The following is a 230686-nucleotide window of genomic DNA, read 5'->3' as shown; positions in this document are numbered from 1 at the left end:
CGCTGTGCAGCTTGGGCCTGGCCACGGAGACATTCTAGAGCCTACGATCTAGAAAGGACGCTCTAGAACTGTCGGAGGAGGCGGTATGAGCGACGGTCCCGCCGGACGACGGCTGCCACCGGGCCAGACGCCGGCGGCGCTCCGCCGGTTCGGCCTGCCGCAGTACGCGCGCGTCCGCGCGCAGCCGCCGGCCCGCCCGGTGGTCACGGTGACCGGCGCCGTGGCCCGCCCGACACAGATCGACCTGGCCGACCTGATGGGTGCCCACCGGCGGCACGCCCGACGCGGCGACCTGCACTGCGTGACCACCTGGAGCGCGCTGGACCTGCGCTGGGAGGGCGTACGCTTCCGCGACGTCCACGACACACTGGCGACCCGGGTGGGGCGCGCCCGCTCGGCGAACTGGGTCACGGTCACCGGCCTGGACGGCTACCGCGCCTGCCTGCGCCTCGACGACGCCCTCCACCCCGACGTGCTGCTCGCCGACCGCCTCGCCGGCGCCCCGCTCGGCCTCGCACACGGCGCGCCGGTCCGCCTGGTCGCCCCGGCCCTGTACGGCTACAAGAGCGTCAAGCACGTGTGCGCGATCGAGTACCGCCGCGACTACGATCCCGGCTCGGCGCGGTGGGCGGCCCATCCCCGCGGACGCGTGGCGCACGAGGAACGCAGCAGACACCTGCCCGGGCCCGCCTGGCGGCTCATCTGGCGCGCCCTGCTCCCGCGCGTCCGCCGCCGGTACGACGAGCGGTGACGCGGCCGGCGCGGACGCGGATGCCGCCCGGCTCGGGGTCGCCGGACCGGCCCGCCCGTCTCAGGCCGGGTGGTCGGCCCCCGAGGACGGCTGCGGCGTCGCCCAGATGCGGCGCAGTGGTCGCATGCCCTCCTCGACGTAGTCGGCGATGGGACGCTCGCCGCCGTCGAGGTACCACTGCTCCAGTGCCGCGAAGTAGCCGAAGGCGAGGGCCTTCGCGACCACGCGGGCCTGCGCCGCGCTCATCTGCCCGGTCGCCGCGATGAGCGGTGCGATCCGCTCGCCGGCGCGGTCGAGCGTGGCGCAGACGGCCATGCGCACCGACGGCTCGGCGAAGAAGTAGCGGACCCTGCGCCACGGGCTCCGGTTGGCCTGGGGACCGTCACCCGCGGTGCCGGAGCTCGGCGCGTCCGGCGATTCGTAGGAACGCACGGCCCGCAGCAGACTGCCGATGGGATCGGCGGGGTCCAGGATGCTCTCGAGCGCCTCCGGGCTCATGCTGTCGAACTCGACGTCGGTGACCACGATCCCCTGCTTGGTGCCGAAGATGCGGTACACCGACGAGGGCGAGACCTCGGCGGCGGCCGCGATCTCCTCGATCGTGACGGCGCCGAACCCCCGCTCGTCGAAGAGGTCGAGGGCGCGTTCCTGGATGGTGCGCATGGTCTTCAGGCGCCAGCGCTCCCGGAGCCCGGTCATGTGCCTCACCGTATCAGGAAGTCACTTTCTCAAGAAAGTGGCTCCCGTATTGCCGTTGACTGTCTCGGGCCGGCTTCGTACAGTCGCTCGCTGGAGAAAGTGACTGTCTGAAAGGCCGTGCCATGCCGACGCCGGAACAGAGATCGCGCACCCGGACCACGCTGACGTTGATGTACGCCGGGGCGGGACTCACCGCGATCGCCGCCCTCGTCCCCTTCCTCGACCGCGCCGTCCTGGCGGACCACGTCAGGGCTGGCTACCCGGGCTACGCGCCCGACGCGGTCGACGCCGCCGTCACGGCGTACCTGGTCATCCTGGCCGTGGTCGGGGCGCTGGGGCTCCTCGGCTGGACGGGCACGATCTGGGCGACCCACGCCGGCAAGCGCTGGGCCACCTGGCTGGCGACCGCGCTGCTCACGCTCGGGCTCTGCGTGGCGATCGCCGCACTGACCATCCGGGACACCTCGGGCGACGTCGGTCTGGCTCCGCTGCTGGGCTGGCTGCTGGTCGTTCCGTGCGTCCCCGGTCTCGCCGCGGTAGTGCTCTCGCGACGGGTGTGACGACCGCCCCGCGGCGGCGCGGGGGCCGCGCCGCCGGGCGGCGTGACCCGGCGCCCGCTACCCGACCGCCGGCAGGGGCCGGAAGTGGGCAGGCACCCAGGCGTACCCCTCGTCGGTGCGCCGCAGATGCCCCAGGCCGGGAAACGGGAGATGGGCCGCCGCCACCCACCAGCGGTGGGCGGTGACCAGGTCGAACACCGTGCCTCGCGCGCGTACGGCGAGATCCGGTGCGTTGTCGATCGCGATGGACACCTGCGGGTGCGGCAGCTGGACGGCGTGGCTGTGCACGGTGTCGCCCCAGAAGAGCACCGCCTCGGGACCCTCGCCGAAGAGGTAACCGGTGTGGCCGGCCGTGTGCCCGTGCTGGTCGAGCGCCCGCACGCCGGGCAGCACCTCGGAGGTGTGGAAGGCGTCGAGACGGCCGGTCCGCCGGTACGGGGCGAGGCTCGCCAGGGCTGCCTCGTGGATCTCCCGCTGGACGCCCTCGGCCCGCGCGGCCCGCTGCGGATCGAGCCAGTACGCGACGTCGTCGCGGGCGACGTGAACGGTGGCGCGCGGGTAGACGGCCTCGCCGTCCGCGGTGACGAGGCCACCGGAGTGGTCGGGGTGCAGGTGGGTGATCAGGATGTGCGCGATCTCGTCCGGGGTGACGCCGTCGGCGGACAGGCTGTCGAGCAGGTGGCCGGTGTCCGGCCCCAGGGTGCTGCCGCTGCCGGTGTCGACGAGGACGTGGCGGCCGTCCTCCTCGACGAGGAAGGCGATGACGGCGGTGTACGGGTCCCCGTCCTCGGGGAGGTGGGCGTCGGCGAGACGGGCCCGCACCTGCTCCCGCGGCGCGCCCCGCAGGTCCGCGGCGAGGATGGGAACGTACCCGTCGTACAGGGCGGTGACGAGGCGGCTGCCGATGCGGAACCGCTGGAAGCCGGGCGCCTGGGTCGACTGGCTGCGCATGGATCGGGGTCCTTCTGTCCGTCGTGCGTATGGGGAGTGGTCAGGAGGTGGTGACGGCGGCCCGGACGAACTCCTCGAGGGTGGTCGTCGTGACGATCGTCCCGGCGGGGCGGCGCATCCGGATGCGTCCGTGCGCCACGTCGAGGGTCATCGCGACCGTGCCGTCGGCCATGTGGTCGGAGAACCCGCCGGCCCTCAACGCCGCGCGGACATCGTCGGCGGTCCGGACCTCGTACCGGGCCGTTCTGCCGACGGCCGCGCCGATGAGCCGGACGGCCTCGGCGAGCGTCCGGTCGGCCGGGCCGGTCACCTCGACCGGACCGGGCACGAACGGACGTACGCCGCGCAGGAACTCCGCCGCCACCCGCCCGATGTCCGAGGTGGCGACCATCGGGAGGGGAAGGTCGGGCGGCAGGAGCCCGCCCGTGGCGCCGGTGGCTCGGATCGCGGCGATGTCGGGGAGCAGGTTCTCCATGAACCAGCCGGCCCGCAGGTGGACCGCCGGTACGCCGGTGGCGTCGATGGCCCGCTCCAGGCGCTCCAGGCCCCACACCGGGCCGCTGGCCCCGGGATGGTTGGCCGCCCACCCGCTGAGCGTCACCACCCGCCGCAGACGCCCGTGCCGGTACGCGTTACGGACGGCCTGTGCCTGCGCGGCGATCGCCGCCCGCTGGTACGCCTGGAAGTCCGGGCTGTCGGGGATGAAGCCCGGCGCCAGCATCACGAACGCGCCGGTGGCGTCGGCGACGGCCGCGGTGAGGCGCTCCTCGTCGTCGAGCGGGCTGACGTGCGTCCGGGCGCCGCGCTCGGCGTACGGGTGCAGGCGCTCGCGGTCGCGCCCCACGGCCAGGACCGGAGCCCCGTGGTCGAGCAGGGCCCGCACCACGGCGGACCCGGTGGCGCTGGTGGCCGCCGTCACCGCGAAGAGGTCCCGCTCCGGGGAGGCGTCCTGCTCCGGGGAGCGTCGTTCACGAAGGTCGGGGTGCGGATGGGTGAGGTTCATGCCCCCAACTGTGAAACCGCCTCGGACGCCCAACCAGACAACGCCGTGGATACCCAGGCGGGTGGACGGCAGGCCCGGGCGGCGCGGAGGTCCGTGCCCGATCGCGGCGTTCGTGGCCGTGGCCGGAACGTCCGCGCGGTGGGTATCCCCGGCATGGGTAGGCACGGCTGCGGACTCCTCACCACACTGGGGGATATGACTGGAAGCTGGTCGTCCGCGACGGAACTCGGCGCGTTCCTGCGTAGCCGGCGCGCCGCGCTCACCCCCGAGGAGACCGGTGTGCCCGTGTACGGGCAGCGCCGGGTGCCCGGCCTGCGGCGTGAGGAACTCGCGCAGCTCGCCGGCATCAGCGTCACCTACTACACCCGGCTGGAGCAGGGCGAGAGCCATCAGATCTCGGACTCGGTCCTGGACTCGCTGGCACGCGTGCTCAGGCTCACGCCGGACGAGCGCGCCTACCTGCGGGGCCTGGCCCGGCCGACGCGAGGTGCCCGGCGCGACGGCGAGCCGGAGCGCGTACGCCCCGGCGTGCGGGCCCTCGTCGACGCGGCGGCCGGCCAGGCGGCGATCATCGTGGGGCGCCGCGGCGATCTCCTCGGGGGGAATCGGCTCGGCTACGCCCTCTGGGGGCTGCCCGCGCCGGACCCGGAATCCGGCGAGCCCCCGGTGAACATCGCGCGGATCACGTTCCTCGATCCGTCGTCCCGGGACCTCTTTCCAGACTGGGAGAGGCAGGCACGTGACATCACCGCCTACCTGCGTTTCGCGGCGGCCCGTCACCCGGACGACCCCGAACTGCACGCGCTCATCGGCGAGTTGAGCGTCCGCAGCACGGACTTCGCCCGGATCTGGGCCGAGCACCCGGTCAGCGACTGCGTCCACTCCGTACGGGAGTACCGCCATCCCCAGGTCGGCAGCATGATCCTCGACGAGGAGATCGTCCGGCTGACCGACGACCCCGGCATGCGGATCATCTTCAGCGGCGCGCCGGAGGGCACCGAGTCGGCGGAACGGCTCCGCCTCCTCGGCACCCTCGCCTGAGAACCGGCACGGGCACATCCGGACCCGCACCGCCGGGAGCCCTACTCCCGCCGGGCGTCCTTGACGAACACGATCCCGTCGATGCCGCCCAGGTGTTCCGGGTCCAGCGGGGAGTAGCCGTACCAGGGGGAGACGCGGGCGGCGGGCGGCGCGTCGCCGAGGCCGGCGGCCAGCCGGCGGGGGTCGACGACGTACCGGTCCCCGGGGAGCGCGTACAGCAGCCCCTCGACCGTGTCCGGGGGTGGCGTGTCCACTCCCTGGTGGCGGATCGTGCCGACGGCCGTGGCGAGGAAGGCGTAGCCCTGGCCGAGGTGCGCGCTGACGATCGCGCCGGCGCTCCACCATTCCAGCGGCGTACCGCCCATCCGCATCGTGCTCCTGTTCCGCTGGAGATGGCCGTTGTGGGCACTCACCAGCGTCGGACCGCGTTCGGCGAGGGCGAGCAGGTTGGCGGCCATCATCGAGTCCCGCGCGCTGGTCAGCCGCGCCAGGCGGCGGGGTGACGGGTCAGCCATCCAGTAGTGGTAGCGCAGCAGGCCCACGGCAGTGCGCCCGTACAGGCGAGCGCGGTCCCACTCCTCCCGCGTGGACGCCGCCACCACGTGGGGCGTCTGCGCGTCGAGCAGGGCCACCAGGTCGTCGGCGAGCAGTCGCAACCGGTCGGCCTCGGGCGTGCGCCCCACGGACCGGGACGGGTCCATCATGGCGGCGGGATCGGTCCACCGGGCGTCGGCACCGAGCAGGCGGTCGAGTGTCTCCGCCGGGCACGGAAGCAGGTCCGGGTCGACCCGGGCGGCGAGGTAGCCGTGGAGCGCGGTGAGGGCCGCCCGGGGGCTCGCGGCCGCGGTGATCTCCAGCGGGCCGTCGAAACCGGCGAAGCGGACCTGCTCCGACGCGGGCCGGCCGTCGTTGTACGCGCGCATCCAGCGCACCAGCTCGCGGTTGCCGGGGAAGGCGCCCCACCCGTGGCTGAAGCCACGTTCCATGGCCTCGTCGAGGGTGCCGGCGCCCGAGGTGACGTGGTCGTCGACGACCAGGCCCATCAGGCAGTCGCTCTCGATCGCGATCGTCCGGTAGCCCTCCTGCTCGACGAGCTGCCGGAAGAGATCGTTGCGCAGGTCGAGCAGGTCGGCCTCGCCATGGGTCGGCTCACCCAACGCGAGCAGCCGCGGCGTGACGGGGAGCAGCGTCCGGACGGTGGAGGCGTCGACGACAGGGACGGCGGCGGTGGTGGCAGCAGTCATACTGTGAACCGTATCGTTGAACCTCCGATTGAAGGTTGGGTGCGATATCGCGCGGGCGGAGGGTCGGAAACCCTCAACACGGTGGACGGCCGAAGTGAGTTGTCCGGCGTGGGCACGGCCGGCGGTGACCGTCGGGACGGCGGCCGGCGGATCGGGGTGGACACGCCGGGCCCGACGGCCTACGCGCGATCCGACGTGGCGGCGCCGTCCGAGGTCGTCTCGCTCTTCGTGTAGAGGATCTCGCGGGCCTGCTCGGCCGCGCGGAGGATGCTCTCGCCGACGAAGCCGACGAAGCGGGCGATGTTCTCGAGGCGGGCGGCGGCCGGGGTGTCGGGGCCGAGGATGCCGACGCCCTGCCGCGCGGTCTCGGCGAGCTGGGCGTTGGACTGGGCGGCGGCGATCATCGACTGGTACCAGACGTCGTCGTCGACGACGTAGCGCTCGCGGCGCCGGTCGTCGCGTTCGCGGCGGACGAGGCCCTGGCTCTCCAGGAACGCGATGGCCTTCGAGATGGAGGCCGGGCTCACCTGGAGGCGCTGGACGAGTTCGGACGCGGTGAGGCTGCCCGCGTCGGTGGTGTAGAGGCACGTGAGCACCCCGGCCATCATCCTGGGCAGGCCCGACTGCATGAGGAGGGTGGTGAACCTCTCCTCGTACTCGCGCACGGCCTCCGGGTCGCGTCCGTGGGCCGGCGGGAGCGCCTGTGGCCCCCGGGGAGCCGCCCGCCTGCGCTGGCGGGCGCGGCGTTCGGTGGCGCGATGGGCCAGGTCGGGACGGTAGGCGGTGGGGCCGCCGTTGCGCATCACCTCGCGGGTGACCGTCGAGGTGGGGCGGTCGAGGCGTCGGGCGATCTCGGCGTACGCGAGCCCGTCGGCCAGCCCCAGGGCGATCTGCTGGCGTTCCTGCTGGGTGAGCCTGCCGCCCGGCATCGCGGCCTCCTTCACGCGTCGTCGACCTGCCCACGATAGCGTTCACTTCTCATCCATTGCAACGGCATGACCGATGATCGTTGCGTTGACATCAGAGCCGTTGCAACGAAAAGTTGCCTCTGGCCTGCTGTTACAGGGAACTAGCGCAACATCGGTGTTGCCTGCTTAGTGAACGCAACGTAGCGTTTCCGGCGTCAGAAACAAGCAGACGCAGGAAGAGGACACCATGCAGACGTTCGACACCCCCACCCCGATCTCCGCCGTTCTCGACATCCCCGCCGGACGCGTCCAGTTCATCGCCGCCGACCGGTCCGACACCACGGTCGAGGTCCTGCCCGCGGACGCCACGAAGAGCCGTGACGTGAAGGTGGCGGAGCAGACCACTGTCGAGTACGGCGACGGCGTCCTGCGGATCGAGGCGTCGGCGCGGAACCAGTTCCTCGGCCCCTCCGGGTCCATCGAGGTGACCGTCCAGCTGCCCGCCGGTTCACAGGTGGCGGTGAAGGCGTCCAGCGCCGAGTTCCGGGGCGTCGGACGCCTCGGCGACGTCACCTTCGACGGCTCGCACGGCGCGATCAAGCTCGACGAGGCGGCGAGCGTCCACCTCACCACCGCCGCCGGTGACGTCTCGGTCGGCCGCCTCACCGGCCCCGCCGAGATCACCACCGCGAAGGGCGACATCCGGATCGCCGAGGCGCTGCGCGGCGCCCTCGTGCTGCGTACCCAGGCCGGCGACGTGTCGGTCGGCGCGGCGCGCGGGGTCTCCGCCTCCCTGGACGCCGGCACCACCTACGGCCGCATCGAGAACGCTCTCCGGAACACCGGGGACGGCGTGGACCTCACCATCCACGCGACCACCGCCCAGGGCGACATCGTCGCCCGCAGCCTCTGAGGGGCCTCCCGGGCCTGACCCGGCGTGGGCGCCGGTCGCCTCACCCCGCGAGGCGACCGGCGCCCTCCCCAGACCTCACCACCCCGTGGCGCAGCGTGCCCACGCCCCGACACCGAGAAGGACGTCCCTGATGAGCACCATCGAGAACTACCAGGCCGCCGAGCAACTCCTCCGCCGGTCCGCCCGCCCCGGCGAACTCGTCGTCGGCGACCGGGTCCGACCACAGTGGATCGACGGAGGCACCCGTTTCTGGTACGCGGTGCACACCGGCGCCGGCAGGCGGTTCGTGCTGGTGGACCCGGCGGCGGGCACCCGCGCGCCGGCCTTCGACCACGCCCGGCTCGCTGCCGCGCTCGCCACCGCCTCCGGGCAGCAGGTCGACCCCGACGCGTTGCCGTTCATCGCCATCGCGCCGGTCGGGAACGCCGTGGAGTTCGACGCGTACGGCGCGCACTGGCGCTGCCGCCTGGACAGCTACGTCTGCGAACCGGCCGAGTCCGCGCCGCCGGGCAACCCGCTGGACGTGCCGTCACCGGACGGGACGCTCGCGGTCTCGCAGCGGGGGTACGACCTGTGGGCGCGAACGCCTGCCGACGGCCGCGAGTGGCCGCTGACGACCGACGGCGCGCCCGCCCACCGGTACGGGACCGGCCCGGAGTCCACGGGCAACGCCACCCTGCTGCGCAAGTTCGGCCTACCGCACCTGCCGCCCGCCGTGGCCTGGTCGCCCGACTCGACGAGGGTGCTCACGCATCGGACCGACGAGCGGCACGTCCGGCAGACCCACCTCGTGGAGGCCAGGCCCGCCGACGGCGGCCCGCCCTTGCTCCACACCCAGCGGTACGCCTACCCGGGCGACGAGAACGTGCCGCAGGCCGAGTTGGTCGTGCTGGACGTCGCGGCGGGCAGGGTGGTCCGCGCGCAGGCCGAGCCGCTGCTCATGCCGCACGTGTCACCGGTGATGAGCCGGTGGGCGTGGTGGGCGCCGGACGGCTCGGCGGCGTACTACCTCAGCCAGCCCCGTGACCGGCGCACGCTGACCCTGCACCGCCTCGACCCGGAGACCGGCGAGGTCACCACGGTGCTCAGCGAGACCGGGCCCACCCGTGTCGAGCCCAACCAGTGGATGTACGAGCCGCCGATCGTGCGGGTGCTCGCCGACGAGGTGCTGTGGTACTCGCAGCGGGACGGCTGGGGCCACCTGTACCGGTACGACCTGCGCACCGGCGCGCTGCTCGGGCGGGTCACCTCCGGCCCGTGGGCGGTGCGGCAGATCCTGCACGTCGACGAGGCGCGGCGAGTCGTGTACTTCACCGCCTCCGGGCTGGTCGACGAGGATCCGTACCGCCGCACCGTGTGCCGGGTCGGCCTGGACGGGTCCGGGTTCGCCAGGGTCACCGACGACGACCTGGACCACGTCGTCACGGTGTCGGCGGACGCGACGTACGTCGTCGACTCGGCCTCCACCGTCGACCAGCCGCCCGTGACCCGCGTACGGGACTGGACCGGACGGGTGCTGGTCGAACTGGAGCGCGCCGACGTCAGCAGACTCACCGCCACCGGCTGGACCCCGCCGGAACGGTTCCGCGTCAAGGCGGCCGACGGGGTGACGGACATCTACGGGGTGCTGTACCGGCCACGGGGGTTCGACCCCGCCCGCCGGTACCCGGTGGTGGACACCCTCTACCCCGGCCCGCAGGTCAACCGGGTCGCCCCGTGCTTCGACCCGGGTGGGATGGGTCTCGACGCGGAACCGCTCGCGGCGTTGGGCTTCGTCGTGGTCGCACTGGACGGGCGGGGCACCCCGGGACGGAGCAAGTCCTTCCACGACGCCTCGTACGGCCACCTGGCCGACGCGGGCGGCCTCGCCGACCATGTCGCCGCGCTGCGGCAGCTGGCCCGGACCCGGCCGTGGATGGACCTGGACCGCGTCGGCGCGTTCGGCCACTCCGGGGGCGGCTTCGCCGCCGTGCGGGCGATGCTGGACTTCCCCGACGTGTACCGGACGGGAGTGGCCCTGTCCGGCTCGCACGACGCCCCCTGCTTCAACCTGGGCTTCGTGGAGGCCTACGACGGCGCGGACAACCCGGACGCCTGGGCCCGTACCTCGAACGTGGCCATCGCGGACCGGTTGGCGGGCCGGCTGCTGCTCGTCCACGGCGGGATGGACGACCAGGTCCACCCGGACCACACGCTGCGGCTCGCCGATCGGCTCGTCGCCGCCGGCAAGGACGTCGACCTGCTCATCGTCCCCGGCGCCGAGCACACGTTCATCGACTGCCTGGCCTACGTCCGCACGCGCTGCTGGGACTTCCTGGTACACGAGCTGACGGGCACGCCGCCACCCGCGTACCGGCCGGCGCCCATCGCCATCGACCCCGAACTGCTCGGCGAGCTGTTCGCCTGAGCCGTACGTCACGACCGGTCCGGGGCAGCCGACGCGCACCCACCCACCCCGGCAAAAAAGTTCGGCGGGCGATGTCGAGAACCGGTGGCCGGCTCCGTCCCCGGGGTGGACGTGACCAGAATGGGTCACACCAGCATCGAGGAGACGCACGATGGCCAAGTACCTGCTGCTCAAGCACTACCGGGGCGCTCCGGCCGCCGTGAACGACGTGCCCATGGACCGGTGGACGCCGGAGGAGATCTCCGCGCACGTGACGTACATGAACGACTTCGCGGCCCGGCTCCAGGAGACCGGCGAGTTCGTCGACGCTCAGGCGCTCGCCCCCGAGGGGACGTTCGTCCGGTACGACGGTGAGGGGCGCCCGCCGGTCACCGACGGCCCGTTCGCGGAGACCAAGGACCTCATCGCCGGCTGGATGGTGATCGACGTCGACAGCTACGAGCGCGCCGTCGAGCTGGCCGGCGAGCTGTCGGCCGCCCCGGGGGCGGGTGGGAAGCCGATCCACGAGTGGCTCGAGCTGCGGCCGTTCCTGACCGAGCCGCCCACCATCACGGAGTGACCTGATGGACGAGGCCCTGCTCCGGAGCCTCACGCCGACCGTGCTCGGTGTCCTCGTCCGCCGCGGAGCCGACTTCGTGGCGGCCGAGGACGCCGTGCAGGACGCACTGGTCGAGGCGATCCGGGTCTGGCCGGCCGACCCGCCCCGGGACCCGAAGGGGTGGCTGGTCACCGTGGCCTGGCGGAAGTTCCTCGACGCGACCCGGGCCGACGCAGCCCGCCGCCGGCGGGAGAACCTCGTCGACGAGGAGCCGCCGCCCGGGCCCGCGCCCGCGGTCGACGACACGCTCCAGCTCTACTTCCTGTGCGCCCACCCGTCGCTGACGCCGTCGTCCGCGGTGGCGCTCACGCTGCGCGCCGTCGGCGGGCTGACCACCCGCCAGATCGCCCAGGCCTACCTCGTGCCCGAGGCCACCATGGCGCAGCGCATCAGCCGGGCCAAGCGCACCGTCGCCGGTGTGCGGTTCGCGCAGCCCGGCGACGTCGCCACCGTGCTGCGCGTCCTCTACCTGGTCTTCAACGAGGGCTACTCCGGCGACGTCGACCTCGCGGCCGAGGCCATCCGGCTCACCCGGCAGCTCGCGGCCGCGATCGACCATCCGGAGGTGGCGGGACTGCTCGCCCTCATGCTGCTCCACCACGCCCGGCGCGCCGCCCGGACGGCGCCCGACGGCCGCCTGGTGCCGCTCGCCGAGCAGGACCGCAGCCGGTGGGACACGACACTCATCGCCGAGGGCATCGAGATCCTTCAGGCGGCCCTCGCCCGCGACCGGCTGGGCGAGTTCCAGGCCCAGGCCGCCATCGCGGCGCTGCACGCCGACGCACCCACCGCCGACGAGACCGACTGGGTGCAGATCGTCGAGTGGTACGACGAGCTGACCCGCCTGACCGACAGCCCGGTCGTCCGACTCAACCGGGCCGTGGCCGTCGGCGAGGCCGACGGACCGCGTGCCGGGCTCGCGGCGCTCGCGGAACTGGACGACTCGCTGCCCCGCTACGCGGCGGTGGCGGCGTACCTCCACGAACGCGACGGCGACCTGTCCACGGCGGCCCGCCTGTACGCCGAGGCGGCCCACAAGGCCCCGAACCTCGCCGAGCGCGACCACCTGACCCGGCAGGCCGCCCGGATCAACGCCCGGCGGGCCCGGTGACCGGTCGCGAGCCGTCGGTGGGACCCGGCCTCAGGTGCCAGCCGTAGCGGGCGCACGGCCGGCCGGACGCCCCCACCCGACCGCCGTGGTCCGGTGGGGGCACGGGTCACTCGCAGAACACCTGCACCTTGGCGTCGGGCTGGTCGACGTCGACGGTGAGGTCGTCGAGTTGCTCGATGAGTTCCTCGATGTGCTGCGGCTTGAGCTGGGTGAGGTCGACGGGCACCCCCGACCTGTGCAGCTCCTCGTTGACCTTGGCGAGCGCCTGCGGCGGGACGAGGCTCGTGAGCCGGACCCCGGCGCGCAGCAACTGGAGCGGGACGCGGACGTTGATCCGGCCCGGCCCGTCGAAGTCGTCCTCCGAGCTGACCACCACACGCAGGTACTTCGGCCGGGGCTTCGGGCGGGGCGCGGCCCCCGGGGACGACACCGGTTGTTCCCGGCCGAGGGCGTCGATCAGCCGCTCGGCCTCGCCCGCGGTGATCCTGCCCTCGGCCAGCATCTCGAGGATCTGGCGGCGCTGCTCGTTCATCGTGCTCTCCCCACTCATCTGATGCTCACCAGCACGGCCGTCCGGCCCTGCTCGATCTCGAATCGGGTGCCGGGCAGCGCGCACAGCAGCTGCCCGGCGCCGCGCAGCGCGCCCACCAGGCTCACCCGGAAGACGAGGCAGGCGACCAGTCCGGCCAGCACGGCGAGCAGCAGCAGCGGTGACAGCACCAGCAGCACCGGCAGGACGGGTACGTACAGCCGCAGCCAGCGGCCGTCGCGACGACGTTGGCGGTACGTGACCAGCTGCGGGATCACCGGGATCGCTCCAGCTCGGCCAGCGCCTCCTGGACGCTGATCTCCCCGCGGCGCAGGCGGTCCACGACGTCGGCGCCGGTGGGCGCCGGATCGGATTCGACGAAGTCGAGGCGTTCGGCGATCCGGTTGAGCCGGGACTTGATCGTCGGGTAGCTCACCCCGAAGATCCGCTCCATCTCCTTGATCGAACCGTGGGACCGCACGAACGCGGCCACGAACACCTGGTCGTCGACGCTGAGCTGCGCCAGCTGCGGCGGCTCGAACTGCCCCTCCACCACGACGCCGCTGCCGGCGAGGCGGACCCGCTCGACCACGAACGGTTGTCCGCGGGTGAGGTCCGTGAGGTCCTGCCAGTCCACGCTCGGCTCCCTTGTTCTCGGCGATCCCCTCGTCGTCATGTGTACCTTGACTTCGTTGATCGGTCAACGCCTAGTCTTTAATTTTTCTGATCTGATCTTGAATTTTCTCAACTTCCCGCTTCGCGCCGCTCGACGCCGCCGCAACCGCCCGCACGACGGCACCCGGCTTCCGCCGTAGGCTGCATCTCGCCCGTGATGGACAGGAGGTCGACGTGTCCGACGCGACGCCGACCGTGGCCGAGGTGATGACCGAGCTGGCCCAGCTCGAGGACGCGCGGACGCGCGAGGTCAACGAGCGGCACGGTGACGACCACGGTGTGAACCTCGGCAAGCTGCGCGCGCTCGCGAAGCGGCTGAAGACGCAGCAGGAGCTCGCACGCCAGCTCTGGCGGACGGGCGACTCCGCGGCGCGGCTCGTGGCGATCCTGATCTGCCGCCCGAAGGCGTTCGGCCGCGACGAGCTGGACGCCATGCTGCGCGAGGCGCGTACACCGAAGGTGCACGACTGGCTCGTGAACTACGTGGTGAAGAAGAGCCCGCACTCCGAGGACCTGCGCGTGGCCTGGTTCGCCGATCCGGATCCGGTGGTCGCGAGCGCCGGCTGGGCGCTGACCACCGAACGCGTGGCGAAGAAGCCCGAGGGTCTCGACCTTCCGGGACTGCTCGACATCATCGAGGCGCGGATGCGCGACGCCCCGGACCGCCTCCAGTGGGCGATGAACCACTGCCTGGCGCAGATCGGCATCGACCACGCCGGGCACCGCGCCCGGGCGATCGACATCGGCGAGCGCCTGGAGGTGCTCAAGGACTACCCCACTCCCCCGGGTTGCACGTCGCCGTTCGCGCCCGTCTGGATCACCGAGATGGTGCGCCGCCAGCACGACCGGTAGGCCAGGCCAGCGCCTCGAGTTGGATCTGCAACGCCAGCCGTGTGCGCGGCGACTCGACGTCGACCGGGACGATCTCGGCGAGGCGGCGCATCCGGTACCGCAGCGTGTTGGGGTGCACGTGCAGTTGGCGGGCGGCCCGCTTCGGGTCGCCCTGCTGCTCGATCCACGCGGCGACGGTCGCCACGTAGTCCGTGCCGTGCTCCCGGTCGTGGGCGACGAGGTCGGGAAGCGGCCCGCCGATGAGCAGGTCGTTCCTCGGCACCGCGTTCACCACCCGGCGTACGACCACCTCGGCCCAGGCTTCCTCGAACCGCAGCAGCGGACCTCGCCATCGCGCCGAGCCGTGCAGCGCGAGCAGTTCGGCCGCCTCGGCGCGGGACCGCGGCAGGTCCGCCGGCTCTCGCGCGACACTGCCGGAGGCGGCGCAGAGCCGAGGGTCGTGCCGGGCGATGTCGTGGATCAGCCGGTCCATCCAGAGCCGCGAACCGGGCTGGTCACCGTCGTGGGTGACGACGGCGAACAGGACGTCTCCGACGTCGGCGATCAGCGGTTGGCGCCAGCCGTGCCGTCGGGTGATCGACTCCCACAGCGCCAGGTTGTCCATCATCTCCCCCGTCCCGCCGTGCACACCGAGCGCGACGACCTGCCAGGGGCCCCTGGGGAGGCCGAGTTCCTGGCCCGTCCGGGCCGGCGCGCGCAGGGCCGCCCGCAGCCGGTCGGAGGACACCCGGCGGGCCACGTCGGCCTGTACGCGGAGGCGGAGCAGGTGCAGCGCCAGGACGGACGCGGTCCCCTGGACGTCCCGCAGGCGCTCGACCGGCACCGGGCCCTCGACGACGGCCCAGATCGAGCCGAGCAGCTCCCCTCCGGCGCGGATGGGGATGACGAGTCGGGGCAGCGTCCCGTCCGGGCCCCGCGGCACGAAGATCGGCTCGCTGCCGGTGGTGAGCTTGCGGAAGACGCCGCGGGCCCGGAAGTGGGCGACCACGTCGCCGGGCACGCGTCGCCCGACGATCGTCGACACGCGGGCGGGGTCGGTGCGGTCCTGGCGCGACGAGTACGCGAGGACGCGGGACTGGGCGTCCTCGATCGTGACCGGCGCGTCGACGATGGCGGCCGTCGCGTCGGCGAGGGCGAACAGCTCGTCGTAGACGCCGGCCTCCCCGGTCTCCGGCGGGCCGGGGGCGGCGGCCCTGTCGATCACCCCACGCAGCAGCCAGACGAGCTGGGCCCACGAGCCGTGGCTCTGCAGCTCGACGAGGGCCAGGTTCCGCGCGGCGGCGGCCGCGGTCACCTCGGGCAGCGAGGCCAGCGGGGGCTTGAGGACGAGGCCGGCCGCCGCGGTGTCCGCGCAGCGGTCGATCACGGCACGGGCCTGTTCGGCTGTGGTGACACCCGCGCCGAGGACGAGGTCACCGGCCTGGCCGCTCGTCCCCTCGTCGAGTTCGCCGAGGGTCACGTCGCGGACCTCCGCGTCGACGGACACGACGATCTTCAGCAGCGCGGTGCCGACGGCGGCCACCACGCCGGTCACGGTGATCATGACCGAATTGTGCCCGGCTTTGTTCACCGCGGCCAACGGATCTGCCGAACGTTGGCCTCCCCGGACAATGACGTCCCGATGCGGCGGGGCCAGGATTGCCGCAGTGTCCGTTCGCTCGAAGGAGAGGACCGTTGTCTGCCATGGAGTCCGCGCCCCAGCACGTCGCGGTGATCGGCGCGGGGATGGTCGGGTTGGCCACCGCCTGGTTCCTGCAGGAGCGCGGGGTGCAGGTCACCGTGCTCGACCGTACGGGTGTGGCCGCCGGTGCCTCGTGGGGTAACGCGGGCTGGCTCACGCCCGGCATCACGACTCCCCTGCCGGAGCCGGCGGTGCTCCGCTACGGGCTGCGCGCCGTCCTGAGCCCCTCGTCGCCGGTCTACGTGCCGCCACGCGCGGATGCCCGGCTGCTGCGGTTCCTGCTCGGCTTCACGCGCCACAGCACCGCCTCGAAGTGGCGGACCGCGATGCAGGCCTACATCCCGATGAACCGGCGCGCGTTCGAGGCGTTCGACGCGCTGGAGGCCGGCGGGATCGCGTCGATGACGCACGAGGCGAAGTCGTTCATCGCGGCGTACCGGACGGAGGCCGAACGGTCGGTCCTCCTGGACGAGCTGGGGCACATCCACGCCGCCGGGCAGGAGATCGAGTTCGACGTCCTGAGCGGGGCCGAGGCGCGCGAGGTGGAGCCCTCGCTGTCGGACGGCATCGGCGCCGCCATCCGCCTGTACGGTCAGCGGTTCATCAACCCCGGGGAGTACGTCCACGCGCTCGCCGACGCCGTGCGCGCGCGGGGGGCGTCGATCGTCACCGGGGCGGACGTGGTGGACGTCCGCGACGAGGGCTCCCGGGTCCGGGTGGTGACCTCCGCCGGCGCGGACGACCGCTACGACGCGGTGGTGCTGGCGACCGGCACGTGGCTGGGCGAGCTGGCCCGGCGTTTCGGCGTCCGGACCGTCGTGCAGGCCGGCCGCGGCTACAGCTTCAGCGTAAAGATCGAGCACGTTCCGTCCGGTCCGGTCTACTTCCCCGCGCAGCGCGTCGCGTGCACGCCCCTGGGAGACCGCCTGCGGGTCGCCGGGATGATGGAGTTCCGCCGGGCCGACGCGCCTCTGGACCGTCGCCGCATCATGGCGATCGCCGACGCCGCGCGTCCGCTGCTGCGCGGCGCCGACCTCGACGCCCGCGTCGACGAGTGGGTCGGAGCGCGACCCTGCACCCCCGACGGCCTGCCGCTGATCGGGCGGACGGCGTCGCCGCGCGTGTTCGCCGCCGGCGGCCACGGCATGTGGGGCATCACCCTCGGCCCGCTCACCGGGAAGCTGCTGGCCGAGCAGATCACCGGCGGCGGGCAGCCGGAGGAGCTCACGCCCTTCGACCCGCTGCGCTGACCGCCGCACCGCCCCCGCCGCCACCCCGAGCTCGGAGGCTACGGGAGGTGGGCACGAGCAGGTGACGGCCGGGGTGCCGCTGGGCGGCACCCCGGCCTCCGCCGGCACCACCGCCGGGCGCGCGGGCCGAGCGGGTCGACCGGCGGCGTACGCGTCCTGTTGACCCTGGATACGCGGCGGCGATGACGCCGCGGGCGGCGACGCTTGCGTACCGTCGATGCCGTGGACCGGCTGGCGGCGTGGTGGGCGGCGCGTACCCGCGGCGGAGTGCGTGCGGTGCTGGCCGTCGACGGTTCGCTCGCGCTGGTGCTGGGCGCGCTGGCGGCGCTCGGTGCGTGGGACGCGGCCGGCGACCGGGGGATGCGCCTCGGAGTCGCCGGTGTCGCGCTCGTCGGCGTGGCGGCTGCCGGGCTGGTGGTACGGCGGGTGTGGCCGCTGGCCGCGCTCGGGCTGTCGCTGGCCGCGACCCTCGCCTACCTGGCGCTCGGCTATCCCTACAGTCCCATCCTCCAACTGGCCTCGGTGGCCGCCTACACGGTCGGCGCCTGGTGCCCGAAGCGGGTCTCGCTGACCGCCGTGGCCGCCGCCGTCGCCGTCTACCTGCCCGTCGCGTGGTCCAGCGGCGGCACCCCCTGGCCGGCATTCGGGGTGGGACCGCTGGCCGTGGTGTGGCTGGTCGTGCCGTGGTCGGTGGGGACGGCGGTGCGCGCGTACCGCCGGGTGCGGGCGCGGGCCGCGGACGCCGAGCGGCGCGAGCACGTCTACCAGGAACGGCTGCGGATCGCGCAGGAGGTGCACGACGTGGTCGGCCACAGCCTGGCGGTGATCAACATGCAGGCGGGGGTGGCGTTGCACGTGTTGGAGCGGCGACCGCAGCGCGCGGCCCAGGCGCTGCGAGCCGTGCGGCAGACCAGCGCCCAGGCGCTGGAGGAGCTGCGGGCCGCGCTCGCGCCGTTGGCGGAGCCGGACGGGCGGAGCAGGGCCGAGCCGGATCGGCGGCCGGTGGCGGACCTCGCGCGGGTACCGGAGCTGGTCGAGGCGGTGAACCAGGGCAGGCTGCGGGTGACGCTCGTCGTGGAGGGCCACCGGCGGGTGCTTCCGGCCGCGGTGGAGCTGGCCGGGTACCGGATCGTGCAGGAGTCGTTGACCAACGTGGTGCGGCATGCCGAGGCCGACCGCGCCACCGTCCGGCTGGCCTACGGCGACGACGCTCTCCGCGTGACGGTGAGCGACGACGGGCGGGGCCCCGCGACGGGGGACGGCGCGGGACGAGGGTTGGTCGGGATGCGGGAACGCGCGGCCGCGGTGGGCGGCACCTTCGCCGCCGGTGCGGGCGCCGACGGTGGTTTCGAGGTACGCGCGGTGCTTCCGGTGACGAGGGCGGGGGGTGCCCCATCGACGGGCGGGTGATCCGGCTGGTGGTCGTGGACGACCAACCGCTGGTCCGGATGGGGTTGCGGATGCTCGTCGAGGACGAGCCCGACATCGCGCTGGTCGGCGCGGCGGCCGATGGCGTCCAGGGGTTGGCCGTGGTGCGGGAGCAGCGGCCCGACGTGGTGCTCATGGACATCCGGATGCCGGTGCTGGACGGCATCGAGGCGCTGCGTCGGGTGGTCGCCGATCCCGAGCTGGCCGGCACGCGGGTGATCATGCTGACCAGCTTCGACGTCGACGACCACGTCTTCGACGCGCTTCGCGCCGGTGCCTCCGGTTTCCTGCTCAAGAGCGCGGAGCCGGTGGAGATGCTGCACGCGGTGCGGGTGGTCGCCGCCGGGGAGGCGCTGCTGTCTCCGGCGGTGACCCGCCGGGTGATAGCCCGGTTCGCCGGGCCGCCCGTCGGTCGGGGTGGGCCCCGGCCGCCGCTGTCGGTGCTGACCGAGCGGGAGCGTGAGGTGGTGGGCTGGGTGGCGGCCGGGCTGTCCAACGACCAGATCGCCGAGCGTCTGGTGCTCAGCCCGGCCACGGTCCGTACCCATCTCAGCCGGGCGATGGCGAAGTTGGACGCGCGGGACCGGGCACAACTGGTGGTCTTCGCGTACCAGGGCGGGCTGCCGATTCCCGACTGAGCCGGCCCGGCCGCCAGATCCGGGGGCCCAGGTCGATCGCCAGGGCGGGCACCAGGAAGGCGCGGACGACGAACGCGTCCACCGCGACGCCGAGCGCGACCAGCAGGCCGAGCTGGATGTTCAGCACCACCGGCGTGATGGTCAGGACCAGGAAGGTGGCGGCCAGCACGACCCCGGCGCTGGTGATCACTCCCCCGGTGACGGTCAGGGCGTGCAACACCCCGTTGCGGTGGCCGCGCGGGCCGACCTCCTGGCGTGCCCTGGCCATGAGGAAGATCGTGTAGTCGACGCCGAGGGCCACCAGGAACAGGAAACCGAGGGTGAGCACGGACTGGTCGGTGCGCGGGAACCCGAGCGCGTGGAACAGCAGCCCGGCGACGCCGAGTGCCGCGGCGGCCGACAGCAGGGTGCAGCCGAGCAGCAGCACCGGTGCGAGCACCGCCCGCAGCAGCAGGCCCAGCATCAGCGCGACCACCGCGAGGATGACCGGCACGATGACCATCAGGTCCCGGTTCATCGCCCGGTTCTGGTCCAGCAGTGTCGCGGCCGGACCGCCGATCACCGCGTCGCCGTCGGAGGCGCCCACCCGGGCGCGGAGCCGTTCGACGGTCTCCTGGGCGGGCGCGCTGGCCGGTGGCGCGTCGAACACCACGGGAATCCGGACCCACGCGCCGGAGCCGGATCGTTCGGCCGGCCGCACCTCGGCCACCCCGGGCGTCTGCCGTGCCGTCGCCGCCACGTCCTCGGCCGTCCGGGGCGACGTGTAGATCATCGCGGGTGTGGCCGTGCCGGCGGGAAAGTGCGCGGCGAGCAGTTCCTGGCCCCGCACCGAGTCCGGCTTTCGCGTGAAGTTGTCGGCCCCGGCGAGGCCACCGACCCGCAGGACGGACAGCCCGGCGCTCGCCGTGACGAGCACCAGCGCGGCCAGCGCCCAGACCCGACGGGGCCGGCGCGACACCAGCGCGGCGATCCGCTGCCACACCGGGTGGTCGGGTTCGTGCGCGCCGCCGCCGTCCGGGCGGGGCACCCTCGGCCAGAACACCCACCGCCCGAGCACCACCAGCATCGCCGGCAGGAGCGTGGTCATCGCGAGCAGAGCGGCGACCACGGCCACGGCCATGACCGGCCCCAGCCCGCGGGTGGAGTTCATCTCGGCCACCAGCAGCGCCAGTGCGGCGAGGACCATGGTCGCGGCGGAGGCCCCGACCGCGGGGGTGATGCCGCGCAGTGCCAGCGCCATGGCGGTGTGCCGGTCCGGATGCCGTCGCAGTTCGTCGCGGTAGCGGGCGATCAGCAGCAGCGCGTAGTCGGTGCCCAGGCCGAACACCAGCACGATCACGAGGATGGAACCGGACCCGGAGACCAGCGCCCCGGCCCGGCCGGCCAGGTAGGTGCCGCCCTGGGCGACCACCGTCCCGGCGAGCACGCAGACGAGCGGGACGAGCGGCAGCACCGGACTGCGGTACGTGACCAGCAGGAGAACCGCCACGACGACGATCGTGGCCAGCGTCAGCCCGCCGTCGACCTGACCGTTCGCCCGCGCCGAGTCGGCCCGCGAGGCGGCCGGCCCGGTCACCTTCGCCGTCAGACCGTCCGGCAGCCCGTCGTCGACCGCCGCCCGCGCGCGGTCCACCACCTCCTCGACCTCGCCGCTGTCCAGCCGCGTGCCGGCCACCGGCACCGTCAGCGTCACGGCCCGGCGGTCGGCGGACTCCACCGGGGCGGGCACCGGGCCGTCGCCGAGGCCGGTCAGGTCGGCGCGGTCCCGGTCCACCGCGGCACGGTCCCGCTCGGTGAGGCCGCCGTCCCGGACGTAGACGACGACCAACGGGACCGTGTCGGCGAACTCCCGCTCGGCCAACTCGGCGGCCCGGGTCGATCCGGCGCGCGACGGCATCCAGTTCGTCTCGTCGTTGTCCTGCACGTCACCGACCAGACCGGCCAGCCAGCCGAACACCCCGAGGGCGACCAGCCAGGCCGTCAGCACCACCCACCTGCCACGCCGGCCCGCCGGAAACCCCACCACCGTCTGCCAGGTGCGCACCGCCGCTCCTCACTCGCGCCGCCATGACGATCGGCACCCACGGTCCGTCAGGGCTGCGGTCGCGCGCGTCGTCGCCCGGGCGTCACCGTCCGGCACGTCGTGTGGCGCACCCGGTGTACGCACCGTGCGTACCCCGGGCGACGCGGTCGCCGCCGGCCGCGGGCGAGCCTCTCGGCATGGCGCGCCTGGTAGCGGGAAACCGTCCGTCGTGTCCGCCGTGCACGAGCCGCGCCCCCGGGCCGCACTGCCCGGCAGCCTGGTGCTGCCCGGCCGGAGAGCGGAGATCCCGGCCGGCGCCGCCACCCTGCCGGGTCGACCGCGGGCCTGGGGCCCGACCACCGCCGGGGTGGGCCGGCGGGACCGGCCGCGACCACCGCCGCGGGCGCGGGCCCGGGCGGGCGCCGGTGAGCCGGCGGGCCGGTGAGCGCCGTCGGTTTCCTCACGAGCCTGGTGGCGCGTTACGGCTACCTGGGCCTCGCGCTGCTGGTCGGGGTGGAGAGCTTCGGCGTCCCCGCTCCGGGCGAGACGGCGATCATCCTCGGCGCCGGATACGCCGCCCGCGGCCAACTCGCCGTCGTCGGGGTCGCGGTGACCGCGTTCCTGGCCGCGGTGAGCGGGGACAGCATCGCGTACCTGATCGGTCGAACCGGCGGGCGGCGGGTCGTCCTGCGGTACGGCCGCTTCGTAGGGCTGACTCGGGAGCGGTTCACACGGTTGGAGGCGGTGATGAACCGCCACGGTCCGAAGATCGTGGCGGCCGCCCGCTTCGTCGAGGGCCTGCGGCAGTTCAACGGGTTCATCGCCGGCGCCACCGGCATGCCGTGGCGACGGTTCGTCCTCTACAACGCCGCCGGCGCTGCCGCGTGGGTCGCCGTGTGGGTCACCGTCGGCTATCTCGCCGGGAACCACGTCCAGGCCATCGTGGCGGATGTGCACCGCTTCCAGTGGTACGTGCTCGCCGCCGCGGTCGTCGGCGTGCTCGCCACCGTCGCGTGGCGCCTGACCCGCAGGCGCAGGCGTTCCTGACCGCCGGCGGCCTGGCGGGCTACCGCCGGGTGCCAGCGCCTGCCGGGATCTCGGGGATGGCGGGTCCGTGTCGCCGGCGACTGCGCCGGACGACGACGACGCCGGCCACCACCACGGCGGCGAGGCCGAGCGGCACCCACAGCATGGGGTGGGCCCACGCCTGGCCGGGCAGCTGCCGGACGAGCACGAACACACCCATCACCACGACGAACCACCCGAACGCCATGCGCAACGCGTCCTCGGGAATCCGGCCGGCGAGCCGGCCACCGAGCAGGCTGCCGATCACGGCGGCGATGCTGACGGCGGCGGCCAGACCCCAGTCGATGCCGACACCGGAGAGGTGTCCGGCGAGACCGGCGAAGGACTTCATCGCGATGACGACCAGTGAGGTGCCGACGGCGACGGGCATCGGCATTCCGCCGAGCAGGGCCAGCGCGGGCACCACGAGGAAGCCGCCACCGGCGCCGACCAGGCCGGTGACCAGGCCGACCACGACGCCGTCGAGGGCGACCCGCAGGACGGGAAGCTCGTGCGGCGCCGGCCGGGGCTCCGCGGGGCGCCGGCCGCGGATCATCGCGGTGGCGGTGGCCAGCATCATCACGGCGAACCCCGTCAGCAGCACCCCGGCCGGTACGAACACGGCCACGCGACCGCCGGCGTAGGCGCCGGCCATGCCGGCGACGCCGAACAGCAGCCCGGTGCGCCACCGGACGCGCCCCGCCCGCGCGTACGGCAGGACGCCGACGGCGCTGGTGACGCCGACGACGAGCAGCGAGGTGGCGATGGCCTCCTTGGCGGGCAGGCCGGCGACGTAGACCAGCAGCGGCACGGCCAGGATCGAACCGCCGCCGCCGAGGAGGCCGAGGCTGATCCCGACCAGCACGGCCAGCCCGGCGGCCAGGGCGAAGCTGCCGGTCATGCCGGTTGCCCGGACGCCGGCTCCCGCCGCAGTCGGCCCACGACGGTCTCCAGGTCGCACGTCGCGCCGCGGTTGTAGGGGAGCTTGCCGAGCAGCATGCCCATCGCGCAGGTGTTGGTCAGGGCGGCGACGGTGAGTCCGGCGCCGACGAAGCCGGCGACCCACTTCAGGCCGGGTACGAACACCGAGGCGACGACGCTGGCCAGGACGATGGAGCCGGCGACCAGGCGGACCTGGCGCTCCAGGTCCCAGCGGGGTCTGCCGTGGGCGATCGGCGCGTCGGCCGCCTGCCAGGCCATGATCCCACCGGTGAGGACCTTCAGGTGAGGCAGGCCCGCGCCGGCGAGCGCCCGTTCGGCCTGGGCCGCGCGGGCGCCGGAACGGCAGACCAGCACGACGTCCTCGTCGAGGTGACGGCGCAGTTCCGCGCGGTGTTCCTTGAGCAGGTCGAGCGGCACGTTGTAGGAGCCGGGGATGTGCGAGGTCTCGAACTCCGCGGGGGTGCGGACGTCGAGCAGGCGGGGTGCCCGCCCGGCGGCGATCAGCTCGCGCAGGGTGGTCGCGTCGAGCGTCGCGGGGCTGGTCAAGTTCGTGGTCAAGGCGCTTCCTCTCGGGGTCGGTGTGGTGCCCGGCGCAGGTCGCCGGTGAGACACGCAGGCACGGGGGCGCGCTGGCGCGCGGCCGGCGCCGGCCGGCGCGGCGCGTCAGGCGGTGGCGGGGGCGATCGTCAGGCGGTGGCGGCCATGCGCACGCCGGCCGGCTCGGCGTTGCCGAACAGGTCGTCGATCAGGACGACCTCCCGGCCGGCGTTGGCCAGCAGCGACGCGGCGGCGGTGGCCCGGTACCCGGAGCCGCAGTGCACCCAGACGGTGCCGGCGGGCACGTCGCTGAGGCGGGCGGGCAGGTCGTGCAGCGGGACGTGCACGGCGCCGTCGATGTGGCCGGCGTTCCACTCGTTGGCCATCCGGACGTCGAGGACGACCTGCGGGGCGGGCAGGCCGCCGGGCGTGCCGCCCGCCTGCGCGGCGGCGAGGGTCGGGAAGTCGGCGACGGGCAGTTTCCGCAGGTCGTCCGGACCGGTCGCCCACTGCTCGGGGGTCCCGGTGGCCTGTGCGGCGGGCCGGTCGATGCCGATGCGGGCGAGTTCCCGTTGGGCGTCGGCGACCTGCTCGGGCGTCTCGGCCAGGAGGGTGATCGGCAGGCCCCAGTCGACGAGCCAGCCGAGCCAGGTCGACATGGGCCCGTCGAGGCCGAGGCCGATCGTGCCGGCCAGGTGCGAGGCGGCGTACGCCGTGCGGTGTCGCAGGTCGACCACCCACTCCCCGGCGGCGATCCGCTGCCGCAACTGGCCGGCGTCGGCGCGGGTCACGGGGGTGAGGTCGACGGGGGCCGGCCCCGCGGTGTTGGCCACGCCCATGTGGGCGTAGTAGGCGGGATACGCGCCCAAGCCGGCCAGGGTTTCGGTGACGAACCGGTCTGCGGCCAGCCGCAGCACGGGGTTGGCCTGCTTCTCCCGGCCGATCGTCGATTCGGGGGCGTCGGCCTGGCTGGCCGAGCAGAAGCTGCCGAAACCGTGCGTCGGCCAGACCTGTGCCCCGTCGGGCAGCAGGTCGGCCAGCCGCCTTGCCGAGGCGTGCTGGTGGTGGGCCAGGGTGTGCGCGTGCCGCTGCCCGAGCAGGTCGGTACGGCCCGTCGTGCCGAACAGCAGCGAGCCTCCGGTGAACACGCCGACCGGGGACCAGCCGTCGCCGACGGACTCCTCCAGCACGTACGACAGGTGGTGGAAGGTGTGCCCGGGGGTGGCGACCACCCGCAGCCGCAGCGTGCCGGACAGGCTCACCTCGTCACCGTCGGACACCGGCACCCGGTCGAAGCCCACCTCGTCCGCGGCGGCGACCAGGTACGCCGCGCCGGTGAGCCGGGCCAGGTGCAGGCCGCCGGAGACGTAGTCGTTGTGCAGGTGCGTCTCCGCCACGTGCGTGATCCGTACGCCCTTCTCCCCCGCGAGGTACAGGACCCGGTCGATGTCCCGCTGCGGGTCCACCACCACCGCCACCCTGCCATCCGTCGCCAGGTAGCTGCGGTCGCCCAGCGACGAGGTCGCAATGACCGACACCTCCCACGCCATCCATCTGCTCCTTTCCTCATCACGCTACATACCCCCGGGGGTATGTAGCGAACAGTCGTCGCCCTTGGTCGACATCGAACACGTGCTCATCCGCCCCGAACGGCGGGCACGCCGTTCGGGGCGTCGAGCGTCAGGCCCGGCGGCTCACGCCAGAGCCAGGAAGAGCTTCTCCAGTTCCTCTTCGGTCATCTCCGGCTGCTCGCCGCGGTCACGGGCGGCCGAGCAGTGCCGCATGCCGGAGGCGATGATCTTGAAGCCTGCCCGGTCGATCGCCTTGGAGACCGCGGCGAGCTGGGTCAACGCCGCACGGCAGTCCTCGCCGTTCTCCATCATCTCGATCACAGCGTTGAGCTGCCCGCGGGCCCGCTTCAGGCGGGTCAGCGCCTCGCCGGTCATCTCGGGACGCATCTTCATCTCGTCAACCTCCGCGTCCACGGTAACACATACCCCCGGGGGTATCCGGAGGAACGATCTCACCGCCGGCGGTCGGTCGACGGCACGGCAGCCACGCCGGATCAACCCGGCTGCGGCAGCCGCCCCGTCTCGGCCACCTTCGCGAAGACGTACGCGCTCGGCTTCGGGTGTCTCGCGAAGCCGGCGTCGCGGTCGACCGCGATGAGCCCGAACCGGGGGCGGTAGCCCTCGCTCCACTCGAAGTTGTCGAACGCCGACCAGTGCAGGTAGCCGCGCACGTCGATCCCCTCCGCCAGCGCCTGGGCGACGGCGGCGAGGTGGGTGAGCAGATAGTCGATCCGTTCGGTGTCGTCCTCGGTGGCGATGCCGTTCTCGGTGACGAACAGGGGAAGGCGGGTCTCGGCGGCGCGGTGCAGCATCTGCCGGAGGCCGTCGGGATGCACGGCCCAGCCCATCTGGGTCGTACGACATCCGGCGGGCGGCTCGGCGAACCGCGTGGGCGATCTCGGGTCCACCCACTGTTTCCGGTAGTACTGGACGCCGAGGAAGTCACCGCGGTCGGGGCCGGTGAGTCCGTCGAGGTGGAGGTCGACGATCTCGTGTCGCATGAGGCGTCGCAACGCGCGGCACTCCTCGTCGTCGAGCGCCGGCACGAGCAGCGGGAGTTGCACAGCGAGGCCGACGAGCGACCGCCGTGACGCGCCGCGTACGGCGCGCACGGCCGCGAAGTGGGCCTCCAGGAGCCGCCGGCCGACCCGTTTCCAGAGAGCCTCGCTGGCGACGCCGGGCGGATGGCAGCCCTCCAGGTAGCCGTGCAGAGCGACCATCTGCGGCTCGTTGACGGTGCACACGTAGGGCATGAGCTCCCCCAGTTCCACGGCCACGTACCGGCAGTAGCGGGCGAACACGGTGAGGGCGTCGGGGGCGAGCCATCCGCCGGCCGCCGCGAACCATCGGGGCAGGGTGAAGTGGTGGAGGGTCACGAAGGCGGTCATGCCGGTCTCGGCGAGCGCGGTCAGCACCCGCCGGTAGTGCGCCGTCGCGGCCCGGCTGAACTCGCCGGGCGCCGGTTCGATCCGGGACCATTCGAGCGACAGCCGGTGCGCGTTGTGACCGAGCGACCTGAGCAGGGCGAAGTCCTCCGCATAGCGGTGATAGTGCTCGATGCCGTCGCCCGACGACCAGCGGGCGGCGGTGCCCGGACGGTGCTCGAAGTCCCACCAGTCGTTGTTGACGTTCCCTCCCTCGACCTGGTGCGCCGAGGTGGCACTGCCCCACAGGAAGCCGGGCGGAAAGTCGACCTGCACGCTGCCTCCCTCGGTCGCTGGGGCCCGGCGTCCGGACGGACGCCGGGCCCCCACACGCCTACCGTGACGTGGTGGTGAAGGTGTACGACCCGGACCCGACGCGGTAGACGGCGTAGTCACCGTCGATCCGGACGAAGTCCGCCCGGTCGGGCGTCCCCAGTGGCCGTCCGCCCTGCAACGGGACCCAGACGGACGCCGTGGTGTTCGTGGGCACGGTGACCGAGAGCCGGAAGCGGCCGTCGGTCCGCGACCACTCGGAGCGGGCCAGCCCCGCGGGCGTCTGGTAGCTGCCCTTGACGGAGGTCAGGTCACCGACGACCTTCGGCTGGATGACCAACTCGCGGTAGGCGATGCTGCCGTCGGCCGCCCGGATGCCGGCGAGCCCGCTGTGGAACCACTCCTCGATCTGGGCGAGGATCATGTGGTTCTTGGAGTCCCCACGGTTCCACCGCTCCCCGATCGTGGTCATGCCGCCCGGGTTGGCGGTGGTGGACGCCATGAAGTAGCCGTAGCTGGGCTGGTCGTCCTCCTGCAGCAGGTCCCACAGCACGTCGTCGCGGCCGCCCGCGGCGAGGGCCCGGACGGTGGGTGCCATCCCGATGGTCCCGCCACTGAAGTGGGGGCCGTCGCCGTTGGGATGGAACGCGTAGACCAGCTCGACGAGGGCGTCGAGGACGGCGCCGCGCTCGCTGTCGGGGACGAGCCCGGCGTCGAGTGCGAGGGCCTGGGCGGTCTGGGTGGCGCCCGCGGCGCCGGCGTTGCCCTCCGCCGTGTACCGGCGCAGCTGGGTGTTGTAGAAGTGCGCGTTGAAGGCCGTCCTGATGTCGGCCGCCAGCGTCCGGTACTTCTCCGCGTCGGCCCGGTGGCCGGTCAGCTCGGCCATCATGGCGAGCTTGCTGATCATGACGTAGTAGCCCCAGGTGCCGGTGATCCGGCCGGAGGTCTGGTCCGCCGACACCCAGTCGGCGAGTGCGGCGTCGACGATGTGCGCGTCGGCACCCTCACCGACCTTCTCCCGCTGGATGTAGTCGGCGAAGGCCACCATGTGGTCGTAGTAGCGAGCCATCGTCTGGGTGTCGCCGTAGAGCTCGTAGAGCATCGCCGGCACGAGGATGATGGCGTTGCCCCAGTTGATCTCGTCGCCGAAACGTCCGCTGTAGCCCCAGTCGTACACGGGCGTCTTCAGGGCGACGTTGCCGAACATCGGCGTGTCGGCCACGGACTGACCTTCGACCAGGTGGTGCATGGTCGTGCGAAGGTACGCGGCGAGCTGTTCGTTGCGGTGGATGGCGCCCATGGGCATGGTGTAGTCGGCGGGATACGAGAGCTTCTCCCGGCCGGGGCAGTCGGTGAAGACCGACATGATGTTGCTCATGAACGAGTAGCGGGACATCGTGTGGATGCGGTTGACCCGGGCGTTGGAGGTCGTCACCTCGCCGGCCAGGGGTGTGGCCGCCTGCAGGCGCAGTCCCCGGACGGTGTCCTTCGTGGGGACATACCCCTCGGGCAGGCCCGTGACCTGCACCCACTGCATGCCGAAGTAGTTGAAGTCCGGGTGCCAGGTCTCCCCGCCGGGGAGACCGGCGGTGGTGTAGGTGTTGAACAGGTCCCGGCCGCGGCTGCCGCCACCGCCCATGAGCGAGGCCTGGTCGACGGTGCCGTCGGCGGCGAGCGACTCGGCCGGTGACATGCGGATCGTCGTGCCCGCCGGCACGGTGTCCTGCAGGCGCAGTTCCGGCCATCCGACGATGTTCTGTCCGAAGTCGAACACCCAGGTGCCGGGTGCGGGGTTGGTCACGGAGACCGGAGTGAACGTCTCCACGATCCTGACGGGCTCGGCCGCGCGGGCGACGAGCTTCGTGGCCAGGTTCGGTGGCGGGGCGATGCCCGCGTTCGTCCAGCCGGTGGGGGTGCCGTCGCGGCGCGTGGCGGTGGCCGACAGGTCGGCGCCGGGAGCGTTCCAGCCGGGCTGCTCCCGGCGGGCGTCGTAGTCGGCGCCGGAGTACCAGGCGTCGGTGACGAGCGGTCCCAGCGCGGTGCGCCAACTGCGGTCGGAGACGATGACGTCGGTTCCTCCGCCCGCGTACGAGATCTCCAGCCGGGCGATCAGGCGTGGCGTGACGGCGGCGCCAGCGCTCGCGTCACTCGCGGCGATGTTGTTGCCGGAGCCGGTGACCCGCGCGCCGGCGGCGTGCGACGCGGCCAGCGCCGGGGTGAAGGTGATGCCGGTGCCGTCGGGGCCGGCGGTGCCGATCGCCGTGATGGTGCGGGACTCGAGGCGGTCGCCGCCGTCGCCGGTGTCGATGTTGATGGTGCCGCCGACGTGGTAGTTGGCGACGCTGGTGAGTTTCACGGTCGTGGCGCCGGCCGCGGCGTCCGCGGCGAGGCTGCCGCTGCCCTTGAGCTGGCTCTGCCACCAGGAGTAGGGGGCGGTGCGGCCGACGGCCGGGTTGGTGACGCTGCGGCGCACGTACGCGGGGCCGTTGCCGAGTTCGACGCCGAGGGTGTTGGCGCCCCGGCGCAGATCCCGGGTCACGTCGTAGGTGCGGTACTCGCTGGACAACTGGTAGTTGGAGTTGCCCGGGGCGAGGACCTCGTCGGTCAGCGTCCGGCCGTTGAGGGTCGGCTTGTGCAGGCCGACGCCGGAGAGGTACAGGCGAGCGGAGCCGACCTGCTTGCGGCGGTCGACGGTGAACTGGCGGGCGAAGATCGGCATGGGCTGGTTCTCCGCGCGGCCCGGGTACTCGATCCAGCGGGCCGGCGCCCAGTCGCCCTGCTCGAGCAGACCCATCTCCCAGGAGGACGGCCCGCTCCAGTCGGACGGACGCCGGTCGGCGTCCCAGACGCGTACGCGCCAGACGACCCGCTCGCGTGACGCGAGGGGCTTGCCGGCGTACCGGACCCCCGTCTGCAGATCGGACGGGATCCTGCCGGAGTCCCAGATCAGCCGTCCGCGCTTGAGGTTCGACTCGCTGGTGGCCGCCTGGACCTGGTACCCGGTCTGCCGGTCACCGGGGCAGGCCACCCGGGCGCGCGGCCGGTGGCAGGGGTGCGAGGCCGCCTTCCGGGTCTCGACGATCTGCCAGCCGAGGGTGGGGCTCGCGTTGTCGATGCCCAGGGGTTCGTCGTACCTGCCGTCGACCTGCAGGTTGACGACCCGGACGTTGGCGGCTCCGCCGCCACTCCCGGCGGAGGCCGGTGTGGCGGCCACCGCCTGTGGCGCGATCAGGGCCAGGCAGAGGCCCACTCCGGTGAGCGCCCTCGCGCGTCGTCTCGGTCTCGACACTGGTGCCGTCCTTCCCCGCCGGCGCTCGTGCGCCGGCGTCAGTGCTGGTGGTGGTGTGGTGGTGGTGTGGTGGCGCGGGGGGCCCGGCGGAGGCGGCGCATTCGGGCGCTGTGCCGTCCGCGGGGATGGGAAGCGGTCAGGTTCCCGCCCGGTAGTCGGCGTCCATCGCCGCGAGCACCTTCTGCGGCGTGGACTGGCCGCTGAAGATCTCCTGCAGGCCGGAGAGCATGGTTTGCTGCACCTTGGCGTTGGGCCACAGCTGGTCCATGAACGGCACGGTCCGGTTGTCGTTGATGAAGGTCGTCAGGTCGGCGAAGGCCGGGTCGACGGTCGAGCCGCTGTCGGGCAGGGACGGCAGGCTGCCCTGCTTGGCGTTGAACACCCTCATGCCCTCGGGCGACATGACGAAGGTGATGAACCTGAGCGCCAGCTCCTTGTTCTTCGCCTTGGCGTTCACTCCGTAGCCGGCACCGGCCGCGGCGGGCATGACGAACGTGGACGGATCGTCGGTGGCGGGCAGCGGTTTCAGGACGAACGTTCCGCTCGGGTTCTTGCCCTTCAGCAGCGCGACCACCCAGTTCCCCTGGACGATGCCGAGCGTCCTGCCGGTGGCGACGAGTTCCTGGCTGGCCTCGTAGCTGGTGCCGAGCGGGTTCTTCTGGAAGCAACCGGCCGTGTTCATCTCCTGGTACTTGGCCATGGCCGTGCTCCACGGGGAGTCGGCGAAGGTGGCCTGGCCGGCCTGCATCCTCGTGTCGAAGTCCGGGTCGGTGCCGTAGACGGTCGTGGCCACCAGCGCGTACAGGACGAGCTGGGTGACCCAGTTGTCCTGGATGCCGAGCGCGAAGGCCGGGGTGCCCTTGGCCGCGGCGGCACGGCAGAAGGTCAGCAGCTCGGTCCAGGTACCCGGCGGGGTGAGGCCGGCCTTCCGCATCGCCTCCTGGTTGTAGATCGCGCCGATGCCGTTGAGCCCGAATATCGCGTTGTACGTCCTGCCCTCGTACCCGGCGACGCTCTTGACCGCGTCGGGCAGTCTGGCCGCCCAGGGCTGGTCGGACAGGTCCAGCAGGTAGCCGGGCTCGGCGAGCACGTAGGTGGCGCCGGGGTTGCCGTTGCCGGGCCAGACCGACATCACGTCGGGTGCGGTGCCGGAGGCCAACTGGGTGCGGATCTGCTGCTGGTACTGGTCCGCGCCGCTGGTGGTGAAGTTGACCTTGACGCCGGGGTTCGCCGCCTCGAATGCCTTGATGACGTCCTCGACGGATCCCTGGTCGACCGAGGCGAGGGTGAGGACGTCGGACCCGCCGCCGGAACCGGCGTTGGTGCCACTGCTGCAGGCGGTCATCGCGCCGATGATGACAGTCGCGGCCAGGACGGCCGCGAGTCTCGTGCGGTTCATGGGTGTCTCCCTGTGGAGGAGCGGTCAGGGCACCACGTCGGGTGCCGTGGCGGTGAGGGTGTAGCGGCCGGACGTGAGCCGCAGGCTGACCCCCGCGGCGAACGGCTCGACCCCGAGAACCCCGGGCCGGCCGGCGGCGGGTGCGTCGTTCTCGCACACGCTGCCCGGATCCGGTGTGGGGATCTGCAGTACGGCAGTGCTGCCGGGCGGCACCGTGACGGTCACGGTGATCCGGCCGTCGGACATCGACCATCCGCAGGCGACCCGTCCGCGGGCGGTCTCCTGCTCGGCACGGGCCCAGGTGAGCCGGCCGCCGGGCAGGGGCCGAAGCAGGAGTTCGCGGTAGGCCACCGACGACGGTGTCTGGTCGATGCCGGCGACTCGGCCGAAGAGCCAGTCGCCGACGCTGCCGAGGCTGTAGTGGTTGAACGAGTTCATCTTCGGCGACTGGAAGCCGGCGTGTTCGGTCCATCCGTCCCAGCGCTCCCAGATGGTGGTCGCGCCGTGGCGAATGGAGTACCCCCACGAGGGGTACCGGTCCTGATGCAGGAGGGCGTACGCCAGGTCGGCCCGGCCGTGGTCGGCCAGCACCGGGCACAGCAGGGCCACGCCCACGAAACCGGTGGTCAGACGGTGGCCGCGTTTCTCGATGTCGGCGGCCAGATGCTCGACGGCCGCCGGCACGAGCCGCTGCGGCAGGAGCCCGAACGCGAGTGCCAGCAGGTAGGCCGTCTGCGTGCCACCCTCGACGGTGCCGTCGTCGCCGACGTACGAGTCGACGAACGCCGCACGGATCCGGGCATGCAGGTCGCGGAGCTGCTCGGCCTCGTCGTGCCGGCCGAGCACCTCGGCGGCCTGGGCGACGAGCTGGGTGCTGTGGGCGAAGTACGCGGTTGCCAGCACGTCGCGCGGCGTGGTGACGTCGACCTGGAGCCAGTCTCCGTAGGAGTTGCCGGTGCGGTTCCGCCAGCGCAGGTCGGGGTTGTGCCGGTGGACGTGGTCGACCCAGGCGCGCATCGCGTCGAAGCCGCGTTCGAGCACGCGCCGGTCGCCGTAGACGCGCCACAGGTACCAGGGGATGATCACTCCGGCATCGCCCCAGGCGGGCGCCGCCTCCCGCCCGAGTGTGACGACGGGTGCCACGTCGCGGAAGGCGCCGTCGGCGTCCTGTCCGTCCACCACGTCGCGGAGCCATCGGGCCAGGAAGGCGGAGACGTCCGCGTTGCGGCCGGCGGTCGGGGCGAAGATCTGGGCGTCGGCCAGCCAGCCGAGCCGCTCGTCACGCTGGGGGCAGTCGGTGGGTACCGCCACGAAGTTGCCGCGTTGCCCCCACGCGATGTTGGACTGCAACTGGTTGACCACGGGGTCGGAGCACTCGAACCACCCCGTCCACGGCGTGTCGTTGTGCAGCACCCGGGCGACCACGTCGGAGAGGCGCAACTCGCCCGGGTGGTCGGCCACCTCCAGGTAGCGGAAGCCGTGGTACGTGAACCGGGGCTCGAACACCTCGACGGGATCTCCGCCGGTGACGTACACGTCGGTCGCCCTCGCCCGGCGCAGGTTGTCCACGTACAGCTCCCCGTCGGCGAGCATCTCCGCGTGCCGCAGGACGATCCGGTGTCCCGCCGTGGCGGCCCGTACGGTCAGCCGTACCCGTCCGACGAGGTTCTGCCCGAAGTCGACGACGTAGCGGCCCGGGCCCCGCCGACGGATCTCGACGGGTGCCACGGTGCGGGTGACGCGGATCGGGTGGTCCGGTTCGGCGACCAACGGGCCCGGCGCGGTGTCGAGCACCGCGACCGGCCGGAAGCCGGCGACACCGGGGAGGTCCCACCCGGGCACGTGCTGACGGTGGTCGACGTACTCGCCCATGAGCAGGTCGGCGGCGCGGATCGCGCCGGGGCGCTCGGTCCAGTTGCCGTCCGTGGCCACCACCTGGCGGGAGCCGTCGGCGAAGTCGAGCACCAGCTGGGCGAGGAAGGCGGGCCGGTCGCCGTAGTGCTGGGCGGGCCGCCGCGGGTCGAAACCGACGTACCCGCACCACCAGCCGTCCCCCACGATGGCGGCGACCACGTTGGCGCCGGGACGGAGCAGGTCGGTGACGTCGTACGTCTGGTACTGAAGCCGGCGGTGGTACTCGGTCCAGCCGGGCGCCAGCTCGACGTCACCGACCCGGGCACCGTTGAGACGCGGCTCGTAGACGCCGCGTGCGGTGGCGTACAGCCGGGCTCGCAGCGGCTGCCGCGCGAGGTGGAACTCCCGGCGCAGGTACAGCGGTGGTGACGCCAGCGGTGGTGAGGGGAGATCCTCGTCGGCCGGTGGGTCGACGTGCGGCAGCAGCGCCGGGTCCCGCCCGATCCACACGGCCGTCCAGTCGTCGCGGTGCAACAGTCCGGTCTCGAACCAGCTCTGGGCGGCGCCCGCCTGGGCGCCCGTCTCGTCCCAGACCCGCACCCGCCAGTGGTAACGGGTGGCCGACCGTAGGGCCGGGCCGTCCCACGGCACGAGCAGCCCGTCCCCGGACGAGCGGCGGCCGGTGTCCCAGACGAGCCGGTCGGGGTCGTCCAGGTCCGCCGCCCGCTCGGCCGCCGTGATCTGGTAGGCGCTCTGCGCCGCACCCCGCCGGTCGGATTCGAGTTTCCAGGACAGTCGCGGACACCGCTCCCCGACACCGAGCGGCTCGCGTCGCTGTTCCGCCTCCAGGCCGTACGGTCTCATCCCTTCAGCCCTCCCGCGAAGCCGTTGATGATGCTGCGCTGCAACGCGAAGTAGAGGACCAGGATCGGCACGATGCTGATCACCAGCGCCGCGAAGATGAGGTTCCAGTCGGCGACGTACTGGCCGACGAAGCCGGCCAGCGCGACCGGCATGGTCTGCTGGTCGCTGCCGCTGAGGTAGAGCAGTGGGGTGAAGAAGTCGTTCCACACCGCGATCGCGTTGAGGACCAGCGCGGTGACCGTGACCGGCCGGAGCATCGGGAAGACGACGTGTCGGAAGGCGTCCCATGGGCGGCAGCCGTCGATCAAGGCGGCGTCCTCGAAGTCGTGGGGCAGCGCCCGGATGAATCCGGTGTAGAGGAAGGTGGTGAAGGGCACCTGCAGACCGGCGTAGAAGAGGACGAGCGCCCAGACCGTGCCGAGCAGGCCGAGGTCCCTCATCGTCTGGTAGAGCGGCAGCGCGGCGAGTTGGAACGGGAGCACCAGGCCCAGCATGATCAGCAGGAACATGGCGCGGGACCAGCGGGCGGTGGCGCGGGCCAGCGGATAGGCCGCCAGCGACGAGACGGCCAGCACGACGACGACGCTGATGCTGGTCACCAGGGCGCTGTTGACGAGCGCGCCACCCAGCCCGCCCTCACGCCACGCCTGGCTGAAGTTGGCCAGGGTCGGAGACGTCGTGGGGCGGATCGGCGAGGACGTGTCCGACGGGGCCCGGACGGCGAGGTTCACCAGCACGTACACCGGGAAGGCGACCACGACGGCCGCGGCGATCATCGCCAGCTCCAGGCCGAACGTCCGCCAGCGGTAGCGGTTCACGATGCTGCCCGTTCGTTGCGGGCCAGCACCAGGTACTGCCCGGTCGACGCGACGGCCACGATGATCGTCAGCACCACGGCGAGGGCGATGCTGTAGCCGAACTCGCCCAGGGTGAAGGCGTCCTTGTAGATGAGCGTCGAGATGGTGTCGGTGGCGTGCCCGGGACCACCGCCGGTCAGCGCGTACACCTGGTCGAACAGCTTGATCCCGCCGATGATCGACAGCATCAGGTTGATCGTGATCGCGGGCGCCAGTTGCGGCCTGATCACCGACCAGAACCGCCGTACCGGTCCGCTGCCGTCGATGGCGGCGGCCTCGTACAGCTCCTTCGGCACGGACTGCAGCCCGGCCAGGAAGATCACCATCGAGTAGCCGGCGAACTGCCAGACGATCACGGCCACGATCGACCAGAGCGCCAACTGGGGGTCGCCCAGCCAGTCCTGCCCCCACCGGCCGAGCCCGACCGCGCCGAGCAGGCTGTTGACGGCGCCGTCCGGGCCCAGCAGGTTGCGCCACAGGTACGCGGTCACGATCGGCGTGACCACGGCCGGAGCGAACAGGAACACCCGGAGCACGGTGCGGGACTTGATCAGGCTGTTCACGCCGAGCGCGAGCAGCAGCCCGATCCCGTTCTGGATGATCGTGATCGAAACCGCGATCACCACGGTGTGCCAGATCGCCTGGACGGCGTCCGGGTCACGGGCGATGCCAGCGAAGTTGTCGAGCCCGACGAACGAGAGGTCGGGGCTCAGTCCGTCCCAGTCGGTGAAGGCGTAGTACACGCCTCGCGCGCTGGGCACGAGGACCACGAAGGCGAACAGCAGCATCGCCGGCGCCGCGAACCACCAGGACGGTGATCCGCCACGCCCATGGCCGGCGGCCGACCGGCCAACGGTCGGCGTGGATGCCCGGGTGAGACGGGCGGGGGTGAGAGTCATCCGCGAGATCCACTCTTGAAACGTTTCAAGGAAGCGCCGCAGGAAAGGTGGAGCGTGGTCGGGGGAAGATATCGGAGTGGGTAACGTTTCCCAAATGTTTCGGCTGACCCTAGAAGTTCATCGAAGGGTCGTCAAGAGGTCTGGTGATGACGCGGTTTAATCCCGGGTCTACGCTCTGGGCAACGTTGCACAGAGCTGGAGGTTATGAGTGGACGAAGCGCCCGCCCGACGCATCACCATCGTCGACGTCGCACGGCACGCTCAGGTGTCCACCACCGCGGTGTCGAAGGTGCTGCGCAACGCGTACGGCGTGAGCCCGAAGATGCAGGCGAAGGTGCGGCAGGCGATCAGCGAGTTGGGTTACCGTCCCAACGCCTCCGCCAGGGGCTTGCGGGGCCGGACGTACACCATCGGCGTGATGCTGCCCGACATCCGCAACCCGTTCTTCGCCGAGGTCCTCGACGGCCTCACCGGCCGTATCGCCGGCACGGAGTACCAGGTCCTGCTCGGCCCCGGCTGCAACGGCGAGGACGCCGAGGCTCGCGTCATCCACGCCATGATCGACCGCGGCATGGACGGCCTCATCCTGATAGCGCCCATCTCCGCGCGCGCTCACCTCGAGCGGGTCGCCGCCCTCGTCCCCACCGTCGTCGTGGGCCGGCACGGGCACTCCCACACCTACGACACCGTGGCCGACGACGACCTCACCGGCGCCGCCCTGGTCGTGAACCACCTCGCCGACCTCGGCCACCGCCGCATCGCCCACATCGAACACCACGAGAGCACACCGGACTGCCTCGCCGAGATGCCCAACGCCATCCGCGCCGAGGGTTACCGGCGGGCCATGCGGGCCAGGGGCCTCGCCGACGGGATCGACATCGCCTCCACGACCTACACGCAGGAGGGCGGTTACCTTGGGGCGAAGCAACTGCTCGCGCGCCCCGTCCGGCCCACCGCGATCTTCGCCGGTGCCGACATCGTCGCCATGGGCGCCCTCGACGCCATCGCCGAGGCCGGCCTGAGCGTTCCCACCGACATATCCATCGCCGGCTACGACAACACCACGTTCGCCGCGTTCCGGCCGATCTCGCTGACCAGCGTCGACCAGGCCGGTCACGAGATCGGGGCCAACGCGGCCCGGCTCCTGCTCGACCGCATCGCCGACCGCAGCCGTCCCACCGCGCAGGTCAAGCTCTCCCCCACCCTCGTCGTCCGCCGCACGACCGCCCCGCCACCGGCCTAGCGGTCCGCGCGCCGCCCCGGGCTCGACGTTCTCCGAGCCCGGCACGAACCCGCTGGACGAGATCGGCCCGCCAGGATCACTCGCATTCCGCGCTTCCGGCGCCTCCCGCCGGGGGAAGGCCCACCGCTGCCCTACGCACGGGCCCCGCCTCCCCACCTGCTGTGGCGTGGGTCACCTCGGTTCACGGCGGGCCGGTCGTGGTCCGTCCTGGGGTCGTCAGTGACACGCGAAAGGACACAGGACCATGTCGACCACCGCCACCATCGTCACCATCGCCGCCGCGCTCTGGGTCGGGTTCTCCGCCGCCTCCGTCTTCCTCCGCGCCACGTGGGTCGTCGGACCCCTCGCCGAGTACGGGGTGCCCCGCTCGTGGTGGCCGTGGCTCGGGGTCGCCAAGGCCGCCGGGTCGGTCGGCCTGCTCGTGGGCCTGTTCGTGCCCGTCGTCGGCGTGCTCGCCGCCGTCGGCCTCGTGCTCTACTTCGTCGGCGCCGTCGTCACCGTCCTCCGGGCCCGTTCGTACGGCCACGTGCCGTTCCCGCTGCTGTACCTGGCGCCGGTCGTCGCCGCCCTCGCACTCGGGTTCCCCGGCTGAGGCGACGCGGGCGGACCGACGGGCACCCGCGGCGGCGGTGCGGCCACTAGGCTCGCTCATCCCGTGTGGGACCACGACCAGGAACAGGTGAGGTCACCGTGCAGGTCTGGATCGACGGCACCGCCACCACGGTGACCGACGTCGCCGAACTCGACGCGATCCTCGGCGACGAACCACCGGGGGAGGTGACTCTCGCCAGCGACGCCGCCTGGCGGACCCTGCACATCAGCTTCTGGCGAGATCGGGCCGGCCTGTACTGGGAGAGCGAGACCGACATCCTCCTCGCGTGGGGCCCGGTGCCGCCGGGTGCGCCGGGAAACCAGGTCGTCGGCGACGCCGAGTACGCCTACGACGACCCGCGGTTCGCCCTTCCCGACGGCATCGAGCCCTTCGAGGTCACCCACGCCGAGGCCCGGCAGGCGGCCCACGAGTTCCTGCGAACCGATGGACGCCCCACCAACGTCCAGTGGGTCGTCAAACCCTAGACGCGGTGGCAGCGGCACGGTTCGCGGGCCGGAGGACAGTGCCGCTGCCATGCCTCCGGCCCGGCCGGGCGTCCCCGCGGGTGGACGTCGCGCACGAGCAGCCCGTACGCGTGCCGACGTCTCGGCAGATGTCCATGCGGCGCGCCGCGGAGTTCGTGCATCTGCCGGAAGACGATCAACTGGCCTTTTCGTAGCGTCCGGGGGTGGTCGCGCCGGCGCGTGACGAGAGCGCCGCCCGCAGGCCGGATGAGGGGGAGGTCAATGAGGGCGATCATTCCGATCGGTACGGTGCTGGCGATGCTGGCCGTGACGGCGCCGGCAGTCGCGGCCCAGCGGGTCGAGACGGTGACGGTCACCGTCGCGGACGGAGTCACCCAGCCGGTGTTCGGATACGCCGACGCGATCCGCGAACGGGTCTGGGTCGACACCGACGTGGACAGCGACCGGGACGGCGTCAAGGACGTCGTCCGTGTCGACCTCATCCGGCCGGCCGCCACCGAGCGGGGTCTGAAGGTCCCCGTCATCATCGACAACAGCCCGTACTACACGACGTTGGGGCGCGGCAACGAGTCCGAACTCAAGGCGGACGTCGACGGTGACGGCCTTCTCGACCGCTGGCCGCTGTTCTACGACAACTACTTCGTCCCCCGTGGCTACGCCGTCGCGCTCGTCGACATGGTCGGCACGGCCGGCTCCACCGGCTGCCCGACCATCCAGGGCGCGAACGAGAACGCCACCGGACCGGCCGTCGTCGACTGGCTCAACGGCCGGCGGGACGCGCACGACTCGCACGGCGATCCGGTGGTGGTCGACTGGCACAACGGCAGGTCCGGGATGATCGGCAAGTCGTACGACGCGTCCCTGGCGATGGCCGCGGCGGTGTCCGGCGTCGAGGGCCTGTCGACGGTGGTTCCCATCGCCGGTCCGTACAACTACTACGACTACACCCGCGCCAACGGCATCGTGACGCGTGGCAACAACTACCTCGGGTCGCTCGCCCGGACCATCACGGCGGACGACCCGGCCCGTCAGTCCCGGTGCGCGCCGGTCTGGAACGAGATCGCGGCCGACGACGGCGACGAGCACGGCGACTACACGCCGTTCTGGCACGAGCGGAACTACCTGGACGACGCCGCGAAGATCAAGGCGAGCGTGTTCCTCGTGCACGGCATCCAGGACGACAACGTCCGGGCGGATCACTTCAGCAAGTTCTGGGAGGCGCTGAAGACGTACGACGTCCCCCGGAAGCTGTGGATCGGCCGGGTCGGGCACGTCGAGCCGTTCGACTTCCGCCGGGACGTCTGGGTCGACACGCTGCACCGCTGGTTCGACTACTGGCTCCAGGGCGTCGACAACGGCATCACCGGCGAGCCGACGGTCGACGTGGAACCGTCCGTCGGCGTCTGGGAACGGCACGCGGACTGGCCGATTCCCGGCACGGGAAACGTCAACGTCTGGCTGCGTCCGGGCGCCGACAGCGCCGGAGAACTCGCGCTCACCCCGGCCAAGGCCGCCCCGACGACCCGCTCGTTCACCGACAACCCGAGCCAGACCGAAGCCACGATGATCAACAACCCCGACCAGCCGAACGGGAGCCGCCTGGCCTTCCTGTCCCCACCGCTGGCGGAGGACCTGCGGATCTCGGGCACTCCCGTGGTCAACCTCGTCGCGTCGTCGAGCCTCGACGAGGCGTACTTCGGCGCCATCCTCGTCGAGTACGGGCCGAGCACGCAGAACAACCGGACCGGTGACGGCGTCGTCCAGACGACGTTGCCCGAGGAGTGCTACGGCGAGTCGAGCCCGTCCGACGACGGGTGCTACCGGCCCGTCGCGTACCGGCCGACCGACGTCACCCAGTGGCGGGTGACCAAGGGGATCCGCGACGGGCAGAACCGCGACTCGATCGCGGCGCCCGACCCGATGACGCCCGGCCAGATGTACGAGATCAGCATTCCCCTGCTGCCGGAGGACTACGTCTTCTCCGCCGGCAACCGGATCGGCGTCGTCATCGTCGGCAGCTACCGCGGCTACTCGGCGGCGACGCTCGCCTCGCGGCCCACCATCACGGTCGACACCAAGGTCAGCCACGTCTCCCTGCCGGTGCTCGGCGGTCAGCAGGCCGCCCGCCGAGCCGGGATCCCGCACCGCTGACGTCCGCCGACCAGCAACGACGCGGAAGAGTCACCCTCGGGCGAGGGTGACTCTTCCGCGCCCGTCCCGCTATCGCCAGTCGGTGTCCGCGCCCCGCGTGCGGCCCAGTGCCACCCACGCCACGACCACCGTGTACGCGCACAGCACGCCGAGACCGCCCCACCACGGCAGCGGGAAGTAGCCGGCGGACGGGGCGTGGTGCGCCGTCACCTGTGGATACTCCACCGCCGTCTGTCGGACGGCGAAGCCGGCGGCCGGGGTCAGCCGCAGCAGCCACTCGGCCACCCCGTCCGGCAGCAGCGGCACCGTGGTGACGGCGTACGGCAGGGCGACCAGCGACAGCCCGACGGCCATCGCTGCCCCGCCACGGCGCAGCCACACGCCGAGCCCGTACGCGAGGGCCGCACAGAGCGCGAGCACCACCGCGACGCCGACGATCACCCGAGCGAGGGTCGGCGCCGGCACCGGCTGCACCGGGATGCCGTTGTGGTCGAGGATCGCCGTGCCCGCCGGGACGACGACACCGGCGGCGACCAGACCGGTGACGAAGGCGGCCCCGGCGACGACGGCGGCCCGCGCGAAGACCACCCGACGGGTGGGCCCCTCGTGCGCCGTGCGCGTACCGTATCGGGCCGCGACGACGAGCAGGACGGTCAACGCGACGACCAGGCCGGGCAGGGTCGTCCCGACGCCGCGCGCGCCGTCCTCGCTGAGCGGCCCGATGTCGCCGGTGCCGCTGACCGTGATGACGCCGTCCCTCTCGATGGCGCCCGAGGCGTTGTGGTACTTCTCCCAGTCGCTCTGGTTCATCTGGCCGACCGGGTCGCTGTGCCATCCACCGGCGGCGCCGCCCTCGACGGTCACGTTGTCGAAGACGCCGACGGCCTGGGTGAACCGGACCTCCTCGACCGCGCCACCGAGGCCGACCGGGCGGAGCGTGAGGTCGCCGGGTGAGGTGGCGAAGAGGCCGACCTGCACGACGTCCGGCAGCCCGTCGAGCGTCGCCGTCGCGACGGTGTGCCACCGCGTGCCGTCGGCCGACTCGGCACCGGTGATGGTGTCGCCCGATCGGGTCAGACGCAGCCAGCGCGGGGACTGCTCCGTGACGGGGCCGGGGCTCCCGGCGACGTCGTGCGTGTAGTCGTACTGGAAGCGCACGCCGTTGCCGCCGGTCATCGTGAGCGCCGCGTAGCGCGAGCCCTGCCGCAGGCCGTCCTTGACGATGATCCCCGCCTTCGCCCACGGCACCAGCCCGGGCACGATCCGGTCGTGGTGCGGTGGTGGGTAGGTGATGGTTCCGGTCATCGACGTCAGCCGGACGGTGATGCTGCCTTCGCGGCCCAGGTCGCGATGCAGGAACCAGAATCTGTCGCTGACGACGGAGCCGTCGTCGGCGACGGGAACGGCCGGGCAGGCGCCGGCGCAGGACGAGCGGTTGCCGGCGGCGGACAGCAGGCCCAGCGCGATGACGGCGAGTGCCGCGGCGGCCAGGGCGATCAGGCGGCTCGGGCGGCGGAACGCGGTCCATTCCCGGCGCAGGAGTTCGGTGGTCGACATGCCGCCGGTTCTACGCAGCGGGCCGTCACACCGTCCGAACAGGCGCTGTCATGCCGTTGTTAGGTCGTGCGGGGCATGCTGGTGGGGTGCTCAGGCTGCGCAGCGGGACCGTCGGGGCCCGGTTCACGATCTTGTACGCCGTCGTGTTCCTCGCCTCCGGCGTCGGGCTGTTGGGCCTGGCCTTCCTGCTCTCCGGCGGCGGCACGAGCAACGCCGTGCCGGCCCGCAATCCCCCGGCCTCCGCCCTGGGCGACCTCGACGCGGCGCAGCAGCGCATCCGCCAGTTGGAGGAGCAGTTGGCGGGGGCGGACGCCCAGCAGGCCCGGCAGCTGCTGGTCGGCTCGCTGGTGGCGCTGACGGTGATGGCGGTCGTCTCGTTGCTGCTCGGCCGGGTGCTGGCCCGGCGCGTACTGCGGCCGTTGCGGCTCATCACCAGGGCCACGCGGGACATCTCCGCCGACAGCCTGCACCGGCGGCTGGCCGTCACCGGGCCCGCCGACGAGGTGAAGGACCTCGCCGACACCATCGACGAACTGCTCCAACGGCTCGAGGCGTCGTTCGTCGCACAACGCCGCTTCGTGGCCAACGCCTCGCACGAACTGCGTACGCCGCTCACGACGATGCGGGCGTCGCTGGACGTCGCGGTCGCCAAGCCGGACCCGGACGCCTCGACGGTGGCGCTCGCGGACCGCCTCCGTACGCAACTGGACCGGGTCGACCACCTGCTCGACGGGTTCCTCGTGCTGGCCCGGGCGCAACACGGCGCGCTGGCCGACACGGCCGTGGTCGACCTCGCCGACCTCGTCGGCGCGGCGCTGCGGGAGAGGTCCGCCGACGCGCGGGCGAAGGGGCTGCGCGTGGCGTCGGTCGTGCCGTCGGCGACACACGTCCAGGGCAGCGAGGCGCTGCTGGGGCGGTTGGTGGGCAACCTCGTCGACAACGCCGTGACCCACAACGAGCAGGGAGGTTGGATCCGGATGGCCGCGTCCGCGACCGAGGAGCAGGAGATCGCGCTGATCGTGGAGACCGGCGGGCGCGTCCTCGACCAGCGGGAGGTCGACCGGCTGGCGCAGCCGTTCGAGCGGCTCGGCGCCGAGCGTACCGGTTCGTCCGGCCTCGGCCTGTCCATCGTGGCGGCCGTGGCGGCCGCGCACGGTGGCCGGCTCGCCCTGCTCGCCCGACCGGAGGGCGGCCTGCGTGTGTCGGTCACCCTCCCGGCCGCGAAGGTGCCGGTGCGGGCATGAGGATCCTCGTCGTCGAAGACGACCACGCGCTGGCCGAGGTCGTCGCGGAGGGACTGCGCGACCAGGGGATGGCCGTCGACCTCGCCCACGACGGGCTGACCGCCGCCGCCAAACTCGACCTCACCGCGCACGACGTGGTGGTGCTGGACCGGGACCTGCCCGGCCTCCACGGCGACACACTGTGCCAAATGATCAGCGAGCGGCCGGACCGGCCGATGGTGCTGATGCTGACTGCGGCCGGCGCACCCGGGGATCGGGTCAGCGGCCTGACCCTGGGCGCGGACGACTACCTGGCCAAGCCCTTCCACTTCCCGGAGCTGATCCTGCGCGTCCGTGCGCTGGCCCGCCGCAGGCCCGACGCACGCCCGCGGACACTGCGCGTCGCCGGGATCGAGTTGGACCCGGTACGCCGGACCGCGGTTCGCGACGGGCGGCACCTGCACCTCTCCGTGAAGGAGTTCGCCGTGCTGGAAGCGCTGCTGCTGGCGAGCCCCGGCTTCCTGAGCACCGAGACGCTGCTCGAACAGGTCTGGGACGAGAACGCCGACCCGTTCACCAACACTGTGACCGTGACGGTCGGCCGGCTGCGCCGCAAACTCGGCAACCCACCGGTCATCGCCACGACGCCAGGAGTGGGCTACCGGATCGCCTGATCCGCGTGCCCCTATAGTCGGGCGGTGAACGCGGAGCAGGTCCGGCAGGCGTACGCCTCCGTCGCGGAGCTCTACATCGAGCTGTTCGGCACGCGCCAGCAGGTGCACGCCGACGACCTCGCCTTCATCGGGCGACATCTGGCGGGCCGGCCCGGCAGGGTGCTCGATCTGGGCTGTGGGCCGGGCCACATCACCGACTACCTCCGCTCGCTGGGCGCCGACGCGACGGGGATCGACATGGTGCCCGAGTTCGTCGCCCACGCGCGGGCGACCCACCCGGGCGGCGACTACCGCCTCGGGTCGATCGACGACCTCGCCGCGGCCGACCACTCCGTGGCCGGCATCCTGGCCTGGTACTCGTTGATCCACCTACCGCCGCAGGAGGTCGACGGCGTGCTCGCCGAGTTCCGGCGGGTGCTGGCCCCGGCCGGGACGTTGGTGCTCGGTCTCTTCACCGGTGACGAGGTCGCCGCCTTCGACCACAAGGTGGCGACCGCCTACCGCTGGCCCCTCGACGAGTTCTCCCAGCGGCTGGCGCAGGCCGGGTTCACGGAGGTCGAGCGGCTGGCGCGGCCCGGCGACGGCACCCACCGGCCGCACGCCGCCGTCGCGGCGGTCGTGACGGACGGGTGAGCCGGACCGGCGAGGCTCACCGGACGACCCGCAGGGCCCGCGCGGACGCCAGGTGGTCCGGCGCCGGCAGATGGGCAAGTTGGGCGGCACCGGCAACGCCCGGGCTCGGCGGGCACCTGCCGACGGGACCGCGGCCGCCGGAAGGCCCGCCCTGTCCTCGGAGTGAGCGTGCCCTCTCCTGATCCGCCCATCTTCGGAATGACCATTCCAGCTGGGTAGGGTGGCACCGCGGGTGCGGGGCACGACGAGCCGATCGTGACCCGCCCGCGGCCGGTGCCGGCCTGCTTGTCCGGTATCGGCCCCACGAGGCCGCGGCGACGGCGAAAGGGGCGAGCACGGCTTGGACCTTCGCATCGCTGATGATTCCGGCACCCTGACCGGGTCGCTGGTCGGCCGTGCGGACGAGCTGTTGTCGACCCGCAGGTTCCTGCGGCAGGCGGCGGTCAACGGCGGGGCGTTGCTGATCTCGGGAGAGCCGGGGGTCGGCAAGACGGCACTGCTCGACGCCGTCGCGGAGGCCGCCGCGGAGACGGGTACGCGGGTGCTCCGGGCCGCCGGGGTCGAGTTCGAGGCCGACGTCAGCTACTCGGGGCTGAACCAGCTCCTGTTCCCGCTCTACGACGCCTTCGGCGAGCTGGCGCCCGCCCACCGGGAGGCGCTGCGGGTGGCGCTGGGGTTCGGCACCGGCCAGCCGCCGGACCGGCTGCTGGTGTCCAACGCGGTGCTGCTGCTGTTGCGGGCCACGGCCGTCGCGCAGCCGCTGCTGCTCATCGTCGACGACCTGCCCTGGCTGGACCGGGCGAGTTCGGCGGTGCTCGGGTTCGTCGCGCGCAGGCTGGTCGGCACCAGCGTCGGGTTCCTCGCCGCGTGCCGGGCGCAGACCGCCAGCTTCTTCGAGCACGGCGGGATCCCCGAGTTCGAACTGCAACCGTTGCCGGCCGCCGCCGCCGAGGAGCTGATCGACCGACGCTTTCCCGACCTCGCGCCCGCCGTCCGGCGCCGGCTGCTGTCCGAGGCTCGCGGGAATCCACTCGCCCTGCTGGAACTCCCCAGCGCCCTGACCGGGCCGCAACGTCTCGCCGCGGCGTCGCTGCCCGCGGTCCTCCCGCTGACCCGGCGTCTCCAGGTGCTCTTCGCGTCGCGGGTGTCCCGACTGCCCGAGCCCTGCCGCCGGCTCCTGCTGCTCGGAGCACTCGACGGTACGGGCGATCTCGGCGTCCTGCTCACGGCCGCGGGCGAGTACGACCTCGACGACCTCGCACCGGCCGAACGTGACCAGCTCGTCCACGTCCACGGCAACAGCCGCCGCTTCGCCTTCCGGCACCCGCTGATCGAGTCGGCCGTCGTGGAGGTCGCCACGAGCAGCGAGCTGCGCTGGGCACACACCGCCCTCGCCCGGACGCTGGTCACCCAGCCGGAGCGCCGGGCGTGGCACCTCGGCGAGGCCACCGTCGGCCCCGACGAGGAGGTGGCCGGCCTGCTGGAACAGGCCGCGCACCGGATCCTGCGCCGGGGTGACGCGGTGGGCGCGGTGGCATCCCTGACGCGCGCGGCCGAACTCACCCCGGACGCCGTCGACCGTGGCCGGCGTCTCGCCCAGGCCGCGTACATCGGCGCGGACGCCGGCGGCGAGCTGACCAACGCGTCGCAGTTGCTGGACGACTCCCGACGGGCAAGTCCCGGCGGCTCGCTGTACGCCAGCGCCGCCGCCGTGTACCTGCTCCTCAACAGCGACGGCGACGTCCGGACGGCGCACCGGCTGCTGGTCGGCGCCATCGAGTCCGGCGACCACGGCTACGACGCCGACGACCCGGCTCTCCTGGACGCGCTGCACACGCTCCTGCTGCTGTGCTTCTTCTCCGGCGAGCCCGCGGCGTGGGAGCCGTTCTTCGCCGCCCTCGGCCGGCTGACACCCGAGGTGCCCGCGCCGCTCGCGGTGGCGGCGGCGAGCTTCGGTGACCCGGCACGTACGGGTCAGGCGGCGGCGAGCCGCTTCGACGCGATGGTCGCCGGCATGAGCGACGAGGTCGACCCGAATCAGATCGTCCGGATCGGCATCGCCGCGATCTACCTGGACCGGCTCTCCGACTGCCGGGACGCCCACTGGCGGGTGGTGCGCCTGGGGCGCGAGGGCGCGGCGCCGGCCCGCCGCCACCTCGGCGTGCTGTTGCACCTCTGCTTCGACGACTACCACAGCGGGCGGTGGGACGAGGCGGCGGAACTCGCCGAGGAGGGCCTCCGCCTGTGCGACGAGCGCGGCTTCCGGTTCGTCGCCCGGTACTTCCAGTACGTCCAGGCGCTGCTCGCGGCGGCGCGCGGCGACGCCGAGGCCAGCGACACGTTGACCGACGCCATCCTGCGTTTCGCGGTGCCGCGCGGCGCCCGGGCAGTGGAGGTCTACGCCTACCACGTCCGGGGCCTCAACGACCTGGCGCGTGGCGACCACGAGAGCGCGTACCAGCACGCGACCGCCATCAGCCCCGCGGGCCGGCTCGCGCCGTACGTGCCGCACGCCCTGTGGGGATGCCTGGATCTCGTCGAGGCGGCCGTACGCACCAACCGCCTCACCGAGGCCGCCGCTCACGCCGCCGCCGTCGACGAGGCGAACCTGGCCGGCGTGTCACCGCGGCTCGCGCTGCTCAGCGCCGCGGCATCGGCGTTCGCCGCCCCCGACGACAAGGCCGAGGAGCTGTTCGAGGCGGCGCTGGCGCTGCCCGGCGTCGAGCGCTGGCCGTTCGACCTCGCCCGGGTGCGGCTCGTGTACGGGGAACGGCTGCGCCGGCTCCGGGCGACCGCGAGGGCTCGGACGCAGCTCCGGACCGCGCTCGCGACCTTCGAGCTGTTGGGCGCCCGGCCGTGGGCCGAACGCGCGGCCAACGAACTGCGGGCCACCGGCCTGACCAAGCCGCGGACCGGCACCCGGTCCACCGTCCTCACCCCGCAGGAGCGGGAGATCGCGGAGCTGGCCGGGTCCGGACTGACGAACAAGCAGATCGGCGAGAAGTTGTTCCTCTCGCACCGGACCGTCGGCACTCACCTGTACCAGATCTTCCCCAAGCTGGGCATCACCTCCAGAGTGGCGCTCCGCGACGCCCTGGCGGCACTCGGCGACGACGAGGCCCCGGAGCCCGACGAACCACCCTGAACGCCCGGGGCCGCGCCGGTGTCGGCCGTCACGCCGACGGCGCGACGCCCTCCGCGCGCTGCTTCAGGCGCAGCAGCGTGTCCTGGTGCGCGTAGTAGATCTCCTCGGCCGGAGAGTTGCGCATCAGCACCGTGGTGAGTTCCCGCTCCACCTTCTTGGCGATCACGTGCGTGCCGGGGGCGACCGGGACGAGGATCCAGGCCTGGTAGATGCTCAGGTCGACGGAGGAGCCGATCCAGCCGAACCGGGTGTCCGGCTCGTACTCGGTGACCACCGCCTCCAGCCGCGCGCCGTACATCTCGACCTCGAACTCGGCACCCAGCCGGATCCCGCCCGGGACACGCGTCGCACGCACCCCGGGAACCCAGTCGGGCCACCGCGCGACGTCGACCAGGTGCGTGTACACCTGCTGGGGCGACGCCGCGATGAGGGCCTCCGCGTGCATCGAGGACTCCGCGCGCGGCTGCGTGACGTCCGAGCGGTACGTGTCCCGGCGCGCCCAGGACACGCCGTGGCCGGCCCAGGGGTGAATCATCTCGGTCTCCTTCGACTGTTCGTGGCACCGCTCGTCGCGCCGGCCCCGCCCGCTCCGACGACGTACGGGCGACGGCCGGGTCGCTGCGCGGGACCACTCTCCCGGCGCCGGGCCGGCGAGTCACCGGTCGAATGACTGGGCGGACGACGGCCCCCGGCCCCGGAGGGTCGCCGCCCTGGTCAGGGCACGGCGGAGGAACGGCACGGCGGAGGAACGGCACGGCGGAGGAACGGCGCGGCGGCGGGCCGCAGCGGGCACCCGCGCGTGACCTACGCCGGCGGTCCGGCCGTTACGTCATCAGAGCGGAAGTCGTACGCCGACCGCAGCGGCGCCCGTCCAGTCATCCGACGGATGCAGCCATCGGCGCGGTGATCCGAGTCTTGAACGGCCGCGGAGGACACGGTCAGCACGGTGCGGCCGCCGCCCACGGCGCCCTCGCCGCGAGGGATCAGATCAAGGAGAGAATGCACGATGCCGTACATCACCGTCGGTGAAGAGAACAGCACCGCCATCGAGCTGTACTACGAGGACCACGGCACGGGCCAGCCGGTCGTGCTGATCCACGGTTTCCCGCTCGACGGACACTCGTGGGAGAAGCAGTCGGCCGCGCTGCTGCAGGCCGGCTACCGGGTCGTCACCTACGACCGCCGCGGCTTCGGCCGGTCGAGCCAGCCCGCCGTCGGGTACGACTACGACACGTTCGCGGCGGACCTGAACGTCCTGATGGAGAAGCTCGACCTGACCGACGCCGTCCTCGTCGGCTTCTCGATGGGCACCGGCGAGGTCGCCCGGTACGTGAGCCGGCACGGCTCGGCGCGGGTCGCGAAGGTCGCCTTCCTCGCGTCGCTGGAGCCGTTCCTGCTCAAGACGGACGACAACCCGACCGGCGCCGCCCCACGGGAGTTCTTCGAGGGCGTCGCGGAGCAGGTGCGCAAGGACCGGTACGCCTACTACACCGCGTTCTACGCCGACTTCTACAACCTGGACGAGAACCTGGGGACCAGGATCAGCGAGGAGGCAGTCCGGAACAGCTGGGCCGTCGCCACCTCTGGTGGCTGGTACGGCGCCGCGGCCGCGCCCCTGACCTGGTTCACCGACTTCCGGGCCGACATCCCCACGATCGACGTGCCGGCCCTCATCCTGCACGGCACCGGCGACCGGATCCTGCCCATCGACGCCACCGGACGCCCGTTCCACCGGGCGCTGCCGGACGCCGACTACGTCGAGATCGAGGGTGCGCCGCACGGCCTGCTCTGGACGCACGCCGACGAGGTCAACAGGGCGCTGCTCGCCTTCCTCGAGAAGTAGCGGGCGATGCCGGCGGGCGGGTAGGAGGGTCCCTGCGCCTGCCCGCCCGCCGGCGGCCCCCTGCGGCCGGAGACCTCGTCACGGCCCGCTCATCAGTGCGGGGCAGCGGCTCGGTCAGGCCAGGATCTCGACGTACCCGTCGGTGCCGTGCACGCGGATCCGCTGCCCGTCGCGGATCCGCCGGGTGGCGTCCACCACGCCGACGACGGCCGGCAGGCCGTACTCCCGTGCGATCACCGCGCCGTGCGTCATCAGCCCCCCGACCTCCGTCACGAGGCCCGCGACGGCGACGAACAGGGCTGTCCAGCTGGGGTCCGTGTAGGCGGTGACGAGGATGTCGCCCGGTTCGAGGTCGGCCTGCGCCATGTCCAGGATGACGCGGGCCCGCCCTTCGACGGTCCCGGCCGAGACCGGCAGGCCGACCAGCGCGTCACCCGGCACGTCGTCGCGTCGGTACGCCCCGACGACCGCCTCGCCGTCGGAGGTGAGCACCCGGGGCGGTGTGAGGGACTCGTACGACCGGAACGCCTCCCTGCGCTCGTTGACGAGCCGGTGGTCCACCTCTCCGCTGCGCACGACGTCGTGCAGCTCCTCGAACCTGAGGTAGAAGATGTCCTCCCGCTCACGGAGCACGTGGGCCCGCACGAGGCGCTCGGCCTCGTCCAGCAGGGCCTGCTTGTAGACGAGGTACCGGCTGACCATGCCGTACTTCGGGTACTCCCGGTAGCCGTTGAAGGTCCGGGCCAGGTCGATCATCCGCTTGGCCTCGGCGGCCTTCTGCTCGCCGTCCGGCAGGGCCCGCAGGCGCTCCAGGACGTCGCGTTCCTTCGCCTGCGCCTCCCGCAGGCCCTGCGCGAAGCGCCGCTCGCCGGCGCCGGGCTCGAAGTTCCTGATGTTGGCGAGGATCAGCGGCACGAGCGTGGTGGGTCGTTCGCTCCAGCGGGGCCTGGTGATGTCGATCTCACCGACGCAGCGCATGCCGTACCTGTCGAGGAAGGCCTGGATGGCGTCCCGCGCCTCCGGCCCACCCGCCAGCTTGGGCAGCTCGTCCAGGAAGCCGTCGTCCTCGACGTGCTGCAGGAAGGCCACCACCTCCGGATGCGGGCGGATCGCGTCGGCGACGTCCAGGAGCGCCAGCCCCATCTCCGCCGTGACGTTGTGCGGGACGGACTGGGTGAGCGTGTCGGCCGGGTTCTTCTCACCCAGCCACTCCCCCAGCTGGTCGTTGAGCCAGCGTGTGGCCTCCATCCCCGCCATGATCACCTGGGAGCTCTGCGGCGCGAACAGGAGCCGCCTCAACTCCTCGATGTCGGCCCGGATGAAGTCGAACAGCGCCGATCCGGACACCGTGCGGATGTCCCGCTTCAGAGCGGCGACGGACGCCTGGTTGCGTTCGATCAGCTCGGTGACGACGGCCGGATTGGGTTCGATCGCGGTGGGCGCGCCACCGCCGGGCGGCACCCAGCCCGAGGTGTCGTCGGGGGCCGGGCGGATGAAGCCCTCCCGCTCGACGACCGTCCGCAGCGCGTCCCCGAGCAGCGGATCGGACCGCCCCATCAAGTCCAGGAGACTGGCACGGCTCGCCGGCGCGGCCAGTTGCGGGGTGACGTCGACGAACAGCCTCCCGCCGGCCTCGGCCATCGGCCGGGGGGTCGTCATCTGCCAGAAGGAGAGCCCGAGGGGCTTCATGGCGTCGGTCATCATCTGCCCGTGACCGACGGAGACGTAGACGTGGTTCTCCCCGTCGTCGGTCGCCGGAACGGGGAACAGCGTGGTGACGGGCCGGCTCTGGACCACATGGAAGTCGTCGTCGACCAGGCACCACTCGATGTCCTGAGGGCGGCCGGCGTGCTGCTCGATCCGCCGTCCGAGCCGCACGAGCCGGAGGACCTGCGCATCGGTCAGGGCGGGCTGCTCCTGCCGCTCCGGCTCGACCGCCACGTCCCGCGTCCCGCCGCCCGGCACGGCCTGGACGGCGAGCCGCTTGGCGGCGGCCGCCCTGGCGACGATCTCGTCGTCGCGCACCGTGAACACGTCCGCGTTCACCCGTCCGGAGACCAGGGCCTCGCCGAGGCCGAAGGTGGCCTCCACCGAGGCCACCTTCCGATTGCCCGTGACGGGGTCGGCCGTGAACAGGATGCCGGCCGCCTGCGGGAAGACCATCCGCTGCACGACCACGGCCATGTGGACCTTCCGGTGGTCGATGCCGTTGCGCTGGCGGTAGGTGACGGCCCGCTCGGTGAACAGCGAGGCCCAGCAGCGGCTGACGTGCCGGAGAATCGCCTCCGGCCCCACGACGTTCAGGTACGTGTCCTGCTGCCCCGCGAAGGAGGCCGTCGGCAGGTCCTCGGCCGTCGCGCTGGAGCGGACGGCGTAGGCGGCCTGCTCGCCGAGTTGCGCGAGAGCGCCGGTGATCGCCGTCGCGGCGTCGTCGGGGACGGTGATCCCTTCGATGGTCCGGCGTATATCCGCGGCGAGCGTACGGATCGCCTCCCGATCGTGCGGGTCCAGGCGCGACAACTGGTCGAGCCGTTCGCCCACCGACGGGGCTTCCGCCACGGCACGCCGGTAGGCGTGCGTCGTCACGCAGAAACCGGCCGGCACACGGATCCCGTCGATGCGCGACAGCTCCCCGAGGTGCGCGCCCTTACCGCCGACGACCGCCACGTGCGTCCCGTCGACCTCGTGGAGATCCATCACGTACTGTTCGCTCACGCGGCACCTCCGCGGTGGCCGTGCCGGGTCGGACCGCACCGGCCGGTCGCACGACCGGCGCACAACGCTGTCTCGAACGTCTTGTGGGGCACGTTCTCGTTTCCTTTCGTCTGGCGACCCGGCCGCCCAACGGGTCTCGGCCGGCGGCGAAGCATCGAAGAGCACGTTCTGGCATCCCGGCTGCGCGCCGCGCGGCACTTGCCGTGCCGGGAACCGGCGGCGCCCGGCGTCACCGCGTACGCCGACTCGGTACGTGCACGGCGTACCCCCGTTTTCGCAGGTTGTGGGCTCGGCCGACGATTCTGCGGCATAAGTGAGGTCTTGCCGCAAGCCCCCCACTCTGCTATATGTTGAGAGTGGCGGGGAGTAGATGCTCCCCCTTTCTCATGTGGTCCTCTGATCACCGCGCTCCTGACAGCGATCGGCCGTCAGACTCTCCTGGCATGGCTGCCGACAACCACCCTGTCGACCTTGCTCGCCGTCTCTCCCACGTTCGATGGCTCGCAGGAGGCACCGGGTCGGGTAAGAGCACCCTCGAATTGCGGATGGCCCGGGACGAACTGTGGGACGCCGAGGTCCGCCGGCAGGCCGCGGACCTGGGCCTGCCGGTGCTGGCCGTCGACGGCTCGCGTGATCTCGACGACCTCGCCACCCGATTCCGCCTGCGCCCGCGCCTGCGCGCGAACAGCGGTTCAGCCTGACGCCGGCCGGTTTGTGCGTGCCTGCGCAGCGCCCAGCCAGGCGCCGAGCCGACGGCGGACGCCGATGCGGCGGTATCCGCCGTCCACCGCCCCGGTCGGTGGTGGATCGAACAGCGATCCCGACCCGGACGCCGCCGCGACCGGCCTCGTTATGAGCGTCGCGCTCCACCGGGCGACCACCGACTCGGTGACACGCGGCGCCAACCGGTGGGCGAACAGCGCCAGGTGTGCGACGAGTCCGGTCGTCACCTGCCGTCGCGGGCGGCGGGCGCACGCCAGCATCGTGGCGGCGAGGCGCTCCGGCGCGTACGCGGGCGGGATGGCGCGTAGCTGGCGGCCCGAGTGGTTGGCAGCTCGCCCGAAGAACGGCGTGTCGACCGGCCCGGGCAACACGAGACAGACCCGTATCCTCCGATGACCGGCGAACTCCTGCCGTAGGTTCAGGGCCAGCCCCCGGATGGCGAACTTCGTCATGGAGTAGAGCGGGACCAGCGGGTTCGGCAGGACCGACAGCAACGACCCGACGAGCAGGAGGACGCCGTGGCCCTGCGCCCGGAACGTCGCCACGGCGGCGCGGGCGCACAGCACGGTGCCGAACACGTTGGTGTCCACCAGCCGGCGGATCTCGTCCACCGACTCGGAGCCCAGCGGCGCGGCGATGCCGACGGCCGCCGCTTCGACCCAGACGTCGATCTGCCCGAACCGCTGCACCGCCAGCCGGGTCAGCCGGTCGACGGCCGCCGGATCGGCGATGTCGGTCGGTACGACCAGCGCCTGCCCGCCACGCGCTCGGCAGTCGCGTTCCACCTCCGCGAGCGCTTCCTCGCTGCGCGAGGCCAGGACCAGCCTGGCCCCCTCGCCGGCGAACGCCAACGCGGTCGCGCGGCCGATGCCACTCGACGCCCCCGTGACCACCACCACGGCGTCACGGAACGTTCCACGCCTGACCATCACGACCTCCCGCACCGCAGCAGAACGAGATCAGGCATCTACCCACGGGCGTGACGATCACGCCACGCGCGGCCTGCCGAACCCGGAAGGCCGGAGGCACAATGATCATCGCCCGTGAAAGGAGCATCCGGAGATGGAGGAGCCTGTCGTGGTGCCCCCGGCGACGTTCCTGCTGGAGTGCCTGTTCCGGGCCGGGATGCGCGATGCCGTCACCGTCGAGCCGGCCGCGGGTGGACTCGCGGCGCTCGCGGGCATCGCCACCCGCCGGGTGGGGCCGCCGGTGTTCGTCAAGGCCTTCGTCGAGGCGCCGGCCGACGACGTCTTCACCGCCGAGGCCGACGGGCTGGCCGCCCTGCGCGAACTCGGCGGCGCGACGACACCCGAGGTGATCCTTGCGGACCGGGAGCTGCTCGTGTTGTCGGTGCTCCGGCCGAGGCCGCGCGGCGAGGCCTTCTGGGAGCGGTTCGCGCACATGCTCGCCCACCTGCACACGAAGACGACCCATCCGCGGTTCGGATGGCACCGCGACAACTGGCTGGGCCGCCGCCGGCAGATCAACACGTGGAACGACGACGGTTTCGCGTTCTTCGCCGAGCACCGGCTGCTTCGATGGCTCGGGCAGCCTCGCGTCGACGCGGCGCTCGACCGGGACGACCGGGCCGCGCTGGAGCGGCTGTGTCACCGGCTGCCCGACCTGCTGCCACAGCGGCCGGCATGCCTGACGCACGGCGACCTGTGGGCACAGAACGTCCTGGCCACTCCGGACGGGCGGCCCGCGCTGATCGACCCGGCGGTCTCCTACATGTGGGCCGAGGTCGACCTCGCCCATGTGTGGACCACCGCGCCCCCGCCCGAGGCGCGCCGGTTCTTCGAGGTCTACGCCGAGCTGACCGCCCTCGACAACGACTGGCGGGCGCGCATGCCGATCATCCAGCTGCGCCAGCACCTCGCCGTGCTGGCCCAGTTCGACGACGACTGGGGCGCGGGAGAGCAGATCCGTGCCACCCTCGCCCCGTTCCGGAGACGAACCTGACCACAGGCCCGACACGTAACAGCGCGTCGCCGGTCGACGGCCGCCGACGCCGTCGGGTCCGGTCAGGTGGGTGTGGATCGGAGGGTGTCCGCGACCGGACGTCGCGCGGCGAGCATCGCGGGGGTGGCGGTGAGCGCGGCGATCGTGAGCAGGACCGCGAGCGCGACGGCGAACCACCAGGCGTTGGGCGCGTAACGGATGCCGGGGTTGCTGGCGAGCACGTACAGCACGATGCCGGCCGGAATCCCGAGCGCGACGCCAGGCACTGCGGGAAGCGTCTGCGCCACCGCCATGCCCACGGTCACCTGTGCGGGCGTGGCGCCGAGCGCGCGGGCGACGGCCAGGGGATGGCGGTTGTCGAGGATCGCGCTCCAGGTGGTCACGACGGCGTTGACGAGCGCGAGGACGCACACCACGACGATGACGAGGAGCATGGCCTGGAGAGTCCGGGTGTCCCGGGGGTTGGCCAGCTCCGATTCACCGAGCTTGACCGTCCGGTCCTGCGCCAGGCCCATGAGCAGGGCGGCGAGCGCGGTCGTGGTGATCAGGGTGTTCAGCATGACGAGTCGGGCCCGGCGGGGGCGGCGGGCGTTGACGCGTACCCCGATCAGCAGGGCGGCGGGCATCCGGCGGGACAGCCGCACGCGCCACCGGCGGCGGCGCGGCGGGGTGGCGGCGTCGTTCAGCGCGTGGACGGTGTCGGTGGTCGCGGCGCGCACCACTGGCCCGAGGGTCGCCGCGGCGGCGATGGCGAGGGCGAGCGCGGTGACGGTGACGACCGTGCGCAGTGGGGGCGGCTGGACTCCGGTGGAGCCGAGGAGCCCGGCGCCGGGGTTGGTCAGCGCGGGCGCGGCGAACCAGCCCACGGCCAGGCCGGTGCCGGCGGCGGCGAGCCCGATCACGAGGTATTCGGCGAGGTGGACGGCGGCCACCATGGCTGGCCCGGAACCGACGGCCTTGAGCAGCCCCACCCGACGACGTTGCTCGACGGCGCGACCGGCGACGATGCCGGCGACGCCGGCCACCGCGAGGATGGTGAGCAGCCAGCTGCCGATCAGCAGGGCCTTGTGCGCCTGCCGGACGAGCCTGCCGTCCGTTTCGGCGATCTGCACCCAGCTGGTGTATTCGATCCCGGCCGTGCTCCGGTGGCGGAACGAGGTGCTGGCGTGCGGGTCGGCGAGCCGCAGGTTCAGCGTGTACGACAGCGGGCGCCCGTCGGCCAGCAGGCTGATCTCGCTGCTGTCGACCCAGACCAGGCCGGCGAGCTGCACCAGGGGACTGCCCGAGTCGACGCGCCAGTCGGCGCTCGGGTAGACGGCTCTGGCGGCGGTGACCGCGGTGCCGACCACCCGCAGCGGGTGGCCGTTGATCTCCACGGTGTCGCCGGTGCGCACGCCGAGGGCGTTGGCGAAGGTGGGTTCGACGACCACGCCGCCGGGGCGTACCCAGGTCCCGGCGGTCACCGCGGGGCGGTCGAGCGCCGCCGGGGAGTCGTCCCGGCCCTGGACGACCGCCTGCACGGTCTTACCGCGCGCCGTCAACATCAGGTAGGCCATCGGGTACGGCCCGCTGTGGGCGGTGACGCCGGGCGCGGTGGCCAGCGGCGCGAGGGCGGCCAGGGCCTGCTGGCCCGTCGCTGTCGGCGTCGCCACCACGTCCGGGCCCGCGGTCACCGCCCGGGTCCGCTCGTACGGACCGGCGAGAGCGTCGTTCAGGGCGAGGCCGAGGGTCAGCGTGCCGGTCGCGGCGCTGATCGCGATCACCAGCAGTACGGTCTCGGTGCGTCGCCGACGCACATTCCGCAGGAGCAGCCGACACACGAGCAGCAGACGCCCGGCCATCTCAGCGCCACCCGCCGTAGATCGTGCCCGTGCCGGCGGCGCTGCCGTTGCCGGCACCAGCGAACCGGCTGTCGTCGGCGAACGCCCCGTCCCGCATGGAGATCATCCGGTCGGCGATCGCGGCGATCCGCGCGTCGTGGGTGACCACCACCAGCGTCTGCCCCGCCGTACGCAGTTCCTCGAACAGCCGCAGCACCTCCAGGGTGGCGGCGCTGTCCAGGTTGCCGGTGGGCTCGTCGGCGAGCACGATCAGCGGCTCGTTGCTCAGCGCGCGGGCGATGGCGACCCGCTGGCGTTGACCGCCGGACAGCGCGGACGGCAGGTGCGTGGCGCGGTCGGCGAGCCCGACCCGGTCGAGCAGGTCCAGGGCGCGCCGACGGGCCCGCCGGGGAGACTGCCCCGCCAGCAGCGCGGCCAGTTCGACGTTCTCCACGGCCGTGAGTTCGTCCATGAGGTGGAAGGACTGGAAGACGAAACCGATGTGCTGCCGCCGCATCCGGGCCAGGGCACGCTCGCTCATGGTGTCGATGCGGTGCCCGGCCAGCCAGATCTCACCGTCGGTGGGGCGTTGCAGCCCGCCGAGCAGGTGCAACAGGGTCGACTTGCCGCATCCGCTCGGACCCATCACCGCCACCGTCTGCCCGGCCGGCACCTCCAGGTCGACCTCGTCGACCGCACGGACCAGCGCGCTTCCCCGCCCGTACCACCTGGTCACCCCGCGCGCCCGCAGCAGCGCCGACTCGCTCACGCCGCACCACCGGGCACGCCCTCGCGGCCCTCGTCCTGCTCGGTCATGGTTTCGCCTTCCGTTGGATCCGACCGCGTTCGGTCCACGCGCGTTCGCACGCCTCAAGCCACTCGAGGTCGGCCCGCAGGCGCAGCACGACCCCCTCCAGCAACAGCCCGGCGACCGGGTCCACCGATCGATCCAACGCGGCCCGCTGGGCTTCCCGCAGTCGGCGCAGCAGCTCGCGCCGCTGCGCGTCGACCAGAGCCACCGGGTCGGCCAGCCGGCCGGCCGCGGCGGCGACCAGCTTGAGGTGGAACTCGCCGAGGTCCGGCTTCGGCCAGCTCACCTCGGTCAGCCACGCGGCGACGCGCTGCTGCCCGGCCGGGGTCAACGCGTAGACCCGGCGGTCGGGCCGGTCCGGCAGGCCCTCGGTGCGCTGCGACGTCACCAGCCCGGCCTTGGCCAGCCGGGCCAACGTCACGTAGACCTGCCCAGCGTTCATCGCCTCGCCCAGCGGGCCGAGCGCGGCCCGGATCCGGCTGCGCAGCTCGTAGCCGTACGCCGGCTCCTTCGCCAGCATGGCCAGCACCACGTCCTGCACCCGGCGCACCCCCCGTCGACCGACAATAGATAACCGCTAGCTATGATGCTGTCAACTCCCGGCGGGCGGTCACGGCGTCGCGGGCGGTCGCCAGGTGGCCGTGCGGATCGGGACCTTCGGCACTACTGACCGCCGGCACCGGCTCGGCAGGGTGGAGGGGCACGCCGCGAAGAGGAAGGTTCGCATGTCCCTGCCGGTGACCCGACCACGCACGACCGCCGTCACGGTGCAGGTGAAGGGCATGGTCGGCGACGACGAGCGTGACTGCGCCCAGGCACTGGTCTCCGCGGTGCTGAGCCGCCACCGTGCGGCGGTCGGTCCGGCGCGCGTACGGGTGACCGGAGCCCCGGGCGCGGGCGGGTCGGGTCTGGTGCAGGTGAACCTCTCGGTGTGCGGGGCGCCCGCCCGGGTCCAGGTGCCGGGTGACACGCTGCCGTTGGCGATCGCCACGGCGGCGGCGCGACTCGACCGCCAGATCAAGCGGCTCACGACCGCCTGGGATCCGTGGCCGTGGCCCGATCCTGAGCGCCGGGCGGTCAGCGGGCCGGGCGCCGGACCGATCGCCCGGCGGAAGACGGTCCGGTTGCACGTGGGGATGGCGTGCCAGGCCGCCGCGATCCTCGACGCCATGGACTACGACGTCTACCTGTACACCGACGCCGACACCGGTGAGGACGCGATCGTGTACCGGGCCGGGCCGACCGGGCTGGCCCTGGCGCGGCAGCGGACGATGCGTCCGCCGTCGCTGCCGCGCCTGTTGCCGTTGACGGTCAACCCGCGCAGGACCCCGGTCATGACCGCCGACCAGGCGGCGGCCTGGCTGGCCGAACACTGGCTGCCGTTCGTGTTCTACACCGACCGGGACACCCGGCGTGGCACCCTGCTCTACCGCCGCTACGACGGCGACCTCGGCCTCGTCGCCCCCGCCACCCGGGGGCGGGACGGACAGCCCCGCCGGCTCGTGGTAGGCGGCATAGGCTGAACCGATGGACACCGAGGCAGTGCGATCGTTCGTCCGGGCGGCCGACCTCGGACAGCTGCGCCACGCGGCCGACGACCTGGGTGTGACGCAGCAGGCGGTCTCGAAGCGGATCGCCGCCCTGGAGCGCGAGCTGGGCGTCCGGCTGTTCACCCGTACCGCCCGAGGGGTCGAACTGACGCTCGACGGCCGGGCTTTCCTGCCGCACGCCCGCGGCATCGTCGCGGATGTCGACCGCGCGGTCGCCGCGGTCCGGCCTCGCTCGCGGGCCCTTCGGATCGACGTCCTGGGCCTGCGGAGCGCGCAGGCCGTCGTCCTGCACGACTACTGGCGGTCGCATCCGGAAACCGACCTCGACGTGGTGACCCTCCGGGTCGACGACCCCCACGTGGCGGCCGCCGCCGTGCAGACCGGCGATGTCGACGCCTCGTTCCGTACCGTCACCGATCCGGCCACGCTGCCGCGCGACGTGCGAATGATCCACGCCTTCGACTCCCCGCTGGAACTCCTCGTCGGGCCCCGGCACCCGCTCGCCTCCGCGCGGACACTGACGCCGCCGCAGCTGCGCGGACTTCGGATCCGGGTGCCCGGCATCGTGCCCCGCAGCGAATGGGCGGAGTTCTACGACCAGCTCGCCGCGGCCTTCGACCTCCACGTCGACGCGGCGGGCCCGAACTTCGGTGACGAGGTGCTCCTCGACGCCCTCGCGGACTCCGCCGACCTGGCCACCCTCGTCGGCGCACGCGACCGGTACATCTGGCCGGCGGGCCACGACCTGCGCCGCATCCCGATCGTGAACCCGACGCTCGCCTACCCGCTGTCCCTCCTGGTCCGCAGGACGAACCCGCACCCGGGGCTCCGGGCGGTCGTCGACCACCTCGCACGCCTGGCACCGCTCCCCGGGCCGGTGTGGCTCCCGTCCTGGGCGCCGGCACCACGCCGCGGCGACACCGCGCGGTCCGTGCAGCGCGCCGTCGCGTACCCCCTCGGGTAGTCACACGGCGGGCGCCGGGGTGTGCCGTCGCATGAGTGCGACGTACCCGTCCTCGAGGGTCGGCGCGACGGACGTCGCGTCGGGGCTCGGGCGCGCCTGGCTGATGACGCGGTACTGCGTGCCGCCTTCGCGGGTCACGGCCGACACCACGACGCCGTCGGTGGGCGGCGCCCCGGTGGTGGTCATCTGCCAGGTGGCGCCCTCGGCGGTCCGGGTCAGGTCGGTCACCGAGCCGGTGTAGACGACCCGGCCGGCGGCGAGTACCGCCGTGTCGTGGCAGGTCTGCGCGATGTCCTCCACGATGTGGGTGCTGAGCAGCACGGTGCGTTGCCCGGCGAGCCCGGCCAGCAGGGTCCGGAACCGGATGCGTTCCTGCGGGTCGAGGCCGGCGGTCGGTTCGTCGACGATCAGCAGGGCGGGGTCGCCGAGCAGCGCCTGGGCGATGCCGACGCGGCGGCGCATGCCGCCGGAGAAGCCCTTCATCCGACGGCCGGCGACGTCGGCCAGGCCCACCATGTCGAGGAGTTCCCCGACCTGCCGGCGGCGGGCGGTCACGTCGTCCAGGCCCTTGAGCAGGGCCACGTAGTCGAGGAACTCACGGGGCGACAGGTCCGGATAGAACCCCAGGTCCTGGGGTACGTAGCCGAGCCGGCGCTGGACGTCGCGCCGCCCGGAGCGGGTCGTCATGTCGTACCCGCCGACGCGCACCTGGCCGCTTCCGGGGGCGACGACACCGGCCATGATCCGCATGAGGGTGGTCTTGCCGGCGCCGTTGCCGCCGAGCAGGCCGAACATCCCGCCGCGCACGGTCAGGTCGACGCCCCGTAACGCGGTGACGCGGCCGAACGAGCGACGCAGTCCGGTGATGGCGATGTCCATGTCGTACACCTTCCGGTAGTCAGGCCGTACGCCGGCGGCCACGCAGCAGGCCGACTGCCAGGAGCGGGACCAGGCCGGCGACGACGAGCAGGGCGATGCTCGCCGCCGCGGCGGATCCGGTCGGTTCCGGGCGCAGGACCGGCAGCGGGCCGGGAATGCCGGCGTAGAGGACCGGCGTCCCCAACAGCCAGCTCGCCGCGTAGCTGCCGATCGGGCTCAACAGGGAGCCGGTGAGCGTGGGGAGGGTCGCCGGGAGGAGCACGTTGCCCCAGAACCAGTAGCCGACGAACAGGACCCGGAACAGCGGCGCGGTCAGGACCAACGGGCAGACCAGGGCGTACCCGGCGACGAAGACCAGGGCCGGGGCCAGGACGGCGGCGAACGCCGCGAGGCCCCACGGAATCATCGTGAGGTCGCCCCGGCGGACCGTCTCGTAGCCGGCCGCGACGAGCATCGCGGCCAGGGCGGGTGCGCCGGTCGCCGCGACACCGCCGAGGAAGGTGCCGGTGAGCCGGCCCGCCGGTCCGGGCGGGAGGCTCGCCAGCAGTTCGGCGGTGCGCAGCCGCCGGTCGCGCAGCAGCCTGTCGGCCAGCGCCATCCCGAACGCGATCGGCAGGATCACGGAGAACAGGAACGCCCACCGGGTCATCACCTCCCGGGCGGGGGCGCCGGGTGGCGCCGGCGCGTACCGGGGCCCCATCCCGAACCGACCGGCGGCGAGTGCTCCCGCCACGAGCGCGATCGTGATCCACAGGGATCGTCTGCGGATCTGCATCCGGAACTCGTACCGGCAGACGGCCAGCGTCGCCCGCACCCCGGTCACACGTCCTCCTCGGTCAGCATCCGCTCCGGTCGCCGCAGAAGGATCACGACGCCGACGGCGAACGGCACGATCGTGGCGGTGAGAAGGAGCCGGTCGGTCATCCAGCCCGGGTAGGCGTCGAGCCGACTGACCGGGAACAGGTACAGCGGCCGGGCCCAGGCGTGCGCCGCGAAGCCCGAGGCGAACAGCTGATGCGCCAGCCACACGCCGCCGGCGGCGGTGGTGGCCAGCAGCAGGCTGCGGGTGAGCAGCGCCACGAAGACCGCCAGCGCCCCCAGCCACGCCGTAGCCGGGGCCCAGAGCAGCGGTGACGCGGCCACCGGCGGCCCCGACCACAGGCCCGCCGCCCAGAGGACGCCGGTGAAGACGACAGCGACCACGGCGGTGGCACCGGCCAGCAACGCGAGCCGGCGGCCCAGCACCGTCGCGTAGCGGGTCGGGAGCGAGAGGTGCAACTCGCGGGCCCGGTCGGTGGCGACGACCGACGTTGCCGCCATCGCCACCGCGAGGGGCAGCAACGCCTCCAGCCCGGTGAGCAGGACCAGGGACACCTGCGGACGCCCCGCACCGTCACCAGCGGCGAGAACCGCCACCGCCGCCACCGCGACGACGGCCACGACGGGTGTGCAACCCGTGGCCCAGCCGAGCCGTCCCGCCTCGTGTCTCCACATCTCCACGTCGCTGAGTGCGCCGGCCGCCGGCGCCGGTTCACTCGCCGCACCCGTGATCCAGGTCACGATCCGAACCGGACGATCCGCGACGACGCCACCCGGGGCGCGAGCGCCAGCACTCCGACCACCAGGGCACCGGCGGCGGCCAGCACGGGCCACGACGTCCGCCACATCGCCTCGACCATGCCACCCACGGCGCCACCGACGTGCCCGGACGCGATCAGAACCCGCAGCACCCACAGGGCCAGAGCGGCCGACAGGCCGACCGCCGGACGCCACACCACCGAGAAGGCGAAGCTGACCGCGGACAGCAGCACCATCGGACCGAGCCACGCGGCCAGCAGCCTGCCCGGACCGCCCGCGCCGACGAGACTCAGCACCAGGGAACCGACCACCGAGGCCACGAAGACGGCACCGAGCACGAGGGTCAACCGGGCGAGCAGCACCGTACGCACCGACGTCGGCGTGGCCTGGATCAGCTCCTGGGGCGGTTCGTCTCCGCCGCAGGTGCCCGCCACCGCGAGCGCCGCGACCATCGGGACGACCACGGCGAGCACCGGCGGCGCCGGGACCGACGCCCAGGCGGCGAGCCCCATCCCGGCGACGAGCACCACGACGGAGACCGCCCACACCCGCCAGCCCACCAGCCGCCGCTGGTGGGCGAGCAGGCCCGCCGCACGGGCCAGCGGACGCGAGCCGGGCACCGCCTGGTAGACCGGTGGCCCGGCGGCACGGCCAGCGGCGTACGGCGTGGCGAGTCGGCGACGTACCGCGGCGAGGATGGAGGCGGGCGCGGGCGCCAGCCGGGACCGTACGCCGTCGGCGGTGCGCTGCCACGCGGCGGCCTCCTGCCGGCACGCCGCGCACCGGGACAGGTGCGCCGCGACCGCCGCCGCGCCGTCCGGGGTGAGCGTGCCGGCCGCGTACTCGGCGAGCTGATCGGTCGGGTGTCTCATCGCCGTCCCCCCTGTCGCGTCGGCTGTCTCGTCGCCGCTGCCCGGCCGGGTGTCTCGTCGCCGTCTCCCTGCCCGTCCGCCGGCCCGTCCGCCAGCGCCCGAGCGAGGACCACCCGGGCGTGGAACAGGCGGCTCTTGACCGTGCCGACCGGCACGTCGAGTACGGCGGCGATCTCGTCGCGGGTGAGCCCGGCGCCGAAGGCGAGGTCCAACACCTCCCGGTGGATCGAGGGCAGTTCGACCATCGCGGCCGCGACCGCCCGCGCGTCCGCCCGGGCGAGCGTGACCGCCTCCGGGCCCGGCTCGTCGGTGGCCACGCCGACGGCGGCGTCGATCGGGACGTGCACGGTCCCGCGACGGGCGCCCCCGCGACGCGACGCCTGTCTGCGGCAGATGCCGAACAGCCAGGTCCGGACCGTGGAGCGGTCCTGGAAGGAGCCGGCCCCTCGCCAGACCGCCAGCAGCGTGTCCTGAACCGTCTCCTCGGCGAGCTGACGGTCGGCGAGCAATCCCTCGGCGTAGGCCAGCAACGCCGGCCCGTGCCGGACGTACAGCTCTTCGAGGGCAGACTCGTCGCCGGCGGCCACCAGACACAGCAGCCGCCGGTCGGCATCCTGCTCTCCCTCGACCGTCGCGCCCATTCCCACCTGGGTAGCGGCCCCGTCCGGGCAGGTTCACCGCGGCGACCCGGATGTGACACGAACCACTCGTCCGGCCCTCACGGAACACGGCGTCACCGCCGGCCCCCAGTTCGTGTCCACACGCCACGGAGAAGCCGCGGCCCGCGGCTCCCACGCCTGCCGACACGTACCCGACGCGACCGCCAGCGCATCGCCTGACCTGCGCGAAGACGCGATTCGTCGGGAACCCGGAGGCCCTGTGGGCCGACTACCGGTACGTGGGGTGCGGCCGCACGCCGTGACCGACCCCGGGCGTGCTGAGGCACGGATTCCGATGGCCTGCGGCCGCCTCTCCCGGCTCCCGCCGCGGGCCGCCCGGGCTGCCTGCGGCCCAGAGCGGACCGGGGCTGGGTGAGATCAATCACTTATATCCAGGAACTTTCCTTTTGTCCCGCTCGACCAACCAGCGACAGACCATCAGCGAAGGGACCGCCATGCCCCGTACCAGCGTCGCCGCGCGCCGTCGCCCGGCCTTCCTGCTCGCCGCCGCCACGGCACTGCTCGCGGCCGGCGCCGTCGGCTGCGGCCAGTCGGGCGGGTCCTCCGCTCCCGAACCGAGCGCTTCGGCGTCGGGGGACGCGGACGCGGGTGTGCTCGGCATCCGCGATCCGTGGGTGAAGGCCGCCGACGAGGGCATGACGGCGGCGTTCGGCACGCTCGTGAACGACGGTGACGCCGACGTGACGATCACCGCGGCGGCCACCGACGTGTCGCCGATGGAGCTGCACGAGATGACCATGAAGGACGGGACGACGGTCATGCAGCCCAAGCAGGGCGGCATCCTCGTCAGGGCGCACAGCAGCACGGTGCTGCAGCCCGGCGGCGACCACCTGATGCTCATGGACCTCACGCGACCGGTGAAGGCTGGCGACGAACTCACCGTCACGCTCACGTTCGCCGACGGCCGTACACAGACGTTCCGCGCCGTGGCCAAGCCCTTCACCGGCGCGCAGGAGAGCTACGCACCCGGGCACGGCGACACGCCGGGGATGAGCGCCACCCCCGGAACGAGCGCGAGCCCCGCGGCATGAGCGACTCGCCGACCGCGCGGCGGGTGAGCAGGCGTGGCCTGCTCACCGGTGGGGCCCTGGCCGCCGGGGGCGCGCTGGCCGGCGGCGTCGCCGTCGCCGATCCCCCGTGGGTACGAACGGCCAGCCCGGTCCCGGTCGCGGAGGTGGGCACCGCCGTCGAGCCGTTCCACGGCCCCCGGCAGGCCGGAGTGGCCACCGAGCCGCAGGCACACGCGGCGTTCGTCGCGTTCACCCTCAGGCCCGGCACCGACCGGGCCGCGCTCGGCCGGATGTTGCGCCTGCTCTCCGACGACGCCGCCCGCCTGACGCAGGGCCGGCCCGCCCTGGCCGACACCGAACCCGAACTAGGGCTCCTCCCGGCCCGGCTCACGGTCACCTTCGGCTTCGGCCCCGGCTTCTACACCGCCGCCGGCCTCCACGCGCAGCGGCCACCGTCGGTGGTCGACCTGCCGGCGTTCCGCATCGACCGGCTTCAGCGCCGCTGGTCGGGCGGGGACCTGCTGTTGCAGATCTGCGCCGACGACCCGCTCACGGTCGCCCACACCCAACGGGTCCTGGTCAAGGACAGCCGGCCGTTCGCCACCGTCGCCTGGGTGCAACAGGGCTTCCGTCGCGCCGCCGGCGCCGAGCCCGGCCGCACCCAACGGAACCTGTTCGGGCAGATCGACGGCACGGCCAACCCGAGACCCGGCGCCGCGCTGGACGCCGCGGTGTGGGTGCCCGACGGGCCGGTCTGGCTGCGTGACGGCACCACCCTGGTCGTCCGCCGGATCAGCATGAACCTGGAGACCTGGGACCTGCTCGGCCGCACCGACCGGGAACTCGCCGTCGGCCGGCGCCTCGACACCGGCGCGCCGCTCACCGGGGAGGACGAGCACGACGAACCCGACTTCGCCGCCACCGGGCCCGACGGACTCGCCGTCATGCCCGACTTCTCCCACGTCACCCGCTCGCACGTCAGCGACGACCGGCTGAAGATCCTGCGGCGCCCGTACAACTACGACGGCGCGCCGAACCCCGACGGGCACGCCGACAGCGGCCTGATCTTCGCCTCGTACCAGGCCGACATCACCCGCCAGTTCCTGCCCATCCAGCAACGGCTGGCCGAGCGGGATCTGCTCAACGAGTGGACGACGCCGATCGGCTCCGCCGTCTTCGCCATCCCGCCCGGATGCGCGGAGGGCGGCTGGATCGGCCAGCAACTGCTCGACTGACCACGACCGACCCGGAGAGAAGCCGTCAGACATGTCTACTCGGATCCGCCGCCTGGCCAGCAGCGCTCTCGTCGCCGCGCTGGCGGCCATGACGGTGCTGCTGGCACCGGCCTCGCCCGCCGCCGCTCACAACACCCTGCGCGCGGCGACCCCCGCCCCGGAGGCGCGTCTCTCCGCCCCGCCGGCGCACATCATCCTGGAGTTCGCGCAGAGGCTGGACCCCGCGTTCACCACCATCGTCCTCAGTGACGCCAGCAAGCGGAAGGTACGCACGAGCGAACCCACCGTCACCGGGGCCACCGGCACCGTCACCGTGGACGAGCCCCTCGCCGCCGGCAGCTACACCGTCGCGTACCGGATCGTGTCCGCCGACGGGCACCCGGTGCAGGGCTCCTACTCCTTCACGGTCGACGAGCCGGCCGCCGGCGCCGCCCCGGCCGCGTCGGGCGTCGCCGCCCCGGATGCGCCCGCGTCGGGAGTCGCCACCTCGGGGGGCGCGGCCCCGGATGCGCCGGCCAGCCCGGCCGCCTCGTCGTCCCGCTCGGAAGGTCGCGGTCCGTGGCCGCTGGCGGTCGGCGGCCTCGTCGTCCTCGCCGCCGCGGCCGGCGTGCTCCTGTCGCGGCGGCGCCGGCGCGGCACCACCGCCTGAACCCGCTCCACGGCGCCGAGCACGCCTCGCCGCCCCAACCAGCCAAGGTCACCCGCATGCCAGAAACGCGTTCGCCCCAGGCGCAGGGCTCCGGCCTCTCCCCCGCCGCGGCGACGGCCGCCGGCCACCTCCGGAGCGACCGGGGAAGCGGCAACCGTTCCCACGGCGGAACGGGCGCCGTCGTCGTGCCAGTCCTGGTCGTGGCGGCGGCCGCGGCCGCGCTCCTGGTCGGCCTGCGGGCCGGCGGCGCGCTCGCGGTCGCGATCCCCGGCCTCCCGGATCCCGGCCCCGTCACGACCTGGGCCCTGCCGGTGACCCGCCTGCTGAGCGACGCACTCGCCATCCTGACCGTCGGGATGCTGGTCACGGCGGCCTTCCTGCTACCCGGCGACGGACCGAGCGTCTCCCCGCACGGTTGGCTGCTGCTGCGGCGCGCCGGCCTCCTGTCCGCATGCTGGGCGGCCGCCGCGCTGGCGTCGATCGTGCTCACGGTCTCGGACCTCCTCGGCGTCCCGCCGCAGCGGCTCAACACCGCGGCTGTCGTGAGCTTCGCGTCGTCGATCACCCAGGGGCGGGCCCTGCTGCTGCAGGCCACGCTGGCCCTGACCGCGGCGGTGTTGGCCCGGGTCGGCGTGTCCCGCGGACTCGCCGCCGCGGCGGCGGTGCTCGCGCTGGTCGCGGTGACGCCGCCGGCGTTCACCGGGCACGCCGCCGGGGCCGGCAACCACCAGACGGCGGTGAGCAGTCTCGTGCTGCACGTACTGGCCGCCGCCGTGTGGGTCGGTGGCCTCGCCGCGCTACTGGTGATCCGTCGCAGCCGGCAGATCGCCGACGCGGCCGCCCGCTACAGCCGCGTCGCCCTGTGGTGCTTCCTCGCCGTCGCCGTCAGCGGCCTCGCCAACGCGGCCGTCCGCCTCGGCTCGGTCGCGCAGCTCTGGCAGTCCCGGTACGGGTGGCTGGTCTGCGGCAAGCTCGTCGCGCTGGTCGTCCTGGGCGTCGTCGGCGCGGCGCACCGGTCACGGACCCTGCCGGCGATGCGCGCCGGGCAACGGGCTGCGTTCACGCGGCTGGCGGCCGGCGAGGTGGTGGTGTTCGCGGCGACGTTCGGCCTGGCCGTGGCGCTGTCGCGCAGTCCCACGCCGGCGGTGACCGACCCGGTGGACGCCGACCCGGTCACCGAGTTGCTCGGCTTCCCCATGCCGGCCGCTCCCACACCGGGCAACCTGCTCGGCCAGCCCCTGCCCGACCTGTTCTTCCTGACCGTGGCCGCCGTCGGGGCGTACGCCTATCTGGCCGGCGTGCGGCGTCTACGCCGCGCCGGGCACCGCTGGCCGGTGCCCCGGACCGCCAGCTGGCTCGCCGGCCTGCTCCTGTTCGCCGCGTGCACCAACCTGGGCGTCGCCCGTTACGCGTACGTCCTGTTCAGCGCCCACATGGCCCAGCACATGATGCTGTCGATGTTGGTGCCCATCCTGCTCGTCGGGGGCGCCCCGGTGACCCTCGCCCTCCGCGCGCTGCGCCGGCCCACCGACCCGCAGGTCCGCGGTGCCCGGGAGTGGCTGCTACGCGCCCTGCACAGCCGACCCGCCAGGGTGCTGACCCACCCGCTCGTCGCGCTCGCCATCTACAGCGGGAGCCTCTTCGGCCTGTACTTCAGCGACCTGCTCGGCACGCTGATGCGCTCCCACCTCGGCCACCTCGCCATGGTCGCCCACTTCGTCGCCTCCGGTTACCTGCTGTTCTGGGTGCTCGTGGGCGTCGATCCGGGCCGGCGTCGAGTCCCCCACCCCATCCTGGTGCTCGTCCACCTGGTCGCGATGATGGCGCACGGGTTCTTCGGGCTCGCGCTCATGCAGACCACCAGCCTCCTCGCTCCCGAGTGGTACGTCTCGGTCCACCCCGCCTGGGCGTCATCCCTGCTGGAGGACCAGAAGCTGGGCGCCGGCATCGCCTGGGCGTTCGGCGAGATCCCCGGCGCCTTCGTGATGGGGCTCCTCGTCCGCCAGTGGATCCGGGACGACCAGCGCGAACAGGCCCGCCTCGACCGGGCCGCCGACCGCGCGGAGGCCCGCGGCGAGGACGACGAGCTGGCCCGCTACAACGCCTTCCTCGCCGAGGCCAACCGGCGCGACCAGGACCGGCGCGGCGGACGGCGGCCCTAGCTGGCGAGCGCGCCCCACCTCTCGACGCCCGATCTCCGGTCGGGGCAGTTCGACGGTTCGGCAGCGGGTGACGGAGGTCGTTTGTGACCCTGTCGACGTGGCAGCAGCGGGTGACGGCGACACGGTCGAGTTGCGGGTGCACGGCGTGTCGGGCGCGCCGGCGGAGACGATCCTCGACCACCCCATCACCGTGCGCGTCGCCGGTGACCGGCATGCCGGGTTCTTCCGGGTCCGGCCGGGGACGGTGAGGCCGGTGGGGCGACCGCGGGGGTGGTGGTCGAGGCCTACCGCTGGGGGGCGTTGACCGCCGGCGCGGCGGTGCGCACGGCCTCGATGCTGTTGCTGCTGCCGTTCATGCTGGGCAACCTCGCGATCTGGTTGCGCCCCACCTCGTCCGACCGGTTCGGTCTGCTCGGCGGGTTGTGTCGCCTGCTCGCCGGCTCCCTCACCGTGGCGTTCACGCTCGCGATCGTCGGTGTCACCATGAACCTGGTGGGCTGGCAGTGCGTGCCGTACGCCGCGTGCCGCGCCGACCGCCCCTACCTCTCCTGGCTCGTGGCGCTGCCGATGGGCACCCGGTTGGCGGTGTTGGCGCTGCTCCCGCTCGTCGCGTTGCGCCTGTTCTGGGCGATCGGCGCCCGGTCGGCGCGCGCCTTCGAGGGCTTCCGCCCGTCGCCGCCGCGACCGCCGCGGGCGGAGATGACCGGGAGCCTCAGCACGCCGGGGTTCTGGGACGACGAGCGGCTCACCTCGTGGCTGCGGCACATCCACGTCGGGCTCGGCGCCGGCATGGTCGACGTCAGCCTGCTGATCGGCGTCTCCGGCGACGGGCGGAACCTCGTGGGCGCGCTCCTGCTGGACGCCGCCGCGGGCCTGGTGCTGTTCTGCGTGGTCCTGCTCTTCCTGCCCGTGCCGGCGGGGCACGGCCAGTCGCGGCGCTTCCTGCGCCTGCTGTGGATGGTCGTCGCCGGTGTGACCGCCCTGAGCCTGGGTTACGCGGCGTCGACCCGCGAGGTGCCGGTCGTCGTCGGCCAGATGCCGGGATACGAGGGCAGCGTCGCCGGTGTGGTGGCGGTGCAGGGCGTCCTGCTCGTGATGATCGCCGCGGTCACGGTCGCGCGGCAGCGGCGGCACCCGCCCCGGGCACGTCCGTTCCTGCGCGGGCTCGGCACGCCCCTGGTGGCGGCGTTGTCCGTGATCGTCGCCTCCGCGTTCACGGCCACCCTCGTGTTCCGCGTCGCCGACCACCTCGACCGCGGCAACATCCCCGACCCGATCCGGCCGAACCCGCCGGCCCTCGGGCCGTTGGAGCCGCCCGTGGCGTACTGGTGGGCCGCCCTCGCCGGGCTCACCGCCCTGCTGATCGTCACCCTCTTCGCCGCCCTCTCGCTGCTCACCAGCCGACGACGGCGACGGGCCCGTGCGGAGCGCGTCGTCGAGCAGGACTATCCCGACGCCCCCGCCTCGGCGGCGCCACGACTCGAGGCGGTCCGCGACACCATCGCCCGGTCCCACGTGGCCGAAGAACTCGGTCCCATGCTGGTGGCGTTCTTCGTGATCTCCTCGCTCGGCCTGGCCTCCGTGGTGCTCGACCTCGTCGGGATCGGTCCCACCCAGATCGCCGCCATGATCAGCGGGGAGCGCGACGGGACCGCCATGCTCGCCGCGTACGTCACCGACGCCGGGATCTGGGTCATCAGTCTGCTCGTCATCGGGCTGCTGGTCCTGGGCTTCCGCGCCTACCGGTCGGCCGAGACGCGACGGCTCGTCGCGATCCTGTGGGATCTGGGCACCTTCTGGCCGCGCACCGTCCATCCGTTCGCGCCCCCGTGCTACGCCGCCCGGGCCGTACCCGAACTGGTCAAGCGGGTGTCCGGGCTCGCCGCGCGCGGCCGGGTGGTCATCTCGGGACACAGCCACGGCTCCGTCCTGGCCGCGGCCACCGTCCTGCAGTTGGCCCCGGCCGTCCTGCCCCGCGTCGCCATGCTGACCTACGGCTGTCCCCTGCACCGCATCTACGCGCGCCTCTACCCCGCATACTTCGGCGAGCGCACGCTGTGTGACCTCGGTGAACGACTCGAATGGCGCTGGCGCAACCTCTGGCGGGACACCGATCCGATCGGCGGGCCGGTCTTCGACGGCCGTCGCGGGGTGCGATCCTGCGGCGACGGAGCGGCCGAGGCGGTCGACGTCCGGCTACGCGACCCCCGTTCGGTGACCATCGACCCGGCGGACACGGTGCCACCACCGGTCGAACGTCACTGGCCGTACCACACCCAGCCCGAGTACCAGGCCGCCGTACGGGATCTCAGCGGTCTGTTCGACCCCGACGGCCTGCGGTAGGGCCACGCGTCACCCGCGCCGCCCGCCTCCCGAGTGCCCGTCGCGGCGTCTGGTCGCGTGGTCCAGGAGGGCGAGGGCCGCGTCCCGGGCGTCGTCGGCCGCGCCCGGGCCGTCGTGGTGGTCAGCGACCACGATGGCGCCTTCCAGGAGCAGGAGGAGCTGCCGCCCCAGGGCGGCGGGATCCGCCGCCCCGGCTCGCGCGGCGATCGTGGTGAGCAGCTCCAGGTGGCGGCCGAGATGGCGCGTGGCGATGGTGCTGGCCGGCGTGGTGTGGTGCTGGGTGGCGGCGTTGACGATCGCGCAGCCGCGGAATCCGGGCTCGTTGAACCAGCCGCCGAGGGCGTCGAAGACCGCGGCGAGCTGGGCCGCCGGCTCGTCGCCCGCGTCGGCGGCGGCCCGGGCCAGCCAGCGCGTGACGCGATCGCTGCGGGCTTCCAGGACGGCGCGGACGAGCCCGTCCTTCGACCCGAAGTGGCGGTAGAGCGTCTCCTTGGAGATGCCTGCTTCGGCGCACAGCTCCGCGATGCCCACGCCGTCGAGCCCGCGGGAGTAGAGGATGCCCTCCGCCGTGCGAAGGACCGCGGCACGGGTGCGGTCGGGGTCCAGGCTGCTGCCTCTGGGAACGGGCACGGATAGATGGTACCAGTCGGTTCGATCTCCTGCTACCGTCCTGATCGAACCGACCGGTTCGATCTAAGGAGTACGCCGTGCCGGACCCCCTCGTCACCGACCCCGTCCCCACGCAGGAACCCGCCGCCCGCACAGTGCCCGTGACCTTCGACAGCGCGGGTACGACGCTGCTGGGCGTCCTGCACCTGCCGCCGGGTCCCGGCCCGCACCCCGTCGTGGTCCTGCTGCACGGCTTCCCCGGCACGGAGCGGAACTTCGACCTCGCGCAGGCGTTGCGGCGAGCGGGCTACGCGGCGCTGGTGTTCCACTACCGCGGCTCCTGGGGCATGGACGGCTCCTGGTCGTGGGCGCACATGCTGGAGGACTCCGCTCGCGTCGTCGCCCGCCTGCGCGAACCGCAGGCAACCACCGCCCACGCCCTCGATCCGCGCCGGCTGGCCGTCATCGGCCACAGCGCGGGCGGCTTCGCCGCGCTGATGACCGCCGCCGCCGATCCCGGTGTGACCGCCGTCGGTTCGGTGCTCGGCTTCGACTTCGGCACGGCCGCCGCCGCCTGCCGGAGCGACCCGGCCGTACGCGCCGCCTACCTCGACGACTGGGCGGGCGAACTGCTGCCCCTGCGCGGCACCACCGCGCCGGCGCTGGTCGCGGAGATGGAGGCGGCAGGCGACGCGTGGCGCCTCGCCCGGCTCGCGCCGCGGCTCGCCACCCGCCCCGTCCTGCTGATCGGCGCCGACCGCGACACCGTCACCCCCGCCGGCATCCACCACGGACCACTGGTCGACGCCTACCTCGCCCACCCCGTCCCCGGCCTCGAGCACCACGTCTTCCCCACCGACCACGCCCTGTCCGACCATCGGGTCGCCCTCGCCCGCACGGTCATCGCCTTCCTCGACAGGCACCTGAAGGACGTCGCCCGGTGAGCCCGGTCCCCACCCCGGCCGCGGATTCCCTTTCCCGACGCGCTCCCACACACTGGTGGACCGCCGCACGACTGGCCCTCGGCACCGCCTCGGCCCTGGGGATCTCCCGCTTCGCCTACGGCCTGCTCCTGCCGGCCATGCGCACCGATCTGCACTGGAGCCTTGCCCGAGCCGGCGCGCTGACGACCGCCAACAGCGTCGGATACCTCCTGGGAGCCGCCCTCGCCGGCGTCGCGGCGCGGCGGTGGGGGCCGACCGTCACGTTCCGCCTGGGCATGGCGCTCACCGCCCTGTCCCTGGCCGCCACCGCGGTGAGCAGCGCATACCTGGCGCTGCTCACCGCGCGCACGGCGGCAGGCGTCGGCGGCGCCCTGGTCTTCGTCGCCGGGGGCGTGATCGCCTCGCGCGGCGCCGCCGCCGCGCGCTCGCCCGCCCCGATCACGATCTACTTCTCCGGCGCCGGGCTGGGCATCGCCCTCAGTGGCGCGTCGCTTCCCGGCCTGATGGCGCACGCCCCGCACGGCTGGCCGGCGGCCTGGATCGGCCTGGCCGCCTTCGCCGTCCTGGCCACCGCCGCCAGTTGGACCGCCGCCCGCGTCGACGAACCCGAACTCCGGTCGCCCGCGGGCCGACGCCACGTACGGCGTCTGTGGCGCACCGCCGTCGCCTACCTGCTCTTCGCCGGCGGATACATCGCGTACGTCACCTTCCTGTCCGCCGCCCTCGGTCAGGAACGCACGCCCGTGTGGCAGATCAGCATGCTGTGGACCCTGCTGGGGATCAGCGCCATGGCCGCGCCGCGCGTGTGGGACCCCCTGATCGGCAGATGGCCACCGGCGCGCGTCATCACCACGCTGCTGGCGCTCCTCGCCGCCGCGAGCGCCCTCCCCCTCGTCAGTTCCTCGTACGCCGTCCTCGCCGTCTCGGTCCTGGCCTACGGCGCCACCTTCATGACCGTTCCGGCCGCCGTCACCGCGACCATCCGCGGCGCGACGCGCCCCGAGGACTGGGCACCCACCCTCTCCGCGTTCACCACGGTCTTCGCCGCCGGCCAGACCGTCGGGCCGTGGGCGGCCGGGGCCATCGCCGACCGCACCTCGGCCGCCGCCACGCTCGCCTGGACCGCTGCCCTGTGCGCGGCGGCCGCGCTCGTCGCGGCAGCCCCGAGCGGCCCTGCCCGCTGACGACCAACGCAGCTCACCTTCACGTACTCGACGAACGTGCGGCCGCCGGGTGCGAGCCGGACCTGCTGCTGCATCGGCAAGCCTGTTTCTTCGCCGGATCCCACCAGGGCGGCGGCAGGATGGCTCAGTCAGACCACCGCCCGCGCACACCAGGACGACGCCTGCCAGCGAGCAGCCCTGAACTGTTCGGCCTACTGGGTGGGCGAAATCCCGTACCGCCGCCACCGTCACCTGAGACGGAAGCGCCGCTCGCGAGAAGTGCCTGATGGTCCATGACGCCCGAGCGCCCGAGACCCGCCCCTCCGGCGGATCCTGCCGAAGGGACGAGTCCGGGGGTGATCCGCTCTCGCAGCATCCGTCAGATGGTCTTGACCTGGCCGCCGTCGAGGACGAACTCGGCCCCGGTGGTGTTCGCGGAGCGGGCGGAGGCGAGGAACAGGACCAGGTCGGCGACCTCGCGCGCCTCCGTGATCCGGCCGGTGCTGATCGCCATGCTCTGCGGCACGACCTCGTCGAGCGCCTGCTGGGCGGTGACTCCCGCGCCGGCGGCGACCGCGTGGGCGAAACCGTCAGGCCCGGTCCAGAACGGAGTCCGCACCGGACCGGGCGAGACGGCGTTGACCCGCACGCCGCGTGGCGCGAACTCCTCCGACAGGCTCTTGGTCAGGTTGGTCACCGCTGCCTTGGCCGCGGAGTAGTCGACCACCATCGGGAACGGCAGCCGGGCGTTGATGCTGCTGATGTTGACGATCGCCCCGCCGTTGCCCAGCAGGGCGGGCAGGGCCGCCCGGGTGGTACGCACGGCGCTCAGGAACGTCACGTCGAAGACCCGCGCCCACTCGGCGTCGTCGACGTCGAGGAATCCTGACCGTGCGCTGCCCGCGCCGACGTTGTTGACCAGCACGTCCAGGCGCCCGTACGTCGACAGCGCGGTGTCGACGAGCCGCTGCGGGGTGTCCGCGTCGGTGATGTCCGCCAGAACGACGGTGGCCCCACGCGCGGTCAGGGCCTCAAGCTCGGGTGTGCGCGTACGGCTGCTCGCCACCACGTGCGCACCCTCGTCGAGCAACGCCGACACGGTCGCCAGGCCGATGCCCTTGCTCGCGCCGGTGACGATGGCGACCTTGCCCTGCAGTTCGAGATCCACTTCAACTCCCCAGTTATTGACTGATCGGTTCCAAATTCGGGTAACAAAAGGTCAGTCGAGCGCGCCCAGGGCGACCTCCACGGCGTTGTCGAGGAACTCGCGATCGGCCCGCGCCTTCCCCATGACCCGGAGGCCCTGGATGAACGTGGTCAGGAACTGGGCCAGCTCCCGCGGCTTCTTGTCCGCCGCGATCTCCCCTCGGGCCCGGGCCCGCTCCAACGCCCCCGCCAGGGCCGACTCGATGCGACCCATCGTGCGGGACACCTGCTGCACCGTGTCCGGATGCGTCGAGCGCTCGGTGGCCGCGTTGACCAGCAGGCACCCCCGCTCCGGATCGGCCAGGTCGGCTTCCACCAACTCCAGGAGCACCGCCCGGATCGCCGGACGCACCTGCTCCGCCCGGTCCAGCACCTCGACAAGCCCTTCCGCGTGACGCTGGCAGTAGCGGCGAAGCGCCAACGCATAGAGCTGTTCCTTGGATCCGAACGCCTTGTAGAGGCTGCCCCGGGCGATCCCGAGACCCTCCACGAGGTCCTCGGTCGAGGTCGCCTCGAATCCCTGACGCCAGAACAACTCCATCGCGCGGTCCACCGCCGCGTCGATGTCGAACGTCCTCGGCCTACCCATGGGGCAACCGTACGGGATAAGGAACCGATCAGTCCACAACTGTGGGGGCGGTCACCCGACGGCCCACGCTGTCGCCGCGGGGGTGAATCGAGTACGTCTCGGACGGGCGCTTGCGGCGCCCGAGGATGCGCGGTGCGAGGTCAGCGAATGAGAGCGCGGGTGAGCAGGTGCTGCAGGACGTCCCGCTCTTCGGGAGCCAGCGGGGCCAGGGGCGAGTCTTCGGCGAGCAACGCGAGCAGGCGTTCGCGCAGTTCGGTGCCCTTGGGTGTCAGGACGAGCTGCTTGGCACGACGGTCGTCGGGATGCGGATGGCGTTCGAGGTAGCCCTGCTCTTCGAGGCGATCGGCGACGAAGGTGACGTTGGAGGGCTCGCAGCTCATCCGTTCGGCGAGTTCGCGCAGGGTCATGGGTCGGGTCAGCTCACGCAGCGCCGTGCCCTGCGAGGCGGTCAGACCGAGGGTGGTCGCCCGGACCCGAAGGTGGGCTTCGATCTGGCTGGCAAGACCGTTGACCAAGCCGCACAGCTGGCGGTCGGCTTGGGCTCGGGTCTCGCGCTCGGTGGCCATGGCACGAGTTTACTCCAACTGAATTAGTTGCAACTAGATCCGTTCTAGTTGTAACTTTCGGTCCGCACCGCCGCCCGGCGGCACCTCTTCGCACACGAGGCAAGGACCACATGGCCACGGCGCCCGATTTCGACCGTTCACGACTGACCACCGCATCGCGGGTGCGTACGCTCTCCCTGGGCGACCTGACCATCACCCACGTCCCGGACGGGGGGGTGCGCCTCAAACCGGGCGGCTGGCTGCCCGCCGCGACCCACGCCGACTGGGCGGCGTACCCCGATCATCTCGACGACGGCGGCTTCCTGGTCGCGAGCATCGGCGGGCTGCTGGTCGAGCGGGGTGAGCGGGCGCTGCTCATCGACACCGGGTTCGGACCCGAGTCCTACCCCGACGACCCGACCAACCCGCTGTACGGAAGCATCCACGGCGGCGAGTTGCTGGACAGCCTGCGGCGGCTGGGCCGGGAGCCGAGCCGGATCGAGGCCGTCGCCATCACCCACCTGCACACCGACCACCTGGGCTGGGCGTGGAGCACCGCGCCCGGCACCGGCACGCACCCGTTCGGGCACGCCACCCACCTCGTCGCCGCACCCGAGTGGCAGCGACGCGATCTGGCCGCCCAGGGCGGGGCGACCGAGGACCGTCTGGCCGCCTTCGCACCCCGCGTCCGTGAGATCGAGGACGGCGAGGAGATCTTCCCCGGCGTGCGGGCGTCGTTCGCGGCCGGACACACCGTGGGCCACACCACGTACACCATCACCGGCGGCGGCCGGCGGCTCATCGCGTTCGGCGACGCGCTGCACGCGCCGATCCAGGTCACCCACACCGAGTGGTCCTGCGGCATCGACCACGACCCCGCCGAATCCGCCGAGCACCGCCGCCGCCTCGTCCACGAGCTGAGCCGCCCCGACACCGTCGGCTACGGCTGCCACTTCGCCGACGTGGTCTTCGGCCGCGCCGAGCGCCGTCCCGACGGCCGGTTCACCTGGGTCCCCGTCGCCTGACCGTCGGCCACCCGGCCCTGGAACGGCCGCGAGCCGCCGCGCACCGAGACAACAAGCAGATCGCCATCGCCGCGCTCAGCGGCGCCAGCAACGCCTACCACCTGGCAGAGGAACGGAGAACGCTGATGAAGTACATCAAGCTGGGAGACCTGGAGGTCTCCCGTATCGGTCTGGGCCTGGTATCGATGTCCTACGCCTACACCGGAGCCGGCACGGACGACGCCGAGTCGATCCGCACCATCCACCGGGCCCTGGACCTGGGTGTCACGCACCTGGACACCGCCGAGTTCTACGGTCCGTACCTCAACGAGGAACTTCTCGGCAAGGCACTCAAGGGCCGCCGCGACCAGGCCGTGGTGGCGACGAAGTTCGGCCTGATCTCGCATGTGCGCGGTGAGGCAGGACAGCCCGACAGCAGCCCGGCCAACATCCGCACCGCCGTCGAAGGGTCGCTCAAGCGGTTGGGCACCGACCACATCGACCTGTACTACCAGCACCGGGTCGACCCGAACACGCCCATCGAGGACACGGTCGGGGCACTGGCCGAGCTGGTCACCGAGGGCAAGATCCGCCACATCGGCCTGTCCGAGGCCGGACCGGAGACGATCCGCCGCGCCCACGCCGTACACCCCCTCACCGCCGTCCAGTCGGAGTACTCCCTGTGGACCCGGCACCCCGAGGCGCAGGTGCTGCCGTTGCTGCGCGAGCTGAACATCGGCTTCGTGCCCTACTCGCCCCTCGGACGCGGCTTCCTCACCGGGCAGATCCGCTCGACCAGCGACTTCGACGACACCGACCTGCGGAAGAACAACCCGCGCTTCACCGGCGAGAACTTCCGACGCAACCTGCGAATCGCCGACGAGGTCCAAGCCATCGCCGCCGAAGCCGGTGCCACCCCGGCACAGATCGCACTGGCCTGGCTGCTGAGCCGGGGCGACGACATCGCCCCCATCCCCGGCACCAAGCGTGTGGCCCGCGTCGAGGAGAACACCGCCGCCGACGCCGTGGAACTGACCGCGGAACAGTTGGCGAAGCTCGACAACCTTCCCCCCGCTGTCGGCGACACCCACGACGAAGCCGGCCTGCGCATGCTGGAGCGGTGACCCCGGCGCCGCACGCACCCACCTACACGAAAGGCGGATCCTTCGTCGTGTCAACCGACCTACGCTGCGCCGTGCTGGACGACTACCAGGGGGTGGCACTCGGGCTGGCGGACTGGTCCCGAGTCCGGGCCACCAGCTTCCGCGAGCACTTCACCAGCGCCGACGATCTCGTGGCGGCCATCCAGGACTACGAGATCGTGGTCGCCATGAGGGAGCGCACGCCGTTCCCCGCCGAGGTGTTCGACCGGCTGCCCCACCTGCGGCTGCTCGTCACCACCGGCATGAGCAACGCCGCCATCGACCTGGAGGCGGCGCGGGCGCACGGTGTCACGGTGAGCGGCACCGGCGGCGGCTGGACCTCGACCGTCGAGCTGACCTGGGCGCTGATCCTCGGCCTGGCCCGTCACCTGGTGCCCGAGGCGACCGCGCTGCGCGGCGGCGGTCCCTGGCAGCACACCCTCGGCACCGACCTGCACGGACGCACCCTCGGGCTGCTCGGCCTGGGCAGGATCGGATCGCAGGTGGCGGCGGTCGGGCGGGCGTTCGGCATGGACGTGCTGGCCTGGAGCCAGAACCTGACGCGGGAGCGGGCCGAGGCGGCCGGCGCGCGGCTGGCCCCGAGCCCGGACGCCCTGCTCGCCGACTCCGACGTCGTCTCCGTTCACCTCGTGCTCGGCGACCGGACGCGTGGCCTCGTCGGCGCGCGGGAACTCGCGGCGATGAAGCCCACCGCCTACCTGGTCAACACCTCGCGGGCGGCGATCGTCGACCAGTCCGCCCTGGCGTCCGCGCTGCGCGAGGGGCGGATCGCGGGGGCCGGGCTGGATGTGTTCGACGAGGAGCCGCTCCCCGCCGGCCATGACTTCCGTACGCTGCCGAACGTGCTCGCCACGCCGCACCTCGGCTATGTCACCGAGCGGAACTACGCCACGTTCTTCCGTGACGCCGTGGACGACATCGGCGCCTTCCTCGACGGCAACCCGATCCGGACGCTGACCTGACCCACTCGACCTTCGTCCGGGCCGGGAAGACACCGGTCTTGCCGCGGTTGCCCGCTGGTGGCTGAACCGGCGATCGCCTGTGCCGCCACAACGACAATGCGGTGTCCGCCGCCGGTCCCGGAGCAACGCCTCTCGCAGTCGGCTCGTTGGTGCGGCGGGAGGCGGACGGAGGCGGGACCATGGCGGTGGGAGGCGGTGCGGACCTGCTACGCCCTCCCAGGAGTTCGGGCCGCGCCACATTCCTGGAGCTCTTCTTCGACCTTGCCTTCGTCGTGGCCCTCACCCGGGTCTCGCAACGATTTGCCGGTCTGAACGATGACACGGGCTGGCAGCTCGTCACGGGATGTGCGCGTACGCTGCTGCTCTTCCTGGCGCTCTGGCTGATCTGGTCGCACACCGCCTGGATCACCAGTCGCTACGAACCAGAGCGGCCGATCATCCAGGCCGTCGTGGTCGGCACCATGTTCGCCGGCCTCGTCATGGCGGTGACGCTGCCACGTGCCATGGAGGAGCGAGCGCTGCCGTTCGCGGTCGCGTACCTGTTGGTGATGGTGGTGCGGCCGCTGGTGGTCGCCGCCGCGCTGCGTGGCCATCCGCGACGGCTGGTGCCGTTCCGGCTTGCCGCGTGGTCGGCGGCGACCGCTCCGCTGTGGCTGGCCGGCGCGTTGGGCCCGGACGACCTTCGCCTGCCACTGTGGGTTGCCGCCCTCGCTGGCGACTACCTCGCCTGGGCCCTGGGCTGGCCGCTGCCGCGGCTCGGGGCCTCGGCGGTGGGCCGCTGGCGGATCGCCGGGACGCATCTTGCCGACCGCTACCAGCAGATCTTCCTCATCGCGCTGGGTGAGTCGATTCTGGTCATCGGCGTGGTCTTCAGCGGGACGGAATACTCGGCGTGGCGGGCCGCCGCCTTCGGAATCGCGTTCGCCACCAGCGCGCTGCTCTGGCGGATCTACTTCCACCGCGCCGGTCTGCTGCTGACCGAGGCGTTTGGCCGGGCGGCCATGCCCGGCCGGCTGGGCGCAGCGTCGGAACGGACGCATCTGCTGGTCGTGCTCAGCGTGCTCGTCACCGCGGTCGGCTACGAGCTGGTGATCGATCATCCGTACGGGCCGCCGCGGCCAAGCTGGCTTCTGTTCGTGGTAGGCGGCCCGGTGCTCTTCCTCGTCGCCCGGATGCGGCTGGAGTACGAGATCTTCGGCAGCGCTCCCCGATCCCAGATGACCGGCTTGGCGGCCCTGTTGCTGCTCACGCCGGCGTTGGTCCACGGGACGCCGATGGTCGGGTTGAGCGTGGTTGCCGGGGTGCTGGCCCTGGTCGCGCTACTCGACGCGCTGCGGAGCCGGAGACGGTCGTTGGAGTTCTCCGCCTCGCCGATCGGGCAGGAGGCATCCGGCAACCCCGACTCCGAGGCGTGACTTCTCGACGGCCTAGCTGCGTCGGCTCCATCGACGCCACCCGAGCAGACCTGCGACCGCGACCGCGATGGCGGCGAGGATGAACCAGTCCCCCGCAGCGGTCGCCTCCGGCACGACCCGCACCGGCTCGGACTCGGCCTCGTAATCGTCGCTTTCGGGCGCCTCGTACATGCCGACACGCTACCGCGCCAGAGCGACGCCCTGTACGACCTCGCCGTCCTGACGCTCGGACACGAGGAGCACCTTGACGACGTGGTCGCCGGCTACCGCACCGATGTCGACCTCGACGTGATCCGCGGATGGTGGTCGTGGCGCAGCCTGGTGGCGGTCCGTTGGCTGGTCGAGCACGGCTTCCCGACCCGGCCGCGCCGGGCGGCGAGGTGGGATGTGCTGAGAGCCCGGATGTGAGGCCGCCCGCGCTCCCCACCGCTCATGGAACCTGACGGACGCCCCGGGCAGGCGCAGCCGCGTCGGCGCCCAGGGAGGATCTGTCACCGAATCCACGGCACGATCGGATGGCTCCGGCGGGCCTTTACAGAACCCTTAACTCCCGCTTGAGACCGTATTGCCGGAAGACGAGGGATACGGAGAGCACGGGTGACGAGGTGGGCCGGAGCCCCGCCGGGTCCGACGCCGGGATCCGGATGCTCCTGCTCACCGCTGCCGCCGGTATCCGGAACACGGTGGAGAGCCTTGGTCGGGGCACCCGACGACCACCTGACCGGCCCGGCCGACCTCACCCGAGACCCGAGGCCGCAGCAGTGACCGGCACGTGAGCGAGGACAGACATGACGAGGGTGGACGAGGCGGAGTCCGGGCGGGACGACGCCAGCAGCCGGGATGCCGGCGCCGGAACCGGCCGTGCCCGCATCCGCCGGGCGATACGCGCCGCCTCCCGGCCGGGCCCCTGGAAGCGCGGCCGACCGATCGCGGCGCTGGCACTCCTGCTCGGGCTCCTCATGCTGCTACATGCGAAGATCCCGAACCGGATCGGGAACGTCGGCAGCCTGGTGGAGACCTTCCTGCCGTGGTTCGGTCTGTTCATCCCCGTACTGCTGATCGGGGCGCTGTGGCGTCGCTCCGCCTCCGCGGTGGTCGCGCTGCTGGTGCCGGCCGTGGTGTGGCTGAACCTCTTCGGCGGGCTGCTGGGCGACAGGTCCCACCCCGGCGGCGACCTCACCGTGGCCGAGCACAACGTCGGCGCCGGCAATTCCGACCCGGTCGGCACGGCCCGCGACCTGGCCGCCTCCGGGGCGGACGTGCTGGCCTTGGTGGAGCTGACCGAGCAGGCCCGGGGCACGTACGAGGATGCGCTGTCGGAGGCGTACCCGTACCACGCGGTGCAGGGCACGGTCGGGCTGTGGAGCAAGCTGCCACTGTCGGACACCCAGCCGGTCGACATCAAGATGGACGCCGGGCCGCTGGCGGCCACCCAGCCGGTCGACATCAGGATGGGCTACACCCGGGCGCTGCGCACCACGGTGAGCACGGACCAGGGCCCGCTGGCGGTGTACGTGGCCCACCTGGGGTCCGTACGGGTCAATCCCAGGGCGGGCTTCTCGACGGCCCACCGGGACCGGAACGCGCAGGCGCTCGGCGAGGCCATCGCCGCCGAGCAGAACGAGCGGGTGGTGCTGCTCGGCGATCTGAACGGCACCACGGACGACCGCGCGTTCGCCGGCATCACCTCGCAACTGCGCTCGGCTCACGACGCGGCCGGGGACCGCTTCGGCTTCACCTGGCCGGCAGCGTTCCCGATGGTGCGGATCGACCAGATCCTGGTCCGCGGCGTGGAGCCGACGAGCTCGTGGGTGCTGCCGGCCACCGGCAGCGACCACCTGCCGGTGGCGGCCAGAATCAGCTGGTGAACCCCGGCTGGCCGCCCTGGACGTCCACCTGCGAGCCCCCATGCAGGTGCTGGGGCACGGCGAGCTGCTGTACGGGCACCCCCGATGAAAGGGAATGGCCCTTTACGTGCGTGGGCGATACTGGGGATCGAACCAGTGACCTCTTCGGTGTGAACTCTCGGCGAGCCGGTTGGACCGGGCTTGGTACGAGGTCAGACGGCCTGTTGAGGCGCTTCTCGGCTCGGTTCGGCTGGCACAGTTGCTGTACTTCGCTGCTGTACTGCTGGCATGGGCTGGTCGGCCGCCCTGGTCCAGCCGAGGAAGCGGCGGTGCAGCACGCCGGCCGGTGTCCAGGGCATGTCCTCGGTGGCTTGGACGAGGTAGGAGCCGAGGTAGAGGGCCAGCGACACCGGGGCGTCGGCATACTCGGCCCGCAGCTCCCGCTTCCGCGTCGGGCAGGGCCAGGGCAGGTCGCAGCCTCCGCAGCTCCAGATCGGCATGACCGGGCCATGGGTGGTCACCGCACACCCTCCAGGAAACGAGCGGTGATTGTCCGGGCCTGCTGGCTGGTCGCCCATTCCACCTGCCAGCACGGGTACGGAGTCAGCCGTGACCACCAGGCGCGGCAGCCAACGCACATGCCATCGAGCCCTCGGATGTGCACGGCGACGATCGTCTGCTCCTGCCCGCTTCTCACTGCTCATCCTCCTGCGGCCAATGGCCACGGTTGATCGGAACCCGATGCCGGGCACGGCAGGGAAGGTCTGCTCCACAGCGGCAGACGCGCCGCCAGAGCTTCCATGACCACACCGGCCGATGCCTGCGGGCGAGAGTCAGCGCGGTAGCCGAGAGGTAGTCGTCATACGAGACACGCCGCACATACCCTCCCTCGTCGATCACGAGGGCGGCCTCATGCCCTCGCAGCTGAGAGGGACGCGACGACCAGGCGACAGCCGCACCGCCCGCCGCATCCCGTGAGCAAGAAGCTACGGGCGGTCGCCGAGCGGAACGGGTACGGTTCGTACCCGTAGATCAGGAGAGAAGCCCGACCTTCAGGGCGAGATCACGGGCGTCGGCACGGGTGGAACGCGGGCCATCGAGCAGGTCCAAGGTGATCTGGCGGGCGTACCCGTTGAAGCGAATCGTTTCCGGGGCCGACTCGTAGGCCCGCCGGAGGGTTGTCACGGCCAGTTCCTTGTCGTCCTTGCCGTAGTGCGCCCGCGCGACCTCGATCAGATGACGCGCCCGACGCGGCCTCGACGGGATCGCCGCCGAATCATGACGGCGTGCCTGCCGCACCGCCTCACCGGACTTCTGCAACTCCACCGCCACCGTCACCGCGTGAGCGCCCATGATGACGCGGGAGAATGACGTCTGCGGCTGGTAGAAGTCCTGCGGCAGGCGCTGCGCCACCCGGTCCGCGCGATCCCAGTACCGCCAGGCGCGGCCTTCCTCACCAGCACGAGCGGCGGTGTACGCGGCCTCGAAGTTCAGCGCACCCCAGAGCGCCAGCAGATTCGTGTTCCCGTCCGCCGTCCGTGGCTCCAGCGTCGACAGGACGTCCAGTGTCACCGCCATAGCCGTGTCCCAGTCGCCGGCGTCCCGATGCACCTGGCACAGGAACCATGCCGCGCACGCCACCGCCTCCGGGTTGCCGGACTCCTGCGCCGCCACCATCGCCCGGTCCGCGACCCGCCACAACAGCTCGGCGGCGGGTTGGTAGGCGAGAAACATCTGCGTGAGCCCAAGCGTCTCCGCCAACAGCGCCTGCGCCTGCCGGCGCTCGTCACCCTCGTACCCCAACGCGGCGCGCTGCACATCATGCAGCAGCCCCGGCAGCAACCCGCCCAGCACCGTTCGGTGGTCGGACGCCTGATGGCGTGCCCGCCACGCCATCGCAAGCCGATCTCTCAAGCTCGTCAACGACTCGGCGGGAGCCTCCTCGGAGAGTACGAAGCGGTTCACGGCGTCCCGTACCGACGCAAGTGCCGGATGCTCCGGCCCGTTGACCACGGCGGACCGGTCGCTCAACTCCCCGATCAACGCTGACACGTCGACCTTGAGCGCACGCGCGATGCGATCCAGCATGTGGATGCGCGGCGGCAGGATCCGGTCGGTCTCCACCGCCTTGACCCACTCGGCGCTGCGACCCACCAACCCACCGAGCACCGCGCGCGTCTTCCCCGACCGCTCCCGGTAGACCTTCAACCGCTGCCCGAAGGTCAGTTCCGGCAAGGAATCCATCCCGAACCTCCTCGTAGCGCGGGATGCACCATCGGCCCCCGGGCCGCCGTCCCACCAACGCTACCGGCCTGCCTGCGCCCTTATAACCCCTCACACACCGCGCACCGACTTCCGCGCCGGCGCAACGGTGCCTCGCCCCCTCGTTTGTCCCGGTCGCGACAGCCATTCCCGGGCCAACATCGCGAACACGAGCTGGTCGGTCCACTCGCCGCGGAACAGGTAGCTCTCGACATGCCGCGCCTCGCACCGCATCCCCAGCCGGGTCATCAGCCGGGCCGATGCCTCGTTGCCGGCGTGGCACCGGCCGTAGACGCGGTGCAGGCCGAACTCCTCGAAGCCCCATCCCAGCAGCGCCGCCACGGCCTCGGTGGCCAGCCCCCGGCCCGAGAACTCCGGGTTGAAAACGTACCCGATCTCGGCGGTGCGGTCGGCCTGGCTCCGCCAGACCAGCTCAACGGTGCCGGTCACCCGCCCATTCGCCTCCGCGGCCAAGGTCAGGACGTCGCCCTCGGCACGCAGCGCGTCCTCGTTTGTCATCGCCGCCACCGACTCCCGCGACTGCTCGCGGCTGCGCGGCTCATTGCCGAGCATCCAGCGGCACACGTCGGGCCGGCGCTGGTACGCGTACACGTCGTCAAGGTCGTCCATCGTGACCGGCCGAAGGGTGAGCCGGCGCGTGCGGATCGGGGTGAACACGGCCGAAGCGTACGGGATCCGGCCCGCTCGGTCGGGACAGCTTCGCCAAAGCCGGGGACGGGCGGCCGGTCCCGAGCAGTGGAAGACTGCCCATGACGCTTCGGTGTGAACGCCAGGCGCGGGACGTACGGGATAGTCCGGCCGTGTGGAGCGCCGTGGCTACTCGGCGGGCGTTCGTGCTACACCGTGCGCCAGCGCAGACGAGCGCGACGAGGTGGGTTCGTCGACGGCGTGCCACCGGTCTTGGACGGCCTCGGAAGGCCGCCGGCGGCTCTGCCACGGCGCCGAGCTCCGTCACCCAGTGCTGGATGGCGAGGTGGTCGATCCGGGAGGCGGCACGAACAGCAGAAGTATCCACCGGCGACGATCCGCACTGACCTGTGACCGGGCACTGTTGCCTCGAGGCGATGATCGGTACTAAGTGGAGCGATGAGGCCGCGGGGCCGGGTTGATCTGCTAGCCTCCATCCGTCTGCATAGCACGGGGATGCCTACTGTCCGGCTCGATAACTGGGCGGAGGACCGGTCCGGCCAGTCCGCTATATCAGCATGACGAGGGTCGATGCCGAGCGTCGACCAAGGAGGCGTAGATGCTCAAGAGGACTCGGGCCTTTCTCGCGGTGGTCGTGACGGCAACTGCCGCACTCTTGGCGCTAGGTTCACCCGCGCAGGCGGCCCAAACCGCATACCTCGACAAGATCCAGTGGATATCGGCAAGCCCTAACGACTCCATGGCTAGGTCATGCCAAACCAGGTCCATCACGTTGGCTAGCGGGCGGTACGCGTGGGGCACCGTGAGAGGCTCTGAGAACATCTGGCTCCGAGACATAACTCTCGCCGCCGGAACCTACACGTGGCAAGCCTGTCTCGACCCAGGTAACGGCATCTACTACTTCACCTCTGTGCTGGACGGGCCTTCGGTCCCAGCCACCATCAACACGTACATTGGTTTCGCGGTAGACGGTCACTGGAATTGGGGCAGCTACCTGGACCCCTACTTCTAAGCCGTCAACACCCTTGCGTCATTCCCCCAAAGACGATCTTTGTGCGGGCCATGCAAGCGTGCGAGAGGCCAGGGCTTCGCGGCGAGGTCGCGGACCAGCTCGGCGGCGACGGTCTCGCCTGGCACGGTGAGGCGCTGACGTTGCGCTGGCGACCTGCGAGACGTTCGTCCGCCGCTACATCGCCCCCGGCCTCGGGGCCAATCGGCTCGACCGGCTCCAGTCGCGGGACGTGCAGATCTGGATCAACCAGGTGGCCCGGACCTGCCAATGCTATGCCCAGGGCAAGGACGTCTTCACCATCCGCCACGGCACACCCATCGAGCCGCGCAACTTCCAACGCTCCTGGCAGACGAGATGCGGGAGAGCCAACGTCACGCCGATCACCGTTCACGACGCCCGCCGCACCGGCGCCACGCTCCTGGCCGACCTCGACGTCCACCCGAGAGTCGCCATGCAGCTCCCCGGCACGCCCGTTTCTCCGTGACAATGGAGATACACCCAGGTCTCATCGAAGGCGACCCGCGACGCCCTCAAGCGCCTCGGCGATTTCCTCGGCATCTGACACACACCCGGTCAGGTCCCGGCGGCTCAGATGCGCAGGGTGCACCGTCAGCTGTCGCCAGTGCTGGCGGCTGGCAGGTCGAGGTACGCCAGCAGCCGCAGAACGCCCGCGAGGTGTTGCAGGTCGTGCCAGAGCACCGGCATGTCGTGCGCAGCAGCGCGCGCAGTTCCGCAACGTCGTCACTGCTCTGCCCGACGTCGATTGCCGCCGCCGGGTCATGCGCCAGCTCGAACGCGGACCGCAGGTCGACGTTCCAATAGTGGTCGACACCGAGGCCCGACAGATCGACCTCCGCGCCGAACCGCTTCTCCGCTGCGTCCAGCAGCATGCCGCACACCCGGCGAAGATCCTCGACCCTCAGCACGTCGGCCACGTTCACCACACCTCGGTAGCGCCCGCACAGAACGACCTCGGCTGCTGTACGGGCAGCAAAAAGGCCACCCCCGATGACCGGGAATGGCCTTTGACCTGCGTGGGCGATACTGGGATCGAACCAGTGACCTCTTCGGTGTGAACGAAGCGCTCTCCCGCTGAGCTAATCGCCCTCAGCGCGGATGACTGTACCTGATCCTGTGGGCGGACGGCGAATCCGGGGTCAGTGCGTCGCGAGGTAGTGCATGATCCGGGCGACCACGTCGATGCCGAGGCTGTACTTGAGGGAGAGCCAGAGCACGGCCGCCACGAAGACGAGGCCCACCGCGCCCAGCACGAAGCGCACCGCGAGTGACTGTCGCGTCACCCACCGGGTCCAGCTCTGGACGTTGCGGCGGGTGAAGGCGAGCAGTCGCTTGGCCCAGTGGAACTCCACGGCCCAGATGCCGAGGCCGGCGATCACCAGCAGCCAGCCCGGCCCGGGCAGGGGGATGAGGGCAACGCCGACCGTGACGACGATCGCACCGGCGATGGCCACGAAGATCTTCAGGGCGATCCGGCCCGTGGGGTTCGCCCGGATGAGATCGAGGGTCAGGGACAGGCGCTGCCGCCACCGGGGGCGCCGCCGTTCGGCGAGGGCGACACCTGCCGCGCCCCGTTCCGGCGTCCCGTCACCCACGGCCGGCCGACCGGACCGGTCGTGCTGCTCCATCGGCACCGCGTACCCCCGCTTTTCGGCTGCTCGGACCGCGACTTTCGGTGGGCCGGGCGCCGCGATCGGATCCACTGAGGATCGTTTCGTGACCATTTCACCCCCTAGTGTCGCTCGGGACCGTCACCCCTTCCGACGACTGGACGTTACCGGAGTAAGTCGACGACTGAACCACCCGATGCCGGGCGGGACGACGCACTGGGCAGAACCGGAAATCCTACATGAATTTTCACATTCAGGAGGCCTTTCCGAACCCCTTCCCACCACTGGGTGAAGTCAGCGTATGGCGGAGCGTAGCCAGGAGTAGCACCTGAGTATGGGAAAAGCGGGACACGCGCGTTCCGCAGCGGTGCCGGGGGGAGAACGTCCATGAGTGTCATCCGACCGACGACCGTAGAGGTCGAGACGTCGCTAAGGCTCGTCGCGCCTGACGCCACCGCCTTGCCGGTGCGTGCCAGCCTGCGTTACGACCCTGCTGACCCGTATGCGGTCCATGTCCTGTTCCACGCCGAGTCGGCGGGGGGCGAGGCCGTCAGCTGGTCGTTCGCGCGGGAACTGCTGGTCACGGGTCTCGACGAGCCGGCTGGTATCGGCGACGTCCGGGTGTGGCCGTGGGCCACCCCGCGCGGCGACTTCGTCGCGCTGGCGCTGTCGTCACCCGACGGCAACGCTCTCTTCGAGGTGCCGAGGAGCGTCCTGGTGCGCTTCCTGCGGCGGACCTACGTCGTCGTCCCGCGCGGCCGCGAGGCCGAGCACCTGGACGTCGACACAGCGGTCAACCGGCTGCTCGCCGGCCGCTGAGCACCGTCACACCGGGTAACACCGGCCATCCGGCCACCGGGGCCGCGCGGATCTGCCGAGTCCGCGCGGCTCCACCACACCCGGGCGTACGTCGGGCCGCCCGCCCCCCGGGCCGGGCCGACGTTCAGCCGTGGGTGGTGATGCCGCCGTCGACCGGAATGACCGCTCCGGTGAGGTATGCCCCGGCGCGCGAGGACAGGTAGATCGCCGTACCGGCCATGTCCTCGGGCCGGCCGATCCGGCCCAGCGGCACCTGCTGCTCGATGGCCGCCCGGGACGCCGGGTCGTCCAGCGCGAACGCCATCATCTTGCTCTCGAACGGGCCGGGCGCGATCGCGTTCACGGTGATCCGCTCCCCCGCGAGCTGGTGGGCGAGGCTGCGGGTGAGCATGTGCACGGCCGCCTTGGTGGCCGAGTACGCGTACACCTCCATCCACGGCACCCGGATCCCGTCGATGGAACCGATGTTGATCACCCGGGCGGGATCGTCTTCGCTGGCCGCGGCCCGCAACGCCGGCAGCAGCGCGGTGGTGAGCCGGAAGACGGCCTTGACGTTGACCGCCCAGAGCTTGTCGAACGCGCTCTCCGGGTACGCCTCCAGCGGCGCGCCCCACGTGGCGCCCGCGTTGTTCACCAGCACGTCGAGCCGGTCGAAGCGCTCGCGGACCGCGGCGGCGAGCCCTTCGGCGCCGGCGTCGCTGGACAGGTCCGCCGGGATCGCCTCGCACCGACCCTCGGCGGAGAGCTTCTCGGCCACCGACGCGCACACGTCCGCCTTGCGGGACGAGATGACCACGTGGGCGCCGGCGCGCACGAAGCCCTCGGCGATCATCAGACCGATCCCTCGGGATCCGCCCGTGACCAGGACCGTCTTGCCTTCGACCGAGAACAGATCCGTCATGCTCACCCCATCGCGAGTCGCCGGCCGTCCGCCGATCCCGCGCGCCGTCCGCGACCTCCACGCGGCACGGCCGCGCCGTCCCGGACGACGCTACCGCCGGGTAACGTAGCCCGGCGGCGCCGACCGGGACAAGCCCGGCCGGGACGAGCGTGATCGGCACCGGACGCCGGCGAGGGCGTCGGGCCGGTGCCGGAGAGGCGCCCGCCCGCGGTGTCGGGATGCGTTGACCTGCGACGCCGACTACCGTCACCTGCGATGGTCTTCTGCGGTCAGTTCCCCCCGGCATCGGTCAGCGACGCGCTCCCCTTCCCGGTCGAGATAGAGACCCTCGCCCTGGCCGACCTGGCCGGCGATCCCGGCTGGCGGCGTCCGGTGCTCGTCGACAAGGACCTGCTGGTGCTGGCCACGAGCGGGCACGGCGACGCCGAGCTGGACTTCCAACCGCTCCCCTGCCGTCCCGGCACCCTGTTGCGGGTGCACGTCGGGCAGGTGCTGCGCTGCCCCTGCCCGCGGCTCGACGCCACCGTGGTGCGCTGGGACGCCGCGGCCCTGCGCGGCCTCGACGTCGACCCGGACGCGGTACCGGCGTGGCGGCAGCTCGCCGGCGAGGACGAGGACGCGGTCATCACCGAGGTGAGTCAGCTCGCCGTCGACTGTGCGCGGCACCGCGGGGTGGCCGCCGCCCGGGGGTTGCTCCGTCACCAGCTCGCCGTGCTGCTCCTCCGGCTCGCCCTGAGCAACGAGGCGCGGCCGGCGCCCCGGCCCGAGGAGACCACCTTCCGGCGCTTCTGCCGCGAGGTCGAGCGCGGCTACCGGCACACCCGCCGGGTGGAGGACTACGCCGCCCGGCTGGGCTGCTCGGTGCGTACGCTCACCCGCGCCTGCCTCGCGGTGACCGGACGCAGCGCCAAGCAGGTGATCGACGAGCGGGTGGCGTTGCAGGCCAGCCGCCTGCTCGCCGCCACCGACGAGCCGATCGCCCGGATCGGCCGCGGGCTGGGCTTCTCCGAGCCGACCAACTTCGGCCGGTTCTTCACGCGGGAGGTCGGCGTCAGCCCCGGGGCGTTCCGGGCCGGCCGTGAGCAACCCCCGTCCGCGCGCGTCGTGCGGCCCCGGCCGCCGGCCGAGACGTGGCGCGGGTCGCCGCACTCCGTGCGCTGAGTCCACCCTGGAACGCCTCCGAGTTTCCCGATCCGGCCGCGCGGGCATTGACGATTCCGACGGCAGGCAGGCACGGCGAGGAAGGGAGTTCGGCGATGGGTGTGATGTTCCGCAAGCGGCAGAAGATCGGGCCGCTGATCCTCAACTTCACCGAGAACGGCTTCTCCTCGTGGAGCATCAAGATCGGCCGGTGGTCCTGGAACTCCCGGGCTCGCGCGCACCGGGTGGACCTGCCCGGTCCGCTGTCGTGGAAGCAGGACAAGTCCCGGCGGTGAGCTCCCGAGGTCGCGCGGGGTGCCGGTGACACCACCGGCACCCCGGGGCAGTCGTCGTGTCGCATTTCTGATCTTGGGCGCCGGACGCCGGGTGGTCAGCAGCGAACGCCGTTATGCTCCGTACGTCAAGATCCTCAATGGATCCGCCCGTACGGAACGGAGAACAGATGGCGAACCGCCTGCGTCGTCCCCGCACCCGCAGCCTCGTGGCCGCCGCCGCACTCGCCGGTGGCCTGGTGCTGGGCACCGCCTCGCCCGCTCTCGCCGACTACACGAGCCCGCTCTACCCGACGTTGTCGGCGTGCAAGGCGGCGCGCCCGACGTACGTCTCGTCGTGGACGTCGCCGGGGCCGTGCTACCCCATGTACAACTGGAACGGCACCAAGGTGGTCGGCTACGCGTTCCTGGTGAAGACCCGGTACTGAGATCCGCCTGTCCGACGGTCATCACGGCGGGAGGGCGCCCGCCCGTCGTGGTGCGCCGCGGGCTCCCGGCGGGAGCCCTCAACCGGCGAGGGAGATGAACTCGTCACCGGCGAGCCGCCCGGACTCCCGCTCGCGGACCACCTCGCCGTCGTCGACCAGCCCGGTCAGCGCCCGCACGGCGTCGGCCGACCGGTAGACGGTGGCGGTCAGCGTGTGGCGGCGCAGCTCGCTGACCGTACGCGGACCGGAGCGGGCCAGCTCGGCGAGCAGTTCCCGGCGCAGGGGGCCGGGATCCGGGTCACGCGAGACGTCCAGCAGGTGTTCCGGGTCGGCCGGATCGCCGTACCGCAGGCCGGCGTCGACCGCCCACAGCGCGTCCTTGAACGCCTCCAGGCTGCGGTCCCACCCGGTGCCGAGCGTGATCGCCGTTCCCGTCCCGCCCTCGCCGGCCACCAGCTCCGCCTCGGCCACCAGCGGGAATCCGGCCGCCGTCAGCGCGCCGCGGGCGGGTCCGCCGCCCCAGAGCAGCAGTTCGGAGGGCCGGCCGCCGGCCGCGGCGGCCAGCACGGCCGGGTCCAGGCCCGCGGGCGGGGTCGGATCGGCGGTGCCGGCCGCGCCCGCCGTCGGGACGCCGAGGTCCACGACGGACAGGAGCGGGGCGCCGGCGGCACCGGCCGCCTTCAACGCGACGGGCAGGCGGTCCGGACCGCCCGGCACCACGTGCACGGCCACGTCGGCCGGTAGCGCGGCCTCGATCGGCCCGAGCCGCGCCGGCAGGTCGGCCGCCCCGGCGGCGAGCACGACCACCGCGAGCCGGCTACCGCGCAGCCGGTCCGCCTGCGCGGCGACCGCCCGCAGCGCGTCGTCCGCGCCACGGGCGTCCCCGTCGGCGTACGCCAGGGCGAGGGTGGCGCGGCGGGAGCGCTTCAGGGCCGCCGGCAGCCAGGCCTCCAGCTGCCGGACGAGCAGTTCACGCAGGACGGGGGCGATCGGGTCGCTGGACATCCTGCCGTTCTACCGCACGGCCGGTTCAGGCGGACACGGAGATGCCCACCCCGCCGCGGGTCTGGCCGCCGTAGCGCTGCCGCTCCCGGTCGAGGTCGAGCCGGCCGATGCGCTTGCGCGCGTCCAGCGCGGCGTCGTCGAGCAGGTCCGCCGGGACGAGCCAGACGATCTCGAACTCCAGGCCGTCCGGGTCCTGCCCGTAGAGGCTCTTGGTGCTGCCGTGGTCGGACGCGCCGACGAGCGCGCCGGCGGCGGCCAGCCGCTCGGCGGTGGCGGCGAGTTCGTCGAGCGTGTCCACCTCCCAGGCCAGGTGGTAGAGGCCCACGGTGGCGCGGCCGGCCGTCGAGCGGCCCGCGGCCGCGCCGATCTCGAAGAGGCCGAGGTCGTGGTCGTTGGTGGAGTCGGGCGCCTGGAGGAAGGCGGCGCCGCGGAAGCCGTCCGGGGTCATCTCGACCTGCCGGAAGCCCAGCACGTCCCGGTAGAAGGCGACGCTGCGCGCGAGGTCGCTGACGTAGAGGACCGCGTGGTTGAGCCGGTGGATTCCCATGCGTCGACGGTAGCTCGGTTTTGTTGAACTCTCAACTAACCGCCGTATGATGGGGGTCATGACACGGTGGTTGGATCCGGACGAGCAGCGCACCTGGCGGGCGTTCCTCGCCGCCACGCGGGGGCTCATGGAGAACCTGGACCGCGAGCTGCAACGCGACGCGGGGATGCCGCACGCGTACTACGAGATCCTGGTCCGGCTCTCCGAGGCACCCGAGCGCCGGCTGCGCATGAGCGAGCTGGCGGACGTGACCGGCTCGTCGCGCAGCCGGCTCTCGCACGCCGTGGCGCGACTCGAGGACGCCGGCTGGGTGCGGCGGGAGGACTGCCCGACGGACCGGCGGGGCCAGATTGCCCACCTCACCGACGCCGGCTTCGCGACGCTCGCGGCCGCCGCGCCCGGCCACGTCGAGGGCGTACGCCGGCACCTGTTCGACGCGCTCACCCCGGCCCAGGTCACGCAGCTGCGCCGGATCAGCGAGACGCTGGTCGACCACCTGACCGGATCCTGACGTATCCACACCGGCGCGGGTCTTGTACATACCGTGCTCGGATGAGCACGATGGGGCGTGCCCTCCGGCTTCGGCGAACTCACCGACCAGGCGCACCGGCTGGTGTCCACGGGGGACCTCGCCGGCGCGCAACGGCTGCTGTCCGACGCGCTGAGCGACGCCGACCCGCGCCCCGTCAACGCCACGCCCGACCTCGCCGAGGCGGCGAGCCTCCAGGCCCGGGTGCTGGTCGCCCTCGGCGAGCCGCACTCCGCCCGGGGCTGGGCGGCGTACGCGTACGCGGCGCACACCCGCCTGCACGGCCGCTCCGACCCCCGCACCGTCGCGGCCGCCGCGACCCTGGCCGCCGTGCTGCACCGGGTCGGCGCGCACTCCCGGGCCGCCCGCCTCTACCAGGACGTCATCATCGAGTTGACGGCGCAGGACGGCCCCGAGTCGCTGCGGGTGCTCGCCGCCCACGCCGACCTGGCCACCGTCGAGTACGCCCGCGGGCAGTGCCAGGTCGCCCGCGACCGCCTCCAGGACGCCTGGGAGCTGCACCGGGAGGTGTACGGCGACGGGCACCCGAGCGGCATCAAGATGCTCGCCCGGCTCGGCGCCATGCAGCGCGACTGCGGGCAGTTCGCCGAGGCGCACGAGAACCTCGCCCTGGCCCGGGAACTCTGCCGGCAGCACCTCCCCGTGGACGACCCGCTCGCCGTCCAGGTGGCGGCGCTCGCCCGGGCCGCCGCCAACCCCGACCACGTCTGCGCCGAGACCTCACCGGCCACGCGGGACGCCCCGGTGGTGCCCTCGGCCCGCACCCCACCCCAGGGTGACGGGCCGGCGTACCCGCCGACGGTCCCCGTGCCACGCCAGCCCGTGGACGACCCGACCGGGGCCGATCGCGCGTGGTGGCCGCCGGAGCACACCGGCGACGAGCCGCCGGCACCGGCCGCCGACGCGCCGTGGCCCGACGCGCCGGCGAGCGCCGGCGCGCCCGACGACGCCTCGTGGCCGGACGACCCGACGCCGAGGGCCGACACACCGTGGCCGGACGACCCGACGGCGGCGGACGCCACATGGTCGGGTGGCTGGGCGGGGGCCGATGCCCCGTGGTCCGATGGCTCGGCGCCGGCCGACGCCCCGTGGCCGGACGACGCGCGGCCGGCCGGGGAGGCGACGTCGGGAGCCCGCGCGCATTCCGGCGCGGTCGCCGGCGAGTGGCCGCCGACCGCGTACGACGACGGGTGGCCACCGCCGAGCCGCGACGACGGGGCGCCCGAGACGCCGGTGCCGCCCGCGGTGGCCGGCCTGGCCGGTGAGGAGGCCGACGGCGTGCACCGGGTACGCCGCGCCCCCGAACCGCCGTCCCCGCTGCTGCCGTCCCCGCTGCTGCCGTCCCCGCTGCTGCCGGCGCCGGTGCACCGGCCGCCGTCCCCGGCGGGGCGCCGGCTCGTCCCCCTGGTGGTCGCCGGCGTGGTCGTCGTGCTGCTCGGCACGGCCGCGGTGATCGTCGGATTCAACCGCGTCGACGGGGACACGTCACCCCCGGCACGGTCCCCCGCCACGACGGGCGCGGCGGCGACGACCAGCGACGCGCCGCCCACCGCCCCCGCGGGTCCGACCGTCTCCCCCGGTACGCCACCCACCGGCGTGAGCCTCCGCGACAACCGCGACAACGTGGCGCTGCGCTGGACCTACCCGGCCGGCGGCGAGGGGCCCGTGGTCATCTCGGGTGGACGGGCCGGCCAGCCGAAGTCGGCCCTCACCGACCTGCCCGCCGGCACCACCAGCTTCGTCGTCTACGGGCTGAGCCCCAGCAACGACTACTGCTTCACCGTGGCGGTCGTCTGGTCCACGGACACCGTCGCCACGGCCGACGAGGTCTGCACCCGCCGCCGGTGACCGGACCGTCGCGGGGGCCGGGTGCTCACCGGAGTCGGGATCTTCCTGTTCGTCGGCCTGCCGCTCGTCGTCGTGGGTGTCCTCCTGCTCGCCTGATCACCGGCCCTCGTCGCTCGGGGACAGCGCGGGCAGCCGGAGCGACACCCGTAGACCCGGCCCGTCGGCGTCGTCGAGGCTCACCGTGCCGCCGGCCCGGCGTACCAGCTCCCGGACGATCGCCAGGCCCAGACCGGCGCCGCCGGCATCGCGGGCCCGCGCGTCGTCCAGCCGGGTGAACCGGTCGAAGACCCGCTCGCGGTCCGCGGCCGGGATGCCGGGTCCGTCGTCGGTCACCGTCACCAGGTGGTACGCCCCGGCCGGCGCGGCGGCCAGCACCACCCGCGTACGCGCGTGCCGCACGGCGTTGTCCAGCAGGTTCGTGAGGACGCGGCGCAGCTCGTCCGGGTCGCCGACGGTCCACAGCGGCGCGCCGGGCGGCGTCACCTCCACCGGCGGCGACGGGTAGCGGGACGCCGTCACGGTCAACAGCTCACCCAGCTCGACCGGCCCGGTCGCCGCCGGACCGGACCGGGCGGCGCCCCGGCCGGCGGCCTCGTCGAGCCGGGCCAGGAGCAGCAGGTCGTCCACGAGACGGCTCAGCCGCTCGGTGTCGGCGAGCAGGCTCTCCGTCACGGCCGCCCAGTCCGTACGGTCGCCGAGGCGCTGGGCGACCTCCAGCTCGGTGCGGATGTTGGTCACCGGGCTGCGCAGCTCGTGCGCGGCGTCGGCCACGAAGGCCCGCTGCCGCTGCCGCGCCGACTCCAGCCGGTCCAGCATGCCGTTCAGGGTGACCGCCAGCCGGTGCACCTCGTCCCGGGACGCGGGCACCGGCAGCCGCTCCGGTCCGGCGCGGCCGGTGATCTCCTCGGCGCCCCGGCGCAGCGCCTCCACGGGTCGCAGGGTCGCGCCGACTACCCGCCAGGCCACCGCGGCGAGCGCCCCGACCAGCAGCGGGAAGCTGACCAGCAGGATGGTCCGTACGACGTGCGTGCTGTGCCGGACGTCCGCCAACGACTTCGCGACCAGCACGGTGAGCGGGTCGGCGGCGGTGCCGGCGGGCACGGTCACCACCCGCACCGGCCCGGCGAGGCCCACGCGTTCGCCCGAGACCACCAGGCGTTCGCGCCGGTCCGGGTCGAGCCGGTCGGGGCGCACCATCGGCACCAGCCGGTCCGCGTCGATCGACGCGGCGCGGATCCGCCCCTGCGCGTCGACGACCTGCACCCGCACCTGACCGCCGGCGACGGGCAGCGGATCGGGCAGCGCGTCCTCGGCGGCGAGCCGGGCGACGGCCTCGGCCGTCCGGGTCGCGTCCGCGTCCACGCTGCGTTGCAGCGCGTACCCGAGGACGGCGAGCAGCACCACGCCGCCGAGCGCCAGCCCCACGCTGAGGCCGAGCACGCCGATCACCATGAGCCGGCCGCGCAGGCCGAGGGCCACGCCGCGCGGCAGGGGCGCGGACAGCAGACCGCCGCGGCGGCGATCCCCCGGCCCGGGGGTCACGTGGACACCAGGCGGTAGCCGGCGCCGCGCACCGTCTCCAGCCGCTCCCGACCGATCTTGCGGCGCAGGTAGCCGACGTACACCTCGACCGCGTTCGGGGCGGTCTCCAGGCTGGCGTCCCAGACGTGGTCCAGCAGTTCGGTCTTGGACACCACCTCGCCGGCGCGGCGCATGAGGTAGTCGAGCAGCGCGAACTCCCGGGCGGTGAGCGCGACCTCGACGTCGGCGCGGGTCACCCGTCGCCGCGCCGGGTCGAGCCGCAGGTCACCGACCGTGAGCACGGCGGGGCGCTGGGGCGCGCCCCGGCGCAGCAGCGCGCGCAGCCGGGCCAGCAGCACCACGTACGAGAAGGGCTTGGTGAGGTAGTCGTCGGCGCCGCAGTCCAGCCCGTCGGCCTGGTCGTACTCGCCATCCTTGGCCGAGAGCATGAGCACCGGCAGCCAGTGCTCCTCGGCGCGCAGCCGGCGGACCAGCTCGTAGCCGGAGAGCCCGGGCAGCATCACGTCGAGGATCATCGCGTCGTAGCCGCCGTGCCGGGCGGCGTCCAACCCGGCCGGCCCGGTGGACGCCACGTCGACCGCGAAGCCCTCCGCCTGCAGGCCCCGTTGCAGGGCGGCCGCCAGCCGCGCCTCGTCCTCCACCACCAGCAGCCGCACAACGCCAAGCGTGCCACCGCCCATCCGAGGCCGATACGGTCGTCTCAGCACCCTCACAGCTACCAGCAGGCAGGATGTGCGCAGGAGGTGCCCACATGTCCGTCATCACGAGCCGTCCCGTCCTGCGCTGGCTGGTGCCCGTGGCCGCCGCCGCCACCGTGATCGGTGGTGGCGCCGCCATCGGCACGTTCGCCGCCGAGGCCGAACCCGCCCTGCCGCCACGCACGGCCGCGCAACTCCTGGTCGACCTGCAGACGTCCCAGCTGGAGGGGCTCTCCGGCACCGTGGTGCAGCGCGCCGACCTGGGCCTGCCGCCGATCGCGGGCCTGGCCGCCAACAGCAGCGACCTGGCCGCCCTGGTCACCGGCACCCACACCCTGCGCGTCTGGTACTCCGGGCCGGAGCGGCAGCGGGTCGCGCTGCTGGACACGCTCGGCGAGCGGGATCTGATCCACGACGGGCGCGACGTGTGGACCTGGGACAGCCGCACCAACACGGCCACCCACCGCACCCTGGACGCCGAGACCGCCAAGGGCATCCACGAGGCGCCGGAGCTGCCCGTCACGCCCCAGGAGGCCGCCGACCGGGCGCTCGCCGCCGTCGACGAGAGCACCGCCGTCAGCGTGGGCCGGGCCGCCCGGGTCGCCGGACGCGACGCCTACGAGCTGGTGCTGGAGCCGCGTGACCAGGCGTCCCTCGTGCACCAGCTGCGGATCGCCATCGACGCCCGCGAACACGTGCCGCTGCGGTTCGAGGTGTTCGCCGACGGCAGCGACCAGCCGGCGTTCGAGGTGGCCTTCACCCAGATCGACTTCCGCCGCCCGGACGCCGACCAGTTCACCTTCAACCCGCCGCCGGGCGTCACGGTGAAGGAGGAGACGGCCGACCGGCCCGCCGCTGGCGAGCGCCGCCCCGACGCCACCACGCGGGCGGCCGAGCGTCCGCAGATGCGTACGGTCGGGACGGGCTGGACGACGGTGCTGGAGGCCCGCGTCGGCGACGGCGCCCCGACGAGCGCGAAGGGCGCCGCGGACAGCGAGTTCGCCGGCGTGCTCGGCGCCCTGCCGGCCGTCAGCGGCGACTGGGGCAGTGGACGCCTGCTCACCGGGAAGCTGTTCAGCGTCCTGCTCACCGACGACGGTCGCGTGCTGGCCGGCGCGGTGACCCCGGAACGCCTCTACGAGGTCGCGCGGGGCTGACGGCCCCCGGTCCACCGACTCTCGCGGCGCTGCCGGCCACCGGCCGGCAGCGCCGCGTGGCGTTTCCGCACCGGATGCCGGGGTGACACACGTGGTACGCCGACGAGCCGGGCCGCCCGCAGCGGCGTCGGGATGCCGGCGTGGGCCGGCCCAACCGGTCCGGGCGAGGCGCGCGGCCGGGGCGGTTCAGCGGGTCGGATCGTCGGCCGGGATCGGCGCGGCGCCGGCGCTCGTCGGCGCGGTACCGGCGTTTCTCGGCGCGGGCACGGCCGGGGCGGCGGCGCCGAGGGAGGCGAGGAAGGCGTCGGCGAGCACGGCGTGCCCGGCCAGGTTCGGGTGGACCCGGTCGGCGGCCCAGTGGCCGGGCGCGGTGACCGTCAGCGCCCGGTCGAACGCCGCCTGGGTGGCCACGTGCACCGCGTCGAACTCCGCGGCGAGCGCCGCCACGACCGCCGCGTAGCGGTCGGTGTCCGCGCGCTGTGGCTCGGCCCGGTCGGGCTCGATGAGGTACGGATCGGCGAGGATCAACCGGCAGCCGGTCGCCTCGACGACGCGGCGCAGCAGGCCGCGCAGCGTGCGCTCGTACTCGTCGATCGGCACCGACTCGGCCGGCCGGCCCGTGTAGCGGCGCCAGATGTCGTTGATCCCGATCATCACGGACAGCCAGTCGGGGCGCTCCCCCACCGCGTCCCGCTCCCAGCGGGCCGCCAGGTCCCGGACGGTGTCGCCGCTGACGCCCCGGTTGACCCAGGTCAGGTCGAGGTCGGGGTGGCGGGCGGTGACGAAGGCACGGACCAGGCTCACGTAACCGTCGCCGTACGGCGCGGCCCCCTGCCGGCGGCCGCAGTCGGTGATGCTGTCCCCGATGAACACGACACGCTCGCCGGTCCGCAGGATCATCGTGTGGCCCCTCACCGCCGGCGCGACCCGCCGGTTCGGCTTGGTCCGACCCGCCGCGGCACGCTATCTTTCAGAGTTCAGGCACAAAAAAGAACGGCTGTCGAAAGCCGTTCATGCAACGAATTTTAATGCTTAGGGAGACGGCTTGTCAAGGCACTCCGGAATTACCGGCGAATTGCCGCTCGACGACGAGATCGGGCGCGAGCAGGAGTACGTCTCCATGCTCTACCACCGCCTCGACGAGCTGCGTGAGCAGGCCGCCCGCCGGCTCACCGAGGAGCTGCGGACGACCGGCGGCACCCGCCAGGCCCAGTCGCAGCGCGACAGTTCCGTGCGCATGTACGCCGAACAGGTCGAGCAGTTCTCCGCCGTGGAGGACGGGCTCTGCTTCGGTCGCCTCGACGGCGAGGACGACTCCCGCCACTACATCGGCCGCATCGGCATCCTCGACCGTGACGGCGACCTCGACCCGCTGCTGATCGACTGGCGCGCCCCGGCCGCGCGCCCGTTCTACCTCGCCACCGCCGCCAACCCCCAGGGCGTACGCCGGCGGCGGCACCTGCGCACCCGGCAGCGGAAGGTGACCGGCCTCAACGACGAGGTGCTCGACATCACCGCCGCCTCCCCCACCGGCCACGAGGAACTGACCGGCGAGGCGTCGCTGCTGGCCGCGCTGAACGCCGGGCGCACCGGCCGCATGCGGGACATCGTCGAGACCATCCAGGTCGAACAGGACAAGGTCATCCGCGCGCCGCTGCCCGGTGTGCTGGTGGTCCAGGGCGGCCCGGGCACCGGCAAGACGGCGGTGGCGCTGCACCGGGCGGCGTACCTGCTCTACACGTACCGGCGGGAACTCGCCACCCGCGGCGTGCTGCTGGTCGGCCCGAACGCCACGTTCCTGCGCTACATCTCCCACGTGCTGCCCGCCCTGGCCGAGACGGGCGTGCTGCTGCGTACGCAGGCCGACCTCTTCCCCGGCGTGCAGGCCCGCCGGGTCGAGTCCGCCGAGGCCGCCGCGCTCAAGGGCCGCACGGTGATGGTCGAGGTGCTGGAGGCCGCCGTCCGCGACCGGCAGCACGTGCCGGACGAGCCCATGGAGATCGAGGTGGAGCGGGAGATCCTCACGCTCCACCCGGAGACCGTCCGGGTGGCGCGGGACCGCGCCCGCCGCTCCGGCCGCCCGCACAACCTGGCCCGGCCGCTGTTCGACATCGAGATCGTCCACGCGCTCGCCGAGCAGGTGGCCGACCGGATCGGCGCGGACCCGCTCGGCGGGGAGAACCTCCTCGAGGAGGCCGACCGGGCCGAGATCCGCCGGGAACTGCGGGAGGAGCCGGGCGTCCGGGCCGCGCTGGACGAGCTGTGGCCGGTGCTCACGCCGCAGCGCCTCCTCGCCGACCTGTACGCCGACCCCGACCGGATCGCCTTCGCCGCGCCCATGCTCACCCCGGACGAGCGGGCCCTGCTGCACCGGGAGCCCGGTGGCTGGACGCCGGCCGACGTGCCGCTGCTGGACGAGGCCGCCGAGCTGCTCGGCGAGGACGACCGCGCGGCCGCGGCCCGCCGGGAGCGGATCCGGGCGCTGCAACGGGAGTACGCCGAGGGCGTGCTGGAGATCGCCCGGGGTTCCCGGTCGATCGACGTGGAGGACGAGGCCGACGGCGGTGAGATCCTCGGCGTCACCGACCTGATCGACGCCGACCGGCTGCTGGAGCGGCAGGAGGAGGCAGACCGGCTGACGACCGCCCAGCGGGCGGCGGCCGACCGCCGGTGGGCCTTCGGGCACGTCATCGTCGACGAGGCGCAGGAGCTGTCCCCGATGGCGTGGCGGCTGCTCATGCGGCGCTGCCCGAGCCGGTCGATGACGATCGTCGGCGACGTGGCGCAGACCGGCGCGCTGTCCGGCACGCCGTCGTGGCGGGAGGCGCTGGAGCCGTACGTGGCCGACCGGTGGCGGCTGGCCGAGCTGACCGTCAGCTACCGCACCCCGGCCGAGATCATGGCGGTCGCCGCCGACCTGCTCACCGAGATCGACCCGGCGCTGCGCCCGCCGCGCTCCGTACGCTCCAGCGGCGTACCGCCGTGGGACCGCACGGTGACCGCGGACCGGCTCGCCGACGAGCTGGTCGCCGCCACGACCCGCGAGGTGGCCGGGCTCGACGAGGGCCGGGTCGGCGTGATCGTGCCGGCCGGCCGCATCGACGACCTCGGCGCGGCCGTCACCGCGGCGCTGCCCGAGGCGGCCGTCGGTGAGCATCCCGAGCTGGAGAGCACGGTGGTGGTGCTGACCGTGGCCCAGGCCAAGGGGCTGGAGTTCGACTCGGTGCTGGTGGTCGATCCCGACCGGATCGTGGCGGAGTCGCCGCGCGGGCGCAGCGACCTCTACGTCGCCCTGACCCGCGCCACCCAACGCCTGGGAGTCCTCCGCCCCACCACGTCCTGACCCCGCCCCCGCTCGCGCCCCTCGCCCCCTGCCCCCTGCCCCTGTCCCGCTCGGTTGATCATGAGGTTGGCGGGCCGTTCGGAGATCGAAAACGCCGCCAACCTCATGATCGACCGGGTGAGGGCGGGGAGGGCGGGAGCGCGAGGGGCCCCTCGGTGGGGCCCCTCGCGGTGGTTCCGGTCACTCGTTGGTGAAGTTGCCCACCTGGCTGGCGGTGCCGGACTGGTCACTCGTGGAGCCGCCCGCCGGGGTGCTCATGCCGCCCGTCGTGGCGTCACCCGTGGTGGTCGGCGCCACCTTGCCCGGATGCCGCTCCGGCTGCCGCGCCACCCGCCGGACGCTGGCCGGGCCGGCAGTGCCGCCGGTGGTGGTGACCGCACCCTGACCGGCGACGGGCCCGCCGTCGCGGAGCACGGTCGCGTCCACGGCGGCGTCCGCCGGATCGTCCGGGTCGGCGTCCTGGATCACCCGCTGCACGTCGGTCTGGGGCACGGTCACCTCGTCCAGGGCGCCCTCGCCGTAGATGCCGCCGGCGATCCGGTCCTCGGCCCGCCGGGCGGCGTCCTGTCGCATGTCGTCCTCACGCACGTCACACCACCTCGCAGAAACGTCGGTCTCTCTGCGTGCCCGACGCCGCCGGGGTCAAACACGCGCCGCCGCCGGGGATCCCGACGCGCACCGCACGCCGACATCGCCGTCGCGCACCCCGCGGACGTACGCCGTCCGGGCTCACGCGGGCACCACCGCCGTACGACGCCACGGGCGGGCCGAACCGGACAGACACCGTCCACGGTTCACCCGGGCGTCTCCCGCTGGCCGCCTCCGCGCCGCACCCGCTGCCCATGCTGACCGGCGACCGGCGGGACGGGCCCGCCGGAGGAGGAGTGACAGCGTGCGCACAGTACGCCGTATCGCGGTCGCGGCCCTGGCGGCGGCGACCGTGACCACCGGGCTCGCGGCCCCCGCGGGGGCGAAACCGCGACCGGAGCGGACCTTCGACGTCCAGGCCCACCGCGGTGGCCTCGGGCTGCGGGTGGAGAACACCCTCGCCTCGTTCGGCAACGCCTCCAGCTCGGGGTCAGCACCCTCGAACTGGACGTGCAGATCACCGAGGACGGGCAGGCCGTGGTCACCCACGACCGGAAGATCAGCGGCGCCAAGTGCGTCGACACCGCACCGGTGACCCCCGGCGACCCCGAGTTCCCGTACGTCGGCAGGTACGTCAACACGCTCACCCTGGCCCAGGTACGCACCCTGGACTGCGGGTCGAGGACACTGCCGGACAAGCCCGGCCAGCTCGCCGTGCCGGGCGCGCGGATGCCCCTGCTGCGGGAGGTGTTCGCCCTCGTCAAGCGCTACGGCGCGGACGACGTGATGCTCAACGTGGAGACCAAGGTGGAGGCCGGCGCGCCGACCGAGACCGCCCCGCGTGAGCAGTTCGTGCAGGTCACGGCGGCCGAGGTCCGGCGTGCCGGGCTGCTGAAGCAGGTGACGATCCAGAGCTTCGACTGGGGCGCGCTCATGCGGATGCGTCAGATAGAGCCTCGGCTGCCGCTGGTGGCCCTGACCAACTACGACTTCCTCCAGACCGGCCAGCCGGGCGCCTCGCCGTGGCTGGGCGGCCTCGACATCGACGACTTCGGCGGCGACCCGATCCGGGCCATCCGGACCTTCGGCGCCAGCGCCTTCTCCCCGGTGCACGGCTTCCCGCAGAACGGCACCGTCACCGACCCCGGCTACCGGCCGTACGTCACGAAGGAGATGGTGGCCAGCGCCCACCGTCACGGCATCAAGGTGATCCCGTGGACGGTCGACGACGTGCCCACGATGGCGAAGCTCGTCGACGACGGCGTGGACGGCATCATCACCGACTACCCCGACCGCCTGCGCGGCCTGCTCGTGCAGCGCGGCTACCGCCTGCCGAAGGCGTACGCGGCGCCGTTCGACATCCAGGCCCACCGCGGCGGCCGGGCGACCCGCCCGGAGAACACCCTGCCCGCGTTCGCGAACGCCCTCGCGAACACGGCGATCTCCACTCTGGAGCTGGACACCGGCGTCACGCGGGACGGCCACCTGGTCGTGCTGCACGACCGCGCCATCAACGGATCGCACTGCGTCGACACCGCACCGGCCCGCCCCGGCGACCCGGAGTTCCCGTACGTCGGCAAGCCGGTGCACGAGCTGACCCTCGCGCAGGTCAAGACGATCGACTGCGGCACGAAGACGCTGCCCGAACTGCCGGCGCAGGTGCCCGCCCCGGGCGCCCGGATCCCGACGCTCGACGAGGTCTTCGCGCTGGTGAAGCGCAGCGGCCGCACCGACGTGCGGATGAACATCGAGACGAAGATCAGCCCGCTGGTGGACGACACGGAGCCGTACCGCAGCTTCACCCGCAAACTCGTCGGCGCCATCGAGCGGGCCGGCTTCACCGACCGCGCCACCATCCAGTCCTTCGACTGGCGGACCATCACCTACGCCCGCCAGTTGAACAAGCGGATCGGCACCGTCGCGCTGGTCTGGCAGTACGGCCCGGCCGAGTGCGCGAGCCTCGCCGACGAGTGCTCGCTGCAGGCCGTGTACGGCGACCCGTCGGTGAAGAGCCCGTGGACCGGCGGGCTGGACTGGTGGCGGTACCGGGACCTGGGCAAGCTCACGAAGGCCGCCGGCGCCGGCGCGGTGTCGGCGAACTGGCAGGTGCACGACCCGGAGCAGGGCACCGTGGCGTCGGCCGACTGGTACCTGCGGGAGAACCCGGCGTACTTCCACGGACCGGACGTGCGGACCCTCCAGACGCGGTACGGGCTGAAGGTGATCCCGTACACCGTCGACGACGCCGCGGTGATGCAGCGGCTCATCGACCTGGGCGTGGACGGGATCATCACCGACGACCCCGACCTGCTCGTCGGCGTCGCCATCCGCAACGGGCTGCGCTGACGTGCCCCGCCGGTGGTGCCCGTGCGGCGGGCGCCACCGGCGCGGCGGCGCCCGGCCGTACGCCGGTTTTCCGGCTCCGGGAGGGTGTTACCTCGCCCTGGGGCCCGGGTAGTCGGTGGGCGTCCCCGCCACGAAACACGAAACCGTGCCGTGGCCGAGACGCGGTAGCGGGGCGAGGGAAGCGCAGGACTCATCGCATCCTGAGGAGGACAAGATGAGCACGCAGGCCGCATCCACCAGGCCGATGAACCGGCCGAACGCGGACATCCAGAACCGCCAGGCCATGCAGGAGACGCCCACCCGTCCGATGCCGATGGTCAGTGGTGACGGACACCGGGAGCCGACGCCGCAGACCGGCACCGAGACCAAGCAGGCGTTCCTCACCACCGAGTTCTGGATCTACGCCGCCGCTGTCGCGGCCGTGGTGATCGCCGCCTTCTGGGGCGGTTCGGCCACCAACGGGCTGAACGTCAACAACCCGGTCCAGGCATGGTGGTTCATCACCGCGCTGACCGCCGCGTACCTGGTCAGCCGGGGTCTGTCGAAGGCCGGCTCGCCGAAGCGCTCGCTGAGTGAACGGCGCACGGGTCGACGGTGACCCCTCGTACGGCCGGTGGCCTCCGGGATGCGTCCCGGAGGCCACCGTCGTCTGCGGACCGCCGCGTGCCGGCCACGCCCGTCACGGCCGGTCGCCCGTCACGGACCGGCGTCGCGCGCCGTCCTCGCCGTGCCGCACGGCGACCGGCGTGGGACGGCGGTCACTCGTCGAAGCCGAGATCCTCCCCGAGGTCGCCCTCGAAGGCGTCCTCGATGAGCTCGCCGGCGATCATCCCGCCGGCGACACCCAGCGCGGCCCCGGCGATCATGCCGCCCATGCCGTGCCCCCGGCCGTGGCCGTGGTGACCGTGGTGGCCGTGCCCGAAGCCCGCGGCGTGCATGCCGCCGTAACGGGAGGTCGTCTCGCGCAGCCAGCCGTCGACCACCTGCGTCCAGTCGAGACGGTCGGCGTCGGCATGCGAGACCGTGTAGCGCCCGTAGGTGTCCTGCCCCGGGGTGAGGAACCCGCCGCGCTTGTCGCACTCCAACACCACGTCCACGCCGTACTGGTTGGTCACGAAGGTCAGCTCGACCTCGCGGACCGTCTGCGCGTACTGCGGCGCGGCGAAGAACTCGATCTCCTGGTAGAACGGCAGGGTCTGCTGCACGCCGTAGATGTGGCCGCGCTCGAGGTCGGCGGTCTTGAACCGGAAGCCGAGGCGCTGGAACGCGTCGAGGATGCGCTCGTGCACCGGCAGGGGGTGCACCGCCACGTGGTCGAGGTCGCTCTTGTCGACGGCCCGGGCCACCGCCAGCTCCGTACGCAGACCCATCGTCATGCCGTGCAGGCGCTGGCCGTACACGTCGGTGATGGGGGTCTCCCACGGCACCGGGAGCTGGAACGGGATGGAGACCTGCTGCTTGGGCGCGAGCTGGAGCGGGCCGCTGACCACCGTCCGGTAGAACTCCATGATCCCGGCGTACTCGGTGTCGTGCCCCTCGATCTCGACCCGGGTGACCAGGCTGAGCACCACCTGCTCGATGTTCGCCTCCACCTCCCCGCCGAGGAGGTTGACCTGCCCTTCGAGGGTCAGACCCGGGCGCGTGTTGGGGTTGGCCAGCACCGTGTCCACGCTGGGGCCGCCCACACCGAACGCGCTCATCATCTTCTTGAAGACCATCGGAACTCCCGTGCGACCGCCGAGGGCTCCACCGTGGAGCCGGACGTCTGCTCGACCGGCACCCTATCGGCTGGCCCTGTGAGGTCGCTGTGAAGCGGCGCGGCGGGTCGGTCCGGCGGGCCTACTCCGCGTCCACCACCACCAGCTCGCCGACCTGGTCGCCGATGACGCTGCGGGCTTCGGCGGGCAGCCCCGCGTCGGTCACGAGGATGTCGGCGGCCTCCAGCGGGGCGATGGTGGCGATCCCGATGGTCTCCCACTTGGTGTGGTCGGCGAGCACCACGAGCCGGCGGGCGGAGCCGATGAGGCACCGGTTGACGCCCGCCTCCAGCAGGTTGGGGGTGGTGAAGCCGGTACGCGGGCTCATCCCGTGCACGCCGAGGAAGAGCAGGTCGACGTTGAGGGCGCTGATGGCGGCCTCGGCGACCGGACCGGTCAGCGCGTCCGAGGGGGTGCGGATGCCGCCGGTCAGGACGACGGTCTGGTCGCTGCGGGGGTCCTGGTAGAGCGCGTCGGCCACCGGGATCGAGTTGGTCACCACGGTGAGCCCGCGTACGTCGGAGAGCAGGGTGGCCAGCGCGGCCGTGGTGGTTCCCGCGGACAGCGCGATGGCCATGCCGGGCTCGACGAGGGTGGCGGCCCGCTCGGCGATGGCCCGCTTCTCGGCCTGCTGCCGGATCGACTTGGCCGCGAAGCCCGGCTCGTCGGCGGAGCCCGGGCCGGCCAGCGTCGCACCGCCGTGCACCTTGTCCACCAGGCCGCGCTCGGCCAGCACCTCCAGGTCGCGCCGGATCGTCATGTCCGACACGCCGAACCGGCTCACCAGGTGGCTCACCCGGACACCGCCGTGCTGCCGGATCAGATCGAGGATCGCGCTCTGCCGCTGCTGGGCGAGCATCCGGTCAACCTCCTTCGACCCGTCGCGGTTCGATCATGCCGTCGTCGCGTCGGGATCCTCCCGGACCACCGCGACCTCACCGGCCGGCACCACCACCTCACCGTCGCACCGGTCACGCGTCAACAGCTCCACGCCCGTGACGGGCACCCGCGCCGGGCCGGTCGTGTGGTTGACGACGAACAGCCAGCTCCGCTCGCCGTCGCGGCGGCGGACCACCTCCACCCCCTCGGGGGCGACGGCGGCCGGGCGTACGCCGGACTCGGCCACGAGCCGGCCCACCAGCCGGTCGGTGGCGGACTGGTCGAGCCGGGTTCCGGCGTACCAGGCGGCGCCGGCGCCCACCTCGTGCCGCGTCAGCGCGGGCACCCCGGGAAGCGGGCCGTCGACGTACGAGGCGAGGACCTCGGCGCCGTCGGGGTGCAGCCACTCGGTCCACACGTCGGCGACCGACCCGTCGTCGAGCCGGACCCGCTCGCCCTCCCGCAGGGGGAAGAACTCCTCGGTGCGCACGCCGAGCAGATCCCGGAAGGCGCCCGGGTAGCCGCCGAGCCGGATGTGGTCGTGCTCGTCGACGATGCCGCTGAAGTAGGTGACCAGGGCGGTGCCGCCGTCGGTCACGAACCGGCGCAGCGCCGCGGCGTCGGCGTCGCGCACGAGGTAGAGCGTGGGCGCCAGGACCAGCCGGTAGCGGGCGAGGTCCGTCGAGGGGTGGACGACGTCGGCGGTGATCCCGGCCCGCCAGAGCGAGTCGTAGAGCGCCGTCAGCCGGTCGAGGTAGGTGACGTCCACGCTGGGGTGCGAGTCCAGCTCGACGCCCCACCACGCCTCGTAGTCGAAGAGGATGGCCACGTCGGCCTCCACCCGGCTGCCCCGGATCTCGGCCAGCGCGCCCAGGTCGGCGCCGAGCCGGCAGACCTCGCGGAACACCTTCGTGTCGGGGCCGGCGTGCGGCACGAGCGCCGAGTGGAACTTCTCGGCCCCGGCGCGGGAGGCCCGCCACTGGAAGAAGAGGACGCCGTCGGCGCCCCGCGCCACGTGGGCGAGGCTGTTGCGGCGCAGTTGTCCCGGCGTCTTGGCGACGTTGCGCGGCTGCCAGTTGACAGCGCTCGTGGAGTGCTCCATGAGCAGCCACGGTTCGCCGCCGGCGACGCCGCGGGTGTGGTCGGCGGAGAGCGCCAACCCGACGTGGGCCCGCGGGTCGGCGGCGGTCAGGTAGTGGTCGTTGGCGACCAGGTCGACGTCGCCGGCCCAGGAGTGGTAGTCGAGGTACTTGACCCCCGTGCCGATCATGAAGTTCGTGGTGACGGGCTGGCGGACCAGCCGGCGCAGCACCTCGCGTTCGGCGCGCAGTTGGGCGCGCTGCTCGTCGGAGGAGAAGCGCAGGAAGTCCAGCTGCTGCGTGGGGTTGGCGAACGTGGGGGCGGTGCGCGGCGGGTTGATCTCGGCCCAGTCGCCGTACCGCTGGCTCCAGAAGGCGGTGCCCCAGGCGGCGTTGAGGGCGTCGAGGTCGCCGTAGCGCTCGCGCAGCCACGCCCGGAACGCCTCGGCGCTGACGTCGCAGTAGCAGTGCACGTTGTGGCAGCCGAGCTCGTTGGACACGTGCCACATGACGACGGCCGGGTGCGCGGCGTACCGGCCGGCGACCGCCTCGACGAGCGCGAGCGAACGCTCCCGGAACACCGGCGAGCTGGGGCAGTACGCCTGCCGGCCGCCCGGCCAGAGGACGGTGCCGTCGGCGCGGCGCGGCAGCGTCTCGGGGTGCGCCCGCGCCAGCCACGGTGGCGGGCTCGCGGTGGCGGTGGCGAGGTCGACGTCGACGCCACCGGCGTGCAGCAGGTCGAGCACCCGGTCCAGCCAGCCGAACTCGTACCGGCCCGGCGCCGGCTCCAGCAGGGCCCAGGAGAAGATGCCGACCGACACCAGGTTGACCCCGGCCCGGCGCATCAGCTCGACGTCCTCGGCCCAGGTCTCCTCCGGCCACTGCTCCGGGTTGTAGTCGCCGCCGAAGAGGATCCGGTCGCCCTGCCATCGCCGCATGGCAGCAGAGCGTGCCCGCATCGGTCGGTCAAGTCAACAGGTTCCAACATCGATGCTCTTTCCAACGTTTACCTGGTAACAGCCCCGTCACGACTGGGTTATCGGCTCCTTACTGTCCTCTTGACAGCACCGTGGGGAGGGGTAGCTTGAGGCGCCACTGGCAGTTCGTGTTCGCCAATGTGGATTCACGGTGGATCCCGTGTGCGATCACGAGCAGCGGTCACGCCACCTCTTTGACGGCCCTCGGGCGCAGCGCACCTCTTCATCCGCAGGAGGAACCATGTCCCGTCCCCGTACCCAGGCCGAGTACCTGGCCAGACTCGTACCGCCCTCCGTCGCCGGCCTCAACCGCCGCACGCTGCTCGCCGGGGCGGCCGGCGCGGGCGCCCTGCTCGGCACGGGGCTGCTCGCCGGCTGCGGCGACTCGGACTCCGGCGGATCCGGAGCCAAGTCGGTGTCGATGGGCTCGAACGCGTCCGACCCGACGCCGAAGGACGTGCTCGCCAAGGTGTCGGCCGCCTTCAAGACCTCCTCGGGCATCGAGGTCGCCATCAACACCGTCGACCACAACACGTTCCAGGAGAACATCAACAACTACCTGCAGGGCAAGCCGGACGACGTGTTCACCTGGTTCGCCGGCTACCGGATGCGCTTCTTCGCCGCCCGCGGCCTGGCCGGCGACGTGTCCGACGTGTGGGGCAAGCTCTCCGGCTTCTCCGACGCCTTCAAGAAGGCGTCCACGGGCGACGACGGCAAGCAGTACTTCGTGCCGTTCTCGTACTACCCGTGGGCGGTCTTCTACCGCAAGTCGGTGTGGCAGCAGCACGGCTACCAGGTGCCGAAGAACCTGGACGAGTTCACGGCACTCGCGAACCAGATGAAGAAGGACGGCCTCGTCCCGATCGGCTTCGCCGACAAGGACGGCTGGCCGGCCATGGGGACGTTCGACATCCTCAACCTGCGGATCAACGGCTACCAGTTCCACGTCGACCTGATGGCCGGCAAGGAGGCCTGGACCTCCGACAAGGTCAAGAAGGTCTTCGACACCTGGGCCGGGCTGCTGCCGCTGCACCAGCCGGACTCGCTGGGCCGCACCTGGCAGGAGGCCGCCCAGACGCTGCAGCAGAAGAAGAGCGGCATGTACCTGCTCGGCCTCTTCGTGGCGCAGCAGTTCAACGCCGACGAGCAGGACGACATCGACTTCTTCACCTTCCCGGAGATCGACCCGACGATCGGCGCCAAGGCGCTGGACGCCCCGATCGACGGCTACATGATGGCCCGGAAGCCGAAGTCCGAGGACAACGCCAAGAAGCTGCTGGAGTACATCGGTGGCGTGGACGCGGCGAACATCGCCGTGAAGACCGACCCGGGCACCCTGGTCGCCAACAGCGGCGCGGACACCAGCGGATACAGCGCGCTGCAGAAGAAGGCGGCCGAACTGGTCGGCTCGGCCACGGAGATCGCCCAGTTCCTCGACCGAGACACCCGGCCGGACTTCGCCTCGACCGTGATCATCCCGGCCCTCCAGCAGTTCATCAAGGACCCGAAGGACATCGGCGGGCTGCTGACCAGCATCGAGAACCAGAAGAAGTCGATCTTCACGAGCTGACGGCGAGAGGGGGAGGACAACATGTCCGACCTGCCCCTGATCCAAGCGGATCGCGCCGTGGAACCGCCGGCCGCGACCACCACCACGGGTGGTCGCGGCCGCCGGCTGCGGCTCCTGTCCCGCACCGACCGCGTGGTCATCACGCTGATGGTGCTCGTCCCCCTGCTGCTGGTCACCGCCCTGGTGTGGCTGCCGGCGCTGGCCACCGTGCTGCTCTCCGGCACCGACTGGGACGGCATCGGCCCGCTGTCGGACATCGACTTCGTCGGCGGGCGCAACTACAGCGACGTGCTGACCATCTACCCGCCGTTCCTGCCCGCGGTGCGGCACAACCTGCTCTGGCTCGCGGTGCTCTTCCTGCTGGCCACCCCGTTCGGCATGTTCCTCGCCGTACTGCTCGACAAGGAGCTGCGCGGCAGCCGCTTCTACCAGACGGCGCTCTACCTGCCGGTGGTGCTCTCGCTGGCGCTCATCGGCTTCGTCTGGCAGCTCATCTACTCCCGCGACCAGGGCCTGCTCAACGCGGTGCTCGGCACCGACACCGACTGGTACGGCGACCCGAGCGTCAACATCTGGGCGGTCATGCTCGCCTCCGGCTGGCGGCACGTCGGCTACATCATGCTGCTCTACCTGGCCGGGTTGAAGGGCGTCGACCCCTCACTGCGGGAGGCCGCGGCCGTCGACGGCGCCTCGGAGGTGAAGAGCTTCTTCCGGGTGGTGTTCCCGGTGATGCGCCCCATCAACATCATCGTGCTCGTGGTGACCGTCATCGAGTCGCTGCGCGCGTTCGACCTCGTCTGGGTCGTCAACAAGGGACGCAACGGCCTCGAACTGCTCTCCGCGCTGGTCACCCAGAACGTGGTCGGCGAGGCGAGCCGGATCGGCTTCGGCTCGGCGCTGGCGACGATCATGCTGGTCGTCTCGCTGGTCTTCATCACCATCTACCTGGCCACCGTGATGCGGGGAGAGGACCGATGACCGCCACCGCGATCCGCCCGCCCGCCGCCGGGGAGGTGTCGCCGCCGCGGCGGCGGCTCACCCCGCAGCGAGTGGTGCTGCACGTCTTCCTCGCCGCCGTGGCGATCGGCTGGCTCTTCCCGATCCTCTGGGCCGTGCTCACCTCGTTCCGGTCGTACGAGTACACGGCCACGAACGGGTACGTGTCCCTCGGCGGCTGGACGATCGACAACTACGTCACCGCCTGGCGGCAGGCGGAGTTCGGCCAGCACTTCCTCAACTCCGTCTACATCACCGTGCCGGCGGTGCTGCTGACGCTCTTCCTCGCGTCCTGCGTGGCCTTCGTCATCGCCCGGTTCGGTTGGAAGCTCAACCTGGTGCTGCTCGGCCTGTTCACCGCGGCCAACCTGCTGCCCCAGCAGGCCCTGCTCATCCCGCTGTTCCGGCTGTTCACCCAGGTGCCGCTGCCGGCGTTCATGAGCGACTCGGAGCTGCTCTACGACAGCTACTGGGGGCTGATCCTCATCAACGTCGCCTTCCAGTGCGGCTTCTGCGTCTTCGTGCTGAGCAACTACATGAAGGCCCTGCCGCGCGACCTATACGAGGCGGCGATGGTCGACGGGGCCAGCGTCTGGCGGCAGTACTGGCAGGTGACCATGCCGCTGTGCCGGCCCGCCCTGGCCGCGCTCGCCACGCTCGAGGTGACCTGGATCTACAACGAGTTCTTCTGGGCCACTGTGCTCATGCGCACCGGCGACAAGTTCCCGGTCACCAGCTCCCTCAACAACCTGCGCGGCGAGTTCTTCACCGACAACAACCTGGTCTCGGCCGGCAGCGTGCTGGTCGCGATCCCGACCCTGGTCATCTTCTTCCTGCTCCAGCGGCACTTCGTCCGGGGCCTCACGTTGGGAGCGAGCAAGGGATGATGGTGCACCTGCGCCGCGCGCGGACCAGCCTGGTGCTCGACGCGCGCGGGCCGGGCCTGCCCCGCGTCGTGCACTGGGGCGGCGACGTCGGCGACCTCGACGACGACGACCTGCGGCAGCTCGCCGACGCGACCGTGCCGCCGGTCGTGCCGAGCAGCTTCGACGCCCCCACCGTCCTGTCGCTGCTGCCCGAGGCCGGCGCCGGCTGGAGCGGCCGTCCGGCGCTGGCCGGGCACCGCGACCGCGCCGACTGGGCCACGGCGTTCGCGTTGGACGGGCTCGACATCGACGACGATGGGGACGGTCCCGCCCGGGTACGCGTCCACGCGGTCGACCCCGGCGCCGGGCTGTCCCTGACCGTGGAACTCACCCTCGACCCGACCGGCCTGCTGCTGCTGCGCCACCGGCTGCGCAACGACGGGGACACGCCGTACGAGCTGCGGGAGCTGACCCCGGTGCTGCCGGTGCCGGCCGTCGCCACCGAACTGCTCGACCTGACCGGCCGGTGGTGCCGGGAACGGTCACCGCAGCGGCACCCGTGGCCGATGGGCACCTGGGTCCGGGAGGGCCGGCACGGCCGTACCGGCCACGACGCCACGCTGCTGCTGGTCGCCGGCACGGCGGGGTTCGGGTTCGGGCACGGCGAGGTGTGGGCCGTGCACACCGCGTGGAGCGGCGACCACGTCACCTTCGCCGAACGGCGCCCCACCGGGGAGGCCACCCTCGGCGGCGGCGAACTGCTCACCCCGGGCGAGGTGGTGCTCGGCCCCGGCGAGTCGTACGCCACTCCCCTGCTCTACGCCGCCTGGTCCGACACGGGCCTGGACGGGCTCAGCGACGTCCTGCACACCCACCTGCGGGCCCGTCCGCGGCACCCGCGGTCACCCCGACCGGTCACCCTCAACGTCTGGGAGGCGGTGTACTTCGACCACGACCTGGACCGGCTGCGGGCGCTCGCCGACCGGGCCGCGGAGGTCGGGATCGAACGGTTCGTGCTGGACGACGGCTGGTTCCGCGGCCGGCGGGACGACACGGCCGGGCTCGGCGACTGGTACGTCGACGAGGACCTGTGGCCCGACGGCCTGGACCCGCTCATCGCGCACGTCACCGGGCTCGGGCTCCAGTTCGGGCTGTGGGTCGAGCCGGAGATGGTCAACCCCGACTCGGACGTGTACCGCGCCCACCCCGACTGGGTGCTCGCCGTGCCCGGCCGGCTGCCACCGACCTGGCGCAACCAGCAGGTGCTCGACCTCGCCCACCCCGAGGCGTACGCGTACCTGCGCGACCGGCTGGACGCGCTGCTCACCGCGCACCCGGGCATCGGCTACCTGAAGTGGGACCACAACCGGGACCTCACCGAGGCCGGCCACCGGGGCCGGCCCGGCGTGCACACGCAGACCGAGGCGGTCTACCGGCTCCTCGACGAGCTGCGCGCCCGGCACCTCGACGTGGAGATCGAGAGCTGCGCCTCCGGCGGCGCCCGCGTCGACCTGGAGATCCTCGCCCGCACCGACCGGGTGTGGGCCAGCGACTGCAACGACGCCCTGGAACGGCTCGCCATCCAGCGCTGGACCGGCCTGCTGCTCCCGCCCGAGCTGGTCGGCAGCCACATCGGCCCGCCACGCTCGCACACCACCGGGCGGACGCACGACCTCGGCTTCCGGGCCGCCACCGCGTTCTTCGGCCACTACGGCGTCGAGTGGGACATCACCTCGGCGACCCCGGCCGAGCGGGCCGAGCTGGCGGCGTGGGTGGCCCTGCACAAGCGGCTGCGCCCGCTGCTGCACACCGGCCGGACGGTCCGGGTCGACCACCCCGACCCCGCCGTCTGGGCGCACGGCGTGGTCGCCCACGACGGGTCGCAGGCGGTGTACGCGGTCAGCCGCCTGGCCACCTCGGTGGCCCAGGTGCCGGGGGCGGTCCGGCTGCCCGGCCTGCACGGGCGGCGCCGCTACGCGGCGCGGCCGGTGCCGGGGGTGCCGGCGCCCGCCACCGTGCAGCGGGCCGCGCCGGCCTGGTTGCCGTCCGGGGTGACGCTGACCGGCGCGGCGCTGGCGACGGTCGGTCTGCAGATGCCGGCGTTGCACCCCGAGCAGGCCCTGCTGCTGGAGGTCACGGCGGTCGACTGATTTTTTTCCAGGAATCTTCGGCGGACGTGTCGAGGCGGGCCCCGCCTGCTTCTACCTCAGGGTGAGAGCACCGAGAATGAGGTGCGCAGGCGTGAGGAGCCAACCGTGAAGTACATGTTGCTGATGCAGTTCAGCGCCGCCGGGACCGACTTCCCGCCGATCGACACCTGGACGCCGGAGGAGATCCGGGCGCACATCGCCTTCATGGGCGAGGTCAACGCGAAGCTCACCGCGGACGGGGAGTGGGTCCAGGGCGAGGGCCTGGGCGGGCCGGCGCAGGCCCGGATCGTCCGCGCCGGCGAGGGTGGCGTGCCCGTGGTGACCGAGGGGCCGTTCCCGGAGACGAAGGAGTTCCTCGCCGGCTGGTGGATCGTCGACTGCGAGACGCCGCAGCGGGCCGTGGAGATCGCCGCGTACATCTCCGCGGCGCCCGGCCCGGGCGGCCGCCCGCTGAACATGCCCATCGAGGTGCACCCGGTGATGTCCGCCCCACCGCAGGAGCTGTGACGGCTGACCACCACCGACCTGCCCATCGAGGACCTGCTGCGCGAACTGGCGCCGCAGGTCCTCGGTGTGCTCGCCCGCCGCTTCCACGACTTCGCCACGGCGGAGGACGCCGTGCAGGAGGCGCTGCTGGCCGCGGCGACACAGTGGCCGGTCGAGGGCGTCCCCGGCAACCCGCGCGGCTGGCTCATCCAGGTCGCGTACCGCCGGATGATCGAGCTGGTCCGCGCCGAGACCGCGCGGCGGCGCCGGGAGGACCTGGTCGCGCGCCGCGAGCCCGACGACCGGCGGGTCGCCCCCGCGGTGGACGACCAGCTCACCGCCGGGCGGGACGACACCCTGGTGCTGCTGTTCCTCTGCTGCCACCCGGCGCTCTCCCCCGCCTCGGCCATCGCGCTCACCCTGCGGGCGGTCGGCGGCCTGAGCACCGCCGAGATCGCCCACGCGTTTCTCGTGCCCGAGGCCACCATGGCGCAGCGGATCAGCCGCGCCAAGCAGCGGATCCGCGACTCCGGGATGCCGTTCCGGATGCCCGAGGCCACCGACCGCGCGGCGCGGCTCGCCGCCGTCCGGCACGTGCTCTACCTGATCTTCACGGAGGGACACACCAGCAGCGCCGGCCCCGACCTGCGCCGCGTGGACCTGTCGGCGGAGGCGATCCGCCTGACGCGGACGCTGCGCGAGCGGCTGCCCGACGACAGCGAGACGGCCGGGCTGCTCGCGCTGATGCTGCTCACCGAGGCGCGCAGCCCCGCCCGTACCGGCCCGTCCGGTGAGCTGATCTCCCTCGCCGAGCAGGACCGCGGCCGGTGGGACGCGGCGGCCATCGCCGAGGGCGTCGACCTGGTCACCCGGGCGCTGCCCCGGGGCCCCGTCGGCCCGTACCAGATCCAGGCCGCCATCGCCGCCCTGCACGACGAGGCGCCGTCGGCCGAGGAGACCGACTGGCCGCAGATCCTCGCCCTCTACGAGGTGCTCGAGGCGCGGTCGGGCAGTCCCGTCGTCGCGTTGAACCGGGCCGTGGCGACCGCCATGGTGCACGGCCCGGACGCCGGGCTGGCCGCCCTCACCGAGCTGGCCGGCGACCCGCGCCTGGCCGGACACCACCGCCTGTACGCCGCCCGAGCGCACCTGCACGAGATGGCCGGCGACCGGGACCGCGCGGTGGCCGACTACCGGGCCGCCGCCGCCCGGACCAGCAGCGTGCCGGAGCAGCGGTACCTGACGATGCGCGCCGCCCGGCTGGCGGCGCGGACCGCACCGACGGAGGGATGACGGGTACGACATGGCGTACGTCCTGCTGGGCATCGCGATCGCGGCCGAGGTGGCGGCCACCAGCCTGATCAAGGCCACGGCCGGTTTCACCCGGCTCGGGCCGACCCTCGCCTGCCTCGCCGGCTACGGGCTGGCCTTCGTCATGCTCGCCCAGGCCGTGAAGCAGATCCCGGTCGGCGTCGCCTACGCCCTCTGGTCGGGACTGGGCACCGCGACCATCGTGGCGATCGGCGCGGTCTTCCTCGGCGAACCGCTCGGCGCCGTGAAGATCATCGGGATCGCCCTGATCATCGTGGGCGTGGTCATCCTCAACCTCAGCGGCACCCACTGACGCCGGTGGCCGGCCCGGTCCGGGCCGGCCACCGGAGCCGTCAGCTCGCCGTGCAGCTCACCGCGGGGCGGGCGTTGGGGCATCAGCGTATGCCGATGCGTCAGGTGGCGCAACGACGCCCGTCGAACCGGACCCGAGGGTTGACCACGGTCCGACGGGGTATCCGGGGACGATCCCCCGGGGTCGGAAGGAGAGGCGACATGGTCAACGTCGGCTACACGCTGCTGTGCGAGCAGAGCGGCCCGAAGCAGCTGGTCGACCACGCGGTACGGGCGGAGGCGGCCGGCTTCGACCTGCTGGTGGTCTCCGACCACTACTACCCCTGGCTCGACTCGCAGGGCCACTCGCCGTACGCCTGGTCGGTGCTCGGCGCCGTCGCCCACGCCACCGGCCGGGCCGAGCTGATGTCCTTCGTCACGTGCCCGATCCGCCGCTACCACCCGGCGGTCGTGGCCCAGAAGGCCAGCACCGTCGGTGTGCTCTCCGACGGCCGGTTCACCCTCGGCCTCGGCGCCGGCGAGAACCTCAACGAGCACGTGGTCGGCGGCTGGCCGCACGTGCAGCAGCGGCACGAGATGTTCGAGGAGGCGTTGCAGATCATCCGGCCCCTGCTCAACGGCGAGACGCTGACGTTCTCCGGCAACCACTTCGACGTGCCCGACGCGTACGTCTGGGACCGGCCGGAGACGCCGGTGCCGATGGCCGTCGCCGCGTCCGGCCCGCAGTCGGCCACCCTCGCCGCCGAGTACGGCGACGGCGTCATCGCCACCGAGCCGGACCGCCGGATCGTCCAGCTGTACGACGACGCGGGCGGCGCCGGCCGGCGCCGCTACGGGCAGGTGGCGATCTGCTACGGCCCCGACGAGGCCGAGTGCCGCAAGATCGTGCACGACCAGTTCCGCTGGTTCGGGCTGGGCTGGAAGGTCAACACGGACCTGCCCGGCCCGGAGTCCTTCGCCGCCGCCACCCAGTTCGTGCGGGAGGACGACGTCGCGCAGGGCATCTCGTGCGGCCCGGACGTCGACCGGCACGTCGAGGCGTTCAAGGCGTTCGTCGACGCCGGCTTCACCGACGTGGCCGTCATCCAGGTCGGCGCCGACAGCCAGCCGATGTTCCTCGACTGGGCGCAGGAGCAGCTGCTGCCCCGGCTCCGTGAACTGTGAGCCGGAGACGGCTGCCGACGCCGACCCCGGCCGGCCGGTTCACGATGGCGGAGCTGCGCCTCGCGATGGCGGCGCCGCAGCCCGCCGCGGGGCTGACGAGTGAGTGGCGCCTGGTCGACGGGCTGCGTACGCACACCCGGCGGAGCCCGGACCCGGGCACCGGCGCACCGCCGGTGGTCCTGGTCCACGGCCTGGCCGTCTCGCACCGCTACCTCACGCCCCTGGCCGTCGCGCTGGCCCGGACGCACCCGGTGTACCTGCCGGACCTGCCCGGGTTCGGGCTCACGGCGCACCCCGCCGGGACGTACGACGTCGCCCAGCACACCGCGCACCTCGCGGCGTGGCTCCGCGCGTACCGGCTGCCGCGGGTGTGCGTGCTCGGGCACTCGTTCGGCGCCGAGGTCGCCGCCGCGCTCGCCGCCCGGCACCCGGAGACCGTGCGGGCGCTGGTGCTCGCCGGCCCGACCGGTGACCCGACCGCCCGCTCCCGGCGTACGCTGCTCGGCCGCTGGCTCGTGGACACGCTGCGGGAGGCGAAGGCGCAGGCGCCCATCCTGCTGCGCGACGTGTGGGACGCCGGGCCGCGCCGGGTGGCCGCCACCCTGTCGTACTCGGTGGGCAACGCCATCGAGGCGGACCTGGTGCGGGTCGAGGCACCGACCCTGGTGGTGATCGGCGCGCGCGACCCCGTGGTGCCGCCCGCCTGGCGGGACGAGGTGGCCCGGTTGATTCCGCACGCCCGGACGCTCGTGGTGCCCGGCGCCGCGCACAACGTGGCGACCACCGCCCCGGCGGAGGTCGCCGCCGGGGTCCGCCGCCTGATCGCGGACACGTCGAGGGTGCTCGACGGGTGAGCCGGCTCGGACGCTGAGCCGGCTCGGACGCGGAGCCCGCTCGGAGGCTGGTTCCAAAGGACATCAGCTCTAAAGCAGCGCCGGGCGGGTATGAAGGCGACACCGCGAGCGGCCGCACGGCCGCGGCGCGGCAGCGGCCGTGCGGCCTGGGGCCCCGGCACCGACGGAGGGAGACCGATGCGCATCGGGAACGTCGAGATCCGCCCGCTCGGCGGCGGCCTCGGCTGCCTGCTGATGATCCTCTTCTCGGTGCTCGCCTCGGTGGTGCTCACCGTCCTGGTCAACCTCGTGTTCTGACCCGGCGAGGCCCGTCAGCCGGCACGGCCAGCCAGCCGACACGGCCGCCCAGCCCCGGACACGGCCAGCCAGCCCGGGACGCCCCGTCAGGCAGCGGCCAGCGCCACGTCCGCCACCAGCGGATAGTGGTCGGAGGCGTGATCCGCGACCCCACCCCGGACGACCCGGCAGTCCCGCACCCGCGCGGCCAGCGGCGGGCCGCCGAGCAGGTAGTCCAGCCGCATGCCGGTGAACTCGCCCCCGCCGTGCCGGGTGGGCACGGTCAACCCCTCGTCCGGCCCGCCGGCCGCCCGCCACAGGTCCACGAGGCCGGTGGCGAGCAGCACCGCCACCGCCCGGGTGTCCACGGTGCGCCCGTCGCGGCGCAGGTGCCGGCGCCGGTACGGCGGGGCCAGCGACGCGAGCCGCGCGGTGTGGTCGGTCGCCGGGTCGAGGCTGTTCAGGTCCCCGCCGACGAGGGCCAGCCCGTCCGGCGCCCGGCGGACGGCCCGGGCCAGCCAGTCCACCTCGACGCGCCGCCAGCCGCCGGAGTACGGGCTGAGGTGCGTGCCCAGCACGGTGAGCGGCCCGGCGTCGGTCGCCAGCACGACCCGTGACGCCGCGTGGTGGAACGGCCGGCGCAGCGGGCCGGCCGCGAGGGTGCGCAGCGGCGGGCGCACCAGGACGGCCACCGGCTGACCCAGGCAGCTGCGGGCCAGGTGGGGGCGCATGCCCAGCCGATCGGCGAACGTGTCCAGCACCCCGTCGGCGCCGAAACCGCGCAGCTCCTGGAGCAGCAGCACGTCGGGGCGCTCGGCCGAGATCACCTCGACGATCGCGTCCCGCCGGTCGGTGCCGTCGCCGTCGCGCCCGCCGGTACGGATGTTCCAGGTCATCACCCGCAGCACGGCTCAGTCCGCCCGGGCGGCGCGGGCCAGCTCGTCGTCGAGGCGGGACACGTCCGTCGCCTCGATGCTCGGCCGGTTGCCCTCGCGCACGTCGGCGTTGGGGCGGATCACCCAGTAGAGCAGGCCGATCCAGAGCGCGCCGAGCAGGATCGCCCCCAGGAAGTCGGTGGGGTGGTGCATGCCGCGGTACATGCGGGAGGTGGCCACACCCAGCGGCATGACCACGGCCAGCACCACGCTCAGCCACCGCCACCAGCGGTCGGTGCGGGCCATGACCAGCACGGCGATGGCCGTGTAGAGGCAGATCGTCGCGGCGATGTGCCCGGACGGGAACGACGAGGTGGGCATGGGACCGTCCAGGTTCTCCACCGGCGGGCGGGGGCGGTCGACGGCGTGGGCCGAGGCGAGGAAGAGGCTCAGCTCGCCGAACATGGCCAGCGCCACGAACAGCACCGGCCGCCACCGCCGCCACACCGCGAGCACCAACGGGCAGAACACCATCGAGACGAGCAGGATCGCGTGGGTGTCGCCGAACTTGCTCCACCACCAGCTCAGCTCGGTCAGGGCCGGGGTGTGCCGCTGCGCGAACCAGAGCGGCACCTCGGTGTCGAGGGTCGCGAGGAACGTCCCCTTGGCGTGGTAGCTGACGTACATGCCGAAGCCGTAGAGCGCCCCGAAGACCAGGACCCAGCCGACGAGCAGTTCCGCCACCGCGGAGCGCGGATGGGCCAGCACCTGTTCCTCGGCCGGGGCCGGGGCGATGTCGCGTCCCGCCTCCGGCTCCAGCCCCTCGGTCAGCGGCGGCGCCGGGCGGCCGCGTTCGCGCCGCCACAGCCGGAAGGCGTACGCGGTGACGCCGAGCCAGGCCGCGCCGAGCAGCCAGCCGGCGAGCACGTCGGAGACGAAGTGCACGCCCAGCGCGATGCGGGTCAGCCCGATGAGGAGCACGAGCGTGGCGGCCAGGCCGATGGCCGGGCGGCGCCAGCGGGGCGCCAGCGCCGGCAGGAAGACCAGCACCAGTGCCCCGTACGCCACGAACGAGCCGAGGGCGTGCCCGCTGGGGAAGCTGTTGCCCGGCGCGCTGGCGACCGGCACGTCGACCACCGGACGGAGCCGGCCGACGAGCGTCTTCAGGGACGGGTCGAGGATCAGTCCGCCGGCGCCCGTGACGATCAGGTACACGGCCAGCCGGGGCTGGCGGCGGATCAGCAGCCCGACCACGGCGATGGTGACCAGCCAGATCAGGATCGGCCGTCCGCCGAGGTCGGTGACCGCCTGGAGCACGGTCACGAGGGGGTCGTGCGGCGCGACGAGGTCGTTGCACCATTGGGCGATCGCGCGGTCGGCGTCCTGCAACGGGCCCCAGCGGAACCGGACCAGCATGAGCAGCAGACCGAAGGCGGCGCCGGCACCGGTGACCGCCACGAGCCCGGCGAGGCTCCGCTCGGCGAAGTGCCCGATCGGTCGCCGCAGTGCCTCTCTGACCGTGGTCACCCCGTACCTCCCTCACCCGCATCGGCGAGGCGGCTGTACCCGATTCGGGCGGCGCGTACACCGGCGGCCGGACGGCCCGGCGCGGGTGGCGGGCGGGTCAGAGGGCGGTCATCTCGCCGGTGTCGAGGATCTCCGCGCGCTCGGCCTCGGGCTCCCACAGGTCCGGCTGGGCGGGTTCCTGCACCCCGATCCGCAGCGCCTCCAGCTGCGCGGCGAAGGCCAGCCCGCCGAAGAGCGCCACGCCGGTGAGGTTGGCCCACAGGAGCAGCGCCATGATCCCGGTCAGCGCGCCGTACGTCTGGCCGAACGCGTCGCTGAAGCGCACGTACGCGGCGAGCAGCAGGCTGGCCAGCCACCACAGCACGGTGGCGATGCCGGCGCCGAAGAACAGCCAGGACAGGCCCGGCTGCCGGCGCCGTGGCGCGTGCCGGAAGAGCACGGCCACCGCGAGCACGGTCAACGCCAGGCTCAGCGGCCAGCGGACGACGTCCCAGATTCCGTGGACGCCCTGGCCCCACGCGTAGTGCCGCTGGACGGAGTCGCCCATGGGCCCGCCGCCGACGAGGATCAGGAACCCGGTGAGGGCGGGCACGCCGGCGGTGACCGCGAGGACGGCGGCACGCACGTACTTCCACAGCGCCGGCCGGTCCCGTTCCACGCCGTAGATCCGGTTCGCGCCGCGCTCGATCTGGGCCATCGTGGTGGTGAGCGCCACCAGGCCGGTGATCAGACCGAGGGTGAGCGCCAGCTCCCCGGCGCGCTCGGTGCTCTCCCCCTCGCCGAGCAGTTCGGCCACCACCGGCTCGCTGGCCCCGGGTGTGAGCGCCAGGACGGTGTCGGCGACGACCTCGCCGCCCTCCTCCACGCCCAGTTCGCTGATGAGACCGGTGAGCGCGATCAGGAACGGCACCACGGCGAGGCAGAGCTGGAACGCGAACGCGCGGCTGTGGCTGAACCCGTCGCCGTAGCGGAACCGGATGAACGCGTCCCGCAGCAGGTGCCAGCCGCCCTCCCGGCGCAGGGTGCGCCAGGCGTCGTCGGCGGAGAGCTCCTCGTCGGCCATGAGCCGGGTCTCGGGCACCATGCGGGTGCTACTCACGGCGGGCCTCCTCGACGAGCTGTTCGCCGCGTTCGGCGGCCCGCTCGGCGTCCACGGCGAGGTCCGGCGCCCGCTCGGGCTGCGGCACGCAGAGCCACAGCGCCTTCGGCCGGATCACGGCGCGCAGCCGCCGGCTGGGGGCGATCACGTCGCCGTCGAGTTCCCGGGGCTGCGTACGGTCGGCCGTGACGACGACGCGCCGGCCGCGGAAGACCTCCATGCGGGGCACCCGGCCGTGCCGGCGGATCACGGCCCAGCCCAGGGCCGCCCAGTCCCGCAGCGTACGCGGGCTGAGCACCGCCACGTCGAGCCAGCCGTCGTCCGGTTCGGCCTCGGTGAGCAGCCGGATGCCGCCCTGGAGCCGCCCGACGTTGGCGATGAGCACGGAGCGGGCGCGGCGGCGGACCGGCGGGCGGTCGTCGATGCGGATCGACACCCGCATGGGCCGGTCGCGCAGGTGCCGCAGCCCGCCCACCACGTACGCCGGCCAGCCGATCCGCGCCTTGGTGGCCTCACTGGTGGCGGCGAGCATCTGCGCGTCGAAGCCCATGCCGGCCATCACGGTGAAGTGGCGCCCGTCGACCTCGCCCACGTCGAGCAGGCGCCGGCCGCGCTCGACGGCCACCTCCAGACCGGCGGCCAGGTCGGTGGAGAGCCCGAGGTTGGCGGCGAGCAGGTTGCCGGTGCCCTGGGGCAGCACGGCCAGCGCCACGTCGGTGCCGACGAGCGCGCTGACGCAGGACATCACGGTGCCGTCGCCGCCGCAGGCGAAGACCACGTCCACGCCGGCGCGGACCGCCTCCTGCGTCTGCCCGCGGCCCGGGTCGGCCACGGTGGTCTCGTACCACAGCGGCTCTGGCCAGCCGGCGGCGGCGAGGGCGTCGGTGACCGTACGCCGCAGCCCGGCCAGATCGGCCACCTTCACCGGGTTGACGACCACGGCGGAGCGCAACCCGCCGTCGTCGCTCGCGGGCCGCCCCCGCCCTTGCGCAGTCACGGCGCCAGTGTGCAGCAACCGGGACCGCCCCGCGAGCCACGACGGGGGCGGCGTCGCGAGCGCCACAGACAGGTTTACGAGCGTGGCGGGTCGTGGGGGTGGCCGGTCAGGCCGCCGTACGCAGCGCCGCCTCCACCCGGCGGCGCAGGTCGCCGAGTTCGATGCCGGCCTCGGTGAGCACGAGCGCGGCGAGGCCGTGGCCCTCGCGGAGCAGGCCGAGCAGGATGTGCTCGGTCCCGATGTGCCGGTGCCGCAGCCGGATCGCCTCGCGCAGCGACAGCTCCAGCACCTTCTTGGAGCGGGGTGAGAACGGGCCGCCGGTGTAGCGGCGGCGCCGGCCCCAGCGGCGGGGCCGCTCCGGCTCCGCCTCGCGCAGCGCGTCGGGGCCGAAGGTCTCCTCGATGCGGGCCACGATCGCGGCCAGGTCGATGCCGATCTCCCGCAGCGCGGCGGCGTCGGCGTCGCCGAGGCCGACGCCGCCGGACTCGGTGTGCCGGCGGATGCGCCGGCGCAGGTCGTCGGCCGTGACGCCGGCGTCGGTCAGCAGCCGGCTGGCGAGACCGTCCTCGTCGGCGAGCAGGGCGAGCAGCAGGTGCTCGGTGCCCACCGGCCGCTGGCCTTCGGCGCGGGCCTCGTCCCGGGCCCGACGCACGGTTTCGCGGGCCCGATCGGTGAACCGTTCGAACATCACGCCTCCCAGGAGGTGGGGACCGCCGGTCGCCCGGCGTGCTTCTTGTGGACCGCCTGCCGGCTGACCTCGAGCGCGTCGGCGATCTCCTGCCAGGACCAGCCCTGCCGTCGGGCGTTGTCCACCTGGACCACCTCGAGCCGTTCGAGCAGCCGGCGCAGCGCGCGGACGGCGCGGAGCCCGACCCGGGGGTCGGCGCTGCCGGCGGCCGCTGCGAGTTCCGTCGCCTGATTCATGCTGTCAACTTACGTTGACAGTATGGCTCGTGTCAACCCTTGTTGACAGATGCGGCGCTGACGAACCGACCCGCCGGGACGGCCGCACGACTACCCTCGGTCGAGGGAAGCGTGGTCGTGCCGGTCGCGACGCCCGGGAGGTGATGTCGATGACCGCAGCCGCCGGTCAAGCCGTGATGGTCGGCCTCGGCTCCGCCCGCAACCTCCCCGTGGTCCGGATCGCCGCACAGGAGGCCGCCGCGCACGGCCGGTCGCTGCACCTCGTGCACGCGTTCGACTGGGCCGCCGCGTTCGCGGCGGACACCGTGGCGGCGCCACGCGACGAGGCGGAGGACCTGATCGCCCGGGCCAACGACCTGGCCCGCGACGTCGAACCGGAGCTGACGGTCACCGGTGAGATCGTCGAGGGCCCGCGGGTGCCCGTCCTGCTGCGCCGGTCGGAACGGGCGTTCCTGCTCGCCGTCGGCGACGGCGGGATGGCCACCTGCGCCGACTGCGTGCCGGCCGACGCGCCGGCCGTGCAACTCGCCGCCCGGGCGAGCTGCCCGGTGCTGGTGGTCCGCCGGGAGCCGCCGCCGCAGGGCCCGGTGCTCGTCGGCGTGGACGGCTCCCCCAGCTCGAACCGCGCCCTCGAGTGGGCCCTCGAGTGCGCCGGCCGGCGCAACGCCCGACTGCTCGCCCTGCGCGTCACCGAGCAGGACGAGGACGACGACGAGGTGAAGCGGCAGCTCACCGAGGTTGTCGGGCGGTACGCCGGACGGCACCCCGAGGTGCCCACCGAGTGCCACACCATCCGCGGGGACCCGGGCGGCGTCCTGGTCGAGCAGTCCCGGTCCGCGCAGGTGGCGATGGTCGCGGCCCGCGGCGACGAGCCGGGACGGGGAATGCTCGGCGCGGTGGCGCAGTCGCTGCTCTACCACGCGCCCTCGCCGGTGATCGTGGTCCGGGGCATGACCGACACCGCCGCGCAGGGGGCGTGACGCCCCGGCCGTTGGGGACCAACGGCCCTGACCGCCGACCACGCCGGTCCGGGAGGCTGGACCGGCCGGAGGAACGGCGCTTCCGGATGCAGCATCCCCCCAACCGCGAGAGGCTCAGTCACCATGGACACCGCTCTCGACCTGCAGGAGCCCCTGACCGACGACGAGCTGCGCCGGGTGGACGCGTACTGGCGAGCGGCGAACTACCTGACCGTCGGGCAGATCTACCTGCTGGACAACCCGCTGCTCCGCCAGCCGCTGGCGCCGGAGCACATCAAGCCCCGCCTGCTCGGCCACTGGGGCACCAGCCCCGGGCTGAACCTGCTGTACGCCCACCTCAACCGGGTCATCGTCGCCCGCGACCTGAACGCCATGTTCATCACCGGGCCGGGCCACGGCGGCCCCGCGATCGTGGCGAACACCTGGCTGGAGGGCACCTGGACGGAGCGCTACCCGGGCGTCGGCCGCGACGAGAGCGGCATGGCCCGGCTGTTCCGGCAGTTCTCGTTCCCCGGCGGCATCCCGAGCCACGTGGCCGCGGAGGTGCCGGGCTCCATCCACGAGGGCGGCGAACTGGGGTACGCGCTCAGCCACGCGTACGGCGCCGCGTTCGACCACCCGGACCTCGTGGTGGCGTGCGTGATCGGCGACGGTGAGGCCGAGACCGGCCCGCTGGCCGGAAGCTGGCTGTCCAACGTCTTCCTCAACCCGGCCCGCGACGGAGCGGTCCTGCCGATCCTGCACCTGAACGGCTTCAAGATCGCCAACCCGACGGTGCTCGCCCGGATCCCCGAGCAGGACCTGCTCGAACTCATGCGCGGCTACGGCTACCAGCCGTACGTGGTCGCCGGCGACGACCCGGCGCGGGTGCACCAGGCTCTCGCCGCCACCCTCGACCGCGCCCTCGACGAGATCGCGGACATCCAGCGTCGGGCCCGCTCCGGCGACGCCGTCGAACGCCCGCGCTGGCCGATGATCATCCTGCGGACGCCGAAGGGCTGGACCGGGCCGCGGGAGGTCGACGGCGCGCCCGTCGAGGGGACCTTCCGCTCGCACCAGGTGCCCCTGGCCGAGGTCCGGTCCAACCCCGCGCACCTGGCCGAGCTGGAGCGGTGGCTGCGCGGCTACCGCCCGGAGGAACTGTTCGACGCCACCGGCTCCCCGGTCGAGGAACTGCTCTCCCTGCCGCCGCGCGGTGACCGGCGGATGAGCGCCAACCCGGTGACCAACGGCGGGAGCGTGCTGCGGGACCTCACCCTGCCCGACTTCCGCGACTACGCCATCGACGTGCCCCGACCGGGCGAGCCGATGGCCGGCGCCACGGGGGTGCTCGGCGGCTGGATCCGCGACGTCATCGCCGCCAACCCGGAGACGTTCCGACTCTTCGGCCCCGACGAGATCGCCTCGAACCGGCTCGGCGCCGCCTTCGACGTCACCGGCCGGACCTGGGTGGCCGCCACCGTCCCCGGCGACGAGCACCTCTCCCCCGACGGGCGGGTGATGGAGGTGCTCTCCGAGCACCTGTGCCAGGGCTGGCTGGAGGGGTACCTGCTGACCGGACGGCACGGCGTCTTCACCAGCTACGAGGCGTTCATCCACATCGTCGACTCGATGGTCAACCAGCACGCCAAGTGGCTGAAGGTCACCCGGGGGATCGGCTGGCGGCAGCCCCTCGCGTCGCTGAACTACCTGCTCTCCAGCCATGTCTGGCGGCAGGACCACAACGGCTTCTCCCACCAGGACCCGGGGTTCATCGACCACGTGGTGAACAAGAAGGCCGAGGTGGTGCGGGTCTACCTGCCCCCGGACGCCAACAGCCTGCTCTCCACCATGGACCACTGCCTGCGCAGCCGCCACTACATCAACGTGGTGGTGGCCGGCAAGCAGCCCGCCCCGAACTGGCTCACCATGTCGGAGGCGATCCAGCACACCCGGCGCGGCCTGGGGATCTGGGACTGGGCCAGCACCGACGCCGGCAGCGAACCCGACGTGGTGCTCGCCTGCTGCGGCGACGTGCCGACCCTGGAGACGCTGGCCGCCGCGGACCTGCTCCGCCAGCACCTCCCGGAGCTGAAGGTGCGGCTGGTCAACGTGGTCGACCTCATGCGGCTCCAGCCGCCCAGCGAGCACCCGCACGGCCTGCCGGACAAGGAGTTCGACACCATCTTCACGGCGGACCGGCCGATCATCTTCGCGTACCACGGCTACCCGTGGCTCATCCACCGGCTCACCTACCGCCGCACCAACCACGGGAACCTGCACGTGCGCGGCTACAAGGAGGAGGGCACCACGACGACGCCCTTCGACATGGTGATGCTCAACGACCTGGACCGCTTCCACCTGGTCATCGACGTCATCGACCGGGTGCCCGGGCTCGCCGCCCGCGCCGCGCACCTGCGCCAGCACATGGTCGACACCCGGCAGGCGTGCCGGGACTACACCCGCCAGTACGGCGAGGACGACCCGCGGGTGGCGGAGTGGCGCTGGGTCCGGGAGACCGAGCCGGGCCTGCGGAGCGGGGCATGAGCGCCGGCGACGTCCTCGTGGGCTACGACGGCTCCCCCGACGCCGACGTCGCCGTGCGGTGGGCGCTGGACGAGGCGGGACGGACCGGCCGGGCCGTGCGGCTCGCGTACGTCTTCGAGTGGGCCACCGTGGTCGGCTGGCTCGGCCCCGGTGTGGCGCCCGGTGCCTGGCCGGACGAGACCGCCCGGCACGAGATCGAGGAACTGGTCCGCCGGGCGGCGGCCGACGCCTCCGCCGCCCACCCCGACATCGAGGTCACCGGGCAGGTGCTCGACGGCCCGCCCGCCCTGGTCCTGCAGGAACGCTCCGCGGACGCCGGCCTGCTGGTGCTCGGCAGCCGCGGCCACGGCGGGTTCGCCGGCCTCCTCGTGGGCTCGACGGCGGTCTCGGTCACCGCGCACGCGCACTGCCCCGTGGTGGTGGTCCGCGCGAACGGGACGGCCGCGGCCGTACCCACCGACGGGCCCGTGGTGGTCGGCGTGGACGGCTCCGACCAGTCGCTGGTGGCGCTCGGCTTCGCCGCCGAACGGGCCGCCGCGCGCCGGAGTCCGCTCCGGGTGGTCAGCGCCTGGTCGCCGCCCGGAGCGGGATCGTGGCGGCCGGGCGCCGGCCCACCGCCGGACATGGACGAGCTGGCGGCGGACGAGCGCGCGGCGCTCGAGCACACCGTGGCGCCCTGGCGGCGCACCTACCCGGAGCTGGACATGCGGGTCGAGGTGACGGCCGGCAGCCCGGCGTCGCTACTCGTCGAGGCCAGTCGAGGCGCGCAGATGGTGGCCGTCGGCACCCGGGGGCGCGGCGGGCTGCGGGGCATGCTGCTCGGCTCGGTGAGCCAGCAGCTCATCCAGCACGCGCACTGCCCGGTGGCGGTCGTCCGGGAACGCTGAGCCGGGCCGGCCGGCGGGCCGAAGGGCCCGGGCGGTGGGGACCTGCGTACCGTGCGGGCCCCACCGCGATGGCGCAGGATGGACCACAAGCCGGCCCGCGCGGCGCCCCGGGTGGGGCACGATGGGCGCAGAGGAAAGGTCGTGAGGATGAGCCAGGAGAGCCCGACGGACCGCCCGCTGACGACCGCGCTCGCGGAGGCCGCCGCCACCGCCGGCCACGCGCCCTCGGTGCACAACACCCAGCCCTGGCAGTGGCGGGTGCTGCCCGACGCGCTGGAACTGCGCGCGGCCCGCAGCCGGCAGCTCGCGGCGACCGACCCGGAGGGGCGGCTGCTCACCCTCAGCTGCGGCACGGCTCTGCACCACGCCCGCACGGCCCTGGCGGCCGAGGGTTGGACGCCGGTGGTGGAGCGGCTGCCCGATCCCGACGACCCGCAGCTGCTGGCCCGCCTCACCGGGCTCCACCGGACCGACCCCGACCCGGCCGCCATGCGGCTCGTGCAGTGCATGCAGGTCCGGCACACCGACCGCCGGCCGGTCAGCGACGAGCCGGTGCCCACCGCGGCGGTCAAGGAGATCGCCGAGGCGGCCGTGGCCGAGGGCAGCCGGCTCCAGATCCTCGACGGAGACCAGGTGCTGGAGCTGGCCGCGGCCGCCGCGCACGCCGGGACGGTCGAGGCGGAGGATCCGCAGCTGCGCGAGGAGCTGGCGTACTGGACGAGCCGGGCCGGCGCGGGCACCGGCCTGCCCTCCGACGTGCTGCCCGAGCAGGCGCCGCAGACGACCGTGCCGGCCCGCGACTTCGGCCGCCCCGGCACCCTGCCGATCGGCGCCGGGCACGACCGCGCGGCCGTGTACGCGCTGCTCTACGGCGACGAGGACGAACCGGACAGCTGGCTGCGCGCCGGCGAGGCGCTCTCCGCCGCCTGGCTGACCGCGACCCGCCTCGGCGTCTCCGTGGTGCCGCTCAGCGGCGTCGTGGAGGTCGAGGGCACCCGCCAGACGCTGCGTGGCCTGCTCGCCGGGCTCGGCCACCCGTACATCGTGCTGCGCCTGGGCATCGCCGACCCGGCGCACGCGGGGCCGCCGCACACGCCGCGGCTCGCCACGGAGCAGGTGGTCGACACGTCCGCGCTGCGCGGTGAGCACGGCTGAGGGGTCGAGGCGCCGCCGGCGATAGCATCGCCCGATGGCAGCGAGCACCCCGAATCCCCGGCCCGAGTCGCCCCCGACGCCGTCGCTCGGGCTGAGCCCGCTGTCCCGCGTCCGCCTCGACGAGCTGCTCCAGGAGATGCTGGACCGGGTCGGCGAGGTCGTGACCAGCCGCGAACGGCTCCGCGCGCTGCTCGACGCCGTGGTCGCCATCGGCAGCGACCTCGACCTGCGCACCACCCTGCAACGGATCGTGCAGGCGGCCTGCGAACTGGCCGGCGCCCGGTACGGCGCACTGGGCGTGGTCGGCCCCGACCGGATGCTGCACGACTTCATCGTCCACGGCATCTCGCCGGAGGTGCACGCCCGCATCGGCGACCTGCCCCACGGGCGGGGCGTGCTCGGCCTGCTGATCGACGAGCCGCGCCCGCTGCGGATGCCCGACATCACCAAGCACCCGAAGTCGTACGGTTTCCCGCCGAACCACCCGCCGATGCACAGCTTCCTCGGCGTGCCGGTCCTCGTCCGCGACCGGATCTTCGGCAACCTCTACCTGTCCGAGAAGCAGGGCGCCACCGAGTTCACCGATGACGACGAGGAGATCGTCGTGGCGCTCGCCGCGGCGGCCGGCGTGGCCATCGAGAACGCCCGCCTCTACGCGCTGGCGCACCGGCGGGAACGCTGGCTCGCCGCCACCGCCGAGATCACGTCGCTGCTGCTCGGCGAGGTACGCCGCACGGACGCGCTGGCGCTGGTGGCCCGCCGTGCCCGCGAGGTGGCCGAGGCGGAGCTGTCCCTGGTCCTGCTCTTCGACCCGGAGGGCGAGACGTTCACCGTGGAGGTCGTCGACGGCGGCGACGAGGCGGCCCGCGCGCTGGCGGGCACCGTCGTGCCGGCCGCGGAGACCAGCTTCGGCGAGGCGGTCGCCGCGGGCCGGCACGACCTGGTGGACGACCTCGCGCACGCCGCGCCCTGGCCGGCGCTGCTCAGCACGGGCCCCGCGGTGATCGCTCCGCTGGCCACCGCCGACACCCTGCACGGCGTCCTGGTGATCGCCCGCGGCGCGGACGGGGACGGCCCCGCCACCGACGACGACATGGCCCTGCTGAGCAGCTTCGCCGGGCAGGCCGCGCTGGCCATGGAACGGGCCCGGGGCCAGGAGGAGCGGGAACTGCTCGTGGTGCTCGAGGACCGCGAACGCATCGCCCGTGACCTGCACGACGTGGTCATCCAGCGGCTCTTCGCCACCGGCCTGCAACTCCAGAGCGTCGCGCCGATGAGCATCCGGCCCGAGGTGGCCAAGCGCATCAACGCCGCCGTCGACGACCTCGACGCCACCATCAAGGACATCCGCCGGACGATCTTCGAGCTGCGCACGCCCATGAGCGCCGCGCTGCGCACGGAGATCCGCGAGGCCGTCGAGGTGGCCGCCGAGTCGCTCGGGTTCCGGCCCGACCTGGAACTGACCGGGCCGATCGACAGCGCCGTGCCGGACCAGCTCCGCCCCGACCTCACGGCCGTGCTGCGGGAGGCCCTGTCCAACGCCGTACGCCACGCGCAGGCCGACCGCGTGTCGGTCGCCGTACGCGTGCACGCCGGGCGGGTGTCGGTGACCGTCACGGACGACGGGGTGGGCTGCGACCCGGCCGCGGCCCGGGGCGGCCTGGTCAACCTGCGCGAACGCGCCGAGCGGCACGGCGGCGAGTTCACGCTGCGTCCGGCGCGCCCGCGCGGCACCGAGCTGCACTGGTCGGTGCCGCTGGGCGACTGACCGGCCGCCGCGTCACGAGCTGCGGAGGACGACGAGCTGCCCGGTGGCCCGGGTCATCGCCACGTAGCGGTCGACCGCTCCCTCGATGCCGTCGCCGAACGCCTCGGGGTCGACGAGGACGACCAGGTCGAACTCGAGCCCCTTGGCCAGCTCGGGGGTCAGCGACCGGACGCGGGCCGTCTCCCGGAAGGTGGGGTCGCCGATGACGCAGGCCACCCCGTCGTCGTGCCCGGCCAGCCAGGTGTCGAGGATCGTCGACAGCTCCGCCACGGACCCGTGCACGACGGGCAGCCCCGTGCCGCGGACGGAGGTGGGCACGTTGGCGTCCGGGAGCACGGCCCGGATGACCGGTTCGGCCTCCGCCATGACCTCCTTCGGCGTCCGGTAGTTGACGGTCAGGGAGGCCAGGGTGATCCGGTCGAGGCCGACCCGTTCGAGCCGTTCCCGCCACGACTCGGTGAACCCGTGCCGGGCCTGGGCGCGGTCGCCCACGATCGTGAAGCTGCGGGACGGGCAGCGCAGCAGCAGCATCTGCCACTCCGCGTCGGTCAGCTCCTGGGCCTCGTCCACGACCACGTGCGCGAACGGGCCGGCGAGCCGGTCGTGGTCGGCCTCGGGCAGCCCGCTCGCGTCGACCAGGGCGTCGTGGAAGTCCTCGCCGCGCAACATCGTCACCAGGCCGACGCCGTACTCGTCGTCGACGGACTGGATCAGGTCGTCCACGACCCTGGTCATCCGCTCGCGTTCGGCGGCGACCGCGGTCTCGTGCCGGCGCCTGCGCCGCGACGCCGTCGGGTCGCCGAGCCGCTGCCGTGCCGCGTCCAGCAGCGGCAGGTCGGACACCGTCCAGGCGCGGGCGTCGCTCCGCTGGAGCTTGCGGATCTCGTCGGGCCGCAGCCAGGGAGCGCACCGGCGCAGGTAGGCGGGCACCGACCAGAGGTCGCCCACGAGGTCGGCCGGGTCCAGCAGCGGCCAGGCGCGGTGGAACGCGGTCCGCAGGTCCCGGTTGCGCAGCAGCGACCGGCGGACCAGGTCCTCCGGCTCGTCACCGTCGTACCTGTCCAGCAGGATCGTGAGCAGTTCCTCCCAGATCTCGTCCCGCGCCTCGTTGTGCGGTGTACCGGGATCCGGCGCCGCGAACGCCTCGGCCCAGTCCTCGGCGCTCAGCCAGATGTCGGACTCCTCGGTCCCGACCCGCATCCCGGTGGCCGGCGGCTCCTCGTAGAACCGCACGGCCGCGTCGACCGCCTTCACGAGGTCCGCCGACGCCTTCAGGCGGGCCACCTCCGGATCGGTCTCGACGGTCGCCGCCGCGCCCTCGGGCACGAGGTCCCGCAGCGTGCACACCTGCACGTCCTCCTCGCCGAGGCTGGGCAGGACGTCGCTCACGTACGCCAGGTAGGGCTGGTGCGGGCCGATGAACAGCACCCCGCCCCGGCGGTCCCGCAGGCGGGGGTCGGCGTAGAGCAGGTACGCGGTGCGGTGCAGGGCGACGACGGTCTTCCCCGTGCCCGGCCCGCCGTCGACGACGAGAGCGCCGCTCGACCCCGCACGGATGACGGCGTCCTGGTCGGCCTGGATGGTGCCGAGCACGTCCCGCATCCGGCTCGACCGGGCGCCGCCGAGGCTGGCGATGAAGGCGGACTGGTCGTCGAGCGCCGCGTGGTCCTCGAGCCCGTCCGCGGTGAACACCTCGTCCCAGTAGTCGCTGATCCGGCCGCGGGTCCAGCGGTACCGGCGGCGGCTCACCAGACCCATCGGGTTGGCGTGGGTCGCCGCGAAGAACGGCTTCGCCGCGGGCGAGCGCCAGTCGACCAGCACCTGGCGGCCCGCGCCGTCCCGGAGGCCGCGCCGCCCGATGTACACGGGCTCGGGATCGTCGGCGTGCACGATGCGCCCGAGGCACAGGTCCACGCCGTAGCGGCGCAGTCCACGCAGGCGGGCGCTGAGCCGGTGGACCTCCATGTCCCGGTCCATCGCCGCCTGGCCGATGCCGCCGGGCGCCCGGCGCGCCGCGTCGAGGCGCGCGGACAGGTCGGCGATCGACCGCTCGAGGCTCTCCGCGATGGCCGCGAAGTGCCGCTCGTCCGCGTCGATCAGCGCCGGGTCCGCCTTGCGGGCGAGGCGATCGGACAGGTCGAACACGCTCGACGTGCGGGCGTCCACCATTCTGCTCCGTCCTGGGGCCCTGGGGGCACCCGGTGTCCGAACCGACGCGACGAACCGGGCCAGGGGTCGCGTCGGCCGAGCCGCGGCGTGGCGCGGGGTGCGCGCGTTTCCGCAGGTCCTGACCTCGGCCAGCGATTCTGCGGCACGACCGGGGTCTTGCCGCAAGCCCCGGGGTCGGCTATACCTTGAAAGTGGCGGGGAGACGTGTGCCCGCCTCCCGGCCGGACGATCGTCCCCGGCCCGCCCCAGGATCCGCGCGAACCAGCCCACGCACGGCCCGCGAACCAGCCCACGCACGGCCCGCGAACCAGCCCACGCACGGCCGTCGCCGCGACACCCTCGGTCAATCACCTCCGCCGATGCGGTGTGATCTACGTACGCCGATGTGGCGCCAGCCCCGCCGCCAGGGTCAGTGACGCTGGCCGAGCAGGCGGGTGGCGAGCACTGCCGCCTGCGTACGCCGCTCCAGGCCGAGCTTGGCCAGCACGCTGGAGACGTAGTTCTTGACGGTCTTCTCGGCCAGGAACATCTTCGCGGCGATCTCCCGGTTGGTGAGCCCCTCGGCCACGTACTCCAGGATGCGCCGCTCCTGGTCGGTGAGGGACTTCAGCTCCCGCGGCTGCTCCACCCCGCTGCGGATGCGCTCCAGCACGCGCGTGGTGATGGCCGGGTCGAGCAGCGACTGGCCGGCCGCCACGCGGCGCACCGCGTCGACCAGGTCGGTGCCGCGGATCTGCTTGAGCACGTAGCCGGACGCGCCCGCCATGATCGCGGCGAACAGCGCCTCGTCGTCCTCGTACGAGGTGAGGATCAGACCCTTGATGCCGGAGTCCACCGCGCGCACGTCCCGGCACACGTCGATGCCGTTGCCGTCGGGCAGCCGCGCGTCCAGGATCGCCACGTCGGGTCGCAGCGCCGGGATGCGGCGGGCCGCCTCGGCCGCCGAGCCGGACTCGCCGACCACCTCGATGTCACCGCTGCTGGTGAGCAGGTCGGCGAGGCCACGACGGACGACCTCGTGGTCGTCGAGCAGGAACACCCGGATCATCCCTCGTTTCTACCCGCTGCGGGCCGGCTGCCACACGGGCCGAAGGTCCCGATCCGGCGTCGGTGCGGCAGGTCGGCTGGGCCGTCGGCGGGTCGGCCGGCCCGTCGCCGCGCAGACCGGCGGGCCCCTCGGTCCCGGCGGTTCGGGACGTCCGGCCCTGCTCACCGCCCGTGCGGCCGGCGCATCGTGGGGTCGTACCACCCGGACCGGCGCGGCCCGCCGGGGCCGGGGCCACCAGCTCGACGAGCTGCGACGAGCGGCGAAGGAGCACCGACATGCAGACCGGCTACACCGCCGCACAGCTGCGGGCGGCCGCCGCCGACGCCGTCCGCGCACCCTCGATGCACAACACCCAGCCGTGGCGGTTCCGGCTGCGCGACGGCGCCATCGAGGTGCTGACCGACCCGGCGCGCCGGCTGCCCGCGACCGACCCGAGCGGCTGGGGCATCCGGATCGCCTGCGGGGCGGCCCTGTTCAACCTGCGGCTGGCCCTCGCCGTGGCCGGTGTCCCCGCCACGGTGCGGCTGCGCCCCTACCCGGCCGAGCCCGACGTGCTCGCCCGGCTGTGGCCCGACACCCCGCGCCGGCCCACCCCCAGCGAACAGGCCCTGCACACCGCGATCCCCCGCCGGTTCAGCAACCGGGCGCCGTTCTGGCCCGACCCGGTGCCCGCCGACGTGCGCTGGCGCCTCGGTGAGGCCGCCCGGGCCGAGCAGTGCTGGCTGGAACTGGTCGTCGGGACCAGCGCCGTGGCCGCGTTCGCCGAGATCGCCCGCGGCGCACACCGGGTGCTCGAACGCGACGCGACCTACCGCGCCGAACGCGACGAGTGGGTACGCACCACGCCCGCCCCCGACGGGGTCCCGGCCGCCGCGGGCGGACCCCGGGGCGAGCCGCAGGACCTGCTGCCCAGCCGCGGCTTCGGCGGCCGGGACCGCGCCCCCGGCCGGGACTTCGAACCCGAGCCGCTGGTCGCCGTGCTCGGCTCGCCCGGCAACACCGCCGTCGACCAGGTGATCGCCGGGCAGGCGCTACAGCGGGTGCTGCTCACCGCCACCGACGCCGGCGTGAGCGCGTCGATGCTCTCGCAGCCGATCGAGGTGCCGTCCGCGCGCGAACAGCTGCGGCTGTCGCTGGGCCGGTTCGGCACCCCGCAAATGGTCATGCGGATCGGGTACGGCCAGCCGGGCTGGCCCACACCGCGCCGGGACGTCGACGAGGTGCTGGACCTGCCCGTGCGGCCGTGACCCGGCCCGCGTCGGCGGTGCGGCGCGCCGCGGGCTGCTGACCTCCGGATGCCCCACGGCGGGTGACGCGAAGGTCAGCCCGCCCCGGACCGGCGGCGCCGGGGTCAGCCGGCCGGGGCGGCGGCCAACAGGGCCGCCTCCCGCGCCGGGTCCAGGCCCACCGCGGCGCGGGCGGGCCGGCCGGCGCGCGGCGGCACGCCGCCCACCTCCCGCAGCCACCGCCAGGTGTCCGCGACCGTCTCGGCGACCGGCCGGCAGGTCAGCCCGGCGGCGTACGCGCGCGTGACGTCGCGCTCCTGCAACCAGCGGTAGTCGTGCCCCGGCGGCAGCCAGATCGGCAGGTCGTTCCACGGCGCCACGCCGGCGGCCAGGATCGGCTCCGGCGGGATCCAGCGCAGCCGCGCGTGCGCACCGGTCACCGCGACGCAGGCGTCGAGCAGCTCCCCCATCGTGGCGTGCCCGGTCCGGCTCACCACGTTGTACGCGCCCCCACGCCCCCGCGCCCCCTCGTCCAGCATCCAGGACGCGAGGTCCCGCACGTCGACGTACTGCAGGGGCAGGTCGGCGGGCCCGGGGGCGAGTACGTCGCCGCCGCGCGCGATCCGCCCCAGCCACCAGGGGAGCCGCCCGATGTCCTCACCGGGGCCGAGGATCAGCCCGGCCCGGGCGAGCAGCGCCCGGTCGCCGAAGACCTCGCGGACCGCCCGCTCCGCGCCGGCCTTGTTCCGCGCGTAGTCGCCGTCGTCGGCGTCCGGGGCGGCGTCGACGACCGGGGCGTCCTCGCCGGAGCCCGGCTGCACCGGCTCGGCGTATACGGAACCGCTGGACACGTACACGTAGTGGCCGACCGAGTCGGCCAGGGCCCGGGCCGCGTCGAGGGCCGCCCTCGGCGCGCCGTCCCACGTGTCCACCACGAGGTCCCACTCGCCGCCGGCCAGTGCGGCGAGGCCGCCGGGCGCCGTCCGGTCACCCCGCAACCGGCGTACGCCCTCCGGCACGTCACCGTGCAACCCACGGTTGAACACCGTCACCGACCAGCCGCGCCGCGCCGCCTCGGCGACCGTCGCCCCGCCCACGAATCCCGTTCCGCCCAGCACGAGGAGTCTCATGTGCTCCACAGTGCCGCGTCACGGTGCCGTGCCGGTGCGCTGTTCACGGTGAGCGGATCTGCCGACGGCAGAACCGGCCGCCCGCCACGCCGGCCGCCCGGCGTCCGGTCAGCCCGCGGCGTCTGCCGGGTCGAGCCCGGCCGCCGCGAGGACCTGCATGTAGTGCGCGTTGTACATGATGCCGAGAAGGTTGCCGAACGGGTCGACCACCACCGCGGTGACGAAGCCCGGCCCGCGCGGGGTCGGCGGCTCGTGTCCGGTGGCGCCGAGCGTCAGCAGCCGCCCGTACGCGGCCTCGATGTCGTCCACGTGCCAGTACGCGATCACCCCGGCCGGGTCGGACGCCGAGCCGTGCGGCGAGAAGCGGCGGTGGAGGATGCCCAACTCGTGCTGGTAGTCGCCGACGCGGAACTCCAGGTAACCGGTGTTCGCCTCGTCGTAGCCGGGGTCGTCCGGGCCGACGACCCGCCCGCCGGAGAAGGCCCGCTCGAAGTACGGGCCGACGCCGAGCAACTCGGCGTACCACTTCTTCGCTGCCGCCATGTCGTCGGCGAGGTAGGTGACGGTCGTGAGTCCGCGCAGCATGTCCTGGTCCTCTCGTTCGGGTCGACGCGGACAGCATCACCGGTGAAAGTGCTCACCAACTGAGCACTTTTTCTGCAAGACTCGCGGCCATGCGCGCCGACCGTCTCGTGGCCGCCCTGCTGCTGTTGCAGGCACGCGGCCGGACCACGGCGGCCGAGTTGGCCGAGCATCTCGAGGTGTCGGTGGCCACCGCCCGCCGCGACCTCGAAGCCCTGTCCGCCGCGGGGATTCCCGTCTACCCGCAGCCCGGGCGGGGCGGCGGCTGGTCCCTGCTCGGTGGCGCGCGCACCGACCTCAGCGGGTTGACCGCCACCGAGGCGCAGGCGCTGTTCCTGCTCGCCGGCCCGGCCGCGGCGACCGCCCCGCAGGTGAAGTCGGCACTGCGCAAACTGGTGCGGGCACTGCCCGGCACGTTCCGCGCCGACGCCGAGGCCGCGGACGACGCCGTCGTGGTCGACCCCGCGCGGTGGGGTGAACCGGACCGGGCACGCCCCGAGATGGTCGACGCCCTCCAGGCCGCCGTCGTCCGGCGGCGCAAGGTCCGGCTCACCTACGCCGACCGGGCCGGCCAGCAGACCGAGCGGATGGTCGACCCGCTGGGCCTGGTCGACAAGGACGACGTCTGGTACCTGCTGGCCGGCACCGCGCACGGCCAGCGGACGTTCCGCGTCGACCGGATCCGCGACGCCGTGGTGACCGATCTCGCCGCGCAGCGCCCGCCCGACTTCCGCCTGCCGGCGGCGTGGCAACTTGTCGTCGAGGAGATGGAGCGGCGCCGCTCACTCCTGTCGGCGACCGTGCTCGTCGACGCGAGGTTCGTTCCGGTGCTCCAGAGCCAGTTCGGCCGGCACTGCGAGGTGGTCGACAGCGTCCGCGACGGCCGTCGCCGCGTACGACTCGCGGCGCCGACCGCGCGCACGATCGCCGAACAGGTGGCGGGCTGGGGCGCGCGGATCGAGGTGCTGGAGCCGGCGGCGGTGCGGGCCGAACTGGCGCGCATCGGCACGGAGCTCACCGCGCGCTACGGGTGAGACCCGAGGAGTTCCGGTGGGCGATACTGGGTTCGAACCAGTGACCTCTTCCGTGTCAAGGAAGCGCGCTCCCACTGCGCCAATCGCCCCTGGTGACCGCACCCGAGGGCCCGGATCGGCGGGCATCCGTCGGGACGGATCGCGAGCGGACGACGGGACTCGAACCCGCGACCCTCACCTTGGCAAGGTGATGCGCTACCAACTGCGCTACGTCCGCACGTCGCCGGCGGGCGCCGGCGACGGACAGAACTCTACCCGATGCCCAAGATCGCCCCGCACACGACCCGGCGGCGGCGTGGTTGCGCAGTTCAGCCGCGGGGTACTGAAGGTCGTCGACAGCACACCACATCCCGACAAGGAGGCTGTCGTGGGTATCGGAACCAGCATCTTCCTGATCGCGGTCGGCGCGATCCTCACCTTCGCGCTCGACACCAGCATCGGCGGGATCGACCTCGACGTCGTCGGCTGGATCCTGATGGCGGCCGGCGTGCTCGGCCTCATCATGACCACGCTCATCTGGGGCCGGCGCCGCCGCGAGGTGGTCACCACCGAACCGGCCGAGTACCGGCGGGTCGAGGAGCCGGTCGAGTACCGCCGGGTCGAGGAGCGCCGGGACGTCGCCCCGCCGCTGTGACGCCCCCGTCCCCGGCCGGCGGAGCTGAACGGTCGCCGGGACCAGCACACCGCCCCCGGCGGGCCGGTCACCCCGGACGAGGTGGCCGGCCCGTCGGCGTTCATCGCATCAACGCGTTGAACGTGCCGTAGTCGATGGCGTCGGCCAGCGCCCCGTACGTGCCCGCGCCGAGCGCCTCGTCGGCCGCACGGCGGGCCACCGCGTACGCGGCCTCGGCCACCGACGAGCCGAGGCTCACCCGGGCCACCCCGAGCGCGGCCAGCTCGGCCACGCTGGGGGCACCCGGTCCGGCCAGCACGTTCACCGGCGCGGGCACCTTCTCCACCAGCGCGGCGACGGTCGCCGGGTCGACCACGCCCGGCACGAAGATCCCGTCCGCGCCGGCCGCCACGTACGCCCCGGCGCGGGCGAGAGTCTCGTCCAGGCCCCCGACGCCGGCCAGGACGGTGTCGATGCGGGCGTTGACGAACAGCGGCACCCCGACCGCGTCGGCCGCGACCCGGATCGCGGCGATGCGGGCACACTGGTCGTCGACGTCCCGCAGGGGCGAGCCGCCGTCGCGCAGCGCGTCCTCGACGTTCACGCCCACGGCACCGGCCGCGGCCACCTCGCGGACGGTCCGGGCGACGTCCTCCGGCGTCGACCCGTACCCCGACTCGATGTCGGCGGTGACCGGCACCGCCACGACGGCGGCCACCCGGCGCACCAGGTCGACGGCCGCGTCGCGGCCCAGGGCGTCCCCGTCCGGGGCGCCGAGGCTCCAGGCGACGCCGGCGCTGGTCGTCGCCACGGCGCGGGCGCCGGCGGCGGCCACGATCCGGGCGCTCGCCGCGTCCCACGCGTTGACGAGGACCAGCGGCTTGCCGGGGATGTGCAGGGATCGGAAGAGCTCGGCTCGAGTGTGGTGTTCGCTCACGGGGCAAGTCTCGGTCCGCCGGGCCGAGAGCAGTACTGTTTCAGTCCCAGCTGAATCCAACGGAGGTGGGCGTGGTCGCCATCGGCCTGTCGGCGGGTGCCGTCGCCCGCATCCGGTTCGCCGTCTCCTGCCTGTGGGAGGTCGTGGCGAGCGTCCGGGTGCTGCGCGATCCCGGCGACCACGCCGTCCACCTGCCGTGGGCGCGCCGCGTCCGGCCGCGGCTGGCCGAGGCCGGGCTGGTCGGGCCCGACGCCGGCCTGCTCTGGCATCTCGTGCCGCCCCCGCCCGGTTACCTGGCGGACTTCCTCACCCCGCCGCCCGTCGGCCTCAACCCGGACCTGGCCGCCGAGCTGGCCGCCCTGCGCGCCACCGCGCCAGACACCGTCCGCGCGCACCTGGACCTCTACCCCCGGGAGCGCGGCCCGGCCCTCGCCGCCCTGTACGCCGACCCCGAGGCCGGGCTGGGCCGGCTCGCCGAGGAGATCGAGGCGTACTGGCGGATCGCCGTGGCACCCGACTGGCCGCGCATCCGGCTGCTGCTCGACGCCGACGTGGCCGCCCGTGCCCGCCGCCTCGCCGAGGACGGCGCCGGCGGCCTGCTCAACGACCTGCACGAGCAGGTCCGCTGGGAGGACGACACCCTGCTCATCGCGCAGCGACACTGCCTGGCCCCGGACGTCGCGGACGGTCCGGGCCTCGTGCTGGTCCCGTCGGTGTTCGCCTGGCCGTCGGTGCTCAGCGTCTCCGCCGGGGACGCGCCGCAACTCGCCTACCCGGCCCGCGGCATCGGCCTGCTCTGGGAGCGTCCGGCCGCCGCGCCGGACGCGCTGGCCGCGGTGATCGGCCGGGGACGCGCGCGGCTGCTGGCCGAACTGGCCGCCCCGCTGAGCACCACCGAGCTGGCCCGCCGCACCGGAATGTCAGCGGGCGGCGTGTCGCAGCATCTCACGGCGCTGCGCGCGGCGGGGCTCGTCGTGACGCACCGCCGGGGCCGGATGCTGCTCAGCGCCCGCACCGACGTGGCCGAGGCGCTGCTCTCCGCCGCCGCCTGACCCTTCCGCGCCCGGTGCGGGTCAGCGGTCCGTGACGGGGAGGATGGTGCGGCTCCTGCCCGGCCGCGGGTACGCCTCGGCGGCGGCGGCCAGCCGCGCCGCGTGGTCGCGCTGCCGCTGCCAGTGACCGTAGAGCGCGCCGCGCTGCGAGAGCCGGTCCACCTCGCTGATGGTCTCCGGGGCGACGTCGCCGGGCGGGGCGTCCCGCCAGGGCGTGCCCGGCAACGGCATGAACGTGTGCGCGTGGATGCGGGCACCGAGGTCGGCCAGCTCGCGGGCGAGGCCGAGGGAGGCGTCCACGTCCGCCTGGTTCTCCCCCGGCATCCCGAAGATCATGTCGACGTTGATCCGGAAGCCCTCCTCGACGCCGAGCCGCACCGCGCGCTTCACCTCCTCGACGCCGTGCCCCCGCTTGGCCGCCTCCAGCACCCGGTCCGAGCCGGACTGCGCCCCCACGATGATGTTGTTGTTGGCGCAGTACCGCTTGATGAGGCGCAGCGCCGGCCGGGAGATGTGCTCCGGCCGGATCTCGCTGGGGAACGAGCCGAAGAACACCCGCCCGTCCGGGCCGATCCCCTCCCGGCAGGAGGCCAGCAACTCCTCCGCGGCGTCGAGGTTCGGTTCGTCGTCCTGGCTGCCGTACGACAGCGCGGTCGGGGTGATGAAGCGGACGTCCCGCAGGCCGCGCCGCCGCATCGCGTCGACGTGCCAGCGCACGTTCGACACGCTCCGGTGCCGGAACCGGGCCGAGAACATGAACGGCGTCTGGCAGAAGCGGCAGGAGAAGACGCACCCGCGGGTGATCTCCAGCGCGTTGAACCGGTCCCACCGCAGCGAGAAGCCCCGGAACTCGTCCAGCGGGCGCCGCTCCGGACGGCCCGTGCGCACGAGGGCGCCGGCCGCGTCCCGGTAGGCGAGGCCGGGGATCCCCGTCGGGTCGCCGGCCGCGTCCACGAGGCGCAGCAGCGTCGTCTCGCCCTCCCCCACGGCCGCGAGGTCCCAGCCCGCGTCGAGGGTCTGCACCGGCTCGGCGGTCGCGTGCACGCCGCCGGCGAGGTGGGTCACGTTCGGGGCGTCGGCGAGCGCGCGGATCTGCGCCAGTTCCTGGGACAGCGCCTCGGCGTCGGGCGAGTAGAACGACCAGAGCACCAGCACCCGGCCCGCCCCGCCGTCGACGGCCTCCCGGACGTGCGCCGCGGTGGCCTCCGGGGTCTCGCCGAACCGGACCTCGTACCGGGTGGTCGTCTCGTGCTCCTCGAGCGCGCCGAGCAGGACGTGGAAGCCGTACGTCACCGCCTTGCGGTAGCGCAGGACCAGGACCAGGTCGGGAGCGGCCATGGCGGCGATTGTGCCAGGCGGCCCCGGTCGTCAGGACTGGCGGATCGCCTCGCCGGCGATCTCGATGCGGACGTTCTTGCCCACCAGCACCCCGCCGCCCTCCAGGGCGACGTTCCACAGCAGGCCGTAGTCCTCGCGGTCGATCTCGGCCGTCGCCGTGAAACCGAAGATGTCCTGGCCGTACGGGTCACGCCGGGCCCCGCCGAACTCCACCTGGAGGTCGACCGGCCGCGTGATGTCCTTGATGGTCAGCTCGCCGTTGAGCACGAAGCGGCCGGAGGTGCGCACCGGCGGCGGGGCGACCGCGCCGCCACCACGGCGGCCGAGCCGGTTGCTGCCCCGCAGCCGGGCCCAGAAGAAGATGGGGTCGGTCTCGTTCTGGGGGACCACGCCCGTGCTGCGGTACTCGAGCGTCGGATAGCGCTCGACGTCGAGGAAGTCGGCGCTCTTCAGGTGCACGTCCCGGTCCTCGTGACCGGTGACGATGCTCGCCGTTCCGATGCTGGCGACCACCGACGAGCGCAGCGGGTCCTCCTCGACGACGATCCGGGCACTCGCCTCGGTGAACTCGCCACGCACCGGGCTGACCATCATGTGCCGGCCCACGAAACCGATCCGCTTGTGCGCCTGGTCGAGCAGATAGGTGCCGGCGGCCGGGATGGTCATGCCCTCCCACGTCCGCGTGGCCGGACCCGTCGTCATTCGGTTTGCCTTCCCGTGAGCCGTCGGGGTCCGCACGGCCGTCCTGCCGTCGCCCTGCTCCGCACGAACTGCGGACACCTGCCCCGGGCCACAGAATAATGCGTGCCGACCTCGCGTCTTCGCCTCCGGAAATGGCGCCGACGCGCGCGGGAAGGCCGCACGCGGACGCGGCGGAATCCGCGCGATCAGCACGACGACACCCGCGTTTCCCCTGGCAGCAAAGGGGATCGGGCATCCGAGTGAGCACGAATTCGGTGCCCGCGACATCGATTCAGATAAGCATTTCGACCCTATGTGCGTACCCCGTGAAGAATCTCACGGCGTGACGGGAGTCGCGTTCCTGACGGAAGTCCCGGTCGAAAAGGGGCGACGAATAATGGCGGCGACGACAATTCGTAGGCGAATTGGTACGGCGGGTCGCGGCGACGCCGACCACGTCATTCGGACGATGAGGTCGAAACGCGACGCCGACACCCGGCGCGACGAGAGCCGGTGCTGGCGGCGAGAGCCCGCGCCGGGCGGCGAGCGGGCGGCGCCGGGCGGCGAGCGGGCGGCGAGCGGGCGGCGCCGGGCGGCGCGGCGGGCGGGCGGCGAGCGGGCGCGCGGCGGAAACGACAACGGCTCGTCACCGTTGTCCGGTGACGAGCCGTTTCACCTGCTCATGTTGCTGGTGGGCGATACTGGGTTTGAACCAGTGACCTCTTCCGTGTCAAGGAAGCGCGCTCCCACTGCGCCAATCGCCCGAGTCTGTTGTCTTGCCGAGGTGGGGACGGGATTTGAACCCGCGTACACGGCTTTGCAGGCCGTTGCCTCGCCTCTCGGCCACCCCACCGAGGTTTGCCCCCGTCATGCGTGGCGGCAGCTCCGAGCGGACGACGGGACTCGAACCCGCGACCCTCACCTTGGCAAGGTGATGCGCTACCAACTGCGCTACGTCCGCGTGCCACCGGCGCTGGCCGGTGACGGATGAGAACTCTAGCCGAGCCGGCGAACGGTTGCCAACTCGGGGTGCCCGCTCGGCGCGTCCCCGCCCGTTCGACCGGTTCCGCACCCGCCACCACGGGCGATCTTCCTAGGAGCCTGGCCAGGAGGCCCCGTCGCCCCGATCGGCGCCGCGATGACTCCGACCACAGCGTCGTCAAGTGTCCGGCTTCCGACTCTTTCCGCGCCCTTCAGAGATCTATCGTAACTGCCCGTGTTCATCCCGATGGGTTACGGTAACGGTCGTGACGAGACGTGCGGCCGAGATCCGCCTGGATGCCCTGCTGCGCACAGCCTGTGACGTGATCGCCGAACGCGGTCTGGCCAACACCCGGACGGCCGACGTCGCACAGGCGGCAGGGGTGAGCCAGGCGTTGGTCTTCTACCACTTCGCCACGAAGGAACGCCTCCTGGCCCAGGCCTTCGAGTACGCGGTCGAGCAGGATCTAGCCCGGCTGGACGCGGTGGTGCGCTCCCCCGCCCCACCGCTGACCAAGCTGCGGCGACTCCTCAAGCTCTACACCCCGGCGGGGCGCCCCACCTCCTGGTCCATGTGGATCGACGGGTGGTCGGAGTCGCTGCGTACGCCCGAGCTGGAACGCCTCTCCCGCCGGCTCGACCTGCGCTGGCGCGAGGACCTCGCGGCGATCATCGCCGACGGCGTGCGCGACGGCACCTTCGAGTGCGCCGACCCGGCCGGCGCGGCCTGGCGGATCAGCGCCGTGATGGACGGCCTGGCGGTGCAACTGGCCGTGCACGACCGGGTGATCTCCCGACGGCAGTTCACCGAGTGGGTACGCCTGGTCACCGCCCGGGAGCTGGGCCTGGACCCGGCCGAACTCGACTGACCGGTGCCGCACGGCGCGGCGCCGGCGGTGAAATCGGGTTCGCCCACGCGCACGCACCGGGACAATCGCGGCATGGACCTGCTGGAGATCTACCGCCGCAGCCTGGCCGAGTTCGTCGACCGGGTCGAGCAGGTCGGCTCCGGCCAGTGGTCCGCGCCGACCCCGTGCACCGGCTGGGACGTCCGCACCCTCGTCGGCCACGTGGTGGGCGAGGCACGGTGGAGCGTCCCCCTGCTCGCCGGGCGCACGGTGGCCGAGGTCGGCGACCGGTTCGACGGCGACCAGCTCGGCGCCGACCCGGTCGCGTCCGCCCGGGAGGCCGCGTCGCAGGCCGAGATCGCGGCGTCCCATCCCGGCACGTTGGCGCGCACCGTGCACCTGTCCTCCGGGGACGCCCCGGCTGCCGAGTACGTGCAGCAGCTCGTCGCCGAACACCTGGTCCACGGGTGGGACCTGGCGGTGGCCATCGGCGACGCACCCGGGCTCGACGCCGACGCCGTCCGTGCGTGCGCGCGCTGGTTCGCCGGGCACGCCGAGGCGTACCGGCGCGCGCGCCTGACCCGCGCCGGCGTCCCGCTGCCGGCCGACGCCGGCGAGCAGGACCGGCTCATCGCCGCCTTCGGCCGCGATCCACGCTGGACGCCCGCCGGCTGACCCTGCCCCGCTCCCCGGTCGCGCCGACGCCACCAGGCACCGCCGCCGGCCGGGACGCCCCCGCCCGAAGGGGCAGACGAGCACACCCGCGCACCCGCCGAGAGGCGACGGCCGGGCGCCCACACCCCCGTACGCGTGACCCGCCGCGGCGGAAAGGACCGACACGCGGAGGCGACCTTGCCGGCCGGGACGGCTGCTGATATCCACAGATGCGCATGCGTTCGCGCGCTGCGCGGCCGGCGGGAAGCCGGCCAGCCCACTCCCACGAGGAGGTCCCGTGCCACATTCCCAGTGGTCACCCCGGATGAGCCGGCGACGCGGCCGGCTCATCCCCGTCCTGGCGGCGACCGCGGTGGTCGCCGCGTTGCTGCCCGCCGGCACCGGCACCGCCGCGCCGTCGGTCGGCGCGTCCGCGGAGCGCCGCTCCGGACCGTTCGCCGAGGGTCACCAGCACGCCGACGTCGACAACCGCGCCGGCAGCGCCGCGCCGGACGCCCGCCAGCGCGGGCTCGCCCGCAAGGCCGACCCGGACGTGCGGTGGAACAAGCTGGGCACCCCGCACGCCCTCGGGCCCGGCGACGCCCCGCTCGCCACCGGACTGCCCGCCGACCCCGAGGCCGCCGCCCGCGCCTACCTCGCCGACAACCGCGATCTCTTCGGCCTCGACGCCGAGGCGGTCGCCGGCCTGGAGCGGGTGCTGGTCCGCCCGATCGGCAGCGGAAGCGTGGTCACCCTGCGGCAGCGCTTCGGTGACCTCCCGGCCGGGTACGACGGCCTCGTCACCCTCGCCGTCGCCGGGGGCAAGGTCCTCTCGGTCAGCTCGTCGCTGTCCCGCGACTCCGCGGCGCCCGCGCCGGCCACCCTCACGGCCGAGCAGGCGTACGCTGCGGCGCTCGCCGACGCCGGGCTGGACGCCTCGGCCGTCGCCAGCCACGACGTGCGCCCGGTGGCCGTGCCGACCCCGCTGGACGGGCCGCGCAGCGCGTACGAGGTGACGCTCATCGGGTCGGACACCGACCACCCGGCGGCCTTCACCACGTACGTCGACGGGATCACCGGCGACGTGCTGGTCCGCGAGGACCTCGTGGACTTCGACTCGGACAACCCGACCTGGGCCGTGTTCCCCGCCACCCCGCCGCGGAACCTGCGCCCCGGGCAGGACCCCCGCGTCCGCTGGTGCGGCGACCCGGCGCCGGGCTGCACGGCGTCCTTCCACGACCCGGCCACCGGCAACGCGTGGGACGTCGACGCGGCCACCGGCACGCCGACCTTCACCTCCCGCGGCAACTCCGCCAACACCGTGGTCTCGTGGGGCGCCGGAAGCCCGGCCGTGCCGGCCACGACCAGCCCGGACCGGCGGTACGAGTACCCGTTCACCGACCAGTGGCACCAGGCGAGGTGCAACCCGGAGGTGTTCCTCTCCGCCCAGCGCAACGACGCGGACGCGGCCATCGCCAACCTCTTCGCCATGCACAACCGGATGCACGACTGGGCGTACCACCTCGGGTTCACCGAGGCGACGTGGAACCTGCAGGCGGTCAACCTGACCCCCGACGGCCTGGGCGGCGACGCCGAGCAGGGCCGCGCCCAGCAGGGGGCGCTGAGCGGCAACCGGAACAACGCCAACCAGGGCACGCCGCGCGACGGCCTGCCGCCGACGACCAACATGTACCTGTGGCAGCCGCAGGCCGGCGGCCCGTACCCGCCGTGCGTCGACGGCGACTACGACATGACCGTCATCGGCCACGAGTACACCCACGCCATCAGCAACCGGATGATCGCCGGCCCGAACAGCGGGATCAGCGGCCACCAGGGCGGCTCGATGGGTGAGTCGTGGAGCGACCTGCTCGCCGCCGAGTACCTCTTCCAGCACAACCTGCGCGCCCCCGGCGAGACGCCGTTCATCACCGGCGGCTACGTGACGGGCAACCTGGTCAGCGGCATCCGCAACTACGACTTCAGCCGCAGCCCGCTCAACTACTCCGACATCGGCTACAACACCGGCGGCCCGGCCGTGCACGCCGACGGCGAGATCTGGAGCGCCACGAACTTCCGCGTCCGCTCGGCCATGGTGAAGCGGTACGGCCTCGGCACCCCGAAGCTGCAACTGGCGTGCGCCCAGGGCAAGGTGCCCGCGGACCGGTGCCCGGGCAACCGGCGCTGGTCGCAGCTCGTGTTCGACTCGTTCCTGCTCCAGGCGGCCAGCCAGGTGAGCATGCTCGACATGCGGGACAACATGCTCACCGCCGACCTGCTCCGCTTCGGCGGGGCGAACCAGGACCTGATCTGGGCCGAGTTCGCCCGCTCGGGCATGGGCCGCGACGCCGTCACCAACGGCGCCGGGGACACGGACCCGACGCCGAGCTTCGCCTCGCCGCGGGGCGGCAACGCCACGCTGAAGCTGCGGCCACGCGGGGAGAGCGCCAACGCGCCGATCCGGGTCTACGTCGGGGCGTACGAGGCGCGGGCCGTTCCGGTCGCCGACACCGACCCGGCCACGCCGCTGCCGGACACCGTGGAGCTGGTGGCCGGGACGTACGACCTGCTCGCCGTGGCGCCCGGCTTCGGGCACCAGCGGCTGCGGGTGACCGCGAAGGCCGGTCGCAGCAACCACCTCGACCTGAAGCTCAGCCGCAACCTCGCCTCGACGGCGTCGGGCGCGACGGTCAGCGGCGACGGGGTCAACCTCGACCGGATCGCCGACGACACCGAGGCCACCAACTGGGCCTCGCTGGACGGGGTGAGCGGCAAGCAGGTCACCGTGGCGCTGCCCGGTGACCGGCCGCACCTGGTGAAGCGGGTCAACGTCAGCGCCATGCTGCGCCCGGCGATCAGCGGTGACGCCGACGCGGGCTCGCAGAACGCGCTGAGCGCGCTGCGGTCGTTCGCCGTGCTGGCGTGCAACGCGAAGAAGGCCGACTGCACCGACCCGGCCAACTTCCGCCGCATCTACACGAGCCGCAGCGACGCGTTCCCGGGCGGGGCGTACCGGGCGTACACGCGGGACATCAACCTCCGGTCGTTCCGGGTGCACCCCACGCTCGCCACGCACCTGCGGCTGGAGGTCCTGCACAGCCAGTGCACGGGCGGTCCGGCGTACGCCGGTGAGCAGGACGCCGACCCGGCGACCACGACCGACTGCGCGACCGCGAGCCCGGCGCGCGACCAGGTCCGCATCGCCGAGTTCCAGGCGTTCGCGAAGTGACCGGTGCCGGGGCCGGTGCCGCGTCGGCACCGGCCCCGGCCACACCGTCGAGGGCCGGCCGGCCGGCCGCTACCAGCGGCGGCCACACCGTCCCGGGCCGCCGGCCGCCGCTACCAGCGGACCGCGATCCGCCCGGCCACACCGTCCCGGGCGGCCGGCCGCCGCTACCAGCGGACCGCGCGCCGCCCGGACGACCCGCCGACCGGCCCCCACAGCCGATCCTCCGGCGGCGGCGCGTACTCGTCGGCCCGGTCGGCGCGCAGGAGCCGCCGCATCCGCAGCAGCAGTCCGAGCCCGAGCGACAGCAGGAGCCCACCGAGCAGGAAGGCGGCCTGCACCGCCCCGAAGCCCCCGGAGGTCGACACCGGCCGGCCCGCCCCGGCGGCCGGCGCCGCGGCTGCCGGCTCCTCCACCGGCCCGGGTGTCTCCTCGTCGACCGGCCCCGCCGCCGGTTCGCCGGGATCCGAGGCGGTCGCGGAGGGTTCGGGCGGGGTGCCGGCGGGCGCCGGCGTGCTCACGTCCGGGTCCGGCGCGGCCGGCGTCGCCGCGGCGCCCGCCCCGACCACCGTCCGGGTCGCCGTCTGCCGCGCGAGCAGCCGCAGCCGCGCGTCGTACGCCTCGGCGGCGAGGGTGATCCTCCCCCGCGTGACGTCCCCGGCGAAGGCGAGCCGGTAGCGGGCGGTGACCGTCCGGTCCGGACAGAGCCTGCCCGGGTCGAGCTGCCGGTCGGTCAGCCGTGCCACGTCCCCCTCCGTGCGGACCTCGACGGGGAACGAACCCGTCTCCTCGACCCGGTCGAGGCGCACCTGGTCCAGCCGCAGGCCCTCCACCCGGAGCACCAGCGACCAGCGGACCTTCACGCACCCGCCCGGTGCGCCGGTGCGCGACACCACGGCGGAGACGGTGCGGACCTCGCCGCCGGCCGTGAACCGCTCCGGTAGGCCGCCGAGCTGGGTGCTGAAGGCGGCCTGCGCCGGCGCGGCCACGGCGAGCAGCGTCCCGGCCAGGCCCGCGAGCACCACGCCGAACCGCAGCGCGCACCGCCAGACGATCATCACCGCACCCTCCTCGTCTCTCCCCGGAACGCTAGGAGCGGCGGCGCCGACGGGACAGAGGGGTGTGTTCGCACCGGTCGACAAGCGGGACCGGCCTTTTCACCGACCGTGGTGAACCGGTCACGCCACCCGCGGAACGCCGGCCGGACGGGCGGGGGAGAATCGGCGGGTGTCCGAGCTCACCACCGCCTTCGTCCGGCTGCACGCGCGACTCGCCCCGGTGGCGTTCGTCCCCGAGGTGCGGCTGCACCAGGCCGACGAGCCCATCGGGCTGTGGGAGCTCACCGAGGGCGAGTTCCGCAGCGACCGGCCGCCGCCGTTCTGGGCCTTCGCCTGGGCGGGCGGGCAGGCGCTCGCCCGGTACGTGACCGACCACCCCGAGCTGGTGGCCGGCCGCCGCGTACTCGACCTCGCCTCCGGTTCCGGGCTGGTCGCCATCGCGGCCGCGCGGGCCGGCGCGGCCTCCGTCCGCGCCGTCGAGGTCGACGAGCTGGCGGTCGCGGCCGTGGCGCTCAACGCCGAGGCCAACGGCGTACGCGTCGACGCCGAGTTCGGCGACATCCTCGACGGCGACGCGGGCGGCGCCGAGGTCGTGCTCGCCGGGGACGTCTTCTACAGCGAGGCGATGGCCCGGCGGATGCTCCGGTTCCTGCTCCGCGCCGCCCGGGCCGGGGCGACCGTGCTGGTGGGCGACCCCGGACGGGCGTTCCTACCCCGCGACCGCTTCGAGGAGCTGGCCGCGTACGACGTGCCGGTGCCACCGGCGCTGGAGAGCGTCCACGTGAAGCGCACCACGGTGTGGCGGCTGCGACCGGGGCTGCCGAAGGCTGCCGGCTAGCGTGTCGGCGTGCTGTTCCGCAGCTGGGCGCAGGTCGCCGACACCGGTTGGCCCGACGTGGCCCGGGTGGCGGACCACGTCGGCGTGGAGCACCTGGTGGTCACCCGGCACGCGCTGGTTCGCCAGGTGCTCACCGACCCGGTCACCTACCGGCCCGACAACGCGCTCGACGCGGTGACCCCGATGCCGGTGACCGCGCTGCGGCTGCTCGCCGGCCACCGGTTCCGGCTGCCGCCGACGCTCGCGAACAACTCCGGCGCGAGCCACCCCGAGATCCGCGCGATCGTCGCCGAGGCGCTGCACCCCACCCGGGTCGCCGCCCAACGGCCCTGGCTGACCGCGCTGGTCCGCGGGCGGGTCGCGCGGCTGGCCGCGTCCCTCGACGCGGGCGCGGCGGTCGACCTGTACGCGGAACTCGCCGCCGACCTGCCGCTGCTCGTCCTGGCCCGGATGGTCGAGCTGCCGGACGCGCCGGTCGGAGCCGTGAAGGCGTTCGCCCGGGCGGCCCTGGAGCTGTTCTGGGCGCCGCTGGACACCGACCGGCAGCTCGCGCTGGCCGACGAGGTGGGACGCTTCCACCGGGTGCTGCGCGAGTTCGCGGCCACCGGCGGCGGCCTGGCGGCCCGGCTGCGCGCCGCCGGGCACCCGGCCGACGTGGTGGTGGGTGCACTGTTCTTCCTGCTGGTCGCCGGCCAGGAGACCACCTCGCAGTTCCTCACCCTGCTGCTGCACCGGCTGGCCGGCGAGCCCACCGTACGGGCGGGGTTGCGCACCGGCGAGATCACGGTCGCGGACGTCGTGGAGGAGGGTCTGCGCCTGGAACCGCCGATCGTCACGTGGCGGCGGGTGGCGGCGGTGGACACCACCCTGGGCGGTACGCCCGTGCCGGCGGGCACGAGCATCGTGCTCTGGCTGGCCCGGGCCGGGCGGGACCCGGAGGCCGTGGCGTCGCCGGACGAGTTCCGTCCCGGTCAGCGCGGCTCCCGCCGCCACCTGGCCTTCGGCGCGGGTCCGCACCGCTGCGTCGGTGACGTGCTGGCCCGGATGGAGGCGGGCGTGGTGGTCGCGGAAGCCGCGCCGCTCCTCGACGGGGTGAGCGTCGTGCGCGCGCCCTGGTGCCCCGACAACCTGACGTTCCGGATGCCCGACGCGTTCGTGATCCGCCGCTAACCCCCGCCCCTCCCCCCCGCCCCGCGCCCGCCCGCCCGCCCGTCCCCCCGCGATCTTGCACTTTCCGCCCCGACAAACAGGGGCACACAGGACATTCCAGGGGCACAAACTGCAAGATCGCGGGGCGCGGGGGGTGGGGGGTGGGGCGCGGGGGCGCGGGGGCGGGGGGCGCGGGGGCGGGGGCGCGGGGGTGACGAAAGTGGGGGGTGGGGGGTGTCGTTCGGGCACGGTGGGACGGGGCTGCGTGGGCCTAGCGTCGGTGCATGATCACATTACGTGGCCTGACGAAACGGTTCGGGGCGACGACCGCCGTCGACGCCCTGACCGTCGACATCGCACCCGGCCGGGTCACCGGCTTCCTCGGCCCCAACGGCGCCGGCAAGTCCACCACCATGCGCATGATCCTCGGCCTCGACCGGCCCACCGCCGGCGAGGCCCTCATCGGCGGCCGGCCGTACCGGCGGTTGCGGCATCCGCTGTACGAGGTGGGGGCGCTGCTCGACGCCACGGCGATCCACCCCGCCCGGTCCGGGCGCGCCCACCTGCTCGCGATGGCCCGCAGCAACGGCATCCCGGCCCGCCGGGTCGACGAGGTGCTCGCCACCGTCGGACTGGACGACCGGGCCGCCGCCAAGCCGGGACGCACCCTGTCCCTCGGCATGGGCCAGCGGCTCGGCATCGCCGGGGCGCTGCTCGGTGACCCGCCGGTGCTGATGTTCGACGAGCCGGTCAACGGTCTCGACCCGGACGGGGTGCGCTGGGTACGCCAGCTCATGCGCTCCCTCGCCCGGCAGGGACGGACCGTCTTCGTGTCCAGCCACCTCATGAGCGAGATGCAGCTCACCGCCGACCAACTGGTGGTCATCGGCCGCGGGCGGCTGCTCGCCGACGCGCCGATCGGCGACGTGGTCGCGGACAGCACCCGCGCCGTGCGGGTCCGCAGCCCGCACCCGGACGGACTGGCCTCGCTCGCCGACCGGCTCGCCGCGACCGGCGCCACCGTGGAGGCGGCCGGTCCCGACGAGCTGACCGTCAACGGCGTCACCGTCGACCGGGTCGGCGACCTGGCGTACGAGCTGGGGGTGCGCCTGCACGAACTGAGCCCGCAGGGCGCGTCGCTGGAACGCGCGTTCATGGAGCTGACCGCCGGCAGCGTCGAGTACGCCGGCGCACCCGGAGGTGACGACCGGTGACCACCCCGCACCACGCCCGTCGGCCGGCCGGCTTCGGCGGCGCCGTCGCCGCCGAGTGGACCAAGCTCTGGTCGGTACGCGGCACCTGGTGGACGCTGCTGGCCGCGGTGCTGGTGACCGCCGCCACCGCCGGGCAGCTCGCGATCTACGCGGCCAACGCCAACACCAACGACGACCCGGCCGACGACGCGGGGATCGTCACCGTGGGCAGCATCGTCACCGCCTCGGTGGAGCTGGCCCAGTACGCCGTGCTGGCCCTCGGGCTGCTCGCGATCACCAGCGAGTTCACGAGCCGCACCATCCGTACGACGTTGCAGTGCACCCCGTCGCGCGGCCGCGTACTGCTGGCGAAGGCCGTGGTGACGGCGGGCGTGACGTTCCCACTCGGCCTGCTGCTCGGCGGCGTCGGCGCGCTCGTGGCCCGGCCGGTGCTCGGCGAGTGGGGCACCGTCCCGGCGGCCGGCACCGTCCGGGACGTGGTGGCGTTCGCCGCCTACCTGGCGCTGGTCGGCGTGCTGGCCCTCGGGCTGGGGGCCGCGCTGCGCAGCGCCGTGCTCACGCTCGTGGTGCTCGTGGCCGCCCTCATGATCGTGCCGCTGTCGCTGCAGGAACCGGGCATCACCGTGCTCACCCGGATCGCGGACGCCTTCCCCGGGGTGGCGGGCGCCCACTTCCTGGCCGGGGACGGCGAACCCTACCCGTCGGTCGTGGGGCTGCTGCTGCTCGCCGGCTGGGCGGTCGCCGCGCTGGCACTCGGACGGGCCGCCCTGCGCCGCCGCGACGCCTGAGCACCGCGCCGGTTCCCCGGGCCCCAAGCCCGGGGAACCGGCGCAGCGGCCCGAGCGGACCCTCGAGGGGCGCACCCCGGCCCCCGAGCCCGGGGAGCCCGCTACTCCTCGACGAGCCCCGCCTCGTACGCGATGATCGCCGCCTGCACCCGGTTGCGGACCTCCAGGCGGGTGAAGATGCTCGTCAGATACGTCTTCACGGTGCCCTCGACCAGGTGCAGCCGGCGGGCGATCTCGGCGTTGGACAGGCCCGCCCCGACCAGCGCGAGCACCTCCCGCTCTCGGTCGGTGAGCCCCGCCGTACGGTCCCGGGCCGCCGGACGCCGGGCCAGCCGCCCGCCGCCCAGCTCGATGACGCGGCGGGCCACCCGGGGCGACAGGTACGCCCCGCCGTCGGCGACCGCGTGGACACCGGCGATCAGCTCGCGCGGATCCCCGGACTTGAGCAGGAAACCGCTCGCCCCGTGCCCGAGCGCCCGTGCCACGTGGTCGTCCTCGCCGAACGTCGTGAGCATGACCGTGGCGGTCTGCGGCACCAGCCGGCGGATCTCGGCGGCGGCGCTCAACCCGTCGAGCTTCGGCATCCGGATGTCCAGCAGGGCGACCGACGGCCGGTGCGCCCGGACGAGCTCCACGGCCGCCCGGCCGTCGCCCGCCTCGGCCACCACCTCGATACCCGGGTCGGTGGCGAGGATCGCCCGCACCCCGGCCCGGATCATCGCCTCGTCGTCGGCGAGCACGACCCGCACCGGCGCCGGCGCGCCGTCGTCCGTCGTCACGGCATCCGCTCCTTGCTGATCAGGCGCTCCTCGGCGAAGCAGAGCCGCCAGGTCGGCGCGGCCAGGGGGAAGTTTCCGTCGGTGTAGTACTCGCACCCGTCCCGGTCGACCCACACCGGCCGGTCCAGCTGCCGCCGGGGCAGCCCCGACAGGTCGGCGCGGCTCGCGCCCACCGGGAGGCTGTCGAAGGTCTCCTCGTCGAGCACCGTGCCGGCCGTCGCCAGCGGGTAGTAGACGAGCGACAGGGCCAGCGCCAGCGCGACCGGGGCACCGAACGCCACGAGCAGGCTCCGCCGCACCCGACGGCGCGCGTCGCGCAGCCGCCGCTCGGCGTCCGCGGGTCGCTCGGTCGGGACCGGCACGTCGTCGTGCCGGCGCGGCCCGTCGTCGGGCACCGGACGTCCGGCGGGGGCGGAGGCGGTCGCCGGGAGCGAGGCCCGTACGGCGAAGCCACCCTCGGCCCGGGGGCCGGCGTCCAGGGAACCGCCGGCGAGGCGTACCCGCTCGGCGAGCGCCACCAGCCCGCTGCCGTGCGAGGGCGGCCCGGGCAGCGGGCCGGCCGGCGGCGGCGCGTTGACCACCGCCACCTCCACCCGGTCGCCCACCCGGTCGAGGCGCACGTCGACGGTGGCGCCCGGCGCGTACCGGGCGGCGTTCGTCAGCGCCTCGCGCACCACCCGGTGCGCGGCGTGGCCGACCAGCGCCGGCAGCTCGCCCGCGTCGACGGACGCCTCGAGCCGTACCGCCATGCCCGCCTCCCGCGCCCCGTCGACCAGATCCGCGACGCTCTCGTCGGCCGGCCGCGTGCCCGCGCCCTCCTCGCGGAGCAGCCCGATGATCTCGTGCAGCCGCTCGGTGGCGGCGGCCACGCTCGCCCGCAGTTCCCCCGCGGCGGCCCGGTGCCGGGGATCGGCGTCGGCGGCCACCTCCAGGGCGGCGGCGCGCAGCGCGATCAGGCTCAGGTCGTGCCCCAGGGAGTCGTGCATCTCCTGCGCGATCCGGGCCCGCTCCCGCAGCCGCACCCGCTCGGCCACGCCGCGCTCCTCCCGGACCAGTGCGTCGGAGTAGCGGCGGCCCGCGTCGGCCAGCTCCTGCTGCTGCCGCCGGTACCGGCCCACCAGCCACGGGAAGACACCGGCCACCAGGAGCACCGCGGCGAGCAGGAACCAGGTGGTCGTTCCGGTGCCGAGCAGCCCCAGGTTGAGCAGGGTGCCACCCGCCGCGATCAGGGCGAACGCCGCCGCGGCCGGGCGGGCGTCGGCGCTCCGCCGCCCCACGAGGTAACTGAAGACCGGGATGGCGAACACGAAGTTGCCGTCGATCAGCGAGCCGAGCACCGTGATCACCAGCGCGGCCAGCGGCCAGCGCCGGCTCACCCCCACGGCCGTGGCGAGCATCAGCAGCGCGACGGCCAGCACGGCCAAGCCGTACGGCCGCTGGGGCGGCGTGACGCCCGCGTACCCGACCGGGGCGGCCACCACCGCCCAGAGCAGCAGGTCGCGCGGCAGCCACGGCCGCTCCGCCAGCGCGCGCCGCAGCGTACGCACCCCATCCCCCCTGGTCACGGCGGCCAGGCTACCCACCGACGGCGCGGGCGGGCACCGACGAAAGTCAGGTCTTCAGCCGATCTCCTCGGCCCAGGCGCGCCAGTCGTCGAGCACCCCGTGCAGCGCCGGGGTGAGCCAGCCCGGCGCCGACCGCCGGAACACGCCCGGATCCATGGCGCCGGCGCCGGCCGGCAGGGCGCCGAGCAGCTTCGGCACCAGGTCGCTGAGGTTGGTCCAGTGCACCAGCTCCGGCGCGGCCGGCCAGGCGCCGATGACCACCCCGGCGGGCACGGCACGGCGGTCCAGCGCCTCCAGGGTCAGCGCGGTGTGGTTGAGGGTGCCCAGCCCGGCCCGGGCGACCACCACGGCCGGCGCGCCGAGCGAGACGGCCAGGTCGGCCACCGTCCACGGCTCGCCCGACGGGCGCAGTCCCATCGGCACGAGCAGCCCGCCGGCCCCCTCCACCAGCACCAGGTCGTGCTTGTCCGCCTCCTCACGTACCGCGTCGACCGCGGTGTAGAGCTCCAGCGGCTCCAGCTCGGCCACCCGCGCGGCCGTGAGCGGGGCGAGCGGGTCGGGGTAGCTGGCCAGGGTCCGCCCGGTGAGCGGGGCGGCCAGCCGCTGCACGGCGTCCACGTCGCCGGGCTCGCCGGTCGCCGTACCGGTCTGGCCGGGCTTGAGGACCGCCACCCGCAGCCCCGCGGCCTGCGCCGCCGCGGTGATCGCCGCGGTCACGACCGTCTTGCCCACCTCGGTGTCCGTGCCGGTCACCACGACCGGTCCCCGCCACGGCGTGGTCGTACCACTCACGGTGTCACCTTCGTTCGCGACTGCGGGGCTCGCAAACCCGGCTCACTCCTCGCGCTCACGGTGTCACCTTCGTTCGCGACTGCGGGGCTCGCAAAACCGGCTCACTCCTCGCGCTCACGGTGCACACTCCACGATGACCTCCAGCGCCCGCACGAAGTCCTCCCGCGGCACACCCGCGTTGAGGGTCAGCCGCAGCCGCGAGCGGGTGTCGGGTGTGGACGGCGGGCGGAAGCAGCCCACGGCGACCCCCCGGTCGCGGCAGTCCGCGGCCCACGCCGTCGCCGCCTCGGGGCCCGGAGCGGTCACCGAGATCACCGCCGCGTCCGGGTCGGAGACGGTGAGACCGGCGGCGCGCAGCCGGCGTACGGCGAGCGCGGCCCGGTCGGCCAGCTCGGCGCGGAGCGGGTCGGCGGCCCGGGCCAGGTCGACCGCGGCGCGCACGCCGGCCGCGACGGCGGGCGGCAGCGCCGTGTCGAAGATGAACGTGCGTCCGGTCTCGACGAGGTGCCGGACGAACTCGGCCGGCCCGGCCACCAGTCCGCCCGCGCCGCCGAGCGCCTTGGAGAGGGTGGCGGTCACCACCACGTCCGGCTGGCCCGCCAGGCCCGCGGCGGCGACGGCGCCGGCGCCGGCCGGCCCGGTGACGCCGAGCCCGTGCGCGTCGTCGACCAGCAGCAGCGCGCCGTGCCGGCGGGCGACGGCGTGCAGCTCGGCCAGCGGGGCGAGGTCACCGTCGACCGAGAAGACCGACTCGGTGACCACCACGGCCGGTCGGCCCGGAGCCGCCGCGAGGGCGGCCGCCACCGCGGCGACGTCGGTGTGCGGGGTGACCACCGTCTCCGCGCCGGAGATCCGGCAGCCGTCGATGAGCGAGGCGTGGTTGTGCGCGTCGGAGACCAGCAGCGTCCGCGGTTGGACGAGCGCGCGCAGCGCCCCGAGGTTGGCCAGGTAGCCGGAGGAGAAGACCAGGGCGCGGTCCGCGCCGAGCCAGTCGGCCAGCGCGTCCTCGAGCGCGTGGTGCGCGTCGGTGGAGCCGCGCACGAGGCGGGAGCCGGTCGCCCCCAGGCCGTACGCCGACAGGGCCCGCGCGGCGGCCGCGGTGACCTCGGGGTGGGTGGCCAGGCCGAGGTAGTCGTTGCCGGCGAGGTCGGTGACCGTCTCCCCGGCGGAGCGCGGGTGCAGCCGCCGGGTCAGCCCGGCCTTCGCCCGCAGCTCGGCGCGGCGGTGGAGCGCCGCCAGCCAGTCCGCCACCGTGCCCCCTCGTCGCCGCTTCCACCGGCCGTTTCCGGCCGCCTCCGCCGGGCGAAGTTACCACCCCCCGGATCCCGGCCGGCGGATCCACTCGGGGGCGCCGCGACCGCGCTCACGCCCCCGGCGCAGCCGTTACCTGCCCGGTGGGGGGCCTTGTAGGGTACGAGCCATGCCAGAGATCCTCGACCAGGCCCGCACCCAGGTCCTGGGTGACGGCGTCGGCCTCGACCAGGCCGGCGTCCTCGCCGTGTTGAACCTCCCCGACGAGCACCTGCCCGCCGCACTCCAGCTCGCCCACGAGGTGCGGATGCGCTGGTGCGGCCCGGAGGTCGAGGTCGAGGGGATCGTCTCGCTCAAGACGGGCGGCTGCCCGGAGGACTGCCACTTCTGCTCGCAGTCCGGACTGTTCACCTCGCCGGTCCGCTCGGTCTGGCTGGACATCCCGTCGCTGGTCGAGGCGGCGAAGCAGACCGCGGCGACGGGGGCGACGGAGTTCTGCATCGTGGCGGCCGTACGCGGGCCGGACGCCCGGCTGATGAAGCAGATGCGCGAGGGTGTGGCCGCCATCAAGGCGGAGGTCGACATCCAGGTCGCCGCCTCGCTCGGCATGCTCACGCAGGAGCAGGTCGACGAGCTGGTCGACATGGGTGTGCACCGCTACAACCACAACCTGGAGACCTGCCGCTCCTACTTCCCCCACGTGGTGACCACGCACACCTGGGAGGAGCGCTGGGAGACGCTGCGGATGGTGCGGGACTCGGGCATGGAGGTCTGCTGCGGCGGCATCCTGGGCCTGGGCGAGAGCGTCGAGCAGCGCGCGGAGTTCGCGGCGCAGCTCGCCGAGCTGGACCCGCACGAGGTGCCGCTGAACTTCCTGAACCCGCGGCCCGGCACGCCACTTGGTGACCGTCCGGTGGTGGAGGGGAAGGACGCGCTGCGGGCCATCGCCGCGTTCCGGCTGGCCATGCCGCGGACCATCCTCCGGTACGCGGGCGGCCGCGAGATCACCCTCGGCGACCTCGGCACCCGCGACGGTCTGCTGGGCGGCATCAACGCGGTGATCGTCGGCAACTACCTGACCACCCTCGGCCGCCCGGCCACGGAGGACCTGGCGCTGCTGGAGGATCTGAAGATGCCGGTCAAGGCGCTCTCCGCGACGCTGTGAGGGGGTCGACGGTGACGGACGCCGTGACGCGGCCGGACGGTGCCGCGCCGGTCTGGTGCGACCGCTGCGGCGAGGCCACGGTGGACGGCCCGCACGAGACGTGCGCGCGGGCGCGCACGCTGGAGCCGCCCCGGTACTGCGGGCACTGCCGCCGCCGGATGAAGGTGCAGGTGCTGCCGGTCGGCTGGTCGGCGGTCTGCGTCGCGCACGGCGAGATCCAGGGCTGAGGCGCCCTCGCCCTCACGGGCCCCACCGTCGCGGTCGTGGATGGTACGTTCCCGTTCCGGACCGGCACGGTGGCCCGGAACAGGTGGGGGGACATGGCGGACGGCGCGACCACGGCCGCGCGGCAGCGGCGGGTGCTGGCCGCGGCGACGGAGTTCGGCGCGGCCATCGGGGCCACCCGGGTGACGGTGGAGTCACCCGACGGCGCCGTGGTGGTGACGGTCGGTCCCGGCAACGCCGTCGTGGACCTCACGTTGACGCGCCGGATCCGGCAGCACGACGGGCGGTCGCTGGCTGCGCTGATCGTCTCCACGGTGCGTACGGCGGTCGACCGGGCCACCCAGGAGCTGGCGGCGCGCGCCCGCGAGCTGGCCCCCGACCGCCCCGACCTGCCCGGGCTGCTCACCGGGGCGCTGCCCGCACCGCCCGCGCCGCACTCGGGCGACACGACCGGCGCGGCCGCGGGCCCGACGGGCACCGGCGCCGCGGGCACGGGTGGCGGCGCGGCCGGCGTGCCGGGTGACGAGCTGGCCGCCGGCGCCCGGCGGCTCAGCGCCGAGGCGGACCGGCAGCTCGACGCGTACGCGGCAGCGTGGGAGGAGCTGGAAGTGCTGACGGCGACCGCCCACTCCCCCGACGGCGGGGTCACCGCCGTGGTGCGTGCCGGCGGCGCGCTGGAGCGGGTCGAGCTGCACGACTCCCTGCTGCGGGGCGAACCGGCCGGCCTGGCCGCGCTGGTGCTCGCCACGGTGCACCGGGCCACCGCCGAGGCGTCCCGCCGGATGGCCGAGCGGGTGCAGGAGGCGGTCGGCCCGCGGCTGGACGTGATGGCCCTCGTGACGCCCCACCTGCCGGCCGAGGGCGCGGACGAGGAGGGACGGGCATGACCGGTTTCGAAGCCGACGTGGACGCGATCATGAGCTGCCGCACGCGGCTGGCGGAGATCCAGCAGCGCGCCGCGGCCATCGCCGACCTGGCCGAGGACGCCAACCCGGAGTGGTACATCTGGGGCGCGCTCGGCGCCCCGTTCGCCGCGCTCTACTGGTCGTACGCCGACGACATCCACAAGCACCTCGGCATGATGGGCGAGGCGCTGCGGGACCGGGTGGACGCGCTGGACTGCACGGCCCAGGCCTACCGGGAGACCGACGAGCGCATCGACGCGCACCTGCGCCGCATCGGCGTGAAGCTCGAGGGCGGCGCATGAGCGAGCGTGGCGAGCGAATCATCGGGCACTGTGCGGTGGAGTCTCATGACGGCGCCGACCGGAGGGAGGCGGCGGCATGAGCGAGCGCGACCTCAAGGACAGCGACGTCACCAACGACGTCACCCGCCAGGAGGGGTCGTTCGGGCCGTTCGGCGCCGAGACCACCTGGGACGGCTACGGCGGCGCCGGCTCGGTCGACGTCGGCGGCTTCGACCTGCTCCGCTTCGACCCGGTCAAGGACGTGCCCGGCCTGTCCGGCGTGCCGCAGGCCGTCTCGGCCGGGGCCAAGTGGGCCAGCGGCGACGGCGACTGGTCGGAGCTGTTCAACATCGCGGGCAGCATCGGCGACCTGGGCGTCAACGTGCTGGTGTACGCCGCCGACCCGCTCAACTTCCTCATCTCCGCCGGGCTCACGTTCCTCATCGACGTGGTGCAGCCGCTGGAGGACCTGCTCGGCCTGGTCACCGGGAACCCGGAGCGGATGGAAGGCGAGATCGCCAAGTGGGAGCGGGTCGGCAACGCGCTGGAACCCCTCGCCGAGGAGATCCGCCAGGCCGCCCAGGAGGGGCTGATCGGGTGGAAGGGCGTCGCCGCAGACGCGGCCCGTGCCCGGCTGGACGAGTTCGCCCAGGGCGTCGCCGGGATCGGCAACGACGTCAAGCAACTCGTCATGATCCTCAACATGGCCAAGCTGCTCATGGAGATCGCCCAGGGCTTCGTGATCGGGCTGATCGCCACGTTCGTCGAGTGGCTGGTCTTCACCTGGACGGCCGCGCTGGCCGCCGCCGCCCCGACCATGGGGGCGTCGACCGCCGCCGCGGGCGCGGCCACCACGGCCCAGGGCGCGATCGTGACGAGCCGCGCCGTGAGCTTCATCAACCGGGTCGTCTCCGTGCTCCAGCGGCTGCGCACGGTACTGACCCGGATGCACCCGCGCATCATGCGGCGGGTGCAGGCGTCGTTCCAGATGCGCGGCCCCAACGGCCGGTTCGTCTCGGGCTGGCAGGGCGCGCCGAGCGCCCTGCGCGCGTCGGTGACGGACTGGCGGACGTGGATGGGGCCGCTGGACAAGGCGGTCACCACGGCCAGCAACGAGGGCAAGCGGATCGTCGACTACAGCAGCGACGAGAACGAACTCTCCGACGAGCAGATGGACCGGTACCTTGACCCCGACAGGTGAGCCGGCCGGGCCAATGGCCCACCCGGAGACCGCGTACCCCGTCGAGGCGTACGACCCGGAGGGGCCGCCGCCGGCGCTGCCGCCCGGGCACGGCGGCATCGCGGTGCACGTCTGGTGCCCGCCCGAGGCGCGGCGCCACACGCTGGCCCCGATGGTGGGCGTCGACGGCCGTCCCGCCACCTACGGCTTCGGCCGGGCGCTGATCGTGGTGCCGGCCGGCGAGCGCCTCGTCGAGGTGCAGTACGTCGAGCCGCAGCGCAGCATGATGGTCACCGTCGGGGAGGGACAGGTCGTGCCCGTCGAGTACGCCGCCTCGTACGACGCGGTGGCCTCCGGCTCGCTCGGCACCGGCCCGCAGCGTCCCCGCGGGCGCATGCCGCTGGCCGCGGCGCTGGCGTTCACCGTCGGCATCGTGCTGCTCTGCTGCTACGGCACGGTCGTGCCGTTCATCCTCGCCGGGGACGTCCCGCCGCTCGCGCTGATGCTGGCCCCGGTGGTCGGGCTCGCCGCCGGTGGCCTGTTCCTGCTGTTCTGGTTCCGCCGGAGGCGCCGGTGACGACGGAGGCCCACTTCCTCGGCGACGCCGACGCGCCGCCGCCCCCGCCCGGGCACGGTGTGCTGGTGGTGACGTTCCACTTCACCAGCAAGGTCGAGCTGTACCGGTCGGGCATGCTGCTGCGCGACCGGCCGAACTGGGACATCTGGGTTCCGCCGCCCGTGCTGACGGTCGACGGTCAGCCGGTGCGCGCGAGCTGGTCGACCTGGTGCTATCCCCTGCCGGCCGGGCCGCACCAGGTGGACGTCCGCGAGCCGGCGGCCGCCGGGCGCCGGGTGGAGGTCGTCGCGGGCGAGGCGCACCGGCTGCGCTACGACGCCTCCGTGACGATCCGGAAGGACCACACGGACACGCGGGTCCTCCAGTGGTACGGAACCGGGCGGTGGCGGGCGTGAGCATCCTCACAGGACGGTCGGTCGTGCTCCGGCCGGCCACCGCGGCCGACGTGCCGCGGCTCGCGGCGATCCGCGCCACTCCGGAGGTGCGCCGCTGGTGGCGCGGCGGCGACGACCTGGCCGCCGCGGTCCGGGCCGACCTCGCCGACGAGACGACGACCGTGTACGCGATCGAACACGACGGCCGGGTGGTCGGCGCCATCCAGTGGTACGCCGAGGAGGACCCGGACTACCGCCACGCCAGCCTGGACGTCTTCCTGGACCCGGAGACGCACGGTCGCGGGCTCGGCCCGGACGCGATCCGGACGGTGATCCGGCACCTGATCGACGCCCACGGGCACCACCGGTTCACCATCGACCCGTCGGCCGGGAACAGCCAGGCGATCCGCAGCTACGCGAAGGTGGGCTTCCGGCCGGTCGGGGTGCTGCGCCGCTACGAGCGCGGCGAGGACGGGCGCTGGCACGACGGTCTCCTCATGGACCTGCTCGCCGACGAACTGGTCGGCTGACAGCGCGTACGCGAACGGTGGGCGGGTGCCGGCGGGCGGCCCGTCCGTGACGCCGCGCGGTCGCGCGGTGGGGCGGAGGACCATCCACTCAGGACGCCGAGGCACCGCAGCGTCCGTTTGCCCGTACGTGTTACACCGACACGCCGCGAAATCGCATCGAATTTGATCTCTTCTCGTCGCATCGCCGCAGCTCAGACCGATTGACCGATGCCACGCGCCGCTCCCGTTCATGAGATCATGCGTCGTCCCCTCTACCGATCTCGGAGGAACATTCATGCCACATCGTCGGCAGGTGGCGCGCGCGGGCCTCACCGCGGCCGCCGCCACGGCCTGCCTTGCTCTTGCCACCCCGGCCTGGGCCACCCCGAGCACCACCCCGCTCAACCCCGCGCACCGGGGTTCGACCGCGGCCGGCTTCGGCACCCAGGAGTGCGGCGACGAGCGGTTCGCCACCCGGGCGGACAACCAGGACGGCTGGCACTTCGTACTGCCCGGCGGCAAGGAGGCCGGGAGCTTCGAGAGCCTCACCCTCACCTTCGACAACGGCACCACCGACGTCGAGGTGAAGATCCCGGACGCTTCCGACCCCTACCCGGACGCCTTCTACTCGACCGGCGGCAAGAACCCCCGGGTCATCCACGCGTACCTCTTCACGCCGGCCGGCTGGACCCTCGTGGACGGCAGCGCGGTGATCAGCGGCACGGCCGCCAAGTTCAACCTGAGCCACACCTGCCCCGGCACCGCCGTCGGGGAGTCGCCGTCGCCGAGCCCGTCGACGCCGGGCGGGGAGTCGCCGACTCCGACGCCGTCCACCCCTGGTGGGGAGTCGCCGACCCCGACGCCGTCGACCCCGGGCGGGGAGTCGCCGACCCCGACGCCCTCCACCCCGGGCGGGGAGTCGCCGACCCCGGGTGACTCGGGCACCCCGTCGGCGAGCGCCTCGCCGGGCACGGGCGTCGGCGGGAGCGACGACGAGGGCAGCCTGCCGCTGACCGGTGTGGCCGCGACCAGCATCGCGCTCACCGGCGTCGTCCTCATCGGTGGTGGCGTCGCGCTGATGACGCTGCGCCGCCGCCGCGACAAGGTCACCTTCACCAGCTGATCCCCGCAGCGGACGACCGGCCCCCGGAGGAGTCTCCGGGGGCCGGTCGCTGTTTCCGGCAGGTGGCGGTCGGGCCCGCATCCTGCGCGGGGAGCCCGCCGGCGGGTGACCGTGCCGGCGGTTGATCCGCGGGGGACGCCGGTCCGTACCGACGAGCAACTGGCCGACGACAGCCGGGGGACACGTCACATCATCCACAGGCATCGATGCACTGTCGCACTTTCCGCAGGTCGACGGCACCGCGCACGACACCGCGGCCGCGCGCCGGGCCGGATCACCCGTCCTGGCATACGAGCGTACGGTTGCCGGCCCGTCGCGGGGCGCGCGACAGTACGCGACACCAGCGGTGCCATCGACGCCGCCGCTCCCCCGGACAACCCAGAGGAGAACGCGATGGCTCTACGACTCGCCGAGGGCACCGCCTGGTCGGACACCCTCGCCCGCGCCGTGGCCGCCGCACCGGAGGCGTTCGGCGCCCCGGCCGACGGCGTGACCACCCTGCACAACCTCGTCGAGGGTGACTGGCGGGCGGTCGGCACCCCCACCCCGGTACGCACCCCGCTGGACAACACCGTCCTCGTCAACCTCTCCCGGCTCGGCGCCGAGGACGCCCGGGCGGCCGTCGCGTACGCCGCCGCCGCGCACCGCGACTGGGCGGACACCCCTCTGGCCCAGCGGAAGGAACGGGTCGTCGCGGCGCTGGACGCCCTCACCGCGCACCGGGACCTGCTCGCCCTCCTGCTCGTGTGGGAGATCGGCAAGCCGTGGCGGCTGGCCTGCGCCGACGTGGACCGGGCGCTCGACGGCGTCCGCTGGTACGTCGGTGAGATCGACCGGATGCTCGCCGGCGGCCGGGAACCGCTGCCGGGCCCGGTCAGCAACATCGCCTCCTGGAACTACCCGATGAGCGTGCTGGTGCACGCCGAACTGGTGCAGTTGCTCGCCGGCAACGCGGTGATCGCCAAGACCCCGTCCCAGGGCGGGGCGGTCTGCCTCACCGTGGCGCACGCGCTCATGCGCCGCGCCGGGCTGCCGGCCACGCTCGTCTCCGGTGGCGGCGAGGAGCTGTCCGAGGTGCTCGTCCGGGCGCCCGAGATCGGCGCGGTCGCCTTCGTCGGCGGGCGCTCCAACGGCGGAAAGGTGGCCGCCGCGCTGCTCGACACCGACAAGCGGCACTTCATCGAGCAGGAGGGGCTGAACGCCTGGGGGATCTGGAACTTCTCCCAGTGGGATCTGCTCGCCGGGCACCTGAAGAAGGGCTTCGAGTACGGCAAGCAGCGCTGCACCGCGTACCCCCGGTTCGTGGTGCAGCGCGACCTGGTCGACCAGTTCCTCGACATGTACCTGCCGGTGGTGCGCTCCGTCCGGTTCGGACACCCGCTGGCCGTCGAGGACGGCTGGTCGGCCGCCGACCCGCTGCCCGACCTGGACTTCGGGCCGCTCATCAGCCCCGCCAAGGCCGACGAGCTGCGGCGCAAGGTGGACGAGGCGGTCCGCGGCGGCGCCGTGCCGCTGCACCGGGGCAAGCTCGACGGCGCGCCGTTCCTGCCCGGACAGGACACCTCCGCGTACGTGGCGCCGGCCGTGCTGCTGGCGCCGCCCGGCCGGTCCCGGCTCATGCACGCCGAGCCGTTCGGGCCGGTCGACACGATCGTCGTGGTGGACACCACCGACGAGCTGCTGGCCCAGATGAACGCCTCCAACGGGGCGCTGGTCGCCTCGCTGGCCTGCGACGACGAGGAACTCGCCGGCAAGCTCGCGGTGGACCTCCAGGCGTTCAAGGTCGGCATCAACAAGCCCCGCTCGCGCGGCGACCGCGAGGAGCCGTTCGGCGGGCGGGGCGCCTCGTGGAAGGGCGCGTTCGTCGGCGGTGAACTGCTCGTGCAGGCCGTCACGCAGGGCGGCGACGAGCGCCTGTACGGCAACTTCCCCGACTACAGCCGCTACCCGGCGACCTGACCGCCGCATCGCCGTGACGCCGTCCCGGTGGGTGCGGGGCCCGCACCCACCGGGACGGGCGTGCCCCTGCTCCACCGGGGCTCCTGCACCTACCGGGGCCCCTTCACCGCGTCCGGGCGGGGACGGTCAGCGGCAGGGTGAGCGTGAGCAGGGCGCCGTCCGGGTCGGTGCGCACCGGGCGGCCCAGGCGGTGCACGGTACGCAGCAGGGGGCCGTTCTCCGCCTGGGTGTGCAGCACCAGCGCGGCGTAACCGGCCTGCTCGGCGTGCCGGACCAGCCGGCGCAGCAACGCCGCCCCGAGCCCGCGGCGCTGCCAGTCGTCGCGTACCAGCAGGGCCACCTCGGCCTCGTCCCCCTCGCCGAGCAGGTTCGCCATGGCCACCACCGACTCGGCGGCACCGCCGGCGTCGACGGTCGCCGCGACCAGGGTCAGCCCGCGGGCCGGCTCCAGCATCCGGCGCAAGCGGGCGGGCGCCGGCACGGCCGCGCCACCGAGGTAGCGGCGGTACCGGCTGCGCGCGGAGCAGCCCTCGTGCAGGTCGAGCACGGCCGGCAGGTCGTCGGCGACCGCCGGCCGTACGGCCAGCTCGGCGCCGTCGGGCAGCACCAGCGTGACCTGCTCGGCGGCCCGGCGTACGACGGCGGCGGCCAGTTCGACCAGCGCCTGGGCCCGCGCGTACTCGGCGGGCGTGAACTCGGGTGCGGCCCGGCGCAGCGTGAACGCGCCCCCGCCCAGGTCGGCGAGGCGCATCGTGGTGCCCGCGATCCCCACCTCGGTGTCCGCGGCCTCCGGCCGCCAGGTCACGGCGTCCGCGCCGACGAGCGTCCGCAGCGCCGCACCGGTGGCCTCGGGGTCGCGGACGAGCCGGGTGGCCAGCCCGAGCACGCGGGTGGGCTGGTCGACGAGCCCGCGCGCCTCGCTGCGCGCCACCCAGCAGTCCCGCCCGCGGCCCCGCTCGACGGCGGCCAGCAGGTCGGACTCGTCGAGCGCGTCCGGCGCGTCGACGAGGAAGTCGTCCACCGCGCCCCGCTCGGTGGTGTGCACCTGCACGGCGAGGATGTTGACCCCGCGCAGGGCGAGGCTCGCCGTGAGCACCGACAGGTAGCCGGGCCGGTCGTCCACGGTGGCCCGGATCCGCCACAACGTCATGGTTGGCTCCCTTCCCCGGGTACCACCCTCGGCGGCGGCTGTTGCCGGCCGATTGCCCGGCGGTGACGGCTCCGCGACCCGCCGGCGATCCGCGTCACACCCGCGCGATGCCCGAACCGTCCGCCGCCGCCTCGGGATCAGGCGGTCACCGGGGGTTGGCCGACCAGGTCCAGCCGGTCACCGAGGATGACGGCGCTGGCCCGGACCAGCTGCGCCAGCCGGTCCACCTCGGTGGCGTGGAACCCGGCGGCGGTGAGCGGGTCGGCGTGCTCGCGCGCCACCACCAGCACCAGGCCGGCCCGACCGAAGGGCGCGACCGCGTGATGGGTGCCGTCGGCGGCGGTCATCGCCCGGGCGCGCAGCGGGGTCACCTCCGGCAGCCGTGGCGGCACGGGGGCGCGCCAGCTGGCGTGGCCGATCGCCGCCGTGCCGCCGCCGGACCGGGACGCCCAGTCCACCGGCACCACGGCGGCCACCGCCCAGTCGGCGGCGAGCAGCCCGGGCACCGCGTCCACGAGGGTGGCCAGCCCGTCCGCGGGGTTCGCGGCGACCTGCGCCAGCAGCTCGGCGTCCTGCCCCGTCGCGGTGGGCGCGCCGATCGCCCGCCACATCCCGTCCACCCGTACGCCGGGAATCGCCGCGAGGCCGGCCAGCAGCCGCTCGACCCGGGCCGCGCCGGGCCAGACGACGGTGAAGTCGTCGACCGCCCGCCCGCCGAGGCGTTCCAGCACCACGACCTGGACGATGTCGGCGCCGGAGACGCCCAGCGTCCGGGCCACCTGGCCGAGGGAGCCGGGGCGGTCCGGCAGGGTCACCCGAACTCGTAGCAACATGTCGTCCCCTCCGGTCGGCGGGCCGGCGCCGGTGGCCGGCAGGCTGGTCTCCAGCCTGGTCACCGTCCGTTTCGCCCCTGTTGCCGCGGCATGTCCCGGACGCAAAATCCGACCTTGACAACATGGCGGAGCTGCCATCAACTAATCGGATGACCGATCCGGCCGTCGACGCGCTCCGGCCGGGAGCCACCCCGGACTCCCCCGCCGGGGTGGAACCCGCCGCCCCGCCCCCGACCGGTGGCGACGGCGCGCCCGCCGGGGTCGACCTCGACCGGCTCGGCGCGTACCTCGCCCGGCACCGGCCCGACCTGGCCGGCGGCCCGCTGCGGGCCCAACTGATCGCCGGCGGCAAGTCGAACCTCACGTACCTGCTGTTCCTCGGCGAGCGCGAGGTGGTGCTGCGGCGCCCGCCGCTGGGGCACGTGCTGGCCACCGCGCACGACATGGCCCGCGAGTTCCGCGTGATCTCCGCGCTCGCGCCCACCGAGGTGCCGGTCCCCGGGGCGCTGCTCCACTGCCCCGACCCGGACGTGATCGGGGCGCCGTTCTACCTCATGGAACGGGTCGCCGGCGAGGTCTTCCGCACCCGCGCGCAGACCGACCCGCTCGGCGCGCCGCGCCGCCGCGAGCTGGCCATGGCCATGATGGACACCCTGGCCGCCCTGCACCGGGTGGACCCGGCGGCCGTGGGGCTGGCCGACTTCGGCCGGCCGGAGGGCTACCTGGAGCGGCAGGTGCGCCGCTGGGCGGCGCAGCTCGACCGCTCCCGCAGCCGCCCGCTGCCCGGCGCCGACGAGCTGCGCGACCGGCTGGCCGCGACCGTTCCGGCCAGCGCCAACGCGGGCCGGATCGTGCACGGCGACTACCGGTTGGACAACCTCCTCGCCACCGTCGACCCGGTGGCGGTCCGCGCCGTGCTCGACTGGGAGATGGCCACCCTCGGCGACCCGCTGGCCGACCTGGGCCTGCTGCTGACGTACTGGGACGTGCTCGGCGGCAGCGAGACCGCCGAGGGCAACCCCGTGGCCGACGGGCTCGGCCCCCGGGCCGGCTTCCCCACGGGCGCCGAGCTGATCGAGCGGTACGCCGACCGCAGCGGCGTGGACGTCGGCCCGCTGCACTGGCACGTCGCGCTCGGTTGCTTCAAGCTCGCGGTGATCTGCGAGGGGATCCACTACCGGCACGCGCTCGGGCAGACCCTCGGAGCGGGATTCGACCGGATCGGCGACATGGTGGCGCCGCTGATCGCGTACGGGCTGACGGCCGCCGGGGAGCGTTGATGGACTTCGCGTACGACACCCGCACGGAGGAGCTGCGCGCCGAGCTGACGGCGTTCCTGGACGAGCACGTGTACCCGGCCGAGGCGGTGCACGCCGCGCAGGTGGCCGAGGCCGGCGACCCGTGGGCGCGTCCGCCCGTGATGGCCGAGCTGAAGGCGGAGGCGCGCAAGCGTGGGCTGTGGAACCTGTTCCTGCCCGACCGGCGCTACGGCGCGGGGCTCACCAACCTCCAGTACGCGCCGCTGGCCGAGTTGACCGGGCGCAGCCCGCACCTGGCCCCGGAGGCGCTCAACTGCGCCGCGCCGGACACCGGCAACATGGAGCTGCTGGCCGAGTTCGGCTCGGAGGAGCAGCGCGAGCGGTGGCTGCGTCCGCTGCTGGAGGGCGAGATCCGGTCCGCGTTCTGCATGACCGAGCCCGACGTCGCCTCGTCGGACGCCACGAACATCGCCACCCGGATCACCCGCGACGGCGACCACTACGTGATCAACGGCCGCAAGTGGTGGTCGTCGGGCGCCATGGACCCGCGCTGCGAGATCTTCATCGTCATGGGCAAGACGGACCCGGACGCCGACCGGCACCGGCAGCAGAGCATGGTGCTGGTGCCGCGGGACACCCCGGGCGTCACGGTCCGGCGGGGCATGACGGTGTTCGGCTACAGCGACGCCGCGCACGGCGGCCACGCCGAGATCGACTTCACCGACGTCCGGGTGCCCGTGGAGAACCTGGTGGGCGAGGAGGGCGGCGGCTTCGCCATCGCCCAGGCCCGGCTGGGCCCGGGCCGCATCCACCACTGCATGCGCCTCGTCGGGATGGCCGAGCGGGCCCTCGAACTGCTCTGCCGGCGGGTCACCGAGCGGGTCGCGTTCGGCCGGCCCCTCGCCGAGCAGGGCGTGGTGCGGGAGTGGATCGCGGAGTCCCGGGTCCGCATCGAGCAGGCCCGCCTGCTGGTGCTCAAGACCGCGTGGCTCATGGACACGGTCGGCAACAAGGGCGCGCACACGGAGATCCAGGCCATCAAGATCGCCACGCCGGCGATGGCGGAGTGGGTGATCGACAAGGCCATCCAGGCGTACGGCGGCGCGGGCGTCAGCCAGGACACCCCGCTCGCGGCCCTGTGGTCGCAGGCCCGCACCCTGCGCCTGGCCGACGGCCCCGACGAGGTGCACCGGGCGTCCCTCGCCCGCCGCGAACTCCGCCGCCACACCCCGAGCCGCTGACCCCCCTCTCGCCCGCGATCTTGCACTTTCGGCCCCCGGATCGCGTGGTTTGTCCGGGATGTCGGGGCAGGAAGTGCAAGATCGCGGGGGTTAGGTGGCGGGGGGAGGGGGTTAGGCCGTGCCGCGCTCGACCAGTCGCGTGTCCAGCAGGATGTTCGGGGAGGCGATCTCCTCGCCGCGGATGCGGGCAACCAGCAGGCGGGCCATCTGCCGCCCCATCTCCTCCACCGGCTGGAAGACGGTGGTCAGCGGCGGATCGGCCTGCCGGGCGATCGGCGCGTCGTCGAAGCCCACGACCGCCACGTCGTCCGGCACCCGCCGGCCGGCCTCACGCAGCGTACGCAGGGCGCCGAAGGCCATCAGGTCGGAGGCCACGAAGACGGCGTCGAGATCCGGGCAGACCTCCAGCAGCCGGCGCATGCACACCGCCCCGCTCTCCTCGCTGAAGTCGCCGTACGCGACGAGGTTCGGATCGACCCGGCCCCCGGAGGCCGCGACGGCCTCGGTGTAGCCGGTGAGGCGGGCCAGGCCGGCGCCCATGTCCTGGGGACCGGCGATGGTGGCGATCCGCTTCCGCCCGCGCACCGCGAGGTACTCCACCGCCTGCCGGGCGCCGCCCACGTTGTCGACGTCGACGAACCAGGCCGGCTGCGCGCCCGGTTGCAGCATCCGGGCCGGCCGGCCGCCGAGGACGCTCGGCAGGCCCCGCTCCTCGAGCAGCGTGGGGAGCGGGTCGGCGTCGTGCAGGGAGAGCAGCAGGACGCCGTCGACGTGCTGGTTGGTCAGGTGGTGCTCGACGCGTTCGCGTTCCAGCGGCGACTGGGCCATGGCCAGCCAGAGCTGCATGGGCGTCTCGAGCAGCGCGGAGCTGACGCCCCGGACGATCCCGGCGAAGAACGGCTCGGTGAACACCCGGTCGCCGGACTCGGAGACGACGAGCGCCACGGAGTCGGTCCGCTGCGTCACCAGGGCCCGGGCGGCGCGGTTCGGGACGTACCCCAGCTCGGCGATGGCCTGCTCCACGGCGGCCCGCGCCTCCGGACTCACCTGCGGCGACCCGTTGACCACCCGGGAGACCGTGCCGCGCCCGACGCCGGCGCGGGCGGCGACCGCGTCGAGGGTCGGGCGGCCCAGCGACCGGCTGCGCTGCGTTGTCATCGTCTGCTCCTCCGACGTCGGGCGGTCCGGCGCCGCCGCCGACCGTGGCGCCGGACCGCCCGCATGCTGGCCCGAGCCTATTCTGCGGCCAGACCGTTGCGTCGGATCACCTCGGCGTACCACCTGGCGCTGGACTTCGGGATGCGGGCCTGACTCTCGTAGTCGACGTAGATCATGCCGAACCGCTTGGTGTAGCCCCAGGCCCACTCGAAATTATCCATCAGTGACCAGGCGAAGTAGCCGCGCAGAGGGACGCCGGCGGTGATGGCCTCGTGCGCGGCGCGCAGGTGGGCGTCGAAGTACGCGAGCCGGTCGGCGTCGTCGACGCGGCCGTCCACGACCTCGTCGACGAAGGCCGAGCCGTTCTCGGTCACGTAGAGCGGAAGGTCGGTGTACTCCTCGTGCACCCGGCGCAGCGTCTCGACCAGGCCGGGGGCGTCGATCTCCCAGTTCATGTCGGTGACCGGCACGCCCCGGGTGACGAAGCGGACGTCCTCGCTCCCGGGCCAGCACGACGGCGAGCGCCAGTACGGCTCGGGCGCGACGCCCTCGACGGGCGCGGCCACCACGTGCCGGCTGTAGTAGTTGACGCCCACCAGGTCCAGCGGGCTGGCGATCACCGCGAGGTCGCCGTCGCGCACGTGGCCGAAGTCGGTCACCTGCCGCAGGTCGGCCAGCAGATCCGCCGGGTACGCCCCGCGCAGCAGCGGGTCGAGGAAGAACCGGTTCGCGAGCGCGTCGATCCGCCGCGCCGCGTCCCGGTCGCCCGGGGTGTCGGTGGCCGGGGTGACCGGATAGAGGTTGACCGTCACCCCCACCTGCGCCTCCGGGCGCGCGGCCCGCAGCGCCTGCACGGCGAGCCCGTGGCCGAGCATCAGGTGGTGCCCGGCCCGGACCGCGTCCGCCCCGTCGGAGCGGCCGGGCGCGTGCGCCCCGGAGCCGTAGCCGAGGAACGCCGAGCACCACGGCTCGTTGAGCGTGGTCCAGTAGCGCACCCGGTCGCCGAGCGCGTCCGCGACCAGCGCGGTGTAGTCGGCGAACCGGCCGGCCGTGTCGCGGGCCGGCCAGCCGCCGGCGTCCTCCAGCGGCTGCGGCAGGTCCCAGTGGTACAGGGTGAGCCAGGGCTCGATGCCGTGCGCCAGCAGCTCGTCGACGAGCCGGCGGTAGAAGTCGAGCCCCGCCGGGTTGGCCGGGCCGGCGCCGCCGGGCTGCACCCGCGGCCAGGCGACCGAGAAGCGGTACGACTTGAGCCCCAGCTCGGCCATGAGGGCCACGTCCTCGCCGAGCCGGTGGTAGTGGTCGCAGGCCACGTCGCCGGTGTGCCCCTCGCGTACCCGCCCGGGCGTGTGGCTGAAGGTGTCCCAGATCGACGGCCCTCGGCCGCCCTCGGCGACCGCCCCCTCGACCTGGTAGGCCGCGGTCGCCGCGCCCCAGAGGAAGCCGGGCGGGAAGGTCAGTGGCGGGCGCTCGTCGAGGACGCCGAGGGCGGTCGGGGTGGCAGGGTTGCTCACGACTTGACGGCACCTTCCATGATCCCGCCGATGATCTGGCGGCCGAAGACGAGGAACACGACCAGCAGCGGCAGGGTCGCCAACGCGGTGCCGGCGAACAGCGCGGTGTAGTCGGTCTGGTACAGGCCGGACGAAAGGATCTTGAGGGAGTACTGCACCGTCGGGGTGTCCGGGGTGAGCACGACGAACGGCCAGAGGAACTCGTTCCAGGTCTGCATGAACGTCAGCAGCCCGAGTACGGCCGCGGCCGGGCGCAGCGCGGGCAGCACCACGTTCCAGTAGATCCGCCAGGTCGAGCAGCCGTCGAGGCGGGCGGCCTCGATGAGCTCGTCGCTGACCGCGGCCAGGGCGTACTGGCGCATCATGAACACCCCGAACCCCTGCACGAGGAACGGCACGATGACCGCCTGCAGGGTCCCCGTCCACTCCAGCTCGACCATCATGAGGTAGAGCGGGATGATGCCGAGCTGGGTCGGCACCATCATCGTCAGCACGATCACCAGGAGCAGGCCGTTGCGGCCCCGGAACCGCAGCTTGGCGAGCGCGAAGCCGGCCAGGCTGGAGAAGAAGATCACCGAGACGGTGACGATGGTCGACACCACGGCCGAGTTGACCAGCCCGTAGAGGAACGCGGCGTCCTCGTTGGCGAGCATCCGGTCGATGTTCTCGAAGAGCATCCCGCCCGGCGTGGGCGGCATGTCGTAGACGGCGCTGTTGTCCCGCGAGGCGATGATGAACGACCAGACGATCGGGAAGACCGACAGCACGCACCCGAGGATCAGCGCGAGGTACGTCAGCGGGCTGGCCTCCCAGAGCCGGGCTCCCGGCGTACGACCGCGGCGGGCCCGCGGCGGCGGGGTGACGGATCGGGGAAGGGCCTGGGTGGTGGTCACTTCTGCTCCCCCTTCACCGAGCGCCGGACCAGCGCGAAGTTGATCAGCGCGAAGATGATGATCATCAGGAAGAGCAGCCACGACATCGCGGCGCCGTAGCCGTACTCCGCGTTGCCCGTGAAGGTCTGCTCGTAGATGTACATGGCCAGCGTCTGGAACTCGTGCTCCGCGCCACCGCGGACCATCCCGTGCCCGTACATGAGGGGCTCGGTGAAGATCTGGAATCCGCCGATGGTGGAGATGATGACCGTGAAGAGGATGGTCGGCCGGATCAGCGGCACGGTGATCTGCCAGAACTGCCGCCAGGCCGAGGCGCCGTCCAACGAGGCCGACTCGTACAGGTCCCGCGGGATGGCCTGCATGGCGCCGAGGTAGATCAGCGCGTTGTAGCCCGTCCACCGCCAGTCGACCATGAAGGCGATCGCGAGCCAGGAGGCGTAGCGGTTGTCCCGCCAGGCGACCGGGTCGATGCCGACGGTGCCGAGCAGCCAGTTCACCAGGCCGTACCGGTCGGCGAAGATCAGCGCGAAGATGATGCCGACCGCCGCGACCGAGGTGATGTTGGGCACCACGATGCCCATGCGCAGCAGCGTGCGACCGCGCATCTGACGGTTCAACAGGTTGGCGAGCAGGAGCGCCACGATGAGCTGCGGCACCGTGCTGAGCACGAAGATGCCGACGGTGTTGTACGCGGCGTTCCAGAACTGGGCGTCCGCCAGCAGGACGCGGTAGTTCTCCAGACCCGCGAACTCCCGGGTGCCGCTCAGCAGCTCGTAGTCGAACAGCGAGACGTAGACGGTGTAGAGGAGCGGGAAGAGGCCGAAGATCCCGAAGAGGACGAAGAACGGCGCGACGTAGAGGTACGGCGAGTACTTGAGGTCCCAGCGGCCGAGCCGGTACGAGGAACGGCGTGGCTGTGGTCGATGACGAGCTGGCGTGGCGGCCCGCCGTGGCGGTGCCGCGCCGACAGTGGAACTCATGGCAGGTCCTTCCGGGAAGAGAGGAGGCGGCCTCGCGGCGGCGCCCACACCCGTGCCGGGCATGGGCGCCGCCGCCGGCTCACGGCACCCCGTGTCCGTGAGCCGGGCTGGTCACCGGCGGTTCAGCCGGCCGACACCTTCTTGGCCTCGTCCATCGCCTTGGTCCACGCGGCGGCCGAACTGAGCTGGCCGCGCTCGGCCGCCTGCATCTGCGGCTCGACGATGGTCTCCCACACCTGCTGGTGCTTGGCACCGAGGAAGACGGGCTTCATGTTCTTGACGCTGTCACCGAAGATCTGGCCGACCGGGGCGCCGCTGAAGTACTCGCTCGTCTTGCCCTTGAAGGCCGGGTCCTCGATGCCGGGGATGCTGGACGGCATGGCCCCCGCCTCCTTGAACGCCGCCAGGTGGCCCTCCTTGCTGGTCAGGTACTTCGCCAGCAGGTACGCCTCCTTCGGGTGCTTGGTCTGGGCCGGGATGGCGAGGTAGGAGCCGCCCCAGTTGCCGCCGCCGCCCGGGATCGTGGCGATGTCCCACTTGCCGGCGTTGGTCGGGCCGGAACGCTGGGCGATGATGCCCTCGGTCATCCAGGCCGGGCAGGGGATGGTGGCGAACGCGTTGTTCTTGAACGCCGCGTCCCAGTCCGCGCTCCAGCGCTGGGCCTTGGCGGTCAGCCCCTCGGCGGCCATCTGCAGACCCGTGTCCCACGCCTTGCGGATCACCGGGTTCGTGTCGCCGATGAACGAGTTGTCCTTGCCGAAGAAGAAGACCTCGGAGTTCTGCATCACGTACGGCTGCATGAGGCTGGTCGCGCTGTCGAGCCACGCCGCCTTGACCTTGCCGCTGGCCTTGTACTCGCGGCCGAGCGCGATGTAGTCGTCCCAGGTCTTGATCCGCTGGGAGACCGTCTCCCGGTCGGTCGGCAGGCCGGCCTGCTGGAACAGGTCCTTGCGATAGCACATGGCCAGGCCGCCGACGTCGGTGCCGAGGCCGATCAGCTTCTTGCCGTCCGGCGTCAGGGCGTTGTTCCACTTCCACTCGGGGAAGTTGGCCTTCAGTTCGCCGGCGCCGAGGTCGAGCAGGTTGGTGAACTTGTCGTGGTTCTGGACGTACTGCAGCAGCACACCCTCTTCCAGGCCGACCACGTCACCGGCGCCGCTGCCCGCCGCCAGCCACTGCACCAGCTTGGGCTGGAAGTCGCGCAGCTCGCCCATCCGCTGGTGCTCGACCTTGATGGTCGGGTTGGCCGCCTCGAAGTCCTTGATGGCCTGGTCGTAACCGAAGTTGGAGAAGGTCTGGAGGACCAGCTTGACCTGCCCGCCCTCGCCTGCCTCGTCGTCATTGCTCTTGCTGCACGCCGTGCTGCCGAGGGCCACGCCCGCGGCCAGCGCGGCGACCGCGACAGTGCGGAGCCGGCGCCTGATGACGCTCATCCCTGACCCCTCTCAGGTGGGTTGCTCGTGTGGTGGTTCTGGTGTGCTCGTGGTGCGGCGTGCTCCCCGACTCTCCGGTTCGGTGGTCACGCCTCGTGCCGTGTTCCGCCTGGTTCGTGTGGCCGGGGAGCCTCGGCCCCACGCGCCGGGAGCGCTCCCGTCGATGCGCGCATTGATCCGGGAGCGCTCCCATGAGATTGCGGGCACGTGTCGAGGGTGTCAATAGACCACTGGGAGCGTTCCCAGATTGTTACCGCCGACGAGAGGCCACGGGGCGGCGGCGCACGGCGCCTCCGCGGCGCGTCAGCAGAAGCGGCGAAGCAGGGTGGCGGCGCGGCCGGGATCGAACGCGGCCGGGTCGAAGGCGTCCCCCACCCAGTCCCGCATGGCGTGGTGCTCCGGGTGGCCGGGATCGGCCAGGGCGGCGAGCAGCGCCCGGTAGCCGGACACGCCGCCCACGTCCTCCGGCGGGCACGCCCGCTCACCGTCCAGGCAGGCCGGGTACCGCTCGTCCGGGTCGGCGGTGACCGCGTCCTCCACCACGACCTCGTGCTCCCACCAGTCGCCGAAGTCGTACGTGTACTCGAAGCGGCTGCCCTTGCCGAGCACCGCGTCGAGCCGGACGTCGAGTTCGTCGTGCAGCGCCAGCTCGCCGTCCGGGTCGGGCTCGCCGTACTGGAGGCCGTCGATCTCGAACGAGTGCAGGTGGCAGTCGCGCCAGCCCATCGCGTGCTGGATCACCCGGTGCAGCCGGTCGAGGGTGTAACCGGCCGGCACGAGCACCCGGCGCCAGACCGGCGGGCGGACCCCGACAAGGGAGATCCTCAGCTGGAAGATCTGACGCGGCATGCTGTCCCCCTCCTCCTCGGCATAGGCTGCGAGCATGATCTGCCGAGCGTGCCGGGCGAGGCGGCACGACGACTGTCCGGGGCGGAACTGGTGCGACTGCCAGCACCGTACCCCCCGACCGACCCCTCCGGTCACCGGTCCGGCCAGCGAATGAGCGTCGGAATCCCGATCGGCCGGATCTGGCCCGCGCCCCCGGCGCGACCCCTCGACGACGACGCGCTGACCGCGCTCTACGCGCGGGCCGACCGGCCGCGCCTGCGAATGAACTTCGTGACGAGCCTCGACGGCGCGGTGAGCGTGGACGGCTACTCGGCCGGCCTGTCCGGCGAGCCGGACAAGCGCGTCTTCGGCCTGCTCCGGATGCTCTGCGACGCGCTCGTGGTGGCCGCCGGGACGCTGCGGCACGAGGGCTACCGCGCGGTGCGCCTGGACGAGCGCCGACGCGCCTGGCGGCGGGAGCACGGCCTGCCCGAGTACCCCACCCTGGTGGTGGTCTCCGGCTCGCTCGACCTCGACCCGGCGCAGGCCGCCTTCGCCGACGCGCCGGTGCGCCCGCTGGTGCTCACCCGCGCCGAGGCTCCGCGCCGGCCCGACCTGGAGAAGGTGGCCGACGTGGTGCGCCTCGGCACCGACCGGGTGGACCTCGCCGCCGGGCTCGCGGAGCTACGCCGGCGCGGCCTCGGCCAACTGCTCTGCGAGGGCGGCCCCCAGCTGTTCGGCGCGCTCACCGCGGCCGACCTCGTCGACGAACTGTGCCTCACCGTCGCCCCGCTGCTGGCCGGCGCGGGGCCGGGCCGCATCGTCGCCGGTGAGCCGAGCCCGCCGCGGCGGCTCCCCCTGCGACACGTGCTCGCCGCGGACGACGGGACGCTGCTGCTGCGCTACGCGCGCGACTGAGGTCGGCGCCCGCGCCACCCACGACCGACGGGTGCCGGCACCCACGCCACGCGTGGCCGGCACGCGGGGCGAACGCCGGCCGTCGTGGCGGCGCCAACGCCGGCACCCACCGTGCCGGCGGGGTGACGCTGCGGCGGGGCGGCCACGTGCCGGCGTAATGTCCGCCGCGTCGCGTGGCGACCTGTCGTACTCCTCGGGCAGGATGCACCACGTGTGCGCCGACCGCGATGACCAGCCGACCGGAGTTGCCCGATGACCGATGACGGCTTCGACGGCCCTGGCGAGGGCGTCGGCCGGGTGCTCGGCACCGCCGACGCCACGCCACTGCAGTTCTGGACGGCCGTCTCCCCCGGCAGCTACCTGCAACTCGACGACGTGGTGGTGACCCGGCGCGAGCTGCCCGACCGCGAGCCGGTGACGATCGCCGGGGTGGTCACCCAGGTGCGCGCCCGGCACGAGGGCGCCCAGTTCGACTCGGACGTGTTCGCCATCGCCGACGGCACCCTCCCGGCCCAGGTGCAGGAGGCGGCCGAGGTGACGACCACGCGGGTCGACCCGGAGTTCTACGTGCCGCCGACTCCCGGCGCCGTGGTCCACCGGGCCGAGGGCGACGCCCGCGCCCGCGCGCTGCACTTCGACCGGATGGAGCGGCGGATCCCGATGGGGATGGGCCGCGACGGCGTGCCCGTCTACCTCAACGCCGACTTCCTCGACGGCACCCGCGGCGCGCACGTCTCCATCTCCGGCATCTCCGGCGTGGCCACCAAGACCAGCTTCGCCACCTTCCTGCTCTACTCGGTCTTCCGCTCCGGGGTGCTCGGCGGCGACGCGGTCAACGCCAAGGCCCTCATCTTCAACGTCAAGGGCGAGGACCTGCTCTTCCTCGACCACCCGAACGCCCGGCTCGACGACGACACCCGGGCCGCCTACGCGCGCCTCGGCCTCGACGCCGGCGCCTTCCCCGACGTCCGCGTCCACGCCCCGCCCCGGGTCGGCGACGCCTCGGGCACCCCCGACGTGAGCAGCCGGCTCACCGGGGTCGACAGCTTCTACTGGACGCTGTCGGAGTTCTGCGCCGACCGGCTCCTGCCGTACGTGTTCGCCGACGCCGACGACGAACGCCAGCAGTACACGATGGTGGTCCACTCGGTCACCGCCCACCTGGCCCGCTACGCGCAGCCCGCCGACGGCGGGGTGAGCATCGACGGGGTGCGGCTGGGCACGTACGCCGACCTGGTCGACCACGTCGTCGAGCAGTTGAACGACGACGAGGCCCGCGCCGAGTGGGCCGGCAGCGCCGTCGGCCTCGGCACGGTGAACGCCTTCGCCCGCCGCCTCATCGGCAGCAAGAAGGACCTGGGCCGCCTCATCCGGGGCGACCTGTCGACCCGGCGCCCGCACCGCATCAACACGGCCGAGAGCGCGCAGATCACCGTGGTCGACCTGCACAACCTGCCGGACCGCGCCCAGCGGTTCGTCGTCGGTGTGACGCTCAAGAGCGAGTTCGAACGCAAGGAGAAGGCCGGCACGGCGAAGCCGCTGCTCTTCGTCGTCCTCGACGAGCTGAACAAGTACGCGCCGCGGGAGGGCTCCTCGCCGATCAAGGAGGTGCTGCTCGACATCGCCGAGCGGGGCCGCTCGCTCGGCGTGATCCTGGTCGGGGCGCAGCAGACGGCCAGCGAGGTGGAGCGGCGGATCGTCACCAACTCGGCGATCCGCGTCGTCGGCCGGCTGGATCCCGCCGAGGCGTCCCGGCCCGAGTACGGCTTCCTGCCGCCGGCGCAGCGGCAGCGGGCCCTGCTGGCCAAGCCGGGCACCATGTTCGTCAACCAGCCGGACATCCCGGTCCCGCTCTGCCTGGAGTTCCCGTTCCCGGCCTGGGCGACCCGGGTGAGCGAGGCGGGCGGCGCGCCGTCGCCGACGCTCCGTTCGATCACCCAGTCGGCGGACCCGTTCGCGGTCGTGGGCTCGGGCGGCGGCACCGACGACGACATCCCGTTCTAGGGGGCGGCACCGTGAAGATCCTGCACACCTCGGACTGGCACGTCGGCAAGGTCCTCAAGGGCCGGTCCCGGGCCGAGGAGCACACGGCGGTGCTCGCGGGCGTCATCGACATCGCCCGCGCCGAGCAGCCGGACCTGGTCATCGTCGCCGGTGACCTCTACGACACCGCCGCGCCGACCCCCGAGGCGACCCGGCTGGTGACCCGCGCGCTCACCGCGCTGCGTCGGACCGGCGCGGACGTGGTGGCCATCGGCGGCAACCACGACAACGGCGCGGCGCTGGACGCGCTGCGGCCCTGGGCCGAGGCCGCCGGGATCACGCTGCGCGGCAGCGTCCGGGAGAACCCGGACGAGCACGTCATCGACGGCACGACCGCGGGCGGCGAGCGGTGGCGGCTCGCCGCGCTGCCGTTCCTGTCGCAGCGCTACGCGGTGCGGGCGGTCGAGATGTACGAGCTGACCGCCGCCGAGGCCAACCAGACGTACGCCGACCACCTGCGCCGCGTGCTCGGCCGGCTCACCGAGAGCTTCACCGAGGCCGGCCGGGTGCACCTGGTCACCGCGCACCTGACGGTCACCGGCGCGGCGACCGGCGGCGGCGAGCGCGACGCCCACACGGTGCTCGGCTACGCGGTGCCGGCCACCGTCTTCCCGACCACCGCGCACTACGTGGCGCTCGGCCACCTGCACCGCGCCCAGCGGGTCGACGGGCCCTGCCCGGTCCGCTACAGCGGAAGCCCTCTCGCCGTGGACTTCGGGGAGCAGGAGAACGTGCCCTCGGTGACGATCGTGGAGGTCACGGCCGACACCGCCGCCCGGGTGCGGGAGGTGCCGGTGACCGCGGCGGCGGCCCTGCGCACCGTCCGGGGCACCCTGGCCCAGCTCGCCGAACTCGACCAGCCGGACGCCTGGCTGCGGGTGTACGTGCGCGAGCAGCCCCGGGCCGGGCTGCGCGAGGAGGTGCAGGAGCTGCTGCCCCGGGCGCTGGAGATCCGGATCGATCCGGAGCTGGTGCCCGCGCCGGGCAGCGGCACCCGGGTGGCCCAGCGCTCCGGCCGCTCGCCGCGCGACCTGTTCGCCGACTACCTGGCGAGCCGCGGGCACGCCGACGAGGACGTCCAGCGGCTCTTCGACGAGCTGCTCGAGGAGGTCGACCACTGATGCGACCCATCCGGCTGGACATGGCGGGCTTCACCGTCTTCCGGGACGAGACCACCGTCGACTTCACCGACGCGGACTTCTTCGCGCTGGTCGGCCCCACGGGTTCGGGCAAGTCGACGGTGCTCGACGCGATCTGCTTCGCGCTCTACGGCACGGTGCCGAGGTGGGGCGGCACCCGGGGGCTGGCGAACGCGCTCGCCCCGTCCGCCGCCGAGGCCCGGGTGCGGCTCGTCTTCGAGTCCGCCGGGGCCCGCTACGTGGCCACCCGCGTCGTCCGGCGGGACAGCCGGGGCAACGTGAAGACCGCGAACGCGGGGCTGCAGCTGATGCCGGCCGGCTTCGACGTCACCAAGCTCGACACCGGGCTCAGCCCGGAGGATCTCGGCGAGGTGGTGGCGGGCACGCCGGCCGAGATGGACGAGGCCGTGCTGGAGGCGGTCGGCCTGCCGTACGAGCAGTTCACGAGCTGTGTGTTGCTGCCGCAGGGGCAGTTCGCCGACTTCCTGCACGCCAAGCCGGCCACCCGGCAGCAGATCCTCGTCAACCTGCTCGGCCTCGGCGTGTACGAGGAGGTGCAGAAGCGGGCCACGGCCCGCGCCGCGCAGGCGGAGGCGAAGCTGGAGGCGGTCGACCAGCTTCTCGCCGGACTCACCGACGTCGACGACGACGCGCTCGCCCGGGCCACCGCGCAGGCGGACCGGATGCGGGAGCTGGCCGCCGCGGTCTCCGACGCCGTACCCGAGCTGGAGGCGGCCCGGGCGACGGCGCGGGACGCCGCCGCCGCCCTCGATGCCCTGGACGCCGAGCTGGCCGTGCTGGGCGCGGTCCGGGCGCCGGACGGGATCGCCGAGGTGGCCCGGGCGGTGACGACCGCGCGCGCCGAGGCCGAGGCGGCGGCGCGCGCCGTGTCGCTGGCCGAGGAGCGGGAGGAGAAGCTGCGCGGCGAGCTGGCCGCCGCCGGCGACGAGAGCGCGCTGCGACGGCAACTGGACGCGTACGCCGAGCGGGAGAAGGTGGCCGGCCAGGTCGAGACGGTCCGCGCGGCGATGGAGGCGGCCGAGGCCGAGCACGAGGCGGCCGCCGAGGCGCTCGCGCAGGCCCGGGCGGCCGCGGAGCGGGCCGAGGAGGAGCTGGCGGCGGCGTTCCGCGCCCACGAGGAGGCGAAGGCCACGGACCAGGCCATGGCGCTGCGGGCGCACCTCATCGACGGGGCGCCTTGCCCGGTGTGCGAGCAGGTGGTGACCGACGTGCCGGCCGTGCCGGCCGGGTCGGCGGTGGCCCGGGCGGTGGAGGCGGGCAAGGCCGCGCGGGCGGCGAGCGAGGCGGCCAAGCGGGTCGTGCAGGAGCGCGACGCGGCCGCCCGGGAGCTGGACCGGGTGCTGCTGCGCGTACGCACCGAGCACGACGGCCTTCGCTCCCGCCTGGCCGAACTGGACGACCGGCTCGCCGGAGCTCCCACGGCCGACAGCCTGCGGGAGCGGCTGGCCGAGCACGCCCGGCTGCGGCGGGCCCTCGACGAGGCGGCCGCCGGCGTCCGGGCCGGCCGGGAGGCCGCGCGGCGCGCCCGGGGCACGCTGGACACGGCCGAGGAGCGGATGCGGGCGTCGTGGCGGCGCTTCGACGGCACCCGCGACGGGCTGGCCCGCTTCGGCCCGCCGGCCGCCGACCGGGACGACGTCGCCGCCGCGTGGGCCGCGCTCGCCGACTGGGCCGGCGCCGAGGCGCGCCGCCGGGAGACGGAGCGGTCCGGTCTCGCGGCGGCCGTCGCCGAGGCCGAGCAGGCCGCCACGGCGGTGGCGGAGCGGATCGCGGGCATCCTCACCGACGCCGGCCTGCCGGCCACCGACGACCCGGTCCGCGCCGCGACGGTCGCCGTGGAGCGGGCCGAGGCCGACCGGCGCCGGCTGGTGGAACGCCGCGAGCAGGCCGCCGAGCTGCGCGAGCAGCGCGCCGGGCACGAACGCGCGGCGCAGGTGGCCCGCGCGCTCGCCGGTCACCTGCGGGCCAACAACTTCGAGCGGTGGTTGCTCGCCGAGGCGCTGGACCTGCTGGTCGACGGGGCGTCGCGGATCCTGCGGGAGCTGTCGGGCGGCCAGTACGACCTCGTGCACGACAAGGGTGAGTTCTTCGTCGTGGACCACCACGACGCGGGGCTGCGCCGGGGCGTGCGCACCCTGTCCGGGGGCGAGACGTTCCAGGCGTCCCTGGCCCTCGCGCTCGCCCTCTCCGAACAGCTCGCCGGGATGTCCACCACGGCGGCGAGCCTCGAGTCGATCGTGCTCGACGAGGGCTTCGGCACCCTGGACGCGGCCACCCTCGACACGGTCGCCGCCACGCTGGAGAACCTCGCCGCCCGGGGCGACCGGATGGTGGGCGTGGTCACCCACGTGCCGGCGCTGGCCGAGCGGATCCCGGTGCGCTTCGAGGTCCGCAAGGACGCCCGGTCGGCCCGGGTGGAACGGGTGGGCCGGTGACGGCGCCCGGCGGGCGGTTCTACGTCGACGCGTGGGACCCGTCGTACGGGGCGTCGTTCGAGGCGACCGCGACCGGCCCGGCCGCGCCCAGCAGCGCGCAGGTCGAGACGGACGCCGAGCTGCCGGCCGTGGACTGGCGGGCCATCGACGTACGGGCCGGGGTGCGCGCGCCCGACGTGGTGCTGCTCGTGGACGGGGTGCGCCGCATCGACGCGAGCATCTGGACGGCCGAGGAGGACGGCGGTTCCTTCCCCGGCCTCGCCGCCTCGTACGCCGCCGGGGTGGTCCGCTGCGACCTGGAACGCGGCTCGGCGCAGCTGGCCGGTACGCGGGTCGGCCGGGGCCTGTTCACGGCGAGCCCGTCGGCGCGGGACGTGGTGGCCGGGTCGGTGCGCTACCCGGTGCACCGGGTCGGCGGCACCGGGGAGCTGGCGAAGCTGCCCGCCGCCGTGCAGGGGCCGCTGACCGCGCTCGAGGTGGCCGTCTCCGACGCGGTGCGCACCGACGGGGACCTGCTGGTGGTGGACGGGCCGCTGCGCAGCCGCCGGAACCTGCCGCGCACCCTCGGCTACATCAAGACGCAGCACAGCCAGTACCTGGACGCGCGGCTCACCGCGGTGGTGACGGGTCTCGCGGCCGGGCAGCGCTCGCCGGTGTTCCGCGTCGGCACCGCCTGGGGCGGGTGGTCCTGGTACCTGCGGCTGCCCGTGTCGGCCGGCGCTCCCTGGGCGGGCATCGTCCGTGTGGAGTGCTCCCCCGACCTCGACGTCACCGAGGCGATCGAGCTGGCCGACCTCTCCCTGGTCACCCTCCCCCGCTTCGCCTCCACCCCGTACAAGGACCCGCGTGCCCCGCAGAACCTCATCCCGATCGCGGGCCTCGAACGGCGGCTGCGCGGGCTGCTCGGCGACGCCCGGCTGCTGCACCGCGCGCTGACGGCCGCCGCCCGGGCCGGCACGGCCCGCCGCTGACGCCGCTCCTCGGATCGCCCTTGATCCGGGATGTCGTCGTCCCGCACCGGCCGGGCGACCACGACATCCCCGATACCGCGTGATCGTGAACCTGTCCGCCCCGCCGAGGGACGATAAGCGGCCGGCGCGGACGCGACCGGCGAGGGCGGCCGGGATACTGGGCGGGTGGGGCGCAGGCGCAGCGGCGACGACCGGGTGGTCGAGCAGGTGGGGACCGGGCAGGCGGAGCTGGTCCCCGACCGGGACCGGGCCGGCTCGTGGACCCTGCTGCTGGACGGGGCGCCGCAGTCGCACGTCGACCTGACCGACCCGACCCACCTGGAGTTCGAGTACGTCCGGCGGCTGGCGACCGCCGTCGACCTCATCGCCCCCGCGGGCGCCCCGCTGCGGGTGCTCCACCTCGGCGGCGGGGCCCTCACCCTGCCCCGGTACGTCGCCGCGACCCGGCCCGGCTCCACCCAGCGGGTGGCGGAGGTCGACGGCGCCCTCGTCGAGCTGGTCCGCCGCGTGCTCCCGTGGCCGGCCGACCCCCGGCTGCGCGTACGGGTGGGGGACGCGCGGGAGGTGCTCACGGCCAGCCGCGACGCCAGCTACGACGTCGTGGTCGCCGACGTGTTCGCGGGTGCCCGCACCCCGGCGCACCTGACCTCGGTCGAGTACGCCGCCGAGGTGGCCCGCGTGCTCCGCCCGGCCGGCTGGTACCTGGCGAACCTGGCCGACGGTCCGCCGCTGCGGCACGCCCGCCGCCAGGTCGCCACGGTCCGCGCGGTGCTCCCCCACGCCGCCCTGATCGGCGACGCCGCCGTGCTGCGCGGGCGCCGCTACGGCAACCTGGTGCTGCTGGCCGGGCGGGCCGAGCCCCCGGTGCCCGAGTTGACCCGGCGCGCCGCCGGCGACTGGTTCCCGGGCCGGGTCGTCGCGGGGGACGACCTCGACCGCTTCGCGGGCGGCGCCGGCGTCGTCCACGACGCCGACGCGACCCCGTCCACACCGCCCCCGCCCGGTCTGTTCGCCACCGGCCGCTGACCCGCCCGCTCCGGCGTCCACTCGCGACACCCGCGTCCGCGCCGTTGGGGCGGACGGTCGGCGCAGGGCGCCACCGCGCAAGGACCGTGCGCGGCCGGTCGGCGGATCGTCGCGTCCGCATCGAAAATTCTTCGTCCGCCGTTGATCCGCTCGCGCCGGTCGCCCGTACCACCGGGCGGCCCAACCCCGAGGGCCGTTGTGGTCGGTGGACACCCCGGAGGTCTGCATGCACGCGGTGGCGGCCGGTTGGCACGGCGATGTGGTCCGGACGGACTGGATGTCCGCGCGGTCCCAGTCGCGGCCGGCCCGGCGGGGGGTCGACCCGCGGTCGGCGCCTCGCCAGAATGAGCCGGTGACGCCGCGACCGGCGCCCGGACGCCACCAGGCGGTGTCCAGCGAGGCGAGCCACTCCGACCAGTTGGTCCGGCTGCTGTACGCCGAGCACGCCGGCCCGCTGCTGGCGTTCGTCATGCGGCTCACCGGCGGCGACCGGCAGCGCGCCGAGGACATCGTGCAGGAGACCCTGCTGCGGGCGTGGCGCAACGCGCACCGCCTGGGCGCGCAGGGTCAGACGTCGCTGCGTCCGTGGCTGGTCACCGTGGCCCGGCGGATCGCCATCGACGAGCACCGCAGCGAGCAGGCGCGGCCGGCCGAGACGTACGACCGGGACCTGACCGCGTTCGCCGAGGCCGACAGCACCGACCAGGTACTACGCACGATGACCGTGGCGGACGCGCTGCGTACGCTGAGCCAGTCGCACCGGGAGATCCTGGTCGCGACGTACTTCCGGGGGCGGACCGTGCCGGAGGCGGCGGAGGAGCTGGGGCTTCCCCTCGGCACCGCGAAGTCGCGGGTGTACTACGCGCTGCGTGCGCTGCGCACGGCTCTGCAGGAACGGGGGGTGACAGGATGAGCCGCGCGGACCACATGGATGTCGCCGCGTACGCGCTCGGGGTGCTGGACGAGCAGGACACGGCGCGCTTCGAGGAGCACCTCGCCACCTGCTGGGCGTGCGCCGCCGAACTGGAGACGATGGTGCCGGTGGTCGGGCTGCTCTCCGGCATCGACGGCGAGACGATGACGGCCCTGGAGCAGACGGCGACGGACCCGCGGCTGCTCGACCGTACGCTGATGGCGGTCCGCGCCGACCGGCGGCGGACCCGGCTCCGGCAACTGCTCGCCACGGCGGCGGCGGTCGTGGTGCTCGGCGGTCTGACCGCCATCGGGTTCCACAGCGTGCTGGAGGACGTGGGGCCGACCGACGTGGTGGCCGAACCGAGCGTCACGGCGCCGGTCGACGTGCCTCCCACGCCCGGTTCCCCGCCCACCGGGCCCGGCATCGGCGGCCCGAACGAGGTGGAGGGCGACCAGGTCACGGCGACCGACGCCACGACCGGTGTGACGGCCACCATGTTCCTCGTCGAGCGTGACTACGGCACCCAGATCAACTTCAGTCTCGGGCGGCTGCCCGGCCCGCGCACCTGCCGTCTCGTGGTGGTCCGTGCGGACGCCGGCAGCGAGGTCGTGTCCACCTGGTCGGTCCCCGAGTCGGGATACGGGACGAACACGCGGGCGCAGGAGCTGGAACTCACCGCGGCGACGGCGGCGAAGAAGGACCAGATCAAGCAGATCCAGGTGCAGTCGGTGGACGCGCGCGGGGTGGCGAGCCCGCTGGTCACCGTGAAGCCGTAACACCCGTACGACACCCGTCGACGCCGGCTCCCGCAATGGCCGGCGTCGATTTGTCGTTGACCGGACAACCGTGCTGTACGCGCACACGCAGGAATCGGCCGATCGGTTCACGGCTCTCCTATGAAATTGACCACGGTTACTACCTCAACCTTGACAGCCCCGCCTCCGTACTCATCGGTGAACTGCGAGAAACGAGGAGGGCACGTGGCACAGATGAAGCGGACCGCCGTGGTCGTCGCGAGCGCGATGGTCGCCCTGACGGCCTGCGCTCCGGCGGGCTACCGCCCAGCCGATCCCGCCGCGGCCGAGCCGGTCGCCGTCGCCGCGGCCGAGCCCACCGCGTCGGCCGAGCCGAGCCCGTCCGCCGAGCCCGTGGCCGACGCGCCACCGGCGGACGTGGAACTGACCGAGGAACTCAACGGCAAGAAGGTGCCCCGCATGGGCAAGGTGGTGACCGACCAGGACGGCTGGATCCTCTACCGCTTCGACAAGGACACCGCCGACCCGTCCTCGTCGAACTGCGTCGACACCTGCGCGGAGGTGTGGCCGCCGGCGCTGACCGACGGCAACCCGCAGCTCAGCGGCGTCTCGGACGACAAGGTCGGCACCATCACCCGGCAGGACGGCACCCGGCAGCTCACGCTGGGCGGCTGGCCGCTGTACCGGTACATCGGGGACAAGAAGCCCGGCCAGTGGAAGGGCCAGGGCGTCAGCGGCACCTGGTTCGTGGTCGCCCCGGACGGCAAGAAGAACCTGACCTGCCTCCCGGAGGGCACCCCGAAGCCCGTGGCGCCGCCGTCGGACAGCGGGGGCGACTCGGACGCCGGGGACTCCGGCTACAACTACTGACCCACGGACACGGTGGCCGGTCGCAGCCGGGGAGGGCGCGGCCGGCCATCGTCATGCGGCGACGGGGAATCCCGGCCCCGTCAGGCCCTCTCCCAGGGGCTGGGCACCGGGAAGTAGGTGTCCAGGAAGGGCGTGAGGATCTTCAGCTGCCGTTCCAGGTCCTCCTCGGTGGAGAACGCGTCGTTCAGGCAGAAGACGTGCCGGTCGCGGCGGGCCAGCAGGTGCGCGAGCCGCGCGGGGGTGTCCGGATTGGACAGCTCGGCGATCGTGTACGTGAGGTCCCCGGGCACCGCGCGGCCGGTGTGGAAGGCGTAGTAGTGGTGCAGGGACGAGGCGACCGAGATGTCGGTCATGTTGCGGAACCGGCTCGCCATGGTCCGCCGGTGCTCCTCCGGGAACTCCCGCTCGATCTCCCACAGCACGCTGCGTCGCAGCGCGTGCGGCATGTGCTTCATCTTGCGGCTGAGCACCGAGCCGAACCGCTCGCCGATGAGCGTCCGGTTGTTCTTCCCGGCCGCGGACGACGGGATGTCCTCGGCGGTCGGGGCGCCCGGCGGCACAAGCGCCGGCGACGGGAAGAACCGGGACAGCCCGTTGCCCAGGAAGAAGTCCCGGGGCAGCACGTCCGTGCCGAGGAAGACGTCGTCGTTGAAGTACAGGAAGTGCTCGGAGAGGCCGTCGATGTGGTGCAACTGGCTCTCGATGGCGTGGGAGTTGTAGGTGGGCAGGACCGAGGGATCGGCGAAGATCTCGCGGTGACTGACCACCCGCAGACCGGGGGCCGACTGGTCCAGCCACGGCGGCACCTGGTCGTCGGTGACCAGGTAGATGTGCCGCACCCAGGGTGCGAACAGGTGCACCGACCGCAGCGAGTACCGCAGCTCGTCGCGGCTGAGGAACCGCGCGGCGCTCGCCGCCTCGGCGTGGTAGGGCATCCCCGTCACCTCGGCGCGGCGGCGCAGCCAGTCCGGGTCCGTGCCGTCCACCCAGGTGTAGACGATGTCGATCGGGAACGTCACGTCCTCGGGGAGCCGCCCCGCGAACTCGGCCCGGGTGCGGACGGTGGCGGGAGCCGACGCCGGCACCAGGCCGGTGAACACCGACTCGGACGCCAGGACCGTCGGGGAGGTCGCCACCACCTGCTCGGCCACCGGGTTGGGTCGCGGGGCGACGAGCGCGTCACCCTGCCGCGTCCAGAACTCGACGTCACACCCGTACGCCTGGCCCAGCACCAACCGCTGCCGGGGGTCGGTCCAGTACCAGACCAGCCGCAGCACCGGGACGTCACCGAGGCGCCGCCACACCTGCGCCTCGAAACCCGGCGCCGCTGGACGACCCGACGACTCCTCACCGCCGCGCAGGACGTACCCGGGCACCCGGGCGCAGGCCGCCGCGAGCGCCGCGTACACCCGGTCGCGGTCCGCGGCGTCGACAGCCACGACGGACGAGCGCTCGGACCGCCCGCGCACCCGGAAGTACGGCACGCCCGCCTCGTCCAACGCCTCGGTCACCGCGGCCACGTTGCCCGTGCGGGCCATTGCCGGCGTGACGTCCGGCCGGACCCGCGCCACCTTGGGGCCGCGGTCCGCCGTGACCACCACCCGGTCCCCGCCGGCCAGCAGCTCCGGCTGGCGGCGGGCCAGCCGCTCCCCCCGCCGTCCCGCCACCTGGTTTTCGACGGACGCGCGGGCCACCCACTGCTTCAGCTGATGGCGCGTCTGCGGGCTGACCTTCTTGGCGATGGCACGACGCGTCTGCGGGCTCAGCACCCGCCGGTAGACGCCGACCAACCGCGAGGGCTCGGCCACCGCTCGCGGGATCTCCGGCTGGCCCTGTTCGCTCACCTCGTCCTCCTTGCGTCCCCACTACGGCCGGTCGACGACCACGAGCGACAGCTCGCTCTCCAAGGTGTAGAAGGGACGCACCCGCACCGTCGAGGCCGGGTCCTCCTCGACCAGGTCCAGCTCCACCTCGTCGGGCAGATAGATCTCCGGGTAGGTGTAGACCTGCTTCTTGTCGACGACATCGTCGAGGAACCGTCCGAGCCGCACCTCGTCCGAGCCGTCCGGCTGGAGGAAGATATCCCAGTCCTCGTACCGGCCGAGCCGCAGGTCGGCCAGCGTGGCAAGGGGCACCACGAGGGTCGGGGTCCCGTCGGTCGCAGTCACGATGGGCACGGTGAGCGAGTCGGGCCGGTCACCGCGGCGACGGAGCACCGCGGTGCGTGGCGTGCGCGGTCCGTACCAGGTGAACGAGACCATGACGGCCTCACCGTCGAGGAGGATCTGGCGGACCTCGGCATGGACGCCCCGTACCCAGCTTCGTACCGCGAGGAAGCCGTCAGTGGTGCGGTAGGGAACGTGTGCCCGCACCCCGAACGGTTCTCCGGTGAGTTCACCCTCCGGCCCGCCTGCCAGGACCCGACTGTCGAGTTGGCGCGGGCGAGCGCGGCGCCGGCCACCCTTCCCGCTCCGGAGATAGACATTCCACCGGCCCTCGGACAATGCGGCCGCGTCGAGCGTGCTCACCTGCCGGAGCCCGTCGGCTGACGGAGACAGAACCACCTCGACGACCTCACGGTCGTCGCGATTCTGGAGCACGATCGCGGCATCGTCCGCGACGAGCGTCGCGTCCACGGACCATTGCAGTCCCAGGTCGGGCAGGACGAGACAATCCACGGGCGGACCGTCGTTGGAAGCCGAGGCGCGGCGCCGGATGGCCTGCTGCAAGCGGGTGCTGGTGCCGCGGACACGCCGCACCCGGCTCAGCCGCACGAGGGCCCCGATGCTCGCCCGCCGGGCGACGTCGTTCGCCGCGATCCCCCTCAGCAACGGATCGGCGAGGGCCCGGACCAGGTCCGGCTCGCGGAGCAGCTCCCCACCTCGGGCGAGGACCGACCGGGCCAGGCCGCTGCGTTGCGGACGCCGTGCGGACCGACGGGGTCGGGGCACTTCGTTCCGGCGCGCTGCGAGCACTTCCGCGCAATCCGCCAGGAACTGGGCCGCCAGGTTGGCCGGATCGAAACGGACGGAGTTCGCGAGTGCGATCTTGCCCATCCGGGCCCGCAGCGCGTCGTCGCGCATCAACGTTCGCAGCGCGATGGCGTAGGCGTCGAAATCGTCGGTGGGAACCAGGATCCCGTCCTCGCCGTCGTCGATGATCTCACGCGGGCCGACCGGACAATCGGTGCTGACAACCGGAAGGCCGAGACGCATGGCCTCGACGATCGTCATGCCGAAGGACTCGCGCTCGGACGAGACCGCAGCTATCGACCCCTTCACCCACTCGGTCGACATGTCGTCCCGGCGCCCCATGAGGTGGACCCGGTCATAGAGACCCAGCTCGCGGATCAACGCGGCGAGCGCCGGGCGCTGCGCGCCGTCGCCGTAGATCCGCAACGTCCATCCGGGGCAGTCGGCGCTCGCCAGGGCGAAGGCGGTGATCAAGCGGTCGTACCGCTTGATCGGGTCGAGCCGGCCGGCAGCCACCACGATGCGACCCCGCCCGTCAGTGGGCGGTACCGCGGGCGGTGGGGAGGCGTTCGGCAGGATCCTGATCCGGGTGCCGGGCACCGGATTTCCCACGCGGAAAGCCTCAGCGTCCGCTCTCGTCACCGTGTACGCGAGGTCGATGCGCGGGTAGTACCGACGAATGTCGGCCTTCAACTCGTCGTCGATGAGGTCCTGCGTCATGTGCTCCTGGGCCACGCGGACGGTGTGGTCGGGGGCGTACCGGGCGACGGCGATGTTGAGCCCGGGACGGGTTCCCACGACGACATCCGCGTCGGTGCGGCGCAGGTAGGTGATCAGCCGCTCGTCCGTTAGCCGGCTGTAGTGCAGGTGGAACTCCTCGCTCGGCGGAATCAGGCTCGACGGCTCCCGGTGCCGGGGGTCGGACCGGTCGGGTCGCCGCGGCCTGGTGTCGACCAGCGGAACCACGCTGACGCGCTCGTCGATGTCGAACATCGTCCGGTCCAGCCGCCGGAACACCGACACCAGTTCGACCTCGTGGCCGCCCTCGACCAGCGCGGTGGCCAGGTTCAGCACCGCCCGGTTGGTGCCGCCCACGCCGTACATGTTGTGGATGACGAAGGCGAACTTCACGACTGGCCCGCCGACTCGTACGGGCTGGGCACCGGGAAGTAGGCCTCCAGGAACGGCTCCAGGATGGCCATCTGCTGCTGGAGTTCCGCGTACGTCGAGAACGCGTCGTTGATGCAGAAGGTGTCCCAGTCCCGGCGGGCCTCGGCACGCTTGAGCCGCGCCGCCAGGTCCGGTACCGCGAGCTGCACGTAGCCGTAGTTCACGCGGCCCGGCAGCGCTCGACCGGTGAGGAAGGCGTAGTAGTGGTGCAACGAGTACGTGATGGTGAGATCTGTGGGGCTGCGGAACCTGCTCCGCATCGTCGCCGCGTACTCCGCCGGGAACTCCCGCTCGATCTCCGCGAGGATGCTCCGCCGCAGCGGGTACGGCACATGCTGGCTGCCCTGGGTCAGCGTACGGCCGAACCGTTCCTCGATGAGCCGTCGGTTGTTCTTGATCATCGCGTCGACGGGGCTGTCGAGGCTCGTTATCGGGCCGATCGGGATTCGGTTCTGGGACAGGAAGAACTTGGTGTTGCCGTTGGCGAGGAAGAAGGTCTGCGGTGCCAGCGGCCGTCCGAAGAACATGTCGTCGTTCAGATAGAGGAAGTGCTCGGCGAGACCCTCGATGTTGTGCAGTTGACTTTCAATGGCACAGGAATTGAAGGTGGGCAGCGCGGTCGGGTCCTTGAAGATGTCCTCGTGGTTGACGAGGAAGATGTTGCCGGCACTCAGATCGAGCCAGGCCGGACGCTGCCGGTCGGTCACGATGTAGATGTTGCGGACCCACGGGGCGTTGAGGTGAAGCGACCGGAGGGAGTACTTCAACTCGTCTCGATTGATGTAGCGCGAGTCGCTCGCGGCCTCGGCGTGGAACGCCTCGCCCTTCTGCTCCGCACGGCGGCGCTGCCATTCCGGATCCGCGCCGTCGACCCAGGTGTAGACGACGTCGATGGGAAAATCGATGTCGTCCGGGAGGGAGAGGTCGAACTCCGGGCGGGTGCGGAAGCGCGGGCCCGGCTTGACCGTGGAGGCCAGCCGCGTGAAACGGTGCTCGCCGGCCTCGACCGGCAGCCCGGCCGTCGAGACCGCGAACATCATCCTGTTGCGGCGGGGCGCACGCAGGACGCCGGCGTTCCGGTCCGGCCTCCAGAACTCGATCTCGCACCCGTACGCGACGCCCAGGATCAACTTCCCCGTCGGGTCCGATCGGAACCAGGTGACCTTGACAGCACGGGCTGCTTGCAGATCGGCCCAGGCACTCGGGTCAGCCGCATCCCGCAACGAGTTGACGATCGGCGGCTTGGGCAGCACCTGACTCACGTAGCATGGGCCCGCGGCGCCGAGCTTCTCCAACGCACCGAGAGCGGCGGTCCGGTCGTCCTCGCTGACGCCGACCACCGGCGTCCGGTCGTCCATGCCCCGGACGAGGAAGTAGTCGACCCCGTGCGCCTCCAGTGCCGCGGTCACCGCCGTGACGTTGAGCTGGCGTGCGAGTAGTGGGGTGAGGCCGGGATGCACGTGCGCACTCCGGCGCCCCCCGTCCACCAGCACCTCCCGGATGTCGGAACCAACCGGTCGGACGGACGGGGCCGCCGATGGCTCATGCGTGGGGGGCGTGAGGGTCACTGTGCTTCCTTCATCAACGTGACGGACGAGGCCGCCTGGTCCACCAGGAGAATAAGCAGCCCACCGCCGGCGGAGACCGCGAGCACGATCGGCCGGCCGGCCGAGTCGATCGACACGGCGTGGCTACCGGCGATCGGGGTCGGGTGGCGCATCCACGCGCCGCGGCCGCGGCCGTCGAGGTCCACCCAGGTCACACTCGTCGCTGAGTCGTCGTCCCGGACGGCCACCAACACGGCGTCGGCGCCCGGTACGAACTGGGCGGCGATCGGCCCCGGCCCGCCGTGCCCGCCGAGATCCACGGGACTGCACAGATCCCACCCCGTGGCCCCGAATGCGCGGAGCGACACGACCGAGGCGCTGTCCCGGCGCCGGTAGAACATCATCCGGTCGCCGCCGGGCAGTGCCACGACGGTGGGCGGACCCGCCGGCGCCTCGGTCGGAATCACCGAAAACGCGGCATCGCCGCCCGACGGGCGGATGAGCCAGCGGGCGACACCGGTCCCTGCCGCCGCGAGCACCTCGACTGATCCATCGTCCAGCGCGAGCGCGGTCAGCCCGTCCTGGACGCCCTCGCCGCCAAGGTCTCGCCAGGGTGTCCAGGTCGAGTCCTGGTAGAGGCGAGCGCTCGCCCCCTTGCCGGCGTTGCGGACGAGCACCAGCAGGCGGCCGTCGCCAAGCGGAACCACCTGCGGCATTCCGACGTGCCGCCGCTTCGCCGGCGCGCTCGTCGGGGCGGGGTTGCCCAGCGACTCCCACCGCGAGTTCCGGACGTCGCCCGAGGCCGGCACCACGGTCGTCCACAGATCCCGCACGTGCCGGTCGGGGTCGGCGGCCAGTCCCTGATGGACGGCGAAGAGACGCCAGCCCGCGTCTCCGTGCGGCACCACGTCCACGTGGGGAAGCAGCAGTCCGCCCCCCGGCACCGGCCGGCTCTCCAGGAACCCGCCGTGGCGGGCCTCGCGCCATTGCACGACCCGCCCGCCACGCACGGCGAACGCGGAGAGCGTTCCGTCCGACGCGGGACGAGCCCACGAGCGCGAGCCGGGATAGCGCAGGGTGGTGCCGGAGGCGTTACCGGCGGCGATCGGGTCACCGCTCACCTTCCGGTCGCCGAGGCCAGCGGGATCGCCGGTCGGGCGGCGGTCCGCCCAGCCGTACACGTCCTTGTACCGCTGCTTGCTGGTACGCCCCTCAGGGCTGAGGTTCGACGGCCACCGCCGCACGTAGTATCCGCGAAACGCCTCGACGGAGGTCTGCCCGCCACCCCCCTCAGCGAACCACCGGCTGGCCGCCCCGTAGGTGAACAGCGCGGTAACGGTGTGGAAGATGTGGTCAGAGTAGTTCCCGGAATCCGCGTGGCGGGGGTTCGCCTCGTCGTGCACCTGCCAGTCGGGATCCGGATCCATCGTCCACAGGAGGGTGGGTTCGAAGGACCGCAGAAGCATCACGAGCGATTCGATGAGGCCTTCCCGTGAGTAGGCGTGCGTCCCGGTCACCGGTGACCCGAGCGGGATCATCGTCGGCGTGGACGCTGCCTGCCCGGACCAGAGTTCCGGAAGCGACCCGGTCCCCGCAGCGGCGTCCGGCGGGGGCGAGCACCACAGGTTGAGCGACACCAGCCGGATGTGCGGAGCGTCGACCAGGACCGACACGTCGGCCTCGGCGCCGCCGTCCAGGACCACCACCTCACGGTGCCACTGTGCGTCCCGGTCGCCCAGCACCATGTCGGCGTACGCGCAGCGCAACCCGTTGTACCGGGCGGCCGCGAAGCCCTCGAAGTCGACCGGTGTCGCGGCGTGCTCCCGGGTGCCGCCCGGCGCGTTGCGGCCGTCGGCCTCGCCGGCGGTCAGGCAGACGGTCAGGTGGGCCTCGTTGCTTCGCAACTGGCTGACCAGCAGAGGGTTGAGGAAATAGAGGTCGTCGTCCTGGTGAGCCATGACGACCATCGACCGCTGCGGACAGACGGGCACGGAGGCGTCGCCGCCCGTGCGTGGCGGGCGTACGGCGCGACGACCGAACGAAGACGCCGTCGCCGACCGCTCCCTCTGCTCACGCACCGGGCGCCTCTCCCGGCCTCGGCCCGGTTCTGCCCGGCCCATCGGTCCGATCACGGGTGTGACGGCCAGCGGCGATACGCATCGACGGCAACGTGGGAGCGTCGAGCCGGGGTCCGACCCGAAGCCTCGACGAAGCCGCGGTGGGCGGCTGGAGTGTGGGAGTGGTCGGCGCGTCCACCTGCCTGGCGTGCCGCCCGGCGCCACGGGACTGCCGCCACAGGGCCGTGGCGCCCACCTTACGGCGCTCGGCCACCACGTCGTCGGGCAGCTCGAACGGCGCGGGGAAGGGCAGGTAGCGCGGCAGGAAGTCGGCCAGCATCGACTCCTGCTCCGCCCACGAGCGGGGGTCGGAGTCGGTGTCGTTGAGGCAGAACACGTCCCGGTTGCGGTTGACCAGCAGCTCGGCGAGCCGGGCCGGCGTCGACGGGTGGCCGAGGTCGGCGTACTCGTACTCGATGTCGCCGGGCACGGCCTGCGCCGTCAGGTACGCCCAGTACTGGTGCAGGGAGGACGGGATCGCCAGGTCCCCGGGGTGGCGGAAGCGGTGCGCGGCCGTCTGGGTCACCTCGGTCTGCAGCACCTGCTCGATCTGCTGCATGATGCTGCGCCGCAACGCGAACGGGGTGTGCTTCATCTTCTGCGTGATGGTGACACCGAACTGCCGCTGGATCTGGCGGCGGTTGTTCTTGCCGGCGGCGTTCACCGGCAGGTCACCGGGCTTCGCGTCACCCAGCCCGAACTGCGCCGGCGACGGGAAGAACTTCGCGATCCCGTTGGAGTGGAAGAAGTGGGTGGGCAGCAGCGGCCGGCCGAGGAACACGTCGTCGTTGAGGTAGAGGAAGTGCTCGGCGAGGCCCTCGATGCGGTGCAGCCGCGACTCGATGGCGTGTGAGTTGAACGACGACCGCCCGCCGAGGTCCGCGAACAGCTCGGCGTGGGACACCACGGTGACCATCGGGTGGTACGGGTCGAGCCAGCTCGGCAGTTGACTGTCCGTGATGAGGAAGATGCGCCGGAGCCAGGGCGCGAAGCTGTGGAGCGACCGCATGGAATAGCGCAGTTCGTCACGGTTGTGATAGCGCGACGAGTTGGCGGCCACGGCGTGCAGCGGTCCCCCGGCGTCGTACAGCGCCGCCCGCTTCCGCTCCAGCCACTCCGGGTCGGACCCGTCGACCCAGGTGTAGACGGCGTCGATGGGGAAGCCCACCCGGTCGAAGGCCCGGACGGCCAGGTCGCGGCGGGTGCCGTAGGTATGGTCGTCCGCCTCGGGCACGAAGTGGCTGAGCAGCGCCGCGGCGACGCGGACCGGCTCCGGCTCGAGGGGCGTCTCGTCGATGACGGCGTTGTGCCTGGGGGCGCGGACGACGTCGCCGTCGCGCGTCCAGAACTCGATCTCGCAGGCGAACTGCGAGCCCAGCACCACGTTCGCCCGCGCGTCCGTCACCGGGAACCACACCTGGAACACCTCGGTCGGCGCGAGGTCCGGCTGGTGCCGACCGGGCCGCACCTCCACGGTGCGCACGTGGGCGCCGGACAGCACCGGAGCGGAGGTGAGCGTGCGCCGCACCGCCTCGCGCTGGTCGGCGACCACCGCCACGGTGCTGCGCAGGTGGTCGTCGTTGCGCAGGCAGTGGTAGCGGATGCCGGCGGCGTCCAGCGCGGTGGTGACGGCCGTGAGGTTTCGGTGCCACATCTGCAGGGGCGTGGCGGCGGCGACCACCTCGGCCCGGGTGCGGACGCCCCCGTCGTCGACGGTCACCCGCGACCCGATCGGATGGACGGTGTCGCCACCGGACGGGCGGACGAAGGTGCGCACCAGGCCGATCCGGCGGTGCTCCGGCAGCATCTGCACGAGCCGGCGCCGCACCGGAGGGGGTAGCAGCCGGTAGAGCCGCAGGGCGATCATTCCACACACCGTCCGAAGGTGACGGACAGTTCGACGGCCGACACGGTCAGTGCCGGGCGGGCCGCGCCGACGAGACCCACCACACTATGCCTCGCGACGTCCCCTGAGCAGGCATCGCCGACCGCCTTCCTCCGTGCATCCCCGTTCGTCGCCGTCCGCGGGCCGCTGTGCGAGCGTCCACGACCTCGGCCACGGACGAACCGTCCCGGCTCCGGGCCCGGTTGGCAGCGCCGGGGCTCGGAGCATCGAATCGAGGGGCGACGTCGAGACGGTAGCAGCGCGTCAACCGGTGGGCCATCAGCTGTTCATCAGTTCGTCGGCTGCATGCGGCCTGACGCGTACCTATTTATGGGATTAGGCCCGATTCATTCGTTATATTCCACCAGTCCGAGGGACGCGCGGCTGCCGGTTCGGCCGATCCAGGTACGTCCCCAGCGACGATGGCCGACGGCCATCCGCGGCAGTACCCGCAGGACAGCCGACGGCCGGGAGTCTGGCACAGTGGCGGGATGACCGGGACGCCGCCCACCGCCAGCCGGGTGCTGCACCCGCCGGCCGGCTACCGGCTCGCGGCCTCCGTCCGCGCGCTCACGTTCAGCCCGTACGACCCGTGCGCGCGCATCGTGGCGGGCACGTTCTGGTTCGCCACCCGCACGCCCGACGGTCCCGCGACCCTCGCCCTGCACCCGGAGGCCGGGGACCTGCGGGCCGAGGGGTACGGCCCGGGCGCCGGATGGGTGGTCGAGCGCGCCGACGCCATCGCCGGTCTGCGCGACGACGTGACCGGCTTCGCCGCCCTGGCGGCGGCACACCCGCTCGTCGCCCGGTTGGCACGCGAGTACCGGGGCGTACGGATGCCGGCCACCGGTCTGGTCTTCCCCCGGGTGCTCCGCGCCGTCTTCGAGCAGAAGGTCACCGGCAAGGAGGCGTACCGCGCGTACGCCGCCACGGTCCGCCACTTCCGGGAACCCGCGCCCGGCCCGCTGCCGCTGCTGCTCCCGCCGGAGCCGGCGGCCGTGGCCGCCACGCCGTACTGGGTGTTCCACCCGTTCGGCGTGGAGCAGCGCCGGGCCGAGACGCTGCGGCGGGCGGCCGCCGTGGCGGACCGCCTGGAACGCTGTGGGGACGCCGCCGAGGCGACCCGCCGGTTGCGCGCCGTGCCGGGCATCGGGCCGTGGACCGCCGCCGAGGTGGTCCGCGTGGCGTACGGCGACCCGGACGCGGTCAGCGTCGGCGACTACCACGTGCCCAACACGGTCGCCTGGGCGCTGGCCGGTGAGCCGCGCGGTGACGACGCCCGGATGCTCGCCCTGCTGGAGCCGTTCCGCGGTCACCGCGGCCGGGTCTGCGTCCTGCTGGAGGCCGCGGGCGTGCAGGCCCCGAAGTACGGCCCGCGCGCGCCCATCCGCTCCTTCGCCCGCTTCTGACCCGGGCTCAGGCCGCCTCGCGGAGGTCGGCGAGGGTGAGCGGCGTACACCGGCGCAGCAGGTCCTCCAGTTCGGGGATCGAGCCGACCTCGCCGAGCACGTTCTTCCCGCCGCCGAACTGCCGGGGATAGCGGTGCGACAGCCGGTAGCGGTAGCGGCCGCGGACCAGCTCCACGCTGACCCGGTACCGCCCGCAGCACGCGCAGCTCCACTCCGGCACCCGGCGAAGGTAGCTCTGACCTGCGGTTTCCTGATTCCGGCGCAGGGTGAGGAGGGGGACGACGGCGGACACCACGCCCAGGACGCAGCGGTGATGTGCCTCACGGTTGTCGGTGCCGTCTGGTTGACTGGTCGCCGTGGAGCTGCCGATCAACCCGCCGGTCGAGCCGATGCTGGCCAAGAGCGTGCCGCGGATCCCCACCGCGCCCGGGATGACGTACGAGCCGAAGTGGGACGGCTTCCGGTGCATCATCTTCCGCGACGGCGACGAGGTGGAGCTGGCAAGCCGCGGCGGCAAGACGATGACCCGCTACTTCCCCGAGGTCGTCGAGCAGGCCCGGCGGCAGCTGCCGGAGCGCTGCGCCGTCGACGGCGAGCTCATCGTGATCCGCCGCGACGGCCCGGGCGGCCAGCCGCGGCTCGACTTCGAGATGCTGGGCCAGCGCATCCACCCGGCCGCGTCGCGGGTGAAGCTGCTGGCCGAGACCACCCCGGCCGACTTCGTGGCGTTCGACCTGCTCGCCATCGGCGACGAGGCGCTGCTCGACCAGCCCTATCCGCAGCGCCGGGCCCGGCTGGAGGCGGCGCTGAAGGGCGTACGCCCGCCCGTGCACGTCACCCAGGTCACCACCGACCCGGACACCGCGCACCGCTGGTTCGACGTCTTCGAGGGCGCCGGGCTGGACGGGCTCATCGCCAAGCCGGCCGACCTGCCCTACGAGCCGGGCAAGCGGCTCATGTTCAAGGTGAAGCACGCCCGCACCGCCGACGTGGTGGTCGCCGGCTTCCGCTGGCACAAGTCCGGCCCGGTCGTCGGCTCGCTGCTGCTCGGCCTCTACGACGACGACGGCGTGCTGCACCACGTCGGCGTGAGCGCGTCGTTCAGCATGGCCCGCCGGGCGGAGCTGCTGGACGAGCTGGCCCCCTACCGGGACGTCGGCGACGAGCACCCGTGGGTGCACGGCGACCACGAACGCGGCCAGCGCATCCCCGGCGGCGTGAGCCGGTGGACCGGCACGAAGAACCTCGAGTGGGAGCCGTTGCGCCCCGAGCTGGTGCTCGAGGTCGGCTACGACGCGATGGAGGGCGACCGCTTCCGCCACACCGCCCAGTTCGTCCGCTGGCGGCCCGACCGCGACCCCCGCTCGTGCCGCTACGACCAGCTCGACCGCCCGATCCGGTACGACGTCGACCAGGTGCTGCGGGGCGACCCGGCCACCACCGTGGAATCCCCCGCCACCGGCCCGGCGTAGCCTGGCGGCGAGACGATCACGGAGGACCCACTCGATGCCCCGCACCGACGACCGGATCCGCCGGGTCCGCCGCGCCCTGGCCGTGTTCGCCGCCACGGCACTGCTCACCGCCGGCTGCACCCTGCCCGCGTTCGCGCCACGCGCCGAGCCCACCGGCGAGGCGGCGGCGCCGGGCACCGCGCCGACCTGGCGGGCGTGCCCGGAGGTCGCCGACCAGCTCGTCGGCCAGGGCGCGCCGAACATGCGCTACGAGTGCACCCGCATCGCGGTGCCGCGCAACTGGGGCACCGGCACCGGCGCCACCACGGGCCCGGGCGCCGGCGAGACCTTCGAGATCGCCCTGCTGCGGGCCCGCTCGACCAAGCAGCGGGACCGCATCGGCTCGCTGGTCATCAACCCGGGCGGGCCGGGCGGCTCCGGGGTCGACACGGCCGTCTACCTCTCGTTCGGGTCGGCGTTCGGCGGCCTCCCCACGACGGTCACCGAGCGCTTCGACATCGTGGGCTTCGACCCGCGCGGGGTGTCCCGCTCCAGCCCCGTCAAGTGCATCTCCGACGCCGACCTGGACGCGAGCTTCGGCTACGACCCCGATCCCCGCAGCCAGGAGTCGTTCGACGGGATCGTCGCCCTCAACCGGCGCATCGGGCAGGGCTGCGGCCAGAAGTACGGCGACCAGTTGCCGCTCTACGGCACCGAGCAGGCCGCGCGGGACATGGACGCGGTCCGCGCCGCGCTCGGCGACGAGAAGCTCACCTACCTGGGCTACTCGTACGGGACGCTGCTCGGCGCCACGTACGCCCAGCTCCACCCGCAACGGGTGCGGGCGCTCGTGCTCGACGGCGCGGTCGACCCGAAGCAGGGCCTGGTGGCCGGATCGGAGAGCCAGGCGAAGGGCTTCGAGCGGGCGTTCGGCAACTTCACCCGCTGGTGCGCGGCGAACGCCGGCCGCTGCCCCATCGCACCGGACGCACGGGCCGCGGTGACCGACGCGATCGACAAGGCGCGGGTCTCGCCGGTACGCGGCGCGGACGGGCGGGAGGCGACCGCCGGCTGGGTGTTCTACGCGATCATCTCCTCCCTCTACACCGAGCCCGGCTGGCAGGAGCTGGCCCGGGCCATCGACCGGCTCGAGGGCGGCGACCCCACCGACGTGTTCCGCCTCGCCGACGCGTACGCCGGCCGCGGCGACGACGGCCACTACTCCAACCTGTTCGACGCCAACCTGGCGATCAACTGCGCCGACGAGGACGAGAAGCCGAGCCTCGCGCGGATCCGCGAGCTGCAGTCGCAGTGGCGGGAGAAGTACCCGCTGTTCGGGCCCGCGCTGGCGGTGGGCATGCTCGCGTGCGCCGAGTGGCCCGGCGGGCGGGATCCGTACCCGACCGGCCCGGCGGTCGGCGCCCCGCCGATCGTCGTGGTGGGCACGACCGGCGACCCGGCCACCCCGTACGAGCAGACGCAGGCGCTCGCCTCGATGCTCGGCGTCGGGCGGGTGCTGACCTGGGAGGGCGAGGGGCACACCGCCTACCCGCAGACCGCCTGCATCACCGACGCCGTCGACGCCTACCTGATCGACCTGACCGTGCCGCCGCAGGGGCAGCGCTGCCCGGCCCGGTGACCGTCGGAGAAGTGATCGAACGGCCGAATTACCGATGCTGGGGCACCTGTAAGGTACCTCGCCATGGCGATCGTGTTCGGCCGGCGCGAATCCGGTTCACCCCCCGCTGCGCTCACCCGCGACGGCGGTTCGCGGGCCGCCGGCCGGCTCGCGGTCATCGACGGCCTGCGCCTGGCCGCCGCGCTCATGGTGGTGATGTACCACTACACCGCCTACAACAGTGGCGTTAAGGGCGCCTGGGGCGCGAAGCCGGAGGTCACGTTCCCGCAACTGCACCAGGTGAGCGCGTACGGCTTCTTCGGCGTTCAGTTGTTCTTCATCATCAGCGGCTTCGTCATCTGCATGAGCTGCTGGGGCCGTACGCCCGGGGCGTTCTTCCGCTCCCGGGTGACCCGGCTCTACCCGGCCTACTGGGCAGCCGTACTCATCACCACGGTCGTTCTGACGCTGTGGCCCACCGTGCGCACGAGGCTGAGTTGGAGCGACGTCCTGCTCAACCTCACGATGCTGCAGGGTGCGCTCGACCGCCCCGCGGTCGATGCCGTGTACTGGACGCTCTGGAACGAAGCCCTGTTCTACCTGCTCTTCTCGGTGCTGGTCTGGTGGGGCCTGACGCTGAGCCGGACCATGAAGTTCTGCTACGCCTGGCTCATCGCGTCGGTCCTGGTCGCCAACTCCGACCAGCAACTGCTGCGGACAATCCTGCAACCGGAGTACGCGCCGTTCTTCGTGGCCGGCATCGCCCTCTACCTCATCCACCGGTTCGGGCCCGACCTCATGCTCTGGGGACTGGTCGGTGCTTCGTACCTGCTCGCCCAGTTCTGGACCGTGCGGCGCGTGAACCACGTCACCGCCAAGGGGCTGACCACTCACCTGTCACCGGTCGTGGGTGTCCTGCTGATCACCGCGTTCTTCCTGGTGATGACCGTGATCGCACTCGGTTGGACGGCGTCGATCCGGTGGCGCTGGCTGACCACGGCCGGCCTGCTCACATACCCCCTGTACCTGCTGCACGAGTACATCGGCTGGACGATCATCCACGCGGTCCGTGACGTCGCCCCTCGCCCGGTCGTCCTCGTGGCGGTCGTGCTCCTCATGCTTGGCGCGGCATGGCTGCTGCACCGCCTGATCGAGCGGCCGCTCGCGCGGATGCTGCGCAACGGCCTGGCCGCCGCGAGCACCCGCGCCGGCCGCCCGGACCGGGACGAACCCAGCCCAACCGCACCCGCCGCACCCCCCTCCCCGACCATCGAAACCCCCGTCCCCCCGAAGGACCCCTCGATGGACGACACGCTCGTCCTTCCGATCCAGCGCGGGCCGGCCACCGATGAAGGGTGGTCGCCTGCTGCCCACCGGCCGCCGGGTGCACCCGGCACCGGCTCATCGCCGAGCGTCACTGTGCAAGCCTCCGGGCATGAGTGATCTGATCTTCCGCGAGGCGGTCCGGGCCGACCTGCCGGCGATCGTCGCGCTGCTCGCCGACGACGTCCTCGGCAAGGCGCGCGACTTCACGCAGGTCGACGACGCGTACGAGAAGGCGTTCGCCGACGTCACCGCCGACCCGCGCAACCAGTTGATCGTCGCCGACTCCGGCGGTGAGCTGGTCGGTTGCTTCCAGATCACCTACATCCCCGGGCTGGGCCGCCACGGCGCCGAGCGGGCGCTGATCGAGTCCGTCCGTGTCCGCTCCGACCTCCGCGGCCAGGGGCTCGGCCGGCGGATGATGACCTGGGCCATCGACCAGGCCCGCGAGCGGGGCTGCGGGCTGGTGCAGCTCACCACCGACAAGTCCCGCCACGACGCGCACCGCTTCTACACGAGCCTCGGGTTCGTGGCCAGCCACGAGGGGATGAAGCTCCCGCTCTGACCCGCCGGCCGGCGGCCGGGCCCGGGTCAGGCGTCGGAGAGGCGGCCGTCGCGCAGGGTCAGCGTACGGTCGGCCAGCTCGATGAGCGCCGGGTCGTGGGTGGCGACCAGGATGGTCGTGCCGCGCGCGTGCACCACGGCCCGGAGCAGGTTCATGATCGAGCGTCCGGTCTCCGAGTCGAGCTGACCGGTGGGCTCGTCGGCGATCAGCAGGGCCGGCTCGTTGGCCAGCGCCCGCGCCACGGCCACCCGCTGCTGCTGCCCACCGGAGAGCTCGTACGGCCGCTGCGCCGCGTGCCCACCGAGGCCCACCAGTTCGAGCAGCATCGCCACCCGCTCCTCCCGCTCGGCGGCCGGCACCCGGGCCAGCCGCAGCGGCACACCGACGTTCTCGGCGGCGGAGAGGATCGGCACCAGGCCGAAGGTCTGGAAGACGAAGCTGACCGTCCCCCGCCGCAGGTCGAGCAGTTCCCGCTCGCCGGCGGCGGTCACGTCGTGCCCGGCCACCACCACCCGGCCGCTGTCCGGCCGGTCGAGCCCGCCGATGAGGTTCAGCAGGGTGGTCTTGCCGGCGCCGGACCGGCCCCGGATGGCGAGCAGCTCCCCCCGTGCGGCGGTGAACGACACGTCGCGTACGGCGTGCACCGCGTGCTCACCCCGCCCGAAGGTCCGGCTCACCCCCTCGACCCGGACCACCACGTCGGTGGCCGGCGCGGCCGTCGCGCGCGACCGGCCACCGGCCGCCGTACCGTCCCAGCCCGCGTCCCGGCTGTCCGTCGCCGCCCCGGCCCGGCCGTCCGTCCCCACGTCCCACCCGTTCATGCCTCAGCCTTCCCGTCGGTCGGGGCCTGGTCGCCCGGCCGTACCTCCACGTGGTCCGGCTCCAGGTTGAGCCGGACGCGGTCCCGCAACTCGAGCGCCTCGACGAACGCGGCCGGCAGCTGCATCCGCCCGGTCCGGTCGAGCACCGCGTACTCCTCGCTGACCAGCTCGGTGCTGCCGTCCGCGCCGACGCGCGCGGTGCGGCGTACCTCCGAGGCGGTCCGGCCGTCGCGGATCGCGACGGTCCGCCGGACCTGGGTGGCGACCGCCTGGTCGTGGGTCACGACGACCACGGTGACGCCCAGTTCGGCGTTGATGGTGCGCAGCGCGGCGAAGACCTCCGCGCCGGTGGCCTCGTCCAGTTCGCCGGTCGGTTCGTCGGCGAAGAGCACCTCCGGGTCGTTGGCCACCGCGACCGCCACGGCGCAGCGTTGCTGCTCGCCGCCGCTGAGCTGGCCCGGCCGGCGGTCCGCGCAGTAGCCGACGCCGACCAGGTCGAGCAGCTCCCGGGCCCGCTCGCGGCGGGCCCGCCGCCCGCGCCCGCCGGCCAGCTGCATCGGCAGCTCCACGTTCTCCAACGCCGTGAGGTACGGCAGCAGGTTGCGCCCGGTCTGCTGCCAGACGAAGCCGACCGTCCGCCGCCGGTAGCTCAGGCGCCGCTTCGCCGACAGGTTGAGCAGGTCGTACCCGGCCACCCGGGCGATGCCGGCGGTCGGGGTGTCCAGCCCGGAGAGGATGTTCAGCAGCGTGGACTTGCCGGATCCGGAGGCGCCCACGATCGCCACCAGCTCACCCCGGTCGATGACCAGGTCGAGCCCCTGCAGGGCGACCACCTCGACGCCCTCGGTCTTGAAGATGCGGACCAGCCCGTCACAGACGATGTGCCCGCGGAGCCGGTCCCGGCCGCCGGCCCGCTCGGCCGCCCGCTGGGCGGCCCGCTGTTGCAGGTCGGCCAGGTCCGGCACGACCGATGTCGACGCGGTAGCGGTCATCTCAGCTCTCCTCTCCGAGCCGGAGCACCTCACCGAGGCGCAGCCGGCGGTTGTTCAGGGTCTCGACGGCGACCGCGAAGCCCAGGGCGACCGCCCCGAGCGCGACGACCGCGGCGACCAGCCCCGGTTCGAACGCCACCCGGACCGGTACGCCGCTCGTGAACGCGGACAGGCCGAGCACCGGGGTGAGCAGCAGCGGCAGGAGCGCACCCACCACCGCACCGGTCAGCACCGCCGCGCCGACCAGCGGCGCCAGCTCGACCAGGAGCAGACCCCGCCACTGGCGGCGGGACAGGCCGAGGGTCCGCAGCCGGGACAGCACCAGACCGCGGCTGCGGGCGCCGGCCAGAACGGTGAACGCGATGGCGAGCAGACCGAGCACCGTCGCGCCGGCCGCGCCGGCGGCGAAGGCGAACACCAGCACGCCGTTCGCCCCGCTGCCGCCCACCTGCTGGCGGGCCTGCTCCCACGTGAGCACCTCCACGCCGCGGGGCCGCTGCCCGCCCGTGACGGTCCCGGTCTTCTGGTACCGGTCCTGGCCCTCGTCGCCGACCAGCCGCAACGCCTCGGCGTCGAGGTCGTCACCACCGATCAGGAAGCCCGTCGGCACCGGCTCGCGGGGGCCGTCGGGCAGCGCCTGCCAGGGCAGCACCACGAACCGCTGCGTCTCCCGCGACACCAGCGGGAAGCTCTCGGCGGTGGCGGCCACCCGGAACTCGTACCGCCGGCCCTGCACGGCCACGAACGCCGAGCCGGTCATCTCCTGCTCGGCCAGGTCGGCGGCGACCGCCGGGGAGACCACCGCCGGCACCGCGCCGGGCTGCCCGCCGGCGCCGGTCAGCGACTCCGGCACCGTGACGTCCGCGCCGGTCTCCCGCACCAACCGGGCGAGCGCCGGACCGTCGACCAGCAGCACGGCGGTGGTGCCGAGGCCCGCGTCGGTGCCGGCCTCGTCCCGGGCCAGGCGCGGCGCCGGCTCGTAGGCAACCGGGAGGGCGTCGGCCACTCCGGGCATCCGTTCCAGCTCCGCTTCGGTGTCCGGGGCGAGCCGTTCACCGCGGATCAACGCGTCGGCCGGAACGGACCGGCTCGCGGCCCGGTCCCGGCTCCCCTCGATGCCGGCCGCGACCACCGCGCAGAAGCCGGCGGTGGCGATGGCCAGCACCACCACGACCACCGGGGCCGCCGTCACGGCCCGCCCGGCGCGGGCGGTGCCGAGGAAGGCGACGCTGCCCCGGGTACGGGCCGCGATCCGGCTGACGAGCCGCAACGGCAGCGGGTACGCGCGCATCGCGAGCACGGCCACGGCGAGGGCCAGCAGCACCGGCACCGCCACCAGCAGCGGGTCCACCTCCCCGAGGGTGAGTCCCCGGCGGCGCAGCAGCACCACGGCAAGCCCGGCCAACAGGACGAGGAAGACCTCCACGGTCACCCTCCGCGCGGAGGGCCGCAGCCGAACGAGGTCCCGCCGCCCGGTGTTCCCGGACGGAACGGCGAGGGCGGCGACCGGCAGGGCCAGCGTGAGCAGCACGGCGACGCCGACGACGTACGGCAGGGTGTCCTCGGCCGGACCGGGGACCAGCTGACCGAGCAGCCAGCCCGCCGCCGCCGCGACGGGGACGACCAGCAGTGACTCGGCGAGGCTCCGCCGGGCACCGGCCACGGCGGCGCCGCCTCGGGCGCGCATGAGCAGGTACTCGTCCCGTCGGCGGCGGGTCGCCAGCGCGACGGCCAGCAGCACCAGCCCGCCCAGCGTGGCCAGCACCCCGGCCCCGATCACCGCGAGCACCGTACGGGCGGCGGCCAGCGCGTCGGCGAACTCCCGCAGCGGCACGTCGGCGCCCTGCACGAAGGAGCGTCCCGGCGTGGCCTCCTGGGACATGCGCTGGAGGGCGTCGATCAACTCGTCCAGCGCCCGGACGTCCATGCCGTGCGTGCCGAGCCGGTAGCGCCAGCTGAACCGGGTCGGCCAGTCGGCGGCGGCGAGCCGGTCCAGGCCGGAGGCGTCCACGGCGCCGACGGCGACGAACGGTTGGCCGTCTCCCTGCGGTTCCTCCACCCGCAGCACCTGCGGCAGGCCCTCCCAGATGCCGTCGGCGCGGTCCCGGGGCCGGAAGACACCGACCACGGTCACCGGGACCGCGTCGGCGCCGGGCGTCGTCTCCAGAGGCGACAGGTTCAACTGGCTGCCGACCCGCAGGTTCAACCGGCGGGCCACATCGTCGGCCAGCGCCACCTGCACCGGCGCGGTGTCGGCCGCGGCGCCCTCGGGCCACCGCCCGTCGACGAGGGTGCCCGCGTCCTGGATCCCGGGAAGGGCACGCAGGCTGAGGTCGACCAGCAGGTTCCGGGCCTTCAGGTCCGGGCCGGTGAGCCGGCCCGCGACGGTCTCGGCGGTGTACCACCGCCGGTCGACCATGTCGCTCACGATCGGCGGCATCTCCTCCTGGATCCGGTCGAGTTCCCGCCGCTGGACCTCCGCCAGGGAGGTGCCGGTGTCGGCGGCGGTGAGCGGCTGGGACGAGTAGAGAAGGTCCCGCTGCACCGCCGGCGCGGTGGCCAGTTGCTCGCGCAGACCCTGCTCCGCGAGCCGGTTCACCGTCCGGGGCACTCCGTTGATGAGCAGTGTGACGACCAGCGTCAGCACCGCCAGGAGCAGGAAGTGCCCACCGTACGCCCGCACCCGGCGGACGACCGCACCGATGCTCATGCCCCCGCCTCCCTCCGGTCGGCGCCGCCACGAGACTCCACCGCGCAGTGCCCGATGATTCGCTCGCTGCGCTCGCTCATGCCGCCGCCTCCCTCCGGTCGGCGCCGAGCGGTTCCCGCCCGCCGCGCTGGACCACCCGCTCGCTCCCCGTGCCGTGTGCGCACGTTCCGCCCGGTCGGCTCCGCCCGGTCACCGTTCTCCCCCGATCCGCAGTTGCGCCGCCGCCACCCGCTGCCGGATACCGAGGGCGATGGACAGGCTGAAGGCGAGCGCCGCCAGCAGCAGGCCGACGGCCGTCAACCCGATGGGCAGCCACGGCATGGTGAACGCCGCCTCCGGCACCGGCCGGCCTCCGCCCGGCGTGAGGATGACGAGGGGTGCCATCGTGGCGCCCACCACGGCGCCGAGCAGCAGCCCGACGCCGACACCGATACCGGCCAGGAGGGTCTGCTCGGCCAGCAACGCCCGGGCCAGCAGGCGCGGCCCGGCGCCCAGTGTGTGCAGCACGGCGAGTTCCGTGATCCGGTGCCGCGCGGTGGCCCAGACGTCGACCATCAGCCCGACCAGGGCCAGCAGGACCGAGCCGAGGGCGGCGGCCAGCAGCGCGAGCCGCGCCCCCCGCCAGTACGGGTCCCGGGCGGCCGCCTCGGTCACCTCGCGCCGGTCGACCACGGTGGTGCCGGACACCTCGGCCAGGGCACGTGCCGCCTCCGCGTGTCCACGATCGTCGGCGCCCAGCCACCACTCCGGCACCGGCCGCACCGTGCCCGCGGCCCGGACCAGCCAGTCGACGGCGGCCGGCAGGTCGATGAGGATCCCGTTGCCGGGGCTGGTCGGCACCGCCTCGACCTCGCCCAGCACCGTCACCGGCACCGACGCGCCGGAGAGCGCGAGGGTGACCGTGTCGCCGACGTCGACGCTGAGCGCGTCGCGTACGGCCGCGGTCATGAGCGCCGGCACGGGCGGGTTCTCGCCCGCCGGCACGACGGCGAACCGGCTGGACGGCTGGAACGCGAACCGGCCGCCGGCACGCAGCACGATCGGATAGGCGGCGGTCAGGCCGGTGGGCGTGACGGACAGCGTCGCCTCGCCGCCGTCCTCGGCGCCGACCCCCTTCCAGCCGTCGCCGAGCTGCACGGGCCGGGGCGTGCCGTCCTGGCCTTCCGCCCGCAGGTCGGTCACCTCCAGCCGGTACTCACGGCCGGCCGCGTCACCGGCGTCCGCCACGAACCCGGCCAGCCGCAGGGTGCCGGCCCCTTCCGGAAGCGCGACCCGGAACGGGGCGGGTCGACCGCTGCTCTGCGTGGTGGCGACGGGCAGGCGGAAGGCGAGCCCGTCCGCCCGGGTCAGCAGGAGGGAGACGGCGACCTCGTGGGCTCGCACCGGGTCCCACACGGGGGTGCGGACGGTGCCCGTCACGGCCCGGGTGCCCTCGGGAAGTTCGACACCGGCGGGGGCACCCCGCGCCCGGGCCATCCGTTGGAAGACCGACGTGGCGGGCTCGCCCGCGAGCCGGTCGTTGAGCCGCACCACCCCTGTCGCGTTCGCCGTGTCGAGGGCCACCACGGTGGTCGGCAGGCTGTCGCGCCCGACCCGGACCTCGTCGCGCCACGCCGGCAGCACCGCCTGCACGCCGGACAGCGCCGCGAGTTGCCCGGCCCGGTCGTCCGGCGCCACGCCGGTGCGCTCGGTCAGCCGCAGGTCCGCCCCGACGGTGTGGTCGGCCTGTTCGGCCTGCGACCGCTCGCCCGTGCTGACCAGGGACCAGGCCAGGGTGCTGCCGCTCACGGCGAGGGCGAGCAGCAGGACGGGCCCGGCGTGCGGACGCCGTCCCGCCTGCCACATGCCGAACATCGTGGCGGTCCACTGCCGCCGGTTCACGAACCGCTCGGCGAAGCGGGTGACCGGCGGGATCAGCCGCAGCGCCACCGCGGCGCCCGCCAGCACGCCGAGCGTCGGCGCGGCGACCAGCAGCGGGTCGAGCCCGAGTTGCGCCCCGGCGCCGGCCAGCGGCGAGTCGTACTGGCGCAGCTGCATCCAGGCGAGCACCGCGAGGGCGACGAGGGCCAGGTCGAGGCTGGCCCGTTGCAGCGACGCGGCGCGGCGGGGCCGGGACCGGGCGGCCATGTCGGCCACGTACGTGCCCGCCCCGCGAAGCGTCGGCACGACCATCGCGACGAGGCACCCGGCGGCGGCCACACACGCCACCAGCCACAGCAGGGTGGCGTCGCCCCCGGCGAGCGTCAGCCCGGCGCCGGCCGGTCCGTCGACGTGCCGCAGCGCCTCGCCGGCCAGCAGCGGACCGAGCAGCGCGGCCGGCAGGACGACGAGGAACGCCTCGCGGGTGGCCAGACCGGCCAACTGGCGGCGGGCCGCGCCCCGGGCCCGCAGGAGGGCGATCTGCGGCCGGCGGTCCTCGTGCAGCAGCACGGCGACGAGCACCAGGGCGTACCCGCCGAGGACCACGATCAGCAGCAGCGGGGTGGCCAGCGACGACCGTCCGACGAGGTCGGCCCGGGCGATCTTGTCGAACAGCCGGTCCATCGAGGTGAGGCTCTGCGCGGACGAGCCGAGGCCGGCGGCCTCCGGCAGGTCCTCGATGATCGGGGCGGCGGCGGACCAGAGGCCGGGCAGCCGGTCCGCGGCCACCGCCCTGAGGTCCGGCTCGACGAGCCAGGACGCCGACACCGAGCCCGGGAAGGTGGCCGCGAAGTCGGCCGGGTCGAGCACGAACGGGCCGTACGACGTGGTCGACTCGGCCGCGCTGCCGGCACCGACGCCCGGCGCCAACCGCCAGTACGGGTCGGTGGCGTCGCGGGGGCGCCACGTGCCGGTGAGCACCATCTGGCTGGACCGCTCGGAGCTGCGGTCGCGCACCGGGATCCGCTCGCCGGCGGTCAGGCCGAGGGTGGCCGCCACCTTCTCGGGCAGGGTCACCTGGAGCGGGTTCGCCCCGGGAACGGGCCAGGCCCCGCTGGCCAGCTCGGCGCGCTCCGGCAGGTCGTCGAGGGTGGCCAGGTTGGCGAAGACGGGGTCATCGCCCTCGCGCGTGACCGGGCCGAGGTCGCCGGTGAGCTCCCGGCCGCTGCCGTACCGGGCGGTGCTCACGGTGACCGGCGCGCCGCCGAACGCCGCGGCGGCACGGTCGCGGACGATCCCGTCCCGCTCGGTGAACTCCGCGACGTCCTGGCCGGCCGAGCCGCTCACCAGCAGGCTGCGCTCCTCGACGGGCGCGCCCGCGAGCAGCGCCTGTTGCCCGGCCGCCACCGACCGGCGGCTGTAGTCGGAGAGCCCGGTGACCAACGCGACCGCGACCAGAGCGGCGATCACCGCGGCCGCCAGCAGCCCCCGTGCCTCGCGGGCCCGCCTCCACACCAGCTTCATCCGACGCCCTCCCCTGGCCCCCTCGGGCCGAACGCCCAGGGAAAGGGGTCACGGGGTGGAAAAGGTTCCGCCCGTTACTTGATCGTTACCGAGTGGACGGAGGAACGCCGGCCGGCCTCGGGTTCACCGGGGGCGGTCGCGGTCCCGGGAGGGCTGGACGCGCTTCGGCTCGCCGGGCATCTTCGGGTGGTCGGGCGGGTACGGCATGTCGCCCTGGCCGGCGGCCGCGTCGCGTTCGGCCCACTCCAGCAGCGGCGTGATGTCCCACGCCTCGTCGTCGATGCCGGCGTGCGGGTCGCCCCGCTCGGCGAGCCGGCCGGGGACGGTGGCCAGGTCGAAGTCGTCCGGGTCCACGTCGGGCAGCTCTTCCCAGGTGACCGGGGTCGAGACGGTGGCCCGGGCGTTGGCGCGCAGCGAGTACGCGCACGCGATCGTGCGGTCGCGGGCCATCTGGTTGAAGTCGACGAAGACGCGGGTGCCCCGCTCCTCCTTCCACCAGGAGGTGGTGACCAGGTCGGGCCGGCGCCGTTCGAGTTCCCGTGCCAGGGCGATGGTGGCCCGACGCACCTCGACGAACGTCCACCGGGGTTGGATGCGCAGGTAGACGTGCACACCCCGGCCGCCGGAAGTCTTCGGCCAGCCCGTGACGCCGAGTTCGGCGAGAAGGGCACGCAGCTCACCGGCGGCCGCCGCGGCGTCGGCGAAGTCGGTGCCGGGCTGCGGGTCGAGGTCGACGCGCAGCTCGTCGGGACTGTCGGTGTCGGCGGCGCGTACCGGCCAGGGGTGGAACACGACAGTGCCCATCTGGGCGGCCCACGCCACGTGGGCCAGGTCGGTGGGGCAGAGCTCGGCGGCCGTCCGCCCGCTCGGGAAGGTGATCTGGGCGGTCGACACCCAGGGCGGCACGCCCCGGGCCGGTACGCGCTTGGAGAAGAACGCCTCCCCCTCGATGCCCTCGGGGAACCGCTGCAACGTGGTGGGCCGGTCGCGCAGGGCGCGCATGATCCCGTCGCCCACCGCCAGGTAGTAGTGGAAGACGTCGGCCTTCGTGAAGCCTCGCTGGGGGAAGATCACCCGGTCGGGGCTGCTGAGGCGGACGGTGCGGCCGGCCACCTCGACCTCGGTGACCGTTGCCTTCGTGGTGCCACCCATCAGGCGACCATATGCGACGCGTGCGACGTCCGACGTACCGTTGACGGGTGAGTCTCGACGACACCGAACTGCCCCGCACCGAGGACGAGTGGCGCGTCCGGCTGACCCCGGAGGAGTTCCGGGTGCTGCGGGAGGCCGGCACCGAACGCCCGTGGACCGGGGAGTACGTCAACACCAAGACCCCCGGGGTCTACCACTGCCGGGCGTGCGGCCTCGAACTCTTCGCCAGCGACACCAAGTTCGACTCGCACTGCGGCTGGCCGAGCTTCGACGACGCCATCCCGGGGCGGGTGAAGGAGATCGAGGACCGCAGCCTCGGCATGGTGCGTACGGAGATCCGCTGCGCCCGGTGTGACAGCCATCTCGGGCACGTGTTCCGCGGTGAGGGTTTCACCCCGAAGGACACCCGGCACTGCGTCAACTCGCTCTCCATCCGGCTCGAACCCCGCTGAGCCCGCGGCCGGCACGCCTACCGGCGGGCACGCCCACCACCAGGCACGCCTACCCCGGGCACGCCTACCGGCCGGCGGGCTGCCCGGTCATGAGCCGCACCTCGGCGCTGCGGGACTGTTCGATGCGCCGGGCGAGGTCACGCACCCGCTCGTCGGTGCCGACGTCGAGATGCGCGCGGGCCAGGTCGGCCGCCGCGCGCTGGTGGGCGCCGAGCACCTCCCGCAGCGCCGCGTCGACCTCGGGGCCGGTGGCGTCGCGCAGCCGGGCGAGGTCGGCGGCGGACACGCCGTGGCCGGAGTGGTCGTGCCGGCTCGCCGGGTCCGGACCGGCGTTCCCCAACCAGGTGCGCATGGTCGCCAGCTCGTCGGTCTCGGTCGCGCCGACGGCGGCGACGAGCGTCCGCAGCTCGGGGTCGGTGATCCGGTCGCGGGTCAGCCGGACGATCTCCAGGGTCTGCTCGACGTGCGCCACCATCATGGTCAGGAACAGCCGGTCGACCCCGCTCAACGCGGCCGGGGACGCCGCGGGCGCCGACGGGGACGCGGCCCCGGACGCCGGGGGCGACACGGCCGGGCCGGCGGCGCACCCGGCGGCCAGCAGCAGGGCGACGAGTGGGACGGTCAGCCGGGTCACGCGGGTCTCCGGACGGGACGGGCAGGGGTACGGGGGCGCGGCGCGGCGTCGGGGCACCGGCCGCGCCCGTACCGTCAGACCTGGCTCCACAGCGCCGGCACGTTCGGCGGCTCCCAGCCGGTGATGGCGGTGTGCGCCTGCCGGCAGCGGTAGGTCGCACCGCCGTAGGTCACCTGGTCACCGACCTGGTAGGCGCGGCCCACCGTCCAGGTGCCGCCCGCCGGGGGTGGCGTGGTGGGGCTCGTCGTCGGCGTCGGCCGCGGGGTGGGCGAGGTGGTCGGTGTCGGGCTGGGTCCGGGGCCACCGCCGCCGATCTGCAGGTCGACGCAGGAGTAGAACGCGTTCGCGGTGTCGGCGATGTTCCAGATCGCGAGGACCTTCTGCCGGCCCGACCAGCCGCTCAGGTTCACCGTGTGGGTGACGGTGGCGCCGGGCTGCTGGCCGTTGCCGTTGAAGACGGCGACCCGGGTGTTGCCGATGTAGTACTCCCAGTTGCTGGTGGCGTGCCGGGCGGTGTTGATCCAGGTGAAGGTCACCGTGCTGCCGACCGACGTGGCCGGCCAGCCCCGGCTGTCGTCGTTGAGGACGGCGAAGTGGGCGATGTTGGCGTGGCAGTTGCGCAGCCCCTTCGGCCCCTCGACGCTCTGCGGCTCGTACTTGATCTGGCCGCAGTCCGGGACCCGGTTCTGCGCGCAGAGCGCCTGCCGGCTCGGTGGCGACGAAACGTAGCCGTGCGCCTGGGCGGGCGCCGCGACGGCGAGCGAGGAGACGACGGCGCCCGCCGCCACGATCGGGATGGTGACTCTTCGACGCATGGTGGCACCTCCGCAACCTGGGGGACGATGCCACCAACATAATTTAAAGTTTGTTAACAGTAAAGACCTCTATCAATAAAGTCATCGGCATGCCTGGATGCCTCACACCACGAGCACGCAGCCCTGCTCGTCCACCCGGTCGGCCGTGTCGTCGTCGAGCCAGACCCCGCCGGTGGCCAGGTAGCGGAAGCGGTACTCCCCCGGCGCGAGCCGCACCGTGACCGTGCGGGTGCCGTCGCGCCGCGGTACCAGCTCGTGCCGGCCGGGCTCCCACCCGTTGAAGCAGCCCACGACGCTCACCGCCCCCGGGGGCGTGTCCCGGGGGAGGCAGAAGGTCACGCGGGTCTGGTTTCCGAAGAGCTTGCTGCGCTTGATCACGGAACACCTCCAGGGGCTCGGGGCGGTCTACCAGCCATAACGGGCGACACGCCGGAGCCGACACGCCGCCGGGTAGAGGCCGATGGCGCATTCGGACCCGAGGGGGCTCCGCCCTGCCGCACCCTGGGAGCAACTGTCGGCGATACCGGGGGGTTCCCATGGCGACCTGCGAGGTCTGCGGCAACGACTACTGGATGGCGTTCGAGGTGCGGACGGTCAGCGGGGACACGCACACCTTCGACAGCTTCGAGTGCGCGATCCACCGGATGGCGCCCATCTGCGAGCACTGCCAGATCAAGATCGCCGGGCACGGGGTCGAGGTCAACGGCCGCTTCTTCTGCAGCGGGCACTGCGCCCGCGCCGTCGAGGGCGCGCAGGGCGCGGAGATCCGCGACGCCGTGGGCGTACGGCCGGCCTGACGGCGGCCTACGGTACGGTCGTGCCATGCGGCCGTTCCCGGGCGTTCTGCCTCCCCCGCGCTCCTGACCGGAGCGCGCCGCCCCACGCCGACCGGTTGACCCGGCTCGGCCACCCCGCCGTGCGCTCCGCCGACGTCGTCCCCCGTCAGCGGCCCACCTTCGGAGCGCACACATGCCCGCTTCCCCTACCGCGCCGACCCTGCGTCCGGCGCCGGTCACGCCTGCCTCGCCCGCCCGCGCGGGCCTGATCCAGATCACCGTCGCCGGGGTGCTGTGGGGCACCACCGGCGTCGTCGTACACGCCGTCCACGACAGCACCGGCCTGAGCCCGGTCGGCATCGGCTTCTACCGCCTGGCGATCGCCGCGCTCGTCCTGACGGCGGTCATGGCGCCGCGGCTGCGGCAGACGCTCGCCGCGGTACGCGCCGCACCGCTGCCGCTCCTGGCCACCGGGATCGGGCTCGGCCTGTACCAGGCGCTGTACTTCGCCGCCGTGGCGCTCGCCGGCGTCGGCGTGGCCACCGTCGTAAGCCTCGGCCTGGCCCCGGTGCTCGCCGCCGCCTGGGAGTCCGTCCGCGCCCGCCGGTTGCCCGGGCGGCTGCGGGTGGCCACCCTCGCGGCCGCGGTTGCCGGCCTCGCCCTGATCACCGGGGCCTCGGCGGAACCCACCTCGGCGGCGCCCCGCCCCCTGCTGGGACTGCTCGCGGCGGCCGGGTCCGGTCTCGGGTACGCCGCCACGACCCTCGTGAGCCGGCACGTGTCCCGACGCACCGCGCCGATGGCACTCACCACCCTCTCCACCGCGATCGGCGCGCTGGCCCTCGCACCCGTCGCCCTGACCGCCGGGCTGGCCGTGCCGGCGCGGCCCGACGTCGTGGCGCTGCTGCTGCACCTCGGGGTGGTCACCACCGCGGTGGCGTACGGGCTGTTCTACGCCGGGCTCCGGACCACCGAGGGCAGCGTCGCCGCGGTGGTCACCCTGGCGGAACCGCTGACCGCCGCGGCGCTCGCCGTCGCGCTGCTCGGCGAGCCTCTGCCGCTGCCCGTGATCGTCGGCGGAGTGCTGCTGCTCACGGCCGTGGCCGCCACGTACCTGACGCCCACGGTGCCGGAACCTACGATCGCAGGATGCCGCAGACGATCGAGGTCCGCACCGCCGCGTTCGCGGACCTGACCACCCGCACGTTCCACGACCTGCTCAAGCTGCGGATCGACGTGTTCGTGGTCGAGCAGAACTGCCCGTACCCGGAACTCGACGGCCGCGACGTCGAGCCCGGCACCCGGCACCTGTGGCTCACCGACGGCGAGGCGCCCCTGGCGTACCTGCGGATCCTGGCCGATCCGGGCGGCGTCGCCCGGATCGGCCGGGTGGTGGTGGCGCCGCGGGCCCGGGGTGCCGGGCATGCCGGCCGGCTGATGGCCGAGGCGCTGGCCGTGGTGGGCGAGCGGCCCTGCGTGCTGGACGCGCAGTCGCACCTCGTCGGCTTCTACGCCCGCCACGGCTTCGCGGTCGCCGGCCCCGAGTTCGTCGAGGACGGCATCCCGCACGTCCCGATGCGCCGCCCGGGCAATGCATTGACGTAGGCCGATCGATATGGGAGCCTCCTGAGCGGAGCCGGCGCTAGTAGCCGCGCGAGCACGGGTACGGGAGGGGCAACTCCCGGCCGTCCGGGCGCCGTCGTCGTTCGACCTCTTCCCCCCGGGGGCCCCTGTGTCCACTCCATTCCGATCACCACGTGTCCTGTGGCCGCTCGCCGTCGCGGCGGCCGCCGTCCTCCTGCTCACCACGGCCCTGGCCAACCCCGTCTCCGCGCACGGTTCCGTGGTCGACCCCGCCTCGCGCAACTACGGCTGCTGGCAACGGTGGGGCAGCGACTTCCAGAACCCGCGGATGGCCACCGAGGACCCGATGTGCTGGCAGGCCTGGCAGGCCAACCCGAACGCCATGTGGAACTGGAACGGCCTGTTCCGCGAGGGTGTCGCCGGCAACCACCAGGCGGCCATCCCCGACGGCCAGCTGTGCAGCGGTGGCCGCACCGAGGGCGGCCGGTACAACGCGCTCGACGCGGTCGGCGCCTGGAAGACCACCCCGGTCGCGAACAGCTTCCGCGTTCGCCTGTTCGACCAGGCCAGCCACGGCGCCGACTACATCCGGGTGTACGTGACCCGGCAGGGCTTCGACGCGCTGACCGAGCCCCTCGGCTGGGACGACCTGGAACTGGTCGGCCAGATCGGCAACACCCCGGCGTCGCAGTGGAAGCAGGAGACCGGCGGCGTGTCGATCGAGATCCCGGCGAACGCGCCGGGGCGCACCGGCCGGCACGTCGTCTACACCATCTGGCAGGCCAGCCACCTGGACCAGTCGTACTACCTGTGCAGCGACGTCGACTTCTCGGGCGGATCCACGCCGCCGCCCACCACGCCGCCCCCGACGACGCCGCCGCCCACCACTCCCCCGCCCACCACGCCGCCGCCGGCCGGCGCCTGCACGGCGACGTACCGCGTCACCGGCCAGTGGGCCGGCGGCTTCCAGGCGGAGGTGCAGGTGACCGCCGGCGGCTCGGCCACCCGGGGTTGGTCGGTGAGCTGGCGCTACGGCGACGGTCAGCGCGTCAGCTCCACGTGGAACGCCACGGTCGAGACCGACGGGACGCTGGTCACGGCGCGCAACGTCGGCTACAACGGCGCCCTCGCGCCGGGAGCGAGCACCACGTTCGGATTCCTCGGCACCTGGACCGGCGCCAACCCGGTGCCGGCCCCCGTCTCCTGTACGACCACCGGCTGAGTTCCCCGGATCCCCGGCCGGGGTCGCGCCCCACTGCCTCCGGGCGCGGCCCCGGCCGGCCTGCGGCCCGCTCCTCCCGGCCCGCGCCCTCCGGTGGCGCGCGCCCCGGCCGGCCCGTCCCCGGGAATCCGCTGGCCGTGGCGGACCGGCGACGCCAGGATGCACTCGTGATCGAAATCAAGCTGCTCACGCCGGACGACTGGAAGCGCTGGCGCGAGGCACGCCTGCTCGCACTGGCCGAGGCGCCCTACGCGTTCGGCGCCCGCCTGGCTGACTGGCAGGGCCACGGCGACCGCGAGGAACGCTGGCGCGCCCGCCTGGCGATCCCCGGCTCGCACAACCTCGTCGCCGAGCGGGACGGGCGGCCGCTGGGCATGGTGAGCGGCGTCCCCACCCCCGTCGAGGGAACCGCTGAGCTGATCTCCATGTGGGTCCACCCCGACGCGCGGGGCCAGGGCGTCGGGGACGCGCTGGTGGGCGCCGTCGTCCGGTGGGCCCGGCAGGCCGGCGCCGGCCGGCTGCGGCTGGCCGTGGCGGAGCGCAACGAGGCGGCCCTGCGCCTCTACCGGCGCCACGGGTTCGTGGCGACCGGGGAGCTCGGCGACCTCATGCCCGACGGCGTCCAGCGGGAACAGGTGATGGTCCGGGAGCTGACCGGGCGCCGACCCTCCCGGTTCAGACCAGGCAGTTGACGATCTCGGCGACCGACCGGCGACGGCCCGTGAAGAAGGGGATCTCCTCGCGGACGTGCCGGCGGGCGGTCGCGGCCCGCAGATCGCGCATCAGGTCGACGATGCGGTGCAGCTCGTCGGCCTCGAAGGCGAGCATCCACTCGTAGTCGCCGAGCGCGAACGAGGCCACCGTGTTCGCCCGCACGTCCGGGTAGCCCCGGGCCATCCGGCCGTGCTCGGCGAGCATCTCCCGCCGCTCCTCGTCGGGCAGCAGGTACCACTCGTAGGAGCGCACGAACGGGTAGACGCAGAGGTAGGCGCGGGGCTCCTCGCCGGCCAGGAACGCCGGGATGTGGCTCTTGTTGAACTCGGCCGGCCGGTGCAGGGCCATCTGCGACCAGACCGGGGTCATGGCCCGGCCCAGCGTGGTGCGCCGGAACCGCAGGTACGCGTCCTGCAGCGCGTCGCTGGAGGGCGCGTGCCACCAGATCATCAGGTCGGCGTCGGCGCGCAGGCCGGCCACGTCGTACGTGCCGCGGATCGTCACGTCCTTGCCGGCCAGCTCCTCGAAGAGCGCCTCGACCTCGGCGGTGACGTTGTCCCGCAGCGACGGCAGCGGGCTGCTGGCCCGGAACACCGACCACATGGTGTAGCGGATGGTGGCGTTCAGCTCCCGCAGCCGGGCCGCGTTCGTCTGCTCGGTCATGTCCCCGATCCTCCCAGTGCAGTGATGATCTCGTCGGCCGCCGTCTCACCCGAGCGGACGCAGACGGGGATGCCCACCCCGTCGTAGCCGGCCCCGGCCAGCGCCAGGGTGGGGTGGCTCGCCCGCAGCGCGGCGCGTACCGAGGCCACCCGGTCGACGTGCCCGGGCGCGTACTGCGGCAGCGCCCCGCCCCACCGCTGCACGTGCCCGGCGACCGGGGCGGGCAGCGGCGAGCCGACGACCGCGGACAGCTCGCGGTGCACGGTCGCCGCCAGGTCCTCGTCCGGGCGCTGGAGCTGCTCCTCCTCGCCGTACCGGCCGACCGAGGCGCGCACCAGGGCGAGGCCGTCCGGGCGGCGCAGGTGCCCCCACTTCGTGGTGAAGAACGTGGACGCCTTGACGAGGAGCCCTTCGGTGCCGGGCACCAGAAACCCGGAGAGTTCCGGCAGGCGCGGCTCCGGCAGCGCGAGGGTGACGAGCGCGACGCTCGCGTAGTCCAGCCGGCCGACGGTCCCGGCCAGCTCCGGCGCCGGCCCGGCGAGCAGCCGGGCGGCCGCCCGCGCCGGCACGGCGAGCACCACGGCGTCGACCTCGACGTGCTCCGGGTCGCGGGTCGGGCCGATGGTCAGCCGCCACCCGGCCGGGGTGGGGTGCAGCTCACGTACCGTCGCGTCCCGGCGGATCGTCGCGCCGCTCACCCGGGCCGCCGCCTCGACCAGCGTGCCGAGCCCGCCGACCAGGGTGCCGAAGACGGGCGCGCCCGGGGCACGGGGCGCCGCGGCCTGTGCGGCACGGACCGCGCCGACCAGGGTGTGCTCCACCCGGGCGGCACGGGCCAGCGCGGGCATCGTGGCGGTCAGCGACAGGTCGTCCGCGCGGCCCGCGTACACCCCGCCGAGCATCGGGTCGACCAGCCGGTCGACCACCTCGCCACCGAGCCGGGCGCGGACCAGCGCGCCGACGCTCACGTCCTCGTCCGGGCCGAGCAGCGGGCGGCCCTCGTCGCGGTCGGCCGCCGCGTCCGGTCGCGCCACCGTCGACACCGCGGCCAGGTCCCCGGGTACGCCCACCAGCGTGCCGGCGGGCACCGGGCGCAGCTCCCCGTCGACGGCCAGCGCGGCCCGCCCGACGGTCGGGTGCACGATGCGGTCGGCCAGCCCGAGCCGGCGCACCAGCGCCACGGCCACGGACTCCCCGCCGGCCGGGTCGCGCATCAGGAACGACTCGGCGCCGAACTCCACCGGCTGCCCGGCGAGCTCACCGGTGCGCAGCTTGCCGCCGAGCGCGCCGGACCGCTCGTACACCGTGATCTCGGTGCCCTCCGGGGCGCGGTCGCGCAACCGGACCGCGGCGGCCAGCCCGGCGACGCCGCCGCCGACCACCGCCACCCGCGCGGGCCGCCGCACGCCGCTCAGCTCCGCCCGGTCGCGGTGAGTTCGTGCACGAGCGCGACCACCCGGGTCAGGATGTCGGGGTCGGTCTCCGGTAGCACACCGTGACCGAGGTTGAACACGTGGCCCGGCGCGGCCCGGCCCTCCTCCAGCACCCGGCGCACCTCGGCCTCGACCACCGGCCACGGCGCGAGCAGCACGGCCGGGTCGAGGTTGCCCTGCACGGCCCGGTCGGGACCGATCCGGCGGGTGGCCACGTCCAGCGGGGTCCGCCAGTCGACGCCCACCACGTCCGCCCCCGCCTCGCCCATCGCGCCGAGCAGCTCGGCGGTGCCCACCCCGAAGTGGATCCGGGGCACCCCGGCGTCGGCGAGCCCCGACAGCACGGTCGTCGAGTGCGGCAGCACGTAGCGGCGGTAGTCCGCCTCCGACAGCGCCCCGGCCCACGAGTCGAAGAGCTGCACCGCCGACACCCCGGCGGCCACCTGGACGCGCAGGAACGCCAGCGTCACCTCGGCCAGCCGGGCGCAGAGCGCGTGCCACAGCGGCGGATCGCCGTGCATGAGCGCCTTGGTCCTGGCGTGCGTCCGCGACGGGCCGCCCTCGACCAGGTAGCTGGCCAGGGTGAACGGCGCGCCGGCGAAGCCGATCAGGGGCGTGTCGCCCAACTCGGCGACGAGGGTCGTGACGGCCTCGTCCACGTACGGGACGTCGTCGCGGCCGATCGGGCGGATCCGCTCGACGTCGTCGGCGTCGCGGATGGGCTGCGCCACCACCGGTCCGGTGCCGGGCACGATGTCCAGCTCGATTCCGGCCGCGGCGACGGGCACCACGATGTCGCTGAACAGGATCGCGGCGTCCACGCCGTGCCGGCGTACGGGCTGGAGCGTGATCTCGGTGACCAGTTCGGGGCGGCGGCAGGACTCCAGCATCCCCACGTTCGCGCGGATCTCGCGGTACTCGGGGAGGGAGCGGCCGGCCTGGCGCATGAACCAGACCGGGGTGTGCGGGCCGGCCTGGCGGCGGCAGGCCCGGACGAAGGCCGAGTCCTCCGGTCCGGTCGTGGGCTGTCCGTCTCGGGCGGCGGTGCCCGTGCTGTCCGTGCTCATCGCGGCCATCGTGCCACCCGTCCCGCCCGCGCCGGACGGAAGGGCCCCCGAGTGGGGCCTGTCTCATAGGACCGGGCCGGCGGCCGCGTCGGCGCGCCGTCGCGCCCGTCCGTGGGGCGGCGGCATAGGCTGCCGGCATGGCCCCTCCGATCGCGCTCCCAGAGACCTTCGCCCGCGCGGTCGCCGGGTTACGGTCCGCGGCGCCCCGGTCGGAGATCGTCCTCGAGGAGGTCGGCGCGCCGCAGCGGCTCGCCCCGTACGCCTTCGCGCTCGCCGCGAGCGTGCTGCGCGACGGGGACGAGGTGGCGACCGGGCGGCTGATCCTGCTGCACGACCCGGCCGGACACGAGGCGTGGCAGGGCACGCTGCGGCTGGTCACGTACGTGACCGCCGAACTGGAGGCCGACCTGGCCGCCGACCCGCTGCTCCCCGGCGTCGGCTGGACCTGGCTCACCGACGCGCTCGACGCGCAGGAGGCCGGCCACCGGGCCATCGGCGGGACGGTGACGCAGACCATGTCGACCCGGTTCGGTGACCTGGCCGGCCCGCCCGCCGCCGGTGACATCGAGATCCGCGCCTCCTGGACGCCGGTCGACGACGACCTGGCCCCGCACCTGCTGGCGTGGTGCGCGCTGCTGGCCTCGACGGCCGGGCTGCCGCCGCCCGGGGTGACCGCGCTGCCGGAGCGTCGCCCCGCCGGCGCGGCCTGACCCGGTACGGGTGGGCGTCAGAGGTAGTTCTCGGCCTCGTCGCAGACCTTGTCCAGGCCCTGCATGGCCTTGTCGTACGCGCCCTTGTCACCGGCCGCCGCCGCGCCCAGCGCGGTGGTGAGCTTGTCGAGGCAGTTGGCGATGACCTTCTTCTGCCGGGCCTGCTCGTCACGGTCGTTGCGGGTGCCGGTGAGGTCCTGCTCGGTGTCGGCCAGCCGGTCCCGCACCGTCTGCAGGTCGGTCTTGAGCTTGTCGATCTCCTTGGCGTTGGCGGCGATCGTGCCGTCGCGCTCGCTGACCTGCGCGGTGAGCCGCCGCTCGGTGCGGTCCAGTTCGCTGCTCTTGGTCAGGTAGAGGCCGGTCATCACACCGCCGAGCACGAAGAACAGCCCCGCCACCACGGCGAGGATCAGCACCGTACGACCCCGTCCGCCGGTCGCGCCGGCCGGACCGTACGGCGGGACGGCGCCGGGTGGCGCCGACATCGGGGCGCCGGGGTACGCGCCGGCCGGCGGCACGGACATCGGCTGGTCGACGCCGGGCACCGGCGGTCCGGAGACCGGCCCGACGTACGGCGGGACGCTGGCCGGCGACACGTGCCCGGCCGGCGACGCGTATCCGGCCGCGGCCGGCGGGGCGGAGAACGGCGGGGTCGGGGGCGCGGAGAACGGCTGGGTGGGCTGGGCCGACGGCGCGGGGAACGGCGGGGCCGGGGGCGCGGAGTGCGGCGGAGCCGGCTGGGCGGGCGGCACCGAGGACGGCGGGGCCGGCTGGGCGGCGTACGGCGGGGTCGGCGGGGTCGGCGGGGTCGGCTGGGTCGGCTGGGTCGGCGGCGCGGCGTACGGCTGGGCCGGCCCGGTGGGAGGCACCGGCGCGCCGGGCTGCGCGGACGCCAGGGGCTGCGTCGGTGCCTCGGGCGGGGCAGGTCGGGGCGTGCCGTACGTCGCGGTCGGCCGCTGCCACGACTGCTCGGGCGACGGCGGCTGGCCGGGCGCGGCCGGTGGCTGCGCCGGGTGGGGCGGCGGATATCCCTGCGGCCCGGTCGGTGACTGGGTCATCTCTCTTCCTCCAGGTGAGCGGTCCGCGCGGACGGACCGTGGGTGGTACGACGGCCGGTCGACACGACCCGGCCGGATGCCCGTGGGGGTGAGCGGCGGACGGCGGCGCGGCGAGCAGCCGGGTGGCGGCCCGCGCCGCCCGGCGGCTCGCCGGAAGGACGATCAGCAGATCTTGAAGCCGTCGCAGGCGACCTTGATCGGTACGGCGAGGCCGATCCCCTCGGCGTCGCGCGCCTTGGCGGTGGCGATCCCGACGACCTGCTTGTTCCCGTTGACCACCGGTCCGCCCGAGTTCCCGGGGTTGATCGGCGCGTCGAACTGGAGCACCGGCCCGGAGTCGTCCTGCGCGTCGCGGAGCGCGCTCACCACCCCGGTGGTCACGGTGTCCTCCAGGCCGAGCGGTGCGCCGACCACCACGATCTGCTGGCCGGACTTCACGGCCTCGGGCGCGGCGGCCAGTCCGGTGAACCGGGCGCTGGTGCGCAGGTGGGCGATGTCGTTGGTCTTGTCGACCTTGACGATGGTGGCGGGGAAGCGCTGGTCGGTGCGCTCCAGGAACACCTGGCGGCCGCCGCTCTCGTAGACCGCCTCCACCACGTGGTAGTTGGTGAACAGGTTCGTCCCGCCCCCGGCGGCCGGCTTGCCGACCGCGAACGCGGTGCCGGTGAACTGCCCGGCGCGGACCCGGAACACGCTGGGCAGCACGGCGCTGGCCACCGCCTCCGGGTTGAACGTCGCGCCGGCCTGCTTCTCCAGCGCCCCCGCGCGCTGCTCCAGCCCGTCGAGCCGGGCGCCGTCGCCGCTCTGCGCCTCGGCGAGCTTCCGGTCGGTGGCGGCCAGCCGGTCGCCGAGCCGGTCGATCTGGTACGCCTGCACGCCGGTCAGCCCGGCCAGGAGCAGGGCAACCACCACGGCGACCACGGTGAGCCACCGCCTGCCGCGGGCCTTCGTGCCCGGCGTGCTCGGCGCGAGGGGGTACGCGCCACCCACGGCCGGCCACACCGGACCGGCGGGCGGCAGCGGCCCGGCCGGCGCGGTGCCCTGGGACACCGGCAGCGGCCCGGAGTGCCCGGAGGGCAGCGGAGACGGGCCGGAGGGCAGCGGAGACGGGCCGGCGGGCAGGGGCCCGGACGACGGCTGCATGGCCGGTCCGGCCGGTGCCGAGCCGGCGGCCCCGGCCGGCGGCGCGGGTTCCGCGGGGACCGGTGGCGCCCACGGTCCGGCGTTCGGCGGCGACCCGGCGCCACGGGGGTCGTCGGGCCGGCCCGCGTTCGGAGTCGCTCCCTGCGCCGGCGGCGACCAGCCGGCCGGAGCCGGCACCCGGCCGGCGGCGGACTGGGCGACGCCGGGCGCACCGGGCCAGGCCGGCACGGACGCGCCGGGCGCGGACTGGTGCGGCACGGACGCGCCGGGCGAGGACTGGTGCGGCACGGACGCGCCGGGCGGGGACTGGTGCGGCACGGACGTGCCGGCGTGCGCCGACATGGACGCACCGGGCGGGTTCTGTGGCGGCATGCCGGACAGACCCGGGGCGGGCTGACCCGGCGCGGGCGCGGTCGGCCAGGGCGTCGCCGTCCCGGGCGACGGTTCGAACCGAGGCGGCAGCGGCCCGGGCCGGTCCGTCGTGGGTGCCGTGGGCGCGTCCGGAGGATTCCCGTCCCCCCGGTTCTCGCCCCCCGGACCGTAGCCAGCCGAACCGTAGCCCGCCGTCATGATCGACTTTCCTCCCCCGTCGACGCCGCGCCGCCGCCTCGCTCGTGGTCCCCTCGACCCACGCGGCGGCCCGATGGACCGTAGCGGCGTGAACGGGGTTTGTCTCCCCCGATGTCCCACCTCCGACGGCGGTGGGCGGGTATCCGACCGACACACGGGCCGACCGGCTGCACCCGCAGGTTCGCCGGGCGAACTAGGGTTGTCAGGTGACCGACGAACCACCCCTGCGCCGTCGGGCCGCCGAACGCCGTCCGGGAGACGAACCGCACCACCCGCCGTCGGCTCAGCCGGAGCCGGCGGGCGCGGGGACCGACCCGACCTCCGGCGGGCCCGTGCTGTTGACCGCCCCTCGTGAGGGCACCCCGCAACCGGTGGCCACCCCGGAGGAACTCGCCGAGGTCGTGGCCCGTTTCGCCGCGGGCAGCGGCCCGGTCGCCCTCGACGCCGAACGCGCCTCCGGCTACCGCTACAGCCAGCGGGCGTACCTCGTGCAACTGCGTCGCGAGGGCGCCGGCACCGTCCTGATCGACCCGCTGCCCCTGTCCGACCTCACCCCGCTCGACGAGGTGATCGGTGAGGCCGAGTGGGTGCTCCACGCGGCCAGCCAGGACCTGCCCTGTCTGGCCGAGCTGGGGCTGCGGCCGCGCCGCCTGTTCGACACGGAACTGGCCGCTCGGCTGGCCGGATTCGAGCGGGTCGGTCTGGCCGCGCTGACCGAACAGCTGCTGGGATACGCCCTCGAGAAGCACCACTCGGCGGCCGACTGGTCGAGCCGCCCGCTGCCCGAGTCCTGGCTCACGTACGCCGCTCTCGACGTCGAGCTGCTGGTCGACCTGCGCGACGCGCTCGACGAGGAGCTGATCCGGCAGGGCAAGTCGGAGTGGGCGGCCGAGGAGTTCGCCGCGCTGGTCCGCACCGGCGCCCGCCCGCCGCGCGTGCGGGCCGAACCGTGGCGGCGGACCTCCGGGATCCACCGGGTGCGGGGGGCGCGGGCGCAGGCCCGGGTCCGCTCGATGTGGTACGCCCGGGACCAGATCGCGGCCCGCCGGGACGCCGCGCCGGGCCGGGTGCTGCCCGACTCGGCGATCATCGCCGCCGCCGAGCTGGACCCCAAGGACGAGAAGACCCTGCTGACCCTGCCGGGCTTCGGCGGCCGATCGGTACGCCGGCTGGCGCGGACCTGGCTGGCCGCCCTCGACGACGCGCGGCAGTTGCCGGAGGACGCGCTGCCGGTCGCCCCGGCGGTCGAGGGTCCACCGCCGCCGCACCGGTGGGCGGAGCGGGACCCGGTGGCCGCGGCGCGGCTGGCCCGGTGCCGGGAGGTGGTGCTGCGGATCTCCGGCGAGCACCGGTTGCCGGCGGAGAACCTCATCGCGCCGGACTCGGTACGCCGGCTGGCCTGGGTGCCGCCCGAGGAGATCACCGAGTCCACGGTGGCCGAGACCCTGCGCGGCTTCGGCGCGCGCGAGTGGCAGATCGGCCTGCTCGTGGCCGACCTGACCACCGCCCTGACCGACCCCCCAACCTGACCCACCCCCACCCCTCCCGGCGCCGCCGTCCGCGGCCCGCGGGGGGTGATCATGGAGTTGTCGTCCGGGCTGACGGGGTGGTTTCTAGGCTTCAGTGCAACTGATCTTGGTTGGGTTGGGGGTGCTGGTGGCGAGGCCGGGTGTGTTGACGTTCGGGCATCGGCAGGTGTTGGAGCATCTGTGGGGTTCAGGGCGGACG

General features: G+C 73.6%; 206 protein-coding genes, 6 tRNA genes and 4 pseudogenes (1 of these 216 cut by a window edge). 110 read left to right on the top strand and 106 right to left on the bottom strand.

The window, feature by feature from the left end; all coding sequences use genetic code 11:
- A protein-coding gene (locus tag D7I43_RS17290) for a TetR/AcrR family transcriptional regulator (RefSeq protein ID WP_120329534.1) crosses the window boundary here: on the bottom strand, positions 1-25 show its beginning. The gene continues 572 nt to the left of window position 1, outside the view; the window shows 25 of its 597 coding nt (coding positions 1-25); it begins with the start codon at positions 23-25; its stop codon lies off the left edge, out of view.
- Positions 26-85: 60 nt separating this feature from the next.
- Here D7I43_RS17290 and D7I43_RS17285 point away from each other — a divergent pair, with 60 nt between their 5' ends.
- Positions 86-751: a molybdopterin-dependent oxidoreductase gene (locus D7I43_RS17285; RefSeq protein ID WP_120329533.1), complete on the top strand. Its 666-nt coding sequence runs from the start codon at positions 86-88 to the stop codon at positions 749-751.
- A 60-nt stretch (positions 752-811) separates the two neighbouring features.
- Here D7I43_RS17285 and D7I43_RS17280 read toward each other — a convergent pair whose 3' ends face one another.
- Entirely contained in the window at positions 812-1450 is a 639-nt protein-coding gene (locus D7I43_RS17280; protein WP_120329532.1) for a TetR/AcrR family transcriptional regulator, read from the bottom strand.
- Between the two features lie 170 nt (positions 1451-1620).
- Here D7I43_RS17280 and D7I43_RS17275 point away from each other — a divergent pair, with 170 nt between their 5' ends.
- Positions 1621-2010, top strand: a complete 390-nt coding sequence (locus D7I43_RS17275; RefSeq protein WP_204985223.1) for a hypothetical protein — start codon at positions 1621-1623, stop codon at positions 2008-2010.
- Positions 2011-2067: 57 nt separating this feature from the next.
- On the opposite strand, the gene D7I43_RS17270 is transcribed toward D7I43_RS17275, so the two are convergent.
- A complete protein-coding gene (locus D7I43_RS17270; protein ID WP_120329530.1) occupies positions 2068-2961 on the bottom strand; it encodes an MBL fold metallo-hydrolase in 894 nt (297 codons plus the stop codon).
- A 40-nt stretch (positions 2962-3001) separates the two neighbouring features.
- Positions 3002-3964, bottom strand: coding sequence for an NmrA family NAD(P)-binding protein (locus tag D7I43_RS17265; protein ID WP_120329529.1), 963 nt, complete (start codon positions 3962-3964; stop codon positions 3002-3004).
- 195 nt (positions 3965-4159) lie between these two features.
- On the opposite strand from D7I43_RS17265, the gene D7I43_RS17260 reads away from it, so the two are divergent.
- A complete protein-coding gene (locus tag D7I43_RS17260; RefSeq protein ID WP_120329528.1) occupies positions 4160-5005 on the top strand; it encodes a helix-turn-helix transcriptional regulator in 846 nt (281 codons plus the stop codon).
- A 41-nt stretch (positions 5006-5046) separates the two neighbouring features.
- Here the strand turns inward: D7I43_RS17260 and D7I43_RS17255 are convergent, their stop codons facing one another.
- Positions 5047-6249 (bottom strand): erythromycin esterase family protein, encoded by a 1203-nt coding sequence (locus D7I43_RS17255; protein WP_120329527.1) that lies wholly within the window; start codon positions 6247-6249, stop codon positions 5047-5049.
- Positions 6250-6428: 179 nt separating this feature from the next.
- Positions 6429-7178: a GbsR/MarR family transcriptional regulator gene (locus D7I43_RS17250; protein ID WP_120329564.1), complete on the bottom strand. Its 750-nt coding sequence runs from the start codon at positions 7176-7178 to the stop codon at positions 6429-6431.
- Positions 7179-7404: 226 nt separating this feature from the next.
- Between D7I43_RS17250 and D7I43_RS17245 the strand changes: the two genes are divergently transcribed.
- From D7I43_RS17245 to D7I43_RS17230, 4 genes are all read left to right on the top strand, one after another.
- Positions 7405-8070, top strand: coding sequence for a DUF4097 family beta strand repeat-containing protein (locus tag D7I43_RS17245; RefSeq protein ID WP_120329526.1), 666 nt, complete (start codon positions 7405-7407; stop codon positions 8068-8070).
- A gap of 130 nt (positions 8071-8200) precedes the next feature.
- Positions 8201-10477 (top strand): S9 family peptidase, encoded by a 2277-nt coding sequence (locus D7I43_RS17240; protein WP_120329525.1) that lies wholly within the window; start codon positions 8201-8203, stop codon positions 10475-10477.
- A gap of 151 nt (positions 10478-10628) precedes the next feature.
- On the top strand, positions 10629-11036 hold the full coding sequence (locus D7I43_RS17235; protein WP_120329524.1) for a YciI family protein: 408 nt from the start codon (positions 10629-10631) through the stop codon (positions 11034-11036).
- Positions 11037-11040: 4 nt separating this feature from the next.
- Entirely contained in the window at positions 11041-12186 is a 1146-nt protein-coding gene (locus D7I43_RS17230) for an RNA polymerase sigma factor (RefSeq protein WP_120329523.1), read from the top strand.
- Positions 12187-12292: 106 nt separating this feature from the next.
- On the opposite strand, the gene D7I43_RS17225 is transcribed toward D7I43_RS17230, so the two are convergent.
- The 3 genes from D7I43_RS17225 to D7I43_RS17215 are packed head-to-tail and all read right to left on the bottom strand — an operon-like array spanning position 12293 to position 13352.
- Complete coding sequence (locus D7I43_RS17225) at positions 12293-12718, bottom strand: SHOCT-like domain-containing protein (protein ID WP_120329522.1); 426 nt, start codon at positions 12716-12718, stop codon at positions 12293-12295.
- A gap of 14 nt (positions 12719-12732) precedes the next feature.
- Positions 12733-12993, bottom strand: a complete 261-nt coding sequence (locus D7I43_RS17220) for a hypothetical protein (RefSeq protein WP_120329521.1) — start codon at positions 12991-12993, stop codon at positions 12733-12735.
- Positions 12990-13352 carry a DUF2089 domain-containing protein gene (locus D7I43_RS17215; RefSeq protein ID WP_120329520.1) on the bottom strand — a complete coding sequence of 121 codons (363 nt, stop codon included), beginning with the start codon at positions 13350-13352 and terminating at the stop codon, positions 12990-12992. The genes D7I43_RS17220 and D7I43_RS17215 overlap by 4 nt, the downstream gene beginning before the upstream one ends.
- A gap of 245 nt (positions 13353-13597) precedes the next feature.
- Between D7I43_RS17215 and D7I43_RS17210 the strand changes: the two genes are divergently transcribed.
- The gene (locus tag D7I43_RS17210) at positions 13598-14242 is read left to right on the top strand and encodes a DNA alkylation repair protein (protein ID WP_120329563.1); all 645 of its coding nucleotides are present in this window, start codon (positions 13598-13600) and stop codon (positions 14240-14242) included.
- On the opposite strand, the gene D7I43_RS17205 is transcribed toward D7I43_RS17210, so the two are convergent.
- The gene (locus tag D7I43_RS17205; protein WP_120329519.1) at positions 14208-15785 is read right to left on the bottom strand and encodes a PucR family transcriptional regulator; all 1578 of its coding nucleotides are present in this window, start codon (positions 15783-15785) and stop codon (positions 14208-14210) included. The two genes, D7I43_RS17210 and D7I43_RS17205, sit on opposite strands and share 35 nt — an antisense overlap.
- Positions 15786-15925: 140 nt before the next feature.
- On the opposite strand from D7I43_RS17205, the gene D7I43_RS17200 reads away from it, so the two are divergent.
- From D7I43_RS17200 to D7I43_RS17190, 3 genes are all read left to right on the top strand, one after another.
- On the top strand, positions 15926-17173 hold the full coding sequence (locus D7I43_RS17200) for an NAD(P)/FAD-dependent oxidoreductase (protein ID WP_120329518.1): 1248 nt from the start codon (positions 15926-15928) through the stop codon (positions 17171-17173).
- 222 nt (positions 17174-17395) lie between these two features.
- A complete protein-coding gene (locus D7I43_RS17195) occupies positions 17396-18583 on the top strand; it encodes a sensor histidine kinase (RefSeq protein ID WP_120329517.1) in 1188 nt (395 codons plus the stop codon).
- Positions 18580-19239, top strand: a complete 660-nt coding sequence (locus D7I43_RS17190; protein ID WP_120329516.1) for a response regulator — start codon at positions 18580-18582, stop codon at positions 19237-19239. The genes D7I43_RS17195 and D7I43_RS17190 overlap by 4 nt, the downstream gene beginning before the upstream one ends.
- Here the strand turns inward: D7I43_RS17190 and D7I43_RS17185 are convergent.
- Entirely contained in the window at positions 19151-21283 is a 2133-nt protein-coding gene (locus tag D7I43_RS17185) for an MMPL family transporter (protein ID WP_120329515.1), read from the bottom strand. The two genes, D7I43_RS17190 and D7I43_RS17185, sit on opposite strands and share 89 nt — an antisense overlap.
- 208 nt (positions 21284-21491) lie before the next feature.
- On the opposite strand from D7I43_RS17185, the gene D7I43_RS17180 reads away from it, so the two are divergent.
- Entirely contained in the window at positions 21492-21707 is a 216-nt protein-coding gene (locus tag D7I43_RS17180) for a hypothetical protein (RefSeq protein ID WP_120329514.1), read from the top strand.
- Positions 21704-22309, top strand: coding sequence for a DedA family protein (locus tag D7I43_RS17175; RefSeq protein ID WP_120329513.1), 606 nt, complete (start codon positions 21704-21706; stop codon positions 22307-22309). Before D7I43_RS17180 ends, D7I43_RS17175 begins: the two co-directional genes overlap by 4 nt.
- A 19-nt stretch (positions 22310-22328) precedes the next feature.
- Here the strand turns inward: D7I43_RS17175 and D7I43_RS17170 are convergent, their stop codons facing one another.
- The 10 genes from D7I43_RS17170 to D7I43_RS17125 form a co-directional block, all read right to left on the bottom strand.
- On the bottom strand, positions 22329-23228 hold the full coding sequence (locus D7I43_RS17170; protein ID WP_120329512.1) for a sulfite exporter TauE/SafE family protein: 900 nt from the start codon (positions 23226-23228) through the stop codon (positions 22329-22331).
- A complete protein-coding gene (locus D7I43_RS17165; RefSeq protein ID WP_120329511.1) occupies positions 23225-23827 on the bottom strand; it encodes a rhodanese-like domain-containing protein in 603 nt (200 codons plus the stop codon). Before D7I43_RS17165 ends, D7I43_RS17170 begins: the two co-directional genes overlap by 4 nt.
- A gap of 128 nt (positions 23828-23955) precedes the next feature.
- A complete protein-coding gene (locus D7I43_RS17160; protein ID WP_120329510.1) occupies positions 23956-25356 on the bottom strand; it encodes an MBL fold metallo-hydrolase in 1401 nt (466 codons plus the stop codon).
- A gap of 144 nt (positions 25357-25500) precedes the next feature.
- Positions 25501-25770, bottom strand: a complete 270-nt coding sequence (locus D7I43_RS17155; protein ID WP_120329509.1) for a metal-sensitive transcriptional regulator — start codon at positions 25768-25770, stop codon at positions 25501-25503.
- Positions 25771-25871: 101 nt separating this feature from the next.
- Positions 25872-27077, bottom strand: a complete 1206-nt coding sequence (locus D7I43_RS17150; protein WP_120329508.1) for a glycoside hydrolase family 1 protein — start codon at positions 27075-27077, stop codon at positions 25872-25874.
- 58 nt (positions 27078-27135) lie between these two features.
- On the bottom strand, positions 27136-30363 hold the full coding sequence (locus D7I43_RS17145; protein ID WP_120329507.1) for an alpha-L-rhamnosidase: 3228 nt from the start codon (positions 30361-30363) through the stop codon (positions 27136-27138).
- A gap of 136 nt (positions 30364-30499) precedes the next feature.
- Positions 30500-31762: an ABC transporter substrate-binding protein gene (locus tag D7I43_RS17140; protein WP_120329506.1), complete on the bottom strand. Its 1263-nt coding sequence runs from the start codon at positions 31760-31762 to the stop codon at positions 30500-30502.
- 24 nt (positions 31763-31786) lie between these two features.
- Positions 31787-34480, bottom strand: a complete 2694-nt coding sequence (locus D7I43_RS17135) for an alpha-L-rhamnosidase (RefSeq protein WP_120329505.1) — start codon at positions 34478-34480, stop codon at positions 31787-31789.
- Positions 34477-35298, bottom strand: a complete 822-nt coding sequence (locus D7I43_RS17130; RefSeq protein ID WP_120329504.1) for a carbohydrate ABC transporter permease — start codon at positions 35296-35298, stop codon at positions 34477-34479. The genes D7I43_RS17135 and D7I43_RS17130 overlap by 4 nt, the downstream gene beginning before the upstream one ends.
- Positions 35295-36125 (bottom strand): carbohydrate ABC transporter permease, encoded by an 831-nt coding sequence (locus tag D7I43_RS17125; RefSeq protein ID WP_240033009.1) that lies wholly within the window; start codon positions 36123-36125, stop codon positions 35295-35297. The genes D7I43_RS17130 and D7I43_RS17125 overlap by 4 nt, the downstream gene beginning before the upstream one ends.
- Positions 36126-36444: 319 nt before the next feature.
- On the opposite strand from D7I43_RS17125, the gene D7I43_RS17120 reads away from it, so the two are divergent.
- The 4 genes from D7I43_RS17120 to D7I43_RS17105 all read left to right on the top strand — a co-directional run bounded on the left by D7I43_RS17120 (position 36445) and on the right by D7I43_RS17105 (position 40707).
- On the top strand, positions 36445-37479 hold the full coding sequence (locus D7I43_RS17120) for a LacI family DNA-binding transcriptional regulator (protein WP_204985222.1): 1035 nt from the start codon (positions 36445-36447) through the stop codon (positions 37477-37479).
- A 244-nt stretch (positions 37480-37723) separates the two neighbouring features.
- Positions 37724-38071 carry a DoxX family protein gene (locus D7I43_RS17115; RefSeq protein ID WP_120329502.1) on the top strand — a complete coding sequence of 116 codons (348 nt, stop codon included), beginning with the start codon at positions 37724-37726 and terminating at the stop codon, positions 38069-38071.
- A gap of 98 nt (positions 38072-38169) precedes the next feature.
- Entirely contained in the window at positions 38170-38556 is a 387-nt protein-coding gene (locus D7I43_RS17110) for an Imm1 family immunity protein (RefSeq protein ID WP_158610111.1), read from the top strand.
- Positions 38557-38817: 261 nt separating this feature from the next.
- Positions 38818-40707 (top strand): CocE/NonD family hydrolase, encoded by a 1890-nt coding sequence (locus tag D7I43_RS17105; RefSeq protein WP_240033008.1) that lies wholly within the window; start codon positions 38818-38820, stop codon positions 40705-40707.
- Positions 40708-40776: 69 nt separating this feature from the next.
- Here the strand turns inward: D7I43_RS17105 and D7I43_RS17100 are convergent, their stop codons facing one another.
- Positions 40777-42264: a DUF1349 domain-containing protein gene (locus D7I43_RS17100; RefSeq protein ID WP_120329499.1), complete on the bottom strand. Its 1488-nt coding sequence runs from the start codon at positions 42262-42264 to the stop codon at positions 40777-40779.
- A gap of 86 nt (positions 42265-42350) precedes the next feature.
- On the opposite strand from D7I43_RS17100, the gene D7I43_RS17095 reads away from it, so the two are divergent.
- The 4 genes from D7I43_RS17095 to D7I43_RS17080 all read left to right on the top strand — a co-directional run bounded on the left by D7I43_RS17095 (position 42351) and on the right by D7I43_RS17080 (position 47939).
- Positions 42351-43508 (top strand): sensor histidine kinase, encoded by a 1158-nt coding sequence (locus tag D7I43_RS17095; protein WP_240033007.1) that lies wholly within the window; start codon positions 42351-42353, stop codon positions 43506-43508.
- Positions 43505-44161 carry a response regulator transcription factor gene (locus D7I43_RS17090; protein ID WP_120329497.1) on the top strand — a complete coding sequence of 219 codons (657 nt, stop codon included), beginning with the start codon at positions 43505-43507 and terminating at the stop codon, positions 44159-44161. Before D7I43_RS17095 ends, D7I43_RS17090 begins: the two co-directional genes overlap by 4 nt.
- 24 nt (positions 44162-44185) lie before the next feature.
- The gene (locus tag D7I43_RS17085) at positions 44186-44794 is read left to right on the top strand and encodes a class I SAM-dependent methyltransferase (protein ID WP_120329496.1); all 609 of its coding nucleotides are present in this window, start codon (positions 44186-44188) and stop codon (positions 44792-44794) included.
- 340 nt (positions 44795-45134) lie between these two features.
- Positions 45135-47939 (top strand): helix-turn-helix transcriptional regulator, encoded by a 2805-nt coding sequence (locus D7I43_RS17080; RefSeq protein ID WP_204985221.1) that lies wholly within the window; start codon positions 45135-45137, stop codon positions 47937-47939.
- A gap of 28 nt (positions 47940-47967) precedes the next feature.
- On the opposite strand, the gene D7I43_RS17075 is transcribed toward D7I43_RS17080, so the two are convergent.
- The gene (locus tag D7I43_RS17075; protein WP_120329495.1) at positions 47968-48474 is read right to left on the bottom strand and encodes an SRPBCC family protein; all 507 of its coding nucleotides are present in this window, start codon (positions 48472-48474) and stop codon (positions 47968-47970) included.
- A gap of 471 nt (positions 48475-48945) precedes the next feature.
- On the opposite strand from D7I43_RS17075, the gene D7I43_RS17070 reads away from it, so the two are divergent.
- Entirely contained in the window at positions 48946-49782 is an 837-nt protein-coding gene (locus tag D7I43_RS17070; RefSeq protein WP_120329494.1) for an alpha/beta fold hydrolase, read from the top strand.
- Positions 49783-49896: 114 nt separating this feature from the next.
- On the opposite strand, the gene rph is transcribed toward D7I43_RS17070, so the two are convergent.
- Positions 49897-52479 carry a rifamycin-inactivating phosphotransferase gene (gene rph / locus D7I43_RS17065; RefSeq protein WP_204985227.1) on the bottom strand — a complete coding sequence of 861 codons (2583 nt, stop codon included), beginning with the start codon at positions 52477-52479 and terminating at the stop codon, positions 49897-49899.
- A gap of 461 nt (positions 52480-52940) precedes the next feature.
- Between rph and D7I43_RS32490 the strand changes: the two genes are divergently transcribed.
- Positions 52941-53198: a hypothetical protein gene (locus D7I43_RS32490; protein WP_147427260.1), complete on the top strand. Its 258-nt coding sequence runs from the start codon at positions 52941-52943 to the stop codon at positions 53196-53198.
- Here the strand turns inward: D7I43_RS32490 and D7I43_RS17060 are convergent.
- Positions 53190-54149 carry an SDR family NAD(P)-dependent oxidoreductase gene (locus D7I43_RS17060; protein ID WP_120329560.1) on the bottom strand — a complete coding sequence of 320 codons (960 nt, stop codon included), beginning with the start codon at positions 54147-54149 and terminating at the stop codon, positions 53190-53192. The two genes, D7I43_RS32490 and D7I43_RS17060, sit on opposite strands and share 9 nt — an antisense overlap.
- A 133-nt stretch (positions 54150-54282) precedes the next feature.
- Between D7I43_RS17060 and D7I43_RS17055 the strand changes: the two genes are divergently transcribed.
- On the top strand, positions 54283-55182 hold the full coding sequence (locus tag D7I43_RS17055) for a fructosamine kinase family protein (protein WP_120329492.1): 900 nt from the start codon (positions 54283-54285) through the stop codon (positions 55180-55182).
- 62 nt (positions 55183-55244) lie between these two features.
- Here the strand turns inward: D7I43_RS17055 and D7I43_RS17050 are convergent, their stop codons facing one another.
- From D7I43_RS17050 to D7I43_RS17040, 3 genes are read right to left on the bottom strand one after another with little or no spacing between them, the layout of a single operon-like run.
- Positions 55245-57023, bottom strand: coding sequence for an ABC transporter permease (locus D7I43_RS17050; protein ID WP_120329491.1), 1779 nt, complete (start codon positions 57021-57023; stop codon positions 55245-55247).
- A gap of 1 nt (position 57024) precedes the next feature.
- The gene (locus D7I43_RS17045; protein ID WP_204985220.1) at positions 57025-57771 is read right to left on the bottom strand and encodes an ABC transporter ATP-binding protein; all 747 of its coding nucleotides are present in this window, start codon (positions 57769-57771) and stop codon (positions 57025-57027) included.
- Between the two features lie 43 nt (positions 57772-57814).
- A complete protein-coding gene (locus tag D7I43_RS17040) occupies positions 57815-58354 on the bottom strand; it encodes a PadR family transcriptional regulator (protein ID WP_120329558.1) in 540 nt (179 codons plus the stop codon).
- Between the two features lie 184 nt (positions 58355-58538).
- Between D7I43_RS17040 and D7I43_RS17035 the strand changes: the two genes are divergently transcribed.
- Together D7I43_RS17035 and D7I43_RS17030 are read left to right on the top strand one after the other, a co-directional pair.
- Positions 58539-59336: a sigma 54 modulation/S30EA ribosomal C-terminal domain-containing protein gene (locus D7I43_RS17035; protein WP_120329490.1), complete on the top strand. Its 798-nt coding sequence runs from the start codon at positions 58539-58541 to the stop codon at positions 59334-59336.
- 4 nt (positions 59337-59340) lie between these two features.
- Positions 59341-60327, top strand: a complete 987-nt coding sequence (locus D7I43_RS17030) for a LysR family transcriptional regulator (protein WP_120329489.1) — start codon at positions 59341-59343, stop codon at positions 60325-60327.
- Here D7I43_RS17030 and D7I43_RS17025 read toward each other — a convergent pair whose 3' ends face one another.
- Genes D7I43_RS17025 through D7I43_RS17005 form a run of 5 tightly spaced genes read right to left on the bottom strand, consistent with a single transcriptional unit; the run spans position 60328 to position 64297 of the window.
- Positions 60328-61206 (bottom strand): ABC transporter ATP-binding protein, encoded by an 879-nt coding sequence (locus D7I43_RS17025; protein WP_120329557.1) that lies wholly within the window; start codon positions 61204-61206, stop codon positions 60328-60330.
- A gap of 19 nt (positions 61207-61225) precedes the next feature.
- The gene (locus tag D7I43_RS17020; RefSeq protein ID WP_120329488.1) at positions 61226-62029 is read right to left on the bottom strand and encodes a hypothetical protein; all 804 of its coding nucleotides are present in this window, start codon (positions 62027-62029) and stop codon (positions 61226-61228) included.
- Positions 62026-62766, bottom strand: a complete 741-nt coding sequence (locus D7I43_RS17015) for a hypothetical protein (RefSeq protein ID WP_120329487.1) — start codon at positions 62764-62766, stop codon at positions 62026-62028. Before D7I43_RS17015 ends, D7I43_RS17020 begins: the two co-directional genes overlap by 4 nt.
- Entirely contained in the window at positions 62763-63656 is an 894-nt protein-coding gene (locus tag D7I43_RS17010) for an anti-sigma factor family protein (protein WP_120329486.1), read from the bottom strand. The genes D7I43_RS17015 and D7I43_RS17010 overlap by 4 nt, the downstream gene beginning before the upstream one ends.
- The gene (locus D7I43_RS17005) at positions 63653-64297 is read right to left on the bottom strand and encodes an RNA polymerase sigma factor (RefSeq protein WP_120329485.1); all 645 of its coding nucleotides are present in this window, start codon (positions 64295-64297) and stop codon (positions 63653-63655) included. Before D7I43_RS17005 ends, D7I43_RS17010 begins: the two co-directional genes overlap by 4 nt.
- A 473-nt stretch (positions 64298-64770) precedes the next feature.
- On the opposite strand from D7I43_RS17005, the gene D7I43_RS17000 reads away from it, so the two are divergent.
- The 5 genes from D7I43_RS17000 (at position 64771) to D7I43_RS16980 (ending at position 71735) form a co-directional block, all read left to right on the top strand.
- Complete coding sequence (locus D7I43_RS17000; RefSeq protein ID WP_120329484.1) at positions 64771-65367, top strand: copper chaperone PCu(A)C; 597 nt, start codon at positions 64771-64773, stop codon at positions 65365-65367.
- On the top strand, positions 65364-66581 hold the full coding sequence (locus D7I43_RS16995; RefSeq protein WP_120329483.1) for a Dyp-type peroxidase: 1218 nt from the start codon (positions 65364-65366) through the stop codon (positions 66579-66581). Before D7I43_RS17000 ends, D7I43_RS16995 begins: the two co-directional genes overlap by 4 nt.
- Before the next feature lie 31 nt (positions 66582-66612).
- Entirely contained in the window at positions 66613-67230 is a 618-nt protein-coding gene (locus tag D7I43_RS16990; protein ID WP_120329482.1) for a copper resistance CopC family protein, read from the top strand.
- Between the two features lie 56 nt (positions 67231-67286).
- Positions 67287-69392: a bifunctional copper resistance protein CopD/cytochrome c oxidase assembly protein gene (locus tag D7I43_RS16985; RefSeq protein WP_120329481.1), complete on the top strand. Its 2106-nt coding sequence runs from the start codon at positions 67287-67289 to the stop codon at positions 69390-69392.
- 273 nt (positions 69393-69665) lie between these two features.
- Positions 69666-71735, top strand: coding sequence for a hypothetical protein (locus D7I43_RS16980; protein WP_240033006.1), 2070 nt, complete (start codon positions 69666-69668; stop codon positions 71733-71735).
- 9 nt (positions 71736-71744) lie between these two features.
- Here the strand turns inward: D7I43_RS16980 and D7I43_RS16975 are convergent, their stop codons facing one another.
- Complete coding sequence (locus D7I43_RS16975) at positions 71745-72365, bottom strand: TetR/AcrR family transcriptional regulator (protein WP_120329480.1); 621 nt, start codon at positions 72363-72365, stop codon at positions 71745-71747.
- Between the two features lie 77 nt (positions 72366-72442).
- On the opposite strand from D7I43_RS16975, the gene D7I43_RS16970 reads away from it, so the two are divergent.
- From D7I43_RS16970 to D7I43_RS33660, 3 genes and pseudogenes are all read left to right on the top strand, one after another.
- Positions 72443-73288, top strand: a complete 846-nt coding sequence (locus D7I43_RS16970) for an alpha/beta hydrolase family protein (RefSeq protein WP_120329479.1) — start codon at positions 72443-72445, stop codon at positions 73286-73288.
- Entirely contained in the window at positions 73285-74472 is a 1188-nt protein-coding gene (locus D7I43_RS16965) for a YbfB/YjiJ family MFS transporter (RefSeq protein ID WP_120329478.1), read from the top strand. Before D7I43_RS16970 ends, D7I43_RS16965 begins: the two co-directional genes overlap by 4 nt.
- Before the next feature lie 11 nt (positions 74473-74483).
- Positions 74484-74694, top strand: a pseudogene (locus D7I43_RS33660) (transcriptional regulator); the annotation flags it as partial.
- Between the two features lie 136 nt (positions 74695-74830).
- Here the strand turns inward: D7I43_RS33660 and D7I43_RS16955 are convergent.
- The 3 genes from D7I43_RS16955 to D7I43_RS16945 form a co-directional block, all read right to left on the bottom strand.
- A complete protein-coding gene (locus tag D7I43_RS16955) occupies positions 74831-75619 on the bottom strand; it encodes an SDR family NAD(P)-dependent oxidoreductase (RefSeq protein ID WP_120329477.1) in 789 nt (262 codons plus the stop codon).
- 51 nt (positions 75620-75670) lie between these two features.
- On the bottom strand, positions 75671-76246 hold the full coding sequence (locus tag D7I43_RS34100) for a TetR/AcrR family transcriptional regulator (RefSeq protein ID WP_120329476.1): 576 nt from the start codon (positions 76244-76246) through the stop codon (positions 75671-75673).
- A 140-nt stretch (positions 76247-76386) separates the two neighbouring features.
- Positions 76387-76812: a MarR family winged helix-turn-helix transcriptional regulator gene (locus D7I43_RS16945; protein ID WP_120329475.1), complete on the bottom strand. Its 426-nt coding sequence runs from the start codon at positions 76810-76812 to the stop codon at positions 76387-76389.
- A gap of 161 nt (positions 76813-76973) precedes the next feature.
- Between D7I43_RS16945 and D7I43_RS16940 the strand changes: the two genes are divergently transcribed.
- From D7I43_RS16940 to D7I43_RS16925, 4 genes are all read left to right on the top strand, one after another.
- Positions 76974-77816 carry an MBL fold metallo-hydrolase gene (locus tag D7I43_RS16940; RefSeq protein WP_240033005.1) on the top strand — a complete coding sequence of 281 codons (843 nt, stop codon included), beginning with the start codon at positions 76974-76976 and terminating at the stop codon, positions 77814-77816.
- Positions 77817-77941: 125 nt separating this feature from the next.
- Positions 77942-78919: an aldo/keto reductase gene (locus D7I43_RS16935; RefSeq protein WP_120329473.1), complete on the top strand. Its 978-nt coding sequence runs from the start codon at positions 77942-77944 to the stop codon at positions 78917-78919.
- A 47-nt stretch (positions 78920-78966) separates the two neighbouring features.
- A complete protein-coding gene (locus D7I43_RS16930; RefSeq protein ID WP_240033004.1) occupies positions 78967-79920 on the top strand; it encodes a D-2-hydroxyacid dehydrogenase family protein in 954 nt (317 codons plus the stop codon).
- A gap of 179 nt (positions 79921-80099) precedes the next feature.
- On the top strand, positions 80100-81335 hold the full coding sequence (locus D7I43_RS16925) for a low temperature requirement protein A (protein ID WP_120329471.1): 1236 nt from the start codon (positions 80100-80102) through the stop codon (positions 81333-81335).
- Positions 81336-81347: 12 nt separating this feature from the next.
- Here D7I43_RS16925 and D7I43_RS32750 read toward each other — a convergent pair whose 3' ends face one another.
- The gene (locus D7I43_RS32750; protein WP_158610110.1) at positions 81348-81506 is read right to left on the bottom strand and encodes a hypothetical protein; all 159 of its coding nucleotides are present in this window, start codon (positions 81504-81506) and stop codon (positions 81348-81350) included.
- A gap of 81 nt (positions 81507-81587) precedes the next feature.
- On the opposite strand from D7I43_RS32750, the gene D7I43_RS16920 reads away from it, so the two are divergent.
- Positions 81588-81743: a hypothetical protein gene (locus tag D7I43_RS16920; protein WP_204985219.1), complete on the top strand. Its 156-nt coding sequence runs from the start codon at positions 81588-81590 to the stop codon at positions 81741-81743.
- Positions 81744-82123: 380 nt separating this feature from the next.
- On the top strand, positions 82124-83203 hold the full coding sequence (locus tag D7I43_RS16910) for an endonuclease/exonuclease/phosphatase family protein (protein ID WP_120329470.1): 1080 nt from the start codon (positions 82124-82126) through the stop codon (positions 83201-83203).
- 191 nt (positions 83204-83394) lie between these two features.
- Here D7I43_RS16910 and D7I43_RS16905 read toward each other — a convergent pair whose 3' ends face one another.
- The 4 genes from D7I43_RS16905 to D7I43_RS16885 all read right to left on the bottom strand — a co-directional run bounded on the left by D7I43_RS16905 (position 83395) and on the right by D7I43_RS16885 (position 86122).
- Complete coding sequence (locus tag D7I43_RS16905; protein ID WP_120329469.1) at positions 83395-83703, bottom strand: hypothetical protein; 309 nt, start codon at positions 83701-83703, stop codon at positions 83395-83397.
- Positions 83700-83879 carry a hypothetical protein gene (locus D7I43_RS33640; protein WP_120329468.1) on the bottom strand — a complete coding sequence of 60 codons (180 nt, stop codon included), beginning with the start codon at positions 83877-83879 and terminating at the stop codon, positions 83700-83702. Before D7I43_RS33640 ends, D7I43_RS16905 begins: the two co-directional genes overlap by 4 nt.
- Positions 83880-84214: 335 nt before the next feature.
- On the bottom strand, positions 84215-85426 hold the full coding sequence (locus D7I43_RS16890; RefSeq protein WP_120329467.1) for a helix-turn-helix domain-containing protein: 1212 nt from the start codon (positions 85424-85426) through the stop codon (positions 84215-84217).
- A gap of 90 nt (positions 85427-85516) precedes the next feature.
- Positions 85517-86122, bottom strand: a complete 606-nt coding sequence (locus tag D7I43_RS16885) for a GNAT family N-acetyltransferase (protein ID WP_240033003.1) — start codon at positions 86120-86122, stop codon at positions 85517-85519.
- A 1292-nt stretch (positions 86123-87414) separates the two neighbouring features.
- Here D7I43_RS16885 and D7I43_RS16875 point away from each other — a divergent pair.
- A pseudogene (locus D7I43_RS16875) lies at positions 87415-87687 on the top strand (tyrosine-type recombinase/integrase); the annotation flags it as partial.
- Here D7I43_RS16875 and D7I43_RS16870 read toward each other — a convergent pair.
- From D7I43_RS16870 to D7I43_RS16860, 3 genes are all read right to left on the bottom strand, one after another.
- Positions 87656-88060, bottom strand: a complete 405-nt coding sequence (locus D7I43_RS16870; protein ID WP_240033001.1) for a hypothetical protein — start codon at positions 88058-88060, stop codon at positions 87656-87658. The pseudogene D7I43_RS16875 and the gene D7I43_RS16870 sit on opposite strands and share 32 nt — an antisense overlap.
- Before the next feature lie 100 nt (positions 88061-88160).
- Positions 88161-88232, bottom strand: a tRNA-Val gene (locus D7I43_RS16865).
- 50 nt (positions 88233-88282) lie between these two features.
- On the bottom strand, positions 88283-88867 hold the full coding sequence (locus D7I43_RS16860; RefSeq protein WP_120329465.1) for a TIGR02611 family protein: 585 nt from the start codon (positions 88865-88867) through the stop codon (positions 88283-88285).
- A 273-nt stretch (positions 88868-89140) separates the two neighbouring features.
- On the opposite strand from D7I43_RS16860, the gene D7I43_RS16855 reads away from it, so the two are divergent.
- Positions 89141-89572 (top strand): SsgA family sporulation/cell division regulator, encoded by a 432-nt coding sequence (locus tag D7I43_RS16855; RefSeq protein WP_007457244.1) that lies wholly within the window; start codon positions 89141-89143, stop codon positions 89570-89572.
- Positions 89573-89696: 124 nt separating this feature from the next.
- Here the strand turns inward: D7I43_RS16855 and D7I43_RS16850 are convergent, their stop codons facing one another.
- On the bottom strand, positions 89697-90473 hold the full coding sequence (locus D7I43_RS16850; RefSeq protein ID WP_120329464.1) for a glucose 1-dehydrogenase: 777 nt from the start codon (positions 90471-90473) through the stop codon (positions 89697-89699).
- A gap of 255 nt (positions 90474-90728) precedes the next feature.
- Between D7I43_RS16850 and D7I43_RS16845 the strand changes: the two genes are divergently transcribed.
- The 3 genes from D7I43_RS16845 (at position 90729) to D7I43_RS16835 (ending at position 92334) form a co-directional block, all read left to right on the top strand.
- Positions 90729-91634 carry a helix-turn-helix transcriptional regulator gene (locus tag D7I43_RS16845; RefSeq protein WP_120329463.1) on the top strand — a complete coding sequence of 302 codons (906 nt, stop codon included), beginning with the start codon at positions 90729-90731 and terminating at the stop codon, positions 91632-91634.
- A gap of 95 nt (positions 91635-91729) precedes the next feature.
- A complete protein-coding gene (locus D7I43_RS16840) occupies positions 91730-91909 on the top strand; it encodes a DUF4236 domain-containing protein (RefSeq protein ID WP_120329462.1) in 180 nt (59 codons plus the stop codon).
- Positions 91910-92076: 167 nt separating this feature from the next.
- Positions 92077-92334, top strand: a complete 258-nt coding sequence (locus D7I43_RS16835; RefSeq protein WP_120329461.1) for a hypothetical protein — start codon at positions 92077-92079, stop codon at positions 92332-92334.
- Between the two features lie 78 nt (positions 92335-92412).
- Here the strand turns inward: D7I43_RS16835 and D7I43_RS16830 are convergent, their stop codons facing one another.
- Positions 92413-93339 carry a hypothetical protein gene (locus D7I43_RS16830; RefSeq protein ID WP_120329460.1) on the bottom strand — a complete coding sequence of 309 codons (927 nt, stop codon included), beginning with the start codon at positions 93337-93339 and terminating at the stop codon, positions 92413-92415.
- 25 nt (positions 93340-93364) lie between these two features.
- Positions 93365-93886 (bottom strand): VOC family protein, encoded by a 522-nt coding sequence (locus tag D7I43_RS16825; RefSeq protein ID WP_120329459.1) that lies wholly within the window; start codon positions 93884-93886, stop codon positions 93365-93367.
- A 49-nt stretch (positions 93887-93935) separates the two neighbouring features.
- Between D7I43_RS16825 and D7I43_RS16820 the strand changes: the two genes are divergently transcribed.
- Both D7I43_RS16820 and D7I43_RS16815 read left to right on the top strand, forming a co-directional pair.
- Positions 93936-94397, top strand: a complete 462-nt coding sequence (locus tag D7I43_RS16820; protein WP_120329554.1) for a MarR family winged helix-turn-helix transcriptional regulator — start codon at positions 93936-93938, stop codon at positions 94395-94397.
- A 57-nt stretch (positions 94398-94454) separates the two neighbouring features.
- Positions 94455-96284, top strand: coding sequence for a tetratricopeptide repeat protein (locus tag D7I43_RS16815; protein ID WP_120329458.1), 1830 nt, complete (start codon positions 94455-94457; stop codon positions 96282-96284).
- 96 nt (positions 96285-96380) lie between these two features.
- Here the strand turns inward: D7I43_RS16815 and D7I43_RS16810 are convergent, their stop codons facing one another.
- Together D7I43_RS16810 and D7I43_RS16805 are read right to left on the bottom strand one after the other, a co-directional pair.
- Positions 96381-97736 carry a sensor histidine kinase gene (locus D7I43_RS16810; protein ID WP_120329553.1) on the bottom strand — a complete coding sequence of 452 codons (1356 nt, stop codon included), beginning with the start codon at positions 97734-97736 and terminating at the stop codon, positions 96381-96383.
- 86 nt (positions 97737-97822) lie between these two features.
- Entirely contained in the window at positions 97823-98482 is a 660-nt protein-coding gene (locus tag D7I43_RS16805) for a response regulator transcription factor (RefSeq protein WP_120329457.1), read from the bottom strand.
- A 95-nt stretch (positions 98483-98577) separates the two neighbouring features.
- Between D7I43_RS16805 and D7I43_RS16800 the strand changes: the two genes are divergently transcribed.
- Positions 98578-99681 carry a LolA family protein gene (locus D7I43_RS16800; protein ID WP_120329456.1) on the top strand — a complete coding sequence of 368 codons (1104 nt, stop codon included), beginning with the start codon at positions 98578-98580 and terminating at the stop codon, positions 99679-99681.
- A 186-nt stretch (positions 99682-99867) separates the two neighbouring features.
- On the opposite strand, the gene D7I43_RS16795 is transcribed toward D7I43_RS16800, so the two are convergent.
- Complete coding sequence (locus D7I43_RS16795; protein WP_120329455.1) at positions 99868-100581, bottom strand: SGNH/GDSL hydrolase family protein; 714 nt, start codon at positions 100579-100581, stop codon at positions 99868-99870.
- A 220-nt stretch (positions 100582-100801) separates the two neighbouring features.
- Here D7I43_RS16795 and D7I43_RS16790 point away from each other — a divergent pair, with 220 nt between their 5' ends.
- Entirely contained in the window at positions 100802-103024 is a 2223-nt protein-coding gene (locus D7I43_RS16790; RefSeq protein WP_420870216.1) for a HelD family protein, read from the top strand.
- Positions 103025-103204: 180 nt separating this feature from the next.
- Here D7I43_RS16790 and D7I43_RS16785 read toward each other — a convergent pair whose 3' ends face one another.
- Positions 103205-103612: a hypothetical protein gene (locus D7I43_RS16785; RefSeq protein ID WP_120329453.1), complete on the bottom strand. Its 408-nt coding sequence runs from the start codon at positions 103610-103612 to the stop codon at positions 103205-103207.
- A gap of 510 nt (positions 103613-104122) precedes the next feature.
- Here D7I43_RS16785 and D7I43_RS33635 point away from each other — a divergent pair.
- Complete coding sequence (locus D7I43_RS33635) at positions 104123-105958, top strand: glycerophosphodiester phosphodiesterase family protein (RefSeq protein WP_240033000.1); 1836 nt, start codon at positions 104123-104125, stop codon at positions 105956-105958.
- A gap of 214 nt (positions 105959-106172) precedes the next feature.
- A complete protein-coding gene (locus D7I43_RS16770) occupies positions 106173-106556 on the top strand; it encodes a hypothetical protein (protein ID WP_120329452.1) in 384 nt (127 codons plus the stop codon).
- A gap of 160 nt (positions 106557-106716) precedes the next feature.
- Here D7I43_RS16770 and D7I43_RS16765 read toward each other — a convergent pair whose 3' ends face one another.
- The 3 genes from D7I43_RS16765 to D7I43_RS16755 all read right to left on the bottom strand — a co-directional run bounded on the left by D7I43_RS16765 (position 106717) and on the right by D7I43_RS16755 (position 110611).
- Positions 106717-107676 (bottom strand): sporulation protein, encoded by a 960-nt coding sequence (locus D7I43_RS16765; protein WP_120329451.1) that lies wholly within the window; start codon positions 107674-107676, stop codon positions 106717-106719.
- Positions 107677-107797: 121 nt separating this feature from the next.
- Positions 107798-108574, bottom strand: coding sequence for a DeoR/GlpR family DNA-binding transcription regulator (locus tag D7I43_RS16760; RefSeq protein ID WP_120329450.1), 777 nt, complete (start codon positions 108572-108574; stop codon positions 107798-107800).
- A 33-nt stretch (positions 108575-108607) separates the two neighbouring features.
- Entirely contained in the window at positions 108608-110611 is a 2004-nt protein-coding gene (locus D7I43_RS16755; protein WP_120329449.1) for a beta-galactosidase, read from the bottom strand.
- 280 nt (positions 110612-110891) lie between these two features.
- On the opposite strand from D7I43_RS16755, the gene D7I43_RS16750 reads away from it, so the two are divergent.
- The 9 genes from D7I43_RS16750 to D7I43_RS16710 all read left to right on the top strand — a co-directional run bounded on the left by D7I43_RS16750 (position 110892) and on the right by D7I43_RS16710 (position 120359).
- Positions 110892-112220 carry an ABC transporter substrate-binding protein gene (locus D7I43_RS16750; RefSeq protein ID WP_120329448.1) on the top strand — a complete coding sequence of 443 codons (1329 nt, stop codon included), beginning with the start codon at positions 110892-110894 and terminating at the stop codon, positions 112218-112220.
- A gap of 21 nt (positions 112221-112241) precedes the next feature.
- Positions 112242-113198 (top strand): carbohydrate ABC transporter permease, encoded by a 957-nt coding sequence (locus D7I43_RS16745; RefSeq protein WP_120329447.1) that lies wholly within the window; start codon positions 112242-112244, stop codon positions 113196-113198.
- On the top strand, positions 113195-114103 hold the full coding sequence (locus tag D7I43_RS16740; protein WP_120329446.1) for a carbohydrate ABC transporter permease: 909 nt from the start codon (positions 113195-113197) through the stop codon (positions 114101-114103). Before D7I43_RS16745 ends, D7I43_RS16740 begins: the two co-directional genes overlap by 4 nt.
- Positions 114100-116232, top strand: coding sequence for an alpha-galactosidase (locus D7I43_RS16735; protein WP_120329445.1), 2133 nt, complete (start codon positions 114100-114102; stop codon positions 116230-116232). The genes D7I43_RS16740 and D7I43_RS16735 overlap by 4 nt, the downstream gene beginning before the upstream one ends.
- 114 nt (positions 116233-116346) lie before the next feature.
- Positions 116347-116739 carry a YciI family protein gene (locus D7I43_RS16730; protein ID WP_204985225.1) on the top strand — a complete coding sequence of 131 codons (393 nt, stop codon included), beginning with the start codon at positions 116347-116349 and terminating at the stop codon, positions 116737-116739.
- 24 nt (positions 116740-116763) lie between these two features.
- Positions 116764-118011, top strand: a complete 1248-nt coding sequence (locus tag D7I43_RS16725; protein WP_204985224.1) for an RNA polymerase sigma factor — start codon at positions 116764-116766, stop codon at positions 118009-118011.
- 10 nt (positions 118012-118021) lie between these two features.
- Positions 118022-118342, top strand: a complete 321-nt coding sequence (locus tag D7I43_RS16720; RefSeq protein ID WP_120329442.1) for a DMT family transporter — start codon at positions 118022-118024, stop codon at positions 118340-118342.
- A 200-nt stretch (positions 118343-118542) separates the two neighbouring features.
- On the top strand, positions 118543-119505 hold the full coding sequence (locus D7I43_RS16715) for a TIGR03557 family F420-dependent LLM class oxidoreductase (RefSeq protein ID WP_120329441.1): 963 nt from the start codon (positions 118543-118545) through the stop codon (positions 119503-119505).
- Positions 119502-120359 carry an alpha/beta fold hydrolase gene (locus tag D7I43_RS16710; protein ID WP_240032998.1) on the top strand — a complete coding sequence of 286 codons (858 nt, stop codon included), beginning with the start codon at positions 119502-119504 and terminating at the stop codon, positions 120357-120359. Before D7I43_RS16715 ends, D7I43_RS16710 begins: the two co-directional genes overlap by 4 nt.
- Before the next feature lie 383 nt (positions 120360-120742).
- Here D7I43_RS16710 and D7I43_RS16705 read toward each other — a convergent pair whose 3' ends face one another.
- The 7 genes and pseudogenes from D7I43_RS16705 to D7I43_RS16680 all read right to left on the bottom strand — a co-directional run bounded on the left by D7I43_RS16705 (position 120743) and on the right by D7I43_RS16680 (position 126057).
- Entirely contained in the window at positions 120743-121543 is an 801-nt protein-coding gene (locus D7I43_RS16705) for an endonuclease/exonuclease/phosphatase family protein (RefSeq protein ID WP_120329440.1), read from the bottom strand.
- 3 nt (positions 121544-121546) lie between these two features.
- Entirely contained in the window at positions 121547-123037 is a 1491-nt protein-coding gene (locus D7I43_RS16700; protein WP_120329439.1) for a phosphatase PAP2 family protein, read from the bottom strand.
- 97 nt (positions 123038-123134) lie between these two features.
- Positions 123135-124136, bottom strand: coding sequence for a YihY/virulence factor BrkB family protein (locus D7I43_RS16695; RefSeq protein ID WP_120329438.1), 1002 nt, complete (start codon positions 124134-124136; stop codon positions 123135-123137).
- The gene (locus D7I43_RS16690; protein WP_120329550.1) at positions 124129-125133 is read right to left on the bottom strand and encodes a diacylglycerol/lipid kinase family protein; all 1005 of its coding nucleotides are present in this window, start codon (positions 125131-125133) and stop codon (positions 124129-124131) included. Before D7I43_RS16690 ends, D7I43_RS16695 begins: the two co-directional genes overlap by 8 nt.
- Positions 125134-125239: 106 nt before the next feature.
- Positions 125240-125446 (bottom strand): annotated as a pseudogene (locus D7I43_RS34500) (Clp protease N-terminal domain-containing protein); the annotation flags it as partial.
- 177 nt (positions 125447-125623) lie between these two features.
- Positions 125624-125821 (bottom strand): annotated as a pseudogene (locus tag D7I43_RS34495) (Clp protease N-terminal domain-containing protein); the annotation flags it as partial.
- Entirely contained in the window at positions 125821-126057 is a 237-nt protein-coding gene (locus D7I43_RS16680; protein ID WP_120329436.1) for an HTH domain-containing protein, read from the bottom strand. The pseudogene D7I43_RS34495 and the gene D7I43_RS16680, both read right to left, overlap by 1 nt.
- Positions 126058-126206: 149 nt before the next feature.
- On the opposite strand from D7I43_RS16680, the gene D7I43_RS16675 reads away from it, so the two are divergent.
- From D7I43_RS16675 to D7I43_RS16655, 5 genes are all read left to right on the top strand, one after another.
- The gene (locus D7I43_RS16675; protein ID WP_120329435.1) at positions 126207-127037 is read left to right on the top strand and encodes a universal stress protein; all 831 of its coding nucleotides are present in this window, start codon (positions 126207-126209) and stop codon (positions 127035-127037) included.
- A gap of 123 nt (positions 127038-127160) precedes the next feature.
- Positions 127161-129563, top strand: coding sequence for a phosphoketolase family protein (locus D7I43_RS16670; protein WP_120329434.1), 2403 nt, complete (start codon positions 127161-127163; stop codon positions 129561-129563).
- Positions 129560-130450 carry a universal stress protein gene (locus tag D7I43_RS16665; protein WP_120329433.1) on the top strand — a complete coding sequence of 297 codons (891 nt, stop codon included), beginning with the start codon at positions 129560-129562 and terminating at the stop codon, positions 130448-130450. Before D7I43_RS16670 ends, D7I43_RS16665 begins: the two co-directional genes overlap by 4 nt.
- Before the next feature lie 147 nt (positions 130451-130597).
- Positions 130598-131605 (top strand): Acg family FMN-binding oxidoreductase, encoded by a 1008-nt coding sequence (locus tag D7I43_RS16660; RefSeq protein WP_406107924.1) that lies wholly within the window; start codon positions 130598-130600, stop codon positions 131603-131605.
- A 34-nt stretch (positions 131606-131639) separates the two neighbouring features.
- A complete protein-coding gene (locus D7I43_RS16655; protein ID WP_120329431.1) occupies positions 131640-133373 on the top strand; it encodes a sensor histidine kinase in 1734 nt (577 codons plus the stop codon).
- A gap of 12 nt (positions 133374-133385) precedes the next feature.
- On the opposite strand, the gene helR is transcribed toward D7I43_RS16655, so the two are convergent.
- Together helR and D7I43_RS16645 are read right to left on the bottom strand one after the other, a co-directional pair.
- Positions 133386-135539, bottom strand: coding sequence for an RNA polymerase recycling motor ATPase HelR (gene helR, locus D7I43_RS16650; protein ID WP_192902176.1), 2154 nt, complete (start codon positions 135537-135539; stop codon positions 133386-133388).
- Between the two features lie 412 nt (positions 135540-135951).
- Complete coding sequence (locus D7I43_RS16645; RefSeq protein ID WP_120329429.1) at positions 135952-136590, bottom strand: response regulator; 639 nt, start codon at positions 136588-136590, stop codon at positions 135952-135954.
- Positions 136591-136865: 275 nt separating this feature from the next.
- Here D7I43_RS16645 and D7I43_RS16640 point away from each other — a divergent pair, with 275 nt between their 5' ends.
- Positions 136866-137837: an Acg family FMN-binding oxidoreductase gene (locus D7I43_RS16640; protein ID WP_120329428.1), complete on the top strand. Its 972-nt coding sequence runs from the start codon at positions 136866-136868 to the stop codon at positions 137835-137837.
- Between the two features lie 104 nt (positions 137838-137941).
- On the opposite strand, the gene D7I43_RS16635 is transcribed toward D7I43_RS16640, so the two are convergent.
- Positions 137942-138946 carry an NAD-dependent epimerase/dehydratase family protein gene (locus D7I43_RS16635; RefSeq protein WP_120329427.1) on the bottom strand — a complete coding sequence of 335 codons (1005 nt, stop codon included), beginning with the start codon at positions 138944-138946 and terminating at the stop codon, positions 137942-137944.
- 108 nt (positions 138947-139054) lie between these two features.
- The gene (locus D7I43_RS16630; protein ID WP_120329426.1) at positions 139055-139531 is read right to left on the bottom strand and encodes a VOC family protein; all 477 of its coding nucleotides are present in this window, start codon (positions 139529-139531) and stop codon (positions 139055-139057) included.
- Between the two features lie 89 nt (positions 139532-139620).
- Here D7I43_RS16630 and D7I43_RS16625 point away from each other — a divergent pair, with 89 nt between their 5' ends.
- Positions 139621-140562 (top strand): helix-turn-helix transcriptional regulator, encoded by a 942-nt coding sequence (locus D7I43_RS16625; protein WP_120329425.1) that lies wholly within the window; start codon positions 139621-139623, stop codon positions 140560-140562.
- Positions 140563-140579: 17 nt separating this feature from the next.
- On the opposite strand, the gene D7I43_RS16620 is transcribed toward D7I43_RS16625, so the two are convergent.
- Both D7I43_RS16620 and D7I43_RS16615 read right to left on the bottom strand, forming a co-directional pair.
- Positions 140580-140651, bottom strand: a tRNA-Val gene (locus D7I43_RS16620).
- Between the two features lie 55 nt (positions 140652-140706).
- Positions 140707-140779: transfer RNA gene (locus D7I43_RS16615), tRNA-Gly, on the bottom strand.
- A 150-nt stretch (positions 140780-140929) separates the two neighbouring features.
- On the opposite strand from D7I43_RS16615, the gene D7I43_RS16610 reads away from it, so the two are divergent.
- Complete coding sequence (locus D7I43_RS16610) at positions 140930-141196, top strand: DUF6458 family protein (protein WP_120329424.1); 267 nt, start codon at positions 140930-140932, stop codon at positions 141194-141196.
- 100 nt (positions 141197-141296) lie between these two features.
- Here D7I43_RS16610 and D7I43_RS16605 read toward each other — a convergent pair whose 3' ends face one another.
- A complete protein-coding gene (locus D7I43_RS16605) occupies positions 141297-142112 on the bottom strand; it encodes an isocitrate lyase/PEP mutase family protein (RefSeq protein WP_120329423.1) in 816 nt (271 codons plus the stop codon).
- Positions 142113-142183: 71 nt separating this feature from the next.
- On the opposite strand from D7I43_RS16605, the gene D7I43_RS16600 reads away from it, so the two are divergent.
- Positions 142184-143164 (top strand): DUF5937 family protein, encoded by a 981-nt coding sequence (locus D7I43_RS16600; protein WP_120329422.1) that lies wholly within the window; start codon positions 142184-142186, stop codon positions 143162-143164.
- Positions 143165-143185: 21 nt separating this feature from the next.
- On the opposite strand, the gene D7I43_RS16595 is transcribed toward D7I43_RS16600, so the two are convergent.
- The 5 genes from D7I43_RS16595 to D7I43_RS16570 form a co-directional block, all read right to left on the bottom strand.
- Positions 143186-144502: a TIGR04013 family B12-binding domain/radical SAM domain-containing protein gene (locus tag D7I43_RS16595; RefSeq protein ID WP_120329421.1), complete on the bottom strand. Its 1317-nt coding sequence runs from the start codon at positions 144500-144502 to the stop codon at positions 143186-143188.
- Positions 144503-144532: 30 nt separating this feature from the next.
- Entirely contained in the window at positions 144533-145204 is a 672-nt protein-coding gene (locus D7I43_RS16590; protein ID WP_204985218.1) for a YceI family protein, read from the bottom strand.
- A gap of 668 nt (positions 145205-145872) precedes the next feature.
- Positions 145873-145947: transfer RNA gene (locus D7I43_RS16580), tRNA-Val, on the bottom strand.
- Between the two features lie 18 nt (positions 145948-145965).
- Positions 145966-146036: transfer RNA gene (locus D7I43_RS16575), tRNA-Cys, on the bottom strand.
- A gap of 35 nt (positions 146037-146071) precedes the next feature.
- Positions 146072-146144, bottom strand: a tRNA-Gly gene (locus D7I43_RS16570).
- A 286-nt stretch (positions 146145-146430) separates the two neighbouring features.
- Here D7I43_RS16570 and D7I43_RS16565 point away from each other — a divergent pair.
- From D7I43_RS16565 to D7I43_RS16555, 3 genes are all read left to right on the top strand, one after another.
- The gene (locus D7I43_RS16565; RefSeq protein ID WP_120329419.1) at positions 146431-147033 is read left to right on the top strand and encodes a TetR/AcrR family transcriptional regulator; all 603 of its coding nucleotides are present in this window, start codon (positions 146431-146433) and stop codon (positions 147031-147033) included.
- 72 nt (positions 147034-147105) lie between these two features.
- Positions 147106-147687 carry a TIGR03086 family metal-binding protein gene (locus tag D7I43_RS16560; protein ID WP_120329418.1) on the top strand — a complete coding sequence of 194 codons (582 nt, stop codon included), beginning with the start codon at positions 147106-147108 and terminating at the stop codon, positions 147685-147687.
- 277 nt (positions 147688-147964) lie between these two features.
- Positions 147965-150892 carry a M36 family metallopeptidase gene (locus D7I43_RS16555; RefSeq protein WP_120329417.1) on the top strand — a complete coding sequence of 976 codons (2928 nt, stop codon included), beginning with the start codon at positions 147965-147967 and terminating at the stop codon, positions 150890-150892.
- A gap of 164 nt (positions 150893-151056) precedes the next feature.
- Here D7I43_RS16555 and D7I43_RS16550 read toward each other — a convergent pair whose 3' ends face one another.
- Positions 151057-151947 (bottom strand): hypothetical protein, encoded by an 891-nt coding sequence (locus tag D7I43_RS16550; RefSeq protein ID WP_120329548.1) that lies wholly within the window; start codon positions 151945-151947, stop codon positions 151057-151059.
- A 169-nt stretch (positions 151948-152116) separates the two neighbouring features.
- Here D7I43_RS16550 and D7I43_RS16545 point away from each other — a divergent pair, with 169 nt between their 5' ends.
- The 4 genes from D7I43_RS16545 (at position 152117) to D7I43_RS16530 (ending at position 155936) form a co-directional block, all read left to right on the top strand.
- Positions 152117-152785, top strand: a complete 669-nt coding sequence (locus D7I43_RS16545) for a class I SAM-dependent methyltransferase (RefSeq protein WP_120329416.1) — start codon at positions 152117-152119, stop codon at positions 152783-152785.
- A 9-nt stretch (positions 152786-152794) separates the two neighbouring features.
- Positions 152795-153955: a cytochrome P450 gene (locus D7I43_RS16540; RefSeq protein ID WP_120329415.1), complete on the top strand. Its 1161-nt coding sequence runs from the start codon at positions 152795-152797 to the stop codon at positions 153953-153955.
- Between the two features lie 263 nt (positions 153956-154218).
- Positions 154219-155148, top strand: coding sequence for an ABC transporter ATP-binding protein (locus D7I43_RS16535; protein ID WP_120329414.1), 930 nt, complete (start codon positions 154219-154221; stop codon positions 155146-155148).
- Positions 155145-155936, top strand: a complete 792-nt coding sequence (locus D7I43_RS16530; protein WP_240032997.1) for an ABC transporter permease — start codon at positions 155145-155147, stop codon at positions 155934-155936. Before D7I43_RS16535 ends, D7I43_RS16530 begins: the two co-directional genes overlap by 4 nt.
- Before the next feature lie 101 nt (positions 155937-156037).
- On the opposite strand, the gene D7I43_RS16525 is transcribed toward D7I43_RS16530, so the two are convergent.
- The 4 genes from D7I43_RS16525 to D7I43_RS16510 form a co-directional block, all read right to left on the bottom strand.
- The gene (locus D7I43_RS16525; protein WP_275670843.1) at positions 156038-156715 is read right to left on the bottom strand and encodes a response regulator; all 678 of its coding nucleotides are present in this window, start codon (positions 156713-156715) and stop codon (positions 156038-156040) included.
- Positions 156712-158280 carry a sensor histidine kinase gene (locus D7I43_RS16520; RefSeq protein WP_240032996.1) on the bottom strand — a complete coding sequence of 523 codons (1569 nt, stop codon included), beginning with the start codon at positions 158278-158280 and terminating at the stop codon, positions 156712-156714. The genes D7I43_RS16525 and D7I43_RS16520 overlap by 4 nt, the downstream gene beginning before the upstream one ends.
- Before the next feature lie 54 nt (positions 158281-158334).
- Entirely contained in the window at positions 158335-159072 is a 738-nt protein-coding gene (bioD, locus tag D7I43_RS16515) for a dethiobiotin synthase (RefSeq protein ID WP_120329413.1), read from the bottom strand.
- A gap of 114 nt (positions 159073-159186) precedes the next feature.
- Positions 159187-160323 carry an 8-amino-7-oxononanoate synthase gene (locus D7I43_RS16510; RefSeq protein WP_120329412.1) on the bottom strand — a complete coding sequence of 379 codons (1137 nt, stop codon included), beginning with the start codon at positions 160321-160323 and terminating at the stop codon, positions 159187-159189.
- A gap of 169 nt (positions 160324-160492) precedes the next feature.
- Here D7I43_RS16510 and bioB point away from each other — a divergent pair, with 169 nt between their 5' ends.
- From bioB to D7I43_RS16460, 10 genes are all read left to right on the top strand, one after another.
- On the top strand, positions 160493-161488 hold the full coding sequence (bioB, locus tag D7I43_RS16505) for a biotin synthase BioB (protein WP_120329411.1): 996 nt from the start codon (positions 160493-160495) through the stop codon (positions 161486-161488).
- An 11-nt stretch (positions 161489-161499) separates the two neighbouring features.
- Positions 161500-161715 carry a biotin synthase auxiliary protein BsaP gene (gene bsaP / locus D7I43_RS16500; protein ID WP_420870215.1) on the top strand — a complete coding sequence of 72 codons (216 nt, stop codon included), beginning with the start codon at positions 161500-161502 and terminating at the stop codon, positions 161713-161715.
- Positions 161716-161751: 36 nt separating this feature from the next.
- Positions 161752-162600, top strand: coding sequence for a YbaB/EbfC family nucleoid-associated protein (locus D7I43_RS16495; protein WP_147427259.1), 849 nt, complete (start codon positions 161752-161754; stop codon positions 162598-162600).
- Positions 162597-162920 (top strand): hypothetical protein, encoded by a 324-nt coding sequence (locus tag D7I43_RS16490; protein ID WP_120329408.1) that lies wholly within the window; start codon positions 162597-162599, stop codon positions 162918-162920. The genes D7I43_RS16495 and D7I43_RS16490 overlap by 4 nt, the downstream gene beginning before the upstream one ends.
- Positions 162921-162996: 76 nt before the next feature.
- Entirely contained in the window at positions 162997-164100 is a 1104-nt protein-coding gene (locus tag D7I43_RS16485) for a hypothetical protein (protein WP_120329407.1), read from the top strand.
- Positions 164084-164656, top strand: coding sequence for a hypothetical protein (locus D7I43_RS16480; protein ID WP_147427258.1), 573 nt, complete (start codon positions 164084-164086; stop codon positions 164654-164656). Before D7I43_RS16485 ends, D7I43_RS16480 begins: the two co-directional genes overlap by 17 nt.
- Complete coding sequence (locus tag D7I43_RS16475) at positions 164653-165051, top strand: hypothetical protein (RefSeq protein ID WP_120329405.1); 399 nt, start codon at positions 164653-164655, stop codon at positions 165049-165051. The genes D7I43_RS16480 and D7I43_RS16475 overlap by 4 nt, the downstream gene beginning before the upstream one ends.
- Positions 165052-165053: 2 nt before the next feature.
- A complete protein-coding gene (locus D7I43_RS16470; protein ID WP_120329545.1) occupies positions 165054-165560 on the top strand; it encodes a GNAT family N-acetyltransferase in 507 nt (168 codons plus the stop codon).
- Positions 165561-165834: 274 nt separating this feature from the next.
- Positions 165835-166662 (top strand): LPXTG cell wall anchor domain-containing protein, encoded by an 828-nt coding sequence (locus D7I43_RS16465; RefSeq protein WP_120329404.1) that lies wholly within the window; start codon positions 165835-165837, stop codon positions 166660-166662.
- 393 nt (positions 166663-167055) lie between these two features.
- Positions 167056-168621, top strand: coding sequence for an aldehyde dehydrogenase family protein (locus D7I43_RS16460; RefSeq protein ID WP_120329403.1), 1566 nt, complete (start codon positions 167056-167058; stop codon positions 168619-168621).
- A gap of 103 nt (positions 168622-168724) precedes the next feature.
- Here the strand turns inward: D7I43_RS16460 and D7I43_RS16455 are convergent, their stop codons facing one another.
- Both D7I43_RS16455 and D7I43_RS16450 read right to left on the bottom strand, forming a co-directional pair.
- The gene (locus tag D7I43_RS16455) at positions 168725-169771 is read right to left on the bottom strand and encodes a GNAT family N-acetyltransferase (protein WP_120329402.1); all 1047 of its coding nucleotides are present in this window, start codon (positions 169769-169771) and stop codon (positions 168725-168727) included.
- A 137-nt stretch (positions 169772-169908) separates the two neighbouring features.
- Entirely contained in the window at positions 169909-170604 is a 696-nt protein-coding gene (locus D7I43_RS16450; protein WP_120329544.1) for an ACT domain-containing protein, read from the bottom strand.
- A 149-nt stretch (positions 170605-170753) separates the two neighbouring features.
- Here D7I43_RS16450 and D7I43_RS16445 point away from each other — a divergent pair, with 149 nt between their 5' ends.
- On the top strand, positions 170754-171884 hold the full coding sequence (locus D7I43_RS16445; protein ID WP_120329401.1) for a phosphotransferase family protein: 1131 nt from the start codon (positions 170754-170756) through the stop codon (positions 171882-171884).
- Positions 171884-173104 (top strand): acyl-CoA dehydrogenase family protein, encoded by a 1221-nt coding sequence (locus D7I43_RS16440; RefSeq protein ID WP_120329400.1) that lies wholly within the window; start codon positions 171884-171886, stop codon positions 173102-173104. The genes D7I43_RS16445 and D7I43_RS16440 overlap by 1 nt, the downstream gene beginning before the upstream one ends.
- 111 nt (positions 173105-173215) lie before the next feature.
- On the opposite strand, the gene D7I43_RS16435 is transcribed toward D7I43_RS16440, so the two are convergent.
- The 6 genes from D7I43_RS16435 to D7I43_RS16410 all read right to left on the bottom strand — a co-directional run bounded on the left by D7I43_RS16435 (position 173216) and on the right by D7I43_RS16410 (position 179928).
- Positions 173216-174262 carry a LacI family DNA-binding transcriptional regulator gene (locus D7I43_RS16435; protein WP_120329399.1) on the bottom strand — a complete coding sequence of 349 codons (1047 nt, stop codon included), beginning with the start codon at positions 174260-174262 and terminating at the stop codon, positions 173216-173218.
- A 77-nt stretch (positions 174263-174339) separates the two neighbouring features.
- Complete coding sequence (locus tag D7I43_RS16430) at positions 174340-175773, bottom strand: GH1 family beta-glucosidase (RefSeq protein WP_120329398.1); 1434 nt, start codon at positions 175771-175773, stop codon at positions 174340-174342.
- Entirely contained in the window at positions 175770-176570 is an 801-nt protein-coding gene (locus D7I43_RS16425) for a carbohydrate ABC transporter permease (RefSeq protein ID WP_240033012.1), read from the bottom strand. The genes D7I43_RS16430 and D7I43_RS16425 overlap by 4 nt, the downstream gene beginning before the upstream one ends.
- Before the next feature lie 92 nt (positions 176571-176662).
- Positions 176663-177646, bottom strand: coding sequence for a carbohydrate ABC transporter permease (locus D7I43_RS16420; protein ID WP_120329396.1), 984 nt, complete (start codon positions 177644-177646; stop codon positions 176663-176665).
- A gap of 122 nt (positions 177647-177768) precedes the next feature.
- Positions 177769-179079: an extracellular solute-binding protein gene (locus D7I43_RS16415; RefSeq protein ID WP_120329395.1), complete on the bottom strand. Its 1311-nt coding sequence runs from the start codon at positions 179077-179079 to the stop codon at positions 177769-177771.
- A gap of 303 nt (positions 179080-179382) precedes the next feature.
- Positions 179383-179928: a plasmid pRiA4b ORF-3 family protein gene (locus D7I43_RS16410; RefSeq protein WP_120329394.1), complete on the bottom strand. Its 546-nt coding sequence runs from the start codon at positions 179926-179928 to the stop codon at positions 179383-179385.
- 150 nt (positions 179929-180078) lie between these two features.
- Between D7I43_RS16410 and D7I43_RS16405 the strand changes: the two genes are divergently transcribed.
- The 9 genes from D7I43_RS16405 to D7I43_RS16365 all read left to right on the top strand — a co-directional run bounded on the left by D7I43_RS16405 (position 180079) and on the right by D7I43_RS16365 (position 191001).
- Positions 180079-180825 carry a pyrimidine reductase family protein gene (locus D7I43_RS16405; protein WP_120329393.1) on the top strand — a complete coding sequence of 249 codons (747 nt, stop codon included), beginning with the start codon at positions 180079-180081 and terminating at the stop codon, positions 180823-180825.
- Between the two features lie 252 nt (positions 180826-181077).
- Positions 181078-182829: an ATP-binding protein gene (locus D7I43_RS16400; protein ID WP_120329392.1), complete on the top strand. Its 1752-nt coding sequence runs from the start codon at positions 181078-181080 to the stop codon at positions 182827-182829.
- 11 nt (positions 182830-182840) lie between these two features.
- Positions 182841-183989, top strand: a complete 1149-nt coding sequence (locus D7I43_RS16395) for an exonuclease SbcCD subunit D (RefSeq protein ID WP_120329391.1) — start codon at positions 182841-182843, stop codon at positions 183987-183989.
- Positions 183989-186463: an AAA family ATPase gene (locus tag D7I43_RS16390; protein ID WP_120329390.1), complete on the top strand. Its 2475-nt coding sequence runs from the start codon at positions 183989-183991 to the stop codon at positions 186461-186463. Before D7I43_RS16395 ends, D7I43_RS16390 begins: the two co-directional genes overlap by 1 nt.
- On the top strand, positions 186460-187434 hold the full coding sequence (locus D7I43_RS16385) for a hypothetical protein (RefSeq protein ID WP_120329389.1): 975 nt from the start codon (positions 186460-186462) through the stop codon (positions 187432-187434). Before D7I43_RS16390 ends, D7I43_RS16385 begins: the two co-directional genes overlap by 4 nt.
- 165 nt (positions 187435-187599) lie before the next feature.
- On the top strand, positions 187600-188460 hold the full coding sequence (locus D7I43_RS16380; protein ID WP_120329388.1) for a spermidine synthase: 861 nt from the start codon (positions 187600-187602) through the stop codon (positions 188458-188460).
- 226 nt (positions 188461-188686) lie between these two features.
- Entirely contained in the window at positions 188687-189373 is a 687-nt protein-coding gene (locus D7I43_RS16375) for a sigma-70 family RNA polymerase sigma factor (RefSeq protein ID WP_120329543.1), read from the top strand.
- A complete protein-coding gene (locus D7I43_RS16370; RefSeq protein WP_120329387.1) occupies positions 189370-190152 on the top strand; it encodes an anti-sigma factor family protein in 783 nt (260 codons plus the stop codon). The genes D7I43_RS16375 and D7I43_RS16370 overlap by 4 nt, the downstream gene beginning before the upstream one ends.
- Before the next feature lie 204 nt (positions 190153-190356).
- Positions 190357-191001 carry a COG4315 family predicted lipoprotein gene (locus D7I43_RS16365; RefSeq protein ID WP_120329386.1) on the top strand — a complete coding sequence of 215 codons (645 nt, stop codon included), beginning with the start codon at positions 190357-190359 and terminating at the stop codon, positions 190999-191001.
- An 80-nt stretch (positions 191002-191081) separates the two neighbouring features.
- Here D7I43_RS16365 and D7I43_RS16360 read toward each other — a convergent pair whose 3' ends face one another.
- The 5 genes from D7I43_RS16360 to D7I43_RS16340 form a co-directional block, all read right to left on the bottom strand.
- A complete protein-coding gene (locus D7I43_RS16360; RefSeq protein WP_204985217.1) occupies positions 191082-192845 on the bottom strand; it encodes a stealth family protein in 1764 nt (587 codons plus the stop codon).
- A 21-nt stretch (positions 192846-192866) separates the two neighbouring features.
- A complete protein-coding gene (locus tag D7I43_RS16355) occupies positions 192867-195104 on the bottom strand; it encodes a glycosyltransferase family 4 protein (protein ID WP_120329385.1) in 2238 nt (745 codons plus the stop codon).
- Complete coding sequence (locus D7I43_RS16350) at positions 195101-196552, bottom strand: stealth family protein (RefSeq protein WP_204985216.1); 1452 nt, start codon at positions 196550-196552, stop codon at positions 195101-195103. Before D7I43_RS16350 ends, D7I43_RS16355 begins: the two co-directional genes overlap by 4 nt.
- A 155-nt stretch (positions 196553-196707) precedes the next feature.
- Positions 196708-198648 carry a PLL family lectin gene (locus tag D7I43_RS16345; protein WP_158610109.1) on the bottom strand — a complete coding sequence of 647 codons (1941 nt, stop codon included), beginning with the start codon at positions 198646-198648 and terminating at the stop codon, positions 196708-196710.
- Between the two features lie 112 nt (positions 198649-198760).
- Positions 198761-200674, bottom strand: a complete 1914-nt coding sequence (locus D7I43_RS16340; RefSeq protein WP_120329383.1) for a stealth family protein — start codon at positions 200672-200674, stop codon at positions 198761-198763.
- 509 nt (positions 200675-201183) lie between these two features.
- Here D7I43_RS16340 and D7I43_RS16335 point away from each other — a divergent pair.
- A complete protein-coding gene (locus tag D7I43_RS16335; protein WP_120329382.1) occupies positions 201184-202101 on the top strand; it encodes a DNA-3-methyladenine glycosylase family protein in 918 nt (305 codons plus the stop codon).
- A 7-nt stretch (positions 202102-202108) separates the two neighbouring features.
- Here D7I43_RS16335 and D7I43_RS16330 read toward each other — a convergent pair whose 3' ends face one another.
- Positions 202109-202321, bottom strand: a complete 213-nt coding sequence (locus D7I43_RS16330; RefSeq protein ID WP_120329381.1) for a hypothetical protein — start codon at positions 202319-202321, stop codon at positions 202109-202111.
- 136 nt (positions 202322-202457) lie between these two features.
- Here D7I43_RS16330 and D7I43_RS16325 point away from each other — a divergent pair, with 136 nt between their 5' ends.
- The 4 genes from D7I43_RS16325 to D7I43_RS16310 all read left to right on the top strand — a co-directional run bounded on the left by D7I43_RS16325 (position 202458) and on the right by D7I43_RS16310 (position 207058).
- Entirely contained in the window at positions 202458-203573 is a 1116-nt protein-coding gene (locus D7I43_RS16325; RefSeq protein WP_120329380.1) for an ATP-dependent DNA ligase, read from the top strand.
- A gap of 34 nt (positions 203574-203607) precedes the next feature.
- Positions 203608-205191, top strand: coding sequence for an alpha/beta hydrolase (locus D7I43_RS16320; RefSeq protein WP_120329379.1), 1584 nt, complete (start codon positions 203608-203610; stop codon positions 205189-205191).
- A gap of 63 nt (positions 205192-205254) precedes the next feature.
- The gene (locus tag D7I43_RS16315; RefSeq protein WP_120329378.1) at positions 205255-206613 is read left to right on the top strand and encodes an acyltransferase family protein; all 1359 of its coding nucleotides are present in this window, start codon (positions 205255-205257) and stop codon (positions 206611-206613) included.
- Entirely contained in the window at positions 206606-207058 is a 453-nt protein-coding gene (locus D7I43_RS16310) for a GNAT family N-acetyltransferase (RefSeq protein WP_120329377.1), read from the top strand. Before D7I43_RS16315 ends, D7I43_RS16310 begins: the two co-directional genes overlap by 8 nt.
- A 26-nt stretch (positions 207059-207084) precedes the next feature.
- On the opposite strand, the gene D7I43_RS16305 is transcribed toward D7I43_RS16310, so the two are convergent.
- The 5 genes from D7I43_RS16305 to ligD all read right to left on the bottom strand — a co-directional run bounded on the left by D7I43_RS16305 (position 207085) and on the right by ligD (position 216117).
- On the bottom strand, positions 207085-207879 hold the full coding sequence (locus D7I43_RS16305; RefSeq protein ID WP_240032995.1) for an ABC transporter ATP-binding protein: 795 nt from the start codon (positions 207877-207879) through the stop codon (positions 207085-207087).
- Positions 207876-208871, bottom strand: a complete 996-nt coding sequence (locus tag D7I43_RS16300; protein WP_120329376.1) for an ATP-binding cassette domain-containing protein — start codon at positions 208869-208871, stop codon at positions 207876-207878. Before D7I43_RS16300 ends, D7I43_RS16305 begins: the two co-directional genes overlap by 4 nt.
- Before the next feature lies 1 nt (position 208872).
- A complete protein-coding gene (locus D7I43_RS16295; protein WP_120329375.1) occupies positions 208873-211581 on the bottom strand; it encodes an FtsX-like permease family protein in 2709 nt (902 codons plus the stop codon).
- A gap of 189 nt (positions 211582-211770) precedes the next feature.
- Positions 211771-214965, bottom strand: a complete 3195-nt coding sequence (locus tag D7I43_RS16290) for an FtsX-like permease family protein (protein ID WP_120329374.1) — start codon at positions 214963-214965, stop codon at positions 211771-211773.
- 123 nt (positions 214966-215088) lie between these two features.
- Positions 215089-216117 (bottom strand): non-homologous end-joining DNA ligase, encoded by a 1029-nt coding sequence (gene ligD / locus D7I43_RS16285; RefSeq protein WP_120329373.1) that lies wholly within the window; start codon positions 216115-216117, stop codon positions 215089-215091.
- A gap of 47 nt (positions 216118-216164) precedes the next feature.
- Here ligD and msrB point away from each other — a divergent pair, with 47 nt between their 5' ends.
- Positions 216165-216569, top strand: a complete 405-nt coding sequence (msrB, locus tag D7I43_RS16280) for a peptide-methionine (R)-S-oxide reductase MsrB (protein WP_120329372.1) — start codon at positions 216165-216167, stop codon at positions 216567-216569.
- Between the two features lie 64 nt (positions 216570-216633).
- On the opposite strand, the gene D7I43_RS16275 is transcribed toward msrB, so the two are convergent.
- From D7I43_RS16275 to D7I43_RS16265, 3 genes are all read right to left on the bottom strand, one after another.
- Entirely contained in the window at positions 216634-217203 is a 570-nt protein-coding gene (locus D7I43_RS16275; RefSeq protein WP_240032994.1) for a DUF305 domain-containing protein, read from the bottom strand.
- A gap of 74 nt (positions 217204-217277) precedes the next feature.
- Positions 217278-218018: a lytic polysaccharide monooxygenase gene (locus D7I43_RS16270; RefSeq protein ID WP_120329371.1), complete on the bottom strand. Its 741-nt coding sequence runs from the start codon at positions 218016-218018 to the stop codon at positions 217278-217280.
- Positions 218019-218120: 102 nt separating this feature from the next.
- Positions 218121-218396 carry an isoamylase early set domain-containing protein gene (locus D7I43_RS16265; protein ID WP_120329370.1) on the bottom strand — a complete coding sequence of 92 codons (276 nt, stop codon included), beginning with the start codon at positions 218394-218396 and terminating at the stop codon, positions 218121-218123.
- Between the two features lie 158 nt (positions 218397-218554).
- On the opposite strand from D7I43_RS16265, the gene D7I43_RS16260 reads away from it, so the two are divergent.
- From D7I43_RS16260 to D7I43_RS16240, 5 genes are all read left to right on the top strand, one after another.
- On the top strand, positions 218555-218815 hold the full coding sequence (locus D7I43_RS16260) for a Prokaryotic metallothionein (RefSeq protein WP_120329369.1): 261 nt from the start codon (positions 218555-218557) through the stop codon (positions 218813-218815).
- Positions 218816-218987: 172 nt separating this feature from the next.
- Positions 218988-219989, top strand: a complete 1002-nt coding sequence (locus D7I43_RS16255; protein WP_120329368.1) for a DMT family transporter — start codon at positions 218988-218990, stop codon at positions 219987-219989.
- Positions 219944-220399, top strand: coding sequence for a GNAT family N-acetyltransferase (locus tag D7I43_RS16250; RefSeq protein ID WP_120329367.1), 456 nt, complete (start codon positions 219944-219946; stop codon positions 220397-220399). The genes D7I43_RS16255 and D7I43_RS16250 overlap by 46 nt, the downstream gene beginning before the upstream one ends.
- A 127-nt stretch (positions 220400-220526) precedes the next feature.
- The gene (locus D7I43_RS16245; RefSeq protein WP_120329366.1) at positions 220527-221600 is read left to right on the top strand and encodes a lytic polysaccharide monooxygenase auxiliary activity family 9 protein; all 1074 of its coding nucleotides are present in this window, start codon (positions 220527-220529) and stop codon (positions 221598-221600) included.
- A 167-nt stretch (positions 221601-221767) separates the two neighbouring features.
- Positions 221768-222292: a GNAT family N-acetyltransferase gene (locus D7I43_RS16240; protein WP_120329365.1), complete on the top strand. Its 525-nt coding sequence runs from the start codon at positions 221768-221770 to the stop codon at positions 222290-222292.
- On the opposite strand, the gene hemQ is transcribed toward D7I43_RS16240, so the two are convergent.
- From hemQ to hemE, 3 genes are read right to left on the bottom strand one after another with little or no spacing between them, the layout of a single operon-like run.
- On the bottom strand, positions 222276-222977 hold the full coding sequence (gene hemQ / locus D7I43_RS16235) for a hydrogen peroxide-dependent heme synthase (protein ID WP_120329364.1): 702 nt from the start codon (positions 222975-222977) through the stop codon (positions 222276-222278). The genes D7I43_RS16240 and hemQ overlap by 17 nt on opposite strands.
- A complete protein-coding gene (gene hemG / locus D7I43_RS16230) occupies positions 222974-224383 on the bottom strand; it encodes a protoporphyrinogen oxidase (RefSeq protein WP_120329363.1) in 1410 nt (469 codons plus the stop codon). The genes hemQ and hemG overlap by 4 nt, the downstream gene beginning before the upstream one ends.
- Positions 224384-224388: 5 nt before the next feature.
- Positions 224389-225486, bottom strand: a complete 1098-nt coding sequence (gene hemE / locus D7I43_RS16225; RefSeq protein WP_120329362.1) for a uroporphyrinogen decarboxylase — start codon at positions 225484-225486, stop codon at positions 224389-224391.
- 128 nt (positions 225487-225614) lie between these two features.
- Here hemE and D7I43_RS16220 point away from each other — a divergent pair, with 128 nt between their 5' ends.
- Complete coding sequence (locus tag D7I43_RS16220) at positions 225615-226187, top strand: DUF3000 domain-containing protein (RefSeq protein ID WP_120329361.1); 573 nt, start codon at positions 225615-225617, stop codon at positions 226185-226187.
- A gap of 17 nt (positions 226188-226204) precedes the next feature.
- On the opposite strand, the gene D7I43_RS33630 is transcribed toward D7I43_RS16220, so the two are convergent.
- Both D7I43_RS33630 and D7I43_RS16210 read right to left on the bottom strand, forming a co-directional pair.
- Entirely contained in the window at positions 226205-227245 is a 1041-nt protein-coding gene (locus D7I43_RS33630; protein WP_240032993.1) for a hypothetical protein, read from the bottom strand.
- A gap of 162 nt (positions 227246-227407) precedes the next feature.
- On the bottom strand, positions 227408-228730 hold the full coding sequence (locus D7I43_RS16210; protein ID WP_120329360.1) for a S1C family serine protease: 1323 nt from the start codon (positions 228728-228730) through the stop codon (positions 227408-227410).
- 434 nt (positions 228731-229164) lie between these two features.
- Here D7I43_RS16210 and D7I43_RS16205 point away from each other — a divergent pair, with 434 nt between their 5' ends.
- Positions 229165-230487 (top strand): ribonuclease D, encoded by a 1323-nt coding sequence (locus D7I43_RS16205; RefSeq protein ID WP_120329359.1) that lies wholly within the window; start codon positions 229165-229167, stop codon positions 230485-230487.
- The last annotated feature ends 199 nt before the right edge of the window (positions 230488-230686 follow it).

This window comes from Micromonospora globbae (assembly GCF_003610785.1).
Classification (GTDB): Bacteria; Actinomycetota; Actinomycetes; order Mycobacteriales; family Micromonosporaceae; genus Micromonospora; species Micromonospora globbae.
This window is presented reverse-complemented; position numbering and strand designations above follow the sequence as displayed.

Bases quoted from the DNA above. Each gene is read 5' to 3' on its own strand.
- D7I43_RS16315 (WP_120329378.1), top strand. From the start codon at position 205,255: ATGGCGATCGTGTTCGGCCGGCGCGAATCCGGTTCACCCCCCGCTGCG.
- D7I43_RS16435 (WP_120329399.1), bottom strand. From the start codon at position 174,262: ATGACAACGCAGCGCAGCCGGTCGCTGGGCCGCCCGACCCTCGACGCG.
- D7I43_RS16405 (WP_120329393.1), top strand. From the start codon at position 180,079: ATGAGCGTCGGAATCCCGATCGGCCGGATCTGGCCCGCGCCCCCGGCG.
- D7I43_RS16400 (WP_120329392.1), top strand. From the start codon at position 181,078: ATGACCGATGACGGCTTCGACGGCCCTGGCGAGGGCGTCGGCCGGGTG.
- D7I43_RS17035 (WP_120329490.1), top strand. From the start codon at position 58,539: ATGTCCCTGCCGGTGACCCGACCACGCACGACCGCCGTCACGGTGCAG.
- D7I43_RS16945 (WP_120329475.1), bottom strand. From the start codon at position 76,812: ATGGCCACCGAGCGCGAGACCCGAGCCCAAGCCGACCGCCAGCTGTGC.
- D7I43_RS17105 (WP_240033008.1), top strand. From the start codon at position 38,818: ATGAGGGCGATCATTCCGATCGGTACGGTGCTGGCGATGCTGGCCGTG.
- D7I43_RS16765 (WP_120329451.1), bottom strand. From the start codon at position 107,676: ATGGTCTTCAAGAAGATGATGAGCGCGTTCGGTGTGGGCGGCCCCAGC.
- D7I43_RS16455 (WP_120329402.1), bottom strand. From the start codon at position 169,771: ATGACGTTGTGGCGGATCCGGGCCACCGTGGACGACCGGCCCGGCTAC.
- D7I43_RS16250 (WP_120329367.1), top strand. From the start codon at position 219,944: ATGCCGCAGACGATCGAGGTCCGCACCGCCGCGTTCGCGGACCTGACC.
- D7I43_RS16795 (WP_120329455.1), bottom strand. From the start codon at position 100,581: ATGATCCTGCGGACCGGCGAGCGTGTCGTGTTCATCGGGGACAGCATC.
- D7I43_RS16660 (WP_406107924.1), top strand. From the start codon at position 130,598: ATGAGCCAGGAGAGCCCGACGGACCGCCCGCTGACGACCGCGCTCGCG.
- D7I43_RS17025 (WP_120329557.1), bottom strand. From the start codon at position 61,206: ATGGACATCGCCATCACCGGACTGCGTCGCTCGTTCGGCCGCGTCACC.
- D7I43_RS17090 (WP_120329497.1), top strand. From the start codon at position 43,505: ATGAGGATCCTCGTCGTCGAAGACGACCACGCGCTGGCCGAGGTCGTC.
- D7I43_RS16985 (WP_120329481.1), top strand. From the start codon at position 67,287: ATGCCAGAAACGCGTTCGCCCCAGGCGCAGGGCTCCGGCCTCTCCCCC.
- D7I43_RS17160 (WP_120329510.1), bottom strand. From the start codon at position 25,356: ATGGCGTGGGAGGTGTCGGTCATTGCGACCTCGTCGCTGGGCGACCGC.
- D7I43_RS17050 (WP_120329491.1), bottom strand. From the start codon at position 57,023: ATGGCCGGGCGTCTGCTGCTCGTGTGTCGGCTGCTCCTGCGGAATGTG.
- D7I43_RS16665 (WP_120329433.1), top strand. From the start codon at position 129,560: ATGAGCGCCGGCGACGTCCTCGTGGGCTACGACGGCTCCCCCGACGCC.
- D7I43_RS16760 (WP_120329450.1), bottom strand. From the start codon at position 108,574: ATGCTCGCCCAGCAGCGGCAGAGCGCGATCCTCGATCTGATCCGGCAG.
- D7I43_RS16635 (WP_120329427.1), bottom strand. From the start codon at position 138,946: ATGAGACTCCTCGTGCTGGGCGGAACGGGATTCGTGGGCGGGGCGACG.
- D7I43_RS16320 (WP_120329379.1), top strand. From the start codon at position 203,608: ATGCCCCGCACCGACGACCGGATCCGCCGGGTCCGCCGCGCCCTGGCC.
- D7I43_RS16910 (WP_120329470.1), top strand. From the start codon at position 82,124: ATGACGAGGGTGGACGAGGCGGAGTCCGGGCGGGACGACGCCAGCAGC.
- D7I43_RS17135 (WP_120329505.1), bottom strand. From the start codon at position 34,480: ATGAGACCGTACGGCCTGGAGGCGGAACAGCGACGCGAGCCGCTCGGT.
- D7I43_RS16290 (WP_120329374.1), bottom strand. From the start codon at position 214,965: ATGAAGCTGGTGTGGAGGCGGGCCCGCGAGGCACGGGGGCTGCTGGCG.
- D7I43_RS16550 (WP_120329548.1), bottom strand. From the start codon at position 151,947: ATGATCGTCTGGCGGTGCGCGCTGCGGTTCGGCGTGGTGCTCGCGGGC.
- D7I43_RS16740 (WP_120329446.1), top strand. From the start codon at position 113,195: ATGACCGCCACCGCGATCCGCCCGCCCGCCGCCGGGGAGGTGTCGCCG.
- D7I43_RS16670 (WP_120329434.1), top strand. From the start codon at position 127,161: ATGGACACCGCTCTCGACCTGCAGGAGCCCCTGACCGACGACGAGCTG.
- D7I43_RS16990 (WP_120329482.1), top strand. From the start codon at position 66,613: ATGTCTACTCGGATCCGCCGCCTGGCCAGCAGCGCTCTCGTCGCCGCG.
- D7I43_RS17250 (WP_120329564.1), bottom strand. From the start codon at position 7,178: ATGCCGGGCGGCAGGCTCACCCAGCAGGAACGCCAGCAGATCGCCCTG.
- D7I43_RS16210 (WP_120329360.1), bottom strand. From the start codon at position 228,730: ATGTCGGCGCACGCCGGCACGTCCGTGCCGCACCAGTCCCCGCCCGGC.
- D7I43_RS17075 (WP_120329495.1), bottom strand. From the start codon at position 48,474: ATGATTCACCCCTGGGCCGGCCACGGCGTGTCCTGGGCGCGCCGGGAC.
- D7I43_RS17260 (WP_120329528.1), top strand. From the start codon at position 4,160: ATGACTGGAAGCTGGTCGTCCGCGACGGAACTCGGCGCGTTCCTGCGT.
- D7I43_RS17230 (WP_120329523.1), top strand. From the start codon at position 11,041: ATGGACGAGGCCCTGCTCCGGAGCCTCACGCCGACCGTGCTCGGTGTC.
- D7I43_RS17275 (WP_204985223.1), top strand. From the start codon at position 1,621: ATGTACGCCGGGGCGGGACTCACCGCGATCGCCGCCCTCGTCCCCTTC.
- D7I43_RS17205 (WP_120329519.1), bottom strand. From the start codon at position 15,785: ATGATCACCGTGACCGGCGTGGTGGCCGCCGTCGGCACCGCGCTGCTG.
- D7I43_RS16840 (WP_120329462.1), top strand. From the start codon at position 91,730: ATGGGTGTGATGTTCCGCAAGCGGCAGAAGATCGGGCCGCTGATCCTC.
- D7I43_RS16340 (WP_120329383.1), bottom strand. From the start codon at position 200,674: ATGATCGCCCTGCGGCTCTACCGGCTGCTACCCCCTCCGGTGCGGCGC.
- D7I43_RS17125 (WP_240033009.1), bottom strand. From the start codon at position 36,125: ATGCTGCTGTTCGCCTTCGTGGTCCTCGTGCCCAGCGCGCGAGGCGTG.
- D7I43_RS16390 (WP_120329390.1), top strand. From the start codon at position 183,989: ATGCGACCCATCCGGCTGGACATGGCGGGCTTCACCGTCTTCCGGGAC.
- D7I43_RS16335 (WP_120329382.1), top strand. From the start codon at position 201,184: ATGACCGGGACGCCGCCCACCGCCAGCCGGGTGCTGCACCCGCCGGCC.
- D7I43_RS16300 (WP_120329376.1), bottom strand. From the start codon at position 208,871: ATGACCGCTACCGCGTCGACATCGGTCGTGCCGGACCTGGCCGACCTG.
- D7I43_RS16415 (WP_120329395.1), bottom strand. From the start codon at position 179,079: ATGAGCGTCATCAGGCGCCGGCTCCGCACTGTCGCGGTCGCCGCGCTG.
- hemQ (WP_120329364.1), bottom strand. From the start codon at position 222,977: ATGACCGAGCAGACGAACGCGGCCCGGCTGCGGGAGCTGAACGCCACC.
- D7I43_RS16720 (WP_120329442.1), top strand. From the start codon at position 118,022: ATGGCGTACGTCCTGCTGGGCATCGCGATCGCGGCCGAGGTGGCGGCC.
- D7I43_RS16715 (WP_120329441.1), top strand. From the start codon at position 118,543: ATGGTCAACGTCGGCTACACGCTGCTGTGCGAGCAGAGCGGCCCGAAG.
- D7I43_RS17100 (WP_120329499.1), bottom strand. From the start codon at position 42,264: ATGTCGACCACCGAACTCCTGCGCCGGGAATGGACCGCGTTCCGCCGC.
- D7I43_RS17265 (WP_120329529.1), bottom strand. From the start codon at position 3,964: ATGAACCTCACCCATCCGCACCCCGACCTTCGTGAACGACGCTCCCCG.
- D7I43_RS16535 (WP_120329414.1), top strand. From the start codon at position 154,219: ATGATCACATTACGTGGCCTGACGAAACGGTTCGGGGCGACGACCGCC.
- D7I43_RS16730 (WP_204985225.1), top strand. From the start codon at position 116,347: ATGTTGCTGATGCAGTTCAGCGCCGCCGGGACCGACTTCCCGCCGATC.
- rph (WP_204985227.1), bottom strand. From the start codon at position 52,479: ATGGATCTCCACGAGGTCGACGGGACGCACGTGGCGGTCGTCGGCGGT.
- D7I43_RS16370 (WP_120329387.1), top strand. From the start codon at position 189,370: ATGAGCCGCGCGGACCACATGGATGTCGCCGCGTACGCGCTCGGGGTG.
- D7I43_RS16830 (WP_120329460.1), bottom strand. From the start codon at position 93,339: ATGTCCAGCGACCCGATCGCCCCCGTCCTGCGTGAACTGCTCGTCCGG.
- D7I43_RS17240 (WP_120329525.1), top strand. From the start codon at position 8,201: ATGAGCACCATCGAGAACTACCAGGCCGCCGAGCAACTCCTCCGCCGG.
- hemE (WP_120329362.1), bottom strand. From the start codon at position 225,486: ATGGCCGCGATGAGCACGGACAGCACGGGCACCGCCGCCCGAGACGGA.
- D7I43_RS16855 (WP_007457244.1), top strand. From the start codon at position 89,141: ATGAGTGTCATCCGACCGACGACCGTAGAGGTCGAGACGTCGCTAAGG.
- D7I43_RS16770 (WP_120329452.1), top strand. From the start codon at position 106,173: ATGAGCACGCAGGCCGCATCCACCAGGCCGATGAACCGGCCGAACGCG.
- D7I43_RS16850 (WP_120329464.1), bottom strand. From the start codon at position 90,473: ATGACGGATCTGTTCTCGGTCGAAGGCAAGACGGTCCTGGTCACGGGC.
- D7I43_RS17010 (WP_120329486.1), bottom strand. From the start codon at position 63,656: ATGAGACACCCGACCGATCAGCTCGCCGAGTACGCGGCCGGCACGCTC.
- D7I43_RS17140 (WP_120329506.1), bottom strand. From the start codon at position 31,762: ATGAACCGCACGAGACTCGCGGCCGTCCTGGCCGCGACTGTCATCATC.
- D7I43_RS16820 (WP_120329554.1), top strand. From the start codon at position 93,936: ATGGGGGTCATGACACGGTGGTTGGATCCGGACGAGCAGCGCACCTGG.
- D7I43_RS17245 (WP_120329526.1), top strand. From the start codon at position 7,405: ATGCAGACGTTCGACACCCCCACCCCGATCTCCGCCGTTCTCGACATC.
- D7I43_RS16640 (WP_120329428.1), top strand. From the start codon at position 136,866: ATGCAGACCGGCTACACCGCCGCACAGCTGCGGGCGGCCGCCGCCGAC.
- D7I43_RS16295 (WP_120329375.1), bottom strand. From the start codon at position 211,581: ATGAGCATCGGTGCGGTCGTCCGCCGGGTGCGGGCGTACGGTGGGCAC.
- D7I43_RS16445 (WP_120329401.1), top strand. From the start codon at position 170,754: ATGACCGATCCGGCCGTCGACGCGCTCCGGCCGGGAGCCACCCCGGAC.
- D7I43_RS16260 (WP_120329369.1), top strand. From the start codon at position 218,555: ATGGCGACCTGCGAGGTCTGCGGCAACGACTACTGGATGGCGTTCGAG.
- D7I43_RS16465 (WP_120329404.1), top strand. From the start codon at position 165,835: ATGCCACATCGTCGGCAGGTGGCGCGCGCGGGCCTCACCGCGGCCGCC.
- D7I43_RS16790 (WP_420870216.1), top strand. From the start codon at position 100,802: ATGCTCTACCACCGCCTCGACGAGCTGCGTGAGCAGGCCGCCCGCCGG.
- D7I43_RS16935 (WP_120329473.1), top strand. From the start codon at position 77,942: ATGAAGTACATCAAGCTGGGAGACCTGGAGGTCTCCCGTATCGGTCTG.
- D7I43_RS17285 (WP_120329533.1), top strand. From the start codon at position 86: ATGAGCGACGGTCCCGCCGGACGACGGCTGCCACCGGGCCAGACGCCG.
- ligD (WP_120329373.1), bottom strand. From the start codon at position 216,117: ATGGGTGGCACCACGAAGGCAACGGTCACCGAGGTCGAGGTGGCCGGC.
- D7I43_RS16460 (WP_120329403.1), top strand. From the start codon at position 167,056: ATGGCTCTACGACTCGCCGAGGGCACCGCCTGGTCGGACACCCTCGCC.
- D7I43_RS16755 (WP_120329449.1), bottom strand. From the start codon at position 110,611: ATGCGGCGATGGCAGGGCGACCGGATCCTCTTCGGCGGCGACTACAAC.
- D7I43_RS17005 (WP_120329485.1), bottom strand. From the start codon at position 64,297: ATGGGCGCGACGGTCGAGGGAGAGCAGGATGCCGACCGGCGGCTGCTG.
- D7I43_RS17115 (WP_120329502.1), top strand. From the start codon at position 37,724: ATGTCGACCACCGCCACCATCGTCACCATCGCCGCCGCGCTCTGGGTC.
- D7I43_RS17060 (WP_120329560.1), bottom strand. From the start codon at position 54,149: ATGGTCAGGCGTGGAACGTTCCGTGACGCCGTGGTGGTGGTCACGGGG.
- D7I43_RS17235 (WP_120329524.1), top strand. From the start codon at position 10,629: ATGGCCAAGTACCTGCTGCTCAAGCACTACCGGGGCGCTCCGGCCGCC.
- D7I43_RS16255 (WP_120329368.1), top strand. From the start codon at position 218,988: ATGCCCGCTTCCCCTACCGCGCCGACCCTGCGTCCGGCGCCGGTCACG.
- D7I43_RS17055 (WP_120329492.1), top strand. From the start codon at position 54,283: ATGGAGGAGCCTGTCGTGGTGCCCCCGGCGACGTTCCTGCTGGAGTGC.
- D7I43_RS17155 (WP_120329509.1), bottom strand. From the start codon at position 25,770: ATGAAGATGCGTCCCGAGATGACCGGCGAGGCGCTGACCCGCCTGAAG.
- D7I43_RS17030 (WP_120329489.1), top strand. From the start codon at position 59,341: ATGGACACCGAGGCAGTGCGATCGTTCGTCCGGGCGGCCGACCTCGGA.
- D7I43_RS16810 (WP_120329553.1), bottom strand. From the start codon at position 97,736: ATGGTGATCGGCGTGCTCGGCCTCAGCGTGGGGCTGGCGCTCGGCGGC.
- D7I43_RS16750 (WP_120329448.1), top strand. From the start codon at position 110,892: ATGTCCCGTCCCCGTACCCAGGCCGAGTACCTGGCCAGACTCGTACCG.
- D7I43_RS16595 (WP_120329421.1), bottom strand. From the start codon at position 144,502: ATGGCCGCTCCCGACCTGGTCCTGGTCCTGCGCTACCGCAAGGCGGTG.
- D7I43_RS16490 (WP_120329408.1), top strand. From the start codon at position 162,597: ATGACCGGTTTCGAAGCCGACGTGGACGCGATCATGAGCTGCCGCACG.
- D7I43_RS32490 (WP_147427260.1), top strand. From the start codon at position 52,941: ATGGCTGCCGACAACCACCCTGTCGACCTTGCTCGCCGTCTCTCCCAC.
- D7I43_RS17070 (WP_120329494.1), top strand. From the start codon at position 48,946: ATGCCGTACATCACCGTCGGTGAAGAGAACAGCACCGCCATCGAGCTG.
- D7I43_RS16440 (WP_120329400.1), top strand. From the start codon at position 171,884: ATGGACTTCGCGTACGACACCCGCACGGAGGAGCTGCGCGCCGAGCTG.
- D7I43_RS16450 (WP_120329544.1), bottom strand. From the start codon at position 170,604: ATGTTGCTACGAGTTCGGGTGACCCTGCCGGACCGCCCCGGCTCCCTC.
- bioB (WP_120329411.1), top strand. From the start codon at position 160,493: ATGCCAGAGATCCTCGACCAGGCCCGCACCCAGGTCCTGGGTGACGGC.
- D7I43_RS16305 (WP_240032995.1), bottom strand. From the start codon at position 207,879: ATGAACGGGTGGGACGTGGGGACGGACGGCCGGGCCGGGGCGGCGACG.
- D7I43_RS16485 (WP_120329407.1), top strand. From the start codon at position 162,997: ATGAGCGAGCGCGACCTCAAGGACAGCGACGTCACCAACGACGTCACC.
- D7I43_RS33630 (WP_240032993.1), bottom strand. From the start codon at position 227,245: ATGACCCAGTCACCGACCGGGCCGCAGGGATATCCGCCGCCCCACCCG.
- D7I43_RS17200 (WP_120329518.1), top strand. From the start codon at position 15,926: ATGGAGTCCGCGCCCCAGCACGTCGCGGTGATCGGCGCGGGGATGGTC.
- D7I43_RS16835 (WP_120329461.1), top strand. From the start codon at position 92,077: ATGGCGAACCGCCTGCGTCGTCCCCGCACCCGCAGCCTCGTGGCCGCC.
- D7I43_RS16995 (WP_120329483.1), top strand. From the start codon at position 65,364: ATGAGCGACTCGCCGACCGCGCGGCGGGTGAGCAGGCGTGGCCTGCTC.
- D7I43_RS16825 (WP_120329459.1), bottom strand. From the start codon at position 93,886: ATGGGAATCCACCGGCTCAACCACGCGGTCCTCTACGTCAGCGACCTC.
- D7I43_RS16345 (WP_158610109.1), bottom strand. From the start codon at position 198,648: ATGGCTCACCAGGACGACGACCTCTATTTCCTCAACCCTCTGCTGGTC.
- D7I43_RS17255 (WP_120329527.1), bottom strand. From the start codon at position 6,249: ATGACTGCTGCCACCACCGCCGCCGTCCCTGTCGTCGACGCCTCCACC.
- D7I43_RS16375 (WP_120329543.1), top strand. From the start codon at position 188,687: ATGCACGCGGTGGCGGCCGGTTGGCACGGCGATGTGGTCCGGACGGAC.
- D7I43_RS16845 (WP_120329463.1), top strand. From the start codon at position 90,729: ATGGTCTTCTGCGGTCAGTTCCCCCCGGCATCGGTCAGCGACGCGCTC.
- D7I43_RS16925 (WP_120329471.1), top strand. From the start codon at position 80,100: ATGGCGGTGGGAGGCGGTGCGGACCTGCTACGCCCTCCCAGGAGTTCG.
- D7I43_RS16630 (WP_120329426.1), bottom strand. From the start codon at position 139,531: ATGCTGCGCGGACTCACGACCGTCACCTACCTCGCCGACGACATGGCG.
- D7I43_RS17000 (WP_120329484.1), top strand. From the start codon at position 64,771: ATGCCCCGTACCAGCGTCGCCGCGCGCCGTCGCCCGGCCTTCCTGCTC.
- D7I43_RS16645 (WP_120329429.1), bottom strand. From the start codon at position 136,590: ATGATCCGGGTGTTCCTGCTCGACGACCACGAGGTCGTCCGTCGTGGC.
- D7I43_RS16680 (WP_120329436.1), bottom strand. From the start codon at position 126,057: ATGAATCAGGCGACGGAACTCGCAGCGGCCGCCGGCAGCGCCGACCCC.
- D7I43_RS17225 (WP_120329522.1), bottom strand. From the start codon at position 12,718: ATGAACGAGCAGCGCCGCCAGATCCTCGAGATGCTGGCCGAGGGCAGG.
- D7I43_RS34100 (WP_120329476.1), bottom strand. From the start codon at position 76,246: ATGGGTAGGCCGAGGACGTTCGACATCGACGCGGCGGTGGACCGCGCG.
- D7I43_RS17170 (WP_120329512.1), bottom strand. From the start codon at position 23,228: ATGACCGGCAGCTTCGCCCTGGCCGCCGGGCTGGCCGTGCTGGTCGGG.
- D7I43_RS16890 (WP_120329467.1), bottom strand. From the start codon at position 85,426: ATGGATTCCTTGCCGGAACTGACCTTCGGGCAGCGGTTGAAGGTCTAC.
- D7I43_RS16800 (WP_120329456.1), top strand. From the start codon at position 98,578: ATGTCCGTCATCACGAGCCGTCCCGTCCTGCGCTGGCTGGTGCCCGTG.
- D7I43_RS16310 (WP_120329377.1), top strand. From the start codon at position 206,606: ATGAGTGATCTGATCTTCCGCGAGGCGGTCCGGGCCGACCTGCCGGCG.
- D7I43_RS17280 (WP_120329532.1), bottom strand. From the start codon at position 1,450: ATGACCGGGCTCCGGGAGCGCTGGCGCCTGAAGACCATGCGCACCATC.
- D7I43_RS32750 (WP_158610110.1), bottom strand. From the start codon at position 81,506: ATGTACGAGGCGCCCGAAAGCGACGATTACGAGGCCGAGTCCGAGCCG.
- D7I43_RS16220 (WP_120329361.1), top strand. From the start codon at position 225,615: ATGGCCCCTCCGATCGCGCTCCCAGAGACCTTCGCCCGCGCGGTCGCC.
- D7I43_RS16675 (WP_120329435.1), top strand. From the start codon at position 126,207: ATGACCGCAGCCGCCGGTCAAGCCGTGATGGTCGGCCTCGGCTCCGCC.
- D7I43_RS16735 (WP_120329445.1), top strand. From the start codon at position 114,100: ATGATGGTGCACCTGCGCCGCGCGCGGACCAGCCTGGTGCTCGACGCG.
- D7I43_RS16270 (WP_120329371.1), bottom strand. From the start codon at position 218,018: ATGCGTCGAAGAGTCACCATCCCGATCGTGGCGGCGGGCGCCGTCGTC.
- D7I43_RS16560 (WP_120329418.1), top strand. From the start codon at position 147,106: ATGGACCTGCTGGAGATCTACCGCCGCAGCCTGGCCGAGTTCGTCGAC.
- D7I43_RS16745 (WP_120329447.1), top strand. From the start codon at position 112,242: ATGTCCGACCTGCCCCTGATCCAAGCGGATCGCGCCGTGGAACCGCCG.
- D7I43_RS16410 (WP_120329394.1), bottom strand. From the start codon at position 179,928: ATGCCGCGTCAGATCTTCCAGCTGAGGATCTCCCTTGTCGGGGTCCGC.
- D7I43_RS16590 (WP_204985218.1), bottom strand. From the start codon at position 145,204: ATGACGACGGGTCCGGCCACGCGGACGTGGGAGGGCATGACCATCCCG.
- D7I43_RS16860 (WP_120329465.1), bottom strand. From the start codon at position 88,867: ATGGTCACGAAACGATCCTCAGTGGATCCGATCGCGGCGCCCGGCCCA.
- D7I43_RS17270 (WP_120329530.1), bottom strand. From the start codon at position 2,961: ATGCGCAGCCAGTCGACCCAGGCGCCCGGCTTCCAGCGGTTCCGCATC.
- D7I43_RS16420 (WP_120329396.1), bottom strand. From the start codon at position 177,646: ATGAGTTCCACTGTCGGCGCGGCACCGCCACGGCGGGCCGCCACGCCA.
- D7I43_RS16655 (WP_120329431.1), top strand. From the start codon at position 131,640: ATGGCAGCGAGCACCCCGAATCCCCGGCCCGAGTCGCCCCCGACGCCG.
- D7I43_RS16625 (WP_120329425.1), top strand. From the start codon at position 139,621: ATGCGCGCCGACCGTCTCGTGGCCGCCCTGCTGCTGTTGCAGGCACGC.
- D7I43_RS17210 (WP_120329563.1), top strand. From the start codon at position 13,598: ATGACCGAGCTGGCCCAGCTCGAGGACGCGCGGACGCGCGAGGTCAAC.